Annotated in this window: 209 protein-coding genes and 1 riboswitch (2 of these 210 only partly in view); of the genes, 118 read left to right on the top strand and 91 right to left on the bottom strand. The window is 73.3% G+C overall.

Annotated features, from left to right (window positions below):
* A protein-coding gene (locus ACFYUZ_RS10345; RefSeq protein WP_389307480.1) for a DUF3263 domain-containing protein crosses the window boundary here: on the top strand, window positions 1-205 show its 3' portion. 53 nt of this gene lie to the left of the window's left edge; the window shows 205 of its 258 coding nt (coding positions 54-258); the start codon falls outside the window, past its left edge; the stop codon is at window positions 203-205.
* A 61-nt stretch (window positions 206-266) separates the two neighbouring features.
* The gene (otsB, locus tag ACFYUZ_RS10340) at window positions 267-1,112 is read left to right on the top strand and encodes a trehalose-phosphatase (RefSeq protein ID WP_389307478.1); all 846 of its coding nucleotides are present in this window, start codon (window positions 267-269) and stop codon (window positions 1,110-1,112) included.
* Window positions 1,113-1,151: 39 nt separating this feature from the next.
* Here the strand turns inward: otsB and ACFYUZ_RS10335 are convergent, their stop codons facing one another.
* Together ACFYUZ_RS10335 and ACFYUZ_RS10330 are read right to left on the bottom strand one after the other, a co-directional pair.
* Window positions 1,152-3,458, bottom strand: a complete 2,307-nt coding sequence (locus ACFYUZ_RS10335; protein WP_389307476.1) for an immune inhibitor A domain-containing protein — start codon at window positions 3,456-3,458, stop codon at window positions 1,152-1,154.
* Window positions 3,459-3,586: 128 nt separating this feature from the next.
* A complete protein-coding gene (locus tag ACFYUZ_RS10330) occupies window positions 3,587-4,468 on the bottom strand; it encodes an NAD(P)-dependent oxidoreductase (RefSeq protein ID WP_389307474.1) in 882 nt (293 codons plus the stop codon).
* A 99-nt stretch (window positions 4,469-4,567) separates the two neighbouring features.
* Between ACFYUZ_RS10330 and ACFYUZ_RS10325 the strand changes: the two genes are divergently transcribed.
* The gene (locus ACFYUZ_RS10325) at window positions 4,568-4,927 is read left to right on the top strand and encodes a winged helix-turn-helix transcriptional regulator (protein WP_389307473.1); all 360 of its coding nucleotides are present in this window, start codon (window positions 4,568-4,570) and stop codon (window positions 4,925-4,927) included.
* A 40-nt stretch (window positions 4,928-4,967) separates the two neighbouring features.
* Here the strand turns inward: ACFYUZ_RS10325 and ACFYUZ_RS10320 are convergent, their stop codons facing one another.
* Window positions 4,968-6,320, bottom strand: a complete 1,353-nt coding sequence (locus ACFYUZ_RS10320) for a trehalose-6-phosphate synthase (RefSeq protein ID WP_389307472.1) — start codon at window positions 6,318-6,320, stop codon at window positions 4,968-4,970.
* Between the two features lie 86 nt (window positions 6,321-6,406).
* Window positions 6,407-7,348, bottom strand: coding sequence for a glucosyl-3-phosphoglycerate synthase (locus ACFYUZ_RS10315; RefSeq protein WP_389307471.1), 942 nt, complete (start codon window positions 7,346-7,348; stop codon window positions 6,407-6,409).
* A 149-nt stretch (window positions 7,349-7,497) separates the two neighbouring features.
* A riboswitch (SAM riboswitch) is annotated at window positions 7,498-7,646 on the top strand.
* Between ACFYUZ_RS10315 and thrC the strand changes: the two genes are divergently transcribed.
* The 4 genes from thrC (at window position 7,640) to groL (ending at window position 11,821) form a co-directional block, all read left to right on the top strand.
* Window positions 7,640-8,947, top strand: coding sequence for a threonine synthase (thrC, locus tag ACFYUZ_RS10310; protein WP_389307770.1), 1,308 nt, complete (start codon window positions 7,640-7,642; stop codon window positions 8,945-8,947). (Overlaps the previous riboswitch by 7 nt.)
* Window positions 8,948-8,961: 14 nt before the next feature.
* A complete protein-coding gene (locus ACFYUZ_RS10305; RefSeq protein ID WP_017238235.1) occupies window positions 8,962-9,240 on the top strand; it encodes a MoaD/ThiS family protein in 279 nt (92 codons plus the stop codon).
* Between the two features lie 400 nt (window positions 9,241-9,640).
* Window positions 9,641-9,844 (top strand): cold-shock protein, encoded by a 204-nt coding sequence (locus ACFYUZ_RS10300; RefSeq protein ID WP_015035246.1) that lies wholly within the window; start codon window positions 9,641-9,643, stop codon window positions 9,842-9,844.
* 348 nt (window positions 9,845-10,192) lie between these two features.
* Window positions 10,193-11,821 (top strand): chaperonin GroEL, encoded by a 1,629-nt coding sequence (groL, locus tag ACFYUZ_RS10295; RefSeq protein WP_389307470.1) that lies wholly within the window; start codon window positions 10,193-10,195, stop codon window positions 11,819-11,821.
* Between the two features lie 97 nt (window positions 11,822-11,918).
* Here groL and ACFYUZ_RS10290 read toward each other — a convergent pair whose 3' ends face one another.
* Both ACFYUZ_RS10290 and ACFYUZ_RS10285 read right to left on the bottom strand, forming a co-directional pair.
* Complete coding sequence (locus ACFYUZ_RS10290) at window positions 11,919-13,622, bottom strand: hypothetical protein (protein WP_389307469.1); 1,704 nt, start codon at window positions 13,620-13,622, stop codon at window positions 11,919-11,921.
* Window positions 13,612-15,243: a hypothetical protein gene (locus ACFYUZ_RS10285; RefSeq protein ID WP_389307468.1), complete on the bottom strand. Its 1,632-nt coding sequence runs from the start codon at window positions 15,241-15,243 to the stop codon at window positions 13,612-13,614. The genes ACFYUZ_RS10290 and ACFYUZ_RS10285 overlap by 11 nt, the downstream gene beginning before the upstream one ends.
* Window positions 15,244-15,428: 185 nt before the next feature.
* On the opposite strand from ACFYUZ_RS10285, the gene ACFYUZ_RS10280 reads away from it, so the two are divergent.
* Entirely contained in the window at window positions 15,429-15,902 is a 474-nt protein-coding gene (locus ACFYUZ_RS10280) for an SRPBCC domain-containing protein (RefSeq protein WP_389307467.1), read from the top strand.
* Window position 15,903: 1 nt separating this feature from the next.
* On the opposite strand, the gene ACFYUZ_RS10275 is transcribed toward ACFYUZ_RS10280, so the two are convergent.
* Window positions 15,904-16,668, bottom strand: coding sequence for a class I SAM-dependent methyltransferase (locus tag ACFYUZ_RS10275; protein WP_389307466.1), 765 nt, complete (start codon window positions 16,666-16,668; stop codon window positions 15,904-15,906).
* A gap of 358 nt (window positions 16,669-17,026) precedes the next feature.
* Between ACFYUZ_RS10275 and ACFYUZ_RS10270 the strand changes: the two genes are divergently transcribed.
* On the top strand, window positions 17,027-20,257 hold the full coding sequence (locus tag ACFYUZ_RS10270; RefSeq protein ID WP_389307465.1) for an FG-GAP-like repeat-containing protein: 3,231 nt from the start codon (window positions 17,027-17,029) through the stop codon (window positions 20,255-20,257).
* A gap of 80 nt (window positions 20,258-20,337) precedes the next feature.
* Here ACFYUZ_RS10270 and ACFYUZ_RS10265 read toward each other — a convergent pair whose 3' ends face one another.
* Window positions 20,338-21,060 (bottom strand): transporter substrate-binding domain-containing protein, encoded by a 723-nt coding sequence (locus ACFYUZ_RS10265; protein ID WP_389307464.1) that lies wholly within the window; start codon window positions 21,058-21,060, stop codon window positions 20,338-20,340.
* A 9-nt stretch (window positions 21,061-21,069) separates the two neighbouring features.
* Window positions 21,070-22,020, bottom strand: a complete 951-nt coding sequence (locus ACFYUZ_RS10260) for an aldo/keto reductase (protein WP_389307463.1) — start codon at window positions 22,018-22,020, stop codon at window positions 21,070-21,072.
* A gap of 185 nt (window positions 22,021-22,205) precedes the next feature.
* Between ACFYUZ_RS10260 and ACFYUZ_RS10255 the strand changes: the two genes are divergently transcribed.
* Window positions 22,206-23,711 (top strand): alpha/beta hydrolase, encoded by a 1,506-nt coding sequence (locus tag ACFYUZ_RS10255; protein WP_389307462.1) that lies wholly within the window; start codon window positions 22,206-22,208, stop codon window positions 23,709-23,711.
* 56 nt (window positions 23,712-23,767) lie between these two features.
* Here ACFYUZ_RS10255 and murQ read toward each other — a convergent pair whose 3' ends face one another.
* Window positions 23,768-24,697, bottom strand: coding sequence for an N-acetylmuramic acid 6-phosphate etherase (murQ, locus tag ACFYUZ_RS10250; RefSeq protein ID WP_389307461.1), 930 nt, complete (start codon window positions 24,695-24,697; stop codon window positions 23,768-23,770).
* 49 nt (window positions 24,698-24,746) lie between these two features.
* On the bottom strand, window positions 24,747-25,664 hold the full coding sequence (locus tag ACFYUZ_RS10245) for a MurR/RpiR family transcriptional regulator (RefSeq protein WP_389307460.1): 918 nt from the start codon (window positions 25,662-25,664) through the stop codon (window positions 24,747-24,749).
* A 123-nt stretch (window positions 25,665-25,787) separates the two neighbouring features.
* Between ACFYUZ_RS10245 and ACFYUZ_RS10240 the strand changes: the two genes are divergently transcribed.
* Both ACFYUZ_RS10240 and ACFYUZ_RS10235 read left to right on the top strand, forming a co-directional pair.
* A complete protein-coding gene (locus ACFYUZ_RS10240; protein WP_351180124.1) occupies window positions 25,788-26,144 on the top strand; it encodes a hypothetical protein in 357 nt (118 codons plus the stop codon).
* A 13-nt stretch (window positions 26,145-26,157) separates the two neighbouring features.
* Window positions 26,158-26,427 (top strand): DUF4031 domain-containing protein, encoded by a 270-nt coding sequence (locus ACFYUZ_RS10235; protein WP_389307459.1) that lies wholly within the window; start codon window positions 26,158-26,160, stop codon window positions 26,425-26,427.
* 90 nt (window positions 26,428-26,517) lie between these two features.
* Here the strand turns inward: ACFYUZ_RS10235 and cpt are convergent, their stop codons facing one another.
* The 4 genes from cpt to ACFYUZ_RS10215 all read right to left on the bottom strand — a co-directional run bounded on the left by cpt (window position 26,518) and on the right by ACFYUZ_RS10215 (window position 29,801).
* Window positions 26,518-27,039 (bottom strand): chloramphenicol phosphotransferase CPT, encoded by a 522-nt coding sequence (gene cpt, locus ACFYUZ_RS10230; protein ID WP_389307769.1) that lies wholly within the window; start codon window positions 27,037-27,039, stop codon window positions 26,518-26,520.
* 31 nt (window positions 27,040-27,070) lie between these two features.
* On the bottom strand, window positions 27,071-27,643 hold the full coding sequence (locus ACFYUZ_RS10225; protein ID WP_389307458.1) for a dihydrofolate reductase family protein: 573 nt from the start codon (window positions 27,641-27,643) through the stop codon (window positions 27,071-27,073).
* A gap of 105 nt (window positions 27,644-27,748) precedes the next feature.
* A complete protein-coding gene (locus ACFYUZ_RS10220; RefSeq protein WP_389307457.1) occupies window positions 27,749-28,966 on the bottom strand; it encodes a Cmx/CmrA family chloramphenicol efflux MFS transporter in 1,218 nt (405 codons plus the stop codon).
* A gap of 157 nt (window positions 28,967-29,123) precedes the next feature.
* Window positions 29,124-29,801, bottom strand: coding sequence for a hypothetical protein (locus ACFYUZ_RS10215; protein WP_389307456.1), 678 nt, complete (start codon window positions 29,799-29,801; stop codon window positions 29,124-29,126).
* Window positions 29,802-29,946: 145 nt separating this feature from the next.
* Between ACFYUZ_RS10215 and ACFYUZ_RS10210 the strand changes: the two genes are divergently transcribed.
* The 16 genes from ACFYUZ_RS10210 (at window position 29,947) to ACFYUZ_RS10135 (ending at window position 50,407) form a co-directional block, all read left to right on the top strand.
* Window positions 29,947-31,383: an MFS transporter gene (locus tag ACFYUZ_RS10210; protein WP_389307455.1), complete on the top strand. Its 1,437-nt coding sequence runs from the start codon at window positions 29,947-29,949 to the stop codon at window positions 31,381-31,383.
* A gap of 77 nt (window positions 31,384-31,460) precedes the next feature.
* Window positions 31,461-32,630 (top strand): trans-sulfuration enzyme family protein, encoded by a 1,170-nt coding sequence (locus ACFYUZ_RS10205; protein WP_389307453.1) that lies wholly within the window; start codon window positions 31,461-31,463, stop codon window positions 32,628-32,630.
* Between the two features lie 89 nt (window positions 32,631-32,719).
* Complete coding sequence (locus ACFYUZ_RS10200) at window positions 32,720-33,259, top strand: MaoC family dehydratase (protein ID WP_389307452.1); 540 nt, start codon at window positions 32,720-32,722, stop codon at window positions 33,257-33,259.
* A gap of 82 nt (window positions 33,260-33,341) precedes the next feature.
* Entirely contained in the window at window positions 33,342-34,184 is an 843-nt protein-coding gene (locus ACFYUZ_RS10195) for a class I SAM-dependent methyltransferase (protein WP_389307450.1), read from the top strand.
* The gene (locus ACFYUZ_RS10190) at window positions 34,181-35,224 is read left to right on the top strand and encodes a class I SAM-dependent methyltransferase (RefSeq protein ID WP_389307449.1); all 1,044 of its coding nucleotides are present in this window, start codon (window positions 34,181-34,183) and stop codon (window positions 35,222-35,224) included. Before ACFYUZ_RS10195 ends, ACFYUZ_RS10190 begins: the two co-directional genes overlap by 4 nt.
* A gap of 27 nt (window positions 35,225-35,251) precedes the next feature.
* A complete protein-coding gene (locus ACFYUZ_RS10185) occupies window positions 35,252-36,142 on the top strand; it encodes a diiron oxygenase (protein WP_389307448.1) in 891 nt (296 codons plus the stop codon).
* Window positions 36,143-36,187: 45 nt separating this feature from the next.
* Window positions 36,188-37,075 (top strand): hypothetical protein, encoded by an 888-nt coding sequence (locus tag ACFYUZ_RS10180; RefSeq protein ID WP_389307447.1) that lies wholly within the window; start codon window positions 36,188-36,190, stop codon window positions 37,073-37,075.
* Between the two features lie 58 nt (window positions 37,076-37,133).
* Window positions 37,134-37,523: a holo-ACP synthase gene (gene acpS, locus ACFYUZ_RS10175; protein WP_389307446.1), complete on the top strand. Its 390-nt coding sequence runs from the start codon at window positions 37,134-37,136 to the stop codon at window positions 37,521-37,523.
* Between the two features lie 14 nt (window positions 37,524-37,537).
* Window positions 37,538-37,789, top strand: coding sequence for a phosphopantetheine-binding protein (locus ACFYUZ_RS10170; RefSeq protein ID WP_093874787.1), 252 nt, complete (start codon window positions 37,538-37,540; stop codon window positions 37,787-37,789).
* Entirely contained in the window at window positions 37,786-39,009 is a 1,224-nt protein-coding gene (gene metK, locus ACFYUZ_RS10165; protein WP_389307445.1) for a methionine adenosyltransferase, read from the top strand. Before ACFYUZ_RS10170 ends, metK begins: the two co-directional genes overlap by 4 nt.
* Before the next feature lie 3 nt (window positions 39,010-39,012).
* Window positions 39,013-39,996: a carbohydrate kinase family protein gene (locus tag ACFYUZ_RS10160; RefSeq protein ID WP_389307444.1), complete on the top strand. Its 984-nt coding sequence runs from the start codon at window positions 39,013-39,015 to the stop codon at window positions 39,994-39,996.
* The gene (gene metH / locus ACFYUZ_RS10155; protein WP_389307443.1) at window positions 39,993-43,442 is read left to right on the top strand and encodes a methionine synthase; all 3,450 of its coding nucleotides are present in this window, start codon (window positions 39,993-39,995) and stop codon (window positions 43,440-43,442) included. Before ACFYUZ_RS10160 ends, metH begins: the two co-directional genes overlap by 4 nt.
* Window positions 43,439-44,302: a methylenetetrahydrofolate reductase [NAD(P)H] gene (gene metF / locus ACFYUZ_RS10150; protein ID WP_389307442.1), complete on the top strand. Its 864-nt coding sequence runs from the start codon at window positions 43,439-43,441 to the stop codon at window positions 44,300-44,302. The genes metH and metF overlap by 4 nt, the downstream gene beginning before the upstream one ends.
* Complete coding sequence (ahcY, locus tag ACFYUZ_RS10145) at window positions 44,295-45,698, top strand: adenosylhomocysteinase (protein WP_389307441.1); 1,404 nt, start codon at window positions 44,295-44,297, stop codon at window positions 45,696-45,698. The genes metF and ahcY overlap by 8 nt, the downstream gene beginning before the upstream one ends.
* Before the next feature lie 7 nt (window positions 45,699-45,705).
* Window positions 45,706-46,368, top strand: a complete 663-nt coding sequence (locus ACFYUZ_RS10140) for a maleylpyruvate isomerase family mycothiol-dependent enzyme (RefSeq protein WP_389307439.1) — start codon at window positions 45,706-45,708, stop codon at window positions 46,366-46,368.
* A gap of 358 nt (window positions 46,369-46,726) precedes the next feature.
* Entirely contained in the window at window positions 46,727-50,407 is a 3,681-nt protein-coding gene (locus ACFYUZ_RS10135) for an amino acid adenylation domain-containing protein (RefSeq protein WP_389307438.1), read from the top strand.
* Here ACFYUZ_RS10135 and ACFYUZ_RS10130 read toward each other — a convergent pair.
* The gene (locus ACFYUZ_RS10130; protein WP_389307767.1) at window positions 50,376-51,134 is read right to left on the bottom strand and encodes a helix-turn-helix domain-containing protein; all 759 of its coding nucleotides are present in this window, start codon (window positions 51,132-51,134) and stop codon (window positions 50,376-50,378) included. The two genes, ACFYUZ_RS10135 and ACFYUZ_RS10130, sit on opposite strands and share 32 nt — an antisense overlap.
* Window positions 51,135-51,377: 243 nt before the next feature.
* Here ACFYUZ_RS10130 and ACFYUZ_RS10125 point away from each other — a divergent pair, with 243 nt between their 5' ends.
* From ACFYUZ_RS10125 to ACFYUZ_RS10105, 5 genes are all read left to right on the top strand, one after another.
* Window positions 51,378-52,043, top strand: coding sequence for a DUF4097 family beta strand repeat-containing protein (locus tag ACFYUZ_RS10125; protein ID WP_389307436.1), 666 nt, complete (start codon window positions 51,378-51,380; stop codon window positions 52,041-52,043).
* A gap of 188 nt (window positions 52,044-52,231) precedes the next feature.
* The gene (locus ACFYUZ_RS10120) at window positions 52,232-52,690 is read left to right on the top strand and encodes a group II truncated hemoglobin (protein WP_389307435.1); all 459 of its coding nucleotides are present in this window, start codon (window positions 52,232-52,234) and stop codon (window positions 52,688-52,690) included.
* Between the two features lie 114 nt (window positions 52,691-52,804).
* Complete coding sequence (locus ACFYUZ_RS10115; protein WP_389307434.1) at window positions 52,805-53,113, top strand: DUF2087 domain-containing protein; 309 nt, start codon at window positions 52,805-52,807, stop codon at window positions 53,111-53,113.
* The gene (locus tag ACFYUZ_RS10110) at window positions 53,110-53,742 is read left to right on the top strand and encodes a LysE/ArgO family amino acid transporter (protein ID WP_389307432.1); all 633 of its coding nucleotides are present in this window, start codon (window positions 53,110-53,112) and stop codon (window positions 53,740-53,742) included. The genes ACFYUZ_RS10115 and ACFYUZ_RS10110 overlap by 4 nt, the downstream gene beginning before the upstream one ends.
* A gap of 135 nt (window positions 53,743-53,877) precedes the next feature.
* Window positions 53,878-55,212: an amino acid permease gene (locus tag ACFYUZ_RS10105; RefSeq protein WP_389307431.1), complete on the top strand. Its 1,335-nt coding sequence runs from the start codon at window positions 53,878-53,880 to the stop codon at window positions 55,210-55,212.
* On the opposite strand, the gene ACFYUZ_RS10100 is transcribed toward ACFYUZ_RS10105, so the two are convergent.
* Genes ACFYUZ_RS10100 through ACFYUZ_RS10090 form a run of 3 tightly spaced genes read right to left on the bottom strand, consistent with a single transcriptional unit; the run spans window position 55,166 to window position 57,914 of the window.
* The gene (locus ACFYUZ_RS10100; protein WP_389307430.1) at window positions 55,166-55,849 is read right to left on the bottom strand and encodes a TetR/AcrR family transcriptional regulator; all 684 of its coding nucleotides are present in this window, start codon (window positions 55,847-55,849) and stop codon (window positions 55,166-55,168) included. The genes ACFYUZ_RS10105 and ACFYUZ_RS10100 overlap by 47 nt on opposite strands.
* 35 nt (window positions 55,850-55,884) lie before the next feature.
* Window positions 55,885-57,045: an MFS transporter gene (locus ACFYUZ_RS10095; RefSeq protein ID WP_389307429.1), complete on the bottom strand. Its 1,161-nt coding sequence runs from the start codon at window positions 57,043-57,045 to the stop codon at window positions 55,885-55,887.
* Window positions 57,042-57,914 carry a pirin family protein gene (locus ACFYUZ_RS10090; protein ID WP_389307427.1) on the bottom strand — a complete coding sequence of 291 codons (873 nt, stop codon included), beginning with the start codon at window positions 57,912-57,914 and terminating at the stop codon, window positions 57,042-57,044. Before ACFYUZ_RS10090 ends, ACFYUZ_RS10095 begins: the two co-directional genes overlap by 4 nt.
* A 135-nt stretch (window positions 57,915-58,049) precedes the next feature.
* Between ACFYUZ_RS10090 and ACFYUZ_RS10085 the strand changes: the two genes are divergently transcribed.
* A complete protein-coding gene (locus ACFYUZ_RS10085; RefSeq protein ID WP_389307426.1) occupies window positions 58,050-58,658 on the top strand; it encodes an NADPH-dependent FMN reductase in 609 nt (202 codons plus the stop codon).
* A complete protein-coding gene (locus ACFYUZ_RS10080; protein WP_389307424.1) occupies window positions 58,655-59,428 on the top strand; it encodes an MBL fold metallo-hydrolase in 774 nt (257 codons plus the stop codon). The genes ACFYUZ_RS10085 and ACFYUZ_RS10080 overlap by 4 nt, the downstream gene beginning before the upstream one ends.
* 19 nt (window positions 59,429-59,447) lie before the next feature.
* On the opposite strand, the gene ACFYUZ_RS10075 is transcribed toward ACFYUZ_RS10080, so the two are convergent.
* Window positions 59,448-59,753, bottom strand: coding sequence for a hypothetical protein (locus ACFYUZ_RS10075; RefSeq protein ID WP_389307423.1), 306 nt, complete (start codon window positions 59,751-59,753; stop codon window positions 59,448-59,450).
* Between the two features lie 208 nt (window positions 59,754-59,961).
* Between ACFYUZ_RS10075 and ACFYUZ_RS10070 the strand changes: the two genes are divergently transcribed.
* Together ACFYUZ_RS10070 and ACFYUZ_RS10065 are read left to right on the top strand one after the other, a co-directional pair.
* Window positions 59,962-60,435 carry a carboxymuconolactone decarboxylase family protein gene (locus ACFYUZ_RS10070; protein WP_389307422.1) on the top strand — a complete coding sequence of 158 codons (474 nt, stop codon included), beginning with the start codon at window positions 59,962-59,964 and terminating at the stop codon, window positions 60,433-60,435.
* Between the two features lie 12 nt (window positions 60,436-60,447).
* Complete coding sequence (locus ACFYUZ_RS10065; protein WP_389307420.1) at window positions 60,448-61,365, top strand: RNA polymerase sigma-70 factor; 918 nt, start codon at window positions 60,448-60,450, stop codon at window positions 61,363-61,365.
* 3 nt (window positions 61,366-61,368) lie between these two features.
* Here the strand turns inward: ACFYUZ_RS10065 and ACFYUZ_RS10060 are convergent, their stop codons facing one another.
* Both ACFYUZ_RS10060 and ACFYUZ_RS10055 read right to left on the bottom strand, forming a co-directional pair.
* Window positions 61,369-61,569, bottom strand: a complete 201-nt coding sequence (locus ACFYUZ_RS10060) for a DUF397 domain-containing protein (RefSeq protein ID WP_389307418.1) — start codon at window positions 61,567-61,569, stop codon at window positions 61,369-61,371.
* Window positions 61,553-62,401, bottom strand: a complete 849-nt coding sequence (locus ACFYUZ_RS10055) for a helix-turn-helix domain-containing protein (RefSeq protein WP_389307417.1) — start codon at window positions 62,399-62,401, stop codon at window positions 61,553-61,555. The genes ACFYUZ_RS10060 and ACFYUZ_RS10055 overlap by 17 nt, the downstream gene beginning before the upstream one ends.
* Window positions 62,402-62,516: 115 nt before the next feature.
* Here ACFYUZ_RS10055 and ACFYUZ_RS10050 point away from each other — a divergent pair, with 115 nt between their 5' ends.
* The 3 genes from ACFYUZ_RS10050 to ACFYUZ_RS10040 all read left to right on the top strand — a co-directional run bounded on the left by ACFYUZ_RS10050 (window position 62,517) and on the right by ACFYUZ_RS10040 (window position 66,174).
* A complete protein-coding gene (locus ACFYUZ_RS10050) occupies window positions 62,517-62,717 on the top strand; it encodes a hypothetical protein (protein ID WP_389307415.1) in 201 nt (66 codons plus the stop codon).
* Window positions 62,717-64,408: a TerD family protein gene (locus ACFYUZ_RS10045; protein ID WP_389307414.1), complete on the top strand. Its 1,692-nt coding sequence runs from the start codon at window positions 62,717-62,719 to the stop codon at window positions 64,406-64,408. Before ACFYUZ_RS10050 ends, ACFYUZ_RS10045 begins: the two co-directional genes overlap by 1 nt.
* Window positions 64,409-64,650: 242 nt before the next feature.
* Window positions 64,651-66,174, top strand: a complete 1,524-nt coding sequence (locus ACFYUZ_RS10040) for a glycosyl hydrolase family 18 protein (protein WP_389307412.1) — start codon at window positions 64,651-64,653, stop codon at window positions 66,172-66,174.
* A gap of 70 nt (window positions 66,175-66,244) precedes the next feature.
* On the opposite strand, the gene ACFYUZ_RS10035 is transcribed toward ACFYUZ_RS10040, so the two are convergent.
* Both ACFYUZ_RS10035 and ACFYUZ_RS10030 read right to left on the bottom strand, forming a co-directional pair.
* Window positions 66,245-66,613, bottom strand: a complete 369-nt coding sequence (locus ACFYUZ_RS10035) for a hypothetical protein (RefSeq protein WP_389307411.1) — start codon at window positions 66,611-66,613, stop codon at window positions 66,245-66,247.
* A gap of 390 nt (window positions 66,614-67,003) precedes the next feature.
* Window positions 67,004-67,729, bottom strand: coding sequence for a PIG-L deacetylase family protein (locus ACFYUZ_RS10030; protein WP_389307409.1), 726 nt, complete (start codon window positions 67,727-67,729; stop codon window positions 67,004-67,006).
* A gap of 141 nt (window positions 67,730-67,870) precedes the next feature.
* Here ACFYUZ_RS10030 and asnB point away from each other — a divergent pair, with 141 nt between their 5' ends.
* The 6 genes from asnB (at window position 67,871) to ACFYUZ_RS10000 (ending at window position 74,924) form a co-directional block, all read left to right on the top strand.
* Entirely contained in the window at window positions 67,871-69,670 is a 1,800-nt protein-coding gene (gene asnB / locus ACFYUZ_RS10025; protein ID WP_389307408.1) for an asparagine synthase (glutamine-hydrolyzing), read from the top strand.
* Window positions 69,671-69,718: 48 nt separating this feature from the next.
* Entirely contained in the window at window positions 69,719-70,609 is an 891-nt protein-coding gene (locus ACFYUZ_RS10020; RefSeq protein WP_389307407.1) for a hypothetical protein, read from the top strand.
* A gap of 99 nt (window positions 70,610-70,708) precedes the next feature.
* Entirely contained in the window at window positions 70,709-71,446 is a 738-nt protein-coding gene (locus tag ACFYUZ_RS10015) for an SDR family oxidoreductase (protein ID WP_389307406.1), read from the top strand.
* Window positions 71,447-71,484: 38 nt separating this feature from the next.
* On the top strand, window positions 71,485-73,050 hold the full coding sequence (locus ACFYUZ_RS10010) for a class I tRNA ligase family protein (protein WP_389307405.1): 1,566 nt from the start codon (window positions 71,485-71,487) through the stop codon (window positions 73,048-73,050).
* A gap of 50 nt (window positions 73,051-73,100) precedes the next feature.
* On the top strand, window positions 73,101-74,504 hold the full coding sequence (mshA, locus tag ACFYUZ_RS10005; protein ID WP_389307404.1) for a D-inositol-3-phosphate glycosyltransferase: 1,404 nt from the start codon (window positions 73,101-73,103) through the stop codon (window positions 74,502-74,504).
* A gap of 216 nt (window positions 74,505-74,720) precedes the next feature.
* A complete protein-coding gene (locus ACFYUZ_RS10000; protein ID WP_389307403.1) occupies window positions 74,721-74,924 on the top strand; it encodes a hypothetical protein in 204 nt (67 codons plus the stop codon).
* A 101-nt stretch (window positions 74,925-75,025) separates the two neighbouring features.
* Here the strand turns inward: ACFYUZ_RS10000 and ACFYUZ_RS09995 are convergent, their stop codons facing one another.
* From ACFYUZ_RS09995 to ACFYUZ_RS09965, 7 genes are all read right to left on the bottom strand, one after another.
* Window positions 75,026-76,078, bottom strand: coding sequence for a LuxR C-terminal-related transcriptional regulator (locus ACFYUZ_RS09995; protein ID WP_389307402.1), 1,053 nt, complete (start codon window positions 76,076-76,078; stop codon window positions 75,026-75,028).
* A 142-nt stretch (window positions 76,079-76,220) separates the two neighbouring features.
* Window positions 76,221-77,252, bottom strand: a complete 1,032-nt coding sequence (locus tag ACFYUZ_RS09990) for a LuxR C-terminal-related transcriptional regulator (RefSeq protein ID WP_389307401.1) — start codon at window positions 77,250-77,252, stop codon at window positions 76,221-76,223.
* A 131-nt stretch (window positions 77,253-77,383) separates the two neighbouring features.
* Window positions 77,384-77,824: a Fur family transcriptional regulator gene (locus tag ACFYUZ_RS09985; protein ID WP_389307400.1), complete on the bottom strand. Its 441-nt coding sequence runs from the start codon at window positions 77,822-77,824 to the stop codon at window positions 77,384-77,386.
* Between the two features lie 100 nt (window positions 77,825-77,924).
* A complete protein-coding gene (locus tag ACFYUZ_RS09980) occupies window positions 77,925-78,818 on the bottom strand; it encodes a methyltransferase domain-containing protein (protein WP_389307398.1) in 894 nt (297 codons plus the stop codon).
* Between the two features lie 233 nt (window positions 78,819-79,051).
* Window positions 79,052-79,423, bottom strand: coding sequence for a GNAT family N-acetyltransferase (locus tag ACFYUZ_RS09975; protein WP_389307397.1), 372 nt, complete (start codon window positions 79,421-79,423; stop codon window positions 79,052-79,054).
* 227 nt (window positions 79,424-79,650) lie between these two features.
* Window positions 79,651-80,568: a M56 family metallopeptidase gene (locus ACFYUZ_RS09970; protein ID WP_389307395.1), complete on the bottom strand. Its 918-nt coding sequence runs from the start codon at window positions 80,566-80,568 to the stop codon at window positions 79,651-79,653.
* 66 nt (window positions 80,569-80,634) lie between these two features.
* The gene (locus ACFYUZ_RS09965; RefSeq protein ID WP_389307394.1) at window positions 80,635-81,069 is read right to left on the bottom strand and encodes a BlaI/MecI/CopY family transcriptional regulator; all 435 of its coding nucleotides are present in this window, start codon (window positions 81,067-81,069) and stop codon (window positions 80,635-80,637) included.
* 84 nt (window positions 81,070-81,153) lie between these two features.
* Between ACFYUZ_RS09965 and ACFYUZ_RS09960 the strand changes: the two genes are divergently transcribed.
* Window positions 81,154-81,309 carry a hypothetical protein gene (locus tag ACFYUZ_RS09960; protein ID WP_389307392.1) on the top strand — a complete coding sequence of 52 codons (156 nt, stop codon included), beginning with the start codon at window positions 81,154-81,156 and terminating at the stop codon, window positions 81,307-81,309.
* Between the two features lie 29 nt (window positions 81,310-81,338).
* Here ACFYUZ_RS09960 and ACFYUZ_RS09955 read toward each other — a convergent pair whose 3' ends face one another.
* The 3 genes from ACFYUZ_RS09955 to ACFYUZ_RS09945 form a co-directional block, all read right to left on the bottom strand.
* Entirely contained in the window at window positions 81,339-81,620 is a 282-nt protein-coding gene (locus ACFYUZ_RS09955; RefSeq protein ID WP_015035316.1) for a metal-sensitive transcriptional regulator, read from the bottom strand.
* Between the two features lie 41 nt (window positions 81,621-81,661).
* Complete coding sequence (locus ACFYUZ_RS09950) at window positions 81,662-83,923, bottom strand: heavy metal translocating P-type ATPase (protein WP_389307391.1); 2,262 nt, start codon at window positions 83,921-83,923, stop codon at window positions 81,662-81,664.
* A 162-nt stretch (window positions 83,924-84,085) separates the two neighbouring features.
* Window positions 84,086-84,370, bottom strand: coding sequence for a heavy-metal-associated domain-containing protein (locus ACFYUZ_RS09945; RefSeq protein WP_389307390.1), 285 nt, complete (start codon window positions 84,368-84,370; stop codon window positions 84,086-84,088).
* Between the two features lie 185 nt (window positions 84,371-84,555).
* Between ACFYUZ_RS09945 and ACFYUZ_RS09940 the strand changes: the two genes are divergently transcribed.
* Window positions 84,556-85,542: a hypothetical protein gene (locus ACFYUZ_RS09940; protein WP_389307389.1), complete on the top strand. Its 987-nt coding sequence runs from the start codon at window positions 84,556-84,558 to the stop codon at window positions 85,540-85,542.
* A 51-nt stretch (window positions 85,543-85,593) separates the two neighbouring features.
* Entirely contained in the window at window positions 85,594-86,286 is a 693-nt protein-coding gene (locus ACFYUZ_RS09935; protein ID WP_389307388.1) for a copper homeostasis protein CutC, read from the top strand.
* 75 nt (window positions 86,287-86,361) lie between these two features.
* Here ACFYUZ_RS09935 and ACFYUZ_RS09930 read toward each other — a convergent pair whose 3' ends face one another.
* Complete coding sequence (locus tag ACFYUZ_RS09930) at window positions 86,362-86,952, bottom strand: DUF2867 domain-containing protein (RefSeq protein ID WP_389307386.1); 591 nt, start codon at window positions 86,950-86,952, stop codon at window positions 86,362-86,364.
* Window positions 86,953-87,068: 116 nt separating this feature from the next.
* Between ACFYUZ_RS09930 and ACFYUZ_RS09925 the strand changes: the two genes are divergently transcribed.
* Window positions 87,069-87,680 (top strand): TetR/AcrR family transcriptional regulator, encoded by a 612-nt coding sequence (locus ACFYUZ_RS09925; RefSeq protein ID WP_389307385.1) that lies wholly within the window; start codon window positions 87,069-87,071, stop codon window positions 87,678-87,680.
* The gene (locus ACFYUZ_RS09920; protein WP_389307384.1) at window positions 87,677-88,564 is read left to right on the top strand and encodes an aminoglycoside phosphotransferase family protein; all 888 of its coding nucleotides are present in this window, start codon (window positions 87,677-87,679) and stop codon (window positions 88,562-88,564) included. The genes ACFYUZ_RS09925 and ACFYUZ_RS09920 overlap by 4 nt, the downstream gene beginning before the upstream one ends.
* Window positions 88,565-88,579: 15 nt before the next feature.
* On the opposite strand, the gene ACFYUZ_RS09915 is transcribed toward ACFYUZ_RS09920, so the two are convergent.
* Together ACFYUZ_RS09915 and ACFYUZ_RS09910 are read right to left on the bottom strand one after the other, a co-directional pair.
* On the bottom strand, window positions 88,580-88,975 hold the full coding sequence (locus ACFYUZ_RS09915; protein ID WP_389307383.1) for a VOC family protein: 396 nt from the start codon (window positions 88,973-88,975) through the stop codon (window positions 88,580-88,582).
* On the bottom strand, window positions 88,972-90,993 hold the full coding sequence (locus tag ACFYUZ_RS09910; RefSeq protein ID WP_389307381.1) for a HelD family protein: 2,022 nt from the start codon (window positions 90,991-90,993) through the stop codon (window positions 88,972-88,974). The genes ACFYUZ_RS09915 and ACFYUZ_RS09910 overlap by 4 nt, the downstream gene beginning before the upstream one ends.
* Before the next feature lie 226 nt (window positions 90,994-91,219).
* Between ACFYUZ_RS09910 and ACFYUZ_RS09905 the strand changes: the two genes are divergently transcribed.
* On the top strand, window positions 91,220-91,483 hold the full coding sequence (locus ACFYUZ_RS09905) for a hypothetical protein (protein ID WP_389307380.1): 264 nt from the start codon (window positions 91,220-91,222) through the stop codon (window positions 91,481-91,483).
* A 119-nt stretch (window positions 91,484-91,602) separates the two neighbouring features.
* Here ACFYUZ_RS09905 and ACFYUZ_RS09900 read toward each other — a convergent pair whose 3' ends face one another.
* Window positions 91,603-93,240, bottom strand: a complete 1,638-nt coding sequence (locus ACFYUZ_RS09900; RefSeq protein WP_389307379.1) for a DNA repair helicase XPB — start codon at window positions 93,238-93,240, stop codon at window positions 91,603-91,605.
* Between the two features lie 114 nt (window positions 93,241-93,354).
* Here ACFYUZ_RS09900 and ACFYUZ_RS09895 point away from each other — a divergent pair, with 114 nt between their 5' ends.
* Together ACFYUZ_RS09895 and ACFYUZ_RS09890 are read left to right on the top strand one after the other, a co-directional pair.
* The gene (locus tag ACFYUZ_RS09895; protein WP_389307378.1) at window positions 93,355-94,908 is read left to right on the top strand and encodes a recombinase family protein; all 1,554 of its coding nucleotides are present in this window, start codon (window positions 93,355-93,357) and stop codon (window positions 94,906-94,908) included.
* 342 nt (window positions 94,909-95,250) lie between these two features.
* Window positions 95,251-95,454, top strand: coding sequence for a hypothetical protein (locus ACFYUZ_RS09890; RefSeq protein WP_389307377.1), 204 nt, complete (start codon window positions 95,251-95,253; stop codon window positions 95,452-95,454).
* A 60-nt stretch (window positions 95,455-95,514) separates the two neighbouring features.
* Here the strand turns inward: ACFYUZ_RS09890 and ACFYUZ_RS09885 are convergent, their stop codons facing one another.
* Together ACFYUZ_RS09885 and ACFYUZ_RS09880 are read right to left on the bottom strand one after the other, a co-directional pair.
* Complete coding sequence (locus ACFYUZ_RS09885) at window positions 95,515-95,985, bottom strand: NUDIX domain-containing protein (RefSeq protein ID WP_389307376.1); 471 nt, start codon at window positions 95,983-95,985, stop codon at window positions 95,515-95,517.
* A gap of 5 nt (window positions 95,986-95,990) precedes the next feature.
* A complete protein-coding gene (locus ACFYUZ_RS09880; RefSeq protein ID WP_389307375.1) occupies window positions 95,991-96,731 on the bottom strand; it encodes a helix-turn-helix domain-containing protein in 741 nt (246 codons plus the stop codon).
* Window positions 96,732-96,847: 116 nt separating this feature from the next.
* Here ACFYUZ_RS09880 and ACFYUZ_RS09875 point away from each other — a divergent pair, with 116 nt between their 5' ends.
* Window positions 96,848-97,042 (top strand): hypothetical protein, encoded by a 195-nt coding sequence (locus tag ACFYUZ_RS09875; RefSeq protein WP_031132883.1) that lies wholly within the window; start codon window positions 96,848-96,850, stop codon window positions 97,040-97,042.
* A 407-nt stretch (window positions 97,043-97,449) separates the two neighbouring features.
* Here ACFYUZ_RS09875 and ACFYUZ_RS09870 read toward each other — a convergent pair whose 3' ends face one another.
* Complete coding sequence (locus ACFYUZ_RS09870) at window positions 97,450-100,035, bottom strand: helicase C-terminal domain-containing protein (protein ID WP_389307374.1); 2,586 nt, start codon at window positions 100,033-100,035, stop codon at window positions 97,450-97,452.
* A 72-nt stretch (window positions 100,036-100,107) separates the two neighbouring features.
* Here ACFYUZ_RS09870 and ACFYUZ_RS09865 point away from each other — a divergent pair, with 72 nt between their 5' ends.
* Window positions 100,108-101,118 (top strand): hypothetical protein, encoded by a 1,011-nt coding sequence (locus ACFYUZ_RS09865; protein WP_389307373.1) that lies wholly within the window; start codon window positions 100,108-100,110, stop codon window positions 101,116-101,118.
* A gap of 355 nt (window positions 101,119-101,473) precedes the next feature.
* On the opposite strand, the gene ACFYUZ_RS09860 is transcribed toward ACFYUZ_RS09865, so the two are convergent.
* From ACFYUZ_RS09860 to ACFYUZ_RS09850, 3 genes are read right to left on the bottom strand one after another with little or no spacing between them, the layout of a single operon-like run.
* A complete protein-coding gene (locus ACFYUZ_RS09860; RefSeq protein ID WP_389307372.1) occupies window positions 101,474-102,280 on the bottom strand; it encodes an ABC transporter ATP-binding protein in 807 nt (268 codons plus the stop codon).
* Window positions 102,277-103,383, bottom strand: coding sequence for a FecCD family ABC transporter permease (locus tag ACFYUZ_RS09855; RefSeq protein WP_389307371.1), 1,107 nt, complete (start codon window positions 103,381-103,383; stop codon window positions 102,277-102,279). Before ACFYUZ_RS09855 ends, ACFYUZ_RS09860 begins: the two co-directional genes overlap by 4 nt.
* Window positions 103,380-104,384, bottom strand: coding sequence for a FecCD family ABC transporter permease (locus ACFYUZ_RS09850; RefSeq protein WP_389307370.1), 1,005 nt, complete (start codon window positions 104,382-104,384; stop codon window positions 103,380-103,382). Before ACFYUZ_RS09850 ends, ACFYUZ_RS09855 begins: the two co-directional genes overlap by 4 nt.
* Before the next feature lie 100 nt (window positions 104,385-104,484).
* On the opposite strand from ACFYUZ_RS09850, the gene ACFYUZ_RS09845 reads away from it, so the two are divergent.
* The gene (locus ACFYUZ_RS09845; protein WP_389307369.1) at window positions 104,485-105,126 is read left to right on the top strand and encodes an HAD family hydrolase; all 642 of its coding nucleotides are present in this window, start codon (window positions 104,485-104,487) and stop codon (window positions 105,124-105,126) included.
* Here the strand turns inward: ACFYUZ_RS09845 and ACFYUZ_RS09840 are convergent.
* Window positions 105,114-105,392: a hypothetical protein gene (locus ACFYUZ_RS09840; RefSeq protein ID WP_389307368.1), complete on the bottom strand. Its 279-nt coding sequence runs from the start codon at window positions 105,390-105,392 to the stop codon at window positions 105,114-105,116. The two genes, ACFYUZ_RS09845 and ACFYUZ_RS09840, sit on opposite strands and share 13 nt — an antisense overlap.
* Window positions 105,393-105,535: 143 nt before the next feature.
* Between ACFYUZ_RS09840 and ACFYUZ_RS09835 the strand changes: the two genes are divergently transcribed.
* Window positions 105,536-105,919, top strand: a complete 384-nt coding sequence (locus ACFYUZ_RS09835; protein WP_030694234.1) for a cold-shock protein — start codon at window positions 105,536-105,538, stop codon at window positions 105,917-105,919.
* Window positions 105,920-106,015: 96 nt separating this feature from the next.
* On the opposite strand, the gene ACFYUZ_RS09830 is transcribed toward ACFYUZ_RS09835, so the two are convergent.
* From ACFYUZ_RS09830 to ACFYUZ_RS09815, 4 genes are all read right to left on the bottom strand, one after another.
* Window positions 106,016-106,870: a 1,4-dihydroxy-6-naphthoate synthase gene (locus tag ACFYUZ_RS09830; protein WP_389307367.1), complete on the bottom strand. Its 855-nt coding sequence runs from the start codon at window positions 106,868-106,870 to the stop codon at window positions 106,016-106,018.
* Window positions 106,867-107,598 (bottom strand): futalosine hydrolase, encoded by a 732-nt coding sequence (locus ACFYUZ_RS09825; RefSeq protein ID WP_389307366.1) that lies wholly within the window; start codon window positions 107,596-107,598, stop codon window positions 106,867-106,869. Before ACFYUZ_RS09825 ends, ACFYUZ_RS09830 begins: the two co-directional genes overlap by 4 nt.
* A 7-nt stretch (window positions 107,599-107,605) precedes the next feature.
* Entirely contained in the window at window positions 107,606-108,085 is a 480-nt protein-coding gene (locus ACFYUZ_RS09820; protein ID WP_389307365.1) for a DUF2771 domain-containing protein, read from the bottom strand.
* 106 nt (window positions 108,086-108,191) lie between these two features.
* A complete protein-coding gene (locus tag ACFYUZ_RS09815) occupies window positions 108,192-109,571 on the bottom strand; it encodes an MFS transporter (protein WP_389307364.1) in 1,380 nt (459 codons plus the stop codon).
* A 436-nt stretch (window positions 109,572-110,007) separates the two neighbouring features.
* On the opposite strand from ACFYUZ_RS09815, the gene ACFYUZ_RS09810 reads away from it, so the two are divergent.
* The 4 genes from ACFYUZ_RS09810 (at window position 110,008) to ACFYUZ_RS09795 (ending at window position 115,455) form a co-directional block, all read left to right on the top strand.
* Complete coding sequence (locus tag ACFYUZ_RS09810) at window positions 110,008-110,937, top strand: DUF3027 domain-containing protein (RefSeq protein WP_389307363.1); 930 nt, start codon at window positions 110,008-110,010, stop codon at window positions 110,935-110,937.
* 522 nt (window positions 110,938-111,459) lie between these two features.
* Complete coding sequence (locus ACFYUZ_RS09805) at window positions 111,460-114,606, top strand: sacsin N-terminal ATP-binding-like domain-containing protein (RefSeq protein ID WP_389307765.1); 3,147 nt, start codon at window positions 111,460-111,462, stop codon at window positions 114,604-114,606.
* 136 nt (window positions 114,607-114,742) lie between these two features.
* Complete coding sequence (locus ACFYUZ_RS09800) at window positions 114,743-115,057, top strand: ArsR/SmtB family transcription factor (RefSeq protein WP_389307362.1); 315 nt, start codon at window positions 114,743-114,745, stop codon at window positions 115,055-115,057.
* Entirely contained in the window at window positions 115,054-115,455 is a 402-nt protein-coding gene (locus tag ACFYUZ_RS09795) for an SRPBCC domain-containing protein (RefSeq protein ID WP_389307361.1), read from the top strand. Before ACFYUZ_RS09800 ends, ACFYUZ_RS09795 begins: the two co-directional genes overlap by 4 nt.
* 28 nt (window positions 115,456-115,483) lie before the next feature.
* Here ACFYUZ_RS09795 and ACFYUZ_RS09790 read toward each other — a convergent pair whose 3' ends face one another.
* Complete coding sequence (locus ACFYUZ_RS09790; protein WP_389307360.1) at window positions 115,484-117,901, bottom strand: cation-translocating P-type ATPase; 2,418 nt, start codon at window positions 117,899-117,901, stop codon at window positions 115,484-115,486.
* Window positions 117,902-118,012: 111 nt separating this feature from the next.
* On the bottom strand, window positions 118,013-118,297 hold the full coding sequence (locus tag ACFYUZ_RS09785; RefSeq protein WP_389307359.1) for a DUF2530 domain-containing protein: 285 nt from the start codon (window positions 118,295-118,297) through the stop codon (window positions 118,013-118,015).
* A 152-nt stretch (window positions 118,298-118,449) separates the two neighbouring features.
* On the opposite strand from ACFYUZ_RS09785, the gene ACFYUZ_RS09780 reads away from it, so the two are divergent.
* Entirely contained in the window at window positions 118,450-119,895 is a 1,446-nt protein-coding gene (locus tag ACFYUZ_RS09780) for an NCS2 family permease (protein WP_389307358.1), read from the top strand.
* Here ACFYUZ_RS09780 and ACFYUZ_RS09775 read toward each other — a convergent pair.
* On the bottom strand, window positions 119,865-120,092 hold the full coding sequence (locus ACFYUZ_RS09775; RefSeq protein WP_389307357.1) for a hypothetical protein: 228 nt from the start codon (window positions 120,090-120,092) through the stop codon (window positions 119,865-119,867). The genes ACFYUZ_RS09780 and ACFYUZ_RS09775 overlap by 31 nt on opposite strands.
* A 197-nt stretch (window positions 120,093-120,289) precedes the next feature.
* On the opposite strand from ACFYUZ_RS09775, the gene ACFYUZ_RS09770 reads away from it, so the two are divergent.
* Complete coding sequence (locus tag ACFYUZ_RS09770) at window positions 120,290-120,733, top strand: MarR family winged helix-turn-helix transcriptional regulator (RefSeq protein ID WP_030693586.1); 444 nt, start codon at window positions 120,290-120,292, stop codon at window positions 120,731-120,733.
* A 26-nt stretch (window positions 120,734-120,759) separates the two neighbouring features.
* Window positions 120,760-122,097, top strand: a complete 1,338-nt coding sequence (locus tag ACFYUZ_RS09765; protein WP_389307356.1) for an MFS transporter — start codon at window positions 120,760-120,762, stop codon at window positions 122,095-122,097.
* 66 nt (window positions 122,098-122,163) lie between these two features.
* Here ACFYUZ_RS09765 and ACFYUZ_RS09760 read toward each other — a convergent pair whose 3' ends face one another.
* Window positions 122,164-122,670: a GNAT family N-acetyltransferase gene (locus ACFYUZ_RS09760; protein ID WP_389307355.1), complete on the bottom strand. Its 507-nt coding sequence runs from the start codon at window positions 122,668-122,670 to the stop codon at window positions 122,164-122,166.
* Window positions 122,671-122,778: 108 nt separating this feature from the next.
* Here ACFYUZ_RS09760 and ACFYUZ_RS09755 point away from each other — a divergent pair, with 108 nt between their 5' ends.
* The 3 genes from ACFYUZ_RS09755 to ACFYUZ_RS09745 all read left to right on the top strand — a co-directional run bounded on the left by ACFYUZ_RS09755 (window position 122,779) and on the right by ACFYUZ_RS09745 (window position 126,848).
* On the top strand, window positions 122,779-125,055 hold the full coding sequence (locus tag ACFYUZ_RS09755) for an FG-GAP repeat domain-containing protein (RefSeq protein WP_389307354.1): 2,277 nt from the start codon (window positions 122,779-122,781) through the stop codon (window positions 125,053-125,055).
* A 36-nt stretch (window positions 125,056-125,091) separates the two neighbouring features.
* On the top strand, window positions 125,092-125,682 hold the full coding sequence (thpR, locus tag ACFYUZ_RS09750; RefSeq protein WP_389307353.1) for an RNA 2',3'-cyclic phosphodiesterase: 591 nt from the start codon (window positions 125,092-125,094) through the stop codon (window positions 125,680-125,682).
* A 176-nt stretch (window positions 125,683-125,858) separates the two neighbouring features.
* Window positions 125,859-126,848 carry an aldo/keto reductase gene (locus tag ACFYUZ_RS09745; protein ID WP_389307352.1) on the top strand — a complete coding sequence of 330 codons (990 nt, stop codon included), beginning with the start codon at window positions 125,859-125,861 and terminating at the stop codon, window positions 126,846-126,848.
* A gap of 40 nt (window positions 126,849-126,888) precedes the next feature.
* On the opposite strand, the gene ACFYUZ_RS09740 is transcribed toward ACFYUZ_RS09745, so the two are convergent.
* Complete coding sequence (locus ACFYUZ_RS09740; protein ID WP_389307351.1) at window positions 126,889-127,422, bottom strand: MarR family winged helix-turn-helix transcriptional regulator; 534 nt, start codon at window positions 127,420-127,422, stop codon at window positions 126,889-126,891.
* 47 nt (window positions 127,423-127,469) lie between these two features.
* Here ACFYUZ_RS09740 and ACFYUZ_RS09735 point away from each other — a divergent pair, with 47 nt between their 5' ends.
* The gene (locus ACFYUZ_RS09735) at window positions 127,470-127,874 is read left to right on the top strand and encodes a carboxymuconolactone decarboxylase family protein (protein ID WP_389307763.1); all 405 of its coding nucleotides are present in this window, start codon (window positions 127,470-127,472) and stop codon (window positions 127,872-127,874) included.
* Between the two features lie 4 nt (window positions 127,875-127,878).
* Here the strand turns inward: ACFYUZ_RS09735 and ACFYUZ_RS09730 are convergent, their stop codons facing one another.
* On the bottom strand, window positions 127,879-128,559 hold the full coding sequence (locus ACFYUZ_RS09730) for a GDSL-type esterase/lipase family protein (protein ID WP_389307350.1): 681 nt from the start codon (window positions 128,557-128,559) through the stop codon (window positions 127,879-127,881).
* A 60-nt stretch (window positions 128,560-128,619) separates the two neighbouring features.
* Window positions 128,620-129,468 (bottom strand): alpha/beta fold hydrolase, encoded by an 849-nt coding sequence (locus tag ACFYUZ_RS09725; RefSeq protein ID WP_389307348.1) that lies wholly within the window; start codon window positions 129,466-129,468, stop codon window positions 128,620-128,622.
* 71 nt (window positions 129,469-129,539) lie between these two features.
* On the opposite strand from ACFYUZ_RS09725, the gene ACFYUZ_RS09720 reads away from it, so the two are divergent.
* On the top strand, window positions 129,540-130,535 hold the full coding sequence (locus ACFYUZ_RS09720) for a WD40 repeat domain-containing protein (RefSeq protein WP_389307347.1): 996 nt from the start codon (window positions 129,540-129,542) through the stop codon (window positions 130,533-130,535).
* A gap of 66 nt (window positions 130,536-130,601) precedes the next feature.
* Here the strand turns inward: ACFYUZ_RS09720 and serC are convergent, their stop codons facing one another.
* Window positions 130,602-131,720 (bottom strand): phosphoserine transaminase, encoded by a 1,119-nt coding sequence (gene serC / locus ACFYUZ_RS09715; protein ID WP_389307345.1) that lies wholly within the window; start codon window positions 131,718-131,720, stop codon window positions 130,602-130,604.
* Between the two features lie 51 nt (window positions 131,721-131,771).
* Between serC and ACFYUZ_RS09710 the strand changes: the two genes are divergently transcribed.
* Together ACFYUZ_RS09710 and ACFYUZ_RS09705 are read left to right on the top strand one after the other, a co-directional pair.
* On the top strand, window positions 131,772-134,585 hold the full coding sequence (locus ACFYUZ_RS09710) for an FAD-binding and (Fe-S)-binding domain-containing protein (RefSeq protein WP_389307344.1): 2,814 nt from the start codon (window positions 131,772-131,774) through the stop codon (window positions 134,583-134,585).
* A gap of 76 nt (window positions 134,586-134,661) precedes the next feature.
* A complete protein-coding gene (locus tag ACFYUZ_RS09705; RefSeq protein WP_389307343.1) occupies window positions 134,662-135,594 on the top strand; it encodes a DUF2199 domain-containing protein in 933 nt (310 codons plus the stop codon).
* Here the strand turns inward: ACFYUZ_RS09705 and ACFYUZ_RS09700 are convergent.
* Complete coding sequence (locus tag ACFYUZ_RS09700) at window positions 135,581-136,438, bottom strand: LysR family transcriptional regulator (RefSeq protein ID WP_389307342.1); 858 nt, start codon at window positions 136,436-136,438, stop codon at window positions 135,581-135,583. The two genes, ACFYUZ_RS09705 and ACFYUZ_RS09700, sit on opposite strands and share 14 nt — an antisense overlap.
* Window positions 136,439-136,627: 189 nt before the next feature.
* Here ACFYUZ_RS09700 and ACFYUZ_RS09695 point away from each other — a divergent pair, with 189 nt between their 5' ends.
* From ACFYUZ_RS09695 to ACFYUZ_RS09665, 7 genes are all read left to right on the top strand, one after another.
* Window positions 136,628-137,539: a DMT family transporter gene (locus ACFYUZ_RS09695; RefSeq protein ID WP_389307761.1), complete on the top strand. Its 912-nt coding sequence runs from the start codon at window positions 136,628-136,630 to the stop codon at window positions 137,537-137,539.
* 116 nt (window positions 137,540-137,655) lie between these two features.
* Window positions 137,656-138,033, top strand: coding sequence for a VOC family protein (locus ACFYUZ_RS09690; protein WP_389307340.1), 378 nt, complete (start codon window positions 137,656-137,658; stop codon window positions 138,031-138,033).
* Between the two features lie 123 nt (window positions 138,034-138,156).
* Window positions 138,157-138,339, top strand: coding sequence for a DUF1272 domain-containing protein (locus tag ACFYUZ_RS09685; protein WP_030693603.1), 183 nt, complete (start codon window positions 138,157-138,159; stop codon window positions 138,337-138,339).
* Window positions 138,340-138,376: 37 nt separating this feature from the next.
* A complete protein-coding gene (locus ACFYUZ_RS09680; protein ID WP_389307338.1) occupies window positions 138,377-138,721 on the top strand; it encodes a hypothetical protein in 345 nt (114 codons plus the stop codon).
* 148 nt (window positions 138,722-138,869) lie between these two features.
* The gene (locus ACFYUZ_RS09675; protein WP_389307336.1) at window positions 138,870-140,546 is read left to right on the top strand and encodes an arginine decarboxylase; all 1,677 of its coding nucleotides are present in this window, start codon (window positions 138,870-138,872) and stop codon (window positions 140,544-140,546) included.
* Window positions 140,547-140,578: 32 nt separating this feature from the next.
* Entirely contained in the window at window positions 140,579-142,177 is a 1,599-nt protein-coding gene (locus ACFYUZ_RS09670) for a class I adenylate-forming enzyme family protein (protein ID WP_389307335.1), read from the top strand.
* Between the two features lie 172 nt (window positions 142,178-142,349).
* Window positions 142,350-143,393, top strand: a complete 1,044-nt coding sequence (locus tag ACFYUZ_RS09665) for a DMT family transporter (protein ID WP_389307334.1) — start codon at window positions 142,350-142,352, stop codon at window positions 143,391-143,393.
* 94 nt (window positions 143,394-143,487) lie between these two features.
* Here ACFYUZ_RS09665 and ACFYUZ_RS09660 read toward each other — a convergent pair whose 3' ends face one another.
* The gene (locus ACFYUZ_RS09660; protein WP_389307333.1) at window positions 143,488-144,192 is read right to left on the bottom strand and encodes a ScbR family autoregulator-binding transcription factor; all 705 of its coding nucleotides are present in this window, start codon (window positions 144,190-144,192) and stop codon (window positions 143,488-143,490) included.
* A gap of 121 nt (window positions 144,193-144,313) precedes the next feature.
* Between ACFYUZ_RS09660 and ACFYUZ_RS09655 the strand changes: the two genes are divergently transcribed.
* From ACFYUZ_RS09655 to ACFYUZ_RS09645, 3 genes are all read left to right on the top strand, one after another.
* The gene (locus ACFYUZ_RS09655) at window positions 144,314-145,300 is read left to right on the top strand and encodes a ScbA/BarX family gamma-butyrolactone biosynthesis protein (protein ID WP_389307332.1); all 987 of its coding nucleotides are present in this window, start codon (window positions 144,314-144,316) and stop codon (window positions 145,298-145,300) included.
* Window positions 145,301-145,377: 77 nt separating this feature from the next.
* Complete coding sequence (locus ACFYUZ_RS09650) at window positions 145,378-145,731, top strand: LysR family transcriptional regulator (RefSeq protein ID WP_389307331.1); 354 nt, start codon at window positions 145,378-145,380, stop codon at window positions 145,729-145,731.
* Entirely contained in the window at window positions 145,728-146,492 is a 765-nt protein-coding gene (locus tag ACFYUZ_RS09645) for an HAD family hydrolase (RefSeq protein ID WP_389307330.1), read from the top strand. Before ACFYUZ_RS09650 ends, ACFYUZ_RS09645 begins: the two co-directional genes overlap by 4 nt.
* Before the next feature lie 449 nt (window positions 146,493-146,941).
* On the opposite strand, the gene ACFYUZ_RS09640 is transcribed toward ACFYUZ_RS09645, so the two are convergent.
* Window positions 146,942-147,520, bottom strand: a complete 579-nt coding sequence (locus ACFYUZ_RS09640) for a TetR family transcriptional regulator (protein WP_389307329.1) — start codon at window positions 147,518-147,520, stop codon at window positions 146,942-146,944.
* Window positions 147,521-147,680: 160 nt separating this feature from the next.
* Between ACFYUZ_RS09640 and ACFYUZ_RS09635 the strand changes: the two genes are divergently transcribed.
* Window positions 147,681-148,844 (top strand): acyl-CoA dehydrogenase family protein, encoded by a 1,164-nt coding sequence (locus ACFYUZ_RS09635; RefSeq protein ID WP_389307327.1) that lies wholly within the window; start codon window positions 147,681-147,683, stop codon window positions 148,842-148,844.
* 100 nt (window positions 148,845-148,944) lie between these two features.
* Window positions 148,945-149,361 carry a hypothetical protein gene (locus ACFYUZ_RS09630; RefSeq protein ID WP_389307326.1) on the top strand — a complete coding sequence of 139 codons (417 nt, stop codon included), beginning with the start codon at window positions 148,945-148,947 and terminating at the stop codon, window positions 149,359-149,361.
* Here ACFYUZ_RS09630 and ACFYUZ_RS09625 read toward each other — a convergent pair.
* Complete coding sequence (locus ACFYUZ_RS09625) at window positions 149,358-151,850, bottom strand: FtsX-like permease family protein (RefSeq protein WP_389307324.1); 2,493 nt, start codon at window positions 151,848-151,850, stop codon at window positions 149,358-149,360. The genes ACFYUZ_RS09630 and ACFYUZ_RS09625 overlap by 4 nt on opposite strands.
* Window positions 151,851-152,201: 351 nt before the next feature.
* Here ACFYUZ_RS09625 and ACFYUZ_RS09620 point away from each other — a divergent pair, with 351 nt between their 5' ends.
* From ACFYUZ_RS09620 to ACFYUZ_RS09600, 5 genes are read left to right on the top strand one after another with little or no spacing between them, the layout of a single operon-like run.
* Window positions 152,202-152,993 (top strand): TIGR03084 family metal-binding protein, encoded by a 792-nt coding sequence (locus ACFYUZ_RS09620; RefSeq protein WP_389307323.1) that lies wholly within the window; start codon window positions 152,202-152,204, stop codon window positions 152,991-152,993.
* Window positions 152,990-154,690 (top strand): acyclic terpene utilization AtuA family protein, encoded by a 1,701-nt coding sequence (locus ACFYUZ_RS09615; RefSeq protein WP_389307321.1) that lies wholly within the window; start codon window positions 152,990-152,992, stop codon window positions 154,688-154,690. The genes ACFYUZ_RS09620 and ACFYUZ_RS09615 overlap by 4 nt, the downstream gene beginning before the upstream one ends.
* Window positions 154,687-156,285, top strand: a complete 1,599-nt coding sequence (locus ACFYUZ_RS09610) for an acyl-CoA carboxylase subunit beta (protein WP_389307320.1) — start codon at window positions 154,687-154,689, stop codon at window positions 156,283-156,285. Before ACFYUZ_RS09615 ends, ACFYUZ_RS09610 begins: the two co-directional genes overlap by 4 nt.
* A gap of 7 nt (window positions 156,286-156,292) precedes the next feature.
* Window positions 156,293-158,167: an acetyl/propionyl/methylcrotonyl-CoA carboxylase subunit alpha gene (locus ACFYUZ_RS09605; RefSeq protein ID WP_389307318.1), complete on the top strand. Its 1,875-nt coding sequence runs from the start codon at window positions 156,293-156,295 to the stop codon at window positions 158,165-158,167.
* Window positions 158,164-159,297 carry an acyl-CoA dehydrogenase family protein gene (locus ACFYUZ_RS09600; protein WP_389307317.1) on the top strand — a complete coding sequence of 378 codons (1,134 nt, stop codon included), beginning with the start codon at window positions 158,164-158,166 and terminating at the stop codon, window positions 159,295-159,297. The genes ACFYUZ_RS09605 and ACFYUZ_RS09600 overlap by 4 nt, the downstream gene beginning before the upstream one ends.
* On the opposite strand, the gene ACFYUZ_RS09595 is transcribed toward ACFYUZ_RS09600, so the two are convergent.
* The gene (locus ACFYUZ_RS09595; RefSeq protein WP_389307316.1) at window positions 159,255-160,124 is read right to left on the bottom strand and encodes a sporulation protein; all 870 of its coding nucleotides are present in this window, start codon (window positions 160,122-160,124) and stop codon (window positions 159,255-159,257) included. The genes ACFYUZ_RS09600 and ACFYUZ_RS09595 overlap by 43 nt on opposite strands.
* 140 nt (window positions 160,125-160,264) lie before the next feature.
* On the opposite strand from ACFYUZ_RS09595, the gene ACFYUZ_RS09590 reads away from it, so the two are divergent.
* The 4 genes from ACFYUZ_RS09590 to ACFYUZ_RS09575 all read left to right on the top strand — a co-directional run bounded on the left by ACFYUZ_RS09590 (window position 160,265) and on the right by ACFYUZ_RS09575 (window position 164,170).
* Complete coding sequence (locus ACFYUZ_RS09590) at window positions 160,265-160,864, top strand: excalibur calcium-binding domain-containing protein (protein WP_389307315.1); 600 nt, start codon at window positions 160,265-160,267, stop codon at window positions 160,862-160,864.
* A 398-nt stretch (window positions 160,865-161,262) separates the two neighbouring features.
* Window positions 161,263-162,840 carry an AMP-binding protein gene (locus tag ACFYUZ_RS09585; RefSeq protein WP_389307759.1) on the top strand — a complete coding sequence of 526 codons (1,578 nt, stop codon included), beginning with the start codon at window positions 161,263-161,265 and terminating at the stop codon, window positions 162,838-162,840.
* Window positions 162,837-163,571 carry an enoyl-CoA hydratase family protein gene (locus ACFYUZ_RS09580; RefSeq protein ID WP_389307314.1) on the top strand — a complete coding sequence of 245 codons (735 nt, stop codon included), beginning with the start codon at window positions 162,837-162,839 and terminating at the stop codon, window positions 163,569-163,571. Before ACFYUZ_RS09585 ends, ACFYUZ_RS09580 begins: the two co-directional genes overlap by 4 nt.
* Window positions 163,559-164,170 (top strand): TetR/AcrR family transcriptional regulator, encoded by a 612-nt coding sequence (locus ACFYUZ_RS09575; protein WP_389307313.1) that lies wholly within the window; start codon window positions 163,559-163,561, stop codon window positions 164,168-164,170. Before ACFYUZ_RS09580 ends, ACFYUZ_RS09575 begins: the two co-directional genes overlap by 13 nt.
* 4 nt (window positions 164,171-164,174) lie before the next feature.
* Here the strand turns inward: ACFYUZ_RS09575 and ACFYUZ_RS09570 are convergent, their stop codons facing one another.
* Window positions 164,175-165,134 carry a threonine/serine dehydratase gene (locus ACFYUZ_RS09570; RefSeq protein WP_389307757.1) on the bottom strand — a complete coding sequence of 320 codons (960 nt, stop codon included), beginning with the start codon at window positions 165,132-165,134 and terminating at the stop codon, window positions 164,175-164,177.
* A 44-nt stretch (window positions 165,135-165,178) separates the two neighbouring features.
* Window positions 165,179-166,216: a M4 family metallopeptidase gene (locus ACFYUZ_RS09565; protein WP_389307312.1), complete on the bottom strand. Its 1,038-nt coding sequence runs from the start codon at window positions 166,214-166,216 to the stop codon at window positions 165,179-165,181.
* Between the two features lie 370 nt (window positions 166,217-166,586).
* Here ACFYUZ_RS09565 and ACFYUZ_RS09560 point away from each other — a divergent pair, with 370 nt between their 5' ends.
* On the top strand, window positions 166,587-167,627 hold the full coding sequence (locus ACFYUZ_RS09560; protein ID WP_389307310.1) for an isopenicillin N synthase family dioxygenase: 1,041 nt from the start codon (window positions 166,587-166,589) through the stop codon (window positions 167,625-167,627).
* Between the two features lie 65 nt (window positions 167,628-167,692).
* Here ACFYUZ_RS09560 and ACFYUZ_RS09555 read toward each other — a convergent pair whose 3' ends face one another.
* Window positions 167,693-168,793 (bottom strand): citrate synthase 2, encoded by a 1,101-nt coding sequence (locus ACFYUZ_RS09555; protein WP_389307309.1) that lies wholly within the window; start codon window positions 168,791-168,793, stop codon window positions 167,693-167,695.
* Window positions 168,794-169,015: 222 nt separating this feature from the next.
* Between ACFYUZ_RS09555 and pdxH the strand changes: the two genes are divergently transcribed.
* Both pdxH and ACFYUZ_RS09545 read left to right on the top strand, forming a co-directional pair.
* Window positions 169,016-169,645, top strand: a complete 630-nt coding sequence (gene pdxH, locus ACFYUZ_RS09550) for a pyridoxamine 5'-phosphate oxidase (RefSeq protein WP_389307756.1) — start codon at window positions 169,016-169,018, stop codon at window positions 169,643-169,645.
* A 360-nt stretch (window positions 169,646-170,005) separates the two neighbouring features.
* Complete coding sequence (locus tag ACFYUZ_RS09545; protein WP_389307308.1) at window positions 170,006-171,328, top strand: PAS domain-containing protein; 1,323 nt, start codon at window positions 170,006-170,008, stop codon at window positions 171,326-171,328.
* A gap of 101 nt (window positions 171,329-171,429) precedes the next feature.
* Here the strand turns inward: ACFYUZ_RS09545 and ACFYUZ_RS09540 are convergent, their stop codons facing one another.
* Entirely contained in the window at window positions 171,430-171,780 is a 351-nt protein-coding gene (locus tag ACFYUZ_RS09540) for a helix-turn-helix domain-containing protein (protein ID WP_093874675.1), read from the bottom strand.
* A 60-nt stretch (window positions 171,781-171,840) separates the two neighbouring features.
* On the opposite strand from ACFYUZ_RS09540, the gene ACFYUZ_RS09535 reads away from it, so the two are divergent.
* Window positions 171,841-172,728: an NAD(P)-dependent oxidoreductase gene (locus ACFYUZ_RS09535; protein ID WP_389307307.1), complete on the top strand. Its 888-nt coding sequence runs from the start codon at window positions 171,841-171,843 to the stop codon at window positions 172,726-172,728.
* A gap of 104 nt (window positions 172,729-172,832) precedes the next feature.
* Window positions 172,833-173,141: a hypothetical protein gene (locus ACFYUZ_RS09530; RefSeq protein WP_389307305.1), complete on the top strand. Its 309-nt coding sequence runs from the start codon at window positions 172,833-172,835 to the stop codon at window positions 173,139-173,141.
* Window positions 173,142-173,169: 28 nt separating this feature from the next.
* On the opposite strand, the gene ACFYUZ_RS09525 is transcribed toward ACFYUZ_RS09530, so the two are convergent.
* On the bottom strand, window positions 173,170-173,925 hold the full coding sequence (locus ACFYUZ_RS09525; protein ID WP_389307303.1) for an SIS domain-containing protein: 756 nt from the start codon (window positions 173,923-173,925) through the stop codon (window positions 173,170-173,172).
* A 185-nt stretch (window positions 173,926-174,110) separates the two neighbouring features.
* Between ACFYUZ_RS09525 and ACFYUZ_RS09520 the strand changes: the two genes are divergently transcribed.
* Window positions 174,111-174,800: a metal-dependent transcriptional regulator gene (locus ACFYUZ_RS09520; protein WP_389307302.1), complete on the top strand. Its 690-nt coding sequence runs from the start codon at window positions 174,111-174,113 to the stop codon at window positions 174,798-174,800.
* A 60-nt stretch (window positions 174,801-174,860) separates the two neighbouring features.
* Here ACFYUZ_RS09520 and ACFYUZ_RS09515 read toward each other — a convergent pair whose 3' ends face one another.
* Complete coding sequence (locus ACFYUZ_RS09515) at window positions 174,861-175,628, bottom strand: hypothetical protein (protein ID WP_389307301.1); 768 nt, start codon at window positions 175,626-175,628, stop codon at window positions 174,861-174,863.
* A gap of 471 nt (window positions 175,629-176,099) precedes the next feature.
* On the opposite strand from ACFYUZ_RS09515, the gene ACFYUZ_RS09510 reads away from it, so the two are divergent.
* The gene (locus tag ACFYUZ_RS09510) at window positions 176,100-177,188 is read left to right on the top strand and encodes an alpha/beta fold hydrolase (protein WP_389307300.1); all 1,089 of its coding nucleotides are present in this window, start codon (window positions 176,100-176,102) and stop codon (window positions 177,186-177,188) included.
* A 112-nt stretch (window positions 177,189-177,300) separates the two neighbouring features.
* On the opposite strand, the gene ACFYUZ_RS09505 is transcribed toward ACFYUZ_RS09510, so the two are convergent.
* Both ACFYUZ_RS09505 and ACFYUZ_RS09500 read right to left on the bottom strand, forming a co-directional pair.
* Window positions 177,301-177,609, bottom strand: coding sequence for a hypothetical protein (locus ACFYUZ_RS09505; RefSeq protein ID WP_389307299.1), 309 nt, complete (start codon window positions 177,607-177,609; stop codon window positions 177,301-177,303).
* A 19-nt stretch (window positions 177,610-177,628) separates the two neighbouring features.
* Window positions 177,629-178,141, bottom strand: coding sequence for an SMI1/KNR4 family protein (locus tag ACFYUZ_RS09500; protein WP_389307298.1), 513 nt, complete (start codon window positions 178,139-178,141; stop codon window positions 177,629-177,631).
* Between the two features lie 163 nt (window positions 178,142-178,304).
* Between ACFYUZ_RS09500 and ACFYUZ_RS09495 the strand changes: the two genes are divergently transcribed.
* Window positions 178,305-179,189, top strand: coding sequence for an aminoglycoside phosphotransferase family protein (locus tag ACFYUZ_RS09495; protein WP_389307297.1), 885 nt, complete (start codon window positions 178,305-178,307; stop codon window positions 179,187-179,189).
* Window positions 179,190-179,225: 36 nt separating this feature from the next.
* Here the strand turns inward: ACFYUZ_RS09495 and ACFYUZ_RS09490 are convergent, their stop codons facing one another.
* The 3 genes from ACFYUZ_RS09490 to ACFYUZ_RS09480 form a co-directional block, all read right to left on the bottom strand.
* Entirely contained in the window at window positions 179,226-180,848 is a 1,623-nt protein-coding gene (locus ACFYUZ_RS09490) for a transporter (RefSeq protein ID WP_389307295.1), read from the bottom strand.
* The gene (locus ACFYUZ_RS09485) at window positions 180,848-181,705 is read right to left on the bottom strand and encodes an ABC transporter ATP-binding protein (protein WP_389307294.1); all 858 of its coding nucleotides are present in this window, start codon (window positions 181,703-181,705) and stop codon (window positions 180,848-180,850) included. The genes ACFYUZ_RS09490 and ACFYUZ_RS09485 overlap by 1 nt, the downstream gene beginning before the upstream one ends.
* Before the next feature lie 76 nt (window positions 181,706-181,781).
* Window positions 181,782-182,447: a bifunctional DNA primase/polymerase gene (locus tag ACFYUZ_RS09480; protein WP_389307293.1), complete on the bottom strand. Its 666-nt coding sequence runs from the start codon at window positions 182,445-182,447 to the stop codon at window positions 181,782-181,784.
* 291 nt (window positions 182,448-182,738) lie between these two features.
* Between ACFYUZ_RS09480 and ACFYUZ_RS09475 the strand changes: the two genes are divergently transcribed.
* Window positions 182,739-184,121, top strand: coding sequence for a transcriptional regulator (locus ACFYUZ_RS09475; RefSeq protein ID WP_389307292.1), 1,383 nt, complete (start codon window positions 182,739-182,741; stop codon window positions 184,119-184,121).
* Window positions 184,122-184,239: 118 nt separating this feature from the next.
* Complete coding sequence (locus ACFYUZ_RS09470; RefSeq protein WP_389307291.1) at window positions 184,240-185,619, top strand: hypothetical protein; 1,380 nt, start codon at window positions 184,240-184,242, stop codon at window positions 185,617-185,619.
* Window positions 185,620-185,625: 6 nt separating this feature from the next.
* Here ACFYUZ_RS09470 and ACFYUZ_RS09465 read toward each other — a convergent pair whose 3' ends face one another.
* Window positions 185,626-186,909, bottom strand: a complete 1,284-nt coding sequence (locus ACFYUZ_RS09465; protein WP_389307290.1) for an ABC transporter substrate-binding protein — start codon at window positions 186,907-186,909, stop codon at window positions 185,626-185,628.
* A 192-nt stretch (window positions 186,910-187,101) separates the two neighbouring features.
* On the opposite strand from ACFYUZ_RS09465, the gene ACFYUZ_RS09460 reads away from it, so the two are divergent.
* The gene (locus tag ACFYUZ_RS09460; RefSeq protein WP_389307288.1) at window positions 187,102-187,545 is read left to right on the top strand and encodes a hypothetical protein; all 444 of its coding nucleotides are present in this window, start codon (window positions 187,102-187,104) and stop codon (window positions 187,543-187,545) included.
* 59 nt (window positions 187,546-187,604) lie between these two features.
* Window positions 187,605-188,456: a formyltetrahydrofolate deformylase gene (purU, locus tag ACFYUZ_RS09455; protein ID WP_389307287.1), complete on the top strand. Its 852-nt coding sequence runs from the start codon at window positions 187,605-187,607 to the stop codon at window positions 188,454-188,456.
* Window positions 188,457-188,553: 97 nt separating this feature from the next.
* On the opposite strand, the gene ACFYUZ_RS09450 is transcribed toward purU, so the two are convergent.
* Window positions 188,554-189,822, bottom strand: a complete 1,269-nt coding sequence (locus ACFYUZ_RS09450) for a maleylpyruvate isomerase N-terminal domain-containing protein (protein ID WP_389307286.1) — start codon at window positions 189,820-189,822, stop codon at window positions 188,554-188,556.
* Window positions 189,819-190,400: a sigma-70 family RNA polymerase sigma factor gene (locus tag ACFYUZ_RS09445; RefSeq protein WP_389307285.1), complete on the bottom strand. Its 582-nt coding sequence runs from the start codon at window positions 190,398-190,400 to the stop codon at window positions 189,819-189,821. The genes ACFYUZ_RS09450 and ACFYUZ_RS09445 overlap by 4 nt, the downstream gene beginning before the upstream one ends.
* Before the next feature lie 159 nt (window positions 190,401-190,559).
* Between ACFYUZ_RS09445 and ACFYUZ_RS09440 the strand changes: the two genes are divergently transcribed.
* Window positions 190,560-190,958, top strand: a complete 399-nt coding sequence (locus ACFYUZ_RS09440; RefSeq protein WP_389307284.1) for an STAS domain-containing protein — start codon at window positions 190,560-190,562, stop codon at window positions 190,956-190,958.
* Here ACFYUZ_RS09440 and ACFYUZ_RS09435 read toward each other — a convergent pair.
* Complete coding sequence (locus ACFYUZ_RS09435) at window positions 190,906-192,438, bottom strand: class I adenylate-forming enzyme family protein (RefSeq protein WP_389307283.1); 1,533 nt, start codon at window positions 192,436-192,438, stop codon at window positions 190,906-190,908. The two genes, ACFYUZ_RS09440 and ACFYUZ_RS09435, sit on opposite strands and share 53 nt — an antisense overlap.
* A gap of 131 nt (window positions 192,439-192,569) precedes the next feature.
* Here ACFYUZ_RS09435 and ACFYUZ_RS09430 point away from each other — a divergent pair, with 131 nt between their 5' ends.
* From ACFYUZ_RS09430 to ACFYUZ_RS09415, 4 genes are all read left to right on the top strand, one after another.
* Window positions 192,570-193,769 (top strand): amidohydrolase family protein, encoded by a 1,200-nt coding sequence (locus tag ACFYUZ_RS09430; protein WP_389307282.1) that lies wholly within the window; start codon window positions 192,570-192,572, stop codon window positions 193,767-193,769.
* Window positions 193,769-194,902 carry an acyl-CoA dehydrogenase gene (locus ACFYUZ_RS09425; protein ID WP_389307280.1) on the top strand — a complete coding sequence of 378 codons (1,134 nt, stop codon included), beginning with the start codon at window positions 193,769-193,771 and terminating at the stop codon, window positions 194,900-194,902. Before ACFYUZ_RS09430 ends, ACFYUZ_RS09425 begins: the two co-directional genes overlap by 1 nt.
* Window positions 194,903-194,910: 8 nt before the next feature.
* Window positions 194,911-195,771: an acyl-CoA dehydrogenase family protein gene (locus ACFYUZ_RS09420; protein ID WP_389307279.1), complete on the top strand. Its 861-nt coding sequence runs from the start codon at window positions 194,911-194,913 to the stop codon at window positions 195,769-195,771.
* 355 nt (window positions 195,772-196,126) lie between these two features.
* Window positions 196,127-196,564 carry an ATP-binding protein gene (locus ACFYUZ_RS09415; RefSeq protein ID WP_389307278.1) on the top strand — a complete coding sequence of 146 codons (438 nt, stop codon included), beginning with the start codon at window positions 196,127-196,129 and terminating at the stop codon, window positions 196,562-196,564.
* A gap of 161 nt (window positions 196,565-196,725) precedes the next feature.
* On the opposite strand, the gene ACFYUZ_RS09410 is transcribed toward ACFYUZ_RS09415, so the two are convergent.
* Window positions 196,726-197,652: a cyclase family protein gene (locus tag ACFYUZ_RS09410; RefSeq protein WP_389307277.1), complete on the bottom strand. Its 927-nt coding sequence runs from the start codon at window positions 197,650-197,652 to the stop codon at window positions 196,726-196,728.
* A gap of 101 nt (window positions 197,653-197,753) precedes the next feature.
* Here ACFYUZ_RS09410 and ACFYUZ_RS09405 point away from each other — a divergent pair, with 101 nt between their 5' ends.
* The 3 genes from ACFYUZ_RS09405 to ACFYUZ_RS09395 are packed head-to-tail and all read left to right on the top strand — an operon-like array spanning window position 197,754 to window position 201,117.
* A complete protein-coding gene (locus tag ACFYUZ_RS09405) occupies window positions 197,754-198,740 on the top strand; it encodes an SDR family NAD(P)-dependent oxidoreductase (RefSeq protein WP_389307275.1) in 987 nt (328 codons plus the stop codon).
* A complete protein-coding gene (locus tag ACFYUZ_RS09400; protein WP_389307274.1) occupies window positions 198,737-199,786 on the top strand; it encodes a Zn-dependent alcohol dehydrogenase in 1,050 nt (349 codons plus the stop codon). The genes ACFYUZ_RS09405 and ACFYUZ_RS09400 overlap by 4 nt, the downstream gene beginning before the upstream one ends.
* Before the next feature lie 56 nt (window positions 199,787-199,842).
* Entirely contained in the window at window positions 199,843-201,117 is a 1,275-nt protein-coding gene (locus tag ACFYUZ_RS09395) for an MFS transporter (RefSeq protein ID WP_389307273.1), read from the top strand.
* On the opposite strand, the gene ACFYUZ_RS09390 is transcribed toward ACFYUZ_RS09395, so the two are convergent.
* On the bottom strand, window positions 201,063-202,058 hold the full coding sequence (locus tag ACFYUZ_RS09390) for a GlxA family transcriptional regulator (RefSeq protein ID WP_389307272.1): 996 nt from the start codon (window positions 202,056-202,058) through the stop codon (window positions 201,063-201,065). The genes ACFYUZ_RS09395 and ACFYUZ_RS09390 overlap by 55 nt on opposite strands.
* 60 nt (window positions 202,059-202,118) lie before the next feature.
* On the opposite strand from ACFYUZ_RS09390, the gene ACFYUZ_RS09385 reads away from it, so the two are divergent.
* Complete coding sequence (locus tag ACFYUZ_RS09385; protein WP_389307271.1) at window positions 202,119-203,372, top strand: MFS transporter; 1,254 nt, start codon at window positions 202,119-202,121, stop codon at window positions 203,370-203,372.
* 77 nt (window positions 203,373-203,449) lie between these two features.
* Window positions 203,450-204,757, top strand: coding sequence for an MFS transporter (locus tag ACFYUZ_RS09380; RefSeq protein ID WP_389307270.1), 1,308 nt, complete (start codon window positions 203,450-203,452; stop codon window positions 204,755-204,757).
* Window positions 204,758-205,252: 495 nt separating this feature from the next.
* Here ACFYUZ_RS09380 and ACFYUZ_RS09375 read toward each other — a convergent pair whose 3' ends face one another.
* The 5 genes from ACFYUZ_RS09375 to ACFYUZ_RS09355 form a co-directional block, all read right to left on the bottom strand.
* Window positions 205,253-205,834 carry a flavin reductase family protein gene (locus ACFYUZ_RS09375; RefSeq protein ID WP_389307754.1) on the bottom strand — a complete coding sequence of 194 codons (582 nt, stop codon included), beginning with the start codon at window positions 205,832-205,834 and terminating at the stop codon, window positions 205,253-205,255.
* 87 nt (window positions 205,835-205,921) lie between these two features.
* On the bottom strand, window positions 205,922-209,533 hold the full coding sequence (locus ACFYUZ_RS09370) for a hypothetical protein (RefSeq protein ID WP_389307269.1): 3,612 nt from the start codon (window positions 209,531-209,533) through the stop codon (window positions 205,922-205,924).
* Between the two features lie 71 nt (window positions 209,534-209,604).
* Window positions 209,605-210,393, bottom strand: coding sequence for an enoyl-CoA hydratase/isomerase family protein (locus ACFYUZ_RS09365; RefSeq protein WP_389307268.1), 789 nt, complete (start codon window positions 210,391-210,393; stop codon window positions 209,605-209,607).
* A 10-nt stretch (window positions 210,394-210,403) separates the two neighbouring features.
* Entirely contained in the window at window positions 210,404-212,626 is a 2,223-nt protein-coding gene (locus ACFYUZ_RS09360) for an acetate--CoA ligase family protein (protein WP_389307267.1), read from the bottom strand.
* A 533-nt stretch (window positions 212,627-213,159) separates the two neighbouring features.
* Entirely contained in the window at window positions 213,160-214,335 is a 1,176-nt protein-coding gene (locus ACFYUZ_RS09355) for a flavin-containing monooxygenase (RefSeq protein ID WP_389307266.1), read from the bottom strand.
* A gap of 153 nt (window positions 214,336-214,488) precedes the next feature.
* Between ACFYUZ_RS09355 and ACFYUZ_RS09350 the strand changes: the two genes are divergently transcribed.
* Complete coding sequence (locus ACFYUZ_RS09350; protein ID WP_389307265.1) at window positions 214,489-214,938, top strand: DoxX family protein; 450 nt, start codon at window positions 214,489-214,491, stop codon at window positions 214,936-214,938.
* The gene (locus ACFYUZ_RS09345) at window positions 214,938-215,360 is read left to right on the top strand and encodes a Zn-ribbon domain-containing OB-fold protein (RefSeq protein WP_389307264.1); all 423 of its coding nucleotides are present in this window, start codon (window positions 214,938-214,940) and stop codon (window positions 215,358-215,360) included. The genes ACFYUZ_RS09350 and ACFYUZ_RS09345 overlap by 1 nt, the downstream gene beginning before the upstream one ends.
* Here ACFYUZ_RS09345 and ACFYUZ_RS09340 read toward each other — a convergent pair.
* From ACFYUZ_RS09340 to ACFYUZ_RS09310, 7 genes are all read right to left on the bottom strand, one after another.
* Window positions 215,349-217,364 (bottom strand): protein kinase, encoded by a 2,016-nt coding sequence (locus ACFYUZ_RS09340; protein ID WP_389307262.1) that lies wholly within the window; start codon window positions 217,362-217,364, stop codon window positions 215,349-215,351. The genes ACFYUZ_RS09345 and ACFYUZ_RS09340 overlap by 12 nt on opposite strands.
* 220 nt (window positions 217,365-217,584) lie before the next feature.
* A complete protein-coding gene (locus tag ACFYUZ_RS09335; RefSeq protein ID WP_389307261.1) occupies window positions 217,585-218,148 on the bottom strand; it encodes a hypothetical protein in 564 nt (187 codons plus the stop codon).
* Window positions 218,149-218,408: 260 nt separating this feature from the next.
* Window positions 218,409-220,190: an FG-GAP-like repeat-containing protein gene (locus ACFYUZ_RS09330; protein WP_389307259.1), complete on the bottom strand. Its 1,782-nt coding sequence runs from the start codon at window positions 220,188-220,190 to the stop codon at window positions 218,409-218,411.
* A 94-nt stretch (window positions 220,191-220,284) separates the two neighbouring features.
* Window positions 220,285-220,839, bottom strand: coding sequence for a nitroreductase family protein (locus ACFYUZ_RS09325; RefSeq protein WP_389307258.1), 555 nt, complete (start codon window positions 220,837-220,839; stop codon window positions 220,285-220,287).
* A 29-nt stretch (window positions 220,840-220,868) separates the two neighbouring features.
* On the bottom strand, window positions 220,869-221,495 hold the full coding sequence (locus tag ACFYUZ_RS09320) for an HAD family hydrolase (protein WP_389307752.1): 627 nt from the start codon (window positions 221,493-221,495) through the stop codon (window positions 220,869-220,871).
* 5 nt (window positions 221,496-221,500) lie between these two features.
* Window positions 221,501-221,746: a DUF397 domain-containing protein gene (locus ACFYUZ_RS09315; RefSeq protein WP_389307257.1), complete on the bottom strand. Its 246-nt coding sequence runs from the start codon at window positions 221,744-221,746 to the stop codon at window positions 221,501-221,503.
* On the bottom strand, window positions 221,743-222,606 hold the full coding sequence (locus ACFYUZ_RS09310; RefSeq protein ID WP_389307256.1) for a Scr1 family TA system antitoxin-like transcriptional regulator: 864 nt from the start codon (window positions 222,604-222,606) through the stop codon (window positions 221,743-221,745). The genes ACFYUZ_RS09315 and ACFYUZ_RS09310 overlap by 4 nt, the downstream gene beginning before the upstream one ends.
* Window positions 222,607-222,697: 91 nt before the next feature.
* Between ACFYUZ_RS09310 and ACFYUZ_RS09305 the strand changes: the two genes are divergently transcribed.
* Window positions 222,698-222,898 carry the beginning of an ATP-binding protein gene (locus ACFYUZ_RS09305; protein ID WP_389307255.1) on the top strand. 216 nt of this gene lie beyond the right edge of the window, so 201 of the gene's 417 nt are visible here — the first part of the coding sequence; its start codon is at window positions 222,698-222,700; its stop codon lies off the right edge, out of view.

Genomic DNA, 222,898 nt, shown 5'->3' with positions numbered 1-222,898 from the left:
GCTGCTCGCCGTCGAGCGTCGCTCCTGGCCCGGCCCCGGCGCGAAGGAGCGGGCCGTCCGCGAGCGACTCGGGCTCTCCCCGACCCGCTACTACCAGCTGCTCAACGCGCTCCTCGACGACCCGCGCGCCCTGGCCCACGACCCGGTGACCGTCAACCGGCTGCGCCGGGTCCGCGAGGAGAAGCAGCGGCGCAGGGAGGGGTGACCCTCCCCGGGTGACCCCGGCCACGCTGACGTGACTCCCGTACGTGGGTAGGGTCGAGAACATGGTCAGCAGCCTTCAGCACCCGACCACACCGTCCGGCCGCGACGGACTGGACGCGCTCCTCGCGCGCCCGGCGGACGCCGTCGTCGCCCTCGACTTCGACGGCACCCTCGCCGACATCGTCCCCGACCCCGAGCAGGCCCGCGCCCACCCCGGTGCCGTGGCCGCCCTCGCCGCCCTCGCCCCCAGGGTCGGCTCCATCGCCGTCGTGACCGGCCGCCCCGCCGGGGTCGCCGTCCGCTACGGCGGCTTCGCCGGCGTCCCCGGCCTGGAGCACCTCGTCGTCCTCGGCCACTACGGCGCCGAACGCTGGGACGCCGTCACCGGCACCGTCCGGGCCGCCGCCCCGCACCCCGGCGTGGCCTCCGTCCGCGCCGAGCTCCCCGGCTTCCTGGACCGGGCCGGGGCCTGGCAGGGCGTCTGGATCGAGGAGAAGGGCCGCGCGGTCGCGGTCCACACCCGCCGCGCCCAGGACCCGGAGGGCGCCTTCGAGGCGCTCAAGGGCCCGCTGGGCGAGCTGGCCGCCTCCCACGGCCTGGTCCTGGAGCCCGGCCGCATGGTCCTGGAGCTGCGGCCGCCGGGCATGGACAAGGGCGTGGCGCTCGCGAAGTACGTACGGGAGGTGGGTGCCGGGTCCGTGCTCTACGCGGGCGACGACCTGGGCGACCTGCCGGCCTTCGCGGCGGTCGAGAAGCTCCGCTCCGACGGGACCCCGGGCGTCCTGGTGTGCAGCGGCTCCACCGAGGTCCCGGAGCTGGCCGACCGCGCGGACCTGTCCGTGGCGGGGCCGCCGGGCGTGGTGGAGTTCCTGACGGAACTGGCGAAGGCGGTGGGGGAGGAGGCCTGAGCCCCTCCCGCACCGCCCTCGCCGTCCTCTCCGTACGGATCAGTGCGCGGCCGGGTTGGCGACGCTGATCGTCAGGTCGTCGCCGGCGTCACCGGTGACCGTGACGCGCACGCCGTGACCGGCGACCTTCACGCTGGCCTGCGGGGCCGTCGTGTCGTAGTACGCGTTCGGGTCGGTGTCGTCGAAGACCGGGACGCCCGGGACGGAGGGGGCGCAGGCCGCCAGCGTCTGGACGGTCTTGTTGCCGCCCTTGCCCACCAGGACCTCCTTGTGGAGGCAGGTGGCGTCCGTGGCCTCCAGGCCGAAGGTCGCGTCGAAGGGCTGGCGCCGGTTGGTGGGCGCGGTCCCGTCGGCGTACGTGAAGGGCGCCGGGCGGGCGTCGACGGCCATGGCCGAGCCGCCGCCGGGGTGGTTGCTGACGTTGTTGTCGTCGAAGGACCGGTCGACGTACCAGACGAGCATGCCGTTCTGGAACTTGAACCACTCGACCCAGTCCGGGGCGGTGATGCCCTTGCTGAACTGGTACGGGCCCTCGGCGAGGAGGGCGTCGGCGCCGACGTACTCGCGGTTCTCCACGAGGTAGTACCGCGGGGAGGTGGCCGTCTCGGTGCCGGTCGAGATCTTCCAGCGGCCCTGCGTGGTCCAGCCGCCCACGCCCTGCTCGACGTCGTCCGACGCCAGGGTCGTCCCGCCTGAGGTCAGCGCGATGTCGTCCAGGAACGCGCCGGCGAAGTGCACGCCGCCGTCGCTCTGGTGGCGGAAGCGGAAGAGGGACGGCTTGCCGGCGGAGTCGTACGTGAAGCGCAGCGTCGTCCACCTGCCGCCGGAGGAGCCGGTGACGGGGTCGCCCGCGCGGGCCCAGGTCGCGCCGCCGTCGAGGGAGTACTCGGCGAAGAGGTAGTCGAAGTCGGCCTCGATCTCGTACCAGGCGCTCGCTTTGACCGTGACGCGCGGCGCGGCCGGCACGGAGCGGGTGAGGGACTGGTTGAGGCCGTCGGCGGAGCCGGTCCACCAGGCGTGCGTGCCCGAGGCGGGCGTGGCGTAGGTGGTGCTGCTCGTCTTGTCCGGGAGCGCGATGCGGACGGCCTGCTCCTTGCCGGCGACCTGGAGCGCGGCCGGGTTCAGGGTGTACGTGCCGGTGGCGCCGAGCGGTGCGTCGGCGTGGTCCAGCCAGCCGAGGAACAGCTTCTCCTCGGCGCCCATGAGGCCCGGGTGGGTGCCGATGCCCTCGTCGGCGGCGGCGCCGTGGCCGAGCCAGGAGCCGGAGCTCATGAGGGTCCAGAAGGCGGTGGAGTTCTCGCCGCCGTCGGTGTCGTAGTAGTCCGGCAGGCCGAGGTCGTGGCCGAACTCGTGGCAGAAGACGCCGAGTCCGCCGTTCTCGCCCTCGGTGGTGTAGTCGCCGAGCCAGTACTTGGACTGGCCGATGCGGGCGCCGCCGGCCTTGTTCTGGGCGCCGGAGACGTCGGGGCCGGTGAGGCCGTAGTCGTCGCCGTTGACGTACCAGCGGTGGGACCAGATGGCGTCCTCGCCCTGCGCGCCGCCGCCGGCGTCCTCGCCCATGCCGGCGTGCACGGCCTGGAAGTGGTCGATGTAGCCGTCGGGCTCGTCGAAGTCGCCGTCGTGGTCCCAGTCGTTGCGGTCCCAGACGTCGAACCGGGCGAGGTACGCGTCGATCTCGGCGGGCGACTTGCCGGCCGCGAGCTGCGCGTTCCACCAGGCGTCGCCGGTGTCCTGGATGAAGGCCCAGGAGCCGCCGGTGTCCTCGACGGAGTTGTCGCCGTAGGTGGAGGCGTTGCCGGGGACCCTGACCCAGTCCTCGACGGTGTTGGTCACCGAGTACCGGCCGCTGGACAGGCCCTCGTAGAAGGTCTTCATGGACTCGCCGGAACCGTTGAAGAGTTCCTCGTAGTGGGCCTTGGAGAAGTCCGCGGTCCAGGCGTTGGAGTTGTCGGTGCTGCGGTCCGGCCGGGGTATCCGGTTGTGCAGCGGGCCGGGGACGGTGCCGAGCTTGCCGGAGCCCTGGTCGCCGAACTCGGAGAGGATCGTGAAGATCCTCTCCTGGCGGGTGGCGGTGGTGCTCTCGGTCTCGGTGAACTTGCCGGGTGCGACCTCGACGACGCCCTTGGCGTTCGCCTTGGCCTTGCCCTTGGCGATCAGGTCGATCGCCTGCTCGCGCAGCTGGGTGCGCTGCTTCGTGAGGGGCCCGGGACGGTTGTCGGGCCGGTGCGCGTTCGCGCCCGCCGGTGCGGCGTCCCGGGCCTCCTGCGCGGCGGCGGGGGTGAGCCCCGCGGCGAGGAGTGCGGTGAGCGCCGACCCGAGGGTCATGCTCACGACAATCTTCTTCACGTGTTCTGCGATCCTTCCGCTTGCCTCATGCGCCTCATGCGCCTCATGGGGAGAAACGGATCGCCTGGGGGAACGATCGCCGCGAGTGTGCCACGGGAGGCCCCTCCAGGAGGAGGGGTCGTCACCGATTACCGGAACAGAAGGTCCACCACACCGGTCAGGTCCTCCTCGCCGCCGCCCATGTCGAGACGGCGGCGCATCAGCGCGAAGTACGGCCGGAGCAACTCGGTGCTCACGCCCTGCTGTTCGGCCGTGGCCAGGAAGGTCGGCGTCCCGGCCACCTGCATGGCGAGGCGGGAGACGACGTTCTCGGTGTAGTCGCCGCTCTTGAGCCCGGCGGCGGTCCCGTGGACGCCCTGGGCCATGGCGGCGAGCCAGTCGGCGAGCAGCGGGGCGAAGGCGACGGGATCGATGTCCTCCCGCCGGATCAGCGCGAAGGCGTGCGCGGCCCCGGCGAACATCCCGTACATCGCGCTGAGCAGGGCCACGTCGTGCAGGGCGGCGAAGCCGGGGTCCTCGCCGACGTACTCGGTCCCGACCGGGACGGCCAGGGTCTCCCGGTGCAGCTCGAACAGCTCCCGCGAGCCGCTGTAGAAGACGTACCCCCCGGCCCCCGGGACGCCCACCATCGGCGGTACGGCCATGATCCCGCCGTCCAGGTGGCGGGCGCCCCGCTCCGCGGCCCACGCGGCGCGGGCCCGGGCCCGCGCGGGCGTCGTGGTGGTCAGGTCGACCAGGTCCTTGCCGTCCAGGTCGACACCGTCCAGGGCGGCGCCCACGGAGTCGTCGTCGAGGAGGCAGACCACGACGAGGTCGCTCGCCGCGACGGCCGCGGCCGGGCTGTCCGCGACCTTCGCGCCCTCGGCGGCGAGCGCCTCGGCGCGGGCCGGGGTGCGGTTCCAGACGGTGAGCGGATGCCCGGCGGCGAGCCAGGCGCGGGCCAGGGCGGTACCCATCGAGCCGAGGCCGAGGAGGGTGACGGGGGACTTCACTGCACTGTTCTGCGTCATGCCCGAAAGGCTGCGCCGACGCCTCCGGCCCGCTCAAGTACCCACTTGGAAGTGGGTGGTTACCCTGAGGTGAGCGAACAGGTCGGAGGGACGGGGCTGATGGCGACACTGAACCGGCCGGGCGCGCCCGACGGGCACGTCTGCGGCATCGACACCGCGATGGAGGTGATCGGCGGCAAGTGGAAGGTGCTCATCCTCTGGGCGCTCCACGAACAGCCCCACCGCCGCTTCGGGGAGCTGCGCCGGCTGGTCCCGGGCATCACCGAGAAGGTCCTCGCCTCCCACCTGCGCGAGCTGGAGGCGGACGGCGTCGTCGACCGCGTCTCCCACGACGAGGTCCCGCCCCGCGTCGAGTACGCCCTGACCGAGTCCGGCATCCGCCTCAACGAGGCCCTGGAGCCGCTGGCGGCGTGGGGCAGGGAGCGGGCCGGGGCCACCGTGGGAGCCGCCGGCCCCTGAGCGCCTCGGCAGCCGCCGGCCCCCGAGCGCCTCGGGAACCCTAGCCCCCGAGCGCCTCCAGCTGGTCCAGGAACCAGCGCTGCGGGGGCTGGGAGGTGGCCGTGGCCGCCAGGCGTTTCGTGCGGTCCGCGCGCTCGGACGGAGGCATCGAGAGGGCCGCGTGCAGGGCCTCGGCGGTCTCCGTCACGTCGAAGGGGTTCACCGTGAGCGCGTCCTCGCGGAGCTCCTCGTAGGCGCCCGCCTCGCGGGACAGGACCAGGGCGCAGCCCGCCTCCGAGACGACCGGTATCTCCTTGGCGACCAGGTTCATGCCGTCGCGCACCGGGTTCACCAGGGCCACGTCCGCCAGGCGGTAGGCGGCCAGGGAGCGGGTGAAGTCGTCCTTCACCGAGACCAGCACCGGCTGCCAGTCCGCCGTGCCGAACTCGGTGTTGATCTCCTCCGCCAGCTCCTTCACCGCCGCCGTGTACGAGCGGTAGGAGTCGAGGTCCTGGCGGGAGGGGTAGGCCGAGGCCAGGTGGACCACCCGCTCGCGCCACTCCGGGTGGACGGTGAGGAGCTCCCGGTAGGCCAGCAGGCCGCGCAGGATGTTCTTCGACAGTTCCGTGCGGTCGACCCGGACGATGCTCCTGCGGTCGCCGATCTCCGCGCGGAGCCCCGCGAGGCGCTCGTCCACCTCCGGACGGTGCGCGAGGGCCCGCAGCTCCTCGCCGTCGACGCCCAGGGGGTGCGCCGCCACCCGCGTGCGTCCGAGGTCGCCCGCGCAGTCCTCGAACGCCGACGCCCAGGCCCTGGTGTGGAAGCCCAGCCGGTCCGCGCCGAGCATGCCCCGGAGGAGCTCCTCGCGGATGTCGGTCGGGAGCATCCCGAGGTACTGCGGGGACGCCCACGGCGTGTGCGTGAAGTGCGCGATGCGCAGGTCGGGGCGGAGCTCGCGGAGCTGACCCGGGACGAGGGCCAGGTGGTAGTCCTGCACCAGGACCGCCGCGCCCTCCGCGGCCTCCGCCGCGAGCGCCTCGGCGAAGGCGCGGTTGTAGGCGCGGTACGACTCCCAGCGGCGGCGGAACTCCGCGTCGAAGACCGGCTCGCGCGGGATGTCGTACAGGTGGTGGTGGAGGAACCACAGCACCGAGTTCGCGATGCCGTTGTACGCGTCGGCGTACACCCCCGGGTCGATGTCCAGCATCCGCACGCCCGGCTCGCCGGTCCCGCGCCGGACCGCCTCCCGGTCGCCCTCGCCGAGGGCCGCACAGACCCAGAGACTGTCACGGGAGCCGATGGCGCTCAGGCCCGAGACCAGGCCGCCGCCGCCCCTCCGGGCGTCGAGCGAGCCGTCCTCGCCGAGCACGTACGAGACGGGGCCCCGGTTGGATGCGACGAGCACAGTAGCCATGTGGCGAACCTAGCCCGTCCCGTAAACGCTCAAACGTACGTATACGAGACAGGCTGATCCGGCCACGCTCGGTCGCCGCGGGCCCGTCACGCCACGCGGCGCCGCGCGTACTCCGTGATCTCGGCCATCGGCGGGCGCTCCTCCGTGTCCACCGCGTACGTCCGCGGCTCGAAGCCCTGCCGGCCCCGCTCGAACTGCGTCAGCCGCGGCCGCACCAGGTGCCCCCGCGAGAGCCGCAGCTGCGCCGTCCGGTAGATCGCCGCCGCCATCCGGCCCAGCGCCTGCCCGTCCTGGTGCCGGTGCTTGCGCACCCCCACGTCCACCTGTGCGAGCGCGTCCAGGCCCACCGTGTGCAGGGCGTCCACGAGCAGCCCCAGCTCCACTCCGTAACCGACCGGGAAGGGCAGCCGTTCCAGCAGCGAGCGCCGCGCCGCGTACTCGCCGCCCAGCGGCTGCACGAAGCCCGCCAGCCGCGGCCAGTGGAGGTTGAGCAGCGGGCGGGCCACCAGCTCCGTGACCCGGCCGCCCTGACCTGGGGTGTCGCCGAACGGGCGGTCGTACATCGCCTTGACGAAGTCGACGTCCGGGTCGGTGAGCAGCGGGCCCACGATCCCCGTCACGAAGTCCGCCGAGAAGTCCCGCAGATCCGCGTCCACGAAGCACACGACGTCCCCGCTGGTCACCATCAGTGACCGCCACAGGACCTCGCCCTTGCCGGGCACGGCCGGTATCCGGGGGAGTATCGAGTCCCGCGCGACCACCCGCGCGCCGGCGGCCGCGGCCACCTCCGCCGTGCGGTCCGTGGAGCCCGAGTCGATCACCACCAGCTCGTCGACGAGCGGCACCGCCTCCGTCATCAGCTCGCGGCGGATCACGGCGACGATGTCCCCGACCGTCGCCTCCTCGTTCAGCGCCGGCAGGACGACGCTGACCTTCGTGTTCCGCTTGGCGGCGAGGATCCGCTCCAGCGGCCGGTCCGCCACGGACCAGGACCGCCGGCCCAGCCAGCGCTCCACCTCTTCCAGCACGTGATCTCCATCTCGCGGTTCGGACGGCCGGTTCAAGCGTCCGGGCCTTCGGTTACAGTCTTGAACAACGCGGATGCCCGATGCACGTCGGGGTGCCGACCGCGTCGGAGCGCAGGAACGAAAGTCCACCGCGCTTCACAATCGAATACCGCTCATCCAGAGGGGCAGAGGGAAACGGCCCGTTGAAGCCCCGGCAACCCTCCAGTCGGTCATTACTCGTCCTCCAGCGAGGTCCCCGGCTAGGGAAGGTGCCAAATCCGTCTCATGGCGAAAAATTCGCCAATGGGAAAGATGAGGAGAAAGGGCCTCGCCTCCATGGCTGTACAGACCGCTACCCCCACCACCGTCGACCTCGGTCCCGCGTCCGGGCTCTCCTGTCGCGAATGCGGTGAGCACTTCCCGCTCGGCCCGATCTTCGCCTGCGAGCTCTGTTTCGGACCGCTCGAGGTCGCGTACGACCTTCCCACCGGCGACCCCGAGGCGCTGCGCAAGCAGATCGAGGCCGGCCCCGCCAACATCTGGCGCTACGCCCCGCTGCTGCCCGTCCCCGCCGACGTCGCCGAGAAGCCGAACCTGAACCCCGGCTGGACCAAGCTCGTCCAGGCCGACAACCTGGCCCGCGAGATCGGCGTCGCCCCCGGCAGGCTCTTCGTCAAGGACGACTCCGGCAACCCGACCCACTCCTTCAAGGACCGGGTCGTCGCCCAGGCCCTCGAAGCCGCCCGCGCCTTCGGCTTCACCACCCTCTCCTGCTCCTCCACCGGCAACCTGGCCGGCGCCGTCGGCGCCGCCGCCGCCCGCGCCGGCTTCCGCTCCTGCGTGTTCATCCCGCACGACCTGGAGCAGGGCAAGGTCGTCATGGCCGGTGTCTACGGCGGTGACCTGGTCGCCATCGAGGGCAACTACGACGACGTCAACCGCTTCTGCTCGGAGCTCATCGGCGACCCGCTCGGCGAGGGCTGGGGCTTCGTGAACGTCAACCTCCGCCCGTACTACGGCGAGGGCTCCAAGACGCTCGCGTACGAGATCTGCGAGCAGCTCGGCTGGGTCATCCCCGACCAGCTCGTCATCCCGATCGCCTCCGGCTCCCAGCTCACGAAGATCGACAAGGGTCTGCAGGAGCTCATCAAGCTGGGCCTCGTCGAGGACAAGCCGTACAAGATCTTCGGCGCCCAGGCCGAGGGCTGCTCCCCGGTCTCCGCCGCCTTCAAGGCCGGTCACGACGTCGTCCGGCCGCAGAAGCCGAACACCATCGCCAAGTCGCTCGCCATCGGGAACCCGGCCGACGGCCCCTACGTCCTCGACATCGCCCGCCGGACCGGCGGCGCCGTGGAGGACGTGAACGACGAGCAGGTCGTGGACGCGATCAAGCTCCTCGCCCAGACCGAGGGCGTCTTCGCGGAGACCGCCGGCGGCGTCACCGTCGGCGTCACCAGGAAGCTCGTCGAGGCGGGTCTGATCGACCCGAACCTCACCACCGTCGTCCTCAACACCGGCGACGGACTCAAGACCCTGGACGCGGTGGCCGACACCTCTCAGGCGACCGCCACCATCCGCCCGAGCCTGGACGCGTTCCGCGACGCCGGCCTGGCGCTCTGAAAGGTTACGAACACATGGCCGTGAACGTCCGCATCCCCACCATCCTCCGCACCTACACGGGCGGTCAGTCCGAGGTCCAGGCCGAGGGCGCGACCCTCGCCGAGGTCATCGCGGACCTGGAGAAGAACCACACGGGCATCGCCGCCCGCGTCCTGGACGACCAGGGCAAGCTGCGCCGCTTCGTCAACGTCTACGTGAACGACGACGACGTGCGCTTCGAGCAGGGCCTGGAGACGGCCACCCCGGCCGGCGCGGGCGTCTCGATCATCCCGGCCGTCGCCGGCGGCTGCTGAGCCGCGGTCGAGCCTTACCGGTCAGTACGAATTGCCCCTTCCGCGCGAAAAGCGGAAGGGGCAATTCTGCATGGTTGAGCGCGGTAGAGTTGGGGAAGTCCCCTCCGCTGCTCATGCCAGGCGCATATGAGAATGCGTCTCCGCCCGACTAGATGCAGCCAAAGTGTGTGCGCGTTGTGTACCTTCTGCGCGCTTTGCCGGGCCCGACTTGCCCCGTGATCCAGGGGATTCTCCCCAATTCCCCTTTCGGTCGCGCCCAGAATTCTCGGTCGAATGACCTGTTGCAGAGGGCAGTTGGGCAGATACATTCAGCCGCGGTCGACGCGTTCCGGCGCAGAGGTCTGACCCGGGTCCGCGAAGTGCGGGTCCCGCGCAAGGGCCAGTAATAGGGGAGTTAGGCATGGCTCAGGGCACCGTCAAGTGGTTCAACGCGGAGAAGGGCTACGGCTTCATCGCGGTAGACGGTGGTGCGGATGTTTTCGTCCACTACAGCGCGATCCAGATGGATGGCTACCGCAGCCTCGAAGAGGGCCAGCGGGTCGAGTTCGAGATCTCGCAGGGCCAGAAGGGTCCGCAGGCGGACATGGTCAAGCTCGCCGTCTGAGCGCGGCGCGATCGGCCGACGACGCAACGCCGTCGAGGGGTCCGCATCCCTGAGGGGATGCGGACCCCTCGCGCGTTCCCGCCCCCGCCCCGCTCCCGCCCGCCCGGGCCCTCCTTGATCGACGTCCCGGTCGACCTCCCGAAACGCGAGAGTCGCTTGCACTCTCATAGGGCGAGTGCTAATCATTGGCGTTAGCACTCGGAAGGTGAGAGTGCTACGAGGATCGGGCAGACGAGGTCGCCGGCCGGGTGGGGCAAGGAACCACGCGGAGTCGCGGAGGCCGTCCGTCGCGGGCGTCGGCGCGGTCCTGGAGCGTTATCCACCCCATGTCCGGGAGGACCACTTCACATGGCCAAGATCATCGCGTTCGACGAGGAGGCCCGGCGCGGTCTCGAGCGCGGCATGAACCAGCTCGCTGACGCCGTCAAGGTCACCCTCGGCCCCAAGGGCCGCAACGTCGTCCTCGAGAAGAAGTGGGGCGCCCCCACGATCACCAACGATGGTGTCTCCATCGCCAAGGAGATCGAGCTCGAGGACCCGTACGAGAAGATCGGCGCCGAGCTGGTCAAGGAAGTCGCCAAGAAGACGGACGACGTCGCCGGCGACGGTACGACCACCGCCACCGTCCTCGCCCAGGCGCTCGTCCGCGAGGGCCTCCGCAACGTGGCCGCCGGTGCCAACCCGATGGCCCTCAAGCGCGGCATCGAGAAGGCCGTCGAGGCCGTCTCCGGCGCCCTGCTCGAGCAGGCGAAGGATGTCGAGACCAAGGAGCAGATCGCTTCCACGGCCTCCATCTCCGCCGCCGACACCCAGATCGGCGAGCTCATCGCCGAGGCGATGGACAAGGTCGGCAAGGAAGGCGTCATCACCGTCGAGGAGTCCCAGACCTTCGGTCTGGAGCTGGAGCTCACCGAGGGCATGCGCTTCGACAAGGGCTACATCTCGGCGTACTTCGCCACCGACATGGAGCGCATGGAGGCGTCGCTCGACGACCCGTACCTCCTGATCGTCAACTCCAAGATCTCCTCCGTGAAGGACCTCCTCCCGCTCCTGGAGAAGGTCATGCAGTCGGGCAAGCCGCTGCTGATCATCGCCGAGGACGTCGAGGGCGAGGCCCTGTCGACCCTGGTCGTCAACAAGATCCGTGGCACCTTCAAGTCCGTCGCCGTCAAGGCCCCGGGCTTCGGCGACCGCCGCAAGGCCATGCTGAACGACATCGCCATCCTCACGGGCGGCACGGTCATCTCCGAGGAGGTCGGCCTCAAGCTCGAGAACGCGGGCCTGGACCTGCTGGGCCGCGCCCGCAAGGTCGTCATCACCAAGGACGAGACCACCATCGTCGACGGTGCCGGTGACAGCGACCAGGTCGCCGGTCGCGTGAACCAGATCCGCGCCGAGATCGAGAACTCCGACTCGGACTACGACCGCGAGAAGCTCCAGGAGCGCCTCGCGAAGCTGGCCGGCGGCGTGGCCGTCATCAAGGCCGGTGCCGCGACCGAGGTCGAGCTCAAGGAGCGCAAGCACCGCATCGAGGACGCCGTTCGCAACGCGAAGGCGGCCGTCGAGGAGGGCATCGTCGCCGGCGGTGGCGTGGCCCTGCTCCAGGCGTCGAACGTCTTCGAGAAGCTCGAGGCCGACCTGGCGGGCGACGAGGCCACCGGTGCCAACATCGTCAAGCTGGCCCTCGAGGCCCCGCTGAAGCAGATCGCCGTCAACGCCGGCCTCGAGGGCGGCGTCGTGGCGGAGAAGGTCCGCAACCTGCCCGTCGGCCACGGCCTGAACGCCGCGACCAACGAGTACGTCGACCTCATCGCCGAGGGCATCATCGACCCGGCCAAGGTCACGCGCTCCGCGCTGCAGAACGCCGCGTCGATCGCCGCGCTGTTCCTCACCACCGAGGCCGTCATCGCCGACAAGCCGGAGAAGGCCGCCGCGCCGGCCGGCGGCGGCATGCCGGGCGGTGACATGGACTTCTGATCCTGACGGATCGGCTGTCCATCGCTGAACGCGAACGAGGGCGGCACCCCCTGGTGGGGGTGCCGCCCTCGGGCGTTCCGCCGTCCTGCGGGAGGACTCAGCGCACGTCGACGTAATCGGCCCACGGGGCCGGCGAGTGGAAGTGCGTGGAGTCGCCCCAGTACCGGATGCGCCAGCTGCCGTCCACGGACGCCTTCGCCTTCAGCGAGATCTCCCCGTGCGCCCCGGTCCGGCCCGTGGCGACCTGACGCCAGGTCGTCGTGCCCTTCGCCTGGAACTGCAGCGCGACCGGCGCGTAGCCGTACACCCGCCAGGCACCGCCCGTGTAGTGCTGGAGCGTGCCCGTCGCGGTGACGTACGCGCCCTTGGCGACCGGCTCCGGGCCGGCGTTCATCCCCGCGATCCGCGTGGGCGTGCGGACGAGGCGGAAGACCCGGCTGACGGACTCGGCGTACTCGTCGGTCGTCAGGTGCCGGACGCGGAAGTAGCCGCCGTTGCTGGTGGCCCCGGCGTAGAACGTCGTCCAGTAGTCGGCGGACGCCGTCGCGGCGGACAGCTTCCGCCAGCCGGTCCTTCCGTCGGCCGACTGCTCCAGCTGGACGTACTGGGTGGTCGAGGTGCTGCGCGAGTACACCGAGTACCGGGGCCGGAAGACGCCCGTCACCCAGACCTTCGAGTCGGCCGTGAGACCGCCGCCGACCAGGTCGATGCGGGACTCCCACGGCACGGCGACGGCGCCGCCGCGCTCGGCGAAGTTCAGGTACGGGTCGACGGACGAGACCCGCCAGTACTCGCCGTACTGCACGCCCGCGGCGGCGACGAGCCGCGCCGAGAAGCGGCCGTCGGCGTCGGTGTAGACCGTCTTCCCGTACGGGGTGCCGTAGTCGTAGGAGCCGAGGGACACGAGGACCGGCTGGTCGGCGAGCGGGGCGCCCGCCGCGCCCGGGTCGGTCATCCGGCCGCTGACGGTGACGGTCTCGCCGCTGAGCGCCCGCTTCTTGTCCGCGGCGGCGGTGACCGTCACCGTACGGGGCTTGACGTCGGTCACGTAGCGGTACTGCTCGTCGGAGCCGTGCACCTCGGCGCTGTCCTCGGAGAAGACGGCCTTGAGCTGTGTGCCCCAGCCGGGCGTGGCCACGGCGAGCGGACCGCCGACGTAGGCGCCCGTGTCGTCGGTGACCGCCGTCGTCGGGGAGCCCGGCGTCGAGCCCACGGGCTCGACGGTGACCGTGCGGCCGGACAGCGGCACGGCGTCGCCGGAGCCGGGCTGGATGCCGACCAGCGTGCCCTGCGGGTGGGCGTTCCGGTCGTCCCAGGCGGGGGTGCCGACGCCGAAGGTGAGCTGGGGCCGCAGCCGGAAGTCGAGCGTTCCGGCGCCGGTGCGGGTGGACGTGTTGCCCAGCGAGTCGGTGGCCGTGACGTCGATGGCGTACGTGCCGAGCGCCGGGATGGTGCCGCCGTCCTCGGTGAGCTTGAGCGCGGCCTCGGCGGGCACGAGGAAGCGGCCCGCGAGGTACGGGTCCCAGGTGTTGCCGGGGGCCAGGGCGGGGATCTCGGCGAGGACGGTGTCGCCCTGCCGGATCCGGGCCGAGACCTGGGTGACCTTGGCCTGCGGGGCGTCGGTCCAGGCGGCCACCTTGAAGGTGCCGCGCTGGCCGTCGTCGGTGACGGCCGTTCCGATGCCGATCGGGCCGGGTGCGGCCGGCGCCTCCTCCGCGAGGGCGGGGAGGGCGGCGGCGGACAGCGCGGCGGCGGTCAGCGCCGCGACCAGGGAGAGGCGGGGGCGGAGGTCAGCGCGCATCGATGTACTTCGCATTCGTCTCGCTGTAGAAGTAGCCGGCCGGAGGCTGCAGGCCCATGACCCAGTAGCCGTCCTCGTAGGCGGTGGCGCGGTAGCTGAAGTTGCCGTAGGCGTTGGTGGTGATGCTCTTGGTGACCCAGTACCACCGGGTGTCGCCCTTGGGCTTGAGGTACAGCGTCAGCCGCGCGCCCGGGTAGGCCTTCCAGACGCCGTTGACCTTGCGCTGGACGGTGCCGGAGACGGTCATCCTGCCGTTCAGCACGGGCCGGGTGGGGCTGATGGTGAAGGCGGAGAAGCGGGTCTCGTAGCGGGCGAGGTGGATGCTCGCGCCCGCCTTGGCGACGAGCTGGTCCGTCACCGGGTGGTGGACCCGGTAGCGGGCGTCGGTGTAGCCCCAGGCGGACAGGTTGTACCCCCCGCAGTAGGGGGCGGTGCCGGAGCGCAGGGTGCCCCAGGTGCGCCCGCCGTCGCGGGAGTACTGGAGGACGACCGGCTGGGTCTCGTAGCAGTTGCCGCCGAGGGAGCCGGTGGCGGTGACCTTGCCGTACTCGTCCAGGGTGATCCGGTACGAGGAGTACGAGAACGGCTGCGGGACGGCGATGTCGTTCCGGTCGTACGGACGGGAGTCGTTCGCGTAGTACGGCGACGGGCGCAGCGCGGTGTAGATGGCGTCGGTGCCGTAGTACGGCCGTACGTTCAGGGAGAAGGTGCCGTCCGCGGCGGCGGTGACGCCGCCCAGCGAGGTCGGCGTGGTGGCGAAGGTGGGCTGGGCGCCGCCGGAGGCGACGACGGGAGCGCCGGCGAAGGGCTTCCAGCCGTCCGGGGTGAGCCGCTCGACCCGCCCGGTCACGAGGACGTCGGTCCCGGCCAGGACGCGGTACCTGTCGACGTTCGAGCTGATCCGGTAGACGACGGTCGCGTCGATCCCGAAGGTCGGCACGGCCGTGGCGCGGTCGGGGTCGAGGTCGGTGCCCGCCGTGAGCACGGTGGCCGTGCCGTTCTGGAGGGAACCGTTGGGCGTGACGGGCAGCGCGAACGTGCCGTCGGCGCGCACGAGGGCGTCGGCGGTGAGGGTGCGGTGGGTGATGCCGCTGTCCTCGACGGGAAGCGAGAGCCGCACCTTCGTGCCCTCGGGGGCGGTGGTCCGCTCGCCGGTGGACGGGTCCCACAGGGTGGTGGTGCCGGAGAGCACGACCGTGCGGTGGTCCCAGTCCGTCGAGGGACGGTCGAAGGAGATCTTCCCGACGCCGACGTGCTTGTGGTGGCCGTAGGTGCCGCCGGTCCACTGCTTGGTGGTCTCGTCGGGGAGGCGGTAGTCGACCCGGACCGGGTAGTCGCCGAGGGCGGTGCCCTGGGGCAGGGCGAGCGGTTCCTTCGTCGTCACCCAGCTGCCGGACGGGGTCACCTCCTCCGTGGAGGCGAGGACGGCGGCGTCGGGAGCGGTGGAGGCCAGGACGCTGACCTTCACCCAGAGGGCGGTGGAGGGCAGCGTGACGGTGTAGCGTCCGCTGTCCTCGGTGATGCCGGTGATGTTCGTCCAGTCGGCGTGGGCCGCCGGGGCGTGGATGGCGGCGGGCACGGTGACGCCCGCCGAGAGTGCGAGAACGGCTGCGGCACGCACGAGGGCGTGCGGGAGCCTGCGCGTCGAGCGCGGCAAGAGGGACCCCCCACAGGTCGTGATGGCGGCTCGCATGATCGAGGCGGCCGCGTGGGAGCACCATAGCGCCAAGGTGTTGAACGCGTTCACTCGCTTTACCGGGGCGCCGGGGTGATCCTGGAATGGTCCCTTCGTGGAGGGAAAGTCCGATGGTCACCCTTCTGACGACACCGGCCGACCGCGAGTTGGTCGTCACGCGCACCTTCGACGCCCCGCCGGGCCGCGTCTGGGAGGCCTGGACGCGGCCCGAGCACGTGCGGGAGTGGTACGGGGGAGCCGGGCTGACCATGTCCGTCGTCGACATCGACCTGCGGGCGGGCGGCGCCTGGCGCTGGGGCCAGACCGGGCCGGGCGGTCAGGAGATCGTCTTCTCCGGCACGTACGAGGACGTCGTCCCGGTGGAGCGGCTCGACTACACGGAGGTCTTCGAGCAGATGCCGGACGCCGGGCCCGTCCGCGTGACCCTCACCTTCGACGCGACCCCCGACGGCGGCACGGCCCTGACCAGCACCTCCTTCTGGCCCTCGAACGAGATCAGGGACCAGGCGCTGGCGGCGGGCATGGAGGCGGGGGTGAGGGAGCAGTACGACCGGCTGGCGGAGCACCTGGACGGGATGGGGTGAGTCAGCGGCGGGGTCGGCGCCGGAAGAGGGCCGTCCAGAGGAAGGGCTCGCCGAAGACCGGGGAGTCGGAGGGTTCGTCGCGCATGCGGCGGAGTTCGATCTCCGTGAGGCCGGTCTCCGTCGGGCCGCCGAAGATCGTGCGGAGCGAGGCGTCGGTGTAGGCGAGGCCGCCGTGCAGCCCGCCCTCGCGGTAGAAGTCGGCGTCCGGGAGTTCGGAGCCCATGCCGCCCTCGCCGGCCGCGAACGCGGTCAGCGCGAAGTGGCCGCCGGGGGCGAGGGCACGGTCGAGGAGGGCGAGGTAGCTGACACGGCGGTGCGGGGGCAGGTGGTGGAAGCAGCCGGAGTCGTAGACGAGGTCGTACGGGCCGTCGAGGGCGGCGGTGAAGGCGTCGCCGCACACGAACCGGATGTTCTCGGCGCCCGCCTCGGCGGCCCGTTCCCCGGCCCAGGCGATCGCGGTGGGCGAGAGGTCGACCGCGGTCACGTCGAAGCCGAGGGAGGCGAGGTGGAGCGCGTTCCGGCCGGGCCCGCAGCCGAGGTCGAGCACCCGGCCGCCGGCCGGGAGCAGGCCCTGCTCGACGTACGACACGAGGTTCTCGTCGGGCTTGGCGACGAAGAACGGCACCGGCTTGTCCCGGTCCGCGTAGAACCCGTCCCACCACTCGGCCCCGCCCTCCGTCCACCGGTCGGCGCCGGGCGAGAACAGGCCGTCGAGCAGGGTGAGTACGTCGTCGACGGTGCGGATGGTGCGGTCGGTCTGGCTCATGTGGATCTCCCCTCCGAGTCCCCCAAGAATACGGGGAGTTGAGGCGAAACCCCAGGTCAGAGATGGTGTACGGACCGGCCGTGCGGGGGCTGTGCGGCTTGTGGGCGGGCGGGCCTCCCCCTGGGGGCAGGGGGGGTGCGCGGACCCCGGAAGGCCGCCTCCAGGCCCGGGAAGGGGCACTTCCGGCGGTCGCCGGGGGGCCTTTTCCGCCCGTCTCCCGAAGTCGAGTTGAACGGGTTCGAAATTGCCTCCCCGTGGGGGCGGAGCTCTGTTAGGGTCGGCCTGCTCGCGCGGGGGACGAGAGGCGTGACCACGAGGCCCCTTCCCCGCGCCGTAAGCCCTGGGGAGGGACTTCCACGTGATCAACCCGTTGTCTCGACGGCCGCGTCGTCGCGCGCTCGGCCGCATCGCACTCGCCGTCACCCTCGCGGTGACGGCCGGTGCCGGCGCCACCGTGGGGGCGGTGGCGGCCGACGCGCCCGTGACGACGGCCGGCGAAGCCGTCGTCGTCAGCCCGGGCGCCCGCTTCGTGCCCCGCGCCACCATCGTCCTGAACGCCGGCGAGACCGGCTTCCTCACCGCGCAGGAGGGCGACGACCGGCTCCGCTGGATCGACTACGCGACCGGCGCGACGACCGTCCTCGACCACCGTCTGCCGAAGCCGCTCTCGTACGACGTCGACGCGTACCGATTCGCCGAGTACCCGGCGGACTTCGGGCACGGCTCCGACACCGTGGCCGTCTATGCGGAGGGCCCGACCCCGCACGTGACGCTCCGGCAGCGGGCCGGTGGGGGCGAGACGGTCACGGTCCCGATCCCGGAGGGCCAGACGTACGTCGCGACGTACGGCGACACCGTCATCACCCGGACCGGCACCGAGAGGGCCGTCACCGGCCTGCACCTCCTGCACCCGTCCGGCGGCGGTGTCCGGGACCAGCTGCTGGAGGGCCTGCCCGAGGGCTGGAACCTCTCCGTCAGCGAGGGTGACGCGCGGTCGATCGCCGTCCGCGGCATCAAGTGGGTGGACTCCACGATGAGCCAGGGGTGGTGGGTCGTCGACCTCGCGAGCGGGAAGATCAAGACGCTCTCCACGCGGGGCGAGAGCGTCTCGTTCGACCGGGACACCGTCCTGCACTACGGCGCCCCGTCCGGCAGCGACGCCCAGGTGTACCGCCGCGACGACCTGGACGCGGAACCGGTCACCGTGGACATGCGGGACATCGCCTCCTACGACGACGTCGTCCGGCGCTTCGGCGACTCCTTCGTCACCGTGACCCCGCCCAGCCCCGGCAACGACGGCGGGTACCGGGGCAACCACCTCGTCCTGCGCGATGCCACGGGGAGCTGGAAGTCCCTGCTGGCCGTGGCCTCCCCGGCCGTGCACCGCACGCCCGACGGCTCGCTCCTGGTGGCCGGTGCGGAGCAGAACACCACCTACGGAGCCCTCGACTGGGGGTACTACCTCTTCACCGAGGCCGCCGACGGCACGGTCACCCGCAAGCGGATCGCGGACATCGCGGACATGGAGGCCCAGCCCGCCGGGATCTCCCTCGGCAGCGGCATCCTGACGACGGCCGACGACTCCCACCTCTACAACCCCTACACCTCCATCGGCGGCTACCGGAGCACGTGGCTGAAGACCTCCGGGCGGCCCGAGGAGCTGCGCTCGACGGCCGACGGCACCACGAACGGCCGGGACGACGACTGCGGAAACCACGACGGCACCTACTGCGTCACCATGTTCGCGAGCGGCGACGGCGCCCACGGCCGCAAGGCGGGCACCGAGCAGGACGTGACCATGCTCTACCGGAACGGCTCCACGACCTGGGGCCCCCGGCTGTCGACCGGACTCGGCAGCCCCCAGCTCGTCGACCTCTCCGGCAGGTTCGGCGTCGTGAACCAGGGCTGGGACGGCGGCCAGGCCGTCGTCGAGTTCCGCGGCACCGACTCCGGCGCCGTGCTCCAGAAGCGCACGCCGGTCGCCTCGGCCGTCTGGGGCAACACGCTGTGGAGCGCCCTCGGCCGCTCGGACGGCAGCGGCACGGTGTCGACCACCGTGGTCGCCAGGACCCTCCCGTCCGGGACCGCCACCGTGCGGTCCTTCGACGCGGGCTGCGTCCCCGGCCGGCTCCAGGCCGTGGGCCGCCTGGTGTACTGGAAGTGCACGAACTTCTGGGGCGACGACTTCAAGGGCGCGGGCCTGTACGACCAGGCCAGCGGGCGCACCCTGCGCCTCGGCAAGGACGACGTCCTTCTCGGCGACGGCTACTTCGTCTCCCGCTCGGACGCCGACGGCCTCACGCTCTACGACGTCCACGACGGCCTCCCGACGAGCGGAAACGCCGCCGACGCCCCGCACCGCGTCGTCGCCGCCCCCGCCGACCTCGGCAGGAACACCGCCCCCCGGGCCGGCTGGACCGTCGACCGCTTCGGCGGTCACGTCGCCTACACCGGTGACGACCGCCGCGTGCGGATCGTCCCGTCCGGCGTCCCGACGTCCCGGATCGCCGTCATCGACGCCGACGCGGCGGCCGGAGTGAACCTGAGGACGGGCACCTGGAAGCCCCGGTGGTGGCTCTCCAAGCCCGCCGCCTCCTGGACGCTGACGCTGAAGCACAAGGCGACCGGCAGGGTCGTCCGCACCCTGGCCGGGGGCGAGGCGCGCGGCATCGTCACCCCCGCCTGGGAGGGGAAGGACGCGGCGGGACGGCTCGTCGCGAACGGCGCCTACACGTGGACGCTCACCGCGAGGCCCGCCGACGGCCAGGGCGCGGACCTGTCCTCGTCCGGGACGGTGTCCGTCTCCGGCGGCGCGGCCGTCTGGCGCGACCTCGCCGGGGACGACGGCTTCGGTGACCTGCTGGTGATGGACACGACCGGGCTCGTGTCCATGTACCGGGGGACCGGGGCGGGCGCGCTGTCCGCGCGGATCGCCGGGACGGGGACCAAGTTCCCGGCGACCTCCGTGTTCGTGCCGACGGGCGACCTCAGCGGCGACCGGTGCGCCGACGTCTACGCGCGCGTGGGCGACCAGCTGCGGGCGTACCGGCCCGGATGCGGGAAGGTGGTCTCGGCCTCCTCGCCGTACGCGCTGCTCGGCTCCGGCTGGGGGCAGTACGACGCCCTCACCTCCCCGGGCGACGCGAACGGCGACGGGTACGCCGACCTGATCGCGCGTCAGGCATCGACCGGTGACGTGTACCTCTTCGGCGGTACGGCCGACCACCGCCTGAAGGGCCGGGTCCGGATCGGCACGAACTGGAAGCTGTACAGGAAGCTCGTCGGCGCCGGCGACCTCAACGGCGACGGTCGCGGCGACCTCCTCGGCGTCGACGCCTCGGGCGTGCTCTGGCGCTACCACGGCACCGCGACCGGCGGCGTCACCGCGCGCGTGAAGGTCGGCGGCGGCTGGGGCGCCTATTCCGCGCTCGTCGGCATCGGCGATCTGTCGGGTGACGGCCGCGCGGACCTCGTCGCCCGCGACACCGCCGGCCGTCTGTGGCGCCACAGCGGCACCGGGACCGGCCTCTACGGAACCCGGGTGCTGATCGGCTCCGGCGGATGGAACGGCTTCAAGGGCCTCTACTGACGCCCCCTTCGACACCCCCTTCGACCCCGAGGGCCCGGCCGTACGACCACGGCCGGGCCCTCGGGCGTCCGGGCCTCCCGTCAGGCCGACGGCGCCAGCAGGCCCTCGTCCTGGCCCGAGCGGCGCAGCGACTCCGCGACGAAACCGTTCGCCTTCAGCTCCTCGACCGTGTCCCGGAGGAAGGCGACCGTCTCGGGGCGGCGCCCGACCGTCGTCCCCACGGCCTGCCGGATCTCCATGAACCGGCCCTCGATCAGCCGCACATCCGGGTGCGCGGCGGCGTACGCGGTCATCGGCTCGCGGATGCCCGCGCCCGCCTCCAGCGCCTCGGACCGGAACGTGTCGACGCCCTCGTCGCCGCGCACCACGGTCGCGTGCACGAGGTTCCTCGAAAGGAACAGGTCGTACGCGGAGCCCTTCTTGACGCCGATCCGCACGCCCGGCGCGTCCACCCCGTCCACGGTGGTGAGCTCCGAGCCGCGCGGCACGGCGTACACCCCCTCGATGACGACGTACGGGGCGGTGAACGCGACCTCCGTCTCCCGCGCCGGGTCCACGGCGAGGAAGCAGAGGTCGGCCCGGCCGTCCGCCATCGCCTCGAAGGACTTCCGCGCCGCGTCGAAGCAGAGCAGCTCGACGGGGAGGCCGAGCCGCGCCCCGATCTCCCGCGCCAGGTCCACGGTGACCCCGCCCGGCGCCTCGGGCGTGCCCTGGGCGAGCACCGGGTTCCCGAGGTTGATCGAGGCCCGCAGGACTCCGGTGGGGGCGAGGTCGGAAGCGAGGGACTGCGGCGCGGTCGTCATGGGCGGAGTCTAGGCGCCGGTGCTCCGGTGGACGCGGTCGAGGAGCGCCAGCTCCTCGGGCGTGAGGCGGAGGGCGCCGGCGGCGACGTTGGCGGTCAGATGGCCGGGGTCGCCGGTGCCGGGGATGGCCAGGAGGTGGGGGCCCTGGTGGAGGGTCCAGGCGATGCGGACCTGGGCGGGGGTGGCGTCGTGGGCCGCCGCGACGGCGAGGACCTCCTCGCTCTCCGGGGCGGTCGCCCCCGTCTCGCGTCCGGCGGCGGCGATCGCGTAGAAGGGCACGAACGCGATGCCCTGTTCGCCGCAGTGGCGGACGAACTCGTCGTACTCGGGGCGGACCCCGATCCCGTACATGTTCTGCACGCAGACCACCGGGGCGATCTCCCGCGCCTCGGCGAGGTGCGCCGGGGTGATGTTGGAGAGGCCGAGGTGGCGGATGAGGCCCGCCTCGCGGAGCTCGGCGAGCGCGCCGAAGCGCTCGGCGACCGAATCGTCGCCGACGACACGGAGGTTGACGACGTCGAGGTGGTCGCGGCCGAGCTGCCTCAGGTTCTCCTCGACCTGGGCGCGCAGCGCGGCGGGGGTCCGGGCGTGCTCGCTCCAGGCACCGGAGGCGTCACGGGCCGGGCCGACCTTGGTGGTGATGACCAGGTCGTCGGGGTAGGGGCCGCCGAGGGCGCTGTTGATCAGCTCGTTCGCGGAGCGCAGCGGCGAGAAGTAGAAGGCGGCCGTGTCGATGTGGTTGACGCCGAGGTCGACCGCCTTGCGCAGTACGGCCATCGCGTGGTCGCGGTCCCTCGGCACGGCGTTCGCGACGAGCGCCTCGCCGTGCTGGGGGAGCCGCATGGCGCCGAAGCCGACCCGGTTGACGGCGAGGTCCCCGCCGAGGGTCCAGCTGCCGGAGTCGGAGGCGTGGGGGGTGGTGACGGACGTGTCCGTGGTGGCCGAGCCTGTGGTGGTCATGGCGGGGATGATCTCCCGGGAGGCGGGGCGGCGCCAGCGGATCGCCCTCCCGGGGCCGGGCTTCCGCGCCCGGACCGGAGGCGCGGCGGTCCGCGATCCCGCCCGGGCGTAAGGGGGTTGGCCCCACCCCCGACCCGGCGGCCCACCGGATGGGGGCCGACGGCCCGGTCCGTGAAGCTGTGCGCATGACAACGAATCGTGGACGCAAGGCCCTGATGCTCGCCCTCTCCGTCGCCGCCGTCGCCGGCGTCGGACTCGTCGGCGGCAGTGCCGCCCCCGCCGCCGCTGCCGCCCCCGCCGGGCTGGACTGGGGCGACTGCGACCCCGCCGTGAAGCCGTTGCCGGGACAGCGGTGCGCCACGCTCTCCGTGCCCCTCGACTACGCCGCCCCCGACGGCGAGCAGATCGGCCTCGCCGTGGCCCGGCTGCCCAGCACCCGGCCCGAGGCGCGGCGCGGGACGCTCATGGTGATCCCGGGCGGTCCGGGCAGCTCCGGTGTGCAGCGGCTCGGGCAGAAGGGGGCCGCCCTGGCGAAGGAGACGGACGGCGCGTACGACCTGGTGGCCTTCGACCCGCGCGGCGTCGGCGGCTCCGCGAAGGCCCGGTGCGGCTTCGCCGAGGAGGACCGGCGACTGGTGACCCTGCGGTCCTGGCCCGCCGCCGACGGCGGCATCGGCGAGAACGTGGCCCGCTCGCGCCGGATGGCCGAGGCGTGCGAGCGCAACGGCGGCGCGATGCTGCGCGGGCTGACGACGGCCAACCAGGTGCGGGACCTCGACCGGCTGCGGCAGGCGCTCGGCGAGCGGAAGCTGTCCGCGTGGAGCGTGTCGTACGGGACGTACGTGGCCGCCGTGTACGCCCAGGAGTTCCCGGAGCGCACCGACCGCTGGGTCCTCGACAGCAGCTCCGACCCCGACCCGAAGCGCGTCGCCCGGGGCTGGCTGGCGGGCATGTCGCGCGGCGCCGAGGACCGCTTCCCGGACTTCGCGGCCTGGGCCGCCCGCCCCGAGCGGTCCGGCGAAGGGCTGCGCCTCGCCGAACGCCCGGAGGACGTACGGCCGTTGTTCCTCGACCTCGCCGCCCGTCTCGACCGCGCGCCGCGCGCCTCGGCGACCCCCGGCGCACCGCTGACCGGCACCGTGCTGCGGCAGGCGCTCCAGCAGGCCCTGTACTCCGACGCCTCCTTCCCGGCCTTCGCGCGACTGATGTCCCAGGCCCTCGACCCGGCGGGCGTGCCGGTCCTTCCGCCCGAGCTGGCGGGGCCGATGCCCGACGAGGCGGCCACCGTCAGCGTGGGCGTGATCTGCAACGACGTGGACTGGCCCGCCTCCGTGCCGGCGTACGGGAGGGCCGTCGCCGCGGACCGGGAGCGGTACCCGCTGACGGCCGGGATGCCGGCGAACATCACGCCGTGCGCCTTCTGGAAGGGCGGCGCGGTGGAGAAGCCGACCCGGATCACCGACCGGGGCCCGTCGAACGTCCTGATGATCCAGAACCTGCGCGACCCGTCGACCCCGCACTCCGTGGGGCTGAGGATGCGGGCGGCCCTCGGCGACCGGGCGCGGCTCGTCTCGGTCGACAGGGGCGGCCACGGGGTCTACCTCGGGAACGGGAACGCGTGCGGCGACCGGGCCGTGACCCGTTTCCTCACCGAGGGCGTGCGGCCCGCGGAGGACGTTCTCTGCCGGTGACGGGGCGGGGGCCCACAGGGGGGATCACGCGGGGGATCACGCGGTCACGCGGGGGGTCACGCGGTGGGCGCGTGCAGCGCCGCGCGCAGGTGGCCCTGGGAGGCGGTCAGCCGCTCGGCGGCCGTGGGGGCGTCGATGTCGGCGAGGATCATGAGGATGGCGTTCTTCACCTCGCCGTCGGCGGCGGCGAGCGCGCTCTCGATCTGCTCGTCCGGCGCGCCGGTGGCCAGGGCGACGATCCGCCGGGAGCGGGCCTGGAGCTTGTCGTTGGAGGCGCGGACGTCGACCATCAGGTTCCCGTAGGTCTTGCCGAGGCGGATCATCGTGAGGGTCGAGATCATGTTGAGGACGAGCTTCTGGGCGGTTCCGGCCTTGAGGCGGGTGGAGCCGGTGAGGAGCTCGGGTCCGGGGACGACCTCGATGCCGTGCTCGGCCGCGGCGGCGAGCGCGCTGTCCTCGTTGCAGGCGAGGCCGATGGTCAGCGCGCCCCGGGCGCGGGCGTGTTCGACGGCGCCGACGGCGTACGGGGTGCGGCCGGAGGCGGAGACGCCGACGACGGTGTCGTCGGCGGTGAGCCCGAGTGCGTCCAGGTCGGCGGCGGCGAGCTCGCGCGAGTCCTCGGCGCCCTCGACGGCCTTGACCATGGCGGTGGGGCCGCCCGCGATGAGGCCGACGACCTGCGACGGATCGGTGTTGAAGGTGGGCGGGCACTCGCTGGCGTCGAGGACGCCGAGGCGGCCGGCGGTGCCCGCGCCCATGTAGATGAGCCGGCCGCCGCGGGCCATGCGGGCGGCGGTGGCGTCGATGGCGGCGGCGATCGCGGGGAGCTGCCGCTCGACGGCCTCGGGGACGGTGCGGTCCTCGCCGTTCATGAGGCGGGCGATGTCCAGCGTCGGGAGTCGGTCGATCTCGGCGAGTTCGGGACGGAAGGCCTCGGTGGTGAGGGTGGCGAGCTGGGCGCGGAGTTCGGAGTACGTGGTGGGCACGGGGGCTCTTTCGGTACGGAGGCGTCGTCGGCGCCGGTGAACGTGTGGGTCAGCGGGTGCGCGGGGAGTGCCGGTGGGCGAGGGCCTCGTACGAGGCGGCGAGGGCGGGGGCGGCCGTCTCGTACGTGCGCTGGGTGACGCAGGTGAACAGGCAGTCCACGACCAGGAGCTGGCTGGTGCGGGAGGACATGGCGGCGGGGCGCAGTTCGCTCTCGCGGGCCGTGGAGGTGGTCAGGACGTGGTCGGCGTACTGGGTGACGGGGCCGTCCGGGCGGCCGGTGACGGCGACCGTGGTGGCGCCGTGGTCGAAGGCCACGCGCAGGGGTTCTATGACGTCGCCGGTGGAGCCGGAGTGGGTGATGGCGATGGCGACGTCTCCGGAGCGGAGCTGCACGGCGTTGGTGACGGCGAGGTGCGGGTCGCTGTGGGCGTGCGCGATCAGGCCGATCCGGAGCAGCTTCTGGCCGAGGTCCTGGGCGACGAGGCCGGAGGCGCCGATGCCGTAGATGTCGATGCGGCGGGCGGCGGCGAGGGCGGCGACGGCGGCGCCGAGCTGGACGGTGTCGAGTCCGGCGGCGGTGTCGGCGAGGGTCTGCTGCTCGTCGTAGGCCAGCTTGGCGACGACGTCGGCGACGGGGTCGTCGACGGCGATGTCGGCGGTGACGGCCGGGGCGCGGCCGGACTGCTGCTGGGCGGCCAGGCCCGCGAGGGCGAGGCGGAGGTCGCGGTAGCCGGGGTAGCCGAGGAGCCGGGCGGTGCGGACGACGGTCGCCTCGCTGGTGCCGGTGAGCTCGGCGAGGCCGGTGACCGTGAGGGCGGCGCAGCCGGCCGGATCTCCGGCGACGGCCTCGGCGACCCGCTGCATGGAGCGGGTCATGGACGGCGCGAGGGTCCGCACCTTGGCCGCGAGGGCGGCGGGGGCGGGGGGCGCGTCGCCGATGAAACTTTCCTTCACGTCATTGGTCACACCTGAAAGATACTTTCGGCGGGGTGGGGCGACAAGACCCCGCGGGCCCTCTTCGGCCCCGGATCCGGAAGGGACCTTCCCCCTTCCTCCTCTCCGGCCCGCGCGCCGGGAGACAATGAGTGCATGGACGACATCGACCCCGTGGAGCAGGCGCTGCACGCCGCTCGCGCGCTGGTTCTGGCCGACCTGGTGGCGCGGCAGGTGGCCGCCGCCGAGGTCGTGTCGATGGTGGAGGACGCGGTGACCCACCGGCGCTGGTGGGTCGAGCAGTGGCCCGAGGGGGTGTCGTACGTCGCCGGGCTCGTCGCCCAGGACGTGCAGGACGCCCTGCTCGAACGGTACGGACGCTGGCCGCTCTGCCCGGTCTGTGCCTCGGGCGACCCGCACGCCCTCGACGTGGAACCGGAGCTCGGGCCCGACCCGCACTGGGTCTGCGGCAAGCAGGGCGTGGTGGTGGCCCCGGTGGGCGGCCTGACGTGACGGGAGCTCTCGCGTGACCCTCTACATCGACCCGCCGACCTGGCCGGGCCACGGCCGCATGTGGTCGCACCTGGTCAGCGACGTCTCCTTCGAGGAGCTGCACGCCTTCGCCGCCTCGATCGGCGCACCGCCCCGCGCCTTCGAGCGGGACCACTACGACATCCCCTCCGACCGGTACGCGGACGCGGTGGCGGCGGGCGCGATCGAGGTCGGCTCGAAGGAGCTGCTCCGGCGCCTCACGAGGGCGGGGCTGCGCCGGCCCAAGGGCCGCCCGGTCGCCTGAGGTTCCTCCCGGCCTCCGCCGGCCGAGGGCCGCCCGGTCGCCCGAGGTTCCCCCCGGTTTCCGCGTCAGCCGGGCCCGGCGGCGATCGCGTCAGCCGAGCCCGGCGGCGATGGCGCGGGCGCACTCCAGGGACTCGGCGTGCGTCGTGTCGACCTCCACGTCGTACTCCACGCCCGCGTGCACCATCAGGGCCTGCCGCGCGGCCATTCCGACGGTCCGGTCACCGCGGGCGATCTCGCGCCCCGTGGCGACCGCGCTCTCGCACCGGACGCCCACCCACAGCACGGGCAGGTCGCCGAGGGCCTCGCGCCAGCGCTGCTGGGAGGCGGCGCCGCCGAGGAAGACGTCGTCGACGACGATCCGGGCGCCGGCCCTGGCCATCGCCACGAGGCCTTCGGCCCAGGCCGCCTCCAGGGCCCGGAAGCCGGCGCCGACGCTGACGCCGCCGTCGGCGTCGAAGACGATCCCGGAGTCCGCGGCCTGCATCTTCGCGGGCAGCGCGTCGACGAACGAGTCGACGCCGAACGCCAGCCACGGGTCCGGCAGTACGGCCTGCAGACACCGCACGATGCCGGACTTCCCCGAGCTGGAACCGCCGTTGAGGATGATCATCCGTGTCGTCACGGGCGCCACCCTAGGCGCGTCAGCGGACGACGTCGAACACGTTCTTCTGCAGGCCGTTCGCGTAGACCTCGTGCTCCACCAGCTTCAGCTTCTGCGCGTCCTTGTCCGTGGCGCTGAAGAGGCGCTTGCCCGCGCCGAGCAGGAGCGGGAAGACGAGCAGGTGGTACCGGTCGATCAGGCCGGCGTCCGAGAGGGCCTGGTTCAGGGAGGCGCTGCCGTGGACGATGATCGGCCCGCCCTCGGTCTCCTTCAGGGCGGCGACCTCGTCGAGCGAGCGCAGGATCGTCGTCTCGCCCCAGTTCGACACGAGGTCGTCCTCGGTGAGGGTCGTGGAGACGACGTACTTCGGCATCACCTTGTAGTCGGCGAATTCCTCCATGTCGGGCCACACGGGGCTGAACGCCTCGTAGCTGGTGCGGCCCATCAGCATCGCGGCCGCCTCCTTCTGCTCGCGGTCCTTGATCTCGAACGCCTCGGGGAGGAACTCGACCTCCTTGAAGGTCCATCCGGAGTTGCGGTAGCCGGGCTCGCCGCCCGGGGCCTCCACGACGCCGTCGAGCGAGATGAAGGCGGTGCTGATCAGGGTGCGCATCTGGGGTTCCTCGGCTTCTCGTGTCCGGTGCGGGCGTTCATGGTCCAAGACCGCCGATCATGGGGAAACTCATCGCCCGCCGTCCACTTTCTTCCCGGCGGATCCTCAGCGGGACGCCTCGGCCTGCCGTTCCTGCTCCCGATTCTCCCTGGCCGAGCCCGAAGTCACCACCCGGGACGGCGACTTGTGGAGCCTGAGGGCGACCGCCGCGGTGGCGAGGCCCAGGGCCGTCATGGCCGCGCCCGCCCAGGCCGTGGAGGCGTAGCCGAGGCCGGCGTCGATGACGGTGCCGCCGAGCCAGGGGCCTCCGGTGTTGCCGAGGTTGAAGGCGGCGGTGGTGGTGGCGCCCGCGAGGGTGGGGGCGGCGCCGGCGACGTTGAACATGCGGGCGTTGAGGGCCGGGGCGGTGTAGAAGGCGGAGACGCCGAGGAGGAAGGCGAGCAGGACCGTGGCGACGGGGCTGGACGCGAAGAGGGCCAGGGCGATCAGGAAGGCGGTCGAGGCGGCGATGCCGCTGAGCAGCACTCCGAAGAGGTGGGCGTCGGCGACGCGGCCGCCGATCGTCGTACCGACCAGGGCGCCGATGCCGAAGAGGCCGAGGACGGCCGAGACCCAGCTCTCGTCGAGCCCGGAGACGTCGGTGAGGAGCGGGGCGAGGTAGGAGAAGGCGCAGAAGACGCCGCCCGCCGCGAGCGCGGTGACCGTGACGGAGAGGAGGACCTGCCGGTCGCGGTAGATGGCCAGCTCCCGCCTGAGGCGGGGCTCGGTCTCGGGGAGGGGGATGTGCGGGATGCGGGTGACGACTCCGACGAGCGCGATCGCGGAGGCCGCGCCGACCGCCCAGAACGCCGAGCGCCAGCCGAGGTGCTCGCCGAGGAACGCGCCGGCGGGGACGCCGAGGACGTTGGCGATGGACAGGCCGCCGATCATGACGGCCATCGCCCGGGCGCGGGAGCCGACCGGGACCATCGCGATGGCGACGGCCGCGCCGACCGCCCAGAACCCGGCGCAGGCGAGCGCGCTCACGACGCGGGAGGCGAAGAGGACGGCGTAGTTCGGGGCCAGCGCGCCGGCGATCTGCCCGAGGCCGAAGACGGTGATGAGGGCGACGAGCGTCGTCTTGCGGGGCAGCCGGAGCGTCGCGACGGCGAGCAGCGGCGCGCCGACGACCATGCCGATCGCGAAGGCGGAGATGAGCAGTCCGGCGCGGGGGATGGAGACGCCCATGTCCTCCGCGATGGGCGGCAGGAGTCCGGAGAGCATGAACTCGCTGGTCCCGAGGGCGAAGACCGAGAGCCCCAGGATGTACACGGCCAGGGGCATACGGGTGGGGGGTACGGAGGGGGCGGGGGGCGCGGCGGGTGTCGTGTGCTCGGCTGAGGGAGACGGCATGACATGCGTCAACCTGTGGTTTGTTCCTGTCATTCCGTGGCGGCCGGACTTCTCGGGATGTGAGACGCCGCCCCCCCTGGCCGGGCCGTCAGCCCGCCAGCTCCGCCAGCTCCCGCTCCAGGTTCTCCCGGGCCCGCTCCTCCCAGACCGCCGCGCCGTACGGCGTGCGGAAGAGGCGGGGCAGGGCGAGGAGCCGGCGGAGGACGGCGGCGCGGCCCGTGCGGAAGTCCGCTTCCGGGACGAAGGAGTACTCCTCGCGGACCGCCGCCGTGTACCCCCCGTACGTATCGGGGCCCGTGGCCAGGATCGCGAGGTCCGCGTCGCAGAGGGTCTCGCCGTTGAGGTCGCCCGGGGCCGGGTCGTGGGTGATGGTGAGGCGGACCAGGCGGGCCACCTCGGTGACCTCGTGCTGAGTGAGGCCGGCTTCGGTGAGGGCCTTCTCGGCCAGGGCGGCCGAGCGTTCCTCGTTCTCCGAGCGCTCCGGGCGGTAGACGGCGTCGTGGAACCAGGCGGCGAGCCGTACGAGCTCCAGCTCGCCGCCCTCCCCGCCCTGGTCGGCGAGCTCGTCGATGCGGTCGAGGACCGCCCGGAGGTGGGCGACCGTGTGGTAGCGGCGCTGCGGCTCGGCCCAGCGGGACAGCAGGTTCCGGCCGTACGGCGCGGGGTCGGGGCCCTCGCGGCCGGCGCGGGCGGCGAGCAGCGTGGCGTTCCACCGCTGCAGTAGGTCCGGATGGGGGTCCCGGCGGTGCTCTTCCTCGGCGGTCATGGGGGCATTCTGCCCGGCCGGGGGTGCGGAGAGGGTGCTTCCCACGCGCCCTCCCCTCACTCTTACATACCCCCCATGGGTATGCTACGGTGCTCCGCACAGGTACCCCCTAGGGGTATGCAGCAGCGAGTGAAGGGTCAGGGCAATGTCAACCGTCAATCCCCGGCGCTGGTGGGCACTTGTCGTGCTCGCCGCCGCTCAGTTCATGGTCATCATGGACACCTCGATCATCGGGGTCGCGCTCCCCGAGATGCAGAAGGACCTGGGCTTCTCGCAGAGCGAGCTCCAGTGGATCTTCAACGCGTACGTGGTCGTCTTCGGCGGCCTGCTGCTCCTCGGCGGACGCCTCTCCGACCTCGTCGGGGCCCGCAGGATCTTCGTCTCCGGCTGGGCGGTCATGATCGCCGGTTCGGTCGTGGCCGCGGCCGCGCAGACGGCCTGGGTCGAGATCGTCGGCCGCGCCGTCCAGGGCGTCGGCGGCGCGCTCATCGCGCCCTCCGCCATGACCCTGCTCATGATGCTCTTCATGCACGACCCGAAGGAGCTCGGCAAGGCGATGGCGCTCTACGGTGCCGCCGCTCCCGCCGGCGGCACCGCGGGCGTCTTCCTCGGCGGCGTCTTCACCGAGTGGATGAGCTGGCAGTGGGTCTTCATCATCTACATCCCGATCGGCCTCGCGACCCTCGCCGCGACCAGGCTCCTCCCGAACGTCGAGTCCCGCCGCGGCTCCGTCGACGTCCTCGGCGCCGTCGCCGTCACCGCCGGTCTCGCGCTCGCCGTCTTCGCCGTCGTCCGTGCCCCCGAGGTCGGCTGGGGCGCCACCGCCACCATCCTGGAGCTCGTCGGCGCGGCCGTCCTCCTGATCCTCTTCCTCGTCGTCCAGAAGAGCATCCGCGAGCCGCTCATGCCGCTCTCCGTCTGGCGGGTCCCGCGCCTCGGCTCGGCCAACCTGGCCATGACGCTGCTCGGCGCCGCGTGGATCCCGATGTGGTACTTCCTCAACCTGTACCTCCAGCAGGTCCTGGGCTTCGGCGCCTTCGAGTCCGGTGCCGCGCTGCTCCCGATGACCGTGCTCCTCATGATCTTCATGACGGCCATCACGGCCCGGCTCATGATGAAGGTCGGTGCCAAGCCGCTCATCGCGGGCGGCCTGCTGGTCCTCGCCGCCGGTCTGGTCTGGCTCGCCGCCGTCCCGCCCACCGGATCCTTCCTCGTCGACGTCCTGCCGGCCTCGCTGGTCGCCGCGCTCGGCATGTCCCTCGCCTACATCCCGACGATGATGACCGCGATGTCCGGCGCCCCGCAGGAGCAGGCCGGCCTGGCCTCCGGCATCGTCAACACCACCTACAACGTGGGCTCCGCGCTCGGTCTCGCCGCGCTGACCGCCGTCGCCATGTCGCAGGGCGCCGACCAGCTCGGCAACCTGCCGAAGCTGACGGACGGCTTCTCCTCCGCCTTCATCGGCGCCGCGATCATCGCCGCCGTCGGCGGTGTCGTCACCCTCCTCGTCATGAAGAGCGACAAGGCGGTCGCGGCGGAGGCCGCCGCCCCCGCCCCGCAGGCCGAGAAGGTCTCCGCCTGAGCCGCACCGGCAGGGGCCGCCCGATGTCCGTCCCCGGACGTCGGGCGGCCCCTTTCCCGTATCCAGGAAGGAACGTCGTGGAGCTCAACACCCGTGCCGTGCACGTCGTCAACGAGCCGTTCCAGAGCGGCGGCCGGCCGCTCTCCGTGCCCCTCGTCCAGTCCTCCGCCTTCGCCTTCGACTCCGCCGCCGAACTCGCCGGGGCGATGGCCGACCCCGACGGCCGGTACGTCTACGGCCGTCGCGGCAACCCGACCGTCCGGGCCCTGGAGCAGACCCTCGCCGGCCTGGAGTCGGGGGAGGGGGCCATCGCCTTCGCCTCCGGCATGGGCGCCATCAGCGGGGTGTTGCTCGCCCTCCTGCGCCCCGGCGACCGGGTGGTCGCCCAGCGCTGCCTCTACGGGGGGACGCACGCGGTCCTGTCGGACCTGGCCGAGCGGTACGGGATCGAGGTCGTACGGATATCCGGCGACGACCCGGCCGAGCTGGAGGCCGCCGGCACCCACCCCGCCACCCGGCTCCTCGTCCTGGAGACGATCGCCAACCCCACCGGCCAGGTCCCGGACCTGCCCGGACTGCTCGCGGCGGCCCGCGGCCTCGGGGTGACCAGCCTGGTCGACAACTCGCTCGCCTCGCCCGTGCTGTGCCGCCCCCTGGAGCTCGGTGCCGACGTCGTGGTGCACTCCACCACCAAGTACCTCTCCGGCCACTCGGACGTCCTCGGCGGCGTCGCCGTCTTCGCGGACGGCGGCCTGCGCCGCCGGGTGTGGCCCCGCACGGTCGAACTCGGCGCCTGCGCGGACCCGTTCGCGGCCTGGCTCACCCTGCGCGGGATCCCCACGCTGCCGCTGCGGATGCGCGAGCACTGCGCCAACGCGGCCGCCCTCGCCGAGCTGCTCGCCGCCCGCGCCGACGTCAGGGCCGTGCACCACCCGTGGCGCCCGGACCACCCCTCGTACGACACCGCCCGGAAGGTCCTGAGCGGGGGCGGCGGGCTGCTCTCCTTCGAGCTCGCCGGGGGCCGGGAGGCGGGCCGGGCCTTCATCGAGCGCGTACGGCTCGCGAAGCTCGCGCTCTCGCTCGGCGGCGTGGAGACGCTCGTCGCGCATCCGGCGTCCACCTCCCACCGGGAGCTGGACGAGGGCGAGTTGGCGGCCGCCGGGATCGCTCCCGGGCTCGTGCGGATGTCCGTCGGCATCGAGGACGTCGAGGACCTCTGGTCCGACGTCGAACAGGCCCTCGCGTGAGCCTTCTTTTGGGTTGACAAAATAAATGACTGATTCGTAGATTGGGGTGTGCCAGGGAAAGACCACTCCTAGGTCAAGGGGGGCGCGCGATGCGCTACTTCGAGGACTTCCGGCCCGGCGACGTCCACGAACTGGGCACCGTCACCGTCACGACGGAGGAGGTGCTGGAGTTCGGCAGGCGCTTCGACCCGCAGCCCTTCCACACGGACCCCGAGCTCGCGAAGGACTCCCCGTTCGGCGGCCTGATCGCGAGCGGGTTCCACACGCAGTCGATGTTCATGCGCCGCTACGTCGACGGACTGCTCGCCTACAGTGCCTGTACGGGCTCGCCCGGCATCGACGAGGTCCGCTACCTGCGGCCCGTCCGCCCGGGCGACGTCCTCACCGCACGCGTCGAGATCCTCGGCGCCACCCCGTCGCCGTTCCAGCCCGCCACCGGCACCGTCAAGCCGCGGTGCACGCTCGTGGCCCCCGACGGGACGGCCGTGTTCAGCATGATCCTGCACAGCATCTTCCGCCGGCGCCCCGCCGACGCCGAGGCCGGTCATCCGTCGTCGATGCCCGCGGCCGAGGACCCCGTCGCCTGCGCGCGACCGGCCAAGACCTGCGCCCCGGCCATGAGCGCCTGACGGACCGTCCTTCGTCGGGCCCCTGAACACGGCCGTCCGCATCACCGTCGCATCCCGTATCCCAAGTGAAGGGGGACCTCCTGTGGAGGCCGTATCCCGCACCGCCCAGTGGACCGCCGCAGCGCGCGCCCTGGAGACCGAGCGCGAGGACCGGCTGTTCGCCGATCCCTACGCGCGCACCGTCGCCGACGAGATCGGCTTCGAACTGCTCGCGCGCTACGACGGGGGCGGCATCGTGCCGTTCCTCGCGATCCGCACCACCTACCTCGACCGGGCCGTCGTGAAGGCGGTGGAGGAGCGCGGCATCCGGCAGGTCGTCCTCCTCGCCGCCGGCATGGACACCCGCTTCTTCCGGCTGCCCTGGCCCGACGGCGTCACCGTCTACGAGCTCGACCGCCCGGCCCTCCTGGAGGCCAAGGCCGAGATGCTCAGGGACGAGCCGCAGCCCGCCGGCCGCACCCGGGTCACCGTCCCCGTCGACCTCACCCAGGACTGGACCGGCCCCCTGAAGGAGGCCGGCTGGAAGAGCGAGGAGCCCGTCCTGTGGGTGGTCGAGGGCCTGCTGTTCTTCCTGCCCGAGCAGGCCGTGCGGACCCTCATCTCGACGCTCTCCGCGCACGCCGCGCCCGGCTCCGTGCTGCTCGGCGACGTCATCTCGAAGTCCGCCCTGGAGAACCCGCTGGCCCGCACCTTCATGAGCGCGCTCCAGGAGGACGGCAACCCGTGGCTCTTCGGCACCGAGGAGCCCGAGGCGCTGCTCGCCGACTGCGGCTGGGCCGTGCGCGAGGTCAAGCAGCCCGGTGAGGACGGCGCCGCCTTCGACCGCTGGCCCTACCCGGTGCCGGCCCGCTCCGTGCCGCGCGTCCCCCGCTCCTTCCTGTTCACGTGCGACCTGCCGACGTACGAGGAGGAGACGGCCGCATGAGCGCCCACGACTTCCACCAGAAGGTCATCACCGACGCCGGCGCGGCCGTCCGCGGCCTCACCGTCGCCCTCGGCGAGCGCCTCGGCCTCTACAGGGCGCTGGCCGCCGACGGTCCGCTGACCGCCGGACAGCTCGCCGAGAAGACCGGCACGAACGAGCGGTACGTCGAGGAGTGGCTGCACGCCCAGCTCTCCGCCGGGTACGTCGAGCGCCACCCCAGCTCCCTCACGTACACGCTCCCCGCCGACCACGTCGAGGTCCTCGCCGACCCGAAGGCCGTCACCTACGCCGCCGGGTTCTTCACCGCCCTCAAGGCGCTGTACGCCACCGAGGACCTGCTCGTCGAGGCGTACCGCACCGGCGACGGCGTCGGCTGGGCCGAGCACGACGCGGCCCTCGACACCGGCATGGGCTCCTTCTTCCAGCCCACGTACGAGCACAAGCTCGTCCCGGACTGGCTGCCCGCCCTCCACCAGGTCACCGACAAGCTCGCCGCGGGCGGCACCGTCGCCGACGTCGGCTGCGGCGTCGGCCACACCACCCTCCTCATCGCGAAGGCCTTCCCGAACGCCACCGTCCACGGCTTCGACTACTCGGAGGAGGCCATCTCGATCGCGCGGGAGCTCGCCGAGGAGGCCGGTCTGTCCGACCGGGTCGTCTTCGAGGTCGCCTCCGCCGACGACTACCCCGGCTCCGGCTACGACCTGGTGTGCTTCTTCAACGCCCTGCACGACATGGGCGACCCGGTGGCCGCCGCCCAGCACGTCCACAAGTCGCTCGACACGGACGGCACCTGGATGCTCGTCGAGTCCAACGTCTCCCCGCAGGACGTCGACGCCCAGACCCCCGCCGCCCGCATGTTCATGGCCCTGTCCGCCGTGATGTGCCTGCCGGTCGCGGTCGCGCAGCGCGGCCCGCACGCCCTCGGCAACCACTCCGGCGAGAAGGCCTTCCGGGCCATCGCCGAGGAGGCCGGCTTCACCCGCTGGCGGCGCGCCACCGAGACCCCGGTCAACGCGGTCTACGAAGTCCGCCCGTAACCCACGACGTCAGCGAGGAGTCCTGCCATGGGCGTTGCCGCCCTGCCCGTCACCGACCGCTTCATGGAGGTCCTCGAACGCCTCAGCGAGCGTTCCGTCGAGGACTACTACAACCCGTACCAGACCTTCCAGTGGCCCGAGACGCTGGAGGAGAACCGTTTCTGGATGACGCCGGAGCTGCTCACCGTCTACGGCACCGAGCACTTCGACACCCTCGGCGAGGAAACGCTTCAGCGCCTGTCGAAGTGGGAGTCCGTCAACTTCTACAGCCTCAACGTGCACGGCATCCGCGAGCTCCTCATCGAGGTCGTCGGCCGCATCCACATGCCCGGCTTCGAGGTCCCCTCGGACTTCTTCCACCACTTCATCGGCGAGGAGAACGAACACATGTGGTTCTTCTCCGAGTTCTGCCGGCGCTACGGCCACAAGATCTACGGCTCCACCGCCATGCGCGCCGACGCCGCCTGGGAGCCCGAGGTCGAGAACTTCCTCGTCTTCACCCGCATCCTCTTCTTCGAGGAGCTCGTCGACCACTACAACTCCCGGATGGCGAAGGACGACTCCCTCTGCCACACCATCCGCGAGGTCAACCGCATCCACCACCAGGACGAGTCCCGCCACATCGCCTTCGGGCGCGAGCTGGTCTCCCTGCTGCACCAGCGGATGTGCCAGGCCGTGAGCGCCGACCGGGTCCGCGAGGTCGAGGCGTACCTCAAGCGGTACGTCGTCTACAGCATCAACTCGCTGTACAACCCGCACGTGTACAAGGACGCCGGCATCGCCGACCCGCTCGGCCTGCGCAACGCCCTGATCGCCGACGAGTCCCGCCGCGCCCACGAGCGCAAGGCGATCCGCAAGCCGCTCGCCTTCTTCCTGAAGACCGGGATCTTCGCGGACGACGCCCTGCCCGTCCTCTGAGCGACCCCCTCACCCGAGAGCCCTCACCTGAGAGGTGCACCGACCATGACCTTGACGACCCCCGAGACCGTCGGGGAGACCAGGGGCCTGCCCACCCTCGGCCCGGAGGCGACCCGCCTGCTCCGGCTCCTCGACGACACCTTCGAGGGCTGGGGGGTGGCCGCGGGCGCCCGCCCCATGACCATGCCCCCGCTCCTCCCCGCCGCCGACCTGGCCAGGCTCGACTACTACGACAACTTCCCCCACCAGGCCGTCGTCGCCGCCCCGCTCGACCTGGAGCGCCGCGCGACCACGCCCTTCGACACCACCGCCGGCCGCTTCCCGAGCGGGGCACTCGAACCCGCCGCGCTCGGCCTGCCCTCGGCGTCCTGCTACGCCGTCTACCTGACCCACCAGGGCACCCGGGTCGCCGACGACACCCTCGTCACGATCTGCTCCTGGTGCTTCCGCAAGGAGACCCACTACGAGGGCATGCGGCGCCAGCTCGGCTTCCGCATGCGGGAGATCGTCGCCATGGGCGGCCGTGAGCACGCCGAGAACCACCTCGCCGAGTTCACCACCCGCATCCAGTCCTTCGCGAAGGCGCTCGACCTGCCGCTGACCCGGGAGGCCGCCTGCGACCCCTTCTTCGACAAGGGCAGCTCCAAGGCGGTCCTCCAGCGGCTCACCCCGGTGAAGCACGAGTTCCTGTACGAGGACCTGGCGATCGCCTCGGTCAACACGCACCGGAACTTCTTCGGCGAGCGCTGCGACATCACCCTGGAGTCGACCGGCGGACCGGCCTTCACCAGCTGCGTCGCCTTCGGCCTGGAGCGGTGGCTGTCGGCGCTGACCCGGCGCCACGGCAGCTGGGAGGCCGCCACCCGGGCGGTGCTCGACGTCACCCGCGGGGCGTCGGCCGGTGCGAGCGGCGCGGCCGGGCCGGTGATCTGACGTGCCGGCCCGTCCCGCCGCCCCGCCGGCGGGCGGACCGGGGTGGGCGAATCTCGGCATGGACATCGTGTCCGTCAACCGTGTCCGCAGGCTCCTCGCCCAGTACGGGGAGCGGTTCTTCGAGCGGATGCTCACCCCCGGCGAGCTCGCCGACTGCCGTACGTCCTCCGGGCTCGACGTCCTGAGCCTGTGCGGGCGGATCGCGGCGAAGGAAGCGGCGTTCAAGACCTTACGGGTCCGCGGCAGGTTCCTGCCGTGGCCGGACATCGTCGTGCGGCGCTCCGAGGGCGGCTGGCCGCTCGTGGAGCTGCACCGGACGGCCGCCGAGATGGCGGCGGAGTCCGGCATCACCGAGATCACCGTGTCCATCAGCCACGACGTGGACTACGCGGTCGCGGTCGCCGCGCCGATCATCGCCCCCACCCCCTACGTATCCAGCAGCAGCTAACAAGGAGAGCAACCATGGCCGACGGCCTGCAGACGGTGAAGAACTGGATCCTCGAGCGTCACCCCGAGCGCGACGACATCGCGTCCGACCTGGACCTGATCGAGAACCGCCTCATCGACTCGCTGTCCTTCGTCGAGTTCGTCTTCCTCCTGGAGCAGGAGAGCGGCACCGCCATCCAGATGGAGACCCTGGAGGTCGACTCCATCCGCACCCTCGGCGCCATCGAGCAGCACTTCTTCAAGACCCCGGCGGAGGCCCAGGCATGAGCCGCCGCCTCTTCACCTCGGAGTCCGTCACCGAGGGGCACCCCGACAAGATCGCCGACCGGATCAGCGACACGATCCTCGACGCCCTGCTCGCCGAGGACCCGCACTCCCGGGTCGCCGTGGAGACGCTGATCACCACCGGTCAGGTCCACATCGCCGGCGAGGTCACCACCTCCGCGTACGCGCCGATAGCCCAGCTGGTGCGCGACGCCGTCCTCGACATCGGCTACGACTCCTCCGCGAAGGGCTTCGACGGCGCCTCCTGCGGCGTCTCGGTGTCCATCGGCGCCCAGTCGCCGGACATCGCCCAGGGCGTCGACACGGCCCACGAGGTGCGGGTCGAGGGATGCCCCCGAGGGGACGGAGGCGACGAGCTCGCCGGCCAGGGCGCGGGCGACCAGGGCCTGATGTTCGGCTACGCCTGCGACGACACCGCCGAGCTGATGCCGCTGCCGATCGCGCTCGCCCACCGCCTGTCGCGGCGGCTCACCGAGGTCCGCAAGGACGGCACCGTGCCGTACCTGCGGCCGGACGGCAAGACGCAGGTCACCATCGAGTACGACGGCGACCGCCCGGTCCGCCTCGACACGGTCGTCGTCTCCTCGCAGCACGCCGCCGACATCTCCGTCGAGGGCCTGCTCACCCCGGACGTCCGCGAGTACGTCGTCGAGCACGTCCTCAAGCAGCTCGTCGAGGAGGGCGTCAGCCTGGAGTCCGACGGCTACCGGCTCCTGGTCAACCCGACCGGGCGCTTCGAGGTCGGCGGCCCGATGGGCGACGCCGGACTCACCGGCCGGAAGATCATCATCGACACGTACGGCGGGATGGCCCGGCACGGCGGCGGCGCCTTCTCCGGCAAGGACCCGTCGAAGGTGGACCGCTCGGCGGCGTACGCCATGCGCTGGGTCGCGAAGAACGTCGTCGCGGCCGGCCTGGCCCGCCGCTGCGAGGTGCAGGTCGCGTACGCGATCGGCAAGGCGGAACCGGTGGGCCTCTTCGTGGAGACCTTCGGCACCGGCACCCTGACGGACGAGCGGATCCAGCAGGCCGTGAGCGAGGTCTTCGACCTCCGGCCGGCGGCGATCATCCGCGACCTGGACCTCAAGCGGCCGATCTACGCGGCGACGGCGGCGTACGGCCACTTCGGCCGCGAGCTCCCCGAGTTCACCTGGGAGCGCACGGACCGGGTGGAGGCCCTGAAGAAGGCAGTGGGGGCGTAGACCATGCGCATCGCTGTCACGGGATCCATCGCGACCGACCATCTGATGACCTTCCCCGGCCGGTTCAGCGAGCAGCTGCTCGCCGACCGGCTCGACCGGGTCTCCCTGTCGTTCCTCGCCGACAACCTGGAGGTCAGGCGCGGCGGAGTGGCAGCGAACATCGCCTTCGGACTCGGTGTCCTCGGCCTGCGGCCCGCCCTCGTGGGCGCGGTCGGCGCCGACTTCGAGCCGTACCGGGTCTGGCTGAAGGACCACGGCGTGGACACCGACTCGGTGCGCGTCAGCGCGTCGCTCCACACCGCCCGCTTCGTCTGTACCACCGACCGGGACCAGAACCAGATCGCCACCTTCTACGCGGGGGCGATGGCCGAGGCGCGCGAGATCGACCTCCGCGAGGTCGTCGCCCGCACCGGCCGCCTGGAGCTGGTCCTGGTCTCCCCGGACGACCCCGAGGCCATGCTCCGGCACACCCGCGCCTGCCGCGACCTGGGGATCCCCTTCGCCGCCGATCCGTCGCAGCAGCTGGCGCGGCTCGACGGGGGAGAGGTGCGGGAGCTGGTGGACGGGGCCCGGTTCCTGTTCACCAACGAGTACGAGACGGCCCTCCTCCTGGAGAAGTCCGGCTGGCCGGAGGCCGAGGTCCTGCGCCGCGTCGGCACCTGGGTCACCACCCACGGCGAGGCCGGCGTCCGCGTCCGCGGCGACGGCCGGGACCCCCTCTCCGTGCCGGCCGTGGAGGTCCCCGCGGTCGTCGACCCGACCGGCGTCGGCGACGCCTTCCGGGCCGGGTTCCTCGCGGGGACGCTGTGGGGCGTGCCCGAGCGGTGCGCGGCACAGCTGGGCTGCGCGGTCGCGGCGACCGTCCTCGACTCCGTGGGGACGCAGGAGTACCGGCCGCACCGGGACTCCCTCCTGGACCGGCTCAGGACGACGTACGGCGTCGGCTGCACGGCGACGCTCGTCCCCCATCTGAGGGGGCTGACATGAGGCGCTCCCTCCGCGAGGAGTTCGCGACGCGGGTCGTCGTCGCCGACGGGGCCATGGGCACCATGCTCCAGGCCGCCGACCCGTCGATGGACGACTTCCGGCAGCTGGAGGGCTGCAACGAGATCCTCAACCTCACGCGCCCCGACGTCGTCGCCTCCGTCCACGACGCCTACTTCTCGGTCGGCGTGGACTGCGTCGAGACCAACACCTTCGGGGCGAACCTGGCCGCGCTCGCCGAGTACGGCATCGAGAACCAGGTGTACGAGCTGTCCGAGGCCGGCGCCCGCATCGCCCGCGCCTCCGCCGACGCGCACACGGCCGCCGACGGCCGGCCCCGCTGGGTCCTCGGCTCCATGGGGCCCGGTACGAAGCTGCCGACCCTGGGACACGTCACGTACGAGCCGCTCAGGGACGCCTTCCAGCAGAACGCGGAGGGCCTGATCCGCGGCGGCGCCGACGCCCTGCTCATCGAGACCTCGCAGGACCTGCTCCAGACGAAGGCGGCCGTCATCGGCGCCCGTCGGGCCCTGGACTGGGTCGGCGTGGACCTGCCCGTGATCGTGCAGGTCACGGTGGAGACGACGGGCACGATGCTGCTCGGCTCGGAGATCGGCGCGGCGCTGACCGCCCTGGAGCCGCTCGGCATCGACATGATCGGGCTGAACTGCGCCACGGGCCCGGTGGAGATGGCCGAGCACCTGCGGCACCTCTCCCGGCACGCCCGGATCCCGATCTCGGTCATGCCGAACGCGGGCCTGCCGGTCCTGACCGCGGACGGCGCCCACTACCCGCTGTCGCCGACCGAACTGGCCGACGCCCAGGAGCAGTTCGTACGGGAGTACGGCCCGGTCCTGGTCGGAGGCTGCTGCGGCACGACCCCGGAGCACCTGCGGGAGATCGTGGCGCGGGTGCGCGGCGCGGCCGTGCTCGACCGCCGGCCGGTCTCCGAGCCCGGCGCGTCCTCCCTGTACGGGCACGTGCCGTTCCGGCAGGACACCTCGTACCTGGCGATCGGGGAGCGGACCAACGCCAACGGGTCGAAGAAGTTCCGGGAGGCGATGCTGGAGGGCCGCTGGGACGACTGCGTGGAGATGGCGCGGGACCAGATCCGCGAGGGCGCGCACATGCTCGACCTGTGCGTGGACTACGTGGGCCGGGACGGCGTCGCGGACATGGAGGAGCTGGCGGGGCGTTTCGCGACCGCCTCGACGCTGCCGATCGTGCTGGACTCCACCGAGGTGGACGTCCTGCGGGCCGGCCTGGAGAAGCTCGGCGGCCGGGCCGTCATCAACTCCGTCAACTACGAGGACGGCGACGGGCCCGAGTCCCGCTTCGCCAAGGTCACGGCGCTCGCCCAGGAGCACGGCGCGGCGCTGATGGCGCTGACGATCGACGAGGAGGGCCAGGCCCGGACGGCCGAGGCGAAGGTCGCGATCGCCGAGCGGCTCATCGCCGACCTCACCGACAACTGGGGGATCAGGGAGTCGGACATCCTCATCGACACCCTGACCTTCACGATCTGCACCGGTCAGGAGGAGTCGCGGAAGGACGGCATCGCCACCATCGAGGCGATCCGCGAGCTGAAGCGCCGCCACCCGGACGTGCAGACGACGCTGGGCCTGTCGAACATCTCCTTCGGCCTCAACCCGGCCGCCCGGATCGTCCTCAACTCGGTCTTCCTCGACGAGTGCGTCAAGGCGGGCCTGGACTCGGCGATCGTCCACGCGTCGAAGATCCTGCCCATCGCCCGCCTGGAACCGGAGCAGGTCGAGGTCGCGCTCGACCTCATCCACGACCGGCGGCGCGAGGGCTACGACCCCCTCCAGCGCTTCCTGGAGATGTTCGAGGGCGCCACGGCGAAGTCCCTCAAGGCCGGCAAGACCGAGGAGCTCCTCGCCCTGCCGCTGGACGAGCGGCTCAAGCGGCGGATCGTCGACGGCGAGAAGAACGGCCTGGAGGCCGACCTGGACGCGGCGCTGGCCGGGCGGCCGGCGCTGGAGATCGTCAACGACGTGCTCCTCGACGGCATGAAGACGGTCGGCGAGCTGTTCGGCTCCGGCCAGATGCAGCTGCCGTTCGTGCTCCAGTCCGCCGAGGTCATGAAGACGGCGGTGGCCCACCTGGAGCCGCACATGGAGAAGTCCGACGCGGAGGGCAAGGGCACCATCGTGCTCGCCACCGTGCGCGGCGACGTCCACGACATCGGCAAGAACCTCGTCGACATCATCCTGTCCAACAACGGCTACAACGTCGTCAACATCGGCATCAAGCAGCCGGTCTCCGCGATCCTGGAGGCGGCCGAGGAGCACGACGCCGACGTCATCGGCATGTCGGGCCTCCTGGTGAAGTCCACCGTGATCATGAAGGAGAACCTGGAGGAGCTCAACGGCCGCGGCCTGGCCGCCAGGTACCCCGTGATCCTCGGCGGCGCCGCCCTGACCAGGGCGTACGTCGAGCAGGACCTCCACGAGATCTACCAGGGCGAGGTCCGCTACGCCCGCGACGCCTTCGAGGGCCTGCGCCTCATGGACGCCCTCATGGCCGTGAAGAAGGGCGTCCCCGGAGCCGTGCTCCCCCCGCTCAAACAGCGCCGGGTGGCCCGGCGGCCGGTGGTGGAGGTCCGGGAGCCCGAGCCGGCCGGCCGCTCCGACGTCGCCGCCGACAACCCCGTACCCGAGCCCCCCTTCCTCGGGACGAAGGTCACCACCGGCATCCCGCTGTCCGAGTACGCCCCCTGGCTCGACGAGACCGCCCTCTTCAAGGGCCAGTGGGGACTGAAGGACGCCGCGACCGTCGAGACCGAGGGCCGGCCGCGCCTGCGCGCCCTCCTCGACCGGATCGAACGCGAGGGCCTGGTCGAAGCAGCCGTCGTCCACGGCTGGTTCCCCTGTGTGTCCAAGGGCGACGACCTGATCGTCCTGGACGAGGACGGAGGCGAGCGGACCCGCTTCTCCTTCCCCCGCCAGCAGCGGGGCCGCCGCCTCTGCCTGGCCGACTTCCACCGCGCCGAGGACTCCGGCGAGGTGGACGCGGTCGCCTTCCAGGTCGTCACCGTCGGATCCGGGATCGGGGAGGAGACGGCCCGGCTCTTCGCCGCCGACGCCTACCGCGACTACCTCGAACTCCACGGCCTCTCCGTGCAGCTCGCCGAGGCCCTCGCCGAGTACTGGCACGCCCGCGTCCGCGCCGACTGGGGCATCGGCCACGCCGACCCCGCCGGCCTGGCGGGCATGCTGCGCACCGAGTACCAGGGCTGCCGCTACTCGCTCGGCTACCCGGCCTGCCCCGACCTGGAGGACCGGGCGAAGATCGCCGCGCTGCTCCGGCCGGAGCGGATCGGGGTCGTGCTGTCGGAGGAGTACCAGCTGCACCCCGAGCAGTCGACGGACGCGATCGTCGTCCACCACCCGGAGGCGAGCTACTTCAACGCGGGAGGCCGCAGGTGACCCCGACGTACTCCTTCGAGTTCTTCCCGCCGAAGACCGACAAGGGCGAGCAGACCCTCTGGGCCGCGATCCGGCGCGTGGAGGCCCTCAAACCGGACTTCGTCTCCGTGACGTACGGCGCGGGCGGCTCGTCCCGCGACCGGACCATCGACGTCACGAAGCGGATCGTCACCGGGACCACCCTGCGCCCCGTCGCCCATCTGACGGCCGTCGGGCACTCGGTCGCCGAGCTGCGGGCCATCATCGGCGCCTACGCGGACGCCGGCGTCCGGGACGTGCTCGTGCTGCGCGGCGACCCGCCGGGCGACCCGCGCGGAGCGTGGACCCCGCACCCGCGGGGCTTCAGGTACGCGTACGAACTCGTGGAACTGGTCCGCTCCCTGGGCGATTTCAGGATCGGGGTGGCGGCCTTCCCGGAGGGCCACCCGAGGTCTCCCGACGCGGGGAGCGACCTCGCGCACTTCGTCGCCAAGTGCCGGGCGGGCGCCGACTACGCCATCACGCAGATGTTCTTCGACCCCGAGGACTACCTGCGGCTCCGGGACCGGGTCGCCGCCGCCGGCTGCGACACCCCGATCATCCCGGAGATCATGCCGGCCACCGACGTGCGCCAGATCCGCCGCTTCGCCGAGCTGTCGGACGCGGCCTTCCCCGAGGACCTGGCGCACCGCCTGGAGGCGGCGAAGGACGACCCGGCCGCCGCGTACCGCATCGGCGTCGAGCACGCGACGCGGATGGGCCTGCGGCTGCTCGACGAGGGCGCGCCGGGCCTGCACTACATCACGCTCAACAAGTCGACGGCGGCCCTGGAAATACACCGAACCATCCTGAGTGCAAGGAGAGTTGCAGCGCATGTCTGATGTCACCGGTTTCTCGGACTACAAGGTCGCCGACATCTCGCTGGCCGCCTTCGGCCGCAAGGAGATCACCCTCGCCGAGCACGAGATGCCCGGTCTGATGGCGATCCGCCGCGAGTACGCCGAGCAGCAGCCGCTCGCCGGCGCCCGGATCACCGGCTCGCTCCACATGACGGTCCAGACCGCCGTCCTCATCGAGACCCTCGTGGCGCTCGGCGCCGAGGTCCGCTGGGTGTCCTGCAACATCTACTCGACGCAGGACCACGCGGCCGCCGCGATCGCCGCCGCCGGCATCCCGGTCTTCGCCTGGAAGGGCGAGACCCTGGAGGAGTACTGGTGGTGCACCGAGCAGGCCCTGACCTGGCCCGGCGCCGACGGGCCCAACATGATCCTGGACGACGGCGGTGACGCGACGCTGCTCGTCCACAAGGGTGTGGAGCACCGGAAGACGGGCGTCCTGCCGGAGGCGTCCAACGAGGAGCTGGCGGTCGTACGCGCCCTGCTGGAGAAGACCACCCTGGACTGGACGGCGATGGCCGCCGGAATCCGCGGCGTGACGGAGGAGACGACGACGGGCGTCCACCGCCTGTACGAGATGCACCGCGAGGGCGCGCTCCTCTTCCCGGCGATCAACGTCAACGACGCCGTGACGAAGTCGAAGTTCGACAACAAGTACGGCTGCCGCCACTCCCTCGTCGACGGCATCAACCGCGCCACCGACGTCCTCATCGGCGGCAAGACCGCCGTCGTCTGCGGCTACGGCGACGTCGGCAAGGGCTCCGCGGAGTCGCTGCGCGGCCAGGGGGCGCGGGTGATCGTCACGGAGATCGACCCGATCTGCGCCCTCCAGGCGGCGATGGACGGCTACCAGGTCGCCACCCTGGACGACGTGGTGGAGACGGCCGACATCTTCATCACCACCACCGGCAACAAGGACATCATCATGGCGTCCGACATCGCCCGGATGAAGCACCAGGCGATCATCGGGAACATCGGCCACTTCGACAACGAGATCGACATGGCCGGTCTCGCGCGGATCCCCGGGATCGTGAAGGACGAGGTCAAGCCGCAGGTCCACACGTGGACGTTCGAGGACGGCAAGGTCGTCATCGTCCTCTCCGAGGGCCGCCTGCTGAACCTCGGCAACGCGACCGGCCACCCCTCCTTCGTGATGTCGAACTCCTTCGCCGACCAGACGCTGGCGCAGATCGAGCTCTTCACGAAGACGGAGGAGTACCCGACCGGCGTGTACGTGCTGCCGAAGCACCTCGACGAGAAGGTCGCCCGCCTGCACCTCGACGCGCTGGGCGTCCGCCTGACGACGCTCCGCCCCGAGCAGGCGTCGTACATCGGGGTCCCGGTGGAGGGCCCGTACAAGCCGGACCACTACCGCTACTGAGCCCGGCATGTGTACCGAACGTGACCCCTGGCTCCCGGACCGGCTCCTCCGCACCGAACGGGACCTGCTGATGCCGCTCCTCCGGCGCACGCCCGAGGAGGCGTACGAGCTCCGCACCGCATGCCCCGGCTGGACCGCCCGCCAGGTCCTCGCCCACTGCGGGGCGGCGCTCGTCCGGATCGTCGAGGGCCGCCTCGAAGAAGGCGTCTTCCTGCCGGAGGCCAACGCCTGCGACGTCGCCGAACGCGAGGACTGGCCCGTCGGCCGCGTCCTCGACGAACTCGAACGCGGCCTGACCGAGGCGGGCCCCGTCATCGCGGAGCGCGAGGACGGCCGGCTCGACGCGGTCGCCCTCGGCGAGTGGATCCACGCCGGAGACGTACGGGAGGCCTTCGGCGCGCCCGGCGCGTACTGCGGCGCGGCGCTCGACCTCGCCCTCCCGCTGCTCGCGGTGACGAGCCGCCGCCGGGAGACGCCGCGTCTGATCGGCGAACTGGCGGGCCGGGACGACGGCCCGGTGTCCCTCGGCAACGAGGTCGAGGGGCGGCCGGCGGCGCGGTTCCGGGGGGACGCGGCGACGCTCATCCGCATCTACGCGGGGCGGCCGCTGGTCCGCACGCGGTACGCCCTGACGGGCGCGACAGAACAAGAACTCCTCATCTACCGCTGACCTCCGCCCCTGTGAGGGACCCGCACCCTGCTGGGCGGTGCCGCCGCGCCCCCCGTGTGGGCAATCGTCCCGCTGGGGCGGGACGGGTGGGCACACGGGACGGCGCCCTTCGCGGCGCCTCCGCGTTCCGCGCCTGGACCCGCACCATTGGTGCGCCGTGCACGGGGTGCGGGTTCAGGCGCTTGAGCCTCTGGCGCCGGCAAGGGCGCCGTCCGTTGTGCCCACCCGTTCCGCCCCTTGCGGAACGCCTGCCCACAACGGGGGTGGGCACCGCCCCGGCGGGCGCGGCCCGCAACGGGGTGGGCGCGGTCCGCGTGGGCCAACAGGGGGCGTGGGGTTCGTTGACGAAGGGAACAGGATGTCCACGCTCGACCGGCTTCTCCGTGCCGCCGCCGCCACGCGGCCCCACACCCCCGCCGTGACCTCCGGCGAGAACGCGCTCACGTTCCAAGAGCTGTACGACACCGCCGCGGCCCTCGCCGCCCACCTCCGTACGCTGGGCGTCACCGCGGACGCCCGCGTCGGCGTGTTCGTCGAGCCGTCGCTCGACCTGATGACGGGCGTCTGGGGCGTGGTCCTGTCCGGCGCCGCGTACGTGCCGCTCTCCCCGGAGTACCCCGAGGAGCGCGTCCGTTACATGATCGAGGACAGCGGGGCCCGCATCGTCCTCACCCAGGACCGTTTCCGGGACCGGGTCGTGGAGCTGGCTCCGCCGGGGACGGCGGTCGTCGTCATCGGGGACACCCCGACCGTCCCGACCGCGCCTGCCGCCCCCTCGCTCCCCGTCGCCCCGCACGACCTCGCCTACGTCATCTACACCTCCGGCTCCACCGGCCGGCCCAAGGGCGTCATGGTCGAGCACCGCTCGATCGTCTCGCAGATGCGCTGGATGGCGACGGAGCACCACCTCGGCCCGGACGCCGTCGTCCTCCAGAAGACGCCGATGAGTTTCGACGCCGCGCAGTGGGAGATCCTCGCCCCGGCGGTGGGGGCCCGGGTCGCGGTCGGCCCGCCGGGGGTGTACCGGGACCCGGAGGGGCTGGTCGACGCGGTCCGGGCGTCGGGGGCGACCGTGCTCCAGGGCGTGCCCACGCTCCTCCAGGCCCTCGTGGACACCGAGCGGCTGGGCACCTGCACCAGCCTCCGGCGGGTCTGCTCGGGCGGCGAGATCCTCTCCAGGAACCTCGCCGCGCAGCTCCTCGCCGAGCTGCCGGCGACGGAGCTGGTCAACCTCTACGGCCCCACCGAGTGCACGATCAACGCCTCCTCGCACACGGTGGACCGGGCGACGCTCGCGGACGCCCCGGCGGCGATACCGATCGGCAGACCGGCTCACGGGACGACGTTCCACATACGTGACGGGGAGCTGTGCATCGGCGGGGTCCAGGTGGCGCGGGGGTATCTGGACCGGCCCGAGCTGACGGCGGAACGCTTCGTCACCACCGGATCCGGCGAGCGCCTCTACCGGACCGGCGACCTGGCGCACTGGAACGAGGACGGCACGGTCCAGTTCGCGGGCCGGGCGGACAACCAGGTCAAGCTGCGCGGCTTCCGCGTCGAGCTGGACGAGATCGCGCTGGCCATCGAGGACCACGACTGGGTCAGGAACGCGGCGGTCATCGTGAAGGACGAGCCCCGCACCGGCTTCCAGAACCTCGTCGCCTGCGTGGAGCTGTCGCCGAAGGAGGCGGCCCTGATGGACCAGGGCGACCACGGCGCCCACCACCAGTCCAAGGAGTCGAAGCTCCAGGTCAAGGCCCAGCTCTCCGACGCGGGCACCCGTGCGGACGCCGAGCTCGCGGGCTGCCCGGTGGTCCAGCTGCCGGGCGGCACGCCGTCGGAGCGGATGCGGCGCACGGTCTTCGCCCGCAAGACGTACCGCTTCTACGAGGGCGGCGAGGTGAGCCGCGCCGACGTCCTCGCGGCCCTGGCCCGTCGCCCGGAGGGCGTCGGCTCGCGGCCGGTCGGCGGCCTGACGGCGGCCGACCTCGGGGAACTGCTGCGCTGGTTCGGCCGGTTCACGAGCGAGGAGCGGCTCCTCCCGAAGTACGGCTACGCCTCGCCGGGCGCGCTGTACGCGACGCAGCTGTACGTGGAGGCGCGCGGGATCGCGGGCCTTGACCCGGGCACGTACTACTACCACCCGGTCCGCCACCGCCTGTACCTGACGGAGCCGCTCCCCGCCGGAGGCGAACCGTCCCTGCGGTTCTCCTTCCGGGGCGAGCGGTCCGCGATCGAACCGGTCTACCGGAACAACATCCAGGAGGTCCTGGAGATCGAGACCGGCCACATGGTGGGCCTCTTCGAGGAGGTCCTGCCGGGGTACGGCCTGGACGTCAGGGCGTGCGGGGACGGGTGCTGGGAGGTCGTCCCGTACGACGAGGGGGCGAGGACGGACCCGGAGGTGGACGTCTACGTCCAGGCGCACGGCACCCGGATCCCGGACCTCCCGGAGGCCCAGTACGCCTACGAGGACGGTGCGCTGGTCCCGGTCTCGGCCTCCCTCGTCGAGAAGAAGCACGTCATCGCGATCAACCAGGCGGTGTACGAGCGGGCCTCGCTCGGCGTCACCGTGGTCAGCCGCACGGCCGAGAGGGGCCGGGCGTACGTCGACCTCGGCAGGGTGCTCCAGCGCCTCCAGCACGGCGGCCACGGGCTCGGGTTCATGTCCTCCGGCTACAGCTCCGAGTCCGGCCACCCGCTGCCGGCGGCCCGCCGCATGGACGAGGTCCTGACGGCGGCGGGACGGGCGACCGGTCCCTCGTACTTCTTCGTCGGCGGCCGGGTCAGCGAGGAGCAGCGGCTGAGCGAGGGGATGTACGAGGACACGGTCCACATGAAGGGCCCGGCGGAGATGATCCGCGACGACCTCGCGCACCACCTGCCGGACTACATGATCCCGAACCGGGTCGTGGTCCTGGACCGGCTGCCCCTGTCGGCGAACGGCAAGGTGGACACGAAGGCGCTCGCCGAGCTCGCCGTGGTCAACGCGGGCCTGCACGGCCGCCCGCACGTCCCGCCCCGTACGCGGACGGAGGGCAGGCTCGCGGAGATCTGGGCGGCGGCCCTGAGGTACGAGGACGTCGGGGCGGTCTCGGTCCTGGACGACTTCTTCGAGTCCGGCGGGAACTCGCTGATCGCGGTCGCGCTGGTGACGCGGATCAACCGCGAGTTCGGCGCGGGCCTCCCGCTGCAGATCCTCTTCGAGCACCCGACGATCGAGAAGCTCGCGCACCGGCTGGACGGCGCCGCCGCCACCCCCGCCTCCCGTCTCGTGCGGCTCCACGCGGCCGGCGCGCAGTCGCCCGTGTACTGCTGGCCGGGGCTCGGCGGCTACACGATGAACCTGCGGCACCTGGCCGAGGAGGTCGGCGTCGACCGGCCCTTCTACGGGGTGCAGGCGCACGGCGTCAACCGGGGCGAGGAGCCGTACGCCACGATCCGTGAGATGGCCGCCGCCGACGTGGCCGCGATCCGCCGCCGCCAGCCCACCGGCCCGTACACCCTCTGGGGCTACTCCTTCGGCGCCCGCGTGGCCTTCGAGTCGGCGCACCTGCTGGAGGCGGCGGGGGAGCAGGTGGAGCACCTCTTCCTGATCGCCCCGGGCTCCCCGAAGGTCCGCTCCTCGGAGACGGGCGGGGCGACGTACGACAACCCGGCGTTCGTGACGATCCTGTACTCGGTCTTCGCGGGCGTGATCGACACGGGCGTGCGGGCCGGCGACCGGCGGAGCTTCGTGGCGCGCGTCGCGGAGGACTTCCCGGCCCTGGACCCGGAGCTGATCGACCGGATCGTCGCGATCGTCGAGGAGACCTTCGAGTTCACGTACACCTTCCGGGAGCTGACGGAGCGGCAGGTGAGATGCCCGGTGACGCTCTTCAAGGCCGAGGGCGACGACTACTCGTTCCTGGAGGGCGCCACGGGCTGGTCGGCGCGTCCGCCGACGGTCGTGGAGCTGGACGCGGACCACTACAGCCTGCTCCGGCAGCCGGACCTGGCGGAGCTCGTCAAGAAGATCCGCTACCGCCTGGGGCTGTAGGGGCCTCGTCCGGAGACGGGGGCTTCGAGTGGAGGACGGCCCGGCCCTGTTCGGCGGCCCGGGCCGTGCTCTCGGAGACGTAGTCGAGGAAGCGGGCGACGTTCTCCATGCGGTGGCCGGCGGGAGTGCCGGAGCCGAGGACGGTGACGCCCTGCCGCGCGGTGTCGACGATCTGCGCGATGGACCGGGCGGAGGCCATCATCGCCTGGTACCAGACGTCGTCGTCGACGATGTAGCGCTCGCGGCGGCGGTCGTCGCGCTCCCGCCGGACGAGGCCCTGCTCGTCGAGGAACGCGACCGCCTTGGAGATGGACGCGGGGCTGACCCGGAGGCGCTCGGCGAGTTCGGCCGCGGTGAGGCTGCCCGTGTCGGCGAGCGTCAGGCTCGCCATGACGCGGGCCATCATCCTGGGCATGCCCGAGCCCATCATGACGGTCGTGAACGTCTCCTCGTAGGCGAGCACGGCCTCGGCGTCGCGCCCGTGTTCCTGCGGGGAGGCCGCCGTCCCCCGGGGCGGGGCCGGCCTGCGGCGGTGGGCGCGCTGCTCGGTGGCGCGGTGGGCGAGGTCGGCGCGGTAGCCGGTGGGCCCGCCGTTGCGCATGACCTCGCGGGTGACGGTCGAGGTCGGGCGGTCGAGGCGCCGGGCGATCTCCGCGTACGCGAGGCCGTCGGCGAGTCCCAGCGCGATCTGCTGTCGTTCGGGCTGGGTGAGTCTGCCTCCCGGCATCGCGGTCTCCTTCGTCGTCCGTGGGGCCGCCAGCATAGCGTTCATGCCCATTCCATTGCAACGAACCGAAGAGGTCTCGTTGCGTTAGGCGTGAGACCATTGCAATGAAATCAAGCAACTGACCAGCAATAACAGTGTTCTTGCGCAACGAAGTACTTGCCGACTTCATGAACGCAACGTAGCTTTTCCTTCATCGGAAACAGCGCGGCGCACCGGCGTCCGCCACGAAGAAGGAGCAGCACCGTGCAGAAGTTCGACACCACCGCCCCGATCGCCGCCGTCCTCGCCGTCCCCGCCGGCCGGATCCGGCTCATCGCCGCCGACCGGACCGACGCCACCGTCGAGGTCCTGCCCGCCGACCCCTCCAAGAGCCGCGACGTGAAGACGGCCGAGCGCACCGAGGTCACCTACGCCGACGGGACCCTGCGCATCGAGGTCCCCCGGTCGAAGAACGGCCTCCCGGGCGCCACCGGCTCCATCGAGGTCACGCTCCAGCTGCCCGCGGGCTCCCGCGTCCGGGCCGGGGCCGCCGCCGCCGAGCTGCGCGGCGTCGGACGGCTCGGCGACGTCGTCTTCGAGGGCGCGCACGGCCAGATCAAGATCGACGAGGCCGCGAGCCTGCGGCTCACCGCCGCCGACGGCGACGTCGAGGTCGGCCGGCTGACCGGCCCCGCCGAGATCAGCACCGCCCGGGGCGACATCCGCATCGCCGAGGCGAACAACGGCACGGTCACCCTGACCACCCAGAAGGGCGACATCACCGTCGGCGCCGCCACCGGCGTCTCCGCCTCCCTGGACGCGGGCACCGCCTACGGCCGCGTCGTCGACTCCCTCCGCAACGACGGCGCTCCCGTCCTGAACATCCGGGCCACCACGGCCTACGGCGACATCACGGCCCGCAGCCTCTGACCCCCGGTGCGATCCTCCGCCGCCCGTCACCGTCACCCTCCGGGGTGGCCGGCGACGGGCTTCGCGCTCCGGCACACACGGTCGGAGCCCCTCGTGCGCGTCGCATGCGCCCGAGAGCGAACATCCTTGGATTCCGGCCCCGTCGAGGGGAGGCTGGGAGGACGCATCCCGGATCCCGGAGGCCCTCCATGAGCGCTGAGCACACGAACACCCTGTACGAGGCCGTGGGCGGCGCCGACGCGCTGCGCCGGCTCTCCGAGACGTTCTACGAGGCGGTCCTGGCCGACCCCCTCCTCGCCCCCGTCTTCGCCGACTTCACCGCCACCCACGTGGAACACGTGGCCGTATGGCTGGCGGAGGTCTTCTCGGGACCGGCCGATTTCACGGCGGAGCTCGGCGGGCACCAGGCACTCCTCCGCGCCCACCTCGGACTCGGCATCACGGAGGAACAGCGGCTGCGCTGGATGGAGTTGATGACGGCGGCCGTGGAGAAGGAGCTGCCGGACGACGCCCTGCTGCGCCGCCGGGTGGTGGAGTACTTCGACTGGGGCACACGGATCGCCGAGGACGTCTCGGCCTCGGCCCCGGACACCGACCTCGGCACCCCCGGCCCCACCCCGCGCTGGGGCTGGAACGGCCTCGTCTGACCCGCGGTCCTCCCCGCCTCGCCCGTCCGGGTCCCGTCGTCGTGCGGCCCGAGCCGGAGCGGGCGCGGGAAAACCCTTTGCGGGGCGGGGGAGCGGAGGGTCACCCTCTCGGGCATGACCAGTCATCCCTCCCGCCCCGTCGCGGACCTGTTCTCCGCCGACGGGCGCCTCAAGGCGATCCCGCGCAAGCCCGCCCGCCGCGAGGCGCTGCTCGCGCACCTCGCCGCGACCCTCTTCGAGGCGGACCGGACCTACCGCGAGGCCGAGGTCAACGACGCCCTGCGCGCCGTGCACGAGGACTTCCCGGCGCTGCGCCGCCACCTCGTGATCGCCGGTCTCCTCTCCCGCACGAAGGACGGCGCGGACTACCGCCGACAGCAGCAGCCCGGCACCCCCGGAGGCGCGATCCCCGCCGCCGCGTGACGGCCGCGGTGGTGGCCGGCGTGCTCGCCGGCTACGGCATCGCGATCCCGGTCGGCGCGGTCGGCGCCCACCTCGTGGCCGTCACCGCCCGCACCGGCTGGCGCACGGGCGCCGGCGCGGCCCTCGGCGTCGCCACGGCCGACGGGGCCTACGCCCTGCTCGCCGTGGCCGGCGGCTCCGCCCTCGTCCCCGTGCTCGCCCCGGTGACGACCCCGCTGCGGTGGGCGTCCGCCGTCGTGCTGACGGTGCTCGCCGTACGGGCCGGATGGGCGGCCCTCGCCGCGCACCGCCGCAGGGGCGGGCCCGCCTCCCGTGACGACGGGACCGTCCTCACGCCCGCCCGCGCGTATCTCGCCTTCCTGGGGATCACGATCCTCAACCCCATGACGGTGATCTACTTCGCCGCCCTCGTCCTCGCCACGGACTCCTCCGCCCCCTCCACCCCCGCGGACCGCGCCGCCTTCGTCCTCGGCGCCCTCGCCGCCTCGGCGAGCTGGCAGCTCCTCCTCGCCCTCGGCGGCTCGCTCCTCGGCCGCGCCCTGACGAGCGCTCACGGCCGACTGGCCACGGCCCTCGCGTCGAGCACGCTGATCGTCGTCCTCGCGGTGCGCCTCGTCGTACAGGGGTGACGCCGGGGCGCTCCCCGTCGTCCCGCGGTCTCCCCTCCCGTCTCCCGGGACGTCTCAGCCCACGGGATCCGGTTGCCGTCCGCCGGGTCCAGGCGTCAGGCTCCTGGACCGGTCGTACGGAGTTCGGGGGGAAGCGTGACGGGGCGGGTGCTCGGGGCGGGGCTGCGGCGGCGGCATCTGGCCATGATCGCGTTGGGCGGGGCCATCGGGGCCGGGCTGTTCGTCGGGTCGGGGGTCGGGATCGCGGCCGCCGGGCCCGGGATCCTCGTCTCGTACGTCCTCGCCGGGGTGCTGACGGTGCTCGTGATGCGGATGCTCGGGGAGATGTCCGCGGACCGCCCGGTGAGCGGCTCCTTCGCCGAGCACGCGCGGACGGCCTTCGGGCCGTGGGCCGGGCTGCTGGCCGGGTGGATGTACTGGGCGCTGCTCGTCGTGAGCGTCGCCGCCGAGGCCGTCGCGGCGGCGCACATCGTCGGCGGCTGGGTGCCCGCCGTGCCCGGCTGGGCGTGGGTCGCCGTCTTCATGGGCGTCTTCACCGCGAGCAACCTCACGGACGTGCGGAACTTCGGCGAGCTGGAGTTCTGGTTCGCCGGCCTGAAGATCGCCGCCATCGGCGGATTCCTGCTGCTCGGCGTCCTCGTGGCCGGCGGGCTGATGCCCGGGGCGCCCTCGCCCGGGACCGGGCACCTCCTCCACGACGGCGGCTTCCTGCCGCACGGCTGGCACGGCGTCGCCGTCGGCGTCGTCGCCGCCGTCTTCGCCTTCGGCGGCCTGGAGACCGTGACCATCGCGGCCGCCGAGTGCGAGGACCCGGTCCGCGCCGTGCGGGACGGCGTCCGGGCGGTGATGTGGCGGGTCGCGGTCTGCTACCTCGGCTCGATGGCCGTCGTCGTCACCCTCGTCCCGTGGAACGACCCGGCCGTGGCCGACGGTCCGTACGCCGCCGTCATGGGCCGGATCGGCGTGCCCGGCGCCGCCGACCTGATGAAGGCCGTCGTCCTCGTGGCGCTCCTGTCCGCGATGAACGCCAACGTCTACGGCTCCTCCCGCATGCTGCACGCCCTCGTCGGGCGCGGCGACGCGCCGCGCCTCCTCGGCCGGCTCGGGCGGTCGGGCGTGCCGTACGCCGCCGTCCTCGCCTCCGCCGCGTTCGGGTTCGTCTCCGTCGTGCTCAGCATGGTCTGGCCGCGTACGGTCTTCCCGTTCCTGCTCCACTCGAGCGGCGCCGCGATCCTGCTCGTCTGGGCGCTGATCGCCGCTTCCCACCTGCGGCTGCGCGGCCCCTCCGCGCGGGCCGTCGTCGCCCTCGCGGGGATCGGCGGCGTGCTGCTGTTCATGCTGGGGGACGCCGCGAGCCGTACCCAGCTCCTCACCACCGGGGGGTGGGCCGTGGTCCTGCTGGTCCTCGGCGGGGTGCGGCGGCTCAGGAGCGCGCGTACCGGGCCAGGAAGAGATCCACTCCCGAGCTGATCACCCGCGTCAGCTCCGCGTCGTCGATCTCGGCGTCGGGGGAGAAGGTGCGGACGAGCTGAGGCACGCCCACCGTCGCCGCCACCAGCTGCTGCACGGCGAGCGCCGGGTCGGGCGCGTCGAGGACGCCGCGCGCGTTCAGCTCGGTGAAGGCCTCGACGAGCGGGCCGTTGTTCATGTCGTAGCTGACCCGGTACCAGAGCTGGCCGAGCTGCGGGAAGCGGTCGATCTCGCCGATGACCAGGCGGCGCAGCTTCATGATGTCGGGGCGCAGCAGGATCCGGGTCCAGTCGGCGGTGAGCCGGACGAGCGCGGCCCGCAGGTCGGGGGCGTCGGCGATGGTGGAGTTGGAGGGCTCCAGATCGGCGTACGTCTTCGGCAGGACGCCGCCGATGACGGCGAGGAACAGGCGCTCCTTGCTGCCGAAGTGCTTGTAGATCGTCGCCTTCGAGACGCCGGAGCCGCGGGTGATCGCGTCCATGGAGGCCGCCGAGTACCCCTCCGCGAGGAACTCCGCGAGCGCCGCGTCGATGATCGCCTGGCGCTTGCGCGAGGCCGCGTCCGCCGGGTCCGGGATGATCGGGATGCCGTACTCGTCGATCGCGTCGTCGTGCTGTGCGTCGGCTCCGGCTCCCATGGGTGTTCCTTCGGTGGTGGCGGCTGGAGCTTCCACTATATGAACTGAACGGTTTGGTCTGCAAAGGCCGCCAGGGCGGGGCCCGCCGCGACGCCGATCAGGAACGCCAGGTTGAACAGGCCGATCGCGAGACCGTGCCGGGCGGGCGGCAGGCCCTCGGTCGCGGCGCCCGTGAGCAGCCCCTGGCCGCCGGCCGTGACGAGCGCGCTCGCCCCCGAGCCGATCAGGACGGCCACCGCCCAGGGCGCGGCCACGGCGAGCGCGAGCGCCCCGGCCGAACCGAGCGCGAGGAGCACCCGCAGCCGGACCGGGCCGAGCCGCGGGGCCGCGCGGACCAGCTGCCAGGACAGCAGCGCCCCGGCGAGCGCGGCGACGGACGAGGCGGCTCCCGTCTCCACCGCGCTCCAGCCGGTGAGCGCGGTGACGCGGCGCGGAGCGGCGTACAGCAGGACGAAGTTGACGGTCGAGAGGGCCAGCATCAGTCCGGTGGCGGTGAGGAAGCGGCGGTCGCGGAGGATGTCGAGGGGGAGTCCGGTTCTGTTTCCGGGGGTACGGCGGGTGTCGTCCCCCGGTGCCGGTGCCGGTGCCGGTGCCGATGCCGATGCCGATGCCGGGGGCCCGCCCGCGAGGCGGAGCGACGGGCGCAGGAACGGCAGGCCGAGCAGCGGGAGGACCAGGGCCGCGCGCCAGCCGAGCGCCCCGGCCGCCGCCGCCCCCACGAACAGGCCGGCGGTGCCGCCGACCGCGCTGCCGATCGCGACCAGGCCCGGTGTCCGGCCCGAGCGGTCCCGGCCGGCGAGCTGGAACGCGGCGACGTTCAGGCCCGCGGCCCCGGCCGCCTCCAGGGTCCGCCCGGCGATCGCCAGGGGCAGGCCCGGCGCGAGGAGGACGAGGAGCGCGCCGAGGACCACGAGGGCGGCGGCGGCCCTGATGATCCCGGCGGGACCGTGCCGCCGCCCGGCGGTGGCCGAGAGGAGCGGGGTGCCGACCGCCATGCCGAGCCCGAAGGCGGTCATGAGCCAGGCGGCGGCGCCGGGCCCGACGGCCAACGCGCGCGCGGCGTCCGGGAGGGCCAGGCTGGGCCCGGAGACCCCCATCGAGGCGGGGGCGGCGAGAGCGCCGAGCAGGAGGCCGGTACGGAGGGAGGTCCCCCGGACGGCCGGGCTCGGGGCCGACGGTGCCGACAGCGTCGTCATACCGGCATCCGGCCCATCAGGCCCTCCCTGAAGTCGCGCTCCGCCTCGCGGAGCTCCGCGGCCGTGTTCATCACGAAGGGCCCGCTCCGGGCGACCGGTTCGCCGATCGGTTCGCCCGTCAGGACCAGGACCTCGGCGGCCGCGTCCGGTGCCTCGACCGTGAACCGTTCGCCGTCACGGGTGAGCACCGCGAGGTGGCCGTCGGGGAGGCGCTCGCCGGCCACCGCGGCCTCGCCCCGCATCACGTACACCATCGCGTTGTGGTCGGCCGGGGCGGTGAACTCGGCGCGGGTGCCGGGGGCGAGGCGTCCGTGGGCGACGAGCACCGGCGTGCGGGTCTCGAAGGGACCGGTCACGCCGTGGCCGGTCCCGGCGAGGACGGTGATCTCGGCGCCCTCCGGGGTCACGGCCACCGGCAGGTCGGCGGCCTCGGCGTTCTGGCTCCGCGGCGGGGTGCCCTTGAGACGGGCGGGGAGGTTCAGCCAGATCTGGAGCATGTGCTGCCGGCCGCCCGAGGCGAGGAAATCCGGTGTGGGCAGGGCCTCGTGGACGATCCCGGAGCCGGCGGTGAGCCACTGGACGCCGCCCGCGCGGACGACGGCGCGGTGGCCGCGCGAGTCGGCGTTCGCGACGTCGCCGTCGAGGACGTACTGGATCGTCTCGAAGCCCCGGTGCGGGTGCGGGGGCGCGCCCTTCGCCTCGCCGGGCGCGAGGTCGACGGGACCCACCTGATCGATCATCAGGAAGGGGTCGACGAAGGGGAGTTCCGCGGTGGGGAAGGGGCGGCGCACCGGGAATCCGGCGCCCTCGTGGGTGTGGAAGGGGCGGGCCGTGCGGGCGACGGTGCGCCCCGTGGCGAGTGTGCTCATGCCTTCGAATGAACTACACCGATCAGTTCACTGTCAAGACTGAACTGTTCTGTTGACAGACTGAACCGATCTGTTTAGTTTCATGGGCGTCGAGTCCGGCACCCGCCGGCCCGTCCGACCGACCAGGGGGCTCCCATGACCGCGTCCACGATCCTCGCCATCTCCGGATCGCTCCGCGCCACCTCGCACAACACGCGACTGCTCCGCGCCGCCCAGAAGTTCAACCCGGGGGGCCAGGAGATCGAGATCTACGAGGAACTGCGCGAGATCCCGCCCTACGACCTGGACCTCGACACCCCCGAGCTGCGCCCGGCCGTCGTCGGAGAGCTCCGCCGCCGGGTCGCGGAGGCGGACGGCCTCCTCATCGCCACCCCCGAGTTCAACTACTCCGTCCCCGGTGTCCTCAAGAACGCGCTCGACTGGCTGTCCACCGACTGGACCGGGACCGAGGGCCTCCCGCTGCACCGCAAGCCCGTCGCGATCCTCGGCGCCGCGCCCACCAACTTCGGCACCGTCCGGGCGCAGCTGGCCCTCCGTCAGGTCTTCGTCTGGACGGACAGCGACGTCGTCGTGAAGCCCGAGGTGCACGTCTTCCGCTCCCACGAGCGCTTCGACGCCGACGGCAACCTCACGGACGAGGTCGCCATCGAGCTCCTCCAGGGCCTCCTGACCTCCCTCCAGGCCAAGATCGACGCCTCGAAGGCCGACGCCTCGAAGGCCGACGCGGCGAGGGCCGCCGCGTGAGCGCCCGCGCCGAGACCGTCACCGCCACCTACCTCGGCACGGCGACCGTCCTCCTCCGCGTCGGCGACCTCACCGTCCTCACCGACCCCGCCCTGGACCCGGCCCCCGCCCACCACCCCGGCGCCCGCCCGCTCCACCGCACCGTCGGCCCGGCCCTGACCGCCGCCGAACTCCCGCCCGTCGACCTGATCCTGCTCTCGCACGACCAGCACGCCGACAACCTCGACCCGACCGGCCGTGAGGTCCTCGGCCGCGCGGGGGCGGTCCTCACCACCCCGGCGGCCGCCGAACGCCTCGGCGGCCGGGCGCAGGGCCTCGCCCCCTGGGAGAGCCGGACGGTCACCGTCGGGGCGACGACCCTCACGGTCACGGCGACCCCCGCCCGGCACGGCCCGGAGGGCACCGAACACGTCACGGGACCCGTCACCGGCTTCGTCGTCGCGTACGGGGGCGGCACGCTCTACGTCTCCGGCGACACCGTCCGCCACGACGCCCTGACGGAGATCGGCGCCCGGTTCCGCATCGACACGGCCTTCCTCCACCTCGGCGACGCGCACTTCCCGTCCACCGGCGACCGGGCCTTCTCGATGAGCGCCGCGGAGGGTGCCGCCCTCGCCCGGACCCTCGGCGCGCGGACGGTGATCCCCCTCCACTTCGACTCCTGGGACCACCTGGCCGAGGACCCGGCCCGCATCACGGAGGCCTTCGCGGCCCCGGACCTCGCGGGCCGGCTGCGATGGCTCCGCCCGGGCGTCCCCGAGACCCTCTGAGGCCTCCGCACCGCTCGCGTCAGCGGCCCCGGCGCGCCCCGGTCGTCACCGCGACGGCTCCCGCGACCGCGAGGACCGCGCCCGCCGCCATGACGCCCCGGCCGGAGCGGTACGAGAGCACCGACCAGCACGACCGTGCCGACAGCAGGGACCCGACGCTCGCCCAGGACCCGACGGACAGCGCCGAGGCGGCGGAGCCGACCGACCCGACGGAGAGGAACGACCCGACCGAGCCGATCGAGAGGGTCGAACCGACGGACCCGATGGACAGGAACGAGTCCCGGGACCAGAGCGAGAGGCGCGAGGAGGAGCCCGAAGAGGTCATGGCCCGATCGTAGGCGCTCACGGCACAGCAGGGCCGGCGCGATGCGGAGTGCGGGGGCGACGGCGAGTACGGCGAGGGTCGCACGGCGCCGCCGCCCGCGACCTCCCACTCCCGTGGCGTGGATCACACCGGAGTTCGTGTCACAGGGCGCCGCGCCGTCTCGTCTCGGGGACGTAAGCCCACCGACCCGAACCGAGGAGACACGACGATGGACGCACGAGTGGACTTCTTCGCCGACCCCACCGCCGGCAAGGCCCTCAAGCACCTCATGGCCGCCGGCAAGATCCTCCAGGGCTCCACCCTCCCGGCCGCCGTCCAGGAGCTCGTCTCCCTGCGCGTCAGCCAGATCAACGGCTGCGGCGTCTGCCTCGACATGCACACCAAGGAAGCCGTCGCGGCGGGCGAGAGCCCCGTCCGCCTCGCCCTCGTCGCCACCTGGCGCGAGGCCACCGTCTACACCGAGGCCGAACGCGCGGCCCTCGCCCTCGCCGAGCAGGGAACCCGCGTCGCCGACGGCGCCGAAGGCGTCAGCGACGAGGTCTGGGAGCGGGCCGCCCAGCACTTCGACCAGGAGCAGCTCACCGCCCTCGTCCTTCTGGTTTCCTTCATGAACGCCGCCACCCGCATGAACGTCATCAGCAGGCAGCCGGCCGGTGGCTACGAGGTCGGACAGTTCCACTGAACGGGGAGTGACATGGGCAAGGTCGAGGAGTTCGAGGAACTGCGACCGCTGCTGTTCTCGATCGCCTACCGGATGCTCGGCAGCGTCAGCGAGGCCGAGGACGCCGTCCAGGAGACCTGGCTGCGGTACGACGCCTCCTCGACCGTGCCCGAATCCCCCAAGGCGTTCCTGTCCGCCACGGTCACCCGCATCGCCATCGACGTACTCCGCTCCGCCCGCGTCCGCCGCGAGGAGTACGTCGGACCGTGGTTCCCCGAACCGCTCCTGGACGATCCGTACGAGGACCCCGAGCGCGCCGCCGAGCTCGCCGACTCCGTGTCCATGGCCGCGCTGCTGCTCCTCGAACGCCTCAGCCCCCTCGAACGCTCCGTGTTCGTGCTGCGCGAGGTCTTCGGCTTCGGCTTCGACGAGATCGCCTCCGCCGTCGACCGTACGGAGGCGGCCTGCCGCCAGCTCCTCGTACGGGCCCGCCGGCACATGCACGACGGCCGGCCCCGCTTCGAGGCGGACCGCGCCGAACGTCAGGAACTGGCCGCCCGCTTCTTCGACGCCCTGAAGGGCGGCGACGTCGACGGCCTGCGGAGCGTCCTCGCCGCCGACGTCCGGATGGTCGGCGACGGCGGCGGCAAGGCCCCGCAGCTCGCCCGCGCGATCGTCGGTGCGGACAGCGTGGCCAAGCTGCTCGCCGTGGTCTTCCCCCGCATGGCCCAGGTCGCCATCACCTTCGAGCCGCACGACGTCAACGGCCAGCCCGGCGCGGTCTTCCGCGACCGCGACGGCAAGGTCCTGCACACGCTGGGCCTCGACATCGTCGACGGCCGCATCCAGATGATCCGCTCGGTCATCAACCCCGACAAGCTCGCCCACCTGGGCCCGGTCGCCGACGCCTGGGCGATCAACGACCAGGTCCGCGCGGCCCGCCGGGGCTAGGCCTCAACCCGCCTTGACGGCCTCGACGAACGACACCCACGCGGCGGCGGGGACGACGAGGACGGGGCCGTCGGGGCGCTTGGAGTCGCGGACGGGGACGAGGCCGGGGGTGTTGTCGGCCACTTCGACGCACTCGCCGCCGTCCCCGTTGCTGTAGCTGCTCTTACGCCACACGGCGGCGGTCAGATCAAGGGCGTTGGCCATGTCGGTAGTCCTCAGCCGCTTCTTCGATCAGGGCGAGGGACGCCTCCGGCGGCAAGGCGGCGGCCCTCAGCCGATCGTATGCCTTGCGGTACTGCTTCACGAGGAACGGATCGTCGATCGTCTGACCGTGGTACGGCCCCTCCGTGTACATCAACGGCGGTTCGTCCGCGAACTCCATGAACATCATCGACAGCTCCATGAACGGCTGCGTAGGCGCGTTCCACGGCAGGATCTGCAAAGTGGCACAGCCCCGTTGTACGAAGGCGGCGATGTGGTCCAGCTGTTCGGCCATCTCCACTGGTGTGATCGTGAAGTTGCGCACCAGCGGCTCGTGCATGATCACCCAGTAGTCCGGACTCTTCGGGGTTTCGAACAGCTCCGCACGCTTCAGACGAGCGTCGATCTTCGCCTGGGCTTCCTCGGGGATGTCCCTCGGGTGTGTGGAACGGATCACCGCCCTCGCGTACGTGGCGGTCTGGAGCAGGCCGGGAATGAGCGCGTTGCTCCACCGCTCGATCGCCAGCGCGCGCTTCTCCGACTCGGCGATCGGCGCGAAGTACGCCGCATGCGCACCCTGCTTCGCCTTCCGTACGTCCTCGCAGCCCCGTGCGAAGAACCCGTCCGTCCTCAGCACACGGTCCACGTGCTGGGCCAGGTCCAGCGGCATCCGGCGCTGGCCCCGCTCGATCTCGCTCAGATACGTCACCCCGTAGAAACTGCCCTCCACCAACCCCTCCAGCGTCAGCCCCGCCTCCTCCCTCTTGAAGCGGAGCTCCTTCCCGTAGAACTGCGGGACGCTCGCCGAGCCGTCGATGTCCTTGCGCGCAGCCACCCTCGACCGCCTTTCGCACCTTGCTCCGTGGAGCGGAAACGCTTCCCACGGTAGGACGCGGGGCGGCAGCGTGTGAGGGGTTCGTCACGGCACGCAACGAAAGGTGGACGCCCCCATGGACGACGACATCAGGCCCGACGTCGAAGCGCTCCGTACCGCTCTCGCAGCTCACGGCATCACGCTGCCCTCCCTGGGGGTGGACGTGGTGACGCTCGCGGGGTCCTCCATCCGGCCTCCGCTCGTCGCGCTCGGCGACTGCAACGTGGCGACCGCACGCCACCTCGCCGAGGTGCTGCTGAAGGCGGCCGGCGGCTGATGCTCCCGCTCACGGTGGAGCTGTTCGCGCTGCCCGAGGAGGTGGCCGAGGTGCGGCGGATGGTGGAGAGGGACGACGTACGGCTGTGCGTGAGCGAGCTGTTGACGAACGTCATCCGGCACGTGGGGGAGGGGACGCCGGTGACCGTGCGGGTCGCCGCCGCGCAGGGCGGGCGGACGCGGGTGGCGGTCACCGACCCCGACCCGCGCGTCTGGCCCGTACTCCAGGTCGCGGCGGACGACGCCGAGTCGGGGCGCGGGCTGGCGCTGCTCGACGCGGTGGCGGCGCGGTGGGGCGTGGACCAGGGCCCGTACGGCAAGACGGTGTGGTGCGAACTGGGCGCCGGGAGCTGGTCGTCCGGGAAACGGGGCTGCCAGGATGCGGGCATGACGCAGATCATCAAGGGGGGAAACCTTCCGCTCAGCGGCGAGCCGATGCGGGTCGCCGTCGTCCGCCGCTCCGGCGGGCCGGAGGCGCCGAAGGTCGACGCGGCCGCGCTGCTCGTCGACGCGGACGGCAAGGCCAGGGGCCGCGGCGACCTGGTCTTCTACAACCAGCCCGAGCACGCCGGGAGCGCCGTACGGCTCCTGGGGGAGGCCCGGGGCGAGGAGGGGGTCGTCGCGGACTGGCTGGAGATCGACCCCGGCCGGATCGAGGACTCCGTGGAGCGGGTCGTGGTCGCGGCGTCCTGCGACGGCGGGACGTTCGGGGAGGTCGAGGACCTGTACGTACGGGCGGTGAGTGCGACCACCGGCGAGCAGCTGGCGCTGTACGCGGTGGAGGACGCGACGACGGAGACCGCGATCCTGCTGGGCGAGTTCTACCGCAGGAACGGGGGGTGGAAGTTCCGGGCGGTGGGGCAGGGGTACGACTCGGGGCTGCCGGCCCTCGCGACGGACTTCGGCTTCTCGGCGTCGGAGGACGAGGCGGACGACGAGGACGAGCAGGGACCGGAGGCCGCACCGGAGGCCCCCGTCGCCGTGCCCGCGCCGACGCCCGCGCCCGCGCTCGTTGCCGTCGACAAGGCCGACGTCCCCGTCCCGTACTCCGGCGCTCCCGTCGCCGCGCCCCTCGGCCGCCTCAACGCCCTCCCCGCCGAATTCGGCCCGGAGTTCACGTGCGTCGAGTACCAGGGCGACGGCAAGGAGGACGTCGAGACCGGTCTCACCCTCCCGCGCGGCTTCATCGCCGTCGACGTGGTGAAGAAGGGCGCCGGTCACCTGGACATCGTCACGCTGACCGTCCGCAAGCGCCGGTGGCGGCAGGTCATGCGGAGCCGCATGGACGATCTGCGCGGGGTGGGCGTCCTGCACCACGACGGTCAGTCGCCGCTGCGGCTGAGGGTCGACACGCGCGGCCGGTGGATGATCAGGCTCCGCCCGGTGTCGACGCTGCGTCCGTTCGACGGGCCGGTGGAGGGGTACGGGCCGGACGTCCTGGCGTACACCGGCGACGAGACCGGCGTCAGGTTCCGGTTCGAGGGCGACGAGGACAAGAAGGGGTACTTCGGCGTCGCGGCCCACCGCAAGGGCGGCCACTGGGAGTACCGGTTCAGCCGGCGCGACCGGGGCCGCGGGAAGGGCGACCTCCCCCGGGGCCCGCGTCTCCTCGTCGTCGAGGCGGACGGGGCCTGGTCCATGGAGCCCCGCCCGGGAGGGAGCGGGGGCTTCTGGTCCCGGTCGGGTCGCTAGGGAGGGGCGGGAGGAGCCTGCGCGTGGCTCGTCGGGCCGAGCCGGGCCATCGCGCGCATCGCTCCAGCGTCCGACCGCACTCGCCGGACGCGAGAGGCAGTGAACCGCGCAATTGGTCTAGTCCAAGTTTGGTCCAGGCCATTGACGCGGCCGGGGCGGCGGGGGTTACTTCGTATCCCAACAGCCGTGCACGACAACGACGTTGGCGCACCTCCCGCACCCCCCACAGTCATTGGATCGCCATGAGACGACGCGTACGTTCGCTCCGCTCGGCCCTCACCGCCGCCGTGACCGCCGTGGCCGCCCTCGGGCTCGGGGCCGTCGCCGCCGCCCCCGCCCAGGCCGCGACCCCGCTCCCCGCCCGGGTCTTCGCCCCGTACTTCGAGTCCTGGACCGGGGAGAGCCCGGCCGCCCTCAGCGCGCAGTCGGGCGCCAAGCACCTGACGATGGCGTTCCTCCAGACCGCCACCAAGGGCTCCTGCACCGCGTACTGGAACGGCGACACCGGCCTGCCGGTCGCCCCGTCCTCCTTCGGCGCCGACATCGCGACCATGCGGTCCCGCGGCGGCGACGTCATCCCCTCCTTCGGCGGCTACACGGCCGACACCACCGGCACCGAGATCGCCGACAGCTGCACCGACGTCAACCAGATCGCCGCCGTGTACGAGAAGGTCATCACGACCTACGACGTCACCCGGCTCGACATGGACATCGAGGTCGACTCCCTCGACAACGCCGCGGGCATCGACCGCCGCAACAAGGCCATCAAGCTCGTCCAGGACCGGGCCGCCGCCGACGGCCGCCAGATCCAGATCTCGTACACCCTGCCGACGACCACCCGCGGACTCGCCGCCAGCGGGCTCGCCGTCCTCAAGAACGCCGTGGCCAACGGCGCGAAGGTCGACGTCGTCAACCTGATGACCTTCGACTACTACGACAACGCCGCCCACGACATGGCCGCGGACACCAAGACCGCCGCCCAGGGCCTCTACGACCAGCTCGCCGGGCTCTACCCCACCAAGACGTCCGCGCAGCTCTGGGGCATGGTCGGCATCACCGAGATGATCGGCGTCGACGACTTCGGGCCCGCCGAGACCTTCACCCTCGCCAACGCCCGCACGGTCTACGACTGGGCGGTCTCCAAGGGCGTCAACACCCTCTCGTTCTGGGCGCTCCAGCGCGACAACGGCAGCTGTGCCGGTGGCGCCGCGGCCGACGGATGCTCGGGCATCCAGCAGAACACCTGGGACTTCTCGCACATCTTCGCCCCCTTCACCAGCGGGACGACCGCCCCGGCCGACGACTTCTCGGTGACGACGACCCCGGCCGCCGCCACCGTCACCGCGGGCGCGTCCACCTCCGCCACGGTGAAGACCGCCGTCACCTCCGGCGCGGCGCAGACGGTGAACCTCACGGTCGGCGGCCTGCCCGCCGGCGTCACCGCCACGCTCAGCCCCACCTCGGTGACGGCCGGGGGCTCCTCGACCCTCACCGTGAACACCACGGCGGCCACGGTCTCCGGCACGTACCAGATCGTCGTCAACGCGGCGAGCCCCTCCGCCGGTCACGCGGCGGTCCTCTCCCTGACCGTCACCGGCGGCGCCACCCGGTGCACGGCGGCCCCGTGGGCCTCCTCGCAGGTGTACACCGGCGGCCAGCAGGTCTCGCACAAGGGCCACACCTGGAAGGCCAAGTGGTGGACCCTGGGCGAGGAGCCCGGCACGACGGGCGAGTGGGGGGTGTGGCAGGACCTCGGCGCCTGCTGAACCGTCTGCCGAAGCCGCCCGTACCCGTGCCGGGGCCCGCCGTGTGGAGGCGGGCCCCGGCACGGTGCGATCAGGAGACGCGCTTGAGGGTCCACGCGTTGTTGTTGAAGCCGGAGTTCGGCCACGCGACGCAGGAGCTGCTGTAGTAGGAGCTGGTCGCGGTCCAGCCGGCGGGGTAGTACGCGGACCCGCAGGCCTGGACGACGGTGCCTATGGGCAGGCCGGTGAGCTGCTTGATCTGCTTGATGTTGGGGTTGAGGTTCTGGTTGCCGCAGCTGGCGCTGTAACCCCAGCTGACGTCCACGTAGCCCTCCGGGGTGGCGGTGCTCGCGCACGTGGTCGTCACGTCACCGGGGGCCGCCTGGGCGGGCGCGGCGCTGAGGGCGAACATCGCGGCGGCGCCGGCGAGGGCCATGGTGGTGGTGCGCAAGCGGGTCATGGTGGACTCCTTGGATCCGAAAACGGCCAATGGCATAGGACAGCCCTGTTTCTACGGCGTGTGCGCGAGGCGTAACAGAGTGTTTCGAGTCTGGTGGAAACAGGCCACGCCGAGGGACGGTCCGGACCCGGGCGTTCCCCGGCTGGTCCAGCCGGCCGAACCGCTTCTTGCGGTCGTCGTCCCTCCGCTTCCGGTCCTCCCCGACCGAGGCGCCGAGCGAGCCGCTCTTCCGGGGCTCTTCCCGGCGGGCTCGCGACACCGGGGTCGGTGCGCGCGGTCACCGCCTCGCCGTGTCCGCATCGCGTGAACTCCCCCGGAGCAACGGCTGTCGAGGCGTCACACGCTCCCACTCGCCCCCTGAGGTCACCAGGGGGAAACCCCGTCGACGCCTCAGTCGATGTGCACGATCTGGAAGGCCTCCGCCATCCGTCCCGGGGGCAGGCCGCCGGCCGTCGCGTGCTCGCCGAGCCAGTCGCGCAGGAGGCCCGCCAGGTCGTCGAAGTGGGCCGTCTGCGAGGTGTGGATGCGCAGGGCCTCGACCTTGCGGTCGAAGACGGAGGTGACGTCGACGTACTGGTTCGGGGTGGGCCCGGTCATCAGCCACAGCTCGTGGACGGTCCACGGCTCCAGGCCCTCCTCCTTGAGGAGTTCCGGGTGGGCGAAGGGGTTGCGGGCCTCGGGGTAGACCGCGCGCAGGCAGGCGTCCCCGACCGCCCGGTGGTCGGGGTGGAGGTCGGCGACGCGGGCCCAGTTGATCTCGGGGGACGGGATGACGGCGCGCTGCGGCCGCACCTCGCGGATGACCCGGCACAGGTCGCGGCGGAGCTCCACGGTGGGCTCCACGAAGCTGTCGGGGTAGCCGAGGAAGCGGACGTCGGCGACGCCGCTGAGCTTGGCCGAGTGGACCTGCTCGGCGCGGCGCAGGTCCGCCATGGCCTGGCGGGGGAGCGCTTCGTCGTAACCGCCCGCGCCGCCGTCCGTGACGATGCAGTACGTGACGCGGGTGCCGCGCTCGACCCACTGCATGACGGTGCCGCTGACGCAGAACTCGATGTCGTCCGGGTGCGCGGCGACGACGAGCAGGGACTCGGGGGTGGTCCGGTTGAAGTCCTCCATGGGGCCAGCCTGTTGGGGCGGAGGGGGCGTCGCAAGGCCACGTCGTGGCGTGAACAGGACATGGCACTTACGCGCCATTCAAAAAGTTGGTAGATTCAAATCATTGGGTGCGACCAGTAAGTCGATTCGGAGGCGACCGGCATGTGCAGGATTCTCGGCTCCTTCGCCGCCGGGGCGGACCGCCCCGAACCGGCCCAGCTCGCGGCGGCCTCCGCCCGCCAGCGCCACGGCGGCCCCGACGAGCACCAGGTGCTCAGCGGACCCGGCTGGTCGCTCGGCTGCGACCGGCTCGCCGTCACCGACCCCCGCGGCGGACAGCAGCCCTACCGACTGCCCCACCTGCCCGGCATCCTCGCCGTGCTCAACGGCGAGATCTACAACCACGCCGAACTCCGCCGCACCCTCGCCGCCCGCGGCCACCGCTTCCCCGACCTCTGCGACGGCACCGTCCTCCCCGCGCTCTACGCCGAGTACGGCCCGGCCTTCGCCGAACACCTCGACGGCATGTTCGCCGTCGCCCTGCTCGACCTGCGGCCCGGCCGCACGCAACTCGTCCTCGCCGTCGACGACATGGGCATGAAACCGCTCCACCTGCACCACGACCCCTACGACGGCTCCACCCGCTTCGCCTCCGAGATCCCCGCCCTCCTCGCCTTCGAAGGCGTACGGATCGCCCCCCGCGACGACGCCCTCGACACCGTCCTCGCCACCCGCACCTCCTTCTCCACCCACACCGCGCTCGACGGCGTCGACGTCCTGCCGCCCGGCGCCACCGCCCTCGTACGCCCCGGAGCCGCCCCCGTCGTCCGCCGCCGCGGGCCGCGCCGCGCCACCCCCCTCGGCGACACCCAGGACGTCCTGCGCCACGAGGTGCGCCGGCTCGCCCGGGCCGAAGTGCCCGTCTGCGCCGTCACCAGCGGCGGCCTCGACTCCGGACTCGTCACCGCCCTCGCCGCCGAACACGCCCGCGAGACCGACGCGCCGCCGCTGCACACCTTCCACCTCACCTACCGGGGACGGTGGCCCGACTCCGAAGCCGCCTACGCCCGTGCCGTCGCCCGCCGCGCCCGGACCGTCCACCACGAGGTCGCCGTCGACCCCGACGAACTCGGCTCCCTCCTCACCCGGACCGTCCGCCACCTCGGCCAGCCCAACGCCGACCCCATCACCCTCTCCACCTACGCCCTCTTCCGAGCCGTCCGGCAGAACGGCTTCACCGTCGCCCTCGCCGGCGACGGCGCCGACGAACTCTTCGGCGGATACGACCGGATGCGCGCCGCCCTCGCCGCCGGCCCCGAATGGGCCGACACCTACACGGACGCGCTCTCGGCGGCACCGAGGCTCGTACGGGAGCACCTCTACACCTCCCACTACCGCGCCCACATCGCCGACCAGGGCTCCGCCGCCGACCGCATCGCCCAGGAACTCCGCTCGGCCGAGGCCGCCGGCGCGGACCGGCTCACCGCGATGACCGCCTTCGAGACCCGGTGGCGGCTCCCCGCGTACCACCTGCGGCGCCTCGACCACCTCTCCATGGCCTGGGCGGTGGAGGCGCGCCTGCCGTTCTGCCAGCCGTCCGTCGTCACGCACGCGAGGTCCCTGCCGGTGGCCGCGCGGACGGGCAAACGGGCGCTGTACGAGGCGGGCGCGGAGCTCCTGCCGCCGTCGGTCCTCCGCCGCCCGAAGCAGCCCTTCACGCTCCCGGTGGCCGCCATGCTGGCCCCCGGAGGTCCTCTGCTGGACCTGGTCCGCGAGATGCTCTCCCCGGCGCGGCTGGTCCTCGGCGGGAAGATCCGCGCGGACCGGGCGGCGAAACTCCTGGCCCGGCACCTGGACCGCCCCACCCCGCAGGCGGCCCTGACGCTCTGGTCCCTCGCCGTCCACGAACTCTGGACGGAGGTCGTCCAGGGCATGCGGATCCCCACCGGCTGTGCGGCCTGACCCCCCGGGCCCTCCCCGCCCCGGAGCCGCCGCGGCGCGGAGGGTCCCGTGACGGTCGTCGCCACCGTCGTCCGCGCCCACGACGCCCCCGGCCCCACCCTCGTGCTGCGGGGCGGGGAACTGCCGCGCGGCGCGCTCGCCCTGGCCGGTGAGCTGGCGCGGCTGCTCCGGGGGCTCGCCGGGACCGCCTACGCCGGCATCAACAAGATCGCCCTCTACGACCGTGCCCCCCGCGCCCTCCACGACCGCGCCCCCCGCGCCCTCCACTACCGCTTCGTCCAGGCCCTCCCCGACAGCCGGTTCGACTTCCGCGCCGGCTGCGGGCACTCCCTCCTCGCCTGTGTCGTCGCCGACGGACGCCGAGCGCCCGTCACCGTCCGGGCGGTGACCACCGGTGACACCGTCCTCTGCGAGCCGCAGGGGGACGAGGACGCGTACACGCTCAGTTTCCTCCGGGCGCCCACGGGCCCCGGCACCCTCCCCACCGGCCGCCCCGCGGACGTCCTCGACGGCGTGCCCGTCTCGCTCGTGCGGTACGGCAATCCGTACGTGTTCGTCGACGAGCGGCACCTGCCCCGGACGGCGGCGTACGACCGGCTCCTCGCGCTCCGGGCCGAGGCGGCCCGACTCCTCGGGCACCACCCGGACTCCGCGCTCCCCAAGATCGCCGCCTTCGCCGAGGGCCCCGACGGACGGCTCTCCGTCCGCGCCCTCACCGTCGGCGGCTGGCACCCCCGCCTCGCCCTCACCGGAGCCGCCGCCCTCGCCGCCGCGGGGGCGATCGACGGGACCGTCGTGCCCGCCGTGCGGGGGCCCGTCCGCACCCCGACCGGCACGGTCACCGTCTCCGCCGCCCCGGACCGCGTCCGCGTCCACCACAAGCGCGCCGAGGTCCTCGAAAGCCTCGAACTGCCCTGGCGTATCCACGCAACGGCGTGAACGCGCACCCCGCTCGCCAGGTCCGCGCCCCCCTTCCTCTGCCACGCTGAAATGGACCGGCCATCGGTATCCGTGGGGACGTGGGGAGAGCAGACGCACATGAAATTCGAGAATCTGCGTGTCGTCGTGACCGGGGCGTCCCGCTCTTTCGGTCGCGCGCTCGCCGTCGGATTCGCGCACCTCGGCGCCGAGGTCTATGTGTCGGCGCGGACCGTGGAGGCCGCCGAGCGGACCCGTACCGAGGTCGTGGGCTCGGCCCGTGACCGCATCCACGCCTTCGGCTGCGACCTGAGCAGGCCCGCCGAGATACGGGAGTTCGCGGCCCGGGTCGGCGAACGGACCGACCGGGTCGACCTGTTGGTCAACAACGGCGCCCGCTGGCTCGACGGCATGGACCTGGAGTCGGCGAGCGACGCGGAGATCATGGAGACGATCGAGTCGACGGCCGGCGGCACGGTCCTCATGGTGAAGCACTTCCTGCCGCTGCTCCGCGGCTCGCTGCGCCCCGACATCGTGAACATGGTCGCCGTCCGCGACGCCGAGGGCGCCTCCGCCTCCGCGGCCCACGAGGCCTTCTGGGCGGCGAAGAGCGCCCAGGCGGGTTTCGCGGACATCCTGTCGCGCCGGCTGCGGCCCTCGGGGGTCCGCGTCTTCTCCCTCTTCCCGCCCGATTTCTCGACCTCGGACCCGCGCTTCGCGGAATGGGACGGAGCGAATCCGGACGGAACGGCGCCCGACGAGAAACTCACCACACAGGCCCTCTTCGAGTGCATCGTCTACGCCGTCGAGCAGCCCCGCGACTGCTTCATCCGCTCCTTCCACTTCGAGCCCCGCTGACCGCCCTGCGCCCCACGGCGCCCCGTCAAGGAGGTCCCATGAGCACCCCTGTCTGGATCACCGCGACTCCCCCCGCCACCCACGGCGAACTCCACATCGGCCACCTCGCCGGGCCGTACGTCGCCGCCGACGTCCTCACCCGCTATCTGCGCGCGGAGGGCGAGGCGGTCCGGTTCACCACCGGCACCGCCGATCACGCCAGCTCCGTGGAGGTCCGCGCGCTGCGCCACCACCGCAAGCCGGAGGAGGTCGCGGAGGGCTACCGTGCCGCGATCACCGCCGACTGGCTGCGGTCGGGCGTGGAGTTCGACCACATCGTGCGCCCGCGCCGCGACAAGGGATACGGGCGCTGGGTGCAGGACCTCTTCGCGAAGCTGTACGCCCAGGGCGTCATCGCCCCCCGGACGCGGCTGCTCCCGTACTGCGAGCCGTGCGACCGCTGGCTGCACGGGGCGCACGCCACCGGCACCTGCCCGCACTGCGGCGCGGTCAGCGACGGCGGGATGTGCCACGAGTGCGCCCGGCCGAACGACGGCGGCGATCTGATCGCGCCGCGCTGCGCGCTCTGCGACACCCCGGCGGTCGCCCGCCGCTGCCGCCGGCTCTACGTGCCCCTGGAGCCCTTCCGGGACACGCTCGCCGACTACTGGGCGACGGCGGGCCTGCCGCCGAGGCTCGCCGCGCTGTGCGAGTCGCTCGTCGAGGACGGGCTGCCGGACATCGCGGTCGGCCACCCCGGCGAGTGGGGGCTGCCGGTGCCGGTGGAGGGCTTCCCCGAGCACCGCGTCGACGGCTGCTTCGAGGCCGCCGCGATGCACCTCTTCGGCTACGACGTGAAGGGTCCGCTGCCGCGCCGCGCGATCCACTTCTGCGGCTTCGGGCACGCCTTCTGCCACGCGGTGCTGCTGCCGGTGCTGCTCCTCGCGCAGGACGTCAAGCTGCCGCAGGACTTCAACGTCAACGAGTCGTACGTCATCGAGGAGGGCGTCCAGGAGGGCAACGTGTGGGCGCTCGACCTGCTCACCGAGTACGGCTCCGACACCCTGCGCCGGCACGTCCTCCAGGCCCGTCCGCTCGGGCGCCGCACGGTCTTCCGGCGGGAGCGGCTCGCCGCCGCCCGGCGCGAGCTGGACGAGAACTGGAACAGCTGGCTGTCCCGGCTCTTCTCGGCCGTGCGGGAGGAGTGCGGTGGCCTCGCCCCGCAGGCGCTGCCCGGCGGCACCGGCTGGGAGGTCCTGGAGCGGCGGCTGCACCGGGGCGTGGACGACCTGCGCGAGGCGTACGGCCCCGACGCGTTCGATCCGCGCCGGGCGGTCGCCGTCCTGGACGAGATGGTCCGCTCGGTGGCCGACTTCGGTCACGTCAACGCCCATGAGCGGTGCCGGCCCAGCACCTCCTGCCGTCATCTTCCGGCGCTGGCCGCCCAGCTGGCGGTGGCCTCGGCGCTCGCGGCCTGGTCGCGGCCGGTGATGCCGGAGGGCGCCGACCGGCTCGCGGCGGCGCTGCGGGTGGAGCCGGGGCGGCCGGTCGACTGGCAGGCGCTGATGCCGCCGCTGCCGGGAACCCGGCTCGCACCGCCGTCGGGTCCGGTCTTCGGTTTCTGACCGGCCCCTTCCCGCCCCGTACTACTAAGCAACTAAGTACTTCCGTAGGAATGCCCTGCCGCGTGACCGTGCGCGCGACGCGCAGGGGCACGCGGGCCCCCGCCTCCCTCTCACAGGAGCCCCACGTGTCCCTGCGCGTCGCCATGCTCAGCGTCCACACCTCCCCGCTCCACCAGCCCGGGACGGGGGACGCCGGCGGCATGAACGTCTACATGGTCGAGCTCTCCCGCGCCCTCGCCGAACAGGGCGTGGAGGTCGACCTGTTCACCCGCTGCCGGGGCGAGGGCGCGCCCCCGCTCGTGGAGCTCGCTCCGGGCGTGCGGGTCCGGCACCTGCACGCCGGGCCGCGCCGGGCGCTGCCGAAGGAGGCCATGCCCGGCCTGGTGGTGCCGTTCTCGCTGGCCCTGCTCAAGGAGGAGCGGCGCTACGACCTGGTCCACTCGCACTACTGGCTCTCCGGGCAGGCGGGCCGGATAGCGGCGGTGGGCTGGCGGACCCCGCTCGTGCACACGGCCCACACCCTGGCCCGGGTGAAGAACGCCTCGCTCGCCGAGGGCGACACCCCCGAGCCGGAGCTCCGCGTCCGGGGCGAGCACCAGGTGGTGGGCAGCGCGGACCGGTTGATCGCGAACACGGCCGACGAGGCGGAGGCGCTGCGCTCGCTGTACGGGGCGGAGGAGGCGCGGACCGAGGTCGTACGGCCCGGGGTGGACCTGCGCACCTTCCATCCGGGCGGGAGCGCCTCCCGGGGCGGGGGCGCCGGGGGAGGGCGGGCGGCGGCCCGTGCCCGGCTCGGTCTGCCGGCCGACGCGTTCGTGCCGCTCTACGCGGGCCGCATCCAGCCCCTGAAGGGCCCGGACGTGCTCGTCCGGGCGGTGGCGGAGCTGCTGCGGGAGGCGCCGGGGCTGCGCCGCCGGCTCCTGGTGCCGGTGGTGGGCGGGCACTCGGGCGCCTCCGAGCAGGGCTCGGTCCGGCGGCTCGCGGAGGAGCTGGGGGTCGCCGACGTGCTGCGGCCCCGCCCGCCCGTGCCGCAGGAGCGGCTCGCGGACTGGTACCGGGCGGCGGACGTGCTGGTGGTGCCGTCGCGCAGCGAGTCGTTCGGTCTGGTGGCGGTGGAGGCGCAGGCGTGCGGGACGCCGGTGCTCGCGGCGGCGGTGGGCGGGCTGCCGACGGCGGTGTGGGACGGGGTGACGGGCCTGCTGGTGCGGGGGCACGACCCGGTGGAGTACGCGCGCCGGCTGCGGATGCTCGCGGAGCATCCGGAGGCGGTGGAGACGATGGGGGCGGCGGCGGTGCGTCACGCGCGCGGGATGAGCTGGCGGGTGTCGGCCGCGCGGACCGTCGAGGTGTACCGGGGGGCACTGGAGCGGGGGGTGGGGCAGGGGCGGCGGCACGCCCCTGCCCCGGCGGCCCCTCTCTCCTGGAGGAACGAGAAGGCCGTAGCACAAGTCTAGCATCTCTTTTGGTCCGACCAAAGGTATGGCGAGCTCCGGATGCCTCAATTCCGTTGTTCCGGCGGCGCATTGACGCATCCACGCCATGGCGGATCCACGCACGGACAATCCCTGGATTCGATTCGGGGGCCGGGACAGAATGGAGATGTCTTCAGGGAAAGCCCGGCGGCACGGGCCCCGGAAGGCGGAATTGACATTCCAAGTCCTGGAGGAATCATGACCGTTCAGCAGAACTCCGGTATCCGCAAGGCCGTCCGCCAGTTCGTGGTCGCGGCGGTGGCGTGTACGGCGGTCGCGGCCGGCGCCGCCTTCGCCGTCTCCCCCGACAGCGCCGCCCCGGTCACCCCCCACGCCGTCGCCGGTGTCGCGGACGACAACGGCTGGCCGATCGTTCCGCCGAACCCGACCCCCACCAACTGACTTAGATCACCGGCGAATTCCCCAGGAATTCCGGAAACGCCTCCCCCTCGGGCCCCGCAATCGCTGCCACGATTGCGGGGCCCGCCCGTTCCCGGGAAGAATCAGTCCAGCCAGCCGAGCCGGACCGCCCGCGCACCCGCCTCGAAACGGCTCGTCGCCCCCAGCTCCTGCATCAGTTCCGAGATCATCCGGCTGACCGTCCGCAGCGACACCCCGAGCGTGCGCGCGATCCGCTCGTCCTTCATCCCCGAGGCCAGCATGTGCAGCGCGGCCCGCTGCTGCTCCGAGAGCCCGTCACCGCCCGCCTCCGCCGTCGCCTCGTTCCCGTACGGGGTCGCCGTGTGCCAGCAGTGCTCGTACAGGCTCAGGTACGGCCGCACCAGCGCGCTGCCCCGCGCCAGGATCGCGCCCTCGCCCGGCTCCTCGGGCCGGATCGGCACCAGGGCGAACTGCTGGTCGGCGATGATCAGGTTCATCGGCACCACCGGCGCGAGCCGGATCTCCACCCCCAGCTCGGCCCGCTGCCCGAGGAACTTCTCCATCCGCGGGTCCGTCGCCTCCTGCCGGCCGTAGACGGCGCGCACCCGCACGCCGTTGGCGAGCTGCCGCCGGTCCCGGTCGAGCATCAGCTCCGGGTTCTGCCGGCCCGGCGTCCCCGGGTGCATCGAGGCCGAACTCTGCTGCATCACATCGGTGATGTCCTCGATGGCCTGCTGGATCCTGCGGTAGTCCGTCAGGGCCTCGACGTGCGCCTCCGCCCGGGTCAGCGCCTCGGCCCGCAGATAGGAGCCCGCCAGGACCTCCAGCGTGCTGTACGCCTCGTCCGCCTCGGCCAGATGCTCCCGCAGCCGCTCCCGTTCCCGCTCCAGGAGCCGCAGCAGCGCGATCTCCGGGTCGATCGCCGCCACCGTGTCCGTCTCGGACCGCCAGCTGCCGTCCTGCACGGCGTCGACGGTGGCGTGCACCTGCCCCGTGGGCACGATGAGGCCCAGGGCGAGGAGTTCGCGGCGACATCGCTCGTACTCCTCCGGCGCCAGCCCGAGCTCCCGGCGGACCTCCTCGAAGTCCGAGACGCCCCGGCGGCGCAGCTCCTGGTACACGGCAAGCAGGACGTCGGTCGTGCCGTCCCCCGTGCCGTCGCCCGCGGTGACCATGGCGAAGTGACCCCCTCATCCTCCGAGTCGACCCCGCCCTCACCCCGTCATACGGCGTGGCGGGATTCCGTCGTGCGTTTTCCGCGGCCCGCACGGCCCCCGTGGACCGTGCGCGTCCCCCATGACATCCGAACTCCTCGTGCTAGCCCACGGGTTCCGGCCCTTCGCCGTCGAGCAGCCCCAGCCGGGCCGCCTTGACGCCGGCCTCGAAGCGGCTCGCCGCCCCCAGCTCCTGCATGACCTCGGAGAGCAGCCGGCTCACCGTCCGCAGCGAGACGCCGAGGCTGCGCGCGATCTGCTCGTCCTTGATGCCCGAGGCGAGCATGTGCAGCGCGGCCCGCTGCTGGTCCGACAGCCCGTCGCCGCCGGTCTCCCCGGGCTCCTCGCCGTACCGGGCGGCCGCCTGCCAGCAGTACTCGTACAGCGCGAGGTACGAGCGGACCAGGCCCGGGCCGCGGGCGAGGATGACGGGCGAGTCCGGATCGTGCGGGTCCGTCGGCAGCAGGGCGAAGTTCTCGTCGGCGAGGACCATGTTCATCGGGACGACGGGGGAGAGGCGCAGCTCCACGCCGAGGGCCGCCCGGTCCTCCAGGTGCTGGGTCATCTCGGGCACGGTGCCGACCCGGCGGCTGTACATGGCGCGGACCCGCACTCCGCGGGCGGCCCGGGAGCGGTCCCGCTCCAGCTCGGCGGCCATGTCCTCACGCCGTACGGAGCCGGTGTGCATGACGTGGACGGCGGTGCGCACCGACTCCGTCAGGTCCGAGAGCTCCCGCAGCACCCGCTGCGGGTCGGTGACGATCTCGACCTCGACCTCTGAGCGGGGCGCGGCCCCGGCCCGCAGGAACGGCCCGGCGAGGGCTTCGAGGGCGGTGTGCGCGCGGCTGGTCGCGGCGAGGCGGTCCTGGAGCCGGTCGCGCTCCCGGCGCAGCAGCCGCAGCAGGGCGACGTCCGGGTCGAGGACGACGGGGCGGGGGCTCGGGTCCGAGGCTTCGGGGGCGGCGGTGAGTCCTAAGGAGGCGAGTTCGCCGCGACATCGCTCCCGCTCGTCGGCGGAGAGATCCAGCCGGTCGGCGACCTCGTCGAAGCCGGCCTCGGGGCGGGCGCGGAGCTCCTGGTAGACGGCGAGAGCCTGATCGCTCCCCGCCCGGGACACGGCGGCGTTTCTGGACACGGCGCAGCAGACTCCCCTCGGATCCGGTGGACCCTGTCGAATCGCCCCGCTAGACCCTGCCACAAAATCGAACGACACGCACGGTGTCGACCGGCGCGGAAGCGGCGGGCACGCGGGGAGGTGACGGCGGCTCAGGCGCCGGAGGCGGCCGCCCGGCAGTCGGGGCACAGACCCCTGAAGACGACCTCCGCGTCGTCCACCCGCCACTGCGGCAGGGCGCCGCGGGGCGGCTCCGGCGCGGTCGCGGAGACGTTCTCCACCCGGCCGCAGCCGGTGCACAGGGCGTGCTGGTGGGGCGGTCCGGAGATCTCGAACACCGCGGGCAGGCCGGGCCGGTCGAACTTGGCGACCAGGCCGGTCTCCTGGAAGTGCCGCAGCATCTCGTACACGGCCTGGCTGGTCAGCGTGCCGAGCCGCTCGCGGGCCGTCGTGGTGATCGCCTCGACGTCCAGATGGCCGCCGGCGGCGAGCACCGTGAGCACCTCCAGGCGCGGGCCCGTGACCCGCAGCCCGACGTCGCGCAGGCGCTGGATCACCGCCTCGCGGCCCGTCAGCTCTTCCACGACTGCCATCTTCTCCGCCCGCCACCTGGTCGGCCCAAACGTTTGTGGGCATCGTACCTCTTGCTCGTCAACCCCGGCAGGTGCTCTTCGGCCGACCCTCCGCCCCGTATCAGTCGTCCGTCCTGCACACGAGGAGGACGGACTCGGTCCGCTCGTCGATCCGGTGGCGCCGCCGGCCCTCGATGTGCAGCCCCGCCGAGTGCAGCTCGGCCGCGAGCCGCTCGGGGTCGACGATCCACTTGTCCGTGGTCAGCACCACCCGCTCCGAGGAGAGCTTGCCGGTCCTGGCGGAGTAGTACGTGATCCGCTCGCTCATCGACGGCAGGTCGAAGACCTGCCGGGCCACCACCCACTCGTCGATGCCGTCGAAGCGCGGCACCTGGAACGCCCAGGTCCGCCGCGGCTCCGCGATCAGCCCCGGCAGCCGGTGCGCGGTGTAGTCGAGGGCGAGCGCCCCGCCCGCCTCCAGATGGGCGGCGACCTCGCGCAGCAGCTCCGGCCGGCTGGCCGGCGGGACGGCCGTGACCATGGCGCCCGCCAGCAGCGCCAGCCGGTAGCTGCCTTCGAGGCGGAGCTCGGTCAGGTCCGCGCGGTGGGTGACGACGAGCCCGGCCACCTGCGGGCCGATCCGGCGGGCCCAGCCTTCGAGGCGCTCCAGGGCCGAGGCGTCCCGGTCCACGGCTTCCACGGCGAAGCCGTGCCGGGCGAACGGGACGGCGAGCCGCCCGGCGCCGGAGCCGAGGTCGAGGACGGGTCCGCCGGTGGAGCGGGCGAGGCCGAGGTAGCGGACGATGTCCGCGCTGTGCGGGCCGAGCAGGGCGTCGTGCAGCCAGACCGAGCCCTCGTCGGCCGGGGAGACCGACTCGAGCCCGGGGAGCGTGTCGGCGGCGACCCGGACGCCGGCGCCGGGGGCGGGCTCCTGGTCGAGGCCGTATCGGGACGGCAGGACCGGAGCGAGCGCTGCGGGCACGACGGGCAGGGAAGTGCCGCTCGGTGTGTGCATCGCTCCTCCAGGGGCTCGCTCGGTCCATGCCGTCCGGGCGGGGTACCCGTGCCGCCGGGCCCGCGCCGCTGAACCATCCTGACCTGGGAGCGAACCCCCGATCCACCGGATCGGGCTGCGTGAACACGCGATGGCGTGGATCTGCCACGGTCGGCCGGAAGGGAGCGGCCGGTCGGACGAGCGGCCGCAGGGAGCGGCCAGTCGGGCGAGCGGCTGATCAGGCGAGCGGCCGGTCAGACGAGCGGCCGGCTCCACCGCCTCGGGGAGAGCGCCGCGAAGCCGAGGTGGGCGTAGAAGGGGAGCGCCGGGTCCGCCTCCGCCGGGAGCTCCACGCGCTGCTCCCGGGCGCCGTAGCCGCGCATCCGGTCGGTCGCGGCGGCGAGCAGGGCCGTGCCGACGCCGGCGCGGCGCGCGCCGGGCTCCACCGCCAGCGCGTACACCTCGCCCTCGCCCGGGACCGGGACGCCGCCGGCGGCGACGCCGACGACCGTCCCCTCCGGGCCCGTGGCGACCAGCCAGCCGAGCCAGCCGGGGGCGCCTCCCGGAATTTCAATTTCCGCGCGTATGCGGGGGAGTGCGCATTGCGCGGAGATCAGCCGTCGCATCGGGATTTCGTCCAGTATTCCGGCGTAGCTGCTCCGGATGATGTCGGCAAGCAGTCTGGATATCGTGGTCGCGTCGCCGGCCGCTGCCGTACGAACGCCGGCGAGCTGCATTGGTTTTGCACCCTTCGACGTGCCGAGTCCGAACCCCAACGTACCCACAATAGCGGTGCATTCCGTGATCCGTGACCGATGCGAAATCTACGAATTCGCTTAGTAAATAACGGTGTTCACGTATTACCGGGGAACGAGCAGCACGCGATGACCAGGGGGGTCATCGCGAGCCCGGCCGCCGCGATCGTCAGGAGTCCGTACAGCACGGGGTGTCCCGCACGGTGCGGGGTGAGGATGCGCCGCATCCGCAGCGCCGCCGAGGGGCCGCCCGCGGCGAACGCGGACCGCGGCGCCCGGCCCGAGGCCAGTGCGTACAGCGCCGTCGCCAGCGCGTCCCGCGAGCAGCGGCGCAACGCCCGGTCGTCCGCGGCCATTTCGAGCAGCAGGGGTACGGCGGGCCCGCCGTGGCGCGCGAGGGGGAGGCGCGGGAAGACGGCCGCGAAGGACTCCGCCGCCGCGACGAGGAGGTGGTGCCGGCCCGCGATGTGCGCCCGCTCGTGCGCGAGGGCCGCCGCGAGCTGGGCGGGCGTCAGGGCGCGCACCGCGCCGGAGGAGACGACGACCCGGCGCGAGCGGCCCGGCAGGCAGTAGACGGCGGGCCGGTCGTCGTCGAGGACGGTGGCCCGCAGCGCGGGGTCGTACCGGCCGACGAGCCGCAGCACCCCCGCGTGCCGGGCCCGCATCCGCCGGGCCCTGGCGAGGCGGCGCACGAACGCGGCGGCGGGCGCCGAGAGGGCGAGGAGCGAGAGGCACAGGGCGATCCGCTCGCGCCCGTCGAGGTGCAGGAGCTGGTCGAGGGTGGGCGGCCGGAGCGTGAACATCATGTCGGCCAGCCGGTGGCTGCTGGTGCTCGACAGGACCATCTGGGCGGGCAGCAGCGCGGACGCCGCCGCGAAACCGGCGCCGCACGCGGCCCAGACGCCGAGGGCGAGCCGGGGCACCTGCTGGGCCCAGCGGGCCCGGGCCACCAGCCAGGGCACGACGAAGCCGGTGAGGAGGGCGAGCCCGAGCGGGACGAGGAGGTGGTGGTTCACGCGTGACCTCCGGTGGGGGCGGGGGCGGGCTGGTTCACACGCGGCCTCCGGCGGGGGCGGGGCGGTTCACGCGCGGCCTCCGGCCCGGCCGTCCCGGGCGTCCGGGCCGTCGCCCCGGGCGGCGCGGAGGGCCTGCGGGGCCTGGTCGCCCCGGGCGGCTCGGAGGGCCGCGTCCAGGGCGGCCATGTCCTCGTCCGAGATGGCCTCGACGAAGCGGAGGAGGGCGGCCGGGCGGTCCCGGCTGTCGCCGAGGGCGTCCCGCATCAGGCCCGCCGTGTACTCCTCGCGGCCGCGGACCGGCTCGTACAGCCAGGCCCGTCCGGACTTCTCGCGCCGGAGCCAGCCCTTGCGGTGCAGGATGTCCGCCACCGTCATCACCGTCGTGTAGGCGACCCGGCGTCCCCGATTGATGTCGTCGACGATCTCGCGGACCGTGGCGGGCCGCTGCCATGCCCACAGCCGGTCCATGATCTCGGCCTCCAGCTCTCCCAGCCGGCGCACGTGCATCCCCTCCCCCGTAGGGCCTGCTCATCGTACGGGCCGCCTCCCCGCGTCAGGTATACCCCCCAGGGGTACGATGGCGGGATGTCGACCCTCATGAAGAACCGCCCCTGCGCGAAGGTCTGCGGCTCCGGTCCGCCCGGTTCGGTGGAGCTGGTGCTCCTCCGTCAGCTGCTCGGCCTCTGTCTCCGGCTGAGTCTCACGCTGTCCGCCGACTGCCCTTCGCGCAAGGGCGGTTGACACTTCCTGCCGGAGTCCCGGGGACTCCGTCACGTCCGGATCAGCCGGGCGATGGCCTTGGACGCCTCGCCCACCTTCACCTTCGCCTGGTCCCCGCCCTGGGCGATGGCCTCCGTGACGCAGCAGCTCAGGTGCTCGTCCAGGAGGGCCACCGCGCAGGACTGGAGGGCCGCGTTGATGGCGGAGACCTGGGTGAGGACGTCGATGCAGTAGACGTCCTCGTCCACCATCCGCTGCACCCCCCTGACCTGGCCCTCGATGCGCCTCAGCCGTCTGATGATGTCTTCCTTGTGCTGTCCGTAACCGGCCACGACGGGCTCCTCGGGGATCAGGGGTTCACAGGACGGGATGGTCAGCGGTCGGCGGCCTGGAAGCCCCGCAGGCGGAGGCTGTTGCCGACCACGAAGACCGAGGAGAAGGCCATGGCCGCGCCCGCGATCATCGGGTTGAGCAGTCCGGCCGCGGCGAGCGGCAGGGCGGCCACGTTGTAGGCGAAGGCCCAGAAGAGGTTGGAGCGGATGGTGCCGAGGGTCTTGCGGGAGAGCCGGATCGCGTCGGCCGCGGCCCGCAGGTCCCCCCGTACGAGGGTCAGGTCGCCGGCCTCGATGGCGGCGTCCGTGCCCGTGCCCATCGCGAGCCCCAGGTCGGCCTGGGCGAGCGCGGCGGCGTCGTTCACGCCGTCGCCGACCATGGCGACCGAACGGCCCTCGCCCTGGAGGCGCTTGACCACGTCGACCTTGTCCTGCGGCATGACCTCGGCGATGACCTCGTCGATGCCGACCTCGGCGGCGACGGCCTCGGCGACCGCCTTGTTGTCACCGGTGAGCAGGATCGGGGTCAGGCCGAGGGCGCGGAGGCGCCGGATGGCCTCGGCGCTGGTCTCCTTCACGGCGTCGGCGACCTCCAGGACCGCGCGGGCCTCCCCGTCCCAGGCGACCGCGATGGCCGTCTTGCCGGCCTTCTCGGCCTCGTCCTTCGCGGACCTGAGCCCGGCGGGCAGCTCCATGGCCCACTCCTGGAGCAGCTTCTCGCGGCCGACGAGGACGGCGTGGCCGTCGACGACGCCCTGGACGCCGAGACCGGGGACGTTGGCGAAGTCCTCGGGGGTGGGCAGGGTGCCGACCTTGGCGGCGGCGCCGGTGGCGACGGCCTGGGCGATCGGGTGCTCGGAGGAGTGCTCCAGGGCGCCGGCCAGGCGCAGGACGTCGGTCTCGTCGGTGCCGTCGGCGGTGTGGACCTTGATGAGGGTCATGCGGCCGGTGGTGACGGTGCCGGTCTTGTCGAGGACGATCGTGTCGACCTTGCGGGTGGTCTCCAGGACCTCGGGGCCCTTGATGAGGATGCCGAGCTGGGCGCCGCGGCCGGTGCCGACCATGAGGGCGGTCGGGGTGGCCAGGCCCAGGGCGCAGGGGCAGGCGATGATCAGGACGGCGACGGCGGCGGTGAAGGCGGCGGTGAGTCCCTGGCCGGTGCCGAGCCAGAAGCCGAGGGTGCCGAGCGCGAGGGCGATGACGATCGGCACGAAGACGGCCGAGATCTTGTCGGCGAGGCGCTGGGCGGCGGCCTTGCCGTTCTGCGCGTCCTCGACGAGCTTCGCCATCCGGGCGAGCTGGGTGTCGGAGCCGACGCGGGTGGCCTCGACGACCAGGCGGCCGCCGGCGTTCAGGGTGGCGCCGGTGACGGAGTCGCCGACCCCGACCTCGACGGGCACGGACTCGCCCGTCAGCATCGAGGCGTCGACCGCGGAGGAGCCCTCGACGACGGTGCCGTCGGTGGCGATCTTCTCGCCCGGGCGGACCAGGAAGCGGTCCCCCACCTGGAGTTCGGCGGTCGGCACGGTGACCTCGCGGCCGTTCCTGAGGACGGTCACCTCCTTCGCGCCCAGCTGCATCAGCGCCTTGAGCGCGGCGCCCGCCTTGCGCTTCGAGCGGGCCTCGAAGTACCGGCCGGCCAGGATGAAGGCGGTGACGCCGGCCGCGGCCTCCAGGTAGATGTTCCCGGCGCCGTCGGTGCGGGCGATCGTGAACTCGAAGGGGTGCGTCATGCCCGGCGTGCCGGCCGTGCCGAAGAACAGCGCCCACAGCGACCACAGGAACGCGGCGATCGTGCCGACCGAGATCAGGGTGTCCATGGTGGCCGCGCCGTGCCGGGCGTTGGTCCAGGCGGCCTTGTGGAAGGGCCAGGCGGCGTAGACGACGACCGGGGCGGCGAGCGTGAGGCTCAGCCACTGCCAGTACTCGATCTGCAGGGCCGGGACCATCGCCATCGCGATGACGGGCACGGCGAGCGAGACGGCGGTGACCAGCCGCTGCTTGAGGGGCCGCAGCTCCTCGTCGGCCTTCTCCTCGTCGGTGGGGCCGCCGCCGTTCTCCTCGCTCCTCGGCGGCTCGGGCTCCTGGGCGGTGTAACCGGTGGCCTCGACGGTGGCGATCAGGTCGGCGACGTCGATGTCGGCGTCGAAGGTGACCTTCGCCTTCTCGGTGGCGTAGTTGACGGTGGCCTCGACCCCGTCCATGCGGTTGAGCTTCTTCTCGATGCGCGCCGCGCACGAGGCGCAGGTCATGCCGCCGATGGCGAGCTCGACCTGGGCGGTGCCCGGAGTGGTCGTGGTCATTTCCTGCTCCTCGGGTGTAGCGGGGTTCGGGGGCCGGGGTCCGGGCGTGGTGGGCGGACCCCGGCGGCCGGGGTGGTGCGGGCGGTGTTCCGCCTGCCGGGCGGACCGTCGGGTACCGGGACGGGGGGGCGCCGGTGGGGTGCCGGTCTGCCCGGCGGCGGATCAGGCCCGGCCGGTCAGCTCGTAGCCCGCGTCGTCGACGGCCGCGGTGATCGCGGCGTCGTCGGGCTCGCCGCCGGTGGTCACGGTCACCAGGCCGCCGGCGACGTCGACGTCGACGGAGAGGACGCCGTCGAGGGCGCCGACGGACTTGGTGATCGCGCTCTTGCAGTGGCCGCAGGTCATGCCGGAGACGGCGTAGACGGTGACGGTGCTGTCGGCGACCGCGACGGCGGCGGTGGTCTCCGTGGTCGAGCAGCTGTTGTCGGGGGTGCAGCAGGAGCCCATGGCTTCCTCCTCGGTCGATTCCTCTCGGAGATACCCTCGGGGGGTATCTGGTAACGAGTCCATGTATACCCCCCGGTGGTATCCCGCGCAAGTGTGGAGTCGACTTGACTTGATACCCCCCAGGGGTATGGTGAAGTGCATCGGACGCACGAATGCCCACGCCGCCCACGTACGGGAGAGCAGTCATGAACACCGGAGTGAAGATCACTGCCTTTGCCGCCGCGCTCGCCGCGACCTTCGGGACCGCGTACGGGGTCGGCAAGGGGGTCGGCCCCGTCGAGGAGCCGGCGAAGGCGGAGCACGGGGAGCACGCGGCACAGGAGCCGCGGAAGGAGGGGGTCGACGGCCACGCGGGCCACGAGGAGGGCGCGACGGCCGCCGCCCCGGACCTCCCCGGCGGCCTCCAGGTCTCCCAGGACGGCTACACCCTCGCCCTGGAGACCCCCACCCCCGCCGTCGGCCGCAGCACCCTGAGGTTCTCCGTCAAGGACGCGTCCGGCAGGAAGGTCACCGCCTTCACCACCGAGCACGGCAAGGAGCTGCACTTCATCGTCGCCTCGCGCGACCTCAACACCTTCCGCCACCTGCACCCCGTGAAGGCGGCCGACGGCACCTGGACGGTGGACGCGGACCTGCCGGCGGCCGGCGGCTACAAGGCCTTCGCCGACTTCAAGCCCGCGGTGAAGGGCGCGCGGGGCGTCACCCTCGGAGCCGACCTCTCCGTCCCGGGCGCGTACGCCCCGAAGCCGCTCCCCGCCGTCGCCCCGACGGCGACGGTCGACGGCTACCAGGTCCGCCTGGGCGGGGTCCTGGACCCGGGCGAGGCGGGCGAGCTCAGGCTCACCGTCACCAAGGCGGGGAAGCCCGTCACGGACCTGGAGCCGTACCTCGGCGCGTACGGACACCTCGTCGCGCTCCGCGACGGCGACCTGGCCTACCTCCACGTGCACCCGAACGAGGGCGGTCCCGGCCCGGACGTCTCCTTCACGGCGACGGCGCCCAGCGCGGGCACGTACCGCCTCTTCCTCGACTTCCAGCACGAGGGGAAGGTCCGCACGGCGGCCTTCACGGTGAAGGCGGGCGCGACGGGGGCGGCCCCGGCGGCCCCCGCCCCGGCGGCGAGTGGAACGGGTGGGGCGGGGCACGATGCGGGAGGCCACGCCCACCGCTAGTCTGGACATTGGACTAGACCTGTAGCCGTCATTCATGGAGGAATGGGCTCGATGAGCAACCGTGCTGTCCTTGAGGTGATCGCCCTCGACGAGGAAGACGCGGTCGCTGCCCAGACCGGTGGCGCCGACCGGCTCGAACTCGTCACCGACATGGCGGCGGACGGCCTCACGCCGTCCACGGCGTCCTTCGCCGCCATCCGGGCCGCCGTGGACATCCCGCTGCGCGTGATGCTCCGGCTCGCCGACGGATTCGCGGCCGGCGACGTCGACGCCCTGGTCGGCCGGGCCGAGGAGCTCCGCTCCGCGGGCGCCACCGAATTCGTCCTCGGCTTCCTCACCCCCGACGGCGAGCCGGACCTGGTCGCGGCGGAGCGCCTGATCGCCGTCCTGGACGGCTGCCGCTGGACCTTCCACCGGGCGATCGACCGCGCCGCCGACCGCGACGGCCTGCGCAAGCTCCTCGCCGACCTGCCCGGCCTCGACACCTACCTGACGGCCGGTGCGGCGACCGGCGTCGACGACGGCCTGCCGACCCTCCGCGCCGAGGCCGCCCGCGCGGGCGAACCGGGCTACGAACCCCAGATCCTCGTCGGCGGCGGCCTCCGCCTCGACCACCTGCCGACCCTCCGCGCCGCCGGCCTCAGCGCCTTCCACATCGGCGGCGCCGCCCGCCCCAGGGGCTGGACGCACCCGGTCGCGGCGGAAACGGTCCGCACGTGGCGGGAGGCGCTGGACACCCCGTAGCCGCCGGCCGCCCCGTAGCCGCCGGCCGCTCCGTAGCCGCTGGACACCCCGTGGCCCCCGGCCGCCCCGTGGCCGCTACCGGAGCGGTCGCTCCCGGTCGCGCCAGGCCGCTTCCCACGCGCGGGTCATCGCCGGGTAGACGATCGCGTGCCGGAAGGGCGCGATCAGGGCCATGTAGAGGCGGCCCAGGCGGCCGTTGGGCTTGACCAGGACCGCCATGCGGAGCTCGTGGCCGCCACCGGGCGTCTCCACCCAGCCCAGGTGCAGGACCCCGTGGACGGTCTTGTTCGCCAGCTCCCGGGCGCACTCGTCGGGCAGCTCGTACAGCGGGACGAACGGGCCGGGCCCCGGGGTGGGGTCCGCCGTCGCCGTCAGCTCCTCCGGCATGCGCTCGCGCAGCGAGCGGACGCGCGGGCCGAGGCCGGCCTCCGGGTCGTCCCAGCCGAGCAGGGCGCCCAGCTTCCAGCGCACCGCGAACAGGAAGCGGGCCGGTCCGGACTGCTCCGACAGGCCGGCGCCGGCCGCGATCGCCGCCAGCACGCGCGGGAAGTCGTCGGGCCCCGCGCCCGGCGTGCGGAAGGACCAGACGTCCAGGGTCGTGAAGTCGGGGACGTACGCGTGGATCCGCCACGGCCGACCGGTGTGCTCGCCGACGGGAAGTCTCATGACCGCCGCCACCTTTCCCCTGCGTTCTATACGCTTGCGTATAACGACGAGGCCAACGATGCCAGACCAGATGTACGGAGGCGTACATCCGGTCGACGAGTGAGGGAGGACACACCGTGGGCGCCGCACGCACACCGCGCGAACGATGGGTGGAGGAGGGACTGGCCGTCCTCGCCGACGGCGGCCCCGACGCCGTCCGCGTCGAAGTGCTCGCCAAGCGACTCGGCGTCACCAAGGGCGGCTTCTACGGGCACTTCGCCGACCGCGACGCCCTCCTCGCCGCCATGCTCGACACCTGGGAGCGGGAGGCCGCCGACCAGGTGATCGACCGCGTCCGCCAGGACGCGGACGGCGACCCGAGGGACCTCATCACCCTCGCCGGCATGCTCACCTTCTCCGGCGACCGGCTGCGCCCCATCGACCTCGCCGTCCGCGACTGGGCCCGCCGCGACGAGACCGTCGCCGCCCGGCTGCGCCGCGTCGACAACCGGCGCATGGAGCTGCTCCGCGAGATGATCGGCACCTTCTGCGCCGACCCCGACGAGGTCGAGGCCCGCTCCCTCCTCGCCTTCTGCGTGGCCATCGGCCACCACTTCCTCGCCGCCGACCACGACGGCCGCACCCGCGTCGAGGTCCTCGCCCGCGCCGGCGACCTGATCCTGGACAGGCCGAAGGAGCCGAAACCCCGTGGTCCGGAAGGTGCTCGACCGCTAGCGTCGCCCGCATGACGACCCCCGCCATCGACACCGGCCTCGTCGAGCGGCTGATCGCCGCCCAGTTCCCGGACTGGGCGGGACTTCCCGTGCGGGAGGTGGACTCCGCCGGCACCGACAACGCGATGTTCCGGCTCGGCGACGAGTACGCCGTACGGCTGCCGAAGGCCGAATGGGCCGCCGGGCAGGCCGAGAAGGAGCAGAAGTGGCTGCCCCGCCTCGCGCCGCACCTGACCCTGCCCGTGCCCGTGCCGGTCGGGCGCGGAGTGCCGGGCGAGGGGTACGACCGGTCGTGGTCGGTCTTCGCCTGGCTCGACGGCGACGACGCTTACCGCACCCCGATCGCCGATCTCGCCCACGCGGCCGTCGAGTTGGGCCGCTTCGGTGCCGCGCTGCGGCGGGTCGACACGAGCGGGGCGCCGAGGTCCTTCCGGGGCGGCGGCGTCACGGACTGGGAAGGCGGAGCCATGACCGGCGCCGTCCGGGAGCTCGGGGCCGACGGCGTCCTCGACGCGGCGGCCGCCCGCGAGGCGTGGGAGTCGGTCCTCCGGCTGCCGCAGTGGGACCGCGCCCCCGTCTGGCTCCACGGCGACCTGCTGCCCGGCAACCTCCTCACCCGCGGCGGACGCCTCCACGCCGTCATCGACTTCGGCGGCGCCGGTACGGGCGACCCGGCCGTCGACCTCATGGTCGCCTGGACCCTGCTCACCCCCGAGACCCGCCCCCTCTTCCGCGAGGCCGCGGAGGTCGACGACGCCACCTGGGCACGCGGCCGCGGCTGGGCCCTGTGCTGGGGCATCGTCACCGAGCACCACTACCGGGGCAAGAACCAGGTCCTGGCCTCCGTCGCCCACCGCGCGTGGTCCGCGGCGCTCCCCGAGTACGCGAGCCCTGCCTGATCCGAAAGACAGGCCCTAGCCCGCCACCAGCTCCACCTCGAACCCGTCCTCGTTCTCCAGGTACGCCGCGTAGTGGCCCTCGCCGCCCGCGTACGGATGCCGGTCGGCGAACATCAGCCGCCAGCCGTGCGCCGGGGCCTCGGCGGCGAGGGCGTCCACGGCCGCCCGGTCGCCCGCGTGGAAGGCCAGGTGGTTGAGGCCCGGACGGAGGCGGTCGTGCTCGTCCGACGTACGGGCCGGGGACCGCTCCACCACCAGGTAGCAGGAGCCGAGCGCCCAGCTGCGGCCGCCCTCCCAGGACTGGAAGGGCGTGTACCCGAGCGCCCCGAGCAGCCAGCCGAGGCTCCGCTCGGCCCGGGACAGGTCGGCCACCCACAGCTCGACGTGGTGCAGGGACCCGACGCGGCTCACAGGACGCCCAACTGGGCCGGTACCGGCGCCGAGTGAACGACCGTCAGGCCCGACACCGCACGCGTCAGCGCCACGTACAGCCGGCGCAGGCCCGTCCGCTCGTCCGGTTCGCCGTCGACGACGGCCGCCGGCTCGTCCAGGACCACGTAGTCGTACTCCAGACCCTTCGCGAGCGAGGCCGGGACCAGCGTCAGCCGGGACTCGGCCGTCGTCTCCTCGCCGGGGGAGAGGCGCGCGAGACCGGCCGCCGCCAGCGCCTCCGCGAGCGGCGCGATCCGCGCGTCCGCGGCGATCAGGCCGATCGAGCCCTCGTGCGCCAGCGCCTCCACGCAGGCGGCGACGACGTCCTCGTCGAGCGCGTCGCTGGGACGGACCTCCAGGGAGCCAGGGTTCTCCCGGACCGACTCCACCGCCGCGAGCCCCGGCGACATGTGCGGAAGGAGCCGCGAGGCGTACGCGATCACCTCGCGCGGCACGCGGAAACCGGCCGTCAGCTCCTCCACCACGGCCTCCGGCTTCCCCAGGTGCCCGAGCGCCTGCGCCCAGCTCTCCGTCGCCCACGGCGTCGTGCCCTGCGCCAGGTCGCCCAGGACCGTCGCCGAGCCGGTCGTGCAGCGGCGGCCCACCGCCCGGTACTGCATGGGGGACAGGTCCTGCGCCTCGTCGAGGACCACGTGCCCGAGCGAGTGCGTCCGCTCCACCAGGTCCCGCGCCTCGTCGATGAGGACGGCGTCCGCCGCCGACCACTTCGCCGTCCTCACGCTCCGCGCCGGCTTCGTCCACAGCAGCAGCTTCTGCTCGTCCTCGGTGAGCAGCCCCTCGGCGTGCTCGGCGAGGAAGTCGGCGTCGCTCAGGAGCCGCAGCACCAGCTTGGCGGGCTCGACGAGCGGCCAGCACTCCTTCACGACGGCCTTCACCGCCGTGTTCCGCGCCACGGCGTTCTGCACGCGGTCGTCGGGCGCCTCGCCGGCCTCCTCCATCCGGACCAGGACGGCGTGCGCGATGCGCTGCGGCAGGGCCTCGCGGGCGGCGCCGTACCGGATGTCGCGGCCGAGCAACTCCCGTACGATCTCCTCCAGTTCGTACGCCGGGACCCGCCAGCGACGCGAACCGCGCACCACCATCAGGGGTTCCGTCGGCAGCGTCACGTGCGAGCGGACCGCCCGCCGCAGCACCTCCGCCATCCGCGCGTCGCCCTTCACGACCGCCGTCGCCGCCTCGTCCGTGCCCCGCACCTCGACGTGCGCGACGAGGTCGTCGACCGTCGCCTGCTGGACCTCCATCTCGCCGAGCGCGGGCAGGACCTGCTCGATGTAGTGCAGGAAGGAACGGTTCGGCCCGATGACCAGGGTGCCGGTGCGGGCGAGCCGCTCCCGGTGCGCGTAGAGGAGGTACGCGACACGGTGCAGGCCCACGGCGGTCTTGCCGGTCCCCGGGCCTCCCTGCACGCACACCGTCCCCGACAGGTCGGAGCGGACGATCCCGTCCTGCTCCGGCTGGATGGTGGCGACGATGTCGCGCATGGGGCCGACGCGGGGCCGCTCGATCTCCGCCTGGAGGAGCCGGCTGGTGTGTTCCAGCTCCTCGGGGTCGGAGAGGTGTTCGTCCTCGTACGCGGTGAGCTCCCCGCCCGTGTAGCCGAAGCGGCGCCGGAGGCCCACGTCCTGCGGGTCCTTCTTCGAGGCCTGGTAGTACGGCTGCGAGACCGGCGCGCGCCAGTCGATGACCATCGGGTCGCCGTCCGCGTCGTGCACGTGCCGCCGCCCGATGTAGAAGCGCTGCCCCTCCTGCGTGGTGTGCAGGTAGTCGAGCCGCCCGAAGAAGAGCGGGGTGTCGGCGAGGTCCGCGAGCGCCTTGATGCGGTCCTCGATCTGCCGCCCGAGCACCAGGGAGTTGACCCAGTTCGCGGTGACGTCCTTGATGTCGAGCGCCTCGACGTCCTCGCGCATCGCGCGCAGCGCGGCGCGGGACGAGGTCAGATGGGCGCGCTCGCGCGCGAGCGGGTCGGATGCGGACACGGTGAGGCCTCCGGGCAGGTGGATACGCGGACACGACGGAGTGGCCGCCGGTTTCCGACCGGGCGGCGGCGCTCCACGGAGGGAGGCGGGGAAGCCGACGAGTGTAGCTCCGGCGGTCGGCCGGGGCGAATCCTTTTCCCCTAGGGGAAGGGGTCCGACGCGAGGGGGACAGGGGTTCCACCCCCAGGCCGATGTATCCGCAATGTCCGGATTCCATCATGGAGGCATGGCAGCGACGACCTTCTCCGCAGCGACGGCCTTCCCGACGACGACCACAGGGGCCGCCTCCCCCCGGGCGGCCACCGCCCCCCGCCCCCACCGCCTCGCCACCGCCCTCCGCGCGATACGCGCCTTCGGCGGCGCGGCGGCCTCGGTGGCCCTCCTGGGCGACTACGGCCCGCCGGAGGCGGGCGTCAAGGACCCCCGCCCCCAGTACGCCCCCGACCCCGACGGAGCACGGGGACGCCTGGGCGGGCCCGGGGCGCCCTGATGTGATCGGGCCATGACGATGCCCACCGACCCCGCGACCGCGCCTCGCCGGGCCCCGGTCGTCGCCCGGTACGCCCTCGGGGCCGCCGGAGTCGTCCTCCGGGCTCATGGACCGACCGGCTACGGCGCCAGCAGCTCGTCCGCGTCCACGATCCGGTACGCGTAGCCCTGCTCCGCCAGGAAGCGCTGCCGGTGCGCCGCGAAGTCCTGGTCGATCGTGTCCCGCGCGACCACCGAGTAGAAGTGCGCCTGGTGACCGTCCGCCTTCGGCCGCAGCACCCGGCCCAGGCGCTGCGCCTCCTCCTGGCGGGACCCGAAGGTGCCCGACACCTGGATCGCGACCGTCGCCTCCGGCAGGTCGATCGAGAAGTTCGCGACCTTCGACACCACGAGCACGTTGATCTCGCCGTTGCGGAACGCGTCGAACAGCTTCTCCCGCTGCGCGTTCGACGTCTCGCCCTTGATCACCGGCGCGTCCAGGTGCTCGCCGAGCTCGTCCAGCTGGTCGATGTACTGCCCGATGACGAGGATCTGCTGCCCCTCGAACTTCTTGACCAGCGCCTCCGTCACCTTCCGCTTCGTCGCCGTCGTCGCGCAGAAGCGGTACTTCTCCTCCGCCTCGGCCGTCGCGTACGCCAGCCGCTCCGAGTCGGTCAGGTTCACCCGCACCTCGACGCAGTCGGCGGGCGCGATGTACCCCTGCGCCTCGATCTCCTTCCACGGCGCGTCGAACCGCTTCGGCCCGATCAGCGAGAACACGTCGGACTCCCGCCCGTCCTCCCGCACGAGCGTCGCGGTCAGCCCGAGCCGCCGCCGCGCCTGCAGGTCGGCGGTGAACTTGAAGACCGGCGCGGGCAGCAGGTGCACCTCGTCGTAGACGATGAGCCCCCAGTCCCGGGAGTCGAAGAGCTCCAGGTGGGGATAGATCCCCTTCCGCTTGGTCGTCAGGACCTGGTACGTGGCGATGGTGACCGGACGGATCTCCTTGCGCGTACCGCTGTACTCGCCGATCTCGTCCTCGGTGAGCGAGGTCCGCTTCACCAGCTCGTGCTTCCACTGCCGCGCGGAGACCGTGTTCGTGACCAGGATCAGCGTCGTCGCCTTCGCCTGCGCCATCGCCCCGGCCCCGACCAGCGTCTTGCCCGCGCCGCAGGGCAGCACGACGACACCGGAGCCGCCGTGCCAGAAGCCGTCGACGGCCTGCTTCTGGTAAGGCCGCAGCGACCAGCCGTCCTCGGCGAGGTCGATCCGGTGCGCCTCCCCGTCCACGTACCCGGCGAGGTCCTCGGCCGGCCAGCCCAGCTTCAGCAGCGTCTGCTTGATCTGCCCGCGCTCGGAGGGGTGCACGACGACGGTGTCCGCGTCGATCCGCTCCCCGACCAGCGGCTGCACCTTCTTCGACCGGAGGATCTCCTCCAGGACGGGCCGGTCGGTCGTGGTCAGCACGAGCCCGTGCGTGGGGTGCTTGGAGAGCGTGAGCCGCCCGTACCGGGCCATGGTCTCGGCGATGTCGACGAGCAGCGCGTGCGGCACGGGATACCGCGAGTGCTCGACGAGCGCGTCGACGACCTGCTCGGCGTCGTGCCCCGCGGCCCGCGCGTTCCACAGCCCCAGCGGCGTCACCCGGTAGGTGTGGATGTGCTCCGGCGCCCGCTCCAGCTCCGCGAACGGCGCGATGGCCCGACGGCAGGCCTCGGCGAGCTCGTGGTCGACCTCCAGGAGCAGCGTCTTGTCGCTCTGGACGATCAGGCAGGACACACATACCTCCAGGGATAGGATCGCGTTGTGACAGACACCACATCTGCGCCTGCCACGGCAAGGGCCATGCCCCGTGCCCGTCGCCCGAAGGGCGTCCCGGCCAACGCGTCGGGAATGCGCGCGGCCATCTATGTCCGCCTTTCGCGGGAAACAGAAAACTCTACCTCGCCCGAGCGTCAGCGCGCGGCCTGTGAGGCTCTGTGCGCGGCCCGTGGCTGGCAGGTCATAGCCGTGGAAGAGGACATCGACGTCTCGGGCTACTCGCGCGGCCTGGACCGTCCCGGGCTTCAGCGGATCCTGGCCCGTCTCGCCGAGTTCGACGTGATCGTGTTTTTCAAGATCGACCGCCTGGCCCGCTCCACGGTGGACTTCGCGGAGATCATGAAGGTCACCCAGGCGGAGAGCGTGGCTCTCGCGTCCGCCAGTGAGCCGCTGGACCTCACCTCTTCCATGGGGCGCGCCATGGCGAAGGTGATCGCGGTCTTCGCAGAGCTGGAGTCCGACACCATCGGGATGCGCGTCTCCAGCGCCCATGAACACCTGCGGCGGGAGGGCCGCTATACGGGCGGCAGGGTGCCGTACGGGTACCGGGTGGCCCCCAACCCCGAAGGCGCGGGGAAGATCCTGGAGGTCAACCCCGAGGAAGCGAAGACGATTCGCGAGATCGTGGAACGGGTCCTCAACAAGGACTCGCTGCTCAAGATCGCGGTGGACCTCACGGAGTCCGACAAGCCGTCGCCCGGCCACTCGTCGCGGCAGACCACGGGCAAGCGCAGCGACTCCAAGCGGTGGTACCCCTCCACCTTGCGCAGCCTTCTCGGCAACCCTCAGTTGCTGGGGCAGGTGATCGAGGACGGCAAGCCGATCCTGATGACGGACGGGCTGCCGCTGGTCAACCGCACGCCGATCCTGGACATGGACACCTGGCAGGCGTTGCAGGACGAGCTGAGCCGGCGAGCCAATCCGGGCGACCGGCGACGCGAGGGAACGGCGCTGCTGCGGGGGATCGTCTACTGCGCGGTGTGCCACAACCGCATGTACACGTACGTCGCCAAGGGGCGCATCCGCTATCGGTGCATCGGCCGGCTGAAGGCCCGGCAGGCAGGCGCGGAGCTGACTTGCTACGGCGTGAGCATCGCCGGTGAGGGCATGGAACAGCACGTCACGGCGCTGTTCCTGGAGAAGTTCGGCGCCTTCCCCGTGGTGCGCATGGTGGAGCACGTGGGCGAGGACTTCCGCCCGCAGATCCGGCAGGCCAGGGAAGCGCTGGAGGACCTGGAGAAGGACCGGTACGACCGTGGCCTGTTCAAGGGTGAGGAGGGTGCCACGAGGTACGCGGCTCAGTACGCCAAGCTGGAGGAACGCTTGGCTTCGCTGAACGAGAAGCAGCGCACCGCGAAGCCTGCGGGCGTGGAGGCGGTTCCGACCGGCCGGACTCACGCACAGCTCTGGAAGGACGCGGACACGGCGGGCAAGCGCGATCTGCTGCTGAACGCGGGGGCGTACGTCGAGGTCGGCATGTCCCGCAAGGGCGGCCCGAGACTGGACACTTCCCGCCTCGCGGTCTACTTCGGCGAGGACGGCGAGATCCGCCGGGCGGACGCCGACGGCAAGGACGTCGAAGCGGTCGTGCAGCGCGCAGCGGCTCAGATGCTTGAGCTGTTCTGAGCTCTCCTGGCGACTGTTCGCGGCCCGTTGCTGGGGAAGCCCTGGCGGCGGGCCGTCCGCGCTCCCAGGGGGTGCCGCCGGTTTGCTGCCCTCTCAACGGCAGGGTGATGACGGAATGACGGTTCTCCCTACTTTTTTGATTGCACATAGAAAAATAAGAGAAAAACAGAGCTAGGGCTCGATCCGTCATTGCGCCATCGCAGCCCTGCGCCGCTGAGGGTGAGCCACGCACGCTGCGCGTGTGGGAGCGGAAACTCTCGCGTGGCTGATCAGGGGGTTTCCGTGGGCAGTTATCCCCTGCCCCGGGGGTTGGCCATCCGTGCCGGGTAGGGTCACGGCACCATGGAGCATCTGCCCGAGAGTCTGGACCGCGACATCCTGGAGCAAAGGATCATCTTTGCGCTCATGACGATCCGCGAAGCATTGGACTGCACGCTTCATGAAGCGATCGACATCTTCGCGCAGCGATACGAGGAGCTTCGTCGTGATCGTCCGGACGACTTCACTCTGAGGCGGGAGGACTACGGCCAGGGCTTCTACTCCTGATGAACTGCTGGCCGGTGCACGTAGTCGGCTGGGGGAGTGACGCCACCGCGACCGGTAGCCCTATCCCAGGTACGGGGCGGCGCGGTGCTCCAGGAAGTGCTGGATACGCAGCCGTTGCGTGTGATGCATCGGAAGCGAATCGAGTTCTTCTGGCGCCACGAAGCGGAGTTCCGTGCTCTCGTCGGAGATGGCCAGGGTGCCGCCGACGACCCGGGCGGTGAAGCAGACGTTGAACTGCCGGCGTACCTCTCCGTCGCTGTACGCGATGACATGGCGGGGGTCGGTGTACGTGCCGACGAGTCCCGTGATCTCGACATCCAGACCGGTCTCCTCCTGGACCTCTCGCACGGCCGTGCCGGGGAGGGAATCGTCCATGTCCATGGCTCCGCCCGGCAGCGCCCACAAGTCGTTGTCCCGGCGCCGCTGGAGAAGTACGCGGCCGTCCTCATCGGTGACGACGGCAGAGGCTGCCACGACCAGGCTGTTCGGCCGGGGGGCGTCGGGATCGTCGTAGTACTCGGTTCGGGCCACGGCGCTCAGCCTTCCACGGGGCGGGCCGTTTCCCATACGGCGTCGAAGCTCCCCGCGTAGGTGTCGAACATGCCCCCGTCGCCGTGGCGCCGGAGGTGCCACACGGGCGCACCGTAGGCGTTGACGCCCCACACGTGCGCGTTGACCAGCATCTGATCGTCGGCGCGGTACAGGCTGTTGTAGAGGGTCGTTCCATGGGTGCGCAGCTCGATTCCCGGTACGTCCGCGAGAGGCCGGTAATGCAGGAGCGCGAGTCGGCAGCGGGACTCGATGCCGTGGCCGAACTTCTCTTCCCGTCCGCGCTGCCGGACGTTGGGGTCGTCGGCGTCACCCACCGCGATGCGGATCGTGCAGCCCTCGTCGGCCCGTTCGCGCAGGAGGTCGTTGAGGCGGGGGTACGCCTCGTGCAGGAAGACGGCCGCGTACACCAGCACGTCGATCCGCTGCCGCGCCTGGGAGAGGAGATCGACGAAGACCGACACGGGGAGATCCGCCCGCTGTCCGTACAGAGCGACGAGTTCGGGGCTGACAGCACGCGCGGCACGCGCCTGCCGGAGTGCCGGCCACAGGGCATGCACGTCTTCCCCGAGCGCTTCCGCTGCCGCCAGCGCCGTTGCCCGGCGCGGAGTACGCCCGAGATTGACCCACCGTTCCACGGACTTGGGGTCGACACCTGTGACGCCAGCCAAGGCCGCATGTGTCCAGCCACCTGCCTCCATGACGGTTCGAAGTCGCTCGTTGGACATGCTGCGCCCCCTCGGATTTCGGACGTTCCCAGGGACGTTCTACACGTGGTAGGACGTCCCAAAGTGGGAAACGTACGAGGTTCCTCCGTCCTGACGACCGGCGCGACCATCGCGCCATGAGTGAGCCCACGCGATACAGCGCTACGCCTGTCGAACTGCCGCTGAACCTGGATCGGGAGCCGGACCCTGTCGACGGGTGCGCGGGATGCATCGAGCTGGCCAACGTGCGCTCCCGCGCCCGTGCCGGGGGCGACATGGCCACGGTGTCCGACTGCAACGTCTTCATGCGGCGGCACCCCGAGGGGCATTGATGGTCACCGCAGAGGACATCGGGCGACGCGTGGAAGATGGCGCGGGACGGGCCGGCATCCTGCGCGACGTGATTCCGGACCACGAGGACCCCGCCGGCCTGCCGGGCGAGCGCCGGAAGCGCCCTACAGCGTTCCTGTGGCCAGAGGGTGGGGCCGTGAGTGGCTGGTCCCGCCCGAGAGCGTGAAGCGCGCTTAGCGCGCTCTTTTCCAGGTGGGCCTATCCGCTACCTGCCCCAACGTGCTATGTATGTGCACCCAGCTTGATCGCATGGACGATGAGTGGCCCATTCACGTGTGATGCGGTCCTTCCGGCACCTGGCCGTTCCCGTAACGGCCAATCCTCCAGTGTGCAGCATGGACGCGCTCGACGGCCCGCGCCGGAGCGCGGACCCTCCCGGCCGCCCCCGTCACACCTGGTCGTCCGCCAGCTCCGCCACGCCCGTGATCCGGTGCAGGGGGTACGTGCGGACCTCGTCGGCCGTGTGGTCGTAGCCCGTCACGAAGCCGCCCTCCACGCGGACCGGGGCGATGACCCGCTGGCTCGCCGCGCCCTCCGCGTTGACGTAGCCGATCCAGACCGCCGTCCCCGTCATCGCCGCGGCCTGGACCGTCGCCAGGGTCTCGGCCGCCGAGGTGCGGGGGAGGCCGCCCGCCGACGCAGCGGGCGCCGCGGGCTCCTTCCGCACCGCCGTCGCCGCCCGGTCGCCCGCCCGGATCGCCTTCACCGCCGCGCCGAGGAGCGTCGCGTCGGGCGCCGGCGGCCCGTCCGGGACGGGCACCGGGGCCGTACGGGCCGGCGTGCGGTACGCGTCGGCGCGGGTGACCAGGACGTCGCCCTCGGCGGACTCGGCGGCCGGGGCGTACCCCATCGACCGCAGCCCGTCGAGCAGCGACGCCGGGTCCGTCTGCGCGGCGAGCACCGTCGGCGCGAGGCGGCGCAGGCCCAGGGCGGCGGAGCGCCGGTCGGCCAGGATCTCGCCGAGCACGGTGTCGTCGTCGCAGCGCACGTACGCGGAGGCCGCCCCGATCCGCAGGTGGCCGTGCCTCCTGGCCACGTCGTCGATCAGGTACGCGAGCGGCTGCGGCACCGGCGTCCGGGAGTGCGCGGCCAGGAAGTCGTGCAGGTCGGAGGCCGACCGCCCGGAGTCGAGGGCGCGCCGCACGGAACCGGGCGTGAACCGGTACACCGTCGCGCCACCCTTCGATTCCACGTCCGCCAGGACCGCGAGCGCGTCGGCCAGCGGCCGCCGCAACGGTCCGGGCGCGACGGCCGTCAGGTCGGCCTGGAGCAGCACGTGGTCGACGGCCTCCGGAAGCAGCGGCGCGAGCAGGGTCGCCGCCCGCCCGGCGGCCACCGACAGCTCGACCCGGCCCCCGTGGTCGGTGGGCGTCGCGGCCTCCGCGAGCGGCAGGTTGAGCAGCGCCCGGGCGGGGGACGCGAGCGCGCCCCGGCCCGTGAGCCCCAGCAGCTCGGCCTCGGCGAGCGTCCACCGCGCGAGCCGGGACCGCAGATCACCGGCGGCCTCGGGAGCGGGCCCGGGGGTCTCGTCCGCCCCGGCCGCGGCCTGCGGCGCGCGCGGCGGGGCCGGCTGCGCGGCGCCCCGCGGCGGCCGCTCCCAGCGCAGCCGGGCCAGCACCGTCCCGGGATCCGCCGCGGCGCCCGGCGGCAGGGTCGCGAGGAGCTCCAGGACCCGGTGGCGGACCTCCGGCGCGGGCGCGCGGTCCAGGTCCGGGCCGAGGGCGGCGAGCGTGCGGCCCTTCGCGTCCTGGCCGCCCACCAGGCCCGGGGTGCGGGTCGCCGTGAGCCAGGGCGCGACGAGCAGCGCCCAGCGCTCGGCCGGCGGCAGGTCGAGCCAGTCGTCGTAGGCGGGCGTCGGCGCGTACCGCTCGTCCGCCTCCCCGTCCGAGGCGAGCAGCCCCGCCCCGAAGCACAGCTCCAGCCAGAACGCGGCGAGCTGCTCCGTCACGTCCAGCGCCACCGCCGTCCGCTTGAGGTCCCGCACGGACATCCCGCCCGCCCGCAGCACCTGGGGGCCGCCCTGGTCCCAGGACTTCAGCAGCTCCTCGACGGTCGCGAGCGTCGCGTACGCCTGCCCGGCGGCGGCGCTGTCCACCACCTGGGGACGGTAGTCGCGCGCCACCTCCACCACCGGCGCCACCGGCTCCGGCGCCCGGTGCGCCCGTCCGCCCCGCAGGTGCAGGGCCACCTCGCGCGGCAGCACCATCGTCCGCGCCGACACCGGCAGCAGCAGCCCCCGGTCGCGCAGCCAGCGCACCGGAGGCGCCGGATTCGCCGTCACCTCGCCGTACGGCGGACCCCACACCAGCCGGTCCAGGACGGAGAGGGCCTCCGGGGACGCCTCGTCGAGCAGCGCGCCCATCCGCGCCCGGTCGGTGAACAGCTCCGTGAGGGCCGCCACCGCCGACACCGGATCGTGCGTCGCGGGCAGCCCGGCCGTCGCGATGATCTCCTGCACCCGGCCCGGCGACATCCCCGCCGTCGCCTCCGCGACCGTCGGGCCGAGCCCGGTCGGCGACGGATGCTGCGGCGAGGGCGCGAGCAGCTCCCGTGCGGTCCGCACCAGCCGCAGCCGGTCGTCCTCGCCCCACACGAGGGCCTGCTCGCGCAGCAGCGCCACCGTGCCCGGCAGCGCCGCCTCGATCTCCGGATCGCCCTCGTCACCGGTGAGCAGCGCGAGCAGCACGGGGTACGGGGCGGGATCCGGGGCGACGGCCAGCGCCTCGGCCGTCTGGAGGGCGAACCGGTCGAGCCGGTCGAGCGCCCGCACCACCGAACCCCGCGTGCCCGCGCGGGTCGCCAGCTGCGTCAGGTCGTTCGGTACGGGACTCAGCAGGTCCGGCCGGGCGCGCAGCAGCGCGGCGAGCCCTTCGTCGCCCCGCGCGCGCAGCGCCTCCGCGAGCGTGCGCGGCGCCGCGCCGGCGCTGGTTGCTTCGGGCACGTGCGCCTCCCGGTCGAGCTCACCGATCCCCATCCGGACCACGTTAGCCGCTGTCCAGGCGCTAACGTCGGGCCGTACCGGGTGGACCGGCCGTGGAGGGGCGCCGTGGGGATCGAGAGCGACCAGTTGGTCTACGACTATCTGAGCCGGGTCGGCGATCTGGCCCAGCAGCGTCAGCTGCCCGCGAGCGACCGGATGAAGCTCGTGTCCGGACTGCGCAGCGAGATCGACCGCCGACGCGCCACGCACGGCGAGGAGAGCCCGACGGCGGTACGGGGCATCCTCGGCGCCCTGGGCACCCCGGACGAGGTCGTGGACCGGGCGGGGCCGCCGGGGAGCCGGCGGATGCCGGGGCCGCGCGCGGGGGAGGGGGACGAGGCCGAGGCCGAGGGCGCGGGCCGGGGCGCCCGCGATTCCTCGGGAAATCCGCCCCCGGCTGCGGGCGCGTCGGGCTCCGCGATCCCGGCGCAGGACACCCGCGGTCCCGACGGGGGGCCTGACGGGGCGGCGGACTGGTGGCACAGGAACACCGACGACGCCGACGACACCGACGACGCCGCGGGCGACGCCGGCGACTCCGGGTTCCTGGGCTTCGTCGGCGGCATCGAGCGCCCCGACCTCTTCGCGCCGCCCGTGCCGGAGGAGGAGGACGACGGGGCCGAGGAGCCCGCGCCGGGGAAGGCCCGCCGCCTGGCGCGGATCCTCCGGCTCCGCAAGGCCCCGGCCCCGGCTCCGGCCTCCGGGGAGCCGGCCGAGGCGGGGCCGGCGCCCCGCGGCCGCCTCGCGAACCCCTTCGTCCTGCTCGCCGCGCTGCTCCTGCTCGGCGGCGCCGTCTTCGGCTCCCTGGTCGCCCTCGCGGCGGGCTGGCTCCTCGCGTACGCCTCCCGCCGGCTGACCCCGGGCGAGGTCAAGGGCGCTGTCCTGGTGATCCCCGGCCTCAGCGCCGCGACCGGGATCGTCTGGCTGTGGGGCAGGGTCGAGGGCCGCTGGGGCGAGGCGGTGGCGCCGGGCGGGGAGGCGATGGGCGCGGCGGTCTCCGAGACGTGGCCCTGGGTCCTCCGGGGCGCGGCGATCGCCTCGGCCCTGTTCCTCCTCTGGCGCTCCCGCAGACACTGACGGCGGGGCGGCGCCGTCCCGCGCCCCCCGTTGTGGGCAGGCGTTCCGCAAGGGGCGGAACGGGTGGGCACAACGGAACGGCGCCCCTTGCCGGGCCCAGGCTGCTGTGCCCTGACCCGCACCCCGTTGTGCGCCGCCGCTGTCGGTGCGGCTCAGGGCACGGAACGCGGGGGCGCCGCTGAAGGGCGCCGTCCCGTGTGCCCACCCTCCCCCAAGCTCTCGGCTTCGCTCGAGGGGACCCCCTCGCCCAGCGGGACGATCGCCCACACGGCGGGTACCGGGTGGACACCGCCCCGCCGGGCCCGGGCCCTACGCGGGCGGGCCCGGAAGCGGGCAGGGTCCGGCGATCTCCGGGTCAGCCGGGGACCTGGTTCTCCGCGTGCCACGGGGCCCCCGGCACCACCAGGGGCGACCCCGTCACCGGGTCGGGGACGACGACCGAGGAGAGCCCGAAGACGTCCCGTACGAGCTCCGCCGTGACGATCTCCGACGGCGCCCCCTCCGCGACCACCCGCCCCGCCTTCATGGCGACGAGGTGGTCGGCGTACCGGGCGGCCTGGTTCAGGTCGTGGAGGACGAGGACGACGGTCCGGCCGCGCAGCCGGTTGAGGCGGCGGACCAGGTCGAGGACCTCCACCTGGTGGGAGATGTCCAGGTAGGTGGTGGGCTCGTCGAGGAGGAGCAGGTCGGTCTCCTGGGCGAGGGCCATCGCGATCCACACCCGCTGCCGCTGCCCGCCCGACAGCGCGTCGACGGAGCGGTCGGCGAGCGCGGCGACGTCCGTGCGTTCCATGGCGTCGGCGACGGCCCGCTCGTCCTCCTCCGACCACTGCTTCCACCAGGCCTGGTGCGGCTGGCGGCCCCGAGACACCAGGTCGGCGACGGTGATGGCCTCGGGCGCGACGGGGGTCTGCGGCAGCAGGCCGATCGAGCGGGCGATCCGCTTGGTCGGCAGCTTCGCCAGCGACTCCCCGTCGAGGAGGACGGCGCCGCCCGCCGGCCTGAGGAGCCGGCCGAGCGCCCGGAGGGTGGTGGACTTGCCGCAGGCGTTGGGGCCGACGATCACGGTCACCTTGCCGTCGGGGACGGCGAGGTCGAGCTCCTCGACGACGGTCCGGTCCTCGTAGGCGAGCGTCAGCTCGCGGGCCTGCAGTCTGCTCACGCCTTGCCTCCAGCGGTTCGGCTCCGGACGATGAGCCAGATCAGGTACGGGGCGCCGACCGCCGCCGTGAGGACGCCCACGGGCAGCTCGACGGGGGAGAACAGCCGTCGGCCGAGCAGGTCGGCGACGACCACGATCACCGCGCCCGTGAGCGCGGAGCAGAGCAGCGGGATCTGCGCCGTCCGGGTCGTGCGGCGGGCGATCTGCGGGGCGAGCAGGGCCACGAAGTCGACCGGTCCGGCGACGCCCGTCGCCACCGACGCGAGGACGACGCCGACGGCGACGAGCCCGAGCCGGACCCCGCCGAGCCGTGCGCCGAGCGCGGTCGCCGTGTCGTCGTCGAGGGAGACGGTCCGCTGGGCGCGGGCGGCCCACAGCACGGCGGGCAGCAGGAGGAGCAGCGTCCAGCGGATCGGCGCGGACTCGTCCCAGCCGCGCCCGTTGAGCGAGCCGGTCATCCAGATCTGGGCCTGCTGGGCGACGAGGTAGTCGCCCTTCGTCATGAAGAGCGTGATGAGGGACCGCAGGGCGATCGCGATGCCTATGCCGATGAGCACGAAGCGGGTCGCGTGCAGTCCGCCGCGCCAGGCGAAGGCGTACACGAGGGCGGCGGCGAGGACGCCGCCCGCGACGGAGACGTACGGCAGGACGGTGTACGAGGTGAGGCCGAAGGTCATCGCGGCGACGGTGACGGCTCCGGCGCCCTGGCTGATGCCGATGATGTCGGGGCTGGCGAGGGGGTTGCGGGCGACGGTCTGGACGAGGCCGCCCGCGATGCCGAAGGCGGCGCCGACGGCGAGGGCGACGACGAGCCTCGGCTCGCGCAGCTCCTCGACGACGAACGTCGACGGCGACGGCCGGTCGAGGAGGATTCCCACGACCTCGCCGGGAGCGACGAACCTCTCGCCGACGCAGAGGTACGCGACGCAGGCGGCGGCCAGGAGGACCAGGAGGCCCGTGGCGACGAGGGCGGAGCGGCGGTGGACGAGGAAGGACACCGGCCCGACACGGAGGAGCCCGTACCCGGCGGGCCGGACTCCGGCAGGGGCCGCGCCCTTCGCGGAGGGGCCCTTCGCGGAAGGGCCCTGGAGGGTCGTACTCACGCGGCCACCGCCTTCCGGCGCACCAGCGTCACCAGGAACGGCACCCCGATCAGGGCCGTCGTCACCCCGGCCGGGATCTCGCCCGGCGGGAAGACGATCCGGCCGGCGACGTCGGCGACCAGCAGCATCACCGGGCCGACGAGCGCCGCCATCGGCAGGACCCAGCGGTGGTCGGAGCCGACGATCGCGCGGGCGATGTGGGGGACGGCGAGGCCGACGAAGGCGACGGGGCCGGCGGCGGCGACGGCCGCGCCGGTGAGGACGGTCGCGCCGAGGCCGCCCACGATCCGTACGGTCGCGACGCGCTGTCCGAGCCCCTTGGCGACGTCCTCGCCGAGCGCGAGCGCGTCGAGCCCGCGCGCCACGGAGAGCACGAGGACCGCGCCGAGCAGCAGGAAGGGCCAGATCTGGCCGACGATCTCGGTGTCGCGGCCGTCGAGGGAGCCGATCTGCCAGAACCGGAACTCGTCGAGGGCGGAGGCCCTGGTCGTGAGCACGCCGGTGGTGACGGAGAGCAGCAGTGCGTTGACCGCGGCCCCGCCGAGCGCCAGCTTCACGGGCGTGGCCCCGCCGCGCCCGCCGGAGGCGATCGCGTGGACGGCGACGGAGGCGAGGGCGGCGCCGGCGAAGGCGAACCACACGTACCCGCTGAGCTCGTGCACGCCGAGGAAGGCGATGGCGAGGACGACCGCGACGGAGGAGCCCTGGCTGATGCCGAGGATGCCGGGGTCGGCGATCGGGTTGCGGGTGATGCCCTGGAGGGCGGTGCCGGCGAGCGCGAGGGCGGCGCCGACCATCAGCCCGATGAGGGTGCGGGGGACGCGGAGCTGCCGGACGACCTCGGCGTCGTCGCCCGTGGCGCCGTGCAGCAGGGCGTCGAGGACGGTGGAGGGCGCGACGGGGCGGGCGCCGACGGCGAGGCTGAGGAGGACGGCGAGGAGCAGGGCGACGAGGGCCGCCGAGGTCGCGAGGACCCGTCTGGTTCGGAAAGCGGCTGGCATCGGGCCCCATCGGCGGAGTGCAGGTTTGGTTAGGCTCACCTCAGTCTAAGCAGCGCCCCCATTCGAACACCTGGCCCCCGGGTACCCCGACAATGGGTCCATGACGACCACGCCGGCCGCGCCGCTCCCGCCCACGAACCCGCTCACCGTCGGCTTCGACCTCGACCTGACCCTGCTCGACACCCGCCCGGGCATCAAGGCGGCCTTCGTGGCCTTCTCCGCCGAGGTCGGCGTCCCGATCGACGCCGACCTCGTCGTGAGCCGCCTCGGGCCGCCGCTGGAGCAGGAGATGGCGCACTGGTTCCCGGCGGAGCACGTCACCGAGATGACCGCCCGCTACCGGGCGCTCTACCCCTCGTACGCGATCGGGCCCACGGTCCCGATGCCGGGCGCCCGGGACGCCATCGAGGCCGTGCGCGAGGCGGGCGGCCGCACGATCGTCGTCACCGCGAAGAACGGCCCGCACGCCGAGCTGCACCTCGCCCACCTCGGCATCGAGCCCGACGCCGTCGCCGGCGGCCTGTGGGCCGAGGGCAAGGCGGAGGCCCTGCGCGCCCACGGCGCCGGGGTGTACGTCGGCGACCACGTGGGCGACGTCCGGGGAGCCGCCACGGCGGGGGCGTACTCGGTGGCCGTCGCGACCGGTCCCTGCCCCGCCGAGGAGCTGGCCGCGGCCGGCGCGGACGTGGTCCTGCCGGACCTGACGGACTTCCGCCCCTGGTGGGAGGGCTACCGCGGCTGAGCCGAAACGGCCGAAGCCCGCCGGGCCTGCCGCCGCTGGGCCGCGACCGAGCGCAGGAGCCCGGCGGCGGCGACGAGGAATCCGACCCCCATCAGCATCGACACGAGGTACGCGACGGTGGGGAACGGCTCCGTGCCGAGGAGCAGCGGGGCCACGGTGACCAGCGTCGCGATCGCGCCGACCGCGAAGAGGACCACACCGGCCTTGACCAGTCCGTCACCCGGGGCACTGTCGTCCACCGGCACGGCGGGGGTTTCACTACGCATTCGGCCAGGGTAGTTCCCAGGCCGGAGGAACACGTCGGCGGCGTCTTGTCACCGGCCTCCTGACCATTAGCCTGGTTCCGGCGGGTCGGTCGACGACCCGCCGTTTGCCATCCCCATCGACGAGGACGAGGACGAGGACAGACGTGCCTACCGGCAAGGTCAAATGGTTCAACAGCGAGAAGGGCTTCGGCTTCCTCTCCCGCGACGACGGCGGCGACGTCTTCGTGCACTCGTCGGTGCTCCCCGCCGGAGTCGACGCACTGAAGCCGGGGCAGAGGGTGGAGTTCGGGGTCGTCGCCGGTCAGCGCGGCGACCAGGCGCTGTCCGTCACGATCCTCGACCCGACCCCGTCCGTCGCCGCGGCGCAGCGCCGCAAGCCCGACGAGCTGGCGTCCATCGTGCAGGACCTGACGACGCTCCTGGAGAACATCACGCCGATGCTGGAGCGCGGCCGCTACCCGGAGAAGGCGGCGGGCAAGAAGATCGCCGGCCTGCTGCGGGCGGTCGCCGACCAGCTGGACGTCTAGTCCCCCGGCCGCCCTCGCACCGTCCCCCGGCCCCGCGGCCGGGAGGCGCCCCCTCGCGGGCTTCGGGCGGCTGCCGGACACCGTCCGGCGCTCCCCTCACGGGAACCGCAGCGCGTCCGGGCCGAGGGGCGGTACGAGTCCCTCGGCCGCGGCGCGCGTGAGCAGCCCGCGGACCGCCGCGTAGCCGTGCTCGCCGAGGTCGGCCGTGAACTCGTTGACGTAGAGGCCGATGTGCTGGTCGGCGACCTTCGGGTCCATCTCCTGGGCGTGCTCCAGGACGTACGGCCGGGAGGCCGCGGGATCGTCCCAGGCCATCCGCACCGACGCGCGGGCGGACTCGGCGAGCAGCCGGAGGGTCTCGGCGCCCAGCGAGCGGCGGGCGACGATCGCGCCCAGCGGGATCGGGAGCCCGGTGGTGGACTCCCAGTGCTCGCCCATGTCGGCGAGGCAGTGCAGCCCGTAGTTCTTGTACGTGAAGCGGGCCTCGTGGATGACGAGCCCCGCGTCGACCTTTCCGTCCCGCACGGCGGGCATGATCTCGTGGAACGGCATCACGACGACCTCGCCGACGTCCCCGGGCACCGTCTCGGCGGCCCACAGCCGGAACAGCAGGTAGGCGGTCGAACGCTCGCTCGGCACCGCGACGGTCTTCCCGGCCAGGTCCGCGCCCGTCGCCGCGTCCCGGGTGAGGACCAGCGGGCCGCAGCCGCGGCCCAGGGCGCCGCCGCAGGGCAGCAGGGCGTACTCGTCGAGGATCCACGGCAGCACGGCGTACGACACCTTCAGGACGTCGTGCGTGTCGGTGCCGCTCTCCGCCCAGCCGTTGGTGACGTCGATGTCCGCGAAGGTCACGTCGAGCCGGGGCGCGCCCGGGACCCGGCCGTGCGCCCAGGCGTCGAAGACGAAGGTGTCGTTCGGGCAGGGCGAGTAGGCGATCTTCAGCTTGGTCACGACGGCTCCCACGACTCCACGAAGACGGTTCTGCTGAGCAGCTCGAAGGTGTCCCTGAGGGCGCCCAGGGCCTCCCCGATGCGCCAGGCGGCGCGGTCGCGCGGACCGACGGCGTTCGACACGGCCCGGATCTCGACGGCCGGCACGCCGTGCGCGGCGGCGGCCTCGGCGACGCCGAAGCCCTCCATCGCCTCGGCGGCGGCATCCGGGTGGCGCTCCGCGAGCTCGGCGGCGCGACGGGCGGTGCCGGTGACGGTGGAGACGGTGAGGACGGGCGCGAGGGCGTGCGGCGGGCCCCCGGCGTCCAGGGCGGCGGCGATCCGCCCGGTCAGCGCCTCGGGCGCGGGGTGGACGGAGCGGCCGAAGCCGAGCTCCTCGACGGCGAGGTACCCGTCCGGGGTCTCGGCCCCGAGGTCGGCGGCGACGATCGCCGAGGACACGACGACGGACCCGACCGGTGCCGCGGGCGGGAACCCGCCGGCGATCCCGGCGGAGACGACGAGGCCGTAGCCGCCCCCGGCGAGGGTCTCGCAGGCGAGGGCCGTCCCCGTCGCGGCGGCGACGGCCGCGGGGCCGACCCCGCCGACGAGGACGTCGACATGGCCGTGACGGCGCAGGGCGAGGCCCCCCGGCAGCGGAAGGAGTCCGGGAGCGCCGGGGCCGAGGCCGGCGGTGACGGAGTCCGCCTCCGCCGCCACGGCCGTCACGATCAGGATCCGGTGGAACACCGGCGGATCAGGAGTCCTTCTTCAGCTCGAAGTGCCAGATGCCGGTCAGCTTCTTGCCGGTGTTCTCGACGATGGTCACCTGGGTCTTGTCGGTGGTCTCGCCGGTCTGGCTGGAGAAGAAGGCGCTGGCCGGGATGGTCCGGTACGTCTTCTTGTACGGCTCGGGCTCGGCTTGCTGGCCGCCGAGGAAGATCGTCCAGCCGTGGTCCGCGATCTCCGGGTCCACGCCGAAGCGGATCTTGTCGTCCGTGGAGACCGTGATGGTCTTCTCGGCCTTCTTGTTGAGGCACTGCTGGATCTGCGACTCCTTGATGGCGTCGCCGTCGTTGTAGCAGGCGGCCTCGGAGTGCACCGAGTCGGTCCCGACCGTCAGGGTCGCGAGCGGAGTCGGCTTGTCGCAGGCGGAGAGTACGAGGAGGCCGGCGGAGACGGCCCCGAGGGCGACGGCGGCCCGGCGGCGCGAGCCGGAGAAGAACGCAACGGTCATGAGCCGAAGGCTATCGGGCCGCCGCGCCCGCGCCACGCGGGGGTACGGCGTGCCGCCACGGCGTACCGCTTCGTACGGGGTGTCCCGGGGCCTCGTACGGGGCGCCCTAGGGCACTTTCGCCTTGGGGCGGCCCTTGGGGCCCGAGCGGCTGCGGGCCGCCGAGAGGAGGCCGCGGACGGAGAGGAGCGCGCCCAGGCCCAGGATCGCGGCGGCGGTGGCCATGCCCAGGGTGCCGTTCAGGGGCAGGGCGATGCCGATCCCGCCGCCCACCACCCACGCCATCTGCAGGGCCGTCTCGGAACGGGCGAACGCCGAGGTCCGCACCAGTTCCGGCACGTCCCGCTGGATCAGCGCGTCCAGGGACAGCTTCGACAGGGCCTGGGTGAGCCCCGCGACCGCGCCGAGGACGGCGACCATGAGGCCGCCGAAGAAGACGGCCGTGCAGACCGCCGTGCCGAACACCACCGTGATCATCGTGGCGATGATCACCTCGGGCCCGTGGCCCCGGTCCCGCAGCAGCGAGCCGACGGCCGTGCCGCAGGCGTTCCCCGTGCCCGCCGCCACGCCCACGATCCCCAGGGAGACGGCGGCGCTCTGCCCCGACAGCGGATGCTCGCGCAGCAGGAACGCCAGGAAGAAGATCAGGAAACCGGAGAGCATGCGCTGCGCCGCGTTCGCCTCCAGACCGTGCAGCACCGACGGTCCCACCGTCCGCAGGCTCGGCTTCTTCTCGCCGTGGGTCAGCAGGTGCGCCCGCCGCTCGCCCTTCGCGGAGTCCACCTTGTGCGGCATCCGCAGCGCCCAGAACGTCCCCAGCAGGAACAGGACGCACGCCCCGTACAGCGGCCAGCCCGACCCGATCATCTGCAGCCCCGCCCCGATGGGCGCGGCGATGCCGGTGGCGAGCAGCCCGGCGAGCGTGACCCGGGAGTTCGCCTTCACGAGCGAGAAGCCCGGCGGCAGGAGCCGGGGCACGACGGCGCTGCGGACCACCCCGTACGCCTTGGAGGCCACGAGGACGCCGAGCGCCGCGGGATACAGCTCCAGACCGCCCGTCGCCACGGCCCCCGACATCATGATCGCGAGGACCGCGCGGGTCAGCATCGCGCCCGCCATCGCCGCGCGCCGCCCGTGCGGGATCCGGTCCAGGAGGGGACCGATCACGGGGGCGAGGAGGGTGAAGGGGGCCATCGTGACGGCCAGGTAGAGCGCGACGCGGCCACGGGCCTCGTCGGTCGGCACGGAGAAGAAGACGGTGGAGGCGAGGGCGACGGTGATCATGACGTCGCCGGCGCCGTTCACGGCGTGCAGCTCGATCAGCTTCCCGAGCCCCGACTCGCCCGCCCCGTGCGCGTGGGTGGCCTTCCGGATGCCCTTCGCGGTCCCGGTGAACGGCAGGTGCAGGGCACGCCCGACCTTCCGGCCCGCTCGGCGGAGCGGCCCGGCGGGATCATGCGATCGTACGGGGGACCGTGCGGCTGCCACTCCGTCATAGTGCCCCACGGGTGCGCCCGACGAACCGTGGCACGACGGGGACCCCCGGGAGCGATCGGGAACGGGGCGGCGGGACGCACGGCCGGGACCGGCCCGTACGCCGCCGTCCCCGTGCTCGGCCGGGGCCCCGCGCGGAGGCGGTTCCGCCGGGCGGGTCGTCCGCGATACGGGCCACTTGGAGCGGGCAGGTGGGCGGAGGCCCGCGAACGGGGTAGCGTGCGTAGCGCGTCACCGGCGGAAGCTCTCGGCCGCGCGCCTCTTCGGCATCCCGCAGAATGGATGGCGTTAGGTGTGCCCGAGACGCGCGAGACAAGTCGGGTGCGGACGTCGATGCGGCCCCCTGGTCCGCTCCGCCCGCCGCCCGTGGCTTCGCTCCCGCCCCTCGGCCGGCGCACCCGTGAGACGGCGTAGGAGAGAAGCGAGACCTGTGAGTGCTGCGACGACGCGAAGCGGTACCCCGCGTACCCCGCGAGCCACGCGTACCCCCGACCGCCTGTGCGCGGAGGCCGTAGACCTCGCGCGGGAGGCCGCCGAGGAGGCGGCCGCGCCAGGGATCGTGGGCGCGCACGTCGAGGTCGTCGCGGAGGGCGACCGGGTCGTCACGCACTTCTTCGAGTCCAAGGAGCCCGGCTACCGGGGCTGGCGCTGGGCGGTGACCGTCACCCGAGCCTCCCGCGCCAAGAACGTCACGCTTGACGAAACCGTCCTGCTGCCCGGCGCCGACGCGCTCCTCGCCCCCGAGTGGGTGCCGTGGAGCGAGCGGCTGCGGCCCGGCGACATGGGCCCCGGCGACCTCCTCCCCACGGAGCAGGACGACCTGCGCCTGGAGCCCGGCTACTCCGGCGAGGACACGCCGCCGCCGAACTCCGCGGTGTCGGAGGAGATGTCGGAGCACCTCGACGAGGAGGACGCCGAGCTGACCTCGCGCACCCCCTCCCGCGGCGCGATCGCCGCGGTCGCGGAGGAACTCGGCATGCGCCGGGCGCGGGTCCTCTCCCGGTACGGCCTGCACGTGGCGGCGGACCGCTGGGACGAGGCGTTCGGCGCGAAGACGCCGATGGCCCAGGCGGCGCCCGCCTCCTGCGAGTCCTGCGCGTTCCTGGTGCCGCTGGCCGGCTCCCTGAAGCAGGCCTTCGGCATCTGCGCCAACGAGTTCTCCCCGGCGGACGGCCGGGTCGTGTCCCTCGCGTACGGCTGCGGGGGGCACTCGGAGGCCGCCGTCATGCCGAAGCCGCCGCGGCCGGCGCCGCCGGTCCTGGACTCCATGGCGGCGGACGAGTTCCCCCTCCGCCCGGCGAAGGACTCCGGCTCCACGACGGAACCGGACGCGGCATCGGAAGACCTGGGCCACTCGTAGGCCACCCCGTGTGACGAGCGCCCGGCGGGGCGGCACCCCAGCCCCCGCCCGTGCGGGGCTCGCCCTGCTGGGCGGCACCCTTCCGCCACCCGCCGTGCGGGGCTCGCGCCCTGCGCGGCGGTGCCCTTCCGCCACCCGCCATGTGGGGCTCGCGCCCTGCGCGGCGGTGCCCTTCCGCCACCCGCCGTGTGGGCAATCGTCCCGCTGGGGCGGGACGGGTGGGCACACGGGACGGCGCCCTTTCGCGGCGCCTCCGCGTTCCGCGCCCGGACCCGCACCACTGTGTGCGACGCACATCCGGTGCGGGTTCAGGCACGTGAGCCTCTGGCGCCGACAAGGGCGCCGTCCGTTGTGCCCACCCGTTCCGCCCCTTGCGGAACGCCTGCCCACAACGGGGGTGGTCACCGCCCCGGTGCTCGCGGGGCCACGGTGGAGGTCGACCCCGTGCCCCGCCCCCGCACCCCGCCGCGCGCGGTACCTTCGGGCCCCGGGCCGAACGGTCCGGGAACGACAGCCCCCAGACTGGAGTCAGACGTGAGCGTCAGCGTCCGGACGACGACCGACGGAACCGATCCCTTCGGCACCGCACGGCTGCGGCGGGGCGTGCTCGACGCCTGGGGCGCCAGTCCCGCCCGGTTCCGCGAGGACGCCAACGCCGAGGAGGACCTCGCGCTCGGCGGCTACCGCGACCGCCTCGTCGTCGAGCTGGCCCAGAACGCCGCCGACGCCGCCCGCCGCGCCGGTGTCACGGGCCGCCTCCGGCTGACCCTGCACCCCGCGGACCACGAGGGCCCCGCCGTCCTCGCCGCGGCGAACACCGGCGCCCCGCTGGACGCCGCCGGCGCCGAGTCGCTGTCCACCCTCCGCGCCTCCGCCAAGCGCGAGCAGGGCCACGGCGCCGTCGGCCGCTTCGGCGTCGGCTTCGCCGCGGTCCTCGCCGTCACCGACGAGCCCGCCGTCCTGGGCCGTCACGGCGGCGTCCGCTGGTCCCTGGCCGAGGCGCGGGAACTGGCCGCCGAGGCCGCCCGGTACAGCCCGGGCCTCGGCGACGAACTGCGCCGCCGCGACGGCCACGTACCGCTGCTGCGCCTGCCGCTGCCCGCCGAGGGCACCGCCCCCGACGGCTACGACACCGTCGTCGTCCTCCCGATGCGGGACGCGGCCGCCGAGGACCTGGCCGAGCGCCTCCTCGCCTCCGTCGACGACGCCCTGCTCCTCACTCTTCCGGGTCTCGCGGAGGTCGTCGTGGAGACACCCGAAGGAGGGGTACGGACCCTCCGCCGCTCCGACGAGGACGGCTACGTCCGCGTCGACGACTCCGCGACCGGCGGCCACCGCTGGCGGACCGTCACCCACGGCGGCCCGATCGAGCCCGAGCTCCTCAAGGACCGGCCGGTCGAGGAGCGCCTGCGCCCGCACTGGTCCGTCACCTGGGCCGTACCCGTGGACGCCGAGGGCGCCCCGCGCTACCCGCGCACGACCCCGGTCGTGCACGCCCCCACCCCCACCGACGAGCCGCTCGGCATCCCGGCGCTGCTCATCGCGTCCCTCCCGCTGGACACCACCCGCCGGCACCCGGCGCCGGGACCGCTCACCGACTTCCTGGTGCAGCGCGCGGCCGACGCGTACGCCGAACTGCTCGCCGACTGGCGGCCGGTGACGACCGGGGCCCTCGACCTCGTGCCCGGCCCGCTCGGCAAGGGCCCGCTCGACGGGGCGCTGCGCGAGGCGATCCTGGACCGGCTGCCGAGGGTGGCGTTCCTGGCGCCCGCCGCGCCGTCCGAGGAGCTGCCCGCGCTCCGTCCGATCGAGGCGGAGGTCGTGGAGGGCGCGGGCGCGGAGACCGTCGGGGTCCTCGCCGAGGTGTTCCCGACGCTTCTGCCGGCCGGCCTGGAGCGGCGCCCCGAGCTCCGCACCCTCGGCGTCGGCCGCGTGCCGCTCACGGAGGCGATCGACCGGCTGGCGGGCGTGGACCGGGCGCCGACGTGGTGGTGGCGGCTGTACGACTCGCTCGCCGGCGTCGACCCGGACCGTCTGACGGGCCTTCCGGTGCCGCTCGCGGAGGGCGCCGAGGGCGCCAGGATCCGTACGACGATCGGCCCCCGTCAGATCCTCCTCCCGCAGGACCGCACCCCCGCCGAGCTGACCCGGCTCGGTCTGAAGGTGGCGCACCCGGAGGCGGCGCACCCGCTCCTGGAGAAGCTGGGCGCCCTGCCCGCCACGCCCCGCGCGGTCCTGACGACCCCGCAGGTGCGGGCGGCGGTCGCGGCCTCCCTCGACGCGGGGGAGGTCTGGGACGAGGACGCCGACACCCTCGACGCGGAGGAACTGGCCGAGACGGTCCTCGCCCTCGTCAGGGACGCGGAGCTCGACCCGGGCGAGGAGCCCTGGCTCGGCGCGCTCGCCCTCCCCGACGAGGACGGCGAGCTCTCCCCGGCGGGCGAGCTCGTCCTGCCGGGCTCGCCCTTCGCGGCCGTGATGCGCGAGGACGAGCTCGCCTTCGTCGACGGCGAGCTGGCCGCCCGCTGGGGCGAGCAGCCGCTCGCCGCGTGCGGGGTGCTGGCGAACTTCGCCCTGATCCGCGCGACCGACCTGGTCCTCGACCCGGACGAGGTCGAGCCGCGCGAGGGCGACTATCCGGAGCCGGACGACGCGGGCCTCCTCGACGCGGTCGACGTCTGGTGCGAGGACGTCCTGGACCGCCTCCCGGAGACCCCCGTGCCCCCGGTGGCGACGGAGATCGTGGCCGTACGGGACCTGGACCTGGTCGACGACGACTGCTGGCCCACGGCGCTCGCCCTCCTCGCGCAGCCGCCGCTCCGGGACGCCCTGACCCAGCCCGTGCGGGTCCTCCTCCCGGACGGCACGACGGAGACCGTCCGCTCGTACACCGCCTGGTGGCTGCGGGACCACCCGGTCCTGGACGGCCGTCATCCGGCGGGCCTCCGCGCGGAGGGCTCGGACCCCTTGCTCGCGGGGCTGTACGACTCCGCCGACGCGACCGGCTTCGAGGACGAGCAGGTCCTGCGCGCCCTGGGCGTCCGCACCTCGGTCGCGGCCCTCCTCGACGAGCCGGGCGGCGCGGCGGAGCTCCTGGGCCGTCTGGCGGACCCGTCGAGGGAGGTGACGGCGGTCCAGCTCCACGCCCTCTACACGGCGCTGGCGGACCTGGACCCCGAGCAGGTGACGCTCCCCGACGAGCTGCGGGCGGTCGTGGACGGCGCCCTGGTCGTGGTCGACGCGGCGGAGGCGCTGGTGGCGGACGCCCCCGACCTGCTTCCGCTGGCCGGTGACCTCCCCCTGCTCCCGGTCTCGCCGTCGCGCGCCGCGGACCTGGCCGATCTGTTCCAGGTCCGCCGTCTGAGCGAGGCCGTCGAGGCCGAGGTGACGACGGTCGGCGAGGAGCACGAGGTCCCGCCCCCGGTCCACGCGCTCCTGGGCCCGGCCACCCCCGCCTCGTACATCGAGCACGAGGAACTCCACGCCGGCGGCACCGAACTGGACTGGCGCCGCACCCCCGACGGCGTCGTCCACGCCGCCACCCTGGAGGGCGTGGCCGCCGGTCTCGCCTGGGCGGCGGGCCAGTGGCCGCGCCGCTTCGAGGTGGCGGCCCTCCTGGAGGACCCGTCGAGGACGGCGGAGCTGGCGAGGGACCGCTGGTTCGACTAGGCGACCGGGCGGCGGGCGCGGCCGGTCCGGCCGGAGAGGAGCGGTCCGGAGCCGGCCGGAGCGGACCGGCCGGGGCCAGCCGGGACGCGTCGGAAAGTTTTGACGCGTCGGGAAATCCCGACGTATCGTGGACGTCATGCCGACCGACGTGTTCGGCGTGCTGGCCAACCCGGTGCGCCGCAAGCTGCTCGAAACGCTGCGGGAAGGGCCTCGCTCCACGGGTGAGCTGGCCGGGATGTTCGAGCTCGGGAGGCCCGCGGTCTCCGAGCACCTGGCGGTGCTCCGCACCGCGGGACTGGTGCGCGAGGAGCCCCGCGGGCGGCACCGCTTCTACCACCTCGAACCGGCCCGGCTGGCCGAGGTGGGCGAGTGGCTGCATCCGTTCGAGCACTACTGGAAGCGGCGCCTGGACGCGCTGGCCGATCTCCTGGACGAGGAAGCCGAGGCATGACCGAGAGCGACACGATCACCTGCGAGAAGTTCCTGCCCCACGCGCCCGCGGCGGTGTGGAAGGCCCTCACCGACCCGGACCTGCACGCCCGCTGGTGGGCGGCCGGCGACGTCAAGGCCGTCGTCGGGCACCGCTTCACCCTCGACATGGGCGCCTTCGGCCGGCAGCCCTGCGAGGTGACCGCCGTGGACGACGAGCGGCTGCTCGCCTACCGCTTCGCCGAGGGCACGCTCGACACCACCGTCACCTGGACGCTGCACCCGGAGGGCCGGGGCACCCGCCTCGTCCTCACCCACGCCGGCTTCGACCTCGACTCGCCCCTGGGGCGGCAGGCGTACGAGGGCATGGGCAGGGGCTGGCCCCGCGTCCTGGACCGCCTGGACGCCGCACTCCGGTGAAGATCCGGGCGGCCCGCGCCCGGCGGACCTACGTCGGGAACCTCCGGTCCACCCACCGCCACGCCACTTCCAGCAGGACGCAGCCCGCCGCCGCGATCGCCACCGCCGTCCACGGCATCGTCACGCCCACCAGTTTCAGGGCGAAGAACTCCTGGAGCCAGGGGACGGCGAGGACCAGGAGGAAGGCCCCTCCCATGGCGGCGACCAGGGTGAGGCGCCACCAGGTGTAGGGGCGGGCGATGATCGCCAGGACCCACATGGAGACCAGGAAGAGCGTGAGGGTGGCCGCGCTGGTCTCGGCGCCCAGGGCGTCCGTGCCCGTGTAGTGGTGGCGGGCCAGGAGGTAGGTGGTGAAGGTGGCCGCCGCCGCGATGACCCCGCCGGGGATCGCGTACCGCATGACCCGCCGTACGAAGTTCGGCCGGGCGCGTTCCTTGTTGGGGGCCAGCGCGAGGAAGAAGGCCGGCACGCCGATCGTGAGGGTGGAGAGCAGGGTCAGGTGGCGCGGCAGGAAGGGGTACTCCACCTGCGAGACGACCACCAGGATCGCCAGGAGCACCGAGTAGACCGTCTTCGTCAGGAAGAGGGTCGCGACGCGCGTGATGTTGCCGATGACCCGGCGGCCTTCCGCCACCACCGACGGGAGCGTCGCGAAGCTGTTGTTCAGCAGGACGATCTGGGCCACCGCCCTCGTCGCCTCCGAGCCCGAGCCCATCGAGACGCCGATGTCCGCGTCCTTCAGGGCGAGGACGTCGTTGACGCCGTCCCCCGTCATGGCGACGGTGTGGCCGTGGGACTGCAGCGCCGCCACCATGTCCCGCTTCTGCTGCGGGGTGACCCGGCCGAATACCGCGTTCTCGTCCAGGGCCTTCGCCATGTCCTCCCGCTCGGCGGGGAGGGTGCGGGCGTCCACCGTGTGCTCCGCGCCCGGCATGTCGAGCTTCGCGGCCACCGCGCCCACGGAGACCGCGTTGTCCCCGGAGATCACCTTGGTGGCGACCTGCTGGTCGGCGAAGTAGGCGAGGGTGTCGGCGGCGTCGGGGCGCAGCCGCTGTTCCAGGACGACGAGGGCGGTGGGGCGGGCGTCGGTGGCGACCTCGGGGGAGTCGAGTTCGCGGACCGTACGGGCGAGGAGGAGGACCCGCAGGCCCTGTTCGTTGAGGTGGTCGATCTCGGTGAGGGCCGGGTCGTCCGGGGACAGCAGGACGTCGGGGGCGCCCAGGAGCCAGGTCGAGTTCTCGCCGTCGCCCTCGCTGAACGACGCGCCGCTGTACTTGCGGGCCGAGGAGAAGGGCAGGCTCTCCGTGCAGCGCCACTCCACGGTGTCCGGGTAGGCGTCCTTGATGGCCTGGAGGGAGGCGTTCGGGCGCGGGTCGGATTCGCCGAGGGCGCCGAGCACCTTGCGCACGTGTCCCTCGTCGCTGCCGTCGAGGGGGCGGAGGTCCGTGACGTCCATGCCGCCCTCGGTGAGCGTGCCCGTCTTGTCGAGGCAGACGACGTCGACCCGGGCCAGGCCCTCGATGGCGGGCAGCTCCTGGACGAGGCACTGTCTGCGGCCGAGCCGGATCACCCCGACCGCGAAGGCGACCGAGGTGAGGAGGACGAGGCCCTCGGGGATCATCGGGACGATGCCGCCGACCGTGCGGGCGACGGCCCCCTTGAAGTCGTTGTTCTTCACGACGAGCTGGCTGATGACGAGCCCGATCGCGGTCGGGACCATCATCCACGTCACGTACTTGAGGATCGTGGAGATGCCCGTGCGCAGCTCCGAGTGGACGAGGGTGAAGCGGGACGCCTCCTCGGCGAGCTGGGCGGCGTACGCCTCGCGGCCGACCTTGGTGGCGGTGAAGGCGCCGCCGCCGGCGACCACGAAGGAGCCGGACATCATCCTGTCGCCGGGTCTCTTCACCACCGGGTCGGCCTCGCCCGTCAGCAGCGACTCGTCGATCTCCAGGCTGTCGGCCTCCGCCACCTCGCCGTCGACGACGACCTTGTCGCCCGGTCCGAGTTCGACGAGGTCGCCGAGGACGATCTCCGAGGTGGAGATCTCGGCGGCGACGCCGTCGCGCCGGACGGTGGGTTTCGCCTCGCCGATGACCGCGAGCCCGTCGAGGGTCTTCTTGGCGCGGAGCTCCTGGACGATGCCGATGCCGGTGTTGGCGACGATCACGAAGCCGAAGAGGCTGTCCTGGATCGGCGCGACGATCAGCATGATCACCCACAGCACGCCGATGATCGCGTTGAAGCGGGTGAAGACGTTCGCGCGGACGATGTCGGTGGTCGAGCGGGAGCTGCGCAGGGGGACGTCGTTGACCTCCCCGCGCGCGACGCGTTCGGCGACCTCGGCGGAGGTCAGTCCGGCGGGGTGGTGCACGACGGGCGGTTCCGTCGGCCTGGTCCCGGCGGGGGTCCCGCCGTCAGTGTCGATCTTCGCCCGCTGGGTCATGTTTTCGACGGTACGACCGGTTTCGGTCGTTCACCTGCCGAGCGGGGCGAACCGGCGTCACCTGCCGAGCGGGGCGAACCGGGGCCAGGTGCCGGGCGGGGCGAACCGGCGTCAGCTGCCGGGCCGGGCCTCCGGGGACTCCGCCCCCCGCGCCGCCGCGTGCCGCTTGATCGCCGCGTCCCGCTTCCGCACGTACCAGATGCCGATCAGGCCGAGTCCGGCGCCGGCCAGGCAGGTCCAGACCCAGGAGGTGAGGCCGCGGTCGTCGAACCAGCCGTAGAAGGGGACCTGGACGACGAAGAGGACGAACCAGAGGATCGTTCCGCCGGTGATGGTGGCGACGACGGGCCCTTCGAGGGGCTCGGGTGCCTCGTGCTTCGGTGTCCACTTCGCCATGGGGCCCAGTCTAGGCGGCCCGTTTTCGTATCTACGCGCGGAGATGGACGCTCGCTCGTTCATGTGTTCATACTGAAACGGTTTGCCTCTGGCGGGTTTCCTTCGTATGAACCGCCAAAAAAGGACTTTCTGAACCTTCGAAGAGGAACCCCATGAGCTCGACGGCCACCGCCAAGGCCACGCCCCCGGAGACCCCCGAAAAGCCCGTCTCCGGCCTCGACCGCTACTTCCGGATCTCCGAGCGCGGCTCCACCGTCGCCCGCGAGGTCCGCGGCGGCTTCGCCACCTTCTTCGCGATGGCCTACATCATCGTGCTGAACCCGATCATCCTCGGCAGCGCCAAGGACATGTACGGGCACCAGCTCGACAGCGGCCAGCTCGTCACCGCCACCGTCCTCACGGCGGCGTTCACGACCCTCCTCATGGGCGTCATCGGCAACGTCCCGATCGCCCTCGCCGCCGGCCTCGGCGTCAACACGGTCGTCGCGCTCCAGCTCGCGCCCAAGATGTCCTGGCCGGACGCCATGGGCATGGTCGTCCTCGCCGGCATCGTCGTGATGCTGCTCGTCGCGACCGGCCTGCGCGAGCGCGTCATGAACGCCGTCCCGGTCGGCCTGCGCAAGGGCATCGCGATCGGCATCGGCCTCTTCATCATGCTGATCGGCCTCGTCGACTCGGGCTTCGTCTCCCGCATCCCCGACGCCGCCCACACCACCGTCCCGCTCCAGCTCGGCGGCGACGGTCACCTCACCGGCTGGCCGGTCCTCGTCTTCATCCTGGGCACGCTCCTCACCCTCGCCCTCATCATCCGCAAGGTGCCGGGCGCGATCCTGATCTCGATCGTCGTGATGACGCTCGTGGCCATGGTGATCAACGCGGTCGCGAAGGTCCCCTCCTGGGGGCTCACCACCCCGGAATGGCCGGGCAACCCGGTCGCCTCGCCCGACTTCGGCCTGGTCGGCAAGGTCAGCCTCTTCGGCGGCTTCGACAAGGTCGGCGTCCTGACCGGCGTCCTCTTCGTCTTCACCGTCCTGCTGTCCTGCTTCTTCGACGCGATGGGCACGATCCTCGGCGTCGGCGACGAGGCCAAGCTGATCGACGAGGACGGCAACTTCCCCGGCATCAACAAGGTCCTCCTCGTCGACGGCCTGGCCGTCGCCTCCGGCGGCGCGACCTCCTCCTCGGCCACCACCTGCTTCGTGGAGTCCACCGCCGGTGTCGGCGAGGGCGCCCGCACGGGCCTCGCCTCGGTCGTGACCGGCGGTCTGTTCTCGGTGGCGCTGTTCCTCACGCCGCTCGCCACGATGGTCCCGTCGCAGGCGGCCACGCCCGCGCTGCTCGCGGTCGGCTTCCTGATCCTGGCCGGCTCGATCAAGGACATCGACTGGAGCGACTTCACCATCGCGGTGCCGGCGTTCCTGGCCATGCTGATGATGCCCTTCACGTACTCGATCACGAACGGCATCGGCATCGGCTTCATCGCCTTCAGCGTGCTGCGGCTCGCGGCCGGCCGGGGCCGTGAGGTCCCGGTGGCCATGTACGTCGTGTCGGCGGTCTTCGTCTTCTACTACGCGATGCCGGCGCTCGGCCTCACGTGATCACCGCTCCCGGCTCCGGGTGAGCCGTAGAACCTCTCCGTCTCGTCGACCGCGGTCTTGAACCGCTCGTCGAAATCCTCGCGAATGAGCGTCCGGGCCACGTAGTCCTGGACGCTCATTCCTCTTTTCGCGGCGTGACTCCTGAGCCGGTCGAGCAGCTCACCGTCGATGCGCAGGCTGAGCACTGTCGATCCCATGCCGTTCAGGGTCGGGGCAGCCGGGGCTTCTTTGCGTCACTTTCCGGATCCGACTCACTCGTTTGGGTGATACATGGATGCCGAAGCGTGATCTGGCGTGTGCTGTGCTGCCGCCTCCGGTCCCCGCGGTGTGATTCGTGCGACGTCGGGGCACTCCCGTTGGTATTTAGACAGAGTAATGAGTTAGCCTAATGAACATGCCTGACCTGTCCCACGGCACCGCGGACGACGCCGCGGCCGTGAACGCGCTCCGCTCCTCCGTCATGCGACTGGGCCGACGCCTCAAGCACCAGCGCGTCGACGAGTCGCTGAGCCCCACCGAGATGTCGGTGCTCGGCACCCTGTCGCTCTGCGGCTCCGCCACCCCCGGTGAGCTGGCCCGCAAGGAGCACGTCCAGCCGCCGTCGATGACCCGCATCGTCGCACTGCTCGAAGCCAAGGGACTGGTCCGGCTCGAGCCGCACCCCGACGACCGCCGGCAGAAGGTGGTCAGCCAGACCGAGCAGGCCGAGGCCATGCTCGAGGAGTCCCGCCGCAAGCGGAACGCCTGGCTGGCCTCCCTCGCCGAGGGCCTGGACGAGGACGAGTGGGCCAAGCTGCGCGCGGCCGCCCCGGTCCTGGAGAAGCTCGCCCACCTGTAACCGAGGCGCCAAGGAGGCGACGCACTTTGAGTACGGGACCCGGAGCAGACTCCGCACCCGTCCATAAACCCACCCTCGACACCCGCGGGCGGGGAGGAACCTTCTCCTCGCTCGGGATCCGGAACTACCGGCTGTTCTTCACCGGAGCGATCGTCTCCAACACCGGTACGTGGATGGCCCGGATCACCCAGGACTGGCTGGTCCTGAGCCTCACCGGCTCGGCCGCCGCCGTCGGCGTCACGACGGCCCTCCAGTTCCTGCCGATGCTGCTCTTCGGGCTGTACGGCGGTGTCATCGCCGACCGCTACCCGAAACGGCGCCTGCTCCTCGTCAGCCAGGCCGCCCTCGGGCTCTGCGGCCTCGCGCTCGCCGTCCTCACCCTCTCGGGCCACATCCAGGTCTGGCACGTCTACCTGATCGCCTTCCTCCTCGGCATGGTGACGGTCGTCGACAACCCGGCCCGGCAGACCTTCGTCTCCGAGATGGTCGGCCCCGGACAGCTCCGCAACGCCGTCTCCCTGAACTCGGCGAACTTCCAGTCCGCCCGGCTCGTCGGCCCCGCCGTCGCCGGTGCCCTCATCGCCGGCGTCGGCAGCGGATGGGCCTTCCTGCTCAACGGCCTCTCCTTCCTCGCCCCGCTCGCGAGCCTCCTGCTCATGCGGACGAGCGAGCTCCACAAGGTGGAGCGCGCCCCGCGCGGCAAGGGGCAGCTGCGCGAGGGGCTGCGGTACGTGGCGGGGCGGCCCGATCTGATCTGGCCGATCGTCCTCGTCGGCTTCATCGGGACCTTCGGCTTCAACTTCCCGATCTGGCTCACCGCCTTCTCCGGCGACGTCTTCCACGTCGGCGCCGGCGCGTACGGCTTCCTCAACACCCTGATGGCGGCCGGCTCCCTCGTGGGCGCCCTCGCCGCGGCCCGCCGCGGCTCGACCCGCCTGCGGATGCTGGTCATCGCGGCGGGGGTCTTCGGCGTCCTGGAGGTCGCGGCGGCCCTGTCGCCCGCCTTCTGGCTGTTCGCGCTGCTGCTCGTGCCGATCGGCCTGCTCGGCCTCACGGTGAACATCACCGCGAACTCGGCCGTCCAGATGGCCACCGACCCCGCCATGCGGGGACGGGTCATGAGCCTCTACATGATGGTCTTCGCCGGCGGGACGCCGATCGGGGCCCCGCTGCTCGGCTGGGTCACCGACACGTACGGCGCCCGCGTCGGCTTCGCCACGGGCGGTCTGATCTCGCTCGCCGCGGCGGTCCTCGTGGGGCTGGTCCTGGCCCGGGTCGGCGGCCTCAAGGTCGCCATGGGCTGGCACCGGGGCCACCCGCAGGTGCGGTTCGTGTCGCGGGAGCGGCTGGCGACGGCGGCGTAGGCCCCGGACGGACGGGGGTCCCGGCGCGGGCACGGCGCGCGCCGGGGCCGGGGCCTCCCGCCGTCGTCAGACCCGCCGTTCCAGCACCTGGCCCGGCCAGTCGCCGACCTCGAACGCGGTGGTGCGGGTGAAGCCCTGCCCCTCGTAGTACTCGATCAGGCGGCCCTCGCCGCCCGCGAAGCAGTCCACGCGCAGGAGCGAGACTCCCTGCCGGAGGGTCTCCGCCTCCGCGTGCCTCAGGAGGGCCGCTCCCACCCCGTGGCCGTGGAAGCGGGCGTCCGTCGCCAGCAGGCGGACGTACACCTCCGGCTCGTCGGCCGGCTCGATGTACTGGCCGGGGTGCGGCGTCAGCGTCATCGTGCCCGCCGGGACGCCGTCGATCTCCACGAGCCACGGGTCGCCCTCGGACATCGTCCGCTCGACCTGCTCCACCGCCTTCGGCCGCCCGGAGAACGACTCCGTGCCCCACTGGGCGGTGATCCCCTTGCCGTTGAGCCACACCACGGCGCTGTCGAGTATCGCGAGTATCGCGGGGAGGTCCTCCGCCCCGCCCTTCCTGATGGTGATCTCCATGCGCCCGAGGCTAGAGGGTGCCCTGCCGGGGTTCCGCGAGTCGTACAACCCTTCGATCCGGTCGCGGGTCACAGGGGTGGAACACACCGGTTGGGGGAGGAAGACATCTTGCGTACCGGTCTGTACCGTCGGCGCCTGGCGATCTCGGTCGGCGTCGTGCTCACCGCCGTGACGGCCGTCTCGCCCACGGTCCCGGCCGCCGCCGCGCCCGTCACGCCCGCGGCCGCGTCCCAGGCCGTCGCGGCGGCCGTCCAGGTCCCGTTCCTGGCCTCGGGCGGCACGCTGCTCAGCGCCGGGACGACCGGCTTCCTGTCGCGGGACGACGCCGGCACGACGCGCTGGACCCGGTACGCCGACGGGGTGTCGAAGGTCATCGAGAAGAGCCAGGGCGAGCTGGTGTACGGCTCCGGTCCCGGCTCGGACATCGTCGTGGTCGCGCGCGAGGTGGCTCAGCCCGGGGGCGAGGAGATCTACACCACGACCGTGCGGATGTACGACATGGCGACGGGCGCCGCCCCCGTCACCCTCGCCCTGTCGCAGCGCCCGGAGGAGTACGTGCGCCTCGACGCCGTGGTGGGGTCGACGCTCCTGGTCAGCGGCGAGCAGTCGCTCAAACTGATCGACGTCGCCGGCGGGACGCCGACCGTCCGCACGGTGGGCGACGCCTACTACGAGCCCGAGTGGATGGCCGACACCCTGCCCGACGCGGCGGTCGCGCGGAACGACGACCGCGACGTGGTCGTCGACCTGGTCGGCGGGCGGGAGACCGGCGGGTACCAGCTCGCCCCGGAGCCCGGCTGGCCGAAGCCGTACGTGAAGAGGCACTCCTTCCTCTCTCCGACCCATGTGGGCTGGACGGAGCGGACGGACGACAAGCTGGTCCTCGCCACGGCGGTACGCGGGCGGAGCGAGGTCGTGCGCACTCCCCTCGGCCCCGACGACGGGGCGGAGATCACCGGCGGTCTCCTCGGCGACTGGTTCGCGTGGGGGGCCACCACCGGGAACGCCACTCCCTGGCACGCGTTCTCCGCCCGCTCCCTGAAGGACGGGTCGACCGTCGAGCTCCTCGACCACGCCACGCACGCCGTCAAGGGCCCCGGCGGCACCCTGCTCGTCCTCGGCGTCACCGCCGCCGACGGCGCGGGCGTCTACCGGGTGGCGGTCGGCGCGGACGGGCGGCCCGCGGCCGAGCTGATCGCCTCCACCGGCCGGCCGGACGACGGGGCGGCCCCCCTGGCGTACGTCGGAGGCGCCCCGGCCACCGTCAGGCTGGACGGCGTCCCCAGGGCCCGTCTGAGCTGGAAGTTCTCCACGGCGAAGGCGGACCTCACCGTGGAGCTGAGGAGCGGGGCGACGGAGGAGACGTTCCGCACGACCGTCAAGCCCGCGTCCGGCTCCGGGGCGTACCCCGACGGCTCCCTCGGGTTCGACTGGGCCGGCGAGGTGACGGACGGCGTCGAGCAGATGCCGAAGTCCGCCCCCAACGGCGCGTACGAGTGGAAGGTCACCGCCAGGCCCTGGAACGGGATGCCGTCGGTCACGACCTCCGGCACCTTCACCGTGGTCCGCGCCCCCGAGCCGCACGACTACGACGACAACGGGGCTCCGGACCTGGTCGTGCGGAGCAGGAGCGGCCACCTCGTGAAGGAGTTCACGCGCTGGGACGACGCGACGGGACGGCTCGTCGCCCTGCCGGACCGCTCCTCCGGCCAGCCCGGCTGGAACGTCTACGACCGGATCGAGTCCGTCGGCGACGTCGCCGGCGGGAACGCCGCCGACCTGGTCGCCCGCGACCGCGACGGGGTCCTCTGGCTCCATCGGGGCACGGGCAGCGCCTCGCGCGTCGGCTTCGAGTCCCGCGTGCGGATCGGCGGCGGCTGGAACACGTACACCCGGTTCACCGGCGGCAGCGACCTGACGGGCGACGGACGGGCGGACCTGGTCGGCGTCGACAGGGCAGGCGGCCTGTACCTCCACCAGGGGACCGGCTCCACGACGGCTCCGTTCGCCCCGCGGAAGAAGACCGGTTTCGGGTGGGGGATCTACAACCAGATCACGGCCGCGGGGAACATCGGCGGTGGTCCGGCCGGTGATCTGGTCGCCCGTGACAAGGGCGGGGTGCTGTGGCTGTACCTCGGGAGGGGTGACGGCACCTTCGCGGCCCGGACGCGGATCGGCGGCGGCTGGGGCGTGTACGCGGACGTGGTCGGCATCGGTGACGGCGACAAGGACGGCCGCCCCGACCTGTACGCCCGGACGGCGGCCGGCGCCGCGTACTTCTACGCCGGTACGGGGGACTGGAAGGTCCCGTTCAAGGGCCGGGTGACGACCCGGGCGGGTGCCGGGACGGACATCACGGGGGCGGTGTACGACCAGGTCTCCTGAGCGGACCGACGGGCCGTCTCCTGTCAGACTCTCCCCATGAGGCTCTTCGCCGCCGTCGTGCCGCCCCCGGAGCGGCTGGACGAGCTCGGACACGTCGTCGACCGGCTGCGCGGGCTGCCCGGCGCGGACGGGCTCCGCTGGACCCCGCGGCCGGGGTGGCACTTCACCCTGGCCTTCATGGGGGAGGTCGACGAGGAGCTGCTGCCCGAGCTGCGGGCGCGGCTCGCGCGGGCCGCGCACCGCACGCCGCCGTTCCCGCTGCGGCTGCACGGCGGCGGGCACTTCGGGCGGCGGGCGCTGTGGGCCGGCGCCGCCGGGGACCTGGACGAGCTGCGGCTGCTCGCCGAGCGCGCCGACGCCGCCGCCCGCCGCGCCGGGGTCCCGATGGAGGAGCACCGCCGCTACCAGGCCCATCTGACGGTCGCCCGGGCCCGTGGGGAGGGGGCGGGGCTGCGCCCCTTCCTCGACGAGCTCACCGGCTTCGAGGGCGGGCGGTGGCAGGTCGGCGAGCTGGTCCTGGTCCGGTCGAACCTGCCGGTGCGCGGGGTGCCGGGGGAGCAGCCCCGGTACGAGACGGTGGACCGCTGGCCCCTGGCCGGGGGCGGGGGCGGGGAGGGCGCGGGTTAACCTCGACGGGTGGATCCGAAGACTCGAAACCTGATCATGGCCGGTGCCCTCGTCCTGATGTTCGCGATCATCGCGGTGTCGTCGCTGGTCGGTCAGTAGCCCCCGGTGGCCGGCCCCTGCCACGCCGTGGGAAGGGCCTTGCTTCGAGTGCGCTCGAAGCAGTTGGCTTGGCGACCATGGAGTACACGCAGCTCGGACGCACCGGACTCAAGGTCAGCCGACTCGTCCTCGGGACGATGAACTTCGGACCGCAGACGGACGAAGCCACCAGTCACGCCATCATGGACGCCGCCCTCGACGCGGGGCTCAACTTCTTCGACACCGCGAACGTCTACGGGTGGGCGGAGAACAAGGGGCGGACGGAGTCGATCATCGGCTCCTGGTTCGCCAAGGGCGACGGCCGCCGTGACCGTACGGTCCTCGCCACCAAGGTGTACGGGAACATGGGCCCGGACGGCGAGGCCTGGCCCAATCACGACAAGCTGTCGGCGCTCAACATCCGCAGGGCCGTGGAGGCCAGCCTCAAGCGGCTGGGCACCGACTACATCGACGTCTACCAGTTCCACCACGTCGACCGCGCGACCCCCTTCGAGGAGATCTGGCAGGCGATCGACGTCCTCGTCCAGCAGGGCAAGGTGCTGTACGCGGGCTCCTCGAACTTCCCCGGGTACAAGATCGCCCAGGCCAACGAGGCGGCCGCCCGGCGGGGCTCGGTCGGGCTCGTCAGCGAGCAGTGCCTCTACAACCTCTTCGAGCGGCGCGCCGAGATGGAGGTGATCCCGGCCGCGCAGGAGTACGGCCTCGGGGTCATCCCCTGGTCGCCGCTGCACGGCGGTCTGCTCGGCGGGGTCCTGAGGAAGGAGACCGAGGGCAAGCGGCGCACGGAGGGGCGCGCGGCGGCCACGCTGGCCGACCCGGCGAAGCGGGCGCAGCTCCAGGCGTACGAGGACCTGCTCGACAAGCACGGCCTGCGGCCCGGCGAGGTGGCCCTGGCGTGGCTGCTGACCCGGCCCGGCGTGACCGGCCCGATCGTCGGCCCCCGCACCCCGGAGCAGCTGGCGGGCGCGCTGGCCGCGCTGGAGCTTGAGCTGGGCGAGGAGGTGCTGGCCGGGCTCGACGAGATCTTCCCGGGGCCGGGACCGTCCCCGGAGGCCTTCGCCTGGTGACCTCCTCCTTAGGGGCCCCTTAGGGCCCCCTAACGGGCCCCTAAGGGGTTCCCAGCCAGCTCGTGGCGTCCAGGCGGAACGCCGTCTCGGCGGGGACGACGTTCCGCAGGGCCGCCTCCACGTCCCGGACGCGGTCCGCGCCGAGGGCGGCGATCCACTCCGCCCGCAGGTCGTCGAAGATCGCGGCGGAGCGGGCGAGGGCGTCGTACCCGCGCGGGGTGAGCCGGACGAGTTTGCGGCGGGCGTCCTCGGGGTCGTCGGTGCGCTCGGCGTAGCCGAGGGCGAGCAGCCGGTCGACGGTCTTGCCGGCGGCCTGCTTGGAGACGCCGAGGCGCCGCCCGATGTCGCTGGCGGTGGCGCCGTGGACCCCGACGGCCTGCATGGCGAAGCCGTGGGCGGGGCGCATGTCGGGGTGGCCCTCGTCGGCGAGGCGGGCGTGGAGCCGGTCGATGAGGGTGCGGAAGCCGCCGAAGAGGAGCAGGGGCAGCTCGTACCCGGGAGTGTCGTGCACGGGAACTCCCTTGCCCTTATCGACAACCTGGTTTACGTTTTCTCCAGCGACATGGTCAACCATGTTGTCCATTCTAGTCTGGGGGAACCGCCTTGTCCGCACCGCTCGACATGTCCGCCCGCACCGCCGCCGCCGTCGCCCTCCTCAAGGAGACCTCCCCGGAGACCCTCGACGGCTTCCTCAAGCTCAGCGCGATCTTCGAGTCCACCACCCTCGACCCGCACTCCCGCGAGACCGTCATCCTGACCGTCGCCGAACGCAACCAGTGCCACCTCTGCGTCGACATGCACGAGGCGAAGGCGGCCGCCCTCGGACCGGCCCCCGACGCCGAACGCCTCGCCGCCGTCCGGACCTTCACCCTCCGGGTCCTCGCCTCCTCCGGCGCGGTGAGCGACGAGGACCTCGCCGCCTTCGAGAAGGCCGGCTACACCCGCCGCAACGCCCTGGAGGTCGTCCTCGGCATCGGCACGTACACGGTGTCGACCTTCGCCAACCGCCTCACCCGCGCCGCCTGACCCCTCAGGAGCCGTACGGGCCGCCCAGGCCCCACGCCTGGTGCATCGCGTCGGCGAACGCCGCCGCCAGCTTGCGCTCGCCGCTCGGGCCCGGGTGGGTGCCGTCATACGTGTCGGCCCCGAGGTCGTACGACTCCGGAACCGTCGCGAGCAGCAGCGGCGAGGCGGCCGTGTCCAGATCGGCGACCGCCTTGGCGAGGAGCTCGTTGAAGCGGGCGCACTCGGCGGCGAACGGCGCGTCGTACCCGGCGCGGACGTTGGGGATGACCGGCAGGAGGACGGCCCGGACACGCGGGTTCGCGGCCCGCGCCGCCGCCACGAACGCCCGGACGTTCTCCTCCGTCTGGTCGCTGTTCGTGTAGAAGCCCAGGTCGATCAGGCCCAGGGAGATCAGCAGCACGTCCGCCCCCGTGGCCGCGACCGTCTCGCCGATCACGGGCGCCATGTGCAGCCAGCCCTCGCCCCAGCCCGCTAGATGACGCCGGGCCCCGGCGGGGAACGCGGGATCGGGGTACGCCGCCGACGACGGGGCGTCGGCGGCGGGGTCGTACAGACCGGAGCGCGGACCGACGATCTCGTACCCGCCCGGGAGCGTCGCCTCCAGGTGCTCCCACATGCGGTAACGCCAGGTCCAGTCGCCGGCGCGTCCGATGGTCATGCTGTCGCCGACGAACAGAAAACGCATGTTCATATCATCGCGGACCGTGTCCCGGACCTGCGACGTGATCCGGGACACGGACGCACGTCAGCGCTTCAGGAACCCGTCCACCGTCCCCGCGACCCACTCCGCGTCGTCGTGCCACGGGAAGTGCCCCGCCCCCGCCAGGACCGCGAGCTCCGCCTCCGGGAACAGCTCCGCGTACGCCGTGGCCGTCGGCACCGGCGTGTTCGCGTCGCCCTCCCCGGCGACGACGAGCACCGGACGGCCGAACTCCGCGAACACCGCGCGCGTGGCCCCCGGTTCGAAGGCGCCCTCGCTCGCGTAGGCCCCCGCGGCCTCCCCGTTCCGCCGCCGGTGGCTCTCGGCGTGCCGCTCCCGCGCCGCCTCGTCCCAGGTGCCGTGGAAGAACGGCGCCACCGCCTGGAAGGTCTCCGCCGAGCCGCGCCCCGCCGCCAGCTCCTCCAGGGCCGCGTACGCGGCACCGAACCACGGCTTCCCCTCGCGCCACGGCCGCCGTGCCGCCGCGAGCCGCTCCTCCCCGCTCGTGTCGAGCCCGACGGCCGCCGTGCCCGGCGTGAGGAGGACGAGCCGGGCCACCCGCTCCGGGTGCCGGGCCGTGTACAGCGCGGCCAGGTTCGCGCCCGCCGAGTGGCCGAGGAGGTCGATCGTGTCGAGCCCGAGGTGCGCGCGCAGCGCCTCGACGTCCGCGACCTGCCGGTCGCAGCGGTACGAGGCCGGGTCCTCCGGCACCGCCGAGGCGCCGGTGCCCCGCAGGTCGAGCCGGATCAGGGTGCGGTGGGCGTCGAGCCCGCCGAGGCCGCCGAGGTAGGCGGAGTCCTGCATGGGACCGCCGGGCAGACAGACCAGCGGGGCACCGGAACCGGACGCGTGGTACGCGAGCAGGGTGCCGTCGGGAGCGGGGAAGGTAGGCATGGGCGCGACCATGACAGGGGCTCCGACGCTGGTCAATCCGGTTTCCGTGCCGTCATGGCACGCTTGATCCCATGCGATCTGCTCTGTGCGCCCTCGGCGCGGCCGCCGCCCTCGCGCTGCTCCCGGCCGGCCATGCCCGTGCCCAAGGGCAGGAACCCGACCGGGACTTCACGATCGAGGACGCCCGGATCACCGAGTCCAGCGGCCTCGCCGCGAGCCGGGCACACCCCGGGATCTACTGGACGCACAACGACCAGGACGCGCCCCTGATCTACGGCATCGACTCCCGTACGGGGAAGACCGTCGCGACCCTCACCATGGCGGGCGTCGGCACCCCCCGCGACATGGAGGCGATCGCCGTCGGCCCGGACGGCGACATCTACGTCGGCGACATCGGCGACAACCTCGACGGCTCCTGGGACCACGTCTGGATCTACCGCTTCCCCGAGCCGAAGACCCTGAGGGACCAGACCGTCCGGGCGAGGCAGTACGTCGTGAAGTACGCCGACGGGCCCCGCAACGCCGAGGCCCTGATGGTCCATCCGAAGACCGGCCGGGTGTACATCGCTAGCAAGAACGAGGACGGCGGCGGCCTGTACGCGGGCCCCGAGCGGCTCTCCCCGTCCGGCACGAACGTCTTCCGGCGCGTCGGCGAGGTGCCCTGGGTGACGGACGGCGCCTTCTCCCCGGACGGCGACCGGCTCGTCCTGCGCGGCTACTTCATGGCGAAGGAGTACGCCTGGAAGGACGGCCGCCTCGGCGACGGGGGCACGGCGATCGGCGCCCCCTTCCAGGGCCAGGCCGAGTCGGTGACGTACACCCCGGACGGCTCGGCCTTCATGTTCGGTTCCGAGGGCCGGGGCAGCCGGGTGGTGCGCGTCGAGCGGGAGGGGGCGCCGGAGCCCTCGGACCCGCCGGCCTCCCGGACGCCGGGGGCGGCGAACTCCCCGACGGGGCAGGACCGGAGCGGCCGGGGCGACCAGGGGAGCGCCACCACCGGCTTCCTCGTCCTCGCGGGCGCCACCGTCCTCGTCCTCGGCGTCAAGCGCCTGCTCCGCAAGGGGTAGCCGAGGAGACGCCGAAGGGCCCGGCGCCGGGTGCGTCCCGCGCCGGGCCCTCCATGTGACCAGGGGTCAGAGCTTCTCGATGACGTAGTCGATGCAGGCGGTCAGGGCCCGCACGTCCGCCGGGTCGATCGCCGGGAACATCGCGATCCGCAGCTGGTTGCGGCCCAGCTTGCGGTACGGCTCGGTGTCCACGATGCCGTTGGCGCGCAGCACCTTCGCGACCGCCGCCGCGTCGATCTCGTCCGCGAAGTCGATCGTGCCGATGACCTGCGAGCGCTTCGCCGGGTCGGTGACGAACGGCGTCGCGTGCTTCGACTCCTCGGCCCAGGTGTACAGGGCGTCCGAGGACTCCTTCGTACGGGCCACCGCCCAGTCCAGACCGCCCTGGCCGTTGATCCACTTCAGCTGCTCGTTGAGCAGGAAGAGGGTCGACAGCGCCGGGGTGTTGTACGTCTGGTTCTTCAGCGAGTTGTCGATCGCCGTCGGCAGGGAGAAGAACTCGGGGACGTGCCGGCCCGAGCCGTGGACCTTCCGCGCCCGCTCCAGGGCGGCCGGGGAGAAGGCCGCGAGCCACAGGCCGCCCTCGGCGGCGAAGGACTTCTGCGGGGCGAAGTAGTAGACGTCCGTCTCGGTGATGTCGACCGGGAGGCCGCCCGCGCCCGAGGTCGCGTCGACCAGGACGAGCGCGCCCTCGTCGGCGCCGGCGACCCGCTCGATCGGGGCGGCGACACCGGTGGAGGTCTCGTTGTGCGTGTACGCGTAGACGTCGACGCCCGCCTCGGCCACCGGCTCCGGGTGGGTGCCCGGGTCGGAGGAGATCACGGTCGGCTCGGCAAGCCAGGGAGCCAGCTTGGCGGCCTTCGCGAACTTGGAGGAGAACTCGCCGAAGGTGAGGTGCTGCGACTTGTTCTCGATGAGGCCGTGGGTCGCGACGTCCCAGAAGGCGGTGGAGCCGCCGTTGCCCAGGATCACCTCGTAGCCCTCGGGCAGCGAGAAGAGGTCGGAGATGCCGGCACGCACCTCGCCGACCAGGTTCTTGACCGGAGCCTGGCGGTGGGACGTGCCGAGGAGGGAGGTGCCGGTGGCGGCCAGGGCGTCCAGCGCCTCCGTACGCACCTTGGAGGGGCCCGCGCCGAAACGGCCGTCGGCGGGCTTGATGTCAGCGGGAATCTGGATCTCAGCCACGAGGCGGAGAGTATCGGGTCGCGGAGGCGCCGGTCGTCGGATGTCCGCCCGATGAGACGAGGAGTGGGACATCCTGGCGTTGTGGGAAGACACGAGGAAGACCCGTCCGGACTCGCCGCCGACCTGCGTACCGCCGTCGCCGGAGAGGTCGACTTCTCCGTCGCCGCCCGGGCCCTCGCGACGATGGACGCCTCCAACTACCGCCGCGTTCCTGCCGGTACGGTCGCTCCGCGCGACGCAGCCGACGTCGTGGCCGCCCTGGAGGCGTGCCGCGCGCACGGCGTCACGCCGGTCGTCGCACGGGGTGCCGGGACCTCGATCGGAGGCCAGGCGACCGGCACCGGCGTCGTGCTCGACCTCACACGGCACATGGGCGGGATCGTCTCGCTGGACCCCCAGGAACGGACGGCCGTCGTCCGGCCGGGGCTCGTCCTCGACCGGCTGCGGGCCGCGGCCCGCCCGTACGGGCTGACCTTCGGCCCCGACCCGTCCACGCACAGCCGCTGCACCCTCGGCGGCATGATCGGCAACAACGCGTGCGGGGCGCACTCGGTCGCCTGGGGGACCACGGCGGACAACGTGCGCTCGCTCGAAGTGGTGACGTACCGGGGTGAGAAGTTGACGTTGGGGAGGGGTGGGCGGGGCGCGCCCGACGGACTCCTCGACCTCGTCGACCGCCACCTCGCCCTCCTCCGGACCGGCTACCCGGCCGGTCTGCCGCGCCGGATCTCCGGCTACGCCCTCGACGCGCTGCTCCCCGAGCGGGGCGTGGACGTGGCCCGCTCCTTCTGCGGCAGCGAGGGCACGCTCGGGGTGGTGACGGAGGCGACGGTGGCACTGGTCCCGCTGCCCGCCGAGCCGGTCCTCGTCGTCCTCGGGTACGCCGACGAGAGCGCGGCGGCGGACGCGGCCGCCGGGCTGCTCCGGCACGGCCCCCTGACCGTGGAGGGCATGGCGGCCGATCTCGTACGAGGGGCCACCGGGCTTCCCGAGGGCGGGGCGTGGCTGTTCTGCGAGGTGGACGGGGAGGCGGCGGCGCGATCGCTGGTCCGGGCGGCGGACGCCGTCGACGCGGCCGTGGTGCGGGAGGCGGCCGGGCAGCGGGCGCTGTGGCGGATCCGGGAGGACGCGGCGGGGACGGCGACCCGGATGCCGGGGGGCGGGGACGCCTGGCCGGGCTGGGAGGACTGCGCGGTGCCGCCGGCGCGGCTCGGCGCGTACCTCCGCGAGTTCCGCGCCCTGCTGGCCGACTTCGGGCTCCGGGGAGTCCCGTACGGGCACTTCGGGGACGGGTGCGTGCACGTGCGGATCGACTTCGACCTGTGGACGGGGAAGGGCGTACGGGACTTCCGCCGGTTCTCGGAGGCGGTCGCCGACCTCGTGGTCGCCCACGGCGGCTCGCTCTCCGGCGAGCACGGCGACGGGCAGGCGCGGGCCGAACTGCTGCCCAGGATGTACGGCGAGGAACTGGTCGGCCTCTTCGGCGCGGTCAAGGACGTGTGGGACCCGGACGGGGGCCTCAACCCGGGGACGCTGGTGCGGCCCCGCCGGCTCGACGAGGGGCTGCGCTTCGAGGGGCTGCCGGTGGTGGGCGTGGGCCGGGCCGCCGCCCGGTGCGTCGGAGTGGCCAAGTGCCGGGTGGACGGGCCGAGCACGGGACCGGGCGTGATGTGCCCCTCGTACCGGGCGACGGGGGAGGAGCGGCACTCCACCCGGGGCCGGGCGCGGCTCCTGCACGAGATGGCGCTCGGCGAGGTGATCACCGACGGCTGGCGCTCGGAGGAGGTGAGGGAGGCCCTCGACCTGTGCCTGTCCTGCAAGGGCTGCCGCAGCGACTGCCCGGTGGGCGTCGACATGGCCGCGTACAAGGCGGAGTTCCTCGACCGGCACTACGCGGGCCCCGTCGGGCTGCTGCGCCGGCCGCGCTCGCACTGGACGATGGGCCGTCTGCCGGGGTGGCTGGCGCACTTCGGGAGGGGGCTGAACGCGGCGATGGCGCTGCCGTTCGCGGCGCGGCTCGCGGGGGTGACGCCGGAGCGGACGATGCCGAGGGTGGCGGAGCGGTCCTTCGCGTACTGGTTCGCCCAGCGCGCCTCGACCCGCCCGCCGTCCCTCACCCTGTGGCCGGACACCTTCACGAACCACCTGGCGCCCCGGGTCGGCGAGGCCGCCGTCCGCGTCCTGGAGGACGCGGGCCTCGGCGTGGACCTGCCGCCGGGCCGGGTCTGCTGCGGGCTGACGTACGTGTCGACGGGGCAGCTGGGTGCGGCGCGGAAGGTGATGCGGCGGACGCTCGACGTGATGGGGGAGGCGACGGGGGCCGACGGGGCCGGTGGTCCCGCCCGCCCCGTCGTCGTCCTCGAACCCTCCTGCGCGGCGACCCTCCGCACCGACCTGCCGGAACTGCTGCCGGACGACCCCCGCGCGGCGCGGCTCGCGGGGGCGGTCCGCACCTTCGCGGAGGCCCTGGAGGAACTGGCCCCCGACTGGGCCCCGCCCCGCCTCGACCGGCCGGTCACCGGCCAGACCCACTGCCACCAGCACGCCGTCCTGGGCGACGCGGCGGACCGCCGCCTGCGGGAGCGGGCGGGCCTGACGGGCGACCTCGCGGGCGGCTGCTGCGGCCTGGCGGGGAACTTCGGCTTCGAACCGGGCCACTACGAGGTGTCGGTCGCGTGCGCGCAGGACCAGCTCCTGCCGGCCCTGCGCGCCGCCGAAGGCGCCACGGTCCTGGCGGACGGCTTCTCGTGCAGGACCCAGATCGGCGACCTGACGCACGCGCGGGGACGCCATCTGGCGGAGGTGCTGGCGGAGGGGCTGGACGAGGAGGGGGCTCCTGACCGGGCCGGGCAGGGCAGGGCCTGACCGGCCCGGGCCGGGCCGGTCCGCCTTCGGCGGTGCTGCCGGGTGGGGGCGTGTCCGAGCGGTCTAGGGTGCGGGAATGAGCACTTCCGCACCCGCCCCCACCACCTGCTCCTGCTGCGGTGACGCCCTCGTCGACGAGCGGCGGATCGACATCCGCTTCGGGCTGCCGGACGTCGCCTTCGAGCTGCCCGAGGAGGCGCGGCGGTCTCCCGGGCCGAGCGCGCTCCTCGCCCTCGACGGAGCCGGGTTCTTCGTGCGGTGCCTGCTGCCGGTGCGGCTGACCGGGGACACCGAGCTCGTCCTCGGGGCGTGGGTGGAGATCGACGAGGCGACCTTCCTGCGCGCCGCCGACATCTGGGACGACGAGGTCGCCTATCCGGAGCTCGTCGTGCGCGGCCGGCTCGCGAACGCCGTGCGTCCGTGGGGCGAGGAGGTCCTCGGGGCGGAGTTCACCGGGCGGATCTCCGACCCGGAGGAGCTGCCGTACCTGGTGGAGGGGCACGGGCCGGAGGCCGTGCGCCTCCTGGGCGAGACCTGGGACCGGGACCACGTCCTCGCCCGCTTCCCGCATCCCCTGCCCGTCGCCGTGCGGACCGATCTCGACGAGGGATGGTCGGTGGAGCGCACCGCCGGCTTCTCCGCGCGGTTCGAGAACGGCGCCGACCAGTTCGCGGCGCGGGACCGCAGCGTGGCCGTGGGGCTCTTCCAGGACACCGAACCGGGGCGTGCCGCCGAGGACTTCCTCGCCGCGCTCCTCGAGCGCGCCCCCGAGGTGCCGGAGGGGCAGCACCACACCGAGCGTCTGCCGGACGGCGGGATCCGGTACGCCTTCTGGTCCGCGCCCCGGGACACGGGGCGGACGCGCCACGAGCTCACGGCGTACGCGGTGGAGCCGGACGGTTCGGCGGCCGGGCTGTTCTGCTCGTACGAGGAGCCGGAGCAGCACCCCTGGGCCCTGCACGTCTGGCGTTCCCTGCGGCGGGACGCCGCGGCGGTCACCTCCCGCTGACGATCTCGCGGGCCATCGTCACCAGCGCCTCCGTCGCCGGGTGCGGGAAGGCGTCCCGCCAGGCGAGGAGCACCGGCAGCGGGGGTGCGTCGGGGAGCGGGCGGTAGGTGACGCCCGGGTGGGGGTGGAGGGCCGCCGTGGAGACGGAGGAGACGCCGATGCCCCGGCCGGCGGCGATCGCCGTGAGCCAGTCGTCGGTGTTGGCGACCGTGAGGGTGGCCGTCGGGCGGGCGGCGGGGGGCCAGAGCGCGAGGGTGGTCGTGCCCGAGACGGTGTTGAGGACGACCGTCTCGCCCGCGAGGTCGTCGAGGGCGAGACGGGGGCGGTCCGCGAGCGGGCTGTCGGCGGGCAGCGCGGCCACCCGCTCCTCGCTCGTGAGCTCCGCCGTGACCAGGCCGGGCGCCTCCACGGCCCCGCGCAGCAGCGCCGCGTCGACCTCGCCGCGGGCGAGGCCGGCGGTGCGGTCGTCGACGCGGAGGAGTTCGAGCGGGGTCTCGGGGTGGGCGCGCTGCCAGCGCCGGAGCAGGGGAGTGGTGTACGGGCCGAAGGCCGACCAGGCGTGCCCGAGGCGCAGCGGGCGGTGGCGCAGTCGCGCGGGGTCGACGGCGGCCTCGAAGGCGGCGAGGGCGGCGGCCGCCCGGTCCTGGAACGCGCGGCCCTCGGCGGTGAGCGCGAGGTGGTGCGTGGAGCGGTCGACGAGCCGGGCGCCGAGGTGCCGCTCCAGGGCGGCGAGCGTGCGGGAGACGGCGGGCTGGGTGAGGTGGAGTCGGGCGGCCGCCCTGGTGAGGCTGGATTCCTCGGCGATGGCGAGGAAGCAGCGGAGGTGGCGCAGCTCGATGCTCATGCGTCCGGAGCATAACCGCAGCGCAATCGGCATTTCCGGTGCGGCGCACGGACTCGTAGCGTGGGAAGGGCGTTCCGGCCGGGGGCCGGACGGAAGGTGCACTATCCTGGACTTGGGGGTTCAATTCGGTGGACTAGCGTGTGGGTGAAGGAGTCTTCGGTGGACAGTCCCGTCAAGGAGGTGGCCCCGGTGGCGACGCCCGCGGGGGCCTCGGTGCTCGGGGCGGGGGCGGCCCGCTCCGCGGCCGGGCGCCGGCTCGGGCCCGTCGCGCTGGTCGTCGCCGGCGGGCTCTCCGTGCAGTTCGGCTCCGCCGTCGCCGTCCTGCTCATGCCCCGCGCGGGCGCGCTCGGCGTCGTCACCCTGCGGCTCGTGCTCGCCGCCGCCGTCCTGCTGATCGTCTGCCGGCCCAGGGTCCGCGGCTACGGCCGCGCCGACTGGGGGACGGTCGCCGCCTTCGGCACCGCCATGGCCGGCATGAACATCCTCTTCTACCAGGCCGTCGACCGGATCCCCCTGGGCGCCGCCGTGACCCTGGAGGTCCTCGGCCCGCTGGTCCTCTCCGTGGCCGCCTCGCGCCGGCTGATGAACCTCCTCTGGGCGGGGCTCGCCCTCGGCGGCGTCGCCCTCCTCGGGGGCGGCGGCTTCGACCGCCTCGATCCGCTCGGCGCGGCCTTCGCGCTCGCGGCGGGCGCCATGTGGGCCACGTACATCGTCTTCAGCGCGCGCACGGGCCGCCGCTTCCCGCAGGCCGACGGACTCGCGCTCGCCATGGCCTTCGGCGCCGTCCTCAGCCTGCCGTTCGGCATCGCGGAGGCGGGCGACAAGCTCCTCGTGCCGTCGACGATCGGCCTGGGGCTCGCCGTCGCGCTGATGTCCTCGGTCCTCCCGTACACCCTGGAGCTCCTCGCGCTGCGCCGGCTGCCCGCGCCCACCTTCGCGATCCTGATGAGCCTGGAGCCGGCCATCGCCGCGACGGCCGGCTTCCTCGTCCTCGACCAGGCCCTGTCCGGCACCGACGCCCTCGCGATCGCCCTCGTCATCGCGGCGAGCATGGGCGCGGTCCGCACCCAGTCCCGAAGGGCCCGCCGGGAGCCCCGCTAGCGGAACCGGGACCGGTTCCGGCCCCGGTTCCGGCTCCGGCCCTTCTTCCCGGCGGGAGGCCGGGGAGGACGGGTTTCGGGAGGAACGGGGCCCGGCGGGGCGCCTATGATCCGCACATGATCGCCGACCTGCAGTGCGTCGTCCTCGACTGTTCCGCCCCCGATGAACTGGCCTCTTTCTACCGGGCGTTGCTCGGCGGGGACGTAGACCGGCCCGATCCGCGCTGGTCCCTCGGCGAGGACTGGTCCACGCTGCACACCCCCGGAGGCCTCGTCCTCTGCTTCCAGCGCGTCGCCGACCACCGCCCGCCGACGTGGCCGGGTCCGGAGCGCCCCCAGCAGTTCCACCTCGACTTCGGCGTCGCCGACCTGGACACCGCCCAGGAGCAGGTCCTCGCGCAGGGCGCGAGGCTGCTCGACGACGGGGCGGACACCCGGAGCTGGCGGGTGTACGCGGACCCGGCGGGCCATCCGTTCTGCCTGGTCAGGCACTGATCCGTCGGATCCCGGGCGGCTGACCCGATTCCGTCGGTCTTTGGCCGCCCGCCTGTTGAGGGGGTCCGTGCGGGCGTCGATCATGGAGGGGTTGCCACGTCGTACGAGGAGGGGGAGCCGGTCATGGCCCTGGAGATGCGTGAACGGTGCGAGCGTTGTGAGACCGAGGCCCTGGTGCCGGACGGGCCCGCCCGGATCTGTTCGTTCGAGTGCAGTTTCTGCGTTCCGTGCGCCGACGCCATGAACGACGTCTGCCCCAACTGCGGCGGCGAGCTCGTGGCCCGTCCGCGGCGGGTCCGTGGCTAGGGGGCGTGTGGTGCGGAGGGGGAGCCGTGCGCTGGGCGTGGTGTGCGCCGCGGTCCTGCTGGGCGGTTGCTCGTCGTCGGACGCCGAGGACGTGAAGGCGTACTGGCAGGACTACTGCACCAGGCTGGGCACCTGGCAGGAGGCGAGGAACTCCGTGGACGCCTTCCCGAAGAAGCCCGGGAGCGCCGCGGACGGAGGTGCCGGGGCGCTCGCCCCCACCGTGATCTCCGCCGCCCAGGTGCTCGACCGCAAGGGGCACGACGAGGACAGCGCCCGCGTCCTCGACGACACCGTCGCCGCGGTCACGGGCGCGGATCCGGTGGCCGAGGGGCGCGTCGTGTCCTCCTGCGACCGGGCGGGCTTCGAGACCCTCATGAGGTAGGCGCGCCCGGGCGCCCGCCGGAGCGCCGGGATCCGCGTCCGCGGGCGTCCCGGCGCCCGCGCAGGTCGGAGGGGGTGGCGCCGGCGGGGTCCATCAGCGTCGCTGATGATAGTTGATACCTTCGCGAAGGTTTTTATTTCATGGGTCCATGACCGCATCCACCAGCTCCACTCCGGAGCCGGCGACACTGCCGGCTCGTTCCGGGGCCCACCCGGACGGCAGGACCCCCCTCGCTGACGCCGTGCTCGCAGTCGCCCGACGTGACATCGCCACGTTCCACGCGCTGCCGCTCTCGCACGGCCGGTCTATCCGCGACTCCCACATGCGGGAGACCTACGAGGCGCTCTTCGGCGTCGCGCAGCTCGCGGCCGACGTGTCCTACAGCGGCACGATGCTCGACTCCTTCTTCCGGCCACGGGGCCCGCTCCGCGAGGCCCAGCGCCTCGCGGCCCGCAGCTTCGGCGCCGACGCCACCTTCTTCCTCTCGGCCGGCACCAGCACCGCCAACCGGGTCGCCCTGACCGCGCTGACCCAGCCAGGCTCCCGCGTCCTCGCGGACCGCTCCTGCCACCAGTCGGTGCACTTCGCCCTCAACTCGCTCGGCGTCCAGGTCGCGTACGCCCCCATGCAGCGCTGCTGCGACGGCTGCCCCCGGACGTACGCGGACCTGCCCCGGCTCCTGGAGATGTTCCGCGCCGCCGCGGCCGAGGGCCGGCCCTTCGACACCGTCGTCCTCTCCGCCGTCTCCTACGACGGCGTCCGGTACGACCTGCCGACCGTCCTCGCCGAGCTCGCCGCCGTCCACCCCACCGTCTCCGTCCTCGTCGACGAGGCCTGGGGCGCGGCGCACCGCTTCCACCCCAGGCTGCGCCCGCTCACCGCGCTGCACGCCGTCGAGGCGCTCCGCGCCGACAACCCGCGCCTCGCGATGAACGTGGCCGTCACCCACTCCGCGCACAAGTCGATGTCCGCGCTCCGCCAGGGCTCGTACCTGCACCTCATCGGCGACGGAGAGGCCCGGGAGCGCACCGCGCAGGCCCTCTTCCAGCACCACACCACCTCGCCCAGCTGGCCCGTGCTCGCCAGCCTGGACCTGGCCCGGCTCCAGGCCGAGACCGAGGGCGAGTCGCTCCTCGGCCGCTCCCTCGGCCTCGCCCGCACCCTGCGCGTCGAGCTCGCCACGGACCCGAGGCTCTCCGCGTACCGCCCGCTCGGACCCGACGGCCACCTCGCCGACGCCGCGCAGCTCGTCAGTGACGACCCCACCCGGGTCCTCGTCGACATCAGCGCCCTTGGCATCACGGCGGCCGACTTCCGCCGGATGCTCTTCGACGAGTACGCGCTGTACGTGGCCCGGGAGAGCGGCGACGCCGTCCTCTTCCACATCCACATCGGGGTGGACGAGGCGACCCTGCTGCGGCTCCTCGACGCCCTGCGCACCATCCAGCGCACCTACCGGAGCGCCTCCGCGGCCCTGGCCGCGGGCACCTCCGAGCACTTCATCATCGCCTACCCGCCCGGCATCCCCATCACGGTGCCCGGCGAGAAGCTCTGCGAGCGGACGCTCAGTCAGATCGACACCCTGCGCTCCAGCGGCTGCGAGATCTACACGCTGCGGAACCCGACCGTCTCCGCCCGTGAGCTCGCCGTCCGGGCCGCCGCCACCGGCTCCGTGCCGGCCACCGCCGACCACCTGACCGCCGAGCACCTGACCGTCGAGAAGCTCACCACCGAGAAGCTCGCCGGTGCCGCCGCCGCGGTCTCCGCCGCCGGCACCACCGCGGCCACCGTCACGGCCGCCGCGACCGCCGTCGCCACCAGCTGATCCGCCCCTCCGATTCCGAGGAGAGAACCTCCATGATCAAGATCGCGGACATCCGCAAGCACGCCGCCCGCTGGCCCCAGCGCGTCGCCGTCGTCGACGGCGAGACCCGCATGACCTGGGCGAGCTTCGCCGACAAGGTCAGCCGGGTGGCCTGCGCCATCCAGGACCTGCTGCCCGAGACCCGGCCCGCCCGCGCGGTCTTCCTCGCCGAGAACAGCTGGGAGCTGGTGGTCTCCATGGCCGCCGTCAGCTCCCTCGGCATCCCCTGCGTCGGCCTCGACTACACCGCCGGGCCCGTCGCGACGGGCGCCGCGCTGGACCAGCTGGAGCCGACCGTCGTCATCACCTCCAAGGCCCACCGCGGGCTCGTCGAGGAGTGCGGCTGGCCCGGCGGCCGGGACATACTCGACATATCCATCGACAGCGAGCCCGTGGGCCTGCCCGACGGCCAGACCGTCTCGGTCAGCTTCACCGACCTCCTCGTGTCGGCCCCCGGCGAACCGCGGCCGGTGGAGCAGCCCTTCGAGGCCTTCTCCTTCACCTCCGGCACCAGCGGCGTCCCCAAGATGGTCGTCCGGCGCACCTCCTTCGAGGCCCGCCGCTTCGCCGACCTCGTCGACCAGTACGCCTTCGACGAAGAGGACGTCCACCTCGTCACGGTGCCGCTGTACCACGCCTCCGGGCCGGGCTGGGCGCGGATCTTCCTCACCCTGGGCGGCACCGTCGTCCTCGGCCCGCACGACGACGCCGAGGAGCTCATCCGGATCATCCAGGACGAGGGCGTCTCCACCACTCTGATGGTGCCGCCGGTCCTGGCCCGCGTCGTCGCCCACCCGAACTCCGAGCACCTGCACAAGACCTCCCGCCTGCACTTCGTCCTCTCCGGCGGCCGGCACCTCAACCGGTGGGTCGTCAACAACGCCTGGGACCGGCTCGGCCCGGTGCTGCACCTCTACTACGGCACGACCGAGACCGGCGTGAACGTCATGATCGGCCCCGAGGAGCTGCACGTGGCTCCCTGCCGCTCCGGCCGCCCCATGCCCGGCAACACCGTCGTCGTCCTCGACCCCGAGAACAAGCCGCTCCCCAAGGGAAGCCGGGGCCGGGTCGCCATCGCCAGCTACCAGCTGATGGACAGTTACGCGACGAGCGAGCCCGACTTCATGACCCTCGACTACGGCGGCCGTACGCAGCGCTTCCTGCTCACCGGCGACAGCGGGCTCATCGACGAGGCGGGCCGGCTCGAACTCACCGGCCGCAACGACGGCGTGGCCAAGGCCGAGGCGGGCAAGCCGCTCGACGTCAACATCTTCGGTCTCGAAGCCGACCTGATGGACCTGCCCTGCGTCCGCGAGACGGCCGTCCTGCGCACCAGCCTCCCCGGCGCGGGCGAGGTGCTCGTCGTGCCCTTCACCCCGGTCGCCCCCGAGCGCCGGGAGAGCGGCTACCGGGCGGTCAGCGCCGCCTGCGCCCGCCGGGTGCCGTGCCTCCCGGCGTACGTGGTCCCCGTCGACGCCATCCCGTACAGCCCGACCGGCAAGGTCCGGGCCGCCCAGCTCCTGGAGTCGGTCCTGCCGCTGCTCGACATCCGCCCCGCGGAGTCCCGCGATCCGGAGCCGGCCGGGGTCTGACCCGCGACCGTACGGCCCGTCCCGTACGACGCCCCCCGCACGTGGCCGGGTCCCGGAGCCCGTACCCCCTCCTCCGGATCCGGGACCCGGCCGCCCCGCCGTACTCCCCCGCGCACCGCCCTCCCCCGACCCCCCTCAACTCCCATCCGGCTCAGGCCCGACAGGAAGACTCATGAACAGTCAGAACACGTACACGCGAGGCGTCCTCCTCTGCCTCCTGGCCACGGTGTCCTGGGGCGCGATGTTCCCCCTCATGGACTCCACCCTGAAGCACATCGACCCCTTCACCTTCACCGTGATGCGCTACACCATCGCCGGTGCGATGTTCCTGGTCTTCCTCCGGATCCGCGAGGGGAAGGCAGGGCTCCGCCTCAAGGGCGAACGCATCGGCCTGGCCTGGCTGTTCGGCACGGCCGGCTTCGCGGGCTTCCAGTTCCTGGTCTTCTTCGGCCAGGACCTCATCGGCGAGCGGGGCGCCCTGAACGCCTCGATCATGATGGCCACCATGCCCATGATGGGCTTCCTGGTGAACTGGGTGCTGAAGAAGGTCGTTCCGCCGAAGTTCTCGCTCGTCTTCATCGCGATGTCCTTCGTCGGCACCATCCTCGTCGTCTCCGACGGCGACATCGGCTCGCTGATCGCCTCCCCGAAGACGGCCGGCGCCGACGCCCTGCTGCTCTTCGCCGCGCTGTGCTGGGTCGTCTACACCTCGGGCGCGAGCTACTTCCCGACCTGGTCCCCGATCAAGTACACGGCGATCACCACGGTCCTCGGCCTCGCCAGCGCCGCCGTGATCACGGCGGTCATCCTGGCCGCCGGCGGCGTCCCGGTCCCGACGGCCGGTGCCGTGGGCTCGATCCTTCCCCAGCTGGCCTACATGAGCGTCATCGCCGGCTTCGTCGGCGTCCTCGGCTGGAACTTCGGCAACCGCTACCTCGGCCCGCTCAACGGCGTCCTCTTCATGGACGTCGTGCCGATCACGGCCTTCGTGATCTCCGCCCTGACCGGTGTCGTCCCGGCCGGCATGCAGATCGTCGGCGCCTCGCTCACGGCGCTCGCGCTGGTCTTCAACAACCTGTACCTGCGCCGGGTCGCCGCCAAGGCCGCCGCGGCCGCCCCGGCCCCGGTCGTGGCTTCCGGTTCCGGTTCCGGTACGGCCTCCGGTACCGGCTCCGCCTCCGCGCAGGCGCCGGTCGCCTCGGGCAGCAGGTCCTGACCGGCACCGACCCGTCGAACGCGTACGGCGTGGCCTCCCGCATCCGTGGGGGGCCACGCCGTTTTCCGGCTTCTCACGGCGGGCACGCGGCCGATCAGCCGCGCAGCCCTTCGAGGAGGACGGCCCGCAGCTCCTCGTGCCGCTCGGTGAGGTCCTCGCGGCGGCTGAGGACGTCCGAGATGTGCTGCATGCCGAAGAAGGCGGAGACCAGCACGCGGGCCGCCGCGCGCGGTTCCACTCCGGCCCGCAGTTGTCCCGCGTCCCGGGCCTCGGCGATCAGCCGGCTCAGGTACTCCTCCCAGCCGACGTACGGCTCGGGGAGCTCGGCGTCGATGAGGGCCCGCTCGATCTGGAGCCGCGCGCCGGCCTGGACGACGATGTCCCGCGCGAACGCCCGGGTGACCGCGTCGAGGACGGCGACGAGCGTGTCGAACGGCTCCTCGTGGTCGCCCTCGGCGCCCTTGAGGATCTCGGGCCAGCGCGCGTAGTGCTCCTGCACGACCGCGACCGCCAGGGCCTCCTTGTTCGTGTAGTGGAAGTACACCGCCCCCTTGGTCATCTCCGCGCGTTCGGCCACGTCCTGCAGGGTCACGGTCGCGTAGCCGCGCTCGGCGAAGAGCTCGGCCGCCGACTGGAGGATGTGCCCCTTCGTGCGCCGGGCGCGCTCCTGCTTCGGTTCGCTCCGGGGCTTGGTTTCGGCGCTCCGCGGCTTCGGTTCGGTGCCCCGCTGCCTGGGTCCGGCGCTCCCCTGCCCGGCCGCGGTGGTCCGTGGCCCGGGCCCGCTTCGTGGTGTCGCCATGTCCGTCCGCCTCTCTCGTTCCTATGCCTTGCAATATACATTCCCGAAGGTATATTTCTTGCTGCCGAGGGGCCGCCGAGGTCCCTCGTCGCCACGATGCTTCACCTTGAGGGGGATAAGGATGTCCATCGGTGTGCTGCAGACCGTGTTACCCGTCGAGACGCTCACGCCCGTCGACTCCCTGGAGTCGCTCATCCGGGAGGCCAAGGAAGGCCTGAGCTTCGACCGCACGATCTCCCGCCGTTTCGTGCACCGCGCCTCGGTGACGGAGGTCTTCCTCACCGACGCGGTCGTCGCCGGGGCCGACCGCTTCCTGGTCGGTGCGCAACTGCCCCGGAACCACGCGCTGTACCGCCCGGAGACCACCGGGCAGTGCGACTTCATGCTGCTGGTCGAGACCGTACGACAGGCCGGCATCTTCCTGAGCCACCGGTACCACGACGTGCCGCTCGGCCACCACTTCATCTTCAAGGCGCTGTCGCTGCGCATCGGCGACCCGGCCGCCCTCCGGGTCGGCTGCGGACCGCTCGCGGTGGTCCTCGACGTGAAGGTCGTGACGCCCGCCGGCGGACGCAACCCGCGCCGCTTCGACGCCCGCTTCGACATGGTGATCGAGGTCGGCGGCCGGGAGTGCGCCCGCGCCTCCGCCGGGGTCGTCGTGATCGACGGCGTGCGGTACGGGCGGCTCCGACAGCGCGGCCGCGTCGCGGAGACCGCACCCGTGGAGCCCGCGACCTCCGCGCACGGGACGGCCGCGGGCGCCGTCGACGACCGGTACGTCCTGCGCTCCGTACCCGCCGCGGAGGAGCGGAACCGGCCGGCCGGCGCCCGGGAATGGCGGCTGCACGTCGACCCCACGCACCCCGGCTACTTCGAGCACCCCTCGGACCACGTGCCCGGGATGCTGCTCCTGGAGGCCTTCCGGCAGGCCGCCCGAGAGACGACGGGGGGCGCCGCGCTGACCTCGCTGGACGCCGACTTCGCCGTCTTCGGCGAGCTGGCCCGGGCCGTGGCCGTCGAGGCCGCGCCCACGGAGGACGGCCGGGTCCGCCTCGCCGCCACCCAGGGCGGACGCGTCCTCGCCACCGCCGTGGCCCGCTGCGCCTGACGGCACGGCACCACGTGCGGCCGCACGTCCCGCCGCACGTTCAAGGGAAGAACGGACGAGCGTAGAAAGGCAGAAGGATGGAACTCCAGCACTTACGGGCCTTCCGCGAAGTGGCCCGGGAACTCAGCTTCACCCGCGCGGCCCACAACCTGCACTACTCCCAGCCCGCCGTGACCGCGCAGATCAAGGGCCTGGAGGAGGACATGGGGGCCTCGCTCTTCCAGCGGCGCGGCAACCGCTCCGTGGAACTCACGCCGGCCGGCGCGCGCCTGCGCCCGCTGGCGGAGCGGATCCTCGAACTCGTCGAGACGGCGCAGTACGAGATCGCCGACCCCGCGCCCTCCGCGGCGGACCGCCGGACGGTCCGGCCGGCCGGCGTGACCGGCCGCTTCACCGCCGACCGCCTCGTCGACAGAGGGGGCAGAGCATGAGCATCGCCCCGGCCCGGGCCGCGTTCTTCGACGTGGACGAGACCCTGATCACCTGCAAGAGCATGGCCTGTGTCCTCGCCCGGCACTGGGGGCGCGGAGAGGTGGCCGCCCGCAGGCTCGCCGCGGCGCGCGCCTCGCTCCAGCGCCAGATCCGCGAGGGCGTGCCCCGCGAGCAGGTGAACCGCTCCTTCTTCCGCTTCCTCGCCGGCAGCCACCTCGGCGACCTGGAGGCCAGCGGCCGGGAGTGGTACGAGAAGGCCCGCGCCGACGGCCTGTTCCACCGCCCCGTGCACGAGGCCCTGCGCCGCCACCGGGACGCCGGCGACCTGGTCGTCCTCGTCTCCGGAGCCTTCTCCGCCTGCCTCGACCCGCTGGCCCGGGAGGTCGGAGCCGACCTCGTGGTCTGCACCGTGCCCGAGGTGACCTCGGAGGGCCTGCTCACCGGGGAGCTGTCCGGGCCTCCCATGATCGGCGAGGCCAAGGCCGAGGCCGCCCGGCGGATCATGTCGGCCTTCGGCATCGCCGCCGAGGAGTGCTTCGGCTACGCCGACGACGAGAGCGACCTGCCGCTGCTGCGCTCCGTCGGCCACCCCGTCCTGGTCGGCGACGGCCCGATCTCCGCCCCGCCGTCCGAGACGGCGGCCTGGTCCTGGCTGCCGGGCCCGGCGCCGCTGACCCCACCCGCCTCGCCGGCCGGACCCCCGACCGGTCTCCCGGCGGCCGCGCGCCCCGCGCGCACCCCGGCGGCACGGGCGGCCTGAGGCTCCGTACCGGGGCGCGGACCCCTCCGCCGCCGCAGCCCACCACGGAAGCCCCGCCCATGACCCCGGTCCCCACGGAAGCCCCGCCCGCACGAGAGCCCCGCCGCCCCAGGCGACTCCGAGGACCCCGGGTGACTCCGAGGACCCCGGGACGCACGCGCGGCCCGTGGAACTCCGTGGCCCGCGAGACTCCGTGGCCTCCGAAGGTCCGTGCCGGCGGAAGTCCGCGGCTCGCGAAAGCCCGTGGCTCGCGGGACTTCAGGGCTCATGGAACCGCGTGGCCCGCGGAACCGTGCGGCCGTCGGAACTCCTGTCACCCGCGTGCCGTCCGTATCCCCACGCACTCTTGCGCATCCCCCACAGGCGCAAGCCCCACCCGTGCGGCCCCACCCGCGCAAGCTCCGCCGTGCGGCCCCACCCGTGCGGACCCGTTCCGCCCTCGCCCCGGCTCAGCCGCCGCGGGAGCCCGACAGCGCGGGCTCCAGGATGTCCCAGACCTCGCTCACCAGCTCGGCGGGACCCGTCGCGTCCGTCGCCGTCACCACGGCAGGCGCACCGACGAGAAGGGCGACGACGAGCCGGGCCAGCAGGCCGGCCGGATGGGTGGTGCGGACCGAACCCTCCCCCTGGCCCTTGCGGATCAGGCGCTCCACGAGGTCGCAGAGCCTGCCGAGGGGGACGGGGGTGGTGCCCTCGGCGCGGGCGGCGTCCAGGACCAGGCGCAGTCCGGCGGCGAAGGGCAGGTCCCCGTGCACCCTGTGGGCGAGGTCGAGGAGCAGTCTCCGCAGGGTGGGCAGTGCCGCGCCGCTCTCCTCCGCCTCGCCGGCGGCGGTGGCGAGGGCGTCGGTCCAGGCCGACTCGAAGGAGCGGGTCAGTTCACCGGCGAGGTCGGCTTTCGAGGAGAAGTGTCCGTAGAGAGCTCCCTTGGTCAGTCCGGTGCGGGCCGTGATGTCGGCCAGGTTCGTCCCCGCGAATCCGTGCAGGGCGAACTCGGCCGCTGCCGCGCCGAGCACCAGGTCATAGGTCATGCGGGCCCTGTCCTGTTGCCTCACCGGGCGTCCGCCTCCCTTCCGCTGTGGCGGCCCTCCATGTCTCTCATGACGGCCTCTCAGAAAATACCTTCCAGGCAGAATCTTTTTCTACTCGCATCAGTACCACCACTGAACCTCCACTCAAGGAGTACGAGTCATGACTGTCGTCGACGCCCCGGTCTCCCTCGCCGCCGCCTCCGCCCTCTCACCCGCACCTCTCGCCGCCGGCCGGCTCCGGGCCGCCGCCGCGCGGCACGCCGAGGAGGCGGAGCGGACCGGACGGCTCCACCCCGAGGCCGTCGAGGCGATGACCGCCGCCGGCCTCGCCCGGCACTTCGTGCCCCGCCGGTGGGGCGGCAGAGCCGGAGGCTTCGCCGAACTGCTGGACGCGGTCGCCGAGACCGGCACGGCCTGCGCCTCCACCGCCTGGTGCGCGGTACTGCTCGCCGCCCACGGCCGCCTCGCCGCGCACCTGCCGGCCGAGGGGCAGCGCGAGCTGTGGGGCGACTCGCCCGACGTGCGCGTCGCGGCGGCGATCGTGCCCCCCGCCGGCCGGCTCACCCGGGTGCCCGGCGGCTGGACCCTGTCGGGGGAGTGGGCCTTCGCCAGCGGGATCGAGCACGCCGACTGGGTCCTCCTCGCCTCCCTCGACCACTCGGGGGACGGCGCCCCGGCGTACCGGATCCTCGCGGTGCCGTGCGAGCGGGTCGGGATCCGGGAGACCTGGGACGCGGTCGGACTCCGCGCCACCGGCAGCCACAGCGTCACGGCCGACGGGGTCTTCGTGCCGGAGCACCGCACCTTCCTCCGCGAGGACCTGGTGGCCGGCGTCGCCGACGCCGACGCGGCCCCCTGCCACCGGGTGCCGTACCAGCTGGTCGCCGCGCTGCTCTTCGCCGCGCCCGCGCTCGGCGCGGCGCGCGGGGCCGTCGAGGCCTGGACCCTGCTCGTCGGCATGCGCCGCCTGCCCGACGGGCGGCGGCTCACCGACGACCCGACGGTCCAGCAGACCCTGGCCCGCTGCTCCGCCGAGATCGACGCGGCCCGCCTGCTCCTGGAGGCCGCCGCCGCCCGCGCCGACGGTCCGGCTCCGGGTCCGGCCGCCGCCGCCCTCAACCAGCGCGACTCGGCCCTCGCCGTCGACCTCCTCACGGGCGCGGTGGAACGCCTCGTGCGCACCGGCGGCGCCCGCGGCCTCGTCGCGGGCGGCCGTCTGGCGCGCGCCTGGCGCGACATCCACGCGATCGCCGCCCACGCCGCCCTCCAGCCCGCCCCGGCGGCCGCGGCCTACGCGGCGACGGTCTTCCCGCCGGGCGTCTGAGGGGCGTGGTGGGCGGGCGGCGGGGGAGGCCGCGGGGATCGGCCGGGTGCCGAGAGGGTCTATACATGCGATGTATAGATGCTGCGTATAGTCGGGTCGCATGGCACCGTCCTCACCTACCCCCCTCGCTCCCCGCCTCCTCAAGGCGCTGGTCGTCTCGACCCTCGGCGTCGCCGCGTCGCACCTGGTCCTGTCCGACACGCTCTACCTGTCGTTCGCCGGCCAGGCGGCCTCGGCGCTCGGCGCCGGACCCGGGTACTCCGCCGACCAGGCGTTCACCACGGCGCTCGTCAACACGTTCCTGGTCATGCCGCCGGTCCTGTGGATCGGGATGCTCGTCACGGGGGAGCGGCGGGTCGGGCCGATGGTGCTGGTGGGGGAGGCCGCATGGATCACGGCCGTCGGGAACGGCATCGACGCGATCGACGACGCCCCCGGCACCCTCCTCCCCCTCCCCTCCCTCGCCCTGGTCGTCGGCGCCACCGCCCTGGCCTCCCTCGTACGGAGGAGGCCCTAGACCGCCTGGAGCGCGTCCACGACCACCATCCGCCGGACCCGGCGGGCCGGCAGGACCGAGGCCGCGACGCCCGTGAGGACCGTGGCCGCGAGGATGGCGAGGACCGTCAGGGCCGTGCCGCCCGAGGCGGCCAGCGCCTCCAGGGGCGAGACGTGGCCCGCCAGGACGGAGCGGGCCGCCAGCGTCCCGTAGACCAGGCCGAGGACCGTGCCGGCGACCGCCCCGGAGAGCGCGAGCAGCACCGACTCCAGGGTCAGCATCCGGCGCAGCTGCTCGCCCGCCAGGCCGATCGCCCGGAGCATCCCGAACTCGCGGGTGCGCTCCTCCACCGTCAGCACCAGGGTCGCGGCGACGCCGAGCGCGGCGATCGCGATCGAGAAGCCGAGCAGGACGGTGACCACGAGCATCATCCGGTCCAGCATCGAGCGGATCAGGTCGGCGTCGGAGCCGGTGTCCGCGATCCGGATCTCCGGGTGCGCGGCGAGCGCCCGGTCCACCGCCGCCCGGGCCGCCTCGTGACCGGTGTCGCCGGCCGGGTCGAGCAGCACGGTGGAGACGACGGCGGCGCCCGGCGCGAGCCGGTCGAGGGTGGCCCCGGTGACGTACACCGTGGCCTCCGGGTAGAGGGAGACGGGCAGCGCGGCCGCGCCGGACACGGCCGTGAGCCGGGTGCCGGCGATGTTCAGCGAAGGCCGCCCGGTGCCCGCGATCGCCTCGCCGTCCCGGAGCGCGCGGGCCGCGCCGACGCCCTCGGCGGCCGGGTTGAGCCCGGCCGGGTCGGCGGCGGCGACGACCGTCCTCCGGCCGTCGACGGCGAGGGCGGCGGTACGGACCGGGGTGACGGTCAGCCCCGGTTCGGCGTGCAGCGCGGCGATCGCGTCGGCGGGCACCCGGCCGGCGTCCGTGTCGAGGGCGAAGACGGCCGGCATGCGGTCCGCGAGCATGCTGTCCAGACCGCCCCGGGTCGCCCCGATCGCGGTCACGGCGGACACGGCGACGGTCACGCCGACGAGCATCGCGGAGGAAGCGGCGGCGGTCCGGCGCGCGTCGGCCCGCAGCTGCTGCACGGACAGCCTGCCGACCGTCCCGAACGGACGGCGCAGCGCGAGCCCGAGCAGCCCGACCAGTGGCGGCAGCAGATGCCGGGCGTACCGCAGTACGGCGAAGAACGTGAGGATCGCGCCGAGCGTCACGACGAGGAGCGAGAGCGCCGACCCGCCGAACGCCCCGAGGACGAGCAGGCCCGCGCCGGCGACGAGCATCAGCGCGCTGACCGCCTCGCGGACGGCCCGGCTGCCCGGCTCCGGCAGCTTCGCCGCCCCGCTCGCGGCGAGCGCGGCGACCGGCGGCACCGCCGCCGCGGCCCGCGCCGGCCTGCGGACGGCCCACAGGGTGAGCAGCACCCCGAAGGCCCCGGCGAGACCGAACGTCCAGGGACCCGGCACGAGGGAGACCTCGATCGGCCCGAGGTCGGCGAACCCCGCGAGCAGCGCCGTGCCCAGCGCGCAGGCCGCCCCGCCCGCCGCGAGCCCGGCGGCCGAGGCGAGCACGCCGAGCAGCAGGCCCTGACGGCGGATGATCCGGAGGAGCTGGTCGCGGTCGGTGCCGACGCAGCGCAACAGGGCGAGCTGGCGGGCGCGTTGGGCGAGGACGACGGAGAAGGTGTTGGTGACGACCATGCGGGCCACGGCCATCGCGATGAGGACGAAGGAGAGAGCGGCGGTCATGACGACGGCGTACATGGTTCCGCCGCCCTGACGGGCGTGGTCGACGGCACCGGCGTGCGTGTACGCGGCCGCCTTCCCGCCCAGGGCCTTCTTGGCCGCCTTCGCCACGGCGAGCGCGTCCGCGCCCGGCGCGACGGCGAGGTCGAGGTGGGTGGCCCGTACCCCCGTGGCGTACGTCCCCACCTGCGCGTACGGCACGCCGATCGCGGGCTGCGAACCCAGCGCCTGCGACGCGGAGGTGTCGAGCAGACCGGTGAGCCGTACGTCCGCCGTGCCGCCGCCCGCCTTCGTCAGCCGCACGGTCCCGCCGGGCTCCGCGCCGACGCGCCCCGCGCTCTCCCGGTCGAGGACGACCTCGCCGGGGCCCTCGGGCCAGCGCCCGGCGCCGAGGCGCTGCCAGCGCAGAGCGGGGTCGGCGGCGATCGAGGTGACCAGGGCCCGGTCGTCGAGGGGGCGCCCGGAAGGGGCGATCACATGGGCGTGGCCCGCCAGGCGCTCCGCCACCGACGTCACCTCCGGCACCCGGGCGGCGCGCGCCGACGCGTCGGCGGGCAGCGGTCCGTCGCCCGGCACGACCTGCACGGCGGCGTCGCCGACGTCGGCGGCGGCGGACTGCTCGTACGACTGGACGAGTGCGCCCGCGCCGCCGACGGAGAGCACGAGGAACGCCACGCCGACGGCGACGGCCGCACCGGTCAGCACGAGGCGGCGCAGCTGGGCGCGGAAGTCCTTGACGGTGAAGGTGAACAGTGAGGGCGACATGCCCTTCACGCTAGGAGGGGGAACCGGGCGAACTCGGCCCCGTGAGGCAGGATTCGACGTCATCCCGAAGACGCCGCACCCGACTCCCCACGTACCTCTCGGGTATGACCCCCGCCCCCGTTGTGCCCACCCGTCCCGCCCAGCGGGACGATCGCCCGCACGGCGGTGGGCCGGGGCACCGCCCCGCCGGGCACGGGCCCCCACGGACGGGCGGCGGGGCGGCACCCCCCGCCTGCCGCGCGGCGGGTCGAGGTCCGGAAAGTAAAGCAAGCACGCTTGATTGTTTCTGGTCCCGCTGGCATGCTCCTGCGCGAAGGCCCGTGACCGCCCGTCCCCCGAGGGGAGCGCACCGTGTCCGACCCCGTCGTCGTCCTCGACGACCTGCGCGACGAGAGCGATGAACTCGACCGTCTCGTCGGAGAGCCGAGCGAGGAGCGGTGGGCCGCGCCCACCCCCGCCGCCGGCTGGACGATCGCCCACCAGATCGCCCACCTCGCCTGGACCGACCGGGCCGCCCTCCTCGCCGCCACCGACCCCGACGCCTTCGCCGCCGAGACCGAGAAGGCCCTCTCCGCCCCCGACCGCTTCGTCGACGAGGGCGCTGAGGAGGGCGCGAAGCTGCCGCCCGCCGAGCTCCTCGCCCGCTGGCGCACCGGCCGCGAGCGGCTCCAGGAGGCCCTGCGCGCGGCCCCGCCCGGGGCCAGGTTCCCCTGGTACGGGCCGCCGATGAGCGCCTCCGCCATGGCCACCGCCCGGCTGATGGAGACCTGGGCGCACGGCCAGGACGTCGCCGACGCCCTCGGCGTGGTCCGGGCGCCCACGGCGCGGCTCCGGCACGTCGCCTGGATCGGCCACCGGGCCCGCGACTACGCCTTCCTGGTACGGGGGATCCCGGCGCCCGCCGAGCCGTTCCGCGTCGAACTGGAAGCGCCCGACGGCACGTTGTGGACGTACGGCCCCGAGGAGGCAGCCCAGGGGGTCACCGGCCCCGCCCTCGACTTCTGCCTGCTCGTCACCCAGCGCCTCCACCGCGACGACACCGCCCTGGTCGCCGTCGGCGAGGACGCCGAGCGGTGGCTCGGCATCGCCCAGGCCTTCGCCGGCCCGGCGGGCGGCGGCCGCGCCGCGAAGGGGTCCGCATGAGGGACGTCCTCCGCGTCGGGAACGCCTCCGGCTTCTACGGCGACCGCTTCGACGCCGTCCGGGAGATGCTCACGGGCGGTGAACTCGACGTCCTCACCGGCGACTACCTCGCCGAACTGACCATGCTCATCCTCGGCCGCGACCAGCTCAAGGACCCGTCCGCCGGCTACGCGAAGACCTTCCTGCGCCAGATGGAGGAGGGCCTCGGGCTCGCCCACGAGCGCGGGGTCCGGATCGTCGCCAACGCGGGCGGCCTCAACCCGGCCGGCCTCGCCGACGCCCTGCGCGCCCTCGCCGCGAAGCTCGGTCTGCCGACCCGGATCGCCCACGTCGAGGGCGACCGGCTGCCCGCCCGCGACGGCGCCCTCGCCGCCAACGCCTACCTCGGCGGCGCCGGCATCGCCGCCTGCCTGGCCGCCGGTGCCGACGTCGTCGTCACCGGCCGCGTCACCGACGCGGCCCTCGTCACCGGGCCCGCGCAGTGGCACTTCGGCTGGGGCCCGGAGGCGTACGACGAGCTGGCGGGCGCGGTCGTCGCCGGGCACGTCCTGGAGTGCGGCACCCAGGCCACCGGCGGAAACTACGCCTTCTTCCGGGGCCACGACGTGCGCCGCCCCGGCTTCCCGGTCGCCGAACTCCACGCCGACGGCAGCGCGGTCATCACCAAGCACCCCGGCACCGGCGGCCTCGTCGACACCGGCACGGTCACCGCCCAGCTCCTCTACGAGACGGCCGGCGCCCGCTACCCCGGCCCCGACGTGACGGCCCGCCTCGACACCGTGAGGCTCACCCAGGAGGGCCCCGACCGGGTCCGGATCACGGGCGTACGGGGAGAGGCCCCGCCCCCGACGCTCAAGGTCGGGCTCAGCAGGCTCGGCGGCTTCCGCAACGAGGTCGTCTTCGTCCTCACCGGCCTCGACATCGAGGCCAAGGCGGCCCTCCTCGAGGAGCAGATCACCGACGCGCTCGCCAGGTCGGCGCCCGCCGAGGTCCGCTGGGAACTGGCCCGCACCGACCGCCCCGACGCCCCCACCGAGGAGACCGCGAGCGCCCTGCTCCGCCTCGTCGTCCGCGACCGGGACGCCGACAGGGTCGGCCGCGCCGTCACCGGCGCCGCCGTCGAACTGGCCCTCGCGAGCTACCCCGGCTTCCACGTCACCGCCCCACCCGGGAAGGGCGCCCCCTACGGGGTCTTCGAGTCCGCGTACGTGCCGGCCGCCGAGGTCCCGCACACGGCCGTGCTCCCCGACGGGACCCGCCGGGAGGTCCCCGTGCCCCCGAGGACCCGCGAGCCGGCACCCGTACCCGACCCGGACCTTCCGCCGCCCCTCCCCGGGGGCCCCACCCGGAGGGCGCCCCTCGGCCGGATCGCGGGGGCCCGCAGCGGCGACAAGGGCGGCGACGCGAACGTCGGCGTCTGGGTCCGCACGGACGAGGAGTGGCGCTGGCTCGCCCACGCCCTCACGGTGGGGAAGTTCAAAGAACTCCTGCCCGAGACCGCCGACCTGACCGTCGTCCGGCACCTCCTCCCGAACCTCCGCGCCCTCAACTTCACCGTCGCCGGGATCCTCGGCGAGGGCGTCGCCTCCCAGGCCCGCTTCGACCCGCAGGCCAAGGCCCTCGGCGAATGGCTCCGCTCCCGCCACCTCGACGTTCCGGAGGAACTGCCGGTGGACCGACTGGAGGAACAACAGTGACCGTCCTCGCCTCCGCCCTCGACACCGGCGGACCGGAGTACGCGGCCCACCGCGCCGCCATGCTCGACAAGCTCGCCGCCCTCGACGCCGAGCACGCCAAGGCCCTCGCCGGGGGCGGCGAGAAGTACACCGCCCGCCACAAGAAGCGCGGCAAGCTCCTCGCCCGCGAGCGGATCGAGCTGCTCGTCGACCCCGACAGCCCCTTCCTGGAGCTGTCACCGCTCGCCGCCTGGGGCAGCGACCACACCGTGGGCGCCTCGCTCGTCACCGGCATCGGGGTCGTCGAGGGCGTGGAGTGCCTGATCACCGCCAACGACCCGACCGTGCGCGGCGGCGCCTCCAACCCGTGGACGCTGAAGAAGGCCCTGCGGGCCAACGAGATCGCGTACGCCAACCGGCTGCCCGTCGTCTCGCTCGTCGAGTCCGGCGGCGCCGACCTGCCCTCCCAGAAGGAGATCTTCATCCCGGGCGGGGCGCTCTTCCGCGACCTCACCCGCCTCTCCGCCGCCGGCATCCCGACCGTCGCCGTCGTCTTCGGGAACTCGACGGCGGGCGGCGCGTACGTCCCCGGCATGTCCGACCACGCCGTGATGATCAGGGAGCGGTCGAAGGTGTTCCTCGGCGGGCCGCCGCTGGTGAAGATGGCGACGGGCGAGGAGAGCGACGACGAGTCCCTCGGCGGCGCCGAGATGCACGCGCGCACGAGCGGCCTGGCCGACCACTACGCCGTCGACGAGGCCGACGCGATCCACCAGGCCCGCCGGATCGTCGCCCGCCTCAACCACCGCAAGGCCCACGGGGACCCCGGACCGTCCGCACCCCCGAAGCACGACCCGGAGGAGCTGCTCGGGATCGTCCCCGGGGACCTCAAGACGCCGTTCGACCCGCGCGAGGTGATCGCCCGGATCGTCGACGGCTCGGACTTCGACGAGTTCAAGCCGCTGTACGGGACCTCGCTGGCCACCGGCTGGGCGCGGCTGCACGGCTACCCGGTGGGCATCCTCGCCAACGCGCAGGGCGTCCTCTTCTCCGCCGAGTCGCAGAAGGCCGCCCAGTTCATCCAGCTCGCCAACCAGCGCGACATCCCGCTCGTCTTCCTCCACAACACCACCGGCTACATGGTCGGCAAGGAGTACGAGCAGGGCGGCATCATCAAGCACGGCGCCATGATGATCAACGCCGTGGCGAACTCGAAGGTCCCCCATCTCTCCGTCCTCATGGGGGCTTCGTACGGCGCCGGGCACTACGGCATGTGCGGCCGGGCCTACGACCCGCGCTTCCTCTTCGCCTGGCCGAGCGCGAAGTCCGCCGTCATGGGCCCGCAGCAGCTCGCCGGGGTCCTCTCGATCGTGGCGCGCGCGAGCGCCGCCGCGAAGGGACAGCCGTACGACGACGAGGCCGACGCCGGACTGCGCGCCCTCGTCGAGGCGCAGATCGAGTCCGAGTCGCTGCCGATGTTCCTCTCCGGCCGGCTCTACGACGACGGGGTCATCGACCCCCGCGACACCCGCACGGTCCTCGGGCTGTGCCTCTCCGCGATCCACACGGCACCGGTCGAGGGCGCGCGCGGCGGCTTCGGCGTCTTCCGAATGTGAGGCACTGATGATTTCGACCGTACTGGTCGCGAACCGGGGCGAGATCGCCTGCCGGGTCTTCCGCACCTGCCGTGACCTGGGCATCTCCACCGTCGCCGTGTACTCCGACGCGGACGCCGACGCCCTGCACGTCCGGGAGGCCGACGCGGCGGTGCGACTGCCGGGAGCCGCGCCCTCGGAGACGTATCTGCGCGGCGATCTCGTCGTCGCGGCGGCGCTCGCCGCGGGCGCCGACGCCGTCCACCCCGGCTACGGCTTCCTCTCCGAGAACGCCGACTTCGCGCGGGCGGTCACCGACGCGGGCCTGGTGTGGATCGGGCCGCCGCCCGAGGCGATCGAGGCGATGGCGTCGAAGACCCGCGCGAAGGAACTCCTGGGGATCGAGCCCCTGGGCGAGGTGACGGAGGCCGACCTGCCCGTCCTGGTGAAGGCGTCGGCGGGCGGCGGCGGCCGGGGCATGCGGATCGTACGCGAACTGGGAGAACTGGAAGGGGAGTTGAGGGCGGCGTCGGCGGAGGCGGCGAGCGCCTTCGGGGACGGCGAGGTGTTCGTCGAGCCGTACGTGGAGAACGGCCGGCACGTCGAGGTGCAGCTCCTCTGCGACGCCCACGGCACGGTCTGGGCGCTCGGCACCCGCGACTGCTCCCTCCAGCGCCGGCACCAGAAGGTCGTCGAGGAGGCCCCGGCGCCCGGCCTGCCCGCCGCCCTGGAGGCCTCCCTCCTCGACACCGCCGTACGGGCCGCCAAGGCCGTCGGCTACGTCGGCGCGGGCACCGTCGAGTTCCTGGTCGCAGGCGACCGGGCGCACTTCCTGGAGATGAACACCCGCCTCCAGGTCGAGCACCCGGTCACCGAGGAGGTGTACGGCGTCGACCTCGTCGCCCTCCAGCTCGCCGTCGCCGAGGGCCGCGCCCTGCCCGCCGAGCCGCCGGCCCCGCGCGGCCACGCCGTCGAGGCACGGCTCTACGCCGAGGACCCGGCGCGCGGCTGGGCCCCGCAGACCGGCGTCCTGCACCGCTTCGAGGTGCCCGGGGGAGTGCGCGTCGACACGGGGTACGCCTCCGGGGACACGATCGGCGTCCACTACGACCCGATGCTCGCGAAGGTGATCGTCCACGCCCCCACCCGGGAGCAGGCGCTCCGCAAGCTCGCCCACGCCCTGGAGCGGGCCCGTGTGCACGGCCCCGTCACCAACCGGGACCTGCTCGTGGCGTCCCTCCGCCACCCGGAGTACGCAGGCCCGGCCGCCCTCGACACCGGCTTCTACGAGCGGAACCTCGACGCCCTGACCGCGCCTCCGCCGGGCGAGGAGTACGCGGCCGTGGCCGCCGCCCTCGCCTCGGCGGCCTCCCGCGGGGGCCGCTTCGGCGGCGGCTGGCGCAACGTCCGCTCGCAGGACGAGGTCCGGGCCTACGGCGACCACGAGGTCCGCTACCGGCCGACGAGGGACGGCGGCTACGAGGTCGTGTCCCCGGAGGGCGTACGGGTGGTGTCGGCGTCCCCGGACGGCGCCCGGCTCGAGGTGGCGGGAGTGGCGAGGACCTTCGAGGTCACGGCCTACGAGGAAGCCGTCCACGCCGGCCGCCACCGGCTCACCGCCCGCCCCCGCTTCACCGACCCGGCCGACCTGCGGGAACCCGGCTCCCTGCTCGCCCCCATGCCCGGCACCGTCGTCCGGGTCGCGGACGGCCTCGCCGTCGGCGACCGGGTCGCCGCCGGGCGGCCCCTGCTCTGGCTGGAGGCCATGAAGATGGAGCACCGCGTCTTCGCCCCCGCCTCCGGCACGCTCACCGCGCTCCACGCCGTCCCCGGCCGCCAGGTCGAGGTCGGTGCCCTGCTCGCCGTCGTACAGACCGATGCACAGGAGGAAGACCCCGTATGAGCACCGACATCGAGCCGCGGGAACACACCGCGCTCCGGGCCGCCGTCTCCGCCCTCGGCCACCGCCACGGCCCCGGCTTCGACCGCGCCGAGCTCTGGGCCGAGGCGGGCAAGCTCGGCTATCTGGGCGTGAACCTGCCCGAGGAGTACGGCGGCGGGGGCGGCGGCATGGCCGAACTGTCCATCGTCCTGGAGGAGGCGGGAGCCGCCGGGGCCCCGATGCTGATGATGGTCGTGTCGCCCGCGATCTGCGGCACGGTCATCGCCCGCTTCGGCACCGAGGAGCAGAAGCGGGCCTGGCTCCCCGGCCTCGCGGACGGGTCGAGGACGATGGCCTTCGGCATCACCGAGCCCGACGCGGGCTCCAACTCGCACCGCATCACGACGACGGCGACCCGCACGGAGGAGGGCTGGGTCCTGAACGGCCGGAAGGTCTTCGTCTCGGGTGTGGACATCGCCGACGCCACCCTGATCGTCGGCCGCACCTCCGACGCCCGCACGGGGAACCTGAAGCCCTGTCTGTTCATCGTCCCGCGCGACGCCCACGGCTTCGGGCGCCGGCACATCGAGATGGAACTGGCCGCGGACGAGAAGCAGTTCGAGCTGACCCTGGACGATGTGCACCTCCCCTTCGAGGCGCTCGTCGGCGACGAGGACGCGGGCCTCCTCCAGCTCTTCGCGGGCCTCAACCCCGAGCGGATCATGACGGCCGCCTTCGCGATCGGCATGGGCCGGTACGCCCTCGCGCAGGCGGTGCGGTACGCCGGGGAGCGTCAGGTCTGGAAGGCCCCGATCGGCGCCCACCAGGCCATCGCGCACCCGCTCGCGCAGGCGCACATCGAGCTCGAACTGGCCCGGCTGATGATGCAGAAGGCGGCGCGGCTGTACGACGCGGGCGACGACACGGGGGCGGGCGAGGCCGCGAACATGGCGAAGTACGCGGCGGCCGAGGCCTGCGTGAAGGCCGTGGACACCTCCGTACACACCCTCGGCGGCAACGGCCTCACCAAGGAGTTCGGCCTGGCCCGCCTGGTCACGGCCGCCCGGGTGGCCAGGATCGCCCCGGTCAGCCGGGAGATGATCCTGAACTACGTCTCCCACCAGACGCTGGGCCTGCCCAAGTCGTACTGAGCGAGCCGGGGGTCCTCGCGATCCTCGGGCAGGGCGGCGACCTCGTCGATCCACTGCCGGACCTTCGCCTCGAAGTCGACCTGGCCGACCTCGTGGTGGGCGGCCGTGAAGTACGCGCAGGGCGGCTTCTCGTTCCACCTCTTCTGGAAGAGGGCCGCCTTGCGGACGTAGATCTCGCTCCCCACCGCGTTGGTGTGGAAGGTGACCTCCAGGTGCTGCGGGCGGTCCGAGCGGGTCGCGGCCTGCGAGTCGATCAGGCGGAAGCTCTGCCGCAGGGAGAAGTGGCGCTCGGCGCGCGGAATGTCGCCCAGTTCGTCGATCTGCGCGCTGCTGCAGCCGTAGCCCGCGGCGGCGAAGGCGTCGAGGACGGTCTCGTGCAGCGGCGTCGCGCCGACGCGCAGGGGGTCGCTGTCCGTCCGTTCCTCGATGCCGTCGGCCTCGACCTCGGTGTACACGGCCAGCCGCACCCCGTCGAGCCGCTTCCCGTGCACCTCGGAGACGGGGGTCTCCCACTTCAGCCGGTACTCGAGCGACACCCGCCGCTCCTGGCCCTTCCCGACGGTGAGCGTGCCGGTGCCCAGGAAGAGCGAGAACACGTAGCCCGAATCCGTGTCCACCTCGGCGTCCTTGCCGAGCGCGGGCGACGTGTTGGCGACGAGCTTCACCTTCACGACCCGAACCTGCACCTCGCGTTCGGGTGCGCGCAGGACGACCTCTCCGCGCAGCAGGCCGCCCGGCTGCACCGGCTCGTCCGGTATGACGGTGTCGACCATCAGCGGAATCCCGCTGCTGTCCCCGCCCTTGCCCCACAGTCTCCTGAACACCATGCGTGCAGGCTAACGGGCGTCGGCTCCGCGGGGTACGCCCCGCTTCTGACACAGTCCGGAGTCGATTCCGTACACAGGGGCACCAGTTGTGAACATCCTGTGTACGATCCGGGTCACTTGACTACCGCGCAGGAGCCCCCGTGTACCCGCCGCCCCACCCGTACCAGCCCGCCCCCATGCCCGTCCGGCGGCGCTGGTGGCAGCATCCCGCCCTGGTCGTCACCCTGCTGGTGATCCTCCCGCCGGCGGGCATGGCCCTGACCTGGACGAGCCGGTGGAGTCGGACGACGAAGATCGTCGCGACCGTCGTCTCGGGCCTGTGGTTCCTGCTGTTCGCCCTGAGCGACCCGCCGGAGGAGAAGGGCGGGACGGACCCCAAGCCGGCCACCTCGGCCACGGCGACCCCCACGCCCGGGGCCACCACCGAGCCGACCCCGACGACGGCTCCCCTGACGGAGCCCACGTCCGCGACGCCCGAGCCCACGTCCGCGACGCCCGTGCCGACGACCGGGGCGCCGACGCCCACCCCCACGCCCAAGCGCACCCCGGCGCCGCGCCCGTCGACCCAGCAGCCCGAGACCGCCGAACCCGAACCCGCCCGGACCACCGAGGAGTCGAACGTCTCCTACGAGAACTGCGCGGCCGTGCGCGCCGCCGGCGCCGCCCCGATCCACGTGGGCGACCCGGGCTACAGCAGGAAGCTGGACCGCGACGGCGACGGCGTGGCCTGCGAGGGCTGACGCCACGGTGGGCTCAGGCGCGGGGGAGCCGCTGCGCGGGGCGCTCCGGTTCGCCGGCGGCAAGGCCTATCGCTGTCATGAAGGTCAGCATGAGTCCGGGGATCACCACGCCCCGGCGGCAGGGTGAGTGCGGCCGCCGTCAGCATCACCGCACTCAGTCCGTCCGAGAGGGCGGCACGAATCTCGAACCTCGTCCTCATGGCGGCAGCGTGCCGGCGCCGCCGGCCGGCGCGCGGTGCCCGCTTCCGGCAATGTGGCCCGGCGCCCGGCTTCCGGGACGATGCCGAGAACCATGCAAGCATGCTTGATTGTTTTCTGGGGTACTGACAAGGTCTCCCCAAGTGCCGCCCGCGGCAGCGATCCTGGCGATCACCTTCCACCTCTCCCAGGGGGCCAGCATGGTGTTCCACAGCGCGTACGAGCCCGTTCCCACCGTCTCCCTCCCCATCCACGACGCCGTCCTCGGGCGCGCCGCCGAGAGGGCGGACACGCCCGCGCTGATCGACGGGGCCGGGGAGCTCAGCCTCACGTACGGGCAGGTCGACGGGTTCCACCGGCGGGTGGCCGCCGGACTCGCGGAGGCCGGGGTGCGCAAGGGGGACGTCCTCGCCCTGCACAGCCCCAACACCGTCCTGTTCCCGGTCGCGTTCTACGCCGCCACGCGCGCGGGCGCGTCCGTCACGACCGTCCACCCGCTGGCCACGCCGGAGGAGTTCGCCAAGCAGCTCCGCGACTCCTCCGCCCGGTGGATCGTGACCGTCTCCCCGCTGCTCGCCTCCGCCCGCGCCGCCGCCGAACTCGCGGGCGGCGTCGAGGAGATCTTCGTCTGCGACACGGCGCCGGAGGGCGAGGGCATCCGCTCGCTCCAGGAGTTCCTCGCCTCCACCGGACCCGTCCCCGAGACGGCCGTCGACCCCGACGAGGACGTCGCCGTCCTCCCGTACTCCTCCGGCACCACCGGCGTCCCCAAGGGCGTCATGCTCACCCACACCTCCATCGCCACCAACCTGGCGCAGCTGGAGCCGCTGATCCCGATGGGCCCGGGGGACCGCATCCTGGCGGTCCTGCCCTTCTTCCACATCTACGGGCTCACCGCCCTCATGAACGCGCCCCTCCGCCGGGGCGCCACCGTCGTCGTCCTGCCCCGCTTCGAGCTCGACGCCTTCCTCGGCGCCATCCAGAAGCACCGCATCAACGGCCTGTACGTCGCCCCGCCGATCGTCCTCGCCCTCGCCAAGCACCCGGCCGTCGCCGACTACGACCTGTCCTCGCTGGAGTACGTCGTCAGCGCCGCCGCCCCCCTCGACGCCGCCCTCGCCGAGGCCTGCTCCACCCGCCTCGGCCTGCCGCCCGTCCGACAGGCGTACGGCATGACCGAGCTGTCCCCCGGCACCCACGTCACCCCGCTCGACGCCGCCACGCCCCCGCCCGGCACCGTCGGCCGGCTGCTGCCCTCCACCGAGATGCGGATCCTCTCCCTCGACGACCCCGCGAAGGACGCCGCGCCCGGCGAGGAGGGCGAGATCGCCATCCGCGGCCCCCAGGTCATGAAGGGCTACCTCGGCCGCCCCGACGCCACCGCCGCCATGATCGACGCCGACGGCTGGGTGCACACCGGCGACATCGGCCGCGTCGACGAGGACGGCTGGCTCTTCGTCGTCGACCGCGTCAAGGAACTCATCAAGTACAAGGGCTTCCAGGTCGCCCCCGCCGAACTCGAAGCGCTCCTCCTCACCCACGAGGGCGTCGCCGACGCCGCCGTCATCGGCGTCACCGACGCCGACGGCACCGAGATCCCCAAGGCCTTCGTCGTCCGCCAGCCCGCCGCGCCCGGCCTCACCGCCGAGGAGGTCGTCGCGCACGTCGCCGCGCGGGTCTCCCCGTACAAGAAGGTCCGCGCCGTGGAGTTCATCGACGCCGTCCCCCGGGCAGCGTCCGGAAAAATCCTCCGAAGGGAACTGAGGGAGCGCGCATGACCCCGCCCCTGATCGACGTCACCGAGGAGCGGGGCATCACCACCCTCGCCCTGAACTCCCCGGCCACCCGCAACGCCCTCTCCGCCCCGCTCGTCGCCGAGCTCGCCGACGCGCTCACCGACTGCGGCAAGGACCCGGCGGTCCGGGCGGTCGTCCTCACCCACACCGGTTCCACCTTCAGCGCGGGCGCCGACCTGAAGGCGCCGCCCAGCCCCTACGCCTTCGTGGACCTGCTCCGGCAGGTCGTCGAGCTGCCGAAACCGGTCGTCGCCCACGTCACCCCCGGCAGCCGCACCCGCGCCGGCGGCCTCGGCCTGCTCGGCGCGGCCGACATCGTCCTCGCGGGGGAGGGGGCGGACTTCGCGCTCACCGAGGTGCGGATCGGCGTCGCGCCCGCCGTCATCTCCCTCACCCTCCTGCCGAGGCTGGATCCGCGCGCCGCCGCCCGGCACTACCTGACGGGCGAGCGGTTCGGCGTCCCCGAGGCGGTCGCCATGGGCCTCGTCACCGCCGGCGACCAGGAGCTCCCCGGCATCCTCGACGCGCTGCGCGCCGGCTCCCCGCAGGGCCTGCGGGAGGCGAAACGACTGGTCACCGCTAGAGTCCTGGAGACCTTCGAACGCGACGCGGAGGACCTGGTGCGGAGATCGGCCACGCTCTTCGCCTCCGCCGAGGCGCGCGAGGGGATGACGGCCTTCCTCGAACGACGGGACCCCGCATGGCGGCTCTGACCGCACCCAGACCGGACCGGAGCGACCGGAACCCCAAGCAGGACAGGAGCCGCGCCACCCGGCAGCGGCTCCTGGAGGCCGCCGTGGCCTGCCTGGCCGAGCACGGCTGGGCGGGCTCCACGGTCGCCGTCGTCGCCGAACGGGCCGGCGTCTCCCGGGGCGCCGCCCAGCACCACTTCCCCACCCGCGAGGACCTCTTCACGGCCGCCGTCGAGTACGTCGCGGAGGAGCGCTCGCAGGCCCTGCGGGCGGTCCGTACGGACGACCGCGAACAGGCCGTCGCCGCCCTCGTCGGCCTCTACACCGGACCCCTCTTCCGGGCAGCGCTCCACCTGTGGGTCGCCGCCTCCGGCGAGGAACAGCTCCGCGAGCGGGTCACCGAGCTGGAGGCCCGCGTCGGGCGCGAGTCCCACCGCGTCGCCGTCGAGGTCCTGGGCGCCGACGAGACCCGGCCCGGCGTCCGCGAGACCGTCCAGGGCCTCCTGGACATGGCCCGCGGCCTGGGCCTCGCCACCCTCCTCACGGACGACCGCGCCCGCCGGGAACGGGTGGTGTCCCAGTGGGCGCGGCTGGTGAGCGAGGCGCTGGCGGAGGGCTGACGGGTCAGCGCAGGCCGAAACGGCCCGCCCAGGCGGTCACGTCGCCGACGGTGGCGTTGCCGCCGCAGACGACCAGGCCGAGACGGGTGCCGGGGCCGGTCCGCTCCAGGACGCGGCGGGCGGCCGGGAGGAGGCAGCCGGCGGCGGGTTCGGCCCACACCTTGGCGTGTTCGGCCAGGTCCAGGGTGCCCTGGACGGCCTCGGCGTCGGTGACCGTGAGCACGTCCTCGACCAGCTCCTCGACGTGCGCGTGGGTGAGCGCCGAGACGCTGGGGGCGCTCAGCGTCGACACGACCGAGGAGAGCTCGACCGGCACGGGCCGCCCGGCGGCGAGGGCCGCCGTCATGGCGTGGGCGCCCTCGGTCTCGACGCCCCAGATCCGGACGCCGGGGCGGCGGGCGCGCAGGGCGGCGGCCACGCCGGCGATCAGCCCGCCGCCGCCGATGCTGACGAGGACGTCCGTCACCTCGCCCGCGTCCTCGGCGAGCTCCAGACCGACGGTGCCCTGGGCGGCGACCACCACCGGGTCGTCGAAGGGGTGGACGGCGGTGAGCCCGCCGGCGCGCACCTCCTCCATGAGGGCGAACGCGCCGGGCATGGTGTCGGCGAGGAGGACCTCCGCCCCGGCGGCCTTCGCCGTCTCCACGGCACGGGCCGGGGCGGACCGGGGCATGACGACGGTCGCCCGCACGCCGAGCGCCCCGGCCATGACGGCGAGCGCGATGCCGTGGTTGCCGCCGCTGACGGCGACGACCCCGGCCGCGCGCTCGCCGGGGGTGAGCGAGAGGAGCTTGGCGACCGCCCCGCGTGCCTTGAACGAGCCGGTGCGCTGCAGGAGTTCGAGCTTGACGGTGACGTCGGCGCCGAGGAGCGCGGTCAGTCCGGGGCTGGGCAGGGTCGGCGTCCGCACGACGTGTCCGGTGAGGCGTTCGGCTGCGGCTTCGACGTCCGCGACGGTGATCAGCACGCCCTCCACTGTGCCGTACGCCCCACCGTGTCGGACAGCGGTCAGACGCCCGGGATCAGACGCGCCCGGAAGGCGTCCCGTACCGCGTCGGCCGCCGCCGTGCCGTACATCTTCCGCGCCGTCGCGACCGTCGTCAGGGCCGCGTCCTCGAAGCTGGTGTCGGCGGCGAAGTCGAACTGCGCGTTCACGATGATCCGGTCGGCCGTGCGGGCGCCGAGCTTGTTCCGGATGTCGAAGAGCGCCCGGGACCAGATCTCGCCGTCCGCGTGGACCTCGCCCACGCGGTCCGCGTAGGTCTTGGTGCCGTCGACGCGGCGCAGGCAGTGCGGGGCCGCGCTGTAACCGGTGGAGTCCCAGTCGCCGACGCAGGCCAGGTCGGCCTTCATCGGCCAGCCGTACTTCGTGACCGCGTTCGAGCCGACCTCCACGGCCAGGTAGTCGCCGAAGGCCTCGCCGATCGCGCCGGCCTCCGGGGAGCTGCCGAAACCGGGCACCTGGGCGTTGTGCACGGCGTGGCCGTACTCGTGGACGATCACCTCGGCGTCCTCGGCGTCGTCCACGCCGCCCTTGCCGAAGCGGATCTCGGCCTTCTTGTCGGTGAAGAAGGAGTTGTCGGCGCCCCACTGGTTGAGGCGGACCGGCTGCACCCGGTCGTTCGCCCCGCGCAGCTCGGAGCCGAAGCCGAGGCCCTGGAGGTACTCCTGCGCCTCGTTGACCCAGAAGTACGCCATGACCTGCTCGAACTCGTCGTCGGAGCGGTCGAACGAGGCGGCGTCGGCGGCCTTCGCGGGGCTGCCGGTCTCCGAGCGGACGGCGGCCCACCGGCCGGACAGGGCGCCGCTCGCGTCGAGGTTGCGGAGCGCGACGGCGGCGTACGCGGAGGCGGGGACGTCGCTCGCCGCGTCCTTGTGGTCGGCGAGGGTCTGGTCGCCCGAGGACTGGACCGGGTTCACCATGAAGACGCGGGCCTGCGGCGCGGCGGCGGCGGAGGCTCCCGCCGACGGGAGCAGCGCCGCGGTGGCGGCGGCCACGGCGACGGCGGCCGCGGCGGCCGGTCCACGAGAGGTGCGGCGGGTCATGGACATCCTCCTGCGATGGGATGCGGCGACGGGAAGCTTGGCGTGTACTCGCCATGCAATGGCGGCGATCTTCGCGCAAGCCCACCGTTTTGAACAGACTTTGAGCCAATGCCGCACAGGACGTGACGGGGACCACAGAGACCCGCCCCGCACCGCAGTACGCTGACCCCATGCCTCTGCTCGTACGCCGTCGCCACGTGGACTACGTCCGCGTCACGAGCATGGGTTGTCGCCGCTCCGCCTGACCTTCCGGGGTACCACTCCACACCCCCGCGGTCCCTCGTCCAGAGCCCCAGCCGACCGGCACCCGTGGCCCCCGCCCCACCCTCGGCGGCCGCCCCGGGCACCCGTACACCCCGCGGATGCATACATGACGAACAGCTCGTACTCCTCGCAGCTCCCCATCGTGGACCTCTCGGCCGCGGACCGGGGAACCCAGGCCCGGAAGCTGCTCCACGCGCAGCTCCACTCGGCCGCCCACGACGTGGGCTTCTTCCAGCTCATCGGGCACGGCGTCACCGAGGCCGAGACCCAGGCCCTCACCTCGGCCATGCACGCCTTCTTCGCCCTGCCCGAGGCCGACCGGCTCGCCCTCGACAACATCAACTCGCCGCACTTCCGCGGCTACACCCGCATCGGCGACGAGCGCACCGGCGGCGCCCGCGACTGGCGCGACCAGCTCGACATCGGCGCCGAGCGCCCCGCGCGCGACCCCGGCCCCTGGGAAGCCCCCTACTGGTGGCTCGAAGGCCCCAACCAGTGGCCCGCCGCCCTCCCCGAGCTCCGCACGGCCGCCCTGCACTGGATCGACCGCCTCAGCGGCGTCGCCGAGCGGCTCCTCCACGAGCTGCTCGCCTCCATCGGAGCGCCCCGGGACTTCTACGACGACATCTTCGGCCCGCGCGCCCACCCGCACCTGAAGCTGGTCCGCTACCCGGGCAGCAGCGGCGAGGGCGACGACCAGGGCGTCGGCGCGCACAAGGACTACGGCTTCCTCACCCTGCTGCTCCAGGACCACGTCGGCGGACTCCAGGTGCAGCGCGAGGACGGGAGGTTCCACGACGTGCCGCCGCTCCCGGGCGCCTTCGTCGTCAACCTGGGCGAACTCCTGGAGGTCGCCACGAACGGCTACCTGATCGCCACGAACCACCGGGTGGTCTCGCCCCCCGGGGCGACGGAACGATTCTCCGTGCCGTTCTTCTACAACCCGCGCCTCGACGCCCGGATCGCGCCGCTCCAGTTCCCCTTCGCGGACCGCGCCCCCGGCGTCACGGCCGACCCGGCGAACCCGCTGTTCGCCGAGTACGGGCGCAACGAACTCAAGGGCAAGCTCCGCGCCCACCCGCTGACCACGGCCCGCCACCACGCGGACCTGCTGCTCGCGCAGGAGCAGCCGGCCCAGCTGGTCTGATCCGACGCGTCCGGCCGGGCCGGCCGGCCCGGCTCGGTCGGACGGCCCGGCTCGGTCGGCCCGGCTCAGTCGGCGATGTCGGCGTAGCCCTCGACGTCGCGCGGGTCCCGCTGGCCGGGGCCCGTGTAGCGGGCCGAGGGGCGCACGAGACGGCCGGTGCGCTTCTGCTCCAGGATGTGCGCCGACCAGCCGGCCGTACGCGCGCACGTGAACATCGACGTGAACATGTGCGCCGGGACCTCGGCGAAGTCGAGGACGATCGCCGCCCAGAACTCCACGTTCGTCGCCAGGACCCGGTCGGGGCGGCGGTTGTGCAGCTCCTCCAGGGCGGCCTTCTCCAGGGCCTCGGCGACCTCGAAGCGCGGCGCCGCCAGCTCCTTGGCCGTACGGCGGAGCACACGCGCGCGGGGGTCCTCGGCGCGGTAGACGCGGTGACCGAAGCCCATGAGGCGCTCGCCCTTGTCGAGGGCCTGCCTCACGTACGCGGCGGCGTCGCCGGTCCGCTCGATCTCCTCGATCATGCCGAGGACGCGGGAGGGCGCGCCGCCGTGCAGCGGGCCGGACATGGCGCCGACGGCACCGGAGAGGGAGGCGGCGACGTCCGCGCCGGTCGACGCGATGACCCGCGCGGTGAACGTGGAGGCGTTCATGCCGTGCTCGGCGGCGGAGGTCCAGTAGGCGTCGACGGCCTTGACGTGCTTCGGGTCGGGCTCGCCGCGCCAGCGGATCATGAAGCGCTCGACGATGGACTCCGCCTTGTCGATCTCGCTCTGCGGGACCATCGGCAGGCCCTGGCCGCGCGCGGACTGCGCGACGTACGAGAGGGCCATGACGGCCGCGCGGGCGAGGTCGTCGCGGGCCTGCTCGGCGGAGATGTCGAGGAGCGGTTTGAGACCCCACACGGGCGCGAGCATCGCGAGCGCGGACTGCACGTCGACCCGGATGTCACCGGAGTGCACGGGGATCGGGAACGGCTCGGCGGCCGGCAGGCCCGGGTTGAACGCGCCGTCGACGAGCAGGCCCCAGACGTTCCCGAAGGAGACGTGGCCGACGAGGTCCTCGATGTCGACCCCGCGGTAGCGGAGGGCGCCGCCCTCCTTGTCGGGTTCGGCGATCTCCGTCTCGAACGCGACGACTCCCTCGAGCCCGGGTACGAAGTCGGACATCAGGCAGCTCCTCTATCGATGATCGATCAACCGTGTTGGTCGATGGTGGGGAATCAACAGTCATCCAGCGGAAGAGTCTGTACGGTTCCGATGATGCGGGGAAGCGTGACATCCGGCACACTCCGCCGATCCGGCGAGAGAGGATTAGCGCCTCGTGGTGCCGGGCAGACTGGGGCGCTGCGGCAGGATGGCCCTGTGACCGACGCCCTGGATCCCGCCGACATGCGCGAGCAGTACCGCACCACGGAGCTGTCCGCGGCCGACCTCGCCCCCGAACCCATCGGACAGTTCGCCCGCTGGTTCAAGGAGACCGCCGCGAACCCGGCGATTCACGAACCGAACGCGATGATCGTCTCGACGGCGACCCCCGAAGGCCGCCCGTCGTCCCGCACGGTCCTCCTCAAGCACTACGACGAGGCCGGCTTCGTCTTCTTCACCAACTACGAGTCCCGCAAGGGCAGGGAGCTGGCGGCCAACCCGTACGTCTCGCTGCTCTTCCCCTGGCACCCGCTGGCCCGCCAGGTCATCGTCACCGGCCGCGCGGCCCGCGTCGGCCGCGACGAGACCGTCGCCTACTTCCGCACCCGCCCCCACGGCTCCCAGCTCGGCGCCTGGGCCAGCCCCCAGTCCGCGGTGATCCCGTCCCGCGCGGACCTCCTCGCCCGCTACGAGGAACTGGCCGCCCGCTACCCGGACCACGAACAGGTCCCCGTCCCCCCGTCCTGGGGCGGCATCCGCGTCGTCCCCGAGGCGGTCGAGTTCTGGCAGGGCCACGAGAACCGCCTCCACGACCGCCTCCGCTACGTCCACGAGACGGACGGGACGTGGCGGGTGGAGCGGCTGGCGCCCTGACCGGTCCCGGGAACGCAGACGACCCGTGAGTCCTGGCTCCGTCCGCCTAGGTTCGGACGGAGGCCTGCCGGCCGGACTCGCCGGCGACTCACGGGTCGGGTGACTGCGTTGGTATTCGGCAGAAGGCCTGCCGAGGTGCACAGAGTGCGACTGGCAGGCCTTAGCCCGCAGTCACCTCACGAGTCCGAAAAGAAACCATTTTTTCGGATCACCTCCTTTCGCGTGTACTCACACCCTACGAACGGTCCGCCCGTCCGCTCAAGCGATTTATTCGGGTGATTCGAAACGAATGATTTGGGCGAAGGTGGTGTGCCCTGTGTCACGTTCCAGTTGAATGGTCCCAGCATGGGGGGTGCCTGGATGAGCGCATTCACAGAGGCCACGAGCGACGCCGTCTCCGTCCCGGGGGCGGATCTGCTGGCCGCGTTGCTCGACGGGATGGACGCCGCGCTCTGCGCGTTCGACGCCGCCGGGACGATCACGCACTGGAACCGGGAGGCCGAACGCATCCTCGGCTGGTCCGCCGCCGAGGCGGTCGGGCGCCGCGGGTTCGAGGGGTGGGCGGCGCGGAGCGCGGACGCCGAGGAGACCCTGGGCCGGCTGATGAGGGCCATGAAGGGCCCCGGCCGCCAGGTCCACGAGTTCGTGCTGCTGCGCAAGGACGGCGGGCGCGTCCTCGTACGGAGCCAGGCCGCGGGCGTGCGCGGCGCGGACGGCAGCCCGGCGGGCGTGTACTGCGCGTTCAGCGAGGTCCACGTCCAGCTCGACCTGGAGCGGTCCGTGGCCCTCAGCGAGGCCCTCTTCGACGACGCCTCCTGGGGCGTCGTCCTCGTCGACGCCGACCTGCGCCCCGCCATGGTCAACGCCCACGCGGCCCGCGCCTTCGGGACCGGCCGCACGGCCCTGCTCGGGCGGCCCCTCGGCGACGTCGTCGTGCACGGCGCGGAGGAGCTGGAGGCCGCCCTCCAGCACGTCCTGGCCGAAGGCACGCCGCCCGCGCCGGCCGAGGTGTGGGTGACGCTGGGGACGGCCCCGGAGGAGCGGCGCCGGTGCTGGCGCAGCGGCTTCCTGCTGCTGTCCTCCCCGATGGCCGAGGAGCCGGTGCCGCTGGGCGTGGCCTGGCTGTTCCAGGACGTCACCGAGGAGCGCCTCGCGGCCCGCGAGGCCGACCGGCTGCGGTTCCGGTGGAGCCAGCTGCACCGGGCGGGCGCGGCGGCCGCGGAGTGCGAGGACCCGGCCGAGGCGGCGACGGTCCTGCTCGACTTCGCCCTGGCCGGGTTCGCCGACCACGCCCTCGTGGACCGCCCCGCGGGGGAGCGGCGCCTCACCCGGACCCTGGCCACCCCGGCGGGCGCCGCCCCCGGCCCGTCCTCGCCCGTCGTGGGCGGCGGCATCCCGCTGCGGTACGGCCCCAGGCACCCGGCGCTCCAGGCCTGGGACCGGGTGGGCACGGTGCGGGCGAGCGCGGGCCGGACCGCCGAGGTGTGGGCTGAGGCCCACCAGTGGCCGGGCGACGCGGCGCACGCCCTGTGCGTGGTCCTGCGCTCCCGTGGCCGGACCCTGGGCGTCCTGACGTTCCTGCGGGCGGCCTGCCGCAAGCCCTTCGAGCGGGAGGACGTGGTCTACGCGGAGGCGGTGGCGTCCCGGGTGGCGACGTCCCTGGACCTCGGCGACGCCCCCTAGGTCCTAGCCCTCCCGTACACCCACTTTTTTGTGGGTACTTGTCGGCGCCGGGCGCCCGGGAGAACCTGGTGGTGGCCCGGGAGGAGAGGGGAGCGCGGGCCTCAGGAGGCGGCGGCCGCCTCCGTCATCCGGTCCAGCCGGCGATGGCCCCAGTCCGACAACGGGCCGAGCAGTTCGGACAGTTCGCGCCCGAACTCCGTCAGCGAGTAGACGGTCTTCGGCGGCAGCACGTCGTGCACCTCGCGGTGCACGAGACCGTCCGTCTCCATCTCCCGCAGCGCCTGCGTCAGCACCTTCTCGCTGATCTCGGGGATCCTGCGGCGCAGTTCGCCGGGCCGGTGCGGCCCCGACTCCAGCAGCCACAGCAGCGACGTCTTCCACTTGCCGTCGATCACGGCGATCGCGGCCGTCACACCGCAGACGTTCGTGTCCTGGGCCTTGAGCCGTGTCATCCGCGTCCCTCTCCTTCTCCGGTCTTTCCGTCACCCACGTACGTGCAAGGGAGTTCAGCCATGCCTTCTTCCCGTCAGTCCTCCTCCGTCACCGTTCTCGGTCTCGGCCCGATGGGCCGGGCCCTCGCCGGCGCGTTCCTGGACGCCGGGGTGCGGACCACCGTGTGGAACCGCACCCCGGGCAAGGAGGGCGACCTCGGCGCGCGCGGCGCGGTCCTGGCGGCGAGCGCCGAGGAGGCGGTCGCCGCGAGCGCGCTCACGGTGATCTGCCTGGTCAACTACGACGCCACGGACTCCGTCCTGCGCGGGCCGGCCGTCACGGACGCGCTCAAGGGCCGGACGGTCGTCAACCTGAGCGCCGACACCCCCGAGCGGGCCCGGGACACCGGCCGCTGGGCGGCGGAGCACGGCATCGGCTACCTGGACGGCGCGATCATGACCCCGACGCCGACCATCGGGACGGCCGCCGGCGTGTTCCTGCACAGCGGGCCCGAGCCGCTGTACCGCGAGCACCGGGCGGTGCTCGACGCGCTGGGCGGTTCCCACACCCACCTCGGCGAGGACGTCGGCCGGGCCGCCGCGTACGACGTGGCGCTGCTCGACATCTTCTGGACGTCGATGACGGGGTACGTGCACGCCCTCGCGGTGGCCCGCGCGGAGGGGATCTCGGCGCGGGAGCTGGCGCCGTTCGCCCAGGGCATCGGGGCGATCCTGCCGCCGCTGTTCCAGGAGTGGGCCGAGGACGTGGACGGCGGCTCGTACTCGGGCGAGGGCAATCCGCTCACCTCGGCGGTGTCGACGATGGGCCACGTCGTGCACGCCGCCGAGGCGCATGGCATCGACGCGAGCGTCATGCGCGCGGCGGAGGCCCTGGCGCTCCGGGCGGTGGACCGGGGTCACGGCGCGGACGGCTTCACCCGGGTGACGCAGGTGATGGACCGCGTCTGACCGGCAAGGGGGAGGGCCGGACGCTGCCGGGTTCCGGCATGGACGGCCCCGGCGGAGCGGGACGACCATGAGGGTCTCCGGTCGGACCGGAAGAGGGGGATCCCATGGTGTGGGTGGTGGGGGCGGACATGCTCCTGGGGGTGCTGTCGGTCGCGCTGGGCGTGGTGACGTTCCGGACGGGATGGGCGCCGCCCTGGTCGCGCCGGCACGTCATGAGGCCCCGGCTGATGGGTACCGGTGCCGTCCTGACGGGCGTGGCCGTCCTCCTGCCGGGCCTGGTGCACTTCGGTGTCCTGCGGGGGCTCTCCTGGGAGGCCCGGTTCTTCGGGCAGCTCGCCCTCCTGCTCTCCGGCCTCGCCTGCATCGGCCTGAGCCAGCTGCTGGGCCCGCCGCGCGAGAGGGCCCCGCGCTAGGGCCTGGTCCGGACCCGCCGGACACGGCCTAGCGCCGGTAGAAGATCCGGTCGCCGTACTCGTTCATCACGCGGCCGTTCCACTCGTGGCCGCCGTCGACGTTGCCGGAGCGCAGCAGCGGCGGCTCGATGCCGAGGCGTACGAGGTCCTCGGCGGCGGCGGCCATCGTGGCCTGCATGAGGGCGCAGGTCACGACGGTGGAGGCGGGGGCGAAGGGCGCCTCGATGCCCTCGTGGGTGAGCTCCGCGTCCCCGACGGCGATCCTCGAGTCGAGGACGATGTCGCAGTGGTCCTTGAGGTACGTCCCCGACACGTGCCGTGACTTCGTCTCCGTCGCGTACGCCACCGAGGTGACGCCGATGACGGTGAGGCCGAGCGCGCGGGCGTTCATGGCCATCTCGACGGGCAGGGCGTTGCGCCCGGAGAGGGAGATGATGATCAGGACGTCGCCGGCCCGGGCGGGGGACGAGTCGAGGACCGCTCCGGCGAGGCCGTCGACGCGCTCCAGGGCGGAGCCGAGGGTGGCGGGCATGACGTCGACGCCGACGACGCCGGGGACGGCGAGCAGGTTCATCAGGGCGAGGCCGCCGGCCCGGTAGACGACGTCCTGTGCGGCGAGCGAGGAGTGTCCGGCGCCGAAGGCGAAGAGCCGGTTCCCGTTCGCGACGGCCGCGGCGATCGCGGCTCCGGCGGCGGCGACCTCGGCGGAGTCCCCGTCGCGCACCTCCTTGAGCAGGCCGATCGCGGCGTCGAAGAACTGTCCGGCCAGCTTGCTCTCGCCCATCGCGGCGGCTCCCTCTCGTCGTGGCTGTCCCCGGCTCCCGTGGCGCGCTCTCGCCGAGGTCGCCGATCACGGTGCGGTCTGGACCATTGCTCTGTCAATACCGCGTCGCCCCGGCGTGGCCCGGTTGTCGGTCCGATGCGCAACAATTGCGGCAGGGCCAGCGCACGACTCATCGAGGGGCACGTATGTCCGGACTGATCGACACGACGGAGATGTATCTCCGCACCATCCTCGAGCTCGAGGAAGAAGGTGTGGTCCCGATGCGTGCCCGGATCGCGGAGAGGCTCGACCAGAGCGGCCCGACGGTGAGCCAGACGGTGGCGCGGATGGAGCGCGACGGTCTGGTGGCCGTGGCGAGCGACCGCCACCTGGAGCTCACGGACGAGGGCCGGCGCCTCGCTACCCGGGTGATGCGCAAGCACCGCCTGGCCGAGTGCCTGCTCGTCGACGTGATCGGCCTGGAGTGGGAGCAGGTCCACGCCGAGGCCTGTCGCTGGGAGCACGTGATGAGCGAGGCCGTGGAGCGGCGGGTCATGGAGCTGCTGCGTCACCCGACGGAGTCGCCGTACGGGAACCCGATCCCGGGCCTGGAGGAGCTGGGCGAGAAGGCGGAGGCCGAGGCCTTCCTCGACGACTCGATGGTGTCGCTCGCCGACCTGGACGCGAGCGAGGGCAAGACGGTGATCGTCCGCCGGATCGGCGAGCCGATCCAGACGGACGCCCAGTTGATGTACACGCTGCGGAGGGCGGGCGTGCAGCCCGGCTCGGTGGTGTCGGTGTCGGAGTCGCCGGGCGGTGTCCTGGTGGGCAGCAGCGGCGAGGCCGCGGAGCTGGACGCGGAGGTCGCGGCGCACGTGTTCGTCGCGAAGCGCTGACACCTTCCGGTACGTGATCGAGGGGCGCCCGTGCGGGCGCCCCTCCTTCGCGTGCCGCCGTCAGACGTACGGGGCGAGCACTCCCCACAGGCCGAGGGCGAGCACGCCGAGGGCGGCGAGCGAGCCGAAGACGTACTGCGTGATCAGGAGGGGGAGCCACTTCCTCTGGACGTGGCGGCCGGGTCCCTGCGGGTCGTAGACGACGTGGATGTGCGGGGTGGTGTTGCTGGAGGCGCGCTGGGAGTACTCGTTGCCGTGGGTGTCGGTGAACTTGTAGTACTGCGAGCGCTTGCCGTTCGGGTAATAGTCGGCGGTGGCCCGGACGGTGATGCCGCGCCGGTGGAGTGTCCACCGGTCGCGGAGGTTGACCACGACGGCGAAGACGCTGAGCAGGCCGGCGAGCGTGCCGAGGGCGGCGAAGAAGGCGAGGACGGCCATCGCGCCGCCGTGGGCGACGGCGGTCCACCAGACGTAGCCGGCGTAGGCGGCGACGAAGAGCGCGCCCCAGGCGAACACCTTCGGCCAGGGAATCGCCCCCGGGTCGTCCTCGACGGTGACGAGGGAGCTGCCGGCCGGGTCCCTCTCCTCGGGGAGGGCGGCGTCCAGGGCCGTGTGGAACAGCGCGGTCGCGGTCGGGTTGCCACCCGTGACCGAGTGCGTGACGCCGTCGGTCAGGACGACGGTGAGGGACGTCTCGGAGTCCCGCCGGACCTCGTGGACGACGACGAGCGGGATCTCCTTGCGCGTGGCGGCCGTCGTGATGACGAGCCGGTCGGCTTCGAGGGCGGCCGTGTCGGTGCCCTTGGTGAGGATCTGGGGTGACAGCACGCTCCGTTGACCGGTACGGGCGTCGTCCGGTTGTGCGGATCCGGGTCACGAAGCGGCATCGGCGTGGGGCGAGTTGAGCGGTCTCCGCCCCGACGGCCCCCCGCGCGCCCCGTTTTACGCCGGAATCGCCACGCCCGCGCCCTTGTCGTGCCACGCTGGTACGAGCGGGGCGATGAGCGGGCGCGGGGGTGGGGCCATGAGGGCTGCGGACGACAGAGGGCCCCGGCGCCTTCCGGCGCCGGGGCCTGTCCTCCCCTGTGCTGACCTGGAGCCCCGAGCTCTCAAGGTCATTCCCCTCGGACCGTTTTTCCCCGAGCGGTCCGCCTCCCGCTCAAGATCTCCCCTCGGCGGTGCGCATCAACCCTTGAGCCCTGTCACTCGAACGAGGGGTGTTGCACGGCAGGAGCGCATTTTCGAATGCGAGTTCGATAGTCTGGCGAGGTTCGACGGAAAAGAGGGGGTGCCGGATCCATGGCGCGACGACTCGACGTCACCGGGGCCGACGGCGTCCGGCTGGCGGCCTGGGACTACACGGCCCCGGCCCGCACGGTGCCGGCCCACACGACCCCGGACCGCACGGTCCCGGCCCACGCGGAGCCCGACCGCACGGTCCCGGCCCATGCGGCCCCGGCCCACATGAGCCCGGCCCGCGCGGTCGGGCCCGGCGGGCACGGGATCGTCCCGCAGCCCGGCCCGGACGCCCCCGCGCGCCCCGGCGGCCGTCCCGTCCCCCGCCCCGCACGGCCCCCGCAGGCCCCGGCCGCACCGGCGCGGCAGGCACCGGGGGTCCCCGCCCCCGGGGTGTTACTCCTCCACGGACTGATGGGCCACGCCGGCCACTGGGCCTCCGCCGTCCGCCGGCTCACCGGCGGCCACCGGGTCGTGGCCCTGGACCAGCGCGGCCACGGCGCGAGCGAGAAGCCCGCCGACGGCCCCTTCACGCGCGAGGCGTACGTGGCGGACGCCGCTGCCGTCGTCGAGCAGCTCGGCCTCGGCCCGGTCACCCTCGTCGGCCACTCCATGGGCGCCCTGACCGCCTGGCAGCTGGCCGCCGAGCGCCCCGACCTCGTCCGCGCCCTCGTCATCTGCGACATGCGGGCCTCGGCCCTCGGCGCGGCCTCGCAGCGCGCCTGGCAGGACTGGTTCCGCGGCTGGCCCGCGCCCTTCCCGTCCCTGGAGGCCGTGCACCGCTGGTTCGGCGACGAGGACCCGTGGGTGGAGACCCCGAACCCGGCGCGGGGCGCCTTCTTCGCCGAGGTGATGGCCGAGCGTCCCGACGGCTGGCGCCCGGTCTTCGACCCGGAGCAGATGCTGACCTCCCGTGAGACCTGGGTCCACGACGCCCACTGGGACTCCCTCGCCCAGGTCCGCTGCCCCACCCTCGTCGTCCGCGGCCTGGACGGGGAGCTGGGCCGTGCGGAGGCCCAGGAGATGGTCCGGGTCCTGCCCCACGGGGCGTACGCGGAGATCCCCGACGCGGGCCATCTCCTCCACTACAGCCACCCGGAGGCCTGGCGCGAGGCCGTGGAGCCCTTCCTGAACGGTGTGCTGACCCCCTGACGGAGCGAGTTCCTCCCGGAGGACACCGGCCGGAGGAGCCCGAGCGGCGCGTTCCGATCCGGCTCCGGTGAAGCGTGAGGGCCTCCGCCCCGACGGGGCGGGGGCCCTCGGCTCAGTCCTCGCAGTCGATCGGCTCTCCCGCGGCGTCCGCCCTCGCCTCGACGAGGAAGCCCGAGCCGGTGGCGAGCCCGGGGGGCGAGGGGCGGGACGGGCCGGGGAGCCAGCCGTCCCGGCCCGCCGCCGTCCGGTAGTGCCGGATCACTTCGCCGGGGGTGCCGGGGTGGACGTACATGTGGTCGGCGGAGACCGCGGCGTCGCCGCTGTCCTCCCGGCATTCCGCCTCGACGCCCTCGTACCCCCGGATCTCGGCGGCTCCCTCCGGCGGCGCGTCGAGGAGGGCGATCGACCGGAGCTGCTCCACCCGCTCCTCCGGACCCCCGTCAGTCCTGTCCGTCGTGGAACGACGCCGAGGCCCTCAGACCCTCGACGAACGTCCGGAAGTCCCCGGCCAGCGGCAGCTCGCTCGCGTCGTCGGCGTCGAACCACGTGACGGACGGCTCCCCGTCGGCCCCGCACGCCCGGTAGTCCAGCGCGATCCACGCATGACCGTCGCCGGAGAGCAGGACCAGGGGCGACGGCAGCCCCCACTCCTCGACCAGACAGGGCGAGTCGAGGACCGAGAGGTGGTCGCCGTCCTCCTCGACGACGCCCGACAGCCGGTCGAAGGGGACGTGGTCCTCGCTCCACGAGGTCGGTCCGTCCGTGGGGCACGCGTCCCAGGCGTCCGCGACGACACCGCCGTTGCGGTCCCGCAGGAGTTCCAGCAGCGACGCCGGCAGGCGGACGCCGAGCCGCCGTTCGGCGTCCCGCACGGCCGCGTCGGTCAGCGGCGGCGGGTCCCCGTACGGGTCCTCGCCCCAGAACGTCGCCCTCACCTCGTCGAAACGCGTCACCCGCGCATCCTAGGGAAGGGCGTCCACCGACTCGGCCGCCCGCCGCGGTCCCCGCCGGACCGGACGGGCCGTCGTGGGCGGGGTGGCCGTCGTGGTGGCCTCCACGCGTACGCTCCGAGCCGGGCGACGATCGGACGGACGGACGGCCGTGACGGGGGACGGAATGGAAATCGACGAGGGCCTCGTGCGGGCGCTGCTCAGGGACCGGCACCCGGACCTGGCGGAGCTGCCGATCCGGCCGGTGCCGGGCGGCTGGGACAACCGACTGTGGCGGGTGGGCGACGAGTTGGCGGTACGGATGCCCCGTACCGAACGGGCCCCCGGCCTGCTGCGCAAGGAGCACCGCTGGCTGCCGGTCCTGGCGCCGCTGCTTCCACTGCCCGTGCCCGTCCCCGTCCGCACCGGGGAGCCGTCCGCGCGCTTCCCCCGCTTCTGGACGGTCGCCCGCTGGGTCCCGGGCGAGCCGGGCGACGCCACGCCCGTCACGCGCGGCGACCACGCGGCCGGGGTCCTGGCGGGCTTCCTGCGGGCCCTCCACCGCGAGGCGCCCGAGGAGGCCCCCGCCAACCCGGACCGGGGCGTGCCCCTGGAGGGCTTCACGGCGGGGTTCGAGGAGGGGTTCCCGCTGCTCGCGGAGTTCGCCGACCCGGGGGCCGTGCGGCGGGTGTGGGAGGACGCCCTCGCGGCCCCCGCTCGGCAGGGCCCGCCGGTGTGGCTGCACGGGGACCTGCACCCGGCGAACGTCGTCGTCGTGGACGGCACCCTCGCCGGGGTGCTGGACTTCGGCGAACTCTGCGCGGGCGACCCGGCGACGGACCTCTCCGCCGCGTGGCTGCTGCTGCCGGAGGGGGCGGCCCCGCGCTTCTTCGAGGCGTACGCGCGCGTGGACGAGGCGACCGTCCGCCGGGCCCGGGGCTGGGCCCTCCTCCGCGCCGCCGGCCTCGTCGCCATCGGCCGCGCCGGCGAACGCGGCCTCCCCGGCGGGAAGCCGACCTGGGGCCCGGCGGGCCGCGCCGCCCTCGCCCGCGTCCTGACGTCGGTGGCGTGAGCGGAGGGCGGCGGCCGCCCGGGCCCTTCGGCCCGCCTACCCCTTGCTGACCGCCGCCAGGATCTCCGGCAGGCGGCCCGCCGTGCGCGGGGCCGCCAGCTTGAGGCCCGCGAGGACGAGGAGCGCGCCGTAGAGCGGGCCTGCCGGGAGGAGGAGCCACAGCAGCGACCGCTGGTCGGAGACGTGGAGGTAGATCGTCGCGGCGATGAGCGGGGCGCTCAGCACCGCCGCCGTGACCATGCCGCCGAAGATCGAGATCCAGGCCAGCCCGGCCTGTCCCGGCGCCACGTTCTTGTAGCCGCTGTCCTGGGGGACCGAGTACGGGAAGCGCGCCGAGGTCACCGCGCCCGTCCCCACCATCGCGCCGAGCAGGCCGAACGCCAGGCCGAGGCCCTCGGGGAACTTCTCCCAGTCGCCGAGGACACCGGCCGTCACCGCCGTCACGAGCACCGTGTACGGCACCGTGACCGACAGCAGGGCCAGGGCCCGCGCCCGGAGTTCGGCGTACGCGTCGGCCGGCGTCGCGATGGTCTGCGCGACCATCCAGAACGCCGAGGTGTCCTGCCCGAACTGGTTGTACATCAGCATGCCGAGCATGCCGGAGGCGAAGCAGGCGAAGTAGATCGAGCCCCCGCCCTGGAAGGCGTTGAAGAGCGGCACGATCAGGCCGATGGCGAGCGAGGTCACCCACGCCGCCTTCGTCTTCGGGTCCCGCCAGATGTACCGCAGGCTGCGCTCCATGACGGTGCCGGTGCGCCCGGCCGGGAGGATCCGGGCGAGGAGCCCCGAGCCGCCGGACCCGCCCCGGGCGGCCGCGTCGGAGACCGCGCCGATCGTGGAGCCGTCCGGCTCGACCATCAGCCGCACCAGGCTCCGCCGCCACCAGTACACGAGCGCCACGAGGACCGCCGCCGTGAGCAGCAGCCGGGCCGCCGCCACCGCGTGGTCGCCCCGGCTCGCGGAGTCGACGGCGCCGATCGCGGCGGCCGGCGGCAGCCAGCCGACGACGGTCGCCACCGGCTCCAGGGAGTCCAGGCCCCCGGCCCGGCCGAGCCGCTGGGCGCCGAAGTTCACGAACTGCATGCCGACCGCGATGACCAGACCGCTCAGCAGGGCCAGGTCCCGGCCCTTGCGGGAGGTGAGGAGCCGGACGTTCGCGGCGGCCACGGACCGGGACAGCGCCACGCACGTCACGGTCGCGAGCGGCACGCCGAGGACGGCGACGACGGTGCCGGCCGCGCCGTGCGCGAGGGACAGGGCCGCGCCGAGGGTCAGTACGAAGGTGAGGGCGGGCCCGACGCCCACGAGGGAGGCCACGAGCAGCGCCCGCACCAGCGGCTGGGGCCGCAGCGGCAGCATCACGAGCCGCGAGGGGTCCAGGGTCTCGTCACCGCTCGGGATGAACAGCGGCATGACCGTCCAGGACAGCGCGAGGACCCCGGTGACGAGGACCGCGACGGTGACGGCGGCCGCGTGGCCCCGCAGCAGGACGAAGGCCAGCACCGTGACGGCGGCGAACAGGGCGCCGAAGACGATCGACGTGATGTACGCGGCGGTCCGCCCGCCGGACTGCCGCAGCCCGTTCCGGAGCAGCGACAGCTTGAGCCGTACGAAGACGGAGGTGAGGGACGGAGCGGGGGAGGTGGTGGCGGCGCTCATCACCGGCCCCCGCCCGAACCCGCCCCGCCGCCCAGCCAGTCCAGCGAGTCCCCGGCGGCCTCGCGGCCGTTCGCGCCGACGAGCTCCAGGAAGGCCGCCTGGAGGGAGGGCGCGGAGCCCCGGACCTCGGCCAGCGGGCCCTGTGCCCGGATCCGGCCGGCCGCCATGACGGCGACCCAGTCGCAGAGCGACTCGACGAGCTCCATGACGTGGCTGGAGAAGACGACGGTCGCGCCGGAGGAGGTGTACCGCTCCAGGACGCCGCGGATGGTCTGCGCGGAGACCGGGTCGACGCCCTCGAAGGGCTCGTCGAGGAAGAGGACCTCGGGGTTGTGCAGGAGCGCGGCGGCGAGGCCGATCTTCTTCCGCATGCCGGTCGAGTAGTCGACGACCAGCTTGTTCTGCGAGCCGGTCAGGTCGAGGACGTCGAGGAGCTGCGCCGCCCGCTTGTCGACCTCGGCGCCGGGCAGGCCGCGCAGCCGGCCGCTGTAGGCGAGGAGTTCACGGCCCGAGAGCCGCTCGAAGAGCCGCAGGCCCTCCGGCAGGACGCCGATGCGGGCCTTGACCTGGGCGACCGACTCCGGGTCGGCCCACACGTCGTGGCCGGCGACGAGGATCCGCCCGTGGTCGGGCCGCAGCAGGCCGGTGATCATGGAGAGGGTGGTGGTCTTGCCGGCTCCGTTGGGCCCCACGAGCCCGATGAACCGGCCGGCGGGCAGGACGAGATCGATTCCGTTCACCGCGATCTGCTGCCCGAAGCGCTTCCACAGCCCCTCGACGCGCACGGCGGGCACCGCACCTTCTTCCGGTGGGGTGCCCGCTCTGTCGAACGCTCCGTCAAATGCCTGGTCAGGCATGGTCCGTCAACCCTTCGGTGGTCCCCGTAGTGCTTACGGGGGACACCCTACAAACGCGGGCGACGGCGCCCCCGGGTCACTGGGCTCGGCTCCGGGCCTCCGCGGCCTCCCGGCCGCACGCGTACGCGAGGGCGCTGATCAGCTCCTCCGCGTCCGGCAGCCAGCGGTTCGCCGGGGTGGGGCGCCGCGCCCACTGGACCGCGCCGAAGCCGCCGATCCGGGTGGGCGGGGCCGCCACGTAGTGGCCCTCGCCGCGCGTGGCGAGGTCGATGGAGGCCGGGGCCCAGCCGAGCTTGCGGACCAGGTCCGGGACCTTGGCGGCGGCGCCGGGGAGCACGAAGAAGTACATGCGGCGGTCCGGGGTGCAGGTCACCGGGCCGAGCGTCAGCTCCATGCGCTCCATGCGGGCGAGGGCCAGGAAGCCGGCCGACTCGGACACCTCGATCGCGTCGAAGGTGCGGCCGGTCGGCAGCAGGATCGACGCCTTCGGCGTCTTCGACCACATCCGCCGGGCCCCGACCCCGCTTCCGGTCGCCTGGGTCGACCAGTCGGGCCTGACGGCGTGGGCGCCGGGCACGGCGCACGCGTCCGCGCCGCAGGAGCAGCGCTCCCTGCCTTCGACGGCTTCCAGCCAGGTCCCGGGAAACACGTCCCAGTGCCGCTCTTCCGCGTACCGCACGGCGCTGTCCAGCAGCTGCTCGCCCCGCTGCTTGGGGATCTGTGCGGCTTCCGTGACTCCCATGGTCTCTTCCACGGTGAGCACAACTTCCCACGTCACCTGGGGTTACGGGCGCGGCGGTCGGCGTGTTGACGCATCGATCCTGCACGCGGGGCGCATGGGTGCACTGGCGGGGGCGCGTGGCGGCCGGGGGAGCGGGGGTGGGTACGGAGAGGTGGGGGCGCCGGCGGCGGGGTGGTTCCGTCCGCGCGGCCGACGTGTCCGGTTTCGCGTGTTCACATCGGCATTGACCGGATATCAACCGGGCAGTGATCCCTTCTCCGGTGATCACCGCACGGCCTCAGGGGGTTACTCATGGCAGCCAGGGCACTCGTTCCGCGTCAGCTCAACGAACGGCTCCAGGCGCTCATCCAGGAAGCCGGCTGCTCCAACGCCGGCCTCGCCCGCAGGGTCAACATGGTCGGCGCCGAGCGCGGCCTCGACCTGCGCTACGACAAGACGTCGGTGGCTCGCTGGCTGCGCGGCCAGCAGCCGCGGGGCCGGGCGCCCGGCATCATCGCGGAGGCGCTGGGCCGCAAGCTGGGCCGCACGGTCTCGATCGACGAGGTCGGCATGGCCAACGGCCGGAACCTCGCCGCCGGGGTGGGGCTGCAGTTCGCGCCGACCGTGCCCGGCGCGATCGAGCAGGTCTGCGAGCTGTGGCGCAGCGACGTGGGGCGCCGGGACTTCCTGAACGGCTCGGCGGTGGCGGCCTCCGCCCTCGTCGAGCCCAGCAGGGACTGGCTGATCACGGGTCCCGACGCGCACGTGGCCCGGACGGCGGGGGCCCGCGTCGGGGTCGCGGACGTCGCGGCGGTGCGGGAGATGACGGCCGCGCTGGTCGACCTCGACCGGCGCTTCGGCAGCGGACACGTGCGGCCGGTGGTGGTGCACTACCTCAACAGCGTGGTGTCGGGGATGCTGTCGGGCTCGTACCGGGAGGCGGTCGGGCGGCAGCTCTTCGCGGCGGTCGCCCGACTGACCGAGCTCGCCGGGTACATGGCGGTGGACACCGGCGAACCGGGGCTCGCACAGCGGTACTACATCCAGGCGCTGCGGCTCGCGCAGGCCGCGGGGGACCGGGGGTACGGCGGCTATGTGCTGGCCGCCTCGATGAGCCACCTCGCCGCGCAGCTCGGCAACCCCCGGGAGATCGCCCAGTTGGCGCGGGCGGCGCAGGAGGGGGCGCGCGGGAAGGTGCCGCCGCGCGCGGAGGCGATGTTCCTCGCGGCGGAGGCGCGCGGGCACGCGCTGATGGGCGACGCGCGCGCCTTCGAGGCGGCGGCGGGCCGCGCCGCACGAGCACTGGACCGGGCCGATCCGGAGGCGGGCGACGACCCGGCGTGGATCGCCCACTTCGACGCGGCCTACCTCGCGGACGAACTGGCGCACTGCCACCGGGACCTGGGGCAGGCGGAGGCGGCGGCGCGGGCGGCGCAGGAGTCGATCGCCGGGCATCCGGAGTCGCGGGCGCGGCGCCGCGCGATCGGCCTGGCCCTCCTGGCCTCGGCGCAGGTCCAGCAGCGGGAGGTGGAGCAGGCCTGCCGGACGGGCACGCAGGCGCTCGAACTGCTCGGCACGCTGCGGTCGTCGCGGGGCGCCGAGTACCTGGACGACCTGAGGGAGCGCCTGGAGCCGTACGCGGGGGAGGCGGTGGTGCGGGAGTTCGGCGCGCGGATGGAGCTGTACGTGGCCTAGACATCCGGGGGCGTTTCGTAAACGGGTCGTGTAACCGGTCTCACACGTGTGTGCGGAGCCCTGTCGGCACCCGGTAGCGTGAGCCGACGATTCCGTAGGTTTATGGGTGGGAGTCCCGGTGACGCAGAACGGACAGGGTCCGGAGCATGGCGGCGGTCAGCCGTGGGGCGGCGCCTGGGGTCCCGCCGGTGGCCAGGCGGGCGGGCAGCAGGGCGCGCAGCCGCTGCCGCCCGCGCAACCGCTGCCCCCGGAGGCGCCGCAGGGCGCCGCCGACATGCAGTCCACCCAGTACCTGCCGCCGATACCCCCGCAGCAGGGCCCGCCGCAGCCCGGCTACGGCTACCCGGGGCCGGCCGCCCCGGCCGCCGCCGACATGCAGGCGACCCAGCACATCGCCCCGGTCCCGGGCGGGATGCCGCCGGTCCAGGGCGCGCCGCAGCCGGGGTACGGCTACCCGCCGCCGGCCGGAGCCTCGGACGCGACCCAGTACATCGCCCCGGTGCCGCCGCAGCAGGGCGGGGGCTCGGACACCCAGTTCCTCGGCACGGGCCCGCTCGCCCACCAGGGACCCGCCCACCAGGGGCCCGCCCCGGCCGGAGCCTCGGACGCGACCCAGTACATCGCCCCCGTGCCGGCGCAGACGCCCGGCGAGCGGCAGCCGCCCGCCGAGTTCGACAGCCTCTTCCGCACGGAGGCCCCGCGGGCGCCCCAGCAGCCGCACGCGCCGCAGGGCTACCAGCAGCCGGGCCCGGCCCCGTACCAGCAGCAGACCCAGCACCACCACCAGCCGCCGCAGCCCCCGCAGCAGCAGTACGCCTACCAGGACGCCTACTACGACGACGAGCCCGAGCCGCGCCGCAGGTCGCCGCTCGCGCTGATCGGCGCCGTCGTCGTCGGCTGCGCGGTCGTCGGCCTCGGCGCCGGGATGCTGCTCAGCGGCGGGGACGAGGAGAAGGACCCCAAGACCCCCGGGCAGAACGTGGCGGCCAGCTCCGCCGCGCCCTCCACCGGGGCGCCCGAGCCCACGGAGAAGCCGGCCGACCCGGCGGAGCCGCAGGCGCAGGAGCTCAGCAAGCTGCTCGCGACCAGCAGCAGCAGCCGTGAGACGGTGATCAGCTCGGTCGCGTCCATCAACCAGTGCAAGGACCTCGACAAGGCCGCGAGCGATCTGCGGGGCGCCGCCGAGCAGCGCCGCGGGCTGATCACCAAGCTCCAGTCGCTGTCGGTCGACAAGATCCCGGACAGCGCCGCGCTGACGGCGGCGCTCACCAAGGCCTGGCAGGCCTCGGCGGCCGCCGACGACCACTACGCGGCCTGGGCCGGCCAGATGAAGGCCAAGAAGGCCTGCAAGGGCGGCCACGCCCGCTCGACCAGCCAGAAGGCCGCGGGCGACGCGAAGAGCGGCGAGGCCAGCGCGGCCAAGAAGACGGCGGCCGGGCTGTGGAACCCGACCGCCGCGAAGTACGGCCTGGAGAAGCGGAGCTGGACGCAGCTCTGAGCGGGTTCAGGGGGCGCTGAGGACGGTCTCGCCGACGTCGACGAAACCGGGCCTCTGCGCCACGAGCCGCCCCTGGCGGACCACCTGGAAGGTCACCTCGCGGTTGACGATCCGGGTGAAGCCGGGGGCGCCGAGCATGTCCTCGTACTTCCAGCGCAGGCTGGGGGTGAGGCCGCCGGTGTCGATCCGCTCGCCCCGGTCGAGGGCGTGGCTGATCTGCTCGGCCGTGATCGTGTCCTGCTGGAGGGACTCGATCACCTCTTTGAGGACCGTGTACGCGATCCAGGTGGTCTGGACGCCGGCGTCGGCCGGGTCGACCCGGTTGTCGGCGAAGGCGTACTCCTGGATGACCTTGCGCATCGGCGCCCACCTCTTGTCGCCCGCCTCCGGGTACCAGCCGGTGACGAAGGCGCCCTCGAAGGGGCTGTGGGGGCCGCCGGTGCGGTCGATGACGGGCTGGTCGACGCTGCCGAGGACCGAGGAGATCCGGACGGCTTCCTTGTCGTCCCCCTTCTCCTCCTGCCGCCCGGGGAGGCGGCGGAAGGAGTCGAAGAAGGTCTGGGTGCGCTCGCCGAGGACGGCGGTCACGCAGCCCTTCTCGCCGCCCGCCCGGCTGCGGGCCCGGTCCGCCTGCTCGGTGTACTCGGCGGCGTCCTCCAGGGCCGGGATGTCGACGGCGCCCCGGTGGCTCGCCTTGTGCAGGCCGGAGTCGAGGAGCTCGGGGAGCCTGTCCCCCGCGGTGGTGTCGGGGCGGACGAGGGAGACCCGGTCGCAGGAGCCGGCGAGCTGCATGCCGTGCCCGGCGACGAGGGAGGCCACCCCGCCGTTCACGGGGTAGGAGAGCGGGCTGGTGAACTCGTCCTCCGCGATGCCGTAGCCGCCGATGTACGGGATGCCCGCGGCTTCCAGCGGGGCCATGAAGGCGCGGCCGTTCTGGCTGTACGAGCCGACGACGGCCACCGCCTTCTCGCGCACGGCCCGGCGGGCGCAGGCGGCGGCGCCCGCGGAGGTGTTCTGCTCGTTGCAGGTCAGGACGCGCAGCTCGTGCCCGTCGATGCCGCCCTGGGCGTTGACCCAGCGGGCGTACGTCTGCGCCATGGCGGGCATTCCGGGCATGTTGGTCGCTCGGGTCTGGTCGGGAGCCCAGGTCATCACCGTGACGGGCTCCCTGGAGCCCCCCGTGGCCCCAGGGAGCACGCCACACCCGGTGAGCAGCGACGCTCCGGCCGCCGCGGTCGTGACGTACGCGAGGAGTGAGGTCAGTCGCCTACCGGTCATGGGCATGCACATTTCCGCCTCATGGGTAACGCGGGAGTGAGCGCGGTTCAACGGTGGGTGACGTGAAGGTGAATTGCGGGGGCGGGCCACCGGAGGGGGAGGGGGCGAGTCCGCTTACCGGACAAGGGAACGTACGATCGAAACGTGTCCAGTCCAGTCCCCGGTTCGGTTAACTCTTCCCGTCGCGGCCGTCGCTCCTCCACCATGGGCGGCATGCCGCTCAACGACATGCCGTGGTGGCGCTGGCGCAGCAACGTGCGCTCGGCGCTGCACATGCTCTCCGACCCCGTGTTCCACGAGACCGCCTGGCTGGCCGGCCAGGAGGGGTACGGCGACGTCACCGACGCCGTCTACCGCCTCGTCGAGGACACCTGGCTCGACAACTGGTCCGCCGAGAAGTACGTCGGCGCCATCTTCCGGGACTCCGGCGAGGCCGCCCTCGTCGACGTCGCCGTCCTCCGGGTGCTGCGCATCATGCACCAGGTCGGACCGGACGCCCCCGTCACCGCGTACGTCGCCCACCCCGGCTGGCCGGAAGCCGTGCGGGCCGCCCGCGAGGCACACGTACGGATGGCGCAGGCCGACGGCGAGGACCCCGACGCGCCCCCGCGCTCCCTCGACGTGCTCCGTATCATGACCCGGTCCTGAGGCGTTCCGCCTGACGGACGCCCGTCTCCCGGCGGGGCGCCGTGTGGCAGGCTGACGGGATGACCGACCAGTACGTCCTCACCCTCTCGTGCCCCGACAAGCAGGGCATCGTGCACGCCGTGTCGAGCTACCTCTTCATCACCGGCTGCAACATCGAGGACAGTCAGCAGTTCGGAGACCGTGACACGGGTCTCTTCTTCATGCGGGTCCACTTCTCCGCCGAGGCGCCGGTGACGGTCGAGAAGCTCCGGGCGAGCTTCGCCGCCGTCGGCGACTCCTTCGCCATGGACTGGCAGATCAACCGCGCCGACCAGCCCATGCGGGTCGTTCTCATGGTCTCCAAGTTCGGCCACTGCCTGAACGACCTGCTCTTCCGGTCGCGGATCGGGGCGCTGCCGGTGGAGATCGTCGCGGTCGTCTCCAACCACACGGACTTCGAGGAGCTGGTGGGCTCGTACGGGATCCCGTTCCGGCACATCCCCGTCACCAAGGAGAACAAGCCCGAGGCCGAGGCGGAGCTCCTCGACCTCGTCCGCTCCGAGAACGTCGAGCTGGTGGTCCTCGCCCGCTACATGCAGGTCCTCTCCGACGACCTCTGCAAGCAGCTGTCCGGGCGGATCATCAACATCCACCACTCCTTCCTCCCCAGCTTCAAGGGCGCCAAGCCCTACCACCAGGCGCACGCCCGCGGCGTGAAGCTCATCGGCGCCACCGCGCACTACGTGACGGCCGACCTCGACGAGGGCCCGATCATCGAGCAGGAGGTCGAGCGCGTCGGCCACGAGGTGACGCCGGACCAGCTGGTGGCGATCGGGCGGGACGTGGAGTGCCAGGCGCTGGCGCGGGCGGTCAAGTGGCACGCGGAACGCCGGATCCTCCTGAACGGCCGCCGCACGGTCGTCTTCGCCTGACCCCCGGCCCCCGCTGTGGGTCGCGCCTTGCGGGGCGGTGCCCACACGGTGGGTGGACACCGCCCCACCGGGTGCGGGGACACACGGCGGGGGCGGGTTACAGGCGGCTCAGGGACGCCGTCGCGGAGAGGACGTCCCTGATGGCCTCCCGGTCGCCGTCCTGCCCCGCCGCCGCCTCCTCCGGCGTGATGTGCCCCGCCACCAGCTGGCAGAACTCGACCCCGTCCATCGCCACCTGCGCCACCGCCCGCTCCGGCGAGCCGATCGCCGCGGGGGAGTCCAGGGAGATGTACCAGTGGCCGCCGCCCGCGCCCTCCACCTCCAGGTGGAGCGAGCGGCCCGGCGCGCCCGCCGCGACGAGCTCCTTGGCGGGGCCGGCCAGGCCCGTGCGCCGACGGTTGGCGAGGGCCCCGGGGAGCAGCCGGGCCGCGAGGTCGATCATGTCGTGGAGGTGCGCCCCGCTGGGCGGCGCGTACGGGTAGGCGACGGCCGTCGCGATGTCGTCCGCGTGCAGCCAGCACTCGAAGGCCCGCTCCAGGAGCGAGTCCTGGAGGGGCAGGGCGAAGTCCTTGTAGGTGACGGTGAGGTCCGCCACTCCTCGCCCCGCGAAGGCGATCGTCCGGATCAGCGTGTGCGACTGGTCGCGCCACGGCCCCCGGATGGACCGGTTCGGCGGCCGGTCGAGCGCCGTCCAGAACGCCTCCGTCCGTTCCGTCGGCGACAGCTCCGGCACGCCCGCGCCCAGCGGATCGTCCAGGCCCAGCGCCGCCGTCACCAGGCCGTCCACGGCGAGGAGGTGGCCGATGACCCCCGCGACGGTGGCCTTGCGGCGCACGACGCGCTCCTCCTCGTACCACTTGAGCCGTACCGGCGCGTGCCATTCGGACTCGCCGATGTCCCTCAGGAGCGCGTCGAGCCGGGCGGTCTCCGCGTCGTACGGGGTGACCCAGTCGGGGACGGGGATGCGGGCGGGCCGGCGGCCCAGGCAGTTCTCCAGGACCCGGGAGCGCAGCAGCGGGTCGAGGTCCAGGTCGCGGTCCTCGTGGAGGAGCGTGACGGCGTCGCGGAGCCGGAGGGCCTCGTCGGCGCAGGGGGCGCACACGGTGAGGTGGTTCTCGACGGCCCTGGTCTCGCCGGCGGAGCACGCCGAAAGCGCCCAGGCCCCGAGGAGGGACTTGAGCACGCTGTGACTGAGGTCCGGTACTTCCGGTTCCTCCGTCTCCTCCATGTCCGTTTCTTCCGCCTCCGCCCCTGGAGCCTCCGGCAGTCGCGTCGTCAGGTCCGCGTGGTCGTCGGCCGCGCGGCGCGGTCCCGGTATCCGGGGGGCGCGTGCGACCTCGTCCGCGTCGTCGGCCGCCCCGGTCACAGCGGCCGTCCGTAGCCGGGCGGCGAGGACCCTTCGAGGGGGCGGGCGTGCGCGGAGGAGAGCAGCTGGAGGCCCAGCCGGAGGCGCCGGCGGGCCTCGTCCTCGGTGACGCCGAGGTCGGCGGCGGTCTGGCGGTAGTCGCGGCGCTGGAAGTACGCCAGTTCGAGCGCCTTCCGGAGCGACGCCGGCATGGAGGTCACGATGTAGTCGGCGCGGGCGGCGACCGTGGCCCGGTGGACCTTCTGCTCCAGCTCCTCGGCGGAGCCGACCCCCGTCTCCGCGTACGCCAGGGTCTCGGCCTGCCGCAGCCGGTGCACGGCCTGCCGCTGGGTCAGCTTGGCGACCCACGAGCGCATGTTGCCCTGCTTCGGGTCGTAGGAGTCGGGGTTCTCCCAGATGTAGCCGAAGACCTCGCGGGTGACCTGGTCGGCCGCGTCGTCGTCGTCGAGGACCCGGTGGGCGAGGCTGTGCACGAGGGCGGCGAACCGGTCGTAGAACTCGCCGAGGGCAGCGGCCTCTCCGCGCGCCAGCCGCTGCTGCATCCTGCGGTCCCAGCGCGGTGGTGTGTCCATCGCCATGAGGGCCTCCGTCCCGGTTCTCCTCCAAAGTAATGCGCCGCTCGGACAACGCACTCCTGTTTGCCGCAAGTGCGCCCTTGACGCGGATGCGGGTGGTAAGGAAAGCGTCATCCCTCACGCCGGGGGTTTCGACGCCCGCCCAGGGGGCAGGCGGCGTGCGTGACGACGATCGAGGTCGACGAGGACGAGCACGGCCCCTGGACGGTTTTCCGCGTCCAGGGGGAGTTGGACCTGGTCACCTCCCCCCGGATACGCCGCCGCGTCCACGACGCCGTCGCGGGCGGCCGCCACGACCTGGTCATCGACCTGTCGGCCGTGCGGTTCTGCGACTCCAGCGGCGTCGGCGTGCTGATCGCGTCCCGCCGTCTGCTCCGCTCGTGCGGCGGCCGGCTCCGCCTGATCCTGCCGGAGCAGCGGGGGGACGGGGAGGCTCATGTGGGCCGGGTGCTCTCCGCGCTCGGTGTCCGCCGCCTCTTCGACGTGTACGAGGACATGCCGGAGGCGCTCAACGGGCTGCCGGACCAGCCGATTCCGGAGCCGCGCCGAAGCGCTCCCTGAGCTTGTACTTGAGCACCTTGCGCAGGGTCTCGTTGCGGGGGAGCGCGTCCACCACCTCCAGCTGTTCCGGCAGTTTGTGGACGGAGAGCCCGGACTCCCGCAGGAAGGCCGTGACCTGCGGAAGGCCGAGCGGGGCGGCGCCGGGCGGCTGTTCGACGACGGCGCAGACGCGTTCGCCGCGCTCGGCGTCCGGCAGTCCTATGACGGCGGCGTCGCCCACGTCCGGGTGCCGGTGGAGGAGGTCCTCGATCTCCTTGGCCGAGATGTTCTCTCCCTTGCGGATGATGATGTCCTTCACCCGGCCCGTGAGGACGAGGTGGCCGGTGGGCGTGAGGCGGCCGACGTCACCGGTGATGAGGAAGCCGTCCTCGTCGAAGGCGGCGGCCGTCTGCGCCGGGTCGAGATAGCCCTGGCAGACGGCCTCGCCGCGGAGCCGGACCTCGCCGTCGCCGGTGATGCGGATCTCCATGCCGGCGGGCGGACGGCCCTCGGTCGTGGCGAGGTTCTCGACGGTGTCGTCGGGGGCGCCCATCGTGATCATGGGGACCTCGGTCATGCCGTACCCGTGGGTGAGCTGGCAGCCCAGCTCCTTCCGCACCGCGTGGTAGATCTCGGGAGGTTTGGGCGCGCCGCCGCCCGCGAGCAGGCGGAGGGTGGGGATGACGGGCTTCCCGGGCCGTTTGCGCTGTTCGGCGAGGAACATCGAGTAGAAGGCGGTGGAGCCGCCGGCGACCGTCACGCCGTGCCGGTTGTACGCGTCGAGGGCCTCCGGCAGCGCGAACTGTTCGAACATCACGGCCGGGAAGCCGTACAGCAGGAGCATCACCGTGTAGTCGGGCCCGGCGATGTGCGCGTACGGGAAGGCCATCGAGCCGACGTCCTCGGCCGTCAGGTGCAGGGCGTGGGCGAGGCAGGAGCCGCCGGCGAGCAGTGAGCGGTCGGTGTGCAGGACGCCCTTGGGGTCCGAGGTGGTGCCGGAGGTCCAGTAGATCCAGCGGACGTCGGTGCCGGAGGCGGGTGGGGGAGGGAGGACGGCCGGGTCGCCGTCCGGCAGCTCCTCGTACGCCTCGAAGATCCCGCGCGCGCCGAGCCTCCTCGCCATCTCCGCATGGTCGAATCCACGCCAGGTTCCGGGGACGGCGAAGAACTCGGCCCCGGACTCGCGCAGCGCGAAGCCGACCTCCTTGTCCCGGTAGAAGGGGATCACCGGGGACTGCACGGCGCCGATGCGGGCGAGCGCGAAGGAGAGCACGGCGGTCTCGATGCGGGTGGGCAGCTGCCAGGCGACGACCGTGCCGGGGCGCACGCCCCTCCCGTACAGGCCGGCGGCGCAGCGCTCGGCGCGGTCGCGGAGGCCGCCGAAGGTGAGGACGCGGTCGTCCTGGAGGAGGACGGGCCGGTCGGGGGTGAGGGCGGCGCGGCGCTCGACGAGCTCCCAGAGCGTGTGGGACTCGCCGAGCGTGTGTGCGGTCTCATTCATCCCGTACTCCTCATGGCTGACGTTCCGTCAGATGGTGCGGTGAGCGTAGAGGTCCGGCGCTTGTCGGTCCAGGGGTGCGGGGCTAGCCTGATGCCGTCAGATCTGACGGGTCATCAGAAATGGGAGTCCTCATGAGCTCCGGCACGGAACTGCCCCGCATCATCAGCGTCGACGACCACGTGATCGAGCCCGCCCACCTCTTCGAGACCTGGCTCCCGAAGAGGTACCGCGACCGCGGCCCCCGCCCCCTCACCGCCGGCATCGGGGAGCTCGCCTACGTCGGCGGCAAGTACCAGATCACGATGGACCCCGAGGGCCCGCCCACCGACTGGTGGATCTACGAGGACCTCAAGTTCCCGTACAAGCGCAACATCGCCGCCGTCGGCTTCGACCGCGACGACATGACCCTGGAGGGCATCACCCGCGAGGAGATGCGGCGCGGCTGCTGGGACCCCGCCGCCCGCCTGAAGGACATGGACCTCAACCACGTCGAGGCCTCCCTCTGCTTCCCCACCTTCCCCCGCTTCTGCGGCCAGACCTTCGCCGAGGCCCACGACAAGGAGGTCGCCCTCGCCTGCGTCCGCGCCTACAACGACTGGATGGTCGAGGAGTGGTGCGGCGACAGCGGCGGCCGCCTCATCCCGCTCTGCATCATCCCGCTCTGGGACGTCGACCTCGCCGTCGCCGAGATCCGGCGCAACGCCGCCCGCGGCGTCAAGGCCGTCACCTTCTCGGAGATCCCCACCCACCTCGGCCTGCCGTCGATCCACTCCGGCTACTGGGACCCGTTCTTCGCCGTCTGCCAGGAGACCGGGACGGTGGTGAACATGCACATCGGATCCAGCAGCCAGATGCCGGCCGCCTCCCCCGACGCCCCGCCCGCCGTCCAGGCCAGCCTGAGCTTCAACAACGCGATGGCCTCGATGATGGACTTCCTCTTCAGCGGCGTCCTCGTCAAGTTCCCCCGGCTCACGCTCGCCTACAGCGAGGGCCAGATGGGCTGGATCCCGTACGCCCTCGAACGCGCCGACGACGTCTGGGAGGAGCACCGCGCCTGGGGCGGCGTCCGCGACATCGTCCCCGAGCCGCCGTCCACCTACTACTACCGGCAGATCTTCTGCTGCTTCTTCCGCGACAAGCACGGCATCGCCTCGCTGGACGTGGTGGGCCGGGACAACGCCACCTTCGAGACCGACTACCCGCACGTCGACTCGACCTTCCCGCACACCAGGGAGGTCGCCCTCGACCACGTCCGGGGCCTCGACGACGAGACGGTCTACAAGCTCATGCGCGGCAACGCCATCCGCATGCTGGATCTCGGGATCGTCTGATGGACCTCTCCTGCACCGAGGAGGAAGAGGCCTACCGCGCCCGCCTGCGGGAATGGCTCGCCGCCACCCTCCCCGGCCTCCCCGAACGCCCCGACCCGCTCGACTGGCCCGCCCGTCGCGCCTACGACTGCGGCTGGCAACGACGCCTGTACGACGCCGGGTACGCCGACACCCACTGGGACGCCTCCCCGACCCAGCGCCTCATCTTCCTGGAGGAGACCGAACTCGCCGGCGCCCCCTACGTCGGCGCCAACTTCGTCGGCCTCCTCCACGCCGGACCCACCATCGCCGCCGAGGGCACGGCCGCGCAGCGCGAGCGGTGGCTGCCGCCGATCCTGCGCGGCGACGAGGTCTGGTGCCAGGGCTTCAGCGAACCCGACGCCGGCTCCGACCTCGCCTCGCTCCGCACCCGGGCGGTACGGGACGGAGACGCGTACGTCGTCACCGGACAGAAGATCTGGACCTCACACGCCGAGGTCGCCGACTGGTGCGAACTCCTCGTCCGCACCGACCCCGCGGCACCCAAGCACCAGGGCATCACCTGGCTCGCCATGCCCATGGACGCCCCCGGCATCACCGTCCGGCCGCTGCGCACCCTCGCCGGATCGACCGAGTTCGCCGAGGTCTTCCTCGACGAGGTGCGGGTGCCCGTCGCCCACCGGGTGGGGGAGGAGAACGACGGCTGGCGGGTCACCATGGTCACGCTCTCCTTCGAACGCGGCACCGCCTTCGTCGGCGAGGTCGTCGCCTGTCGCCGCCTCCTCGGCGAACTCGCCCGCACCGCCCGGAAGAACGGCACCTGGGACGACCCCGTGCTCCGCAGGCGCCTCGGCAGGCTCTCCGCCGAGTTCCAGGCGCTGTGGCGGATCGTCCAGGCCAACGTCAGCGAGGCCCAGGCGACCGGCGGGGTCCCCGGCGCGGGCGGCTCCGTCTTCAAACTGCACTACTCGCACGCCCGCCAGGAGCTGTACGACGCGGCCGCCGCCGTCCTGGGGCCCGACGCGCTCGACCTCGGCCGCGACTGGAACCTCGACCGGCTGTCCTCGCTCTCGTACACGATCGCGGCCGGCACGTCCCAGATCCAGCGCAACATCGTCGCCGAGCGCATCCTCGGCCTGCCGAAGGGGCGGTGACCCTCCTCATGGACTTTCGACTCACGGAGGACCAGCGGGCGCTGCGGCGGGGCGTACGGGAACTGCTCGCGCGCCTCTTCGACCGGGAGGCGCTGCGGGGCACGGTCGACTCGCCGGTCCTGGACCGGGAGCTGTGGCGGGAGCTCGGCGCCGCCGGGTTCTTCGCGCTGCGGCTCCCGGAGGAGGAGGGGGGCGTGGGGCTCGGGCTCCCCGAGGCGGTCCTCGTCTTCGAGGAGGCGGGGAGGGTGCTGCTGCCGGGGCCGCTGGTGGCCACGCACTCGGCCGCGGGCGTCGTGCCGGGGGCGGCGGACGGGTCTGCCGTCGTGACCTCCGTGAACGAGGGGCTCGTCCCTTGGCTGGACGAGGCCGACGTGGTGCTGGGGGATGTCACGGACGCCGTGCCGGTGCGGTCGGTCGATCCGCTCACGCCCCTCCATCGCGTACCCGGCACCGTGGGCACAACGGGGCTGACGGACGCCCTGCTCACCGCCGCCGAGCAGGTCGGCAGCGCCTCCGCCACCACCGGGCTCGCCGTCTCCCACGCCCGTGCGCGCACGCAGTTCGGGCAGGTCATCGGGGGGTTCCAGGCGGTGAAGCACCTGTGCGCCGGGATGCTGGTGCGGACGGAGCTCGCGCGGGCCGCCGTGTGGGCCGCGTCCGTCACCGGCGATCCCGTCGAGATCGCCGGGGCCAAGCTCCTCGCCGACGAGGCCGCCGTCCGCAACGCGCGGGACTGTCTCCAGGTGCACGGCGGGATGGGCTTCACCTGGGAGGCGGACGTGCATCTGCACCTGAAGCGGGCGTGGGTGCGGGCCGAGCTGCGGATGCCCGTGGCGCGGGCGGAGGAGGCGGTGGCGGCGGGGCTGTAGCGCTGCGCGTCCGGCGGATCACGGAACGTCGATATCGGGTTGTGTCCTTCGGCGGGGCCGTCACGGCCCGGAGTCGGCCTCCGGCTCCGGTACGCTCCGTGGGATGCGAGTGCTCGTTGGCCCGGATCGTCCCGGTGTCGCCCCTGCGGCGGCTCCGTACCCGGGAATGCCCGCCGCTCGCGCCCGACGTTCGACTACCCGCAGCGTGCGTCGCACAGTATGGACCATGCGTACTCCTTCGCGCTGGAATATGCCCGAAGCGCTTGTTGCGGTGACTGTACGTCAACCATGCTGTCCCACAAGGGAATCACGTTCCGTGAAGGTGTGTTGTCTGCCGGTTCGGATGGTGTGAGCGGTGCAGGTGCTTCAGGTTCAGTTGGTGGTCGGGCCGGACCCGGCAGAGGTGGGACGAGCCCGGAGGTGGGCCCGGTCGCGGATCGCCGGGTCGGGCATAGGGGACGACGAGTCGCTCGCCGAGACGCTGGTGCTGCTCATCTCGGAACTCGTGACCAACGCCGTGGTGCACACCGGCTGTCCGGCCGTGCTGAGGATGCTGTTCGGCGCGGAGGGCGGGGTGCGGGTCGAGGTGGCCGACACGAGCGACCGGCCGCCACGGCCCCGGCATGCCGCGGGCGAGGACACCAACGGGCGGGGCCTGGAGCTGGTGGACGGCCTCGCGGACCGGTGGGGCTGGCAGCCGGAGGGCGCCGGCAAGAGCATCTGGTGCGAGGTGGACCGGGACCCGTCCGTCTCCGCCGTGGCGCCCCTGTCGCCCGACCGGGTGCGCTGTTGACGATTCGTTCCGTTTTGCCCACTCTGGGGTGAGCGATTCGTGGCGAGGGGAGCCGAGGGCCGTGGCCCTCGGCGTGTGCGGGTCGTGATCGGGTGGCGGCGGGCCCGCGCCGTGCTCGGGGCGCGTGCGAGCGCGCCGCCGCCCGCAGGGCCCTTCGGGCCCTAGAGGATCGCGACCGGGGCGACCGGTGTGCCCGTGCCGCCGACGAAGGGCTCGGGCATCGCGGAGAGCAGGAAGGCGTACCGCCCTTCCTGTGCACAGGCTGTGGACAGCGCCTCCAGGTTCCAGTTCTGCCCCTGGAGCATGCCCATCTCGACCAGGTCGAGGGCGTGCACGGGCAGCCAGAGGTCCTCGATCTCGGGCGGGAAGATCTCGAAGGTGAGCGTGTCGTTGGCGACGGCCGCGACGTCGTGGGCGTGGAACCACTCCGGCGTGCGGACCGAGAGGCCCGGTGACGGGAAGGCGTACCCGTGCCGGTCCCCGGCCAGGTACAGCTGGAGCTGACCCGTCCGTACGAGCACGACGTCGCCGGAGCGGACCGTGACCCCGCCGAACTCCGCCGCCTCGTCGAGGTCTTCCGGGGTGACCGCGTGGTCGCCCGGCAGCCGGTCGACGCCCTTCGCCGCGGCGACGTCGAGGAGCACCCCGCGCGAGACGAGGTGGCGGGCCGTGTGGATGCCGCTGAACCCGGAGCGGCCGTGCGGGGTGATCGAGGCGGCGGGCCGGCCGTTGTAGATGCGGCCCGAGTGGGAGACGTGCGTCAGGGCGTCCCAGTGGGTGCCGGCCTGGAGGCCGAGGGTCACGGCGTCGTCGCTGGTGGCGACCGTGCCGGGGCCGAAGAGCTCCTGGTTGATCTGGACCATGACGTGGAGCGGGTTCACCCGGCCGGGGATCATGCCGGTCTGTATGCCGTCCTGTTCGAGGTCGACGGCGAGCGGGACGCGCCGGCCGGTGCGGACGGTGGCGACGGCCTCCCGCACGACCTCGTCGGTGACGAGGTTGAGCGTGCCGATCTCGTCGTCCTGGCCCCAACGGCCCCAGTTGTTGACGCGCTTGGCGATCTCGTGGAAGGCGGCGGGGAGGGACATCGGGGCCTCCGGGGTCTTGTTTTCCGGTATCTGACGGGCCGTAGAATCCTGACGACGAACGAATCTAACGGACCGTCAGAAAGTGCGGGAAGGGGCCGGGCGTGGGGAACTTCTTGGCTGGCAAGGTCGTCGCCGTGACGGGAGCGGGGCGCGGCATCGGCCGCGCCGTCGCCCTCGCCTGCGCGGCGGAGGGCGCGAAGGTCGTCGTCAACGACTACGGGGTGTCGATCGAGGGCGGCGAGCCGACCTCGGAGGTCGCGGCGGCGGTCGTGAAGGAGATCGAGGCGGCGGGCGGCACCGCGGTCGCCGTCGCGGACGACATCTCCACGATGGCGGGCGGGGCGCGGGTCGTCGAGACCGCCCTCACCGCGTACGGACGCGTCGACGGGGTCGTGTGCGTCGCCGGCATCCTGCGCGAGCGGATGCTCTTCAACATGTCCGAGGAGGAGTGGGACCCCGTCGTCGCCACCCACCTGAAGGGCACCTTCACCGTCTTCCGGGCGGCGTCGGCGGTCATGCGCAAGCAGGGCACCGGGACCCTCATCGGCTTCACCAGCGGCAACCACCAGGGGTCCGTGGCCCAGGCCAACTACTCGGCGGCCAAGGGCGGGATCATCTCCCTCGTACGGAGCGCGGCCCTCGGCCTCCACAAGTACGGGGTCACCGCGAACGCGGTCGCGCCCGTGGCCCGCACCCGGATGTCCGCCAACGTCCCCATGGAGCTCAAGGAGATCGGCGAACCGGAGGACGTGGCCGCGCTCGTCGTCTACCTGCTGAGCGAACGGGCCCGGGAGGAACGGATCACCGGCCAGGTGTACACCATCGCCGGACCCAAGATCGCGGTCTGGGCCCAGCCCCGGGAGCTGCGCGCGGGCTACGCCGAGGGCGGCGCGTGGACCCCCGAGCGCATCGCGGACTTCCTGCCGGGGACGGTCGGGACGGACCCGATGCCGATGCTGGCGCGCCTGGAGGAGATGGCGAAGGCGGCGGCGGAGGGCGCGCGGCCCAACGCGGGGAAGGGTGCCGACGCGGGGAGGGGTGCCGACGCGGGGAGGGGCGCCGACGCCGAGAAGGGGAAGCGGTCATGAGAGGCGTCGTCTTCGACGGCAAGCAGGTCCGGGTCGTCGACGACCTGGAGGTGCGGGACCCCGGCCCGGGCGAGGTGCTCGTGGCGATCGCCGCCGCCGGGCTGTGCCACAGCGATCTGTCCGTCGTCGACGGGACCATCCCCTTCCCGCCACCCGTCGTCCTCGGCCACGAGGGCGCCGGTGTCGTCGAGGCCGTCGGCCCGGGGGTCGTTCACGTCGCGCCCGGCGATCACGTCGCCCTGTCCACCCTCGCGAACTGCGGCGCCTGCGCCGACTGCGACCGGGGCCGGCCGACCATGTGCCGGAAGGCGATCGGGATGCCGGGGCGGCCGTTCTCACGGGACGGGCAGCCCCTTTACCAGTTCGCCTCGAACTCGTCCTTCGCGGAGCGGACCGTCGTCAAGGCCGTCCAGGCCGTGAAGATCCCGAAGGACATCCCGCTGACCTCCGCCGCCCTCATGGGCTGCGGCGTCCTCACCGGCGTCGGAGCCGTACTGAACCGGGCGAAGGTCGACCGCGGCGACACCGTCGTCGTCATCGGCACCGGCGGCATCGGCCTCAACGTCCTCCAGGGCGCCCGGATCGCGGGCGCGCTGACGATCGTCGCCGTGGACACCAACCCGGAGAAGGAGGCGGTGGCCCGGCGGTTCGGGGCGACGCACTTCCTCGCCTCCGCCGACGCCGTGCGGGACGTCCTGCCCACCGGCGCCGACCACGTCTTCGAGTGCGTCGGCCACACCGGTCTCGTCCGGACCGCGATCGACCTCCTCGACCGGCACGGCCAGGCGGTCCTGCTCGGCATGACCGCGCCGAAGGCGGAGGCGAGCTTCCCGCCGGCCGCGATGTTCCTGGACAAGTCGATCCTCGGCTGCCGGTACGGCTCCTCCCGTCCCCAGAAGGACATCGCCCTGTACGCGGAGCTGTACCGATCCGGCACCCTCCTCCTCGACGAACTGGTCACCCGCACCTACCCGGTGGAGGACTTCGCCCGGGCCGTCGAGGACGCGGAACGGGGGAAGGTGGCGCGGGGCGTCCTCACCTTCTGACGGGCCGGGGCGAAACGCGGTGGGCCTCGGCGCCGCGGGCCGTTACGGTCCCGGACATGTCCTACCGCGAGCTCGCCACCCGCCCCGTCCTCGCCTGGTCCGCCGTCATGGTCACCGGCCGGCTGCCCGTCGCCATGGCGCCGCTCGCGCTCGTGTTCCTCGTGCGGGAGCGGCCCGGCGGCTACACGCTCGGAGCGGTCCTCGCCGCCGCGTACGTCCTCGGGGAGATCCTCGCCGCGCCCGTCCTCGGCATGCGGCTGGACGCCGAGCGGGCCCGGCCGCAGCTCGCCGCCGGGCTCGCGGTCGGCGCCGCCGGGTTCACCGGGCTCGGGCTCGCGCCCGGCGCCCACCCCGTCGTCCTCGCCGCCCTCGCGCTGCTCGCGGGCACCGGCCCCGCCGCCGTACCCGGCGCGCTGCGGGCCCTGCTCACCAGCCTCGTCCCGGAACGGGCCGTCACCCAGGCGATGAGCACGGAGTCGATGCTGACCTTCGCCCTCTGGGCGGCGGCGCCCGCGCTCACCACCGGCCTGGCCCTCGGCGTCCACCCGGCGGTGCCGCTGCTGCTGCAGGGCCTCCTGATGGGGCTCTCGGTGGCCGGGCTGTGGCTGCTGCCGGCCGGCTGGTCCGCCGAGGCGCACGAGAAGGGGGCGTCGACGCGGCGGGCGCTGCTGCGGGCCTGGCCCGTGTACGTGCTGGGGGCCGCCGGTCTCACCCTGCTCGCGCTCGCCGAACTCATCCTGCCCGCCCTCCTCGAACAGCGCGGGATCGGCATCGGCTGGGCGGGCCCGCTGCTCGCCGGTTTCTCGATCGGCTCGGCGGTCGGCGCGTTCGTGTACGGCCTGCGGGGGAGCTGGCCCGGCCCGCTGGCCGTCCAGTCCCTGGTCCTGGTCCTCGCGGTCGCCGCGGGCGTCGCGCTGGCCGCCGTACTGCCCTGGACGGCGGCGATCGCGGTCGCGCTGGTCGCCGCCGGGCTCCTCCAGGCCCCCGCGAGCCTCACCCGGAACCTGGCGCTTCGGCAGGTCCTGCCGGCGTCCGCGCTCGCCGCCGGGTACTCGGTCATGTACGCGGCGGTGGGCGCCGGTTACGCGGTCAGCGGCACGCTCGCGGGCGGGCTGCTCAAGGCGGTGGCCCCGTCGACGGCGATCCTCTGGGGGGTGGGCCTGACGGTGCTGCTCACGGCGATCGGCGCGGCGGGGGAGCGGCGGCTGACGCGGCGCGCCCCCGCCGTGGCGGACGGGGAGGTCCGGTCGGAGGCCGCCGAGGTCGCGCCCGACGCTCAGGGCGCGGCGGGCGCCTCCGCGGAGGCGCCCGCGCGGAACGTGCGCCGGTAGGACGTGGGGGTCACCCCGATCGCGCTCATCAGGTGGACCCGCAGCGACTGGGCCGTGCCGAAGCCGGCGTCCTGGGCGACCCGGTCGACCGGCAGGCCGGTGGACTCCAGGAGGTGCCGGGCGCGCTCGACGCGCTGCTGGGTGAGCCACTGGCCGGGGCTGATGCCGACCTCGTCGCGGAAGCGACGGGTGAACGTCCGGACGCTCATCGCCTCCTTCTCCGCCAGGTCCCGCAGCTGGATCGGCTCGTGGAGGTGGGCGAGCGCCCAGGCCCGCGCGGTGGTCGTGGTGTGGGTGCCGGTCTCCGGCAGGGGCCGCTCGATGTACTGGGCCTGGCCGCCGTCCCGGTGGGGCGGTACGACGGTCCGGCGGGCGACGTCGTTGGCGACGGCCGTGCCGTGGTCGCGGCGCACGATGTGCAGGCACAGGTCGATCCCGGCCGCCACCCCCGCCGAGGTGAGGACGTCGCCGTCGTCGATGAAGAGGACGTCCGCGTCGACCCGCACGCTCGGGAAGAGGCGCTGGAAGTGCTCGGCGGACGCCCAGTGGGTGGTGGCCGGACGGCCGTCGAGGAAGCCGGCGGCGGCGAGCACGTACCCGCCGGTGCAGATGGAGACCAGCCGGGTGCCGGGCCGGATGCGGGCGAGCGCCGTGGCCAGCTCCTCGGGCAGCCTGCCCTCGTCGTAGACCGGTCCGAGCTCGTACGAGGCGGGCACGACGACCGTGTCGGCGGTCGCGAGGGCCTCCGGGCCGTGCTCGACGTGGATGGAGAAGTCGGCGTCCGTCTGCACCGGGCCGGCCTTCGGGGCGCAGGTCACGATCTCGTACAGCGGCCTGCCCCCGGGGTCCTTCGCACGGCCGAAGATGCGGTGCGGGATGCCCAGCTCGAAGGGGAGGAGGCCGGGCAGGGCGAGGACGGCGACGCGGTGCGGCTGCTGCACGGGCGGGGTGCTCCCTCCGTAAATCGGTGGTGGTCCAGACCATAGGGCTGGTACGAGTACGTGTCCGTGACGGACAACACGTACAAGTCTGAGGCCGCCGAGCGGATTCCCGCCCCGGTCGCGCCGCCCGCACTGTGGAACCGCAACTTCCGGCTCTTCTTCGTCGCCCGTGGCGTCGCCGTCTTCGGCGAGGGCATGGTCCCGGTCGCCTTCGCCGCCGGACTCCTCGGCGCCGGCCACCCCGGCTCCACCGTCGGCTACGCGCTGGGCGGCTGGACCGCCGCCTTCGCGCTCTTCGTGCTCTTCGGCGGCGTCCTCGCCGACCGCTTCACCGCCCGCCGCATGATGATCCTCGCCGACCTCCTGCGGCTGCCCGGCGCCGCCGTCCTCGCCGTCTCCTTCACGCTCGGCGGCCCGCCCCTCTGGGCGGTCTACGCCCTCTCCGTCCTCAGCGGCGTCGGCGCCGCCCTCTTCCAGCCGGGCGTCGCCTCCACCATCCCCCGCATCGCCCCCGACGTGCAGCGCGCCAACGCCGTCCTGCGGGTCGTCGAGGCCCTCATGACCATGGCGGGACCGGCCGCCGCCGGCCTGCTCGTCGCCGTGTGGAACGCGGGCGCGGCCTTCGCCGTCAACGGCGCCACCTTCGCGGTCAGCGCCGTCTGCTTCCTGCTGATACGCCTCGCCCCGATCCCGTCCGACACCGCGCGGCGCGACTCCCTCGTCGCCGAACTCGCCGGAGGATGGCGCGAGTTCAGGTCCCGGAGCTGGCTCTGGGGGGTCATCTCCATCTGGACGGTGTACGGGCTGACCGTCGCCGGACCCATGGTCCCGCTCACCGCGAGCCTGGTCACCGAGGAGCACGGCTCGGCCGCGTACGGCGTGCTCATGGCCGTCAACGGCGCCGGCAGCGCCGTCGGCGGCCTCCTCGCGATCCGGCTGCGCCCGCGCCGCCCCCTCGCGGCGGGCGCGGCGGCGCTGATCGGTCTCCCGGTCAACCTGGCCCTGCTCGGCGCGGGCGCGCCGGTCGGGGTCCTCGCCGCCGGGCAGTTCGTCGGCGGGGCGGCCTTCGCCTTCTGGCTGGTGATGTGGTCCACCGCGGTCCAGACGCACGTGCCGCAGGAGGCCCTGAACCGGATGCACGCGTACGACGTGGCCGGCTCGCTCCTGATGATGGGCGTCGGCCGCACCCTGTCGGGGCCGGTGGCGGCGGCGGTCGGCACGGAGGAGGTGCTGCTCACGGGCGCGGGGATCGCGGTCCTGGTGGTGGCGGCACTGCTCGTGGTGCGCCCGATCAGGACGCTGCCGCGCGTCTAGGGCCGTGTCCCGATCCTTTGGAAAGCTGTCATTCGGGCCAATGGCGGGGGGCACGCCCGCCCGGAATGCTCGGTGGCATGGCCCAGACAACCGAGACAGCCGCCCGTACCCCGGCCGGACAGCCCCTCCGCACCCCCCGCGTCCACCGCGCCTGGTTCGTCGCGGCGGTCACCTTCGTCACGATCATCGGCGCCGCGGCCTTCGCCTCCCTGCCGGGCCTGCTGATCGAGCCGCTGCACGAGGAGCTCCACTGGTCGCGGGGGACGATCGGCTTCGCCGTCTCGGTGAACCTCGCCCTCTACGGCCTGACGGCGCCGTTCGCCGCGGCGCTCATGGACCGCTTCGGCATCCGGCGCGTGGTGGCCGTCGCGCTGAGCGTCATCGCGCTCGGCTCCCTCCTCACCGTCTGGATGACGGCGGCCTGGCAACTCGTCCTCTACTGGGGCGTTCTCGTCGGCCTCGGCAGCGGCTCCATGGCCCTCGCCTTCGCGGCGACCGTCACGAACCGCTGGTTCGTCGCGCGGCGGGGCCTGGTGACGGGCATCCTGACGGCGGCGGGAGCCTCGGGCCAGCTGATCTTCCTCCCCCTGCTGTCCTGGCTGGTGGAACGTCACGGCTGGCGCCCGGCGGCCGTGACGGTCGCCCTCGCCGCCCTCGCCGTCGTCCCCTTCGTGTGGCTGCTGCTCCGCGACCACCCGGCGGACGTCCGGCTCGCCCCGTACGGCGGGGAGTACGCCGAGAAGCCCGCCCCCGCCACGGGCGCGGCCCGCCGCGCGGTCACGGTCCTCCTCAAGGCGGCCCGCACCGGCCCGTTCTGGCTCCTCGCCGGCACCTTCGCGATCTGCGGCGCCTCGACGAACGGACTGGTCAGGACCCACTTCGTGCCCGCCGCCCACGAGCACGGGATGCCGGTCACGGCGGCGGCCGGACTGCTCGCGGTCATCGGCGTCTTCGACGTCGTGGGCACGATCGCCTCGGGCTGGTTCACGGACCGCTTCTCGCCGCGCCGGCTGCTGGCGGTGTACTACGCCCTGCGCGGGATCTCGCTGCTGTTCCTCCCGATGCTCCTGGCCCCGGCCGTGCACCCTCCGATGCTCTTCTTCATCGTCTTCTACGGCCTCGACTGGGTCGCCACCGTCCCGCCCACCATCGCCCTGTGCCGCGAGCACTACGGCGAGGACTCGGCGATCGTCTTCGGCTGGGTCCTCGCGTCCCACCAGGTCGGCGCTGCGGCCGTCGCGTTCGCGGGCGGCGTGGCCCGCGACGTCTTCGGCACGTACGACGTGGTCTGGTACGCGGCGGGCGCGCTGTGCGCGGCGGCGGCCCTGATGGCCCTGGTCATCAGTCGCCCCCGGACGGAGCTGCCGTCCCCGGCGGGAGCATGATGACCCTCTGGGGGTGATCGCCGATGAGCGGTCCTGAGGACGGGCGGGGCGGTCCTGAGCGCCACGGGGGGCGTGACCCCGCGCCCTGCTGGGCGGCGCCGCCCGCCGTGCCCGTGTGGGCGCGCACCTTGCTGGGCGGCGCCCATCCCGCCACCGCCGTGTGGGCGATCGTCCCGCAGGGCGAGGGGGTCCCCCCCTGCTCGAGCGAAGCCGAGAGCTTGGGGGAGGGTGGGCACACGGGACGGCGCCCTTCAGCGGCGCCCCGCGTTCCGCGCCTGGACCCGCACCCACAGCGGCGGCGCACAACGGGGTGCGGGTTCAGGCGCGGGAGCCTCTGGCGCCGGCAAGGGCGCCGTCCGTTGTGCCCACCCGTTCCGCCCCAGCGGAACGACTGCCCACAACGGGGGTGGCGGGGTGGGCACCGTCCCGGCGGAGCGGCTGCCCACGACGGGGGTGGGCGGGGTGCCGTCCCGCAGGGTGCGCGCCCACACGGGGCTACGGGGTGAAGCGGCCGAAGCGGCCCCGGTGGAAGAGCAGGGGGTCCCCGGACTCCGTCGCGTTCAGCGCCTCCACCCGCCCCACCACGATCAGATGGTCCCCGCCCGTGTGAACCGTGGTGATCGTGCAGTCGATCCAGGCGGGCGCGCCGGCGAGGCGCGGGGAGCCGGTGGCGGGGGCCGCCTCCCACTCCACGCCCGCGAACTTGTCCGCGCCGCTCACCGCGAAGGCCCGGCACAGGTCGCCCTGCCCGGCGCCGAGCACGTTGACGCAGAAGGTTCCGGACGCCGCGATCCGGGGCCAGGTGGTCGACGTCCGGGCGACCATGAAGGCCACGAGGGGCGGGTCGAGGGAGAGGGAGGCGAAGGACTGGCAGGCGAAGCCGGCCGGCCCGTCGGCGTCGAGGGCCGTCACGATCGTGACGCCGCTCGCGAAGTGGCCCAGGACGCGGCGGAATTCGGCCGGGTCGACGGGCGGGCGCTCGTCCTCCCGTACCGCGCGCAGGTCCGGCCGGGGCAGTGGTTCGACGGCCGTCGGCGAACCGGCCGCTCTCAGGTGTCGGACGGCGGTGGCCGCCATCCCCGCGTGTCCCATCACACCGTCCATTGAAACTGACGGTGCGTCAGATGGGAAGTCTTCGAAGGGGACGACGGCCACTGGTTCCGGTCAGCCCGCGACGGCTCCCGTCGCCCGGGTCCACGCGACACCGGACGTGTGCCCGGTCCGCAGCGCCGTCACCCTCACCGTGATCTTCAGCCCGCGCTGGGCCTTCGTCAGGGTGAACGTCGCCCGGGTCGCCCCGCTGATCGCCCGCCCGTTCGCGTACCACTGGTACGCGAACGAGGTCGGCGCCGGCGTCCACGCGCCCCGGTTCAGGGTGAGGGTCCGCCCGACCCGGACCGTGCCCGTGACGTACGGCGCGGCCGTCGCCTTCGGCGCGAGGCCCACGGCGACGGTGTACCCCGCCGTGGTGTACGTCCCGCTCAGGTGCCCGGTCCGCAGCGCGGTCACGGTCACCGTGAGCCTCTTGCCGAGGACGGAGGCGGCGGGCACGTACGACGCCCCGGTCGCTCCCGCGATGGCGACGCCGTTCGCCCGCCACTGGTAGGCGTACGAGGTCGGCGCCGGCGACCAGGTGCCGACGACCGCCGTCACCTTCGACCCGACCCGTACGGTCCCGGAGACGCGCGGCACGGTGGTCGGCTTGGGCGCGACGCCCTTCACGACCACCGGCCCGCCGACCACGGTGAGGGTCGGATGCCCGGCCTTCCGCGCGGTCACGGCCACCGAGAGCTGCCTGCCCTGGAGCGTGGAGGGGATCGAGTACGAGGAGGCCGTGGCCCCGGCGATCGCGACGCCGTCGGCCCGCCACTGGTACGCGTACGCGTCGGGCACCGGCGACCACGCCCCGGCCGTCGCCGTCACCTTCCCGCCGACGACGGCGGTGCCGGTGACGGAGGGGGTGGTGGTGGCGTGGAGGGGGGCCACCACGGTGAACGTGCCCTTGTCGTGCTCCCGGCCGTCGTGCGTGAACACGCTCAGGCCGTACGTGCCGGGCCGCACGCCCGTCAGATCGAGCGCCACGGTCAGACTGCGCCGGTCGGGAGCGACCGACACGGTCGTGGAGCGGCGCCACGTGCCATCCGGGCCGCGTACCGCAACCTGGTCGTTCTCGTGCAGAGCGGTGCCGGTGAGCGTGACGGAGATCTTCCCCGCGCCGCCCGTGGTGGGACTCACGGTGCCGACACTCGGCTTGGCCGTGCCGCAGATCGTGCCGGTGCACTTCAACGAGGCCCGCAGGGCGGTGGTCGCCTGGGCGGGCTGCTCAGGGACGGTGAAGAGGAGCGTCGTCGGCGTGGCGGTCCGGAGCGAATCCCGCGGGACGGAGCAGCTGTACGTCTCACCCTCGGCCGTGTACGACCCGTAGCAGAAGTTCGGCGAGCCCGACTGCCGGTAGAGCCAGGGCGTCGGGGACTGCTCGAAGGAGCCCGCGGGGGTGAGCGCCAGGCGGAACCTGTCGCCCGAGGCCGTGGGCAGCACCGCGCAGACCGCGGTGTGCTCCTCGCTCAGCGTACCGACGAGGGGCCCGAAGCCGTAGCTGACGTCGGGGACCCTGACGCACTCGGGCGCGGGCCCGCCCGCCGTGCCGATGCGCAGGGCGTCGAGGCGGTAGGCGGGCGTGGCCGTGGCGCTCCACGGGGCCTCGACGAGGACCTGATAGCTGGTGGAACCGTGCGGGGAGCAGCCCTTCGAGAAGGAGCCGCAGAGGAACGACCCGTTCGCGTCGTACGCCTCGAACTCGGCGTCCCCCTGTGCGTCGCGGACGTTGAGGTGCAGGGTGTCCCCGGTGTCCGCCGTGGTCACCCGGTGGCACAGGAGGGTGCCGCGCGGGGCCGCGACCCCGTTGAGGGACGGGCCGCCGACGGGCTCGGCCGGGCTGGGGACGCAGCCGCGCGCGGTGGCGGTGAGGTCGCGGCGGGACAGGATGTGGGTGGCGCCCCAGTACGTGCCGGAGAGCAGGACCGTGTGCGCGAGCCCCGGCGTCAGGTCGCACGAGGTGCGTCCGCCCTGCTCCAGGTAGCACACGCGCTCCCCGGCCGAGTCGAAGACGGACATGTGTCCCGACCAGCCGGACGACTCGAGGAGTTCGCCGGTGGCGTGGTCGTCAGCGGGGATGGACAGGCACTGGTCGAAGCCTTCCTGACCGATCGTGACCACCGCACGCGGGCTGTCGGCGGTGAAGTCGCCCGCCGGAAGGACGGGGCAGGCGCTCTCGGCGTCGGTGCGGTGGAAGGCGACGTGGTAGGTGCCCGTCATGGTCGGGGAGCCGATGAGGGTGCCGTACATCGTGACCAGAGCGCGGTACGGAGCGGGGCCGGTCAGCTCGCACACGCCCGCTTCCACGCTGTCCGGGTGGCAGACGTCCGTGCCGGTGGCGTCGACGACCGTCACCTCGGGGGACGGGGCGGGGTGGCCGTACGACCTCAGCGCGGCCAGGTGGGCGCCCTCGGGCAGAGGCAGCGTCAGACAGTCGATCTCGCCGACCGCGTCGAACGTGCCCGTAGCGGTCCCCCCGACGGGGGCGGCGGTGCAGCCCGCGTCGGAGGAGCGGTCGAGGATCACGACCGGGCGGTCCGTGACGACGGTGTAGCGGGTGCCGGCCGTTAGGGAACAGGTCTCCGACCACGCCAGGCAGGCGGTGCTGCCGTCCGGCCGGTACACGGCGAGCTTCTGCGCGTAGGAGGGGTCGAGGCCGAGCACGTTGTGCGGGGCCGTGGCGGTAGGAGTGAAGGTGGCGCACGCCGCACCCGCCGAGGGGGCCGGGACCGAACCGAAGGCGTGGACCGTCAGGGAGTCGCACCCCAGGGGGTCGGAGAGCCGGCGGATCCTCTGGGTGTACGCCATGGGGAACGCGGCACCCCCCGTGGTGGTCAGCACCCGGTAGGGCCCGTGGCCGGGGAGTACGCAGCCGGTGCTGTCGTCCGTGTTGAACCGGGGGCAGATCCGCTCTCCGGTCTCGTCGGTGATCCAGGAAACGGCGCTGCCGTCGTCGGCCTTGGTCTCGACGGTGACGCGCTCTCCCGGCTGCCCCGTGAAGTTCTGGCAGAGGACGGCGAGCTCACTGGCAGCCCGGCCGGTGACGGGCGGCGCGTCGTAGCGGGTGCTCGCCTCGGCGCCGCAGGCATCGGAGGGCGCGAGGGGCACGACGGCGAACACGGCGGACACCTGGACCGAGCGCTTGTTGGTGACCCGCAGGGTGTGCACACCTGCCCGGGTCGGGCGGCACCAGTCGTTGGTGTAGGTGGCGGGATCGAAGCAGTCCAGCTCGGTCTCGCCGTCGTAGAGCGCGAGAGCGACGTCGGAGCCCTGGAGACGGAGTCGGTGCGGTCCCGGCTTCTCGACGGTGACCGTGAAGCAGGCGGTGCCGTTCGGCTCCAGCGTGACCCGGCCGATCGCGTCCCCGGGATCGCCGCCCAGTGCGGCGAGCGGCAGGGCGGGGCAGGGGTCGGCGGGTTCCGTGCTGGGCGTCGGGTCGGGTGTCGGTTCGACCGTCGGGGTCGATGTGGGCGTCGGGTCCGGCGTGGGATCTGGCGTGGGCGTCGTCGGGTCCGGCTCCGGCGCGGGTGCCGCGCTCGCGGCCGCCGCCGGCGGCGTCGCCGCCAGCGCCGTGCCGGTCGGGAGCATCGGTCCGACGAGGGCGGTCAGCAGGGCGGGGATCAGGAAGAGTGATCTTCCGGATCTTCGGGATCTTTCGCGCGAGCGCGCGGAGTTGGGCATTCCGTTCCCCCCGGAGCGGTGTGTCTGGCATATGCGCGACACACCCTAGGGCCCCGGTACGACAGCCTCCGCTACCGCCCCTCGTACCGCGCCTCCCGCCGCTCCACGAAGCTCGCCACGCCCTCCTGGGCGTCCCGGGTGGTCATGTTCAGCTCCTGGGCGACCGCCTCCGCCGCGAACGCGGTCGTGCGGTCCACCTCCAGGGACGCGTTGACCAGCTGCTTCGTGAGGGCGAGGGCGCGGGTCGGGCCCTGGGCGAGGCGTTCGGACCATTCCCGGGCCGTCTTCTCCAGGTCGGCCGCGGGGACCACCCGGTTCACCAGGCCCATGGAGAGCGCCTCCGCCGCCGGCACCGCGTCGCCGAAGAACATCAACTCCTTCGCCCGCTGCGGCCCGACCAGCCGCGGCAGCAGGTACGCCCCGCCCCCGTCGGGCACCAGCCCCCGCCGTACGAACACCTCGATGAAGCGCGCCGAGTCCGCCGCGAGCACCAGGTCGCAGGCGAACGCGAGGTGTGCCCCGATCCCCGCGGCCGTGCCGTTCACCGCCGCGATCACCGGCTTCTCGCAGTCCAGCACGGCCCCGACGAACCGCTGCGCACCGAGCCGGATCATCCGCGCCACGTCCCCCGCCACCCTCTCGTCGGAGGCCGACGGCGCGCCCCTCAGGTCCGCCCCCGCGCAGAAGCCGCGCCCGGTGGCCGTCACCACCACGCAGCGCACGTCCGGGGCGGCGGAGGCCTCGGCCAGCAGGGCGATGATCCGCTCCCGCTGGTCCCGGGTGACCGCGTTCATCGCCTCGGGACGGTTGAGGGTGATCCACGAGACGCCGTTCTCGACGGTGTGGAGTACGTCGGCCATCGGAGGGCTCCTATCGGCAGACCGCCAGCGCGTCCAGGGCCACCGCCCCCTGCCCGCGCGGCAGCACCATCAGTGGGTTGACGTCCAGTTCGGCGAGGTCGCCGTCGAGTTCGAGCGCCATCCGCTGGACGCGGAGCACGACCTCGACGAGCGCGTCGACGTCGGCGGGCGGTGCGCCCCGTACGCCGTCGAGCAGGGCCCGGCCGCGCAGTTCGGCGAGCATCGACCGGGCCTCGCGCTCCCCGAAGGGCGGGACGCGGACGGCGGTGTCGTTCAGGACCTCCACCAGGACCCCGCCGAGGCCCACCGTGACCGTCGGCCCGAAGAGCTCGTCGTGGGTCACGCCCACCACCATCTCGACCCCGCGCCCGACCATCTGGCAGACGAGGACGCCGTCGAGGTCGATCCCCTCGAAGCGGGCGATGTCGGTGAGCTCGCGGTACGTGTCCCTGACCTGGCTGGCCGAGGTCAGGCCCACCTTCACCAGGCCCAGTTCCGTCTTGTGGGCGAGCTGCGTGCCCGAGGCCTTCATCACGACCGGGTAGCCCACGAGCCCGGCGGCCCGGACGGCCGCCGCCGCGCTGGTGACGAGCTGCTCGCGCGGCACCCGTATCCCGTACGCCCGGAGCAGCTGCTTCGCCGCGTGCTCGCTGAGCCGCCGGCCGGGCCGCAGGAGGGCCTGGGCCTTGCGGAGGGAGGGGGAGGGGGTGCGGGGGGCCTCGTCGAAGGGGGAGCGGTAGGCGGCGGTGAAGCGGTGGTGGTCGAGGTAGGCCTTCACGGCCCCGATGCAGTTGGAGAACGTGCGGAAGGTGGCGACGCGCGAGGAGCCGAGGAGGGTCGTGCGGTACGCCTCCTCCGTGCCGACCGGCGAGCCCCAGACCACGCACACCAGCTTGTCCGTGGCCTCGGCCGCGTCGACGAGGTCCTGGGCGAGCTTGTCGCTCATCGGGGGGAAGGGGCCGGTGATGGGACAGATGAGCACTCCGACCGACGGGTCGGCGAGGATCGCGTCGATGATCTTCCGGCCGCGCCAGTCGCCCACGGGGTGACCGCCGTTGTCGACGGGGTTGGCGACGTTCAGGTACTCCGGGATCCACTGGTGCAGTTCGTCCTGCTTGGCCTGGTGGAGCGTGGGGAGTTCGAGTCCCGCCGCCGTGGCCAGGTCGGCGAAGTGGGCTCCCGTGCCGCCGGAGATGGAGTAGACGACGACGCCGTCGGCGAGCGGCCGGCGCGCCCGGGCGAGGAGGGCGGAGGTGTCCTGGAGCTGGTCGAGGCCGTCGACGCGGATCACTCCGTACTGCCGCATGGCCGCGTCGACGACCCGGTCGGCGCCGGTGAGCTTGCCGGTGTGGGAGGCGGCGGTGCGGGCGCCGGTCTCGGTGCGGCCGACCTTCACGGCGACGACGGGGACGCCCTGGCGGGCGGCCCGGTCGGCGGCGAGGAGGAAGGAGCGGCCGTCCTTGAGCCCCTCGACGTAGCAGGCGATGGCCCCGACCTCGGGGCGCCCGGCGAAGTACGAGAGGAAGTCGGCGGTCTCCAGGTCGGCCTCGTTGCCGGTGGGCGCCCAGTGGGAGAGGCGGACCCCGAGCTCCTGGAGGGTGAAGACGGGCCGCCCCTGGTGGCCGGACTGGGTGATGAGGGCGACGGCGGGGCCTTCGAGGTCGTCGCGGAAGCGCTCGAAGGCGTTGAGGTTGGTGTTGGGGCCGAGGAGGCGGAGCCCGGAGCGGCGCACGGCGGCGGCGAGGCGTTCCTGCGCGGCGGCGCCGGCCTCTCCGGTCTCGGCGAAGCCGGAGGCGAAGGCGACCGCGAACTTCACCTTGGTCTCGGCGAGCTCCTCGATCACGGGGAGCGGGTCGGCGACGAGGAGGACGGCGAGGTCGACGGGTTCGGCGAGCGCGCCGACGGAGGGCACGCAGTCGATCCCGAACACGCTCGTACGGGTCGGGTGCACGGGCACGAGCCGGGCGCCGACCCGCTCGGCCCAGGCGAGCAGCTGCCGGGTGATGCCGGTGTTGGGCCGGCCCTCGGTGTCGGAGGCGCCGACGACCGCGACGGACCCGGGCCGGAAGAACCGGTCGAGGTCGGGGACGGACGCGTGCAGCGGCCGGCCGCTGACGTCCAGGTCGCCGGGGGCGACGGCGACGCCGTGCACGACGACCGGGGGCGCCTCGCCGCAGGCGACCACGCGGGCGCGGAGATCGGTGGTGAAGGTGCCGTGAGTCGATCCGAGCATGTTCCGCCGCCCTTCACCCGTCCGTATACAGCTGACGGCTAGTCAGATTACAGAACTGACGGCCAGTCAGGAATGGGGGTGCGGGGATCCGTGGCGGAACGGGTCCTCCGGGGGACCCGTTCAGGGCGGAATCGATTCTCCGAAGGCGTACGCGAACCTTCGACGGAGAGGGCGGTCCCACCTCTCGGACGACATGCGTGAAGCGTCCGACAGCACCCGAAGCGGGGGATCGCGTGACCCGCTCCATCCGAGTCCGCCTCCGCGGCCGCCGCCGGGCTCTCGGCGCCGCCCTGGCCGTCCTCGCCTCCTCCGCCGCGCTCACGACGGCGCCCGCCCGCGACGCCGCCGGCGTCCCGTGGCGCTACGACGGCGACGGCAGGGGCGGCCTCAAGACCCGCGTCGAGATCGGCTGGGGCCGGCAGGGCCTCACCGCGTTCCGATCCGGCCCGCGTTCCGATCCTCCCGTCCCCTCGGGACCGGGGCGGGTGCCCCGCCCCCGCTCCCCCCGGGGGCACCGTCCCGCCGGCTCCCGGTCAGCTCTTGGCCGCCGTGCCGCGGGTCCGTGCGATCCGCCGCGCGATCCGCTCCGCGTCCATCGCCAGCTCGCGGAACATCCCGCTGATCGGGTTCGTGAACCCCGTGAAGTAGAGCCCGGGCGCCTCGCGCGGGCTGCGCGCCCCGTGCGCCACCGGCAGCCCGCGCCCGTCGAGCACGTCCAGGTGCCCGAGGAGCGGCTCCAGGGCGCGCCGGTAGCCGGTCGCCGCGATCACCGCGTCCGGGGCGATCCGGCTGCCGTCCGCGAGGATCACCTCGCCGTCCTCGAAGCCCTCCACGGCGGCGACGATCTCGACCTTCCCGGCGCGCACGGCGTCGATCAGGCCGACGTCCTGCACCGGGATCGCGCCCTCGCGCTGCCGGGTGGCGAGCCCCTTGTCCGGCCGGGGCAGTCCGTGCGCCGTGAGGTCCGGCGCGGCGAACCGGGCGAGCAGCGCGCCCATCCGGTCGACCAGGGCCACCGGCAGCCGCCGCACCAGGATGCCGGAGCGCTGGGCGGGCCAGCCGAGGGTCGTGCGGCGCACGATGTGCGGGACGGTCCGCACCGCGAGCCGCACCCGGGCCGCCCCGCCCCCGGCGAGGTCGGCGGCTATCTCGGCACCGGTGTTGCCGGCGCCCACGACGAGGACGTCCTTCCCCTCGTACGGCCCCGGGGCGCGGTACGCGCGCGCGTGCACGAGCCGGTCGCCGTACGCGTCGAGGCCGGGCCACTCGGGCAGGTGCGGGGTGTGGTTGTACCCGGTGGCCACCACGACCGCGCGTCCGGTGAGCAGCCGCCCGCCGGTGGCGTGCAGGAGCCAGTCCGCGCCGGAGCGCTCGATCCGGTGGACCTCGACCCCGGTGACGATCTCCAGCTCGTGCTTCTCCGCGTACGTCTCCAGGTAGCGGACGACGTCGGCGCGGGCGACCCAGCGGCCGAAGGAGCGGGGCATCCTCAGGCCGGGGAGGGCGGAGAGCCGCCGGGTGGTGTGCAGCCGCAGCCGGTCGTAGTGCGCGCGCCAGGAGGCGCCGACGGCGTCGGACTTCTCCAGGACGACGGCCCGGACGCCCCGCGCGCGCAGGGCGGCGGCGGCGGCGAGCCCGCCGGGGCCGCCGCCGATGACGTACACGGGGTGAACGGCCTGCGGAGATGGTGCTCGGGGGGTGGTGACCATGAATGCTGAGCGTAATGACGTGTACACGCAGTGGGTCTCGGTCAAGAGGGGATTTCGGTTGCGAATCGGTCACGCGCCCCCGCCCCTTGCGCTCCCCGGCCGCCCTGCGCTGAACTGACGTACCGTCAGATCCAGTTCACGGGGAGGGTCCGCATGCAGACCGTCTGGCTCACCGGCGCCGAATGGCTCGCCGTCCTCCGCATCGGCCTCGGCCTGTGGTGGCTGGAGAGCTGGCGCCACAAGGACAAGAAGGGCTGGTTCGAGCGCGGCACCGGCATCGCCTGGGCGGCGGACGTGGCCGGCAAGCACCGGTGGACGGCCGTGAGGAACGGCTTCGACACCGTCGTCGCCCCGCGTCCCCGGCTCATGGCGTACGTCGTCGTCTACGCCGAACTCGCCCTCGGCCTCGGCCTCGTCACCGGCCTCCTCACCCCGGTCGCCCTCGTCGGCGGCCTCCTCCTCAACCTCCTCTACCTCGTCCTGATGATCCACGACTGGGCCGAGCAGGGGCAGAACGCGATGATGGCGCTGATCTCCCTCGTCGCGCTCCTCGCCGTGTCCTGGCAGACCTGGTCCCTCGACTCCGCGATCGGACTCTTCTGATGACGGCCACCCCGGCGAACCTCCCCGACGTCGACGCCTTCACCCGCCCCTACTGGGACGCCGCCGCCGAAGGGCACCTGCTGCTGCGCCGCTGCGCCGCCTGCGACCGCGCCCACCACTACCCGCGCGAGTTCTGCCCGCACTGCTGGAGCGAGGACGTCCGCTGGGAGCGGGCGAGCGGCCGCGCGACCCTCTACACCTGGTCGGTCGTCCACCGGAACGACCTCCCGCCCTTCGGCGACCGCGTCCCGTACGTCGCGGCCGTCGTCGACCTCGCCGAGGGACCCCGCATGATGACGGAGGTCGTGGGCGTGGCGGAGGAGGACCTCCGGATCGGGATGGAGCTGGAGGCCGCGTTCCGCCCGGAGGGCCCGGACGGGGACGTCACCGTCCCCGTCTTCGGACCGCGATCAGATCGGTGAGATGTTCCGCCAGAGCTGGTTGGTGCCGGAGCCGCAGGCGTAGATCGTCGCGGAGAACGAGCCGGCTGTCAGGCACATGTCGGTGCTCACGTTCCTGAGAGCCCGCCCGGAGGACGACGAGGAGTCGGCCTTCCAGGCCTGGAGGGACGAGCCGTTGCATGCGGCCGTGGTGACGGTGGTGTTGCCCGAGGGCTGGAGACAGCGACCACTGTGCCTGTTGACCAGCCGGAACGTTCCGTTCGCGCCGGCCGAGTACGACCAGGAGAACCAGTAGGCGGCCGTCCCGTTCCCCTGGGAGCCGCACGTCGTGGTCGTGACGAGGTCGCCGAAGCCCGCGTTGTACTCCGCCAGGCAGTTGCCCGTGGTCGCGTTCTCCAAGGAGTACGTCCCCGAGGGCGCCGACCCGCCGGTGGGCGGCGGCGCGGGCTGCTGGGTCGTCGGCTTCGGGGCGGGCCGCTGGGTCGTCGACCCGCCGGAGGAACCGGACCCCCCACCGGACCCGGATGCGGACCCGGATCCGGCTGCGGCCCCCGACCCGGAGCCCGAGCCGCCGGAGGACGTGGTGGTGCTCGACCCGCCGCCCGTGACGGACCCGCCCCCGCCGCCGGAGGCCGAGCCGCCGGGCAGGGTGCCGGTGCCGCCTGCGCCCCCGCCGGCGGAGGCGTCCGGGGGCGGGGCCGTCGACCCGGCCGGCGGCTTCCCCGAGGGCTTGGCCGGCGGCTTCGCGGACGGCTTGGCCGACGGCTTCCCCGTCCCGCTCGACGACGGTGCGGCAGCGGGCTGCGAGGCCACCGCGGACGGCGAGGCCTCCGGGGATGCGCCGAGCCGGCCGATCTCGTACGGGCCGAGGGCGACGGTCAGGGTCGTCCCGGTCGCGACGACGACGGGCACGGCGAACATGACGAACCGGTTGCGCCGCCGCTTGTCGGGGGCGGCCGTGCCCGTGAGGGCGATCGCGTCGGGCGCGTCGGTCGCGGGCTCCTTCGGGGCCTGCGGGGTCAGCGAGGCCGTCGCCACGTCCTGCGTCGGGTCGGTCCGCTCCAGCTCCGCCAGCTGCCCGGCGGTGGGCGCCCCGGCGGCGAAGACCGCCCGCTCGGCGATCCGCTCGGCGACGGCCGCCGGCCAGACGGCGCCCGCCGCGTGCTCCTCGGTGAGCCCGACGAGCTCGTCGGCCGTCGGCCGGTCCGCCGGATCCTTGGCGAGACACCTCCGTACGAGCTCCGCCAGCTCGGGGTCCCCCTCCGTGAGCCGCCCGAAGTCCGGCTCGCCGTGGACGACCCGGTAGAGGAGGTCGGGCCCGGAGCCGTCACCGAACGGAGGCCGCCCGTTCGCCGCGTACAGCAGCAGGCTGCCCAGGCCGAACACGTCGGCGGCACCGGTCAGCCGCCGGTCGGCGACGGCCTGCTCGGGCGCCATGTAGGCGGGGGTGCCGATGACCATGCCGGTCTTGGTCAGCCTGCTCTGGTCGGCGGCGCGGGCCACGCCGAAGTCGATGAGGGAGAGGCCGGTGCCGGTCAGCATCACGTTGGACGGCTTGAGGTCGCGGTGCACCATGTCCGCGCCGTGCACCACCCGCAGCCCGGCCGCCGCCTCCCGGAGCAGCCGCCACAGGGCGCCGCCGGACAGCGGGCCGCCGTTGAGCCGCACGGCCTCGTTGAGGGTGATGCCGGGGATGAACTCGGTCGCGAACCACGGCGGCTTCGCCGTGCGGTCGCTCGCGAGGAGCCTGGTGTTGGCCCCGGCGGGCAGCCGGGCCAGGTTGTCGAGCTCGTGCCCGAAGTGGCTGAGGAAGTCGGCGTCCTCGGCGAGCACGGGAAGGACCCGCTTCACCGCCGCGAACTTCCCGGGCACGGCGCCGAGATAGACCCGCCCCATCCCGCCGGACCCGAGCACGCCGAGCAGCCTGAACGCCCCGATCTGCCGCGGGTCGCCAGGCTCCAGCGGCATCGCCCCACTGCCGCGCAGACTGTCGAGACTGGACTGGTCTTCCGATTCCCCCTGCATGGGCCACACAGTAGCCGAGCTGCTTTGGGACCTGAATGGAGGTCAAGTGCTTGTCGTGGAGCCGTTGTTGAGGGCTCCGGGGTGAGCTGAGGTGTCGGGGTCCGCCCGCCGTGGGGCGGACCCCGCTCCGCTCGGACGCGAGACGGACGAGCCGCTTGTGGTAGCGCGGGGAGCGGCTCGTCGTCCGCGGTGGCTTCGAGGGTCGCCCGGTCACCCCGGTTCAGGCGACGATCGCGATGACTTTCGCGACGTATCCCACGGCCTGGACGGTCGTGTTGACCAGGGCGCCGATGTCGGCGTTGACCTTGTTGGTGCAGCGTGCGTTCCAGGCGCCGTTCGAGTACCGGAAGGCGTCACGGATGGACTGGCGCGAAGCGCTCCTGTTCCAGTTGTAGTCGCGGGATCCCGATTCGAAGGTCCCGTGCATCCGGCCGGACGTCTGGAAGACGAAGGCCGTGCCGTTGCCGAAGCGCACGACGCAGACGCCGGCGAAGTTGTAGCTCGGCGCGCCCGAGTCGTGCATGTGGCCGGAGTAGCTGTAGGACCCGCTGGGGAAGACGCTCAGCGAGTACCAGCCGCCGACGGGGACACCGCCGCCGAAGGTGACGGTCCTGTTGATGATGACCTGCGTGGGCAGGATGGAGGGGCTGTCGGGTGCGAGGTTCGCGGCACTGGACGGCGGTGCGGCCGTCGCCTGCGCCGCGGTCGGGCCGGCGACGGTTCCCGCAGCCATCAGGGCGGCTGCGAAGCCCGTCGCGACGCGACGCTTGAGAATGCTGACCATGACTCCGTCTCCCTTGAACAACGGAGAAGGCGTTGGTTTTTCAACCATTGAAGAGTGGTCTTTCTCCACTCCGAGAACGACTGGCCGGTCTTTACCCACCTGTCACCAGTCGTGTCGACCGGTGCTCACCCATATGGGGCACCAATGACCACCTTAGTCAGTCGGCCGGTTCTCTGCGCGGTGGAGAACCGGCCGACGCCGGGCCCGCCGGGCCGGTCGTCCGGCGGCGGGACGAGGGCCCGACGCCGCACCGCTTCGGGTCAGAAGAGCAGTTCTCCGGAGGGGTAGCCCGTGCCGATCTCGACGCGCGGGGAGTAGCCGCCGGCGCCGTTGCCCTTGTAATAGAAGAGCTTGCCGGCGTCGTCCCGGCCCACGAGGTCGACGAAGCCGTCACCGTTGAGGTCGCCGGGGGCCGCGAGCGTCTGGTAGACGCCCCAGCCGGTCCCGATCTGGGTGCGGGGCGCGAGGCTGCCGTCGGCGTTGCGCTGGTGCAGCCAGAGGTAGCCGAGCTCGTCGATCGAGAGGAGATCGGGCTGCGGCTTCGCCTCGCCGGCCGTCGCGGCGAAGTCGCCGGCGACCACGGACTGGGCCATCGCCCAGTCGCCGCCGGGGGCGAGGATCTCGGCGCGCGGCGCGTAGGAGGCGGAGCCGGTGCCCTTGTGGAGCCAGATCCGGCCGGTCGTGTCACGGGTGATCAGATCGGCGACGCCGTCGCCGTCCCAGTCGCCGGGGGAGAGGAGCAGGTCGTCGCTTCCGAAGCCGGTGCCGGCCTGCTGCCGGGTGGACCCGGTGTACGTGCCGTCGGTCGCCGAGGCCGGGTAGTGCCACAGCGTCCCGGCCGCGTCGACGGCGACCAGCGAGGTGCCCTGGCGGGCGACGTGCTTCATGGTCTGCCAGCCGTAGCCGACCTTGCACGGCTTGGCCAACGCGGCGGTCTCCCCGCTCGGGCGGCCGTCGTAGCGGTAGAGGACGCCGGACGCGTCACGACGGAACACCGAGCCGAGGGTGGCGTCGTACGGGTGGAGGCAGTCCTTCCAGTAGGCGGCGCCGCGGTAGCGGCCGTGGTCGGAGATGGAACGGACCTCGGTGAAGGCGTCACCGACGGGGTTCGAGAAGTAGCGGGAGCTGAAGAAGAGGTAGTCCAGCTTCTTGCGCACGTTCTTGTCGTCGATGAACGTCGTCTCGCCCGAGCGGCACCGCTCCACGTAGAGGGTGCAGTCGACCCACTGGTGGCTCGTCCAGTAGTCGCTGTCGGTCTCGTCGGCCTCGAAGAACGTCCCCTGGGCGCTCCTGATGTTGATGCTCTTGTCGTAGAAGGAGGACATCGGCATGTTCAGCGGCTGGGCGTTGAAGTCGCCGCCGAGGATGACGGGGGTGCCCTCCTGCTCCCAGGCCGTGGTCTGAGCGGAGAGCTTCGTCGCTTCCTCCACGATCCATTCCCCGTCCGGGTACAGCCAGAAGAGGTGCACCGAGCAGGCCCAGTTGAGCCGGTTCTGCGTGTAGGTCTTCAGGCAGGGGACCCGCACGCTCTCGGTCTGCGGAAGGCCGGTGACCGGGTTCTTCGGAAGCTCCGAGGGCAGGTGCAGGAGGATGTCGGATTCGGCGACCTTGGTGCCCCGGACGAAGACGGCCGCGCCGTAGTCCCTGTTGAAGGGGTTGGTCGGGTTCGCCGGATCCACGCAGGTCCCGGCCGGGCTCGGGTTCAGGGTGGTCACGTAGTTGCCCACGTAGCCCTTGGGCCCGAGCCGCTTGAGGAGTTCCTCGTACTGGTACCGGCAGACCTCGACCAGGAAGATCTGGTCGGCGTTCCAGCCGCCGGCCGCGGTCTCGTCCGTGACCGCCTTGTAGCGGGCCTCGTTGCCGGTCTTGGTCACGTCGCAGCCGGCGGTCCCCCCGCTGCCGCAGATGTTGTACGAGAGGACCCGCAGCGGCGGCGCGGTGGACGGGCTCACCACGTCGTCCGCCTGCGCCTGCGGCGTCCCCACCATCAGGGCTGCGGCCACGACGGCCAGCAGGGCCCAGAGAGTTCGGATCTTTTGCATGTGCTCCCCCCGGAGAGTCGACAGAAAGATCGAACTCTAGGGCACATGCTTTCGAACGCGACGAGGTGGCCGGGAGCCCGGGCGACGGCTCCCGTCAGAGGCCCCAGGGCGCCGACAGCAGATCGGCCACGCTGCGCCGTTCGCGGCCCTCCGGCGGTGCTCCCGCCGCCTTCCCCAGCGCGACCATGGAGACGATCGACCATCCCGGATTCGGGCTCAGCTCCTTCGTGAGGCCCTCCATGTCGAAGGCCCGGAACTGGTGGGAGGCCAGGCCCAGGGCCTCGGCCTGGAGGGTCATGTGGGCGATGGCCTGCCCGAGGTCGTAGTCCGCGAACTCGGAGTAGAGCAGCTCCGTGTCGTTCACGTGGCGTCGCGTCAGCGTGACGACGAGCAGGCCCGCGTCCGTCGCCCACCGGGCCGAACTGGGCGCGAGGTGACGGACCACCCGCTCGTGGTCCGGCTCCCCGGGCCTGCTCGCGAAGAAGCCCCACGGCTGGGAGTTCCCGGCGGACGGCGCCCACCGCGCGGCTTCGAGCAGCAGGCGCAGGGAGTCGTCGTCGACGGCGGCCGACGCGTCGAACCGGTAGGGGCTGAACCGTCCCGCCAGCAGGGGATGGAGACCGGCGGGCGGTTCCGGATCACGTTGCATGCCCCGGTCCAACTGCCCGCCGCGCAGCCCTATTCCACCTTCTGGGCGAGAGCGCCCAGGATGTGCGGCGCCGCCTCCGCGAGGGACGTGAAGTGGCGGTGGGCGTCCGGGTGCGGCGCCGGGACGTTGACCGTCCAGACCGTCATCCCGGCGTCCAGACCCGCACGCACCCCGGACGGCGCGTCCTCGACCACCAGGCACTCCGCCGGATCCGCGCCCAGCTTCTCGGCGGCGGTGAGGTACGGGACGGGCGACGGCTTCCCCTCGGCGACCAAGGCCGCGTCGACGATGAGCGCCGGGAAGCGGAGGCCGGTCCGCTCGAACCGCCCCCGCACCCGGTGCTCGTAGTTCGACGTCACGAGCGCCCACCGGTCCGCGGGAAGCTCGGCGAGCAGCTCGGCGGCCCCCGCGAAGGCCGCGTACGTTCCCGTACGGACGTCCTCGTCCTCCAGCGCGTGCAGGAGGGCGAGGCACTCGTCCGGGTCGGCGCCGGGGGCGACGGCGGCGAAGGTCTCCACGGGCCGCGTCCGCAGCGCCGTGGCGTACACCTCGTCCCCGTCGAGCCCGTACCGCGCGGCCCAGGCGTGCCAGACGCGCCGCTGGTTCTCGACGGCGTCCATCAGGGTGCCGTCGACGTCGAAGAGAACGAACTTCATGGAGGTCACGCCCGGGATGCTACGTCCAGGAAGGCGGCCCAGGAGGCGGGGGAGACGGCGAGCTGGGGGCCGTGGGGGTTCTTGGAGTCGCGGATGTGGACGAGGGTGGGGTGGGCGGCTACTTCGACGCAGTTGCCGCCTTCGCCGCCACTGTGGCTGGACTTGCGCCAGTCGTAGGCGACTTCGATGCACTCGCCGCCTTCGCCGTCGCTGTGGCTGCTCTTGAACCAGGCCAGATCTGCGGTGCTCATAGCTCTCCCAGCATTTTCTCGATCCGCTCCAGGGACTCGCGGGGCGTGAGTGCCTGCGCCCGGATGATCCCATAGCGCTCGTTGTACATGCGCACCTCTTCCGGGTCGGTGACCAGCCGGGCATGCCCGTAGCTCTCGGTGTACGCGACCTCTCGTCGCCCCTTCGGGGTGAGCAGGGTGAATGCGCCTTCCATGCCGGGATGTTCCTCGCGCTCAGTCGGCATGATCTGGAGGTGAACCGTCCTGAGCCGGGCAACCTCGGAGAGGCGGCGCAGCTGCTCCCGGAAGGCATCCCAACCGCCCAGCGGGCGGCGTAGTACTGCTTCCTCGATGACGAAGCTCAGCGTCGGCCCTGGCCACTTCTCGAAGATCACCTGACGGGCCAACCGGTCCGCCAACCGCTTGCCGATCGTCTCCTCGTCATAGAGGGGACGGCGGTGACGGAAGACGGCCTCCGCGTACGCAGGTGTTTGTAGCAGGCCTGGCACGGCCTGCACCTCGTAGTAGTGCAGCGCCACCGCTTCCGCCTCCGCCTTCGCGAAGCTCCGGAACCAGTCCGGATGCCGCACCCGCGCCCGGGAGACGGCCTCCCGCACGTCGTCCGCCGCAGCCGTCAGCACCCCGCCCGCCCCCAGTACCGGGTCGACCAGGAGAAGGAAGTCCGGCTGGGGGACTCGTACGCCCCGCTCGATCGAGGAGATCAGGTCCTCGCTGCAATGCGTGAGGGCGGCCAGCTCCGCCTGGCTCAGGCCCGCGTTCCTGCGCAGGACCTTGATGATCTTCCCCAGCGCACGGAACAGGTGTGCCGTGCCGTCCACCTCGGAGGGCCGTTCCGGCCGCTCCTCCTCGTTCCCCGACATCCGTACCGCCCTCTTGGCGTACCCGTACAGTTACCCAGCGTCGTGGCGTCGCTGCTGGTCAGCGTACGGCCGGGGCCCCAGGCTCGGGGGCATGAAATCGGAAACCGTCACCCCGACCGGTGAGTTCACGCTCCGGCTCTCGGCAACGCGCCGGGGCGCACGCCTGGCGCGGTTACTCGCCGTGCAGCAGCTCCGTGACTGGGGTGTCACCGGGGCCCCCGCCGACTCCACCGCCCTCGTCGTCGCCGAGCTCGCCAACAACGCGGTCCAGCACGGCCGGGTACCGGGGCGG

This window comes from Streptomyces sp. NPDC004266 (genome assembly GCF_042874095.1).
Taxonomy (GTDB): Bacteria; Actinomycetota; Actinomycetes; order Streptomycetales; family Streptomycetaceae; genus Streptomyces.
Note: the sequence above shows the minus strand (reverse complement) of the source record. Positions and strands in the feature narration are given on the sequence as shown.

Bases quoted from the DNA above. Each gene is read 5' to 3' on its own strand.
- otsB (WP_389307478.1), top strand. From the start codon at position 267: ATGGTCAGCAGCCTTCAGCACCCGACCACACCGTCCGGCCGCGACGGA.
- ACFYUZ_RS10330 (WP_389307474.1), bottom strand. From the start codon at position 4,468: ATGACGCAGAACAGTGCAGTGAAGTCCCCCGTCACCCTCCTCGGCCTC.
- ACFYUZ_RS10325 (WP_389307473.1), top strand. From the start codon at position 4,568: ATGGCGACACTGAACCGGCCGGGCGCGCCCGACGGGCACGTCTGCGGC.
- ACFYUZ_RS10320 (WP_389307472.1), bottom strand. From the start codon at position 6,320: ATGGCTACTGTGCTCGTCGCATCCAACCGGGGCCCCGTCTCGTACGTG.
- thrC (WP_389307770.1), top strand. From the start codon at position 7,640: ATGAGGAGAAAGGGCCTCGCCTCCATGGCTGTACAGACCGCTACCCCC.
- ACFYUZ_RS10305 (WP_017238235.1), top strand. From the start codon at position 8,962: ATGGCCGTGAACGTCCGCATCCCCACCATCCTCCGCACCTACACGGGC.
- ACFYUZ_RS10300 (WP_015035246.1), top strand. From the start codon at position 9,641: ATGGCTCAGGGCACCGTCAAGTGGTTCAACGCGGAGAAGGGCTACGGC.
- groL (WP_389307470.1), top strand. From the start codon at position 10,193: ATGGCCAAGATCATCGCGTTCGACGAGGAGGCCCGGCGCGGTCTCGAG.
- ACFYUZ_RS10290 (WP_389307469.1), bottom strand. From the start codon at position 13,622: ATGCGCGCTGACCTCCGCCCCCGCCTCTCCCTGGTCGCGGCGCTGACC.
- ACFYUZ_RS10280 (WP_389307467.1), top strand. From the start codon at position 15,429: ATGGTCACCCTTCTGACGACACCGGCCGACCGCGAGTTGGTCGTCACG.
- ACFYUZ_RS10275 (WP_389307466.1), bottom strand. From the start codon at position 16,668: ATGAGCCAGACCGACCGCACCATCCGCACCGTCGACGACGTACTCACC.
- ACFYUZ_RS10265 (WP_389307464.1), bottom strand. From the start codon at position 21,060: ATGACGACCGCGCCGCAGTCCCTCGCTTCCGACCTCGCCCCCACCGGA.
- ACFYUZ_RS10260 (WP_389307463.1), bottom strand. From the start codon at position 22,020: ATGACCACCACAGGCTCGGCCACCACGGACACGTCCGTCACCACCCCC.
- ACFYUZ_RS10255 (WP_389307462.1), top strand. From the start codon at position 22,206: ATGACAACGAATCGTGGACGCAAGGCCCTGATGCTCGCCCTCTCCGTC.
- ACFYUZ_RS10240 (WP_351180124.1), top strand. From the start codon at position 25,788: ATGGACGACATCGACCCCGTGGAGCAGGCGCTGCACGCCGCTCGCGCG.
- cpt (WP_389307769.1), bottom strand. From the start codon at position 27,039: ATGATCATCCTCAACGGCGGTTCCAGCTCGGGGAAGTCCGGCATCGTG.
- ACFYUZ_RS10225 (WP_389307458.1), bottom strand. From the start codon at position 27,643: ATGCGCACCCTGATCAGCACCGCCTTCATCTCGCTCGACGGCGTCGTG.
- ACFYUZ_RS10220 (WP_389307457.1), bottom strand. From the start codon at position 28,966: ATGCCCCTGGCCGTGTACATCCTGGGGCTCTCGGTCTTCGCCCTCGGG.
- ACFYUZ_RS10215 (WP_389307456.1), bottom strand. From the start codon at position 29,801: ATGACCGCCGAGGAAGAGCACCGCCGGGACCCCCATCCGGACCTACTG.
- ACFYUZ_RS10210 (WP_389307455.1), top strand. From the start codon at position 29,947: ATGTCAACCGTCAATCCCCGGCGCTGGTGGGCACTTGTCGTGCTCGCC.
- ACFYUZ_RS10200 (WP_389307452.1), top strand. From the start codon at position 32,720: ATGCGCTACTTCGAGGACTTCCGGCCCGGCGACGTCCACGAACTGGGC.
- ACFYUZ_RS10190 (WP_389307449.1), top strand. From the start codon at position 34,181: ATGAGCGCCCACGACTTCCACCAGAAGGTCATCACCGACGCCGGCGCG.
- ACFYUZ_RS10185 (WP_389307448.1), top strand. From the start codon at position 35,252: ATGGGCGTTGCCGCCCTGCCCGTCACCGACCGCTTCATGGAGGTCCTC.
- ACFYUZ_RS10180 (WP_389307447.1), top strand. From the start codon at position 36,188: ATGACCTTGACGACCCCCGAGACCGTCGGGGAGACCAGGGGCCTGCCC.
- acpS (WP_389307446.1), top strand. From the start codon at position 37,134: ATGGACATCGTGTCCGTCAACCGTGTCCGCAGGCTCCTCGCCCAGTAC.
- ACFYUZ_RS10170 (WP_093874787.1), top strand. From the start codon at position 37,538: ATGGCCGACGGCCTGCAGACGGTGAAGAACTGGATCCTCGAGCGTCAC.
- metK (WP_389307445.1), top strand. From the start codon at position 37,786: ATGAGCCGCCGCCTCTTCACCTCGGAGTCCGTCACCGAGGGGCACCCC.
- ACFYUZ_RS10160 (WP_389307444.1), top strand. From the start codon at position 39,013: ATGCGCATCGCTGTCACGGGATCCATCGCGACCGACCATCTGATGACC.
- metH (WP_389307443.1), top strand. From the start codon at position 39,993: ATGAGGCGCTCCCTCCGCGAGGAGTTCGCGACGCGGGTCGTCGTCGCC.
- ahcY (WP_389307441.1), top strand. From the start codon at position 44,295: ATGTCTGATGTCACCGGTTTCTCGGACTACAAGGTCGCCGACATCTCG.
- ACFYUZ_RS10140 (WP_389307439.1), top strand. From the start codon at position 45,706: ATGTGTACCGAACGTGACCCCTGGCTCCCGGACCGGCTCCTCCGCACC.
- ACFYUZ_RS10135 (WP_389307438.1), top strand. From the start codon at position 46,727: ATGTCCACGCTCGACCGGCTTCTCCGTGCCGCCGCCGCCACGCGGCCC.
- ACFYUZ_RS10130 (WP_389307767.1), bottom strand. From the start codon at position 51,134: ATGCCGGGAGGCAGACTCACCCAGCCCGAACGACAGCAGATCGCGCTG.
- ACFYUZ_RS10120 (WP_389307435.1), top strand. From the start codon at position 52,232: ATGAGCGCTGAGCACACGAACACCCTGTACGAGGCCGTGGGCGGCGCC.
- ACFYUZ_RS10115 (WP_389307434.1), top strand. From the start codon at position 52,805: ATGACCAGTCATCCCTCCCGCCCCGTCGCGGACCTGTTCTCCGCCGAC.
- ACFYUZ_RS10100 (WP_389307430.1), bottom strand. From the start codon at position 55,849: ATGGGAGCCGGAGCCGACGCACAGCACGACGACGCGATCGACGAGTAC.
- ACFYUZ_RS10095 (WP_389307429.1), bottom strand. From the start codon at position 57,045: ATGACGACGCTGTCGGCACCGTCGGCCCCGAGCCCGGCCGTCCGGGGG.
- ACFYUZ_RS10090 (WP_389307427.1), bottom strand. From the start codon at position 57,914: ATGAGCACACTCGCCACGGGGCGCACCGTCGCCCGCACGGCCCGCCCC.
- ACFYUZ_RS10085 (WP_389307426.1), top strand. From the start codon at position 58,050: ATGACCGCGTCCACGATCCTCGCCATCTCCGGATCGCTCCGCGCCACC.
- ACFYUZ_RS10075 (WP_389307423.1), bottom strand. From the start codon at position 59,753: ATGACCTCTTCGGGCTCCTCCTCGCGCCTCTCGCTCTGGTCCCGGGAC.
- ACFYUZ_RS10070 (WP_389307422.1), top strand. From the start codon at position 59,962: ATGGACGCACGAGTGGACTTCTTCGCCGACCCCACCGCCGGCAAGGCC.
- ACFYUZ_RS10065 (WP_389307420.1), top strand. From the start codon at position 60,448: ATGGGCAAGGTCGAGGAGTTCGAGGAACTGCGACCGCTGCTGTTCTCG.
- ACFYUZ_RS10060 (WP_389307418.1), bottom strand. From the start codon at position 61,569: ATGGCCAACGCCCTTGATCTGACCGCCGCCGTGTGGCGTAAGAGCAGC.
- ACFYUZ_RS10050 (WP_389307415.1), top strand. From the start codon at position 62,517: ATGGACGACGACATCAGGCCCGACGTCGAAGCGCTCCGTACCGCTCTC.
- ACFYUZ_RS10045 (WP_389307414.1), top strand. From the start codon at position 62,717: ATGCTCCCGCTCACGGTGGAGCTGTTCGCGCTGCCCGAGGAGGTGGCC.
- ACFYUZ_RS10040 (WP_389307412.1), top strand. From the start codon at position 64,651: ATGAGACGACGCGTACGTTCGCTCCGCTCGGCCCTCACCGCCGCCGTG.
- ACFYUZ_RS10035 (WP_389307411.1), bottom strand. From the start codon at position 66,613: ATGACCCGCTTGCGCACCACCACCATGGCCCTCGCCGGCGCCGCCGCG.
- ACFYUZ_RS10030 (WP_389307409.1), bottom strand. From the start codon at position 67,729: ATGGAGGACTTCAACCGGACCACCCCCGAGTCCCTGCTCGTCGTCGCC.
- asnB (WP_389307408.1), top strand. From the start codon at position 67,871: ATGTGCAGGATTCTCGGCTCCTTCGCCGCCGGGGCGGACCGCCCCGAA.
- ACFYUZ_RS10015 (WP_389307406.1), top strand. From the start codon at position 70,709: ATGAAATTCGAGAATCTGCGTGTCGTCGTGACCGGGGCGTCCCGCTCT.
- ACFYUZ_RS10010 (WP_389307405.1), top strand. From the start codon at position 71,485: ATGAGCACCCCTGTCTGGATCACCGCGACTCCCCCCGCCACCCACGGC.
- mshA (WP_389307404.1), top strand. From the start codon at position 73,101: ATGCCCTGCCGCGTGACCGTGCGCGCGACGCGCAGGGGCACGCGGGCC.
- ACFYUZ_RS10000 (WP_389307403.1), top strand. From the start codon at position 74,721: ATGACCGTTCAGCAGAACTCCGGTATCCGCAAGGCCGTCCGCCAGTTC.
- ACFYUZ_RS09995 (WP_389307402.1), bottom strand. From the start codon at position 76,078: ATGGTCACCGCGGGCGACGGCACGGGGGACGGCACGACCGACGTCCTG.
- ACFYUZ_RS09985 (WP_389307400.1), bottom strand. From the start codon at position 77,824: ATGGCAGTCGTGGAAGAGCTGACGGGCCGCGAGGCGGTGATCCAGCGC.
- ACFYUZ_RS09980 (WP_389307398.1), bottom strand. From the start codon at position 78,818: ATGCACACACCGAGCGGCACTTCCCTGCCCGTCGTGCCCGCAGCGCTC.
- ACFYUZ_RS09975 (WP_389307397.1), bottom strand. From the start codon at position 79,423: ATGCGACGGCTGATCTCCGCGCAATGCGCACTCCCCCGCATACGCGCG.
- ACFYUZ_RS09960 (WP_389307392.1), top strand. From the start codon at position 81,154: ATGTCGACCCTCATGAAGAACCGCCCCTGCGCGAAGGTCTGCGGCTCC.
- ACFYUZ_RS09950 (WP_389307391.1), bottom strand. From the start codon at position 83,923: ATGACCACGACCACTCCGGGCACCGCCCAGGTCGAGCTCGCCATCGGC.
- ACFYUZ_RS09945 (WP_389307390.1), bottom strand. From the start codon at position 84,370: ATGGGCTCCTGCTGCACCCCCGACAACAGCTGCTCGACCACGGAGACC.
- ACFYUZ_RS09940 (WP_389307389.1), top strand. From the start codon at position 84,556: ATGAACACCGGAGTGAAGATCACTGCCTTTGCCGCCGCGCTCGCCGCG.
- ACFYUZ_RS09935 (WP_389307388.1), top strand. From the start codon at position 85,594: ATGAGCAACCGTGCTGTCCTTGAGGTGATCGCCCTCGACGAGGAAGAC.
- ACFYUZ_RS09930 (WP_389307386.1), bottom strand. From the start codon at position 86,952: ATGAGACTTCCCGTCGGCGAGCACACCGGTCGGCCGTGGCGGATCCAC.
- ACFYUZ_RS09920 (WP_389307384.1), top strand. From the start codon at position 87,677: ATGACGACCCCCGCCATCGACACCGGCCTCGTCGAGCGGCTGATCGCC.
- ACFYUZ_RS09905 (WP_389307380.1), top strand. From the start codon at position 91,220: ATGGCAGCGACGACCTTCTCCGCAGCGACGGCCTTCCCGACGACGACC.
- ACFYUZ_RS09895 (WP_389307378.1), top strand. From the start codon at position 93,355: ATGCGCGCGGCCATCTATGTCCGCCTTTCGCGGGAAACAGAAAACTCT.
- ACFYUZ_RS09890 (WP_389307377.1), top strand. From the start codon at position 95,251: ATGGAGCATCTGCCCGAGAGTCTGGACCGCGACATCCTGGAGCAAAGG.
- ACFYUZ_RS09880 (WP_389307375.1), bottom strand. From the start codon at position 96,731: ATGTCCAACGAGCGACTTCGAACCGTCATGGAGGCAGGTGGCTGGACA.
- ACFYUZ_RS09875 (WP_031132883.1), top strand. From the start codon at position 96,848: ATGAGTGAGCCCACGCGATACAGCGCTACGCCTGTCGAACTGCCGCTG.
- ACFYUZ_RS09870 (WP_389307374.1), bottom strand. From the start codon at position 100,035: ATGGGGATCGGTGAGCTCGACCGGGAGGCGCACGTGCCCGAAGCAACC.
- ACFYUZ_RS09850 (WP_389307370.1), bottom strand. From the start codon at position 104,384: ATGCCAGCCGCTTTCCGAACCAGACGGGTCCTCGCGACCTCGGCGGCC.
- ACFYUZ_RS09845 (WP_389307369.1), top strand. From the start codon at position 104,485: ATGACGACCACGCCGGCCGCGCCGCTCCCGCCCACGAACCCGCTCACC.
- ACFYUZ_RS09840 (WP_389307368.1), bottom strand. From the start codon at position 105,392: ATGCGTAGTGAAACCCCCGCCGTGCCGGTGGACGACAGTGCCCCGGGT.
- ACFYUZ_RS09820 (WP_389307365.1), bottom strand. From the start codon at position 108,085: ATGACCGTTGCGTTCTTCTCCGGCTCGCGCCGCCGGGCCGCCGTCGCC.
- ACFYUZ_RS09800 (WP_389307362.1), top strand. From the start codon at position 114,743: ATGCCGACCGACGTGTTCGGCGTGCTGGCCAACCCGGTGCGCCGCAAG.
- ACFYUZ_RS09795 (WP_389307361.1), top strand. From the start codon at position 115,054: ATGACCGAGAGCGACACGATCACCTGCGAGAAGTTCCTGCCCCACGCG.
- ACFYUZ_RS09790 (WP_389307360.1), bottom strand. From the start codon at position 117,901: ATGACCCAGCGGGCGAAGATCGACACTGACGGCGGGACCCCCGCCGGG.
- ACFYUZ_RS09785 (WP_389307359.1), bottom strand. From the start codon at position 118,297: ATGGCGAAGTGGACACCGAAGCACGAGGCACCCGAGCCCCTCGAAGGG.
- ACFYUZ_RS09780 (WP_389307358.1), top strand. From the start codon at position 118,450: ATGAGCTCGACGGCCACCGCCAAGGCCACGCCCCCGGAGACCCCCGAA.
- ACFYUZ_RS09775 (WP_389307357.1), bottom strand. From the start codon at position 120,092: ATGGGATCGACAGTGCTCAGCCTGCGCATCGACGGTGAGCTGCTCGAC.
- ACFYUZ_RS09770 (WP_030693586.1), top strand. From the start codon at position 120,290: ATGCCTGACCTGTCCCACGGCACCGCGGACGACGCCGCGGCCGTGAAC.
- ACFYUZ_RS09760 (WP_389307355.1), bottom strand. From the start codon at position 122,670: ATGGAGATCACCATCAGGAAGGGCGGGGCGGAGGACCTCCCCGCGATA.
- thpR (WP_389307353.1), top strand. From the start codon at position 125,092: ATGAGGCTCTTCGCCGCCGTCGTGCCGCCCCCGGAGCGGCTGGACGAG.
- ACFYUZ_RS09745 (WP_389307352.1), top strand. From the start codon at position 125,859: ATGGAGTACACGCAGCTCGGACGCACCGGACTCAAGGTCAGCCGACTC.
- ACFYUZ_RS09740 (WP_389307351.1), bottom strand. From the start codon at position 127,422: ATGGTTGACCATGTCGCTGGAGAAAACGTAAACCAGGTTGTCGATAAG.
- ACFYUZ_RS09735 (WP_389307763.1), top strand. From the start codon at position 127,470: ATGTCCGCCCGCACCGCCGCCGCCGTCGCCCTCCTCAAGGAGACCTCC.
- ACFYUZ_RS09730 (WP_389307350.1), bottom strand. From the start codon at position 128,559: ATGCGTTTTCTGTTCGTCGGCGACAGCATGACCATCGGACGCGCCGGC.
- ACFYUZ_RS09725 (WP_389307348.1), bottom strand. From the start codon at position 129,468: ATGCCTACCTTCCCCGCTCCCGACGGCACCCTGCTCGCGTACCACGCG.
- ACFYUZ_RS09720 (WP_389307347.1), top strand. From the start codon at position 129,540: ATGCGATCTGCTCTGTGCGCCCTCGGCGCGGCCGCCGCCCTCGCGCTG.
- ACFYUZ_RS09710 (WP_389307344.1), top strand. From the start codon at position 131,772: ATGAGACGAGGAGTGGGACATCCTGGCGTTGTGGGAAGACACGAGGAA.
- ACFYUZ_RS09705 (WP_389307343.1), top strand. From the start codon at position 134,662: ATGAGCACTTCCGCACCCGCCCCCACCACCTGCTCCTGCTGCGGTGAC.
- ACFYUZ_RS09700 (WP_389307342.1), bottom strand. From the start codon at position 136,438: ATGAGCATCGAGCTGCGCCACCTCCGCTGCTTCCTCGCCATCGCCGAG.
- ACFYUZ_RS09690 (WP_389307340.1), top strand. From the start codon at position 137,656: ATGATCGCCGACCTGCAGTGCGTCGTCCTCGACTGTTCCGCCCCCGAT.
- ACFYUZ_RS09685 (WP_030693603.1), top strand. From the start codon at position 138,157: ATGGCCCTGGAGATGCGTGAACGGTGCGAGCGTTGTGAGACCGAGGCC.
- ACFYUZ_RS09675 (WP_389307336.1), top strand. From the start codon at position 138,870: ATGACCGCATCCACCAGCTCCACTCCGGAGCCGGCGACACTGCCGGCT.
- ACFYUZ_RS09670 (WP_389307335.1), top strand. From the start codon at position 140,579: ATGATCAAGATCGCGGACATCCGCAAGCACGCCGCCCGCTGGCCCCAG.
- ACFYUZ_RS09665 (WP_389307334.1), top strand. From the start codon at position 142,350: ATGAACAGTCAGAACACGTACACGCGAGGCGTCCTCCTCTGCCTCCTG.
- ACFYUZ_RS09660 (WP_389307333.1), bottom strand. From the start codon at position 144,192: ATGGCGACACCACGAAGCGGGCCCGGGCCACGGACCACCGCGGCCGGG.
- ACFYUZ_RS09655 (WP_389307332.1), top strand. From the start codon at position 144,314: ATGTCCATCGGTGTGCTGCAGACCGTGTTACCCGTCGAGACGCTCACG.
- ACFYUZ_RS09650 (WP_389307331.1), top strand. From the start codon at position 145,378: ATGGAACTCCAGCACTTACGGGCCTTCCGCGAAGTGGCCCGGGAACTC.
- ACFYUZ_RS09645 (WP_389307330.1), top strand. From the start codon at position 145,728: ATGAGCATCGCCCCGGCCCGGGCCGCGTTCTTCGACGTGGACGAGACC.
- ACFYUZ_RS09640 (WP_389307329.1), bottom strand. From the start codon at position 147,520: ATGACCTATGACCTGGTGCTCGGCGCGGCAGCGGCCGAGTTCGCCCTG.
- ACFYUZ_RS09635 (WP_389307327.1), top strand. From the start codon at position 147,681: ATGACTGTCGTCGACGCCCCGGTCTCCCTCGCCGCCGCCTCCGCCCTC.
- ACFYUZ_RS09630 (WP_389307326.1), top strand. From the start codon at position 148,945: ATGGCACCGTCCTCACCTACCCCCCTCGCTCCCCGCCTCCTCAAGGCG.
- ACFYUZ_RS09625 (WP_389307324.1), bottom strand. From the start codon at position 151,850: ATGTCGCCCTCACTGTTCACCTTCACCGTCAAGGACTTCCGCGCCCAG.
- ACFYUZ_RS09615 (WP_389307321.1), top strand. From the start codon at position 152,990: ATGAGGGACGTCCTCCGCGTCGGGAACGCCTCCGGCTTCTACGGCGAC.
- ACFYUZ_RS09605 (WP_389307318.1), top strand. From the start codon at position 156,293: ATGATTTCGACCGTACTGGTCGCGAACCGGGGCGAGATCGCCTGCCGG.
- ACFYUZ_RS09600 (WP_389307317.1), top strand. From the start codon at position 158,164: ATGAGCACCGACATCGAGCCGCGGGAACACACCGCGCTCCGGGCCGCC.
- ACFYUZ_RS09595 (WP_389307316.1), bottom strand. From the start codon at position 160,124: ATGGTGTTCAGGAGACTGTGGGGCAAGGGCGGGGACAGCAGCGGGATT.
- ACFYUZ_RS09585 (WP_389307759.1), top strand. From the start codon at position 161,263: ATGGTGTTCCACAGCGCGTACGAGCCCGTTCCCACCGTCTCCCTCCCC.
- ACFYUZ_RS09580 (WP_389307314.1), top strand. From the start codon at position 162,837: ATGACCCCGCCCCTGATCGACGTCACCGAGGAGCGGGGCATCACCACC.
- ACFYUZ_RS09575 (WP_389307313.1), top strand. From the start codon at position 163,559: ATGGCGGCTCTGACCGCACCCAGACCGGACCGGAGCGACCGGAACCCC.
- ACFYUZ_RS09565 (WP_389307312.1), bottom strand. From the start codon at position 166,216: ATGACCCGCCGCACCTCTCGTGGACCGGCCGCCGCGGCCGCCGTCGCC.
- ACFYUZ_RS09560 (WP_389307310.1), top strand. From the start codon at position 166,587: ATGACGAACAGCTCGTACTCCTCGCAGCTCCCCATCGTGGACCTCTCG.
- ACFYUZ_RS09555 (WP_389307309.1), bottom strand. From the start codon at position 168,793: ATGTCCGACTTCGTACCCGGGCTCGAGGGAGTCGTCGCGTTCGAGACG.
- pdxH (WP_389307756.1), top strand. From the start codon at position 169,016: ATGCGCGAGCAGTACCGCACCACGGAGCTGTCCGCGGCCGACCTCGCC.
- ACFYUZ_RS09545 (WP_389307308.1), top strand. From the start codon at position 170,006: ATGAGCGCATTCACAGAGGCCACGAGCGACGCCGTCTCCGTCCCGGGG.
- ACFYUZ_RS09540 (WP_093874675.1), bottom strand. From the start codon at position 171,780: ATGACACGGCTCAAGGCCCAGGACACGAACGTCTGCGGTGTGACGGCC.
- ACFYUZ_RS09535 (WP_389307307.1), top strand. From the start codon at position 171,841: ATGCCTTCTTCCCGTCAGTCCTCCTCCGTCACCGTTCTCGGTCTCGGC.
- ACFYUZ_RS09530 (WP_389307305.1), top strand. From the start codon at position 172,833: ATGGTGTGGGTGGTGGGGGCGGACATGCTCCTGGGGGTGCTGTCGGTC.
- ACFYUZ_RS09525 (WP_389307303.1), bottom strand. From the start codon at position 173,925: ATGGGCGAGAGCAAGCTGGCCGGACAGTTCTTCGACGCCGCGATCGGC.
- ACFYUZ_RS09520 (WP_389307302.1), top strand. From the start codon at position 174,111: ATGTCCGGACTGATCGACACGACGGAGATGTATCTCCGCACCATCCTC.
- ACFYUZ_RS09510 (WP_389307300.1), top strand. From the start codon at position 176,100: ATGGCGCGACGACTCGACGTCACCGGGGCCGACGGCGTCCGGCTGGCG.
- ACFYUZ_RS09495 (WP_389307297.1), top strand. From the start codon at position 178,305: ATGGAAATCGACGAGGGCCTCGTGCGGGCGCTGCTCAGGGACCGGCAC.
- ACFYUZ_RS09490 (WP_389307295.1), bottom strand. From the start codon at position 180,848: ATGAGCGCCGCCACCACCTCCCCCGCTCCGTCCCTCACCTCCGTCTTC.
- ACFYUZ_RS09485 (WP_389307294.1), bottom strand. From the start codon at position 181,705: ATGCCTGACCAGGCATTTGACGGAGCGTTCGACAGAGCGGGCACCCCA.
- ACFYUZ_RS09480 (WP_389307293.1), bottom strand. From the start codon at position 182,447: ATGGGAGTCACGGAAGCCGCACAGATCCCCAAGCAGCGGGGCGAGCAG.
- ACFYUZ_RS09475 (WP_389307292.1), top strand. From the start codon at position 182,739: ATGGCAGCCAGGGCACTCGTTCCGCGTCAGCTCAACGAACGGCTCCAG.
- ACFYUZ_RS09465 (WP_389307290.1), bottom strand. From the start codon at position 186,909: ATGTGCATGCCCATGACCGGTAGGCGACTGACCTCACTCCTCGCGTAC.
- ACFYUZ_RS09460 (WP_389307288.1), top strand. From the start codon at position 187,102: ATGGGCGGCATGCCGCTCAACGACATGCCGTGGTGGCGCTGGCGCAGC.
- purU (WP_389307287.1), top strand. From the start codon at position 187,605: ATGACCGACCAGTACGTCCTCACCCTCTCGTGCCCCGACAAGCAGGGC.
- ACFYUZ_RS09445 (WP_389307285.1), bottom strand. From the start codon at position 190,400: ATGGCGATGGACACACCACCGCGCTGGGACCGCAGGATGCAGCAGCGG.
- ACFYUZ_RS09435 (WP_389307283.1), bottom strand. From the start codon at position 192,438: ATGAATGAGACCGCACACACGCTCGGCGAGTCCCACACGCTCTGGGAG.
- ACFYUZ_RS09430 (WP_389307282.1), top strand. From the start codon at position 192,570: ATGAGCTCCGGCACGGAACTGCCCCGCATCATCAGCGTCGACGACCAC.
- ACFYUZ_RS09425 (WP_389307280.1), top strand. From the start codon at position 193,769: ATGGACCTCTCCTGCACCGAGGAGGAAGAGGCCTACCGCGCCCGCCTG.
- ACFYUZ_RS09420 (WP_389307279.1), top strand. From the start codon at position 194,911: ATGGACTTTCGACTCACGGAGGACCAGCGGGCGCTGCGGCGGGGCGTA.
- ACFYUZ_RS09410 (WP_389307277.1), bottom strand. From the start codon at position 197,652: ATGTCCCTCCCCGCCGCCTTCCACGAGATCGCCAAGCGCGTCAACAAC.
- ACFYUZ_RS09400 (WP_389307274.1), top strand. From the start codon at position 198,737: ATGAGAGGCGTCGTCTTCGACGGCAAGCAGGTCCGGGTCGTCGACGAC.
- ACFYUZ_RS09395 (WP_389307273.1), top strand. From the start codon at position 199,843: ATGTCCTACCGCGAGCTCGCCACCCGCCCCGTCCTCGCCTGGTCCGCC.
- ACFYUZ_RS09380 (WP_389307270.1), top strand. From the start codon at position 203,450: ATGGCCCAGACAACCGAGACAGCCGCCCGTACCCCGGCCGGACAGCCC.
- ACFYUZ_RS09375 (WP_389307754.1), bottom strand. From the start codon at position 205,834: ATGGCGGCCACCGCCGTCCGACACCTGAGAGCGGCCGGTTCGCCGACG.
- ACFYUZ_RS09370 (WP_389307269.1), bottom strand. From the start codon at position 209,533: ATGCCCAACTCCGCGCGCTCGCGCGAAAGATCCCGAAGATCCGGAAGA.
- ACFYUZ_RS09365 (WP_389307268.1), bottom strand. From the start codon at position 210,393: ATGGCCGACGTACTCCACACCGTCGAGAACGGCGTCTCGTGGATCACC.
- ACFYUZ_RS09360 (WP_389307267.1), bottom strand. From the start codon at position 212,626: ATGCTCGGATCGACTCACGGCACCTTCACCACCGATCTCCGCGCCCGC.
- ACFYUZ_RS09355 (WP_389307266.1), bottom strand. From the start codon at position 214,335: ATGGTCACCACCCCCCGAGCACCATCTCCGCAGGCCGTTCACCCCGTG.
- ACFYUZ_RS09350 (WP_389307265.1), top strand. From the start codon at position 214,489: ATGCAGACCGTCTGGCTCACCGGCGCCGAATGGCTCGCCGTCCTCCGC.
- ACFYUZ_RS09345 (WP_389307264.1), top strand. From the start codon at position 214,938: ATGACGGCCACCCCGGCGAACCTCCCCGACGTCGACGCCTTCACCCGC.
- ACFYUZ_RS09340 (WP_389307262.1), bottom strand. From the start codon at position 217,364: ATGCAGGGGGAATCGGAAGACCAGTCCAGTCTCGACAGTCTGCGCGGC.
- ACFYUZ_RS09335 (WP_389307261.1), bottom strand. From the start codon at position 218,148: ATGGTCAGCATTCTCAAGCGTCGCGTCGCGACGGGCTTCGCAGCCGCC.
- ACFYUZ_RS09330 (WP_389307259.1), bottom strand. From the start codon at position 220,190: ATGCAAAAGATCCGAACTCTCTGGGCCCTGCTGGCCGTCGTGGCCGCA.
- ACFYUZ_RS09325 (WP_389307258.1), bottom strand. From the start codon at position 220,839: ATGCAACGTGATCCGGAACCGCCCGCCGGTCTCCATCCCCTGCTGGCG.
- ACFYUZ_RS09320 (WP_389307752.1), bottom strand. From the start codon at position 221,495: ATGAAGTTCGTTCTCTTCGACGTCGACGGCACCCTGATGGACGCCGTC.
- ACFYUZ_RS09315 (WP_389307257.1), bottom strand. From the start codon at position 221,746: ATGAGCACCGCAGATCTGGCCTGGTTCAAGAGCAGCCACAGCGACGGC.
- ACFYUZ_RS09310 (WP_389307256.1), bottom strand. From the start codon at position 222,606: ATGTCGGGGAACGAGGAGGAGCGGCCGGAACGGCCCTCCGAGGTGGAC.